We start from the raw sequence: 225827 nt of genomic DNA, 5'->3' as shown, positions 1-225827 counted from the left end.
CTCGGCCTGAACGTCGCCTCCACCCGCGTTGTGCTGGTGCACGGGCATGAGGGCGAGGCGGCCGCCGGCCATGTGATCGAATCGTTCGGCACCTTCCTGATCGGCGGCGATTATGTCGTCGGCATCTTCGTCTTTGCGATCCTGATGATCATCAACCTGATCGTGGTGACCAAGGGCGCAGGCCGGGTATCCGAAGTGTCGGCGCGCTTCACGCTCGATGCGCTGCCCGGCAAGCAGATGGCGATCGACGCCGATCTCAACGCCGGCCTCATCACGCCGGACGAAGCCAAGAAGCGCCGCGTCGAGGTATCGACCGAGGCGGATTTCTACGGCTCGATGGATGGTTCGTCCAAGTTCGTGAAGGGCGATGCGATCGCGGCGATCCTGATTCTGGCGGCGAACATCATCGGCGGCCTGATCCTCGGGCCGATCAGCCACGGCATGTCGCTGGGCGCGGCGGCCAAGGGCTACACCCTCCTCGCGATCGGCGACGCGCTCGTGGCGCAGCTTCCCAGCCTGATGCTGTCGATCGCCGCCGCCGCGATCGTCACCCGCGTCTCCTCCGAGAAGGATCTCGCCGGGCAGATCGGCAGCCAGTTCGGCGCGGCGCGCACCTGGACGCCGGTGGCCGGCATCCTCGCGCTGCTCGGCGTATTGCCCGGGATGCCGCACATGGTGATCCTGCCCGCCGCCGCCATCGCCGGATTCGCGGCGTGGAAACTGCGCCAGATCGCCAACCGCCCCGCGCCCGTGGTGGAGGTCAAGGCCGAGCCGGTCGATCAATCCCGGATCGGCTGGGACGAGGTGACGGACGGCATGATGGTCAACCTCGACATCGGCTACGGGCTGGTGCCACTGGTCGATGAGCGCAAGGGCAGCCCGCTCATGTCGCGCATCACCGGTGTTCGCCGCCAGCTTTCCAAGGATCTCGGCTTTGTCGTGCCGCAGGTGAAGGTGCGCGACGACATCAATCTTGCGCCTTATACCTATCGGCTGCTCGTCGGCGGCGTGGTTGTTGGCGAGGATCAGGTATCGCCCGACGAGATGCTGGCACTGGATACGGGCACCGGCTTCGGCGAGCTGCACGGCAAGAAGGCGAAAGACCCGACCTTCGGGCTGGACGCGACATGGATCGTGCCGGGGGATGCCGATGCGGCGACCGGCGCGGGTTATCTGGTGGTCGATTCCGGCACCGTCATCGCGACCCATCTCAACCATGTGCTCGGCGCGAACGCTGCCGATCTGCTGAGCGCCGACGAAGTGCAGGCGCTGCTCGAGGGGCTGAAGGAGCGCAATCCGCAGCTCGTTGCTTCGCTGTCTCCGCAACCGCTGTCCGTCACGACGCTGACGACGGTGCTCAAGAGCCTGCTGGCCGAAGGCATTTCGCTCAAGGAATTCCGCCGCATCGCCGGCGCCATCGCGGTTATCGCGCAGAAAACGCAGGACGCCGAAGAAATCGTCGAGCTGATTCGCCCCGAACTCGGGCCGCTCATCATCCAGAAACTGTGCGGCGTGCGCGAGCCGCTGCGCGTGATGACGCTCGAGGGCCAGCTTGAAGGGCTGCTTGGCCAGGCGGTGCGCAGCGATCCGGCGCGACGGCACGTGATCGAGCCTGATCTCGGCCGCCGCATCGTCGACGCGCTGCAACGCGCCGCGCAACCGCTGGTCAACGAAGCGAAACCGTTTGCGCTGGTCGTCCAGCCCGCGATCCGCGTCGCGATCCGCAAACTCGTCAAAACCGTGCTGCCGGATACCCCTGTCATGAGCTTCTTCGAAGTACCGGAAGACAAGGCCGTCGAAGTTGTCGCCGTGATCGGCGCGCAAGAGGCGCTGCCGGCATGAGCGCGGAGCCGCATCGCGATGCCTTCGCGAACGCCGCGCCACTGACGTATACGCCCCGCGCACGCGCGCGGGACGAGACGGCGCTGGTCAAGGAGCATCTGCCGCTCGTCCGGCGGCTGGCGTGGCATGTCCACGGCAGTGTCTCGACCGCGGTGGAGGTCGAGGATCTCGTGCAGGTCGGCCTCGTCGCGCTGGTCGAGGCGGTCGCGACGTTCGAGGACCGCGGACAGGTGACGTTCAAACAGTATCTCGCCACCCGGCTGCGCGGGGCGATGATCGACGAGCTGCGCCGCCATGCGGCCATGACACGGGGCGCGATCCGCCGCCGCCGCGAGTATCGCCGCGTGACCGCGCAACTCGCGACCGAGCTTGGCCGCGCGCCGACCGATGGCGAGGCGGCCGAGCGGCTCGGCGTGACGCTGGAGAAGCTGCGCACCGATTACGTGGCGGCCGAGGCGGTGCGCTTCGACCCGCTCGACGAAGTATATGCCGATGACCAGCCATGGTTCGCCAGCGACGAGCCAGATGCTTTCGACCAGCTCGCGGATGGCGAGCTGCGCGATATGCTGATCGCGGCGATCGAGGCGCTGCCGGAGCGCGAGCGGATCGTGATACACCTCTATCACGTCGAGGAACTGAACCTCGAGGAGATCGGCCAGACACTGGGCGTAGGCGCTGCGCGCGTGTGCCAGATCAAATCGGCCGCCCATGCGAAGCTCAAAAAGGCCCTGCTGCCGCGCTGAGCGAGGCCGCGCGCCGCCCCACGACCGCGAACACCAAAGCGCCGGCCATCGCGCCGGCGCCATCTTTTTGGGAACACGGACAAACGAAACCCCGGTGGCCTGTCGGTCACCGGGGTCCGTAACAGGCTCCGACACCCTGTGGGGGGGCGGCGCCGAAGCCGGGCGGCTGATTACTGAAGCAGCTTCAGCACGCTCTGCTGCGACTGGTTCGCCTGCGCCAGCATCGCGGTCGACGCCTGCGACAGGATCTGCGCCTTGGCGAGGTTCGTCGATTCGGTCGAGAAATCTGCGTCCTCGATCCGGCTCTGCGCGTCGGACAGGTTGGTGACGTTCGAAGTCAGGTTGTTGACCGCCGACTCGAGCTGGTTCTGCGACGCGCCGAGCCCGGCGCGGGTGTTCGCGATCTCGGTGATCGCATCATCGAACTGCGACAGATCGGTGATCGGCGTCGTCGCGCTCGCAGCGGCCGTAACGGTCGTCGTCTTGCCGGCGGCGGCGGTGAGGTCGGTGGACAGGTCGAGCGTCACCGTGTCGGCGCTGTTGGCGCCGGCCTGGATCACGACCTTGCCGTCGCCTGCCGAGCCGGCCGAGCCGTCAAACAGGTTCTGACCGTTGAACTGCGTGTTCTTCAGCACCGAATCGATCTGCGTCGCGAGCGCCTTCTGCTCGGCGGCGATATTCTTCTTGTCGGCCGTCGAATACGTGTCGTTGCCGGCCTGGACCCCCAGTTCACGCATACGCTGCAGCATGTTCGTCACTTCGTCGAGCGAGCCTTCTGCCGTCTGCGCCATCGAGATGCCGTCGTTGGCGTTGCGGATGCCCTGGCTCATGCCGCGGATCTGCGAGGTCATGGATGCGGCAATGGCGAGGCCGGCGGCGTCGTCCTTGGCCGAGTTGATACGCTTGCCGGTCGACAGGCGCTCCATCGCGGTCGACAGCGCGCTGTTGGCGCTGACCGATGCGGCAGTCGCGCGCATCGCGTTGGTGTTGGTTGCGATAACCGTCATGTTCATTCTCCGTCGTGGCTGACGGGTCCGCCGCCCCCCGAAGTGCGGATGGCCGAGCCGTCAACCATCGAAACGACCGGCCGCCGCCGCGTTTTAGTGATCACCGGAAAAATTTCGCGTTCGCCGGGGCCAATGCGTGCGCAGTCGCGCCCGATCGCGCTCGCATGCGCTACGCGCGCGTGCGCCCGGAAAAAATCTGCCGGCCGGCAAATTCCTATACTTGCCGTTAACCTTTTTCTCTCATTCTGGGCTGACCGAAACACCGGGGGGAAAATGCGGTCCATCGTTCCGTCAGCGGCAATCGCCGAACGCCATGTCGCGCTGCTATCGTCGCTGCGCGCGCAGGGCTTCGCGGTTGAGAAGCCCGGCGCCCGCGCCACCGCCGACATGATGTGGCTGGCCGCGCCCGGCGAAATGAGCCCTGCCCCGGCGCGCACCGTGCTGATCGGCGAGGGCGTTCGCGCGGTCGTTCCGGCGAACGATGGTGCACCGGCGAGAATCACCTTTGATCGCGCGGATGCCGTGGTCGGCAACGCTTTCGCCCGCGCGCTGATCGCCGGCCCGGATGCCCCCACCGCTGCCGATCCCGAGAGCCTCGCGCTGTTCGCGCTTGCCGAGCGCGTCGCCGAGGCCGACATCACCGTGCTCATCAATGGCCCGACCGGCACTGGCAAGGAAGTGCTGGCGCGGACCATCCACCAGAATTCCGCACGCCGCGACGGCCCGTTCATCGCGCTCAATTGCGCCGCACTGCCCGAAACCATGCTGGAAGCGATGCTGTTCGGCCATCAGAAGGGCGCTTTCACCGGCGCCTCTTCCGGCGGCGAAGGCTTTTTCCGCGCAGCACATGGCGGCACGATCCTGCTCGACGAAATCGCGGAAATGCCGCTCGCGCTGCAATCCAAATTGCTGCGCGTGCTGCAGGAGCGCGAGGTGGTGCCGATCGGTGCGACCCAGCCGATCGCGGTGGATGTGCGTGTCATCGCCTGCGCCAATCGCGATCTCCAGACCGAGGTAGCGGAAGGCCGATTCCGCGCCGATCTTTATTACCGGCTGTCGGTTTTCCCACTCGCCACCAAAGCACTGGCGGACCGCCCGCAGGATATTCCCGCGCTCGCCGCGACGATGATCCTGCGCCATGCCCGCAACCGCGCGATCGTGCCATGGCCGTCGGCCGAGGCGATCGCGGCGCTTTGCGCGCATGACTGGCCCGGCAACGTCCGCGAGCTGGAGAATGTCATCCAGCGCGCGCTGCTCTTCGCCGGCGGCGACACGATCGAGGCGGGGCATATCGTTTTCGATCGCCCGGCCGCCGCGCCGCGCATCCCTGCTGACGAGGCATCCACGCTGGGCAAGGTGGTGCAGCTTTCCGAGTTCGCCGCGATCCGCGAAACGCTGCGCGCGTGCAACGGCAGCCGGATCGAGACCGCGCGTCGGCTCGGCATCTCCGAGCGCACGCTGCGCTACCGGCTCGCCCGGGCACGCGAGCAGGGCGAGGATATCGCCGCCCCGCATAGCAAGGTGGCGTCGGCATGAGCGGCATCGACAGCGTGGGCGGTATCGACCGCGTGATGGCGCTGCGCGCGCAGATTCTGGAACGCAACCAGGCATTGTCGCGCGCCGGCCAGTCTGTCGCGGCGCCGCAATCCGGCGGCATATCGGGCGCGACGCAGGCGCCAAGCTTCTCGCAATCGATGGAGACCGCGCTCTCCAGGGTCAATGACACGCAGCAGAAGGCGTCCGCCCTTTCCGAAGCCTATGAGCGCGGCGAGACGGTCGACATCGCCAAGGTCATGCTCGCGCGCCAGGAGGCCTCCGTCGGCTTCGAGGCGACGCTGCAGGTCCGCAACAAAATCCTGTCCGCCTACAAGGACATCATGAGCATGCCGGTGTAAGATATGGCCAACGCACTCGCTCCTTCAAACCCGGTGATCCCTGAGCGGTTCGCCAATCCCCTGCGACAGATCCAGGGCGTGTTCGCGCAGCCCGCGGTGCGCCGCGCCGGCCCGATGGCCTTGCTGATCGGGCTGATCGGCGCGGCAGCGCTCGCCTGGTCGATGCTCGCGACGCCGCCGCAGAAAACGCTGTTCTCCGGCCTTGCCGACAGCGACAAGGCGGCGGTCACCTCCGCGCTCACCGCCGCAAACATCAAGAGCCATGTCGATACCGGCACCGATTCGCTCACGGTGGCGGAAGATGATTTCGCCAGGGCACGGATGCTGCTGGCGGGTCAGGGCCTGCCGAAATCCACGCCCGCGGGTTACGCGATCCTGGATCAGCTGCCGATGGGCGTGTCCCGGGCGGTGGAAGGGGAGCGGCTGCGGCAGGCACGCGAAACCGAGATCGCGCGATCGATTCAGGAGATCGATACGGTGGCGGAGGCACGGGTCCACCTTGCCGTGCCGGAAGCCAGCGTGTTCGTGCGCGACAATGCCGCGCCATCCGCTTCGGTGGTGCTGAAGCTCCAGCCGGGACGGTCGCTCAGCGACGCGCAGGTCGGCTCGATCGTCAATCTCGTCGCGTCGTCGGTGCCGGGAATGAAGCCGGACAACGTGACCGTCGTCGATCAGATGGGTGGGCTGCTCTCAAAATCCGGCGGGCAAACGGATAACGGCAGCGAACAGCGCATTCGCGTGCAGCGGCAGGTGGAGGACAAATACCGCCAGCAGCTCATCCAGCTCCTGACCCCGCTGGTCGGCGCGGGAAATTTCACCGCCGAGGTGCAGGCCGACGTCAATCTCGACGAAACGCAGGCGACCCGCGAAAGCTATGACAAGCAGGGCACGCTGCGGGCCGAGGCCGGCAACTGGACCGGCAATCAGGCCGCGAACGGCGCGCAGACACCCGGTGGCATCCCCGGCACGCTGAGCAATACCCCGCCGCCCGCAAGCACCTTGCAGAAGCCGCAGCCGGCGACCGGCGCGAGTGGCCAGCCGCAGCCGGCCGCCTCGCCTTCTCCCGCTGCCGGCGCTCCCGCCCCGGATGCGAACAAGCAGTCGGACCAGTTTCAGCGCGCCTATGATCTGGGCAAGGAAGTGTCGGTCACGCGCGCCGCGCCGGGCGGAATCAAGCGGCTGTCGGTCGCCATCCTGTTGCGTGAGCCGGACAAGGGCCGCCGGACCGCGATGGAGGTGGGCCAGATCACCGATCTCGTGAAATCGGCGGTCGGCTTCGACGCCGCGCGCAACGACAATGTGACGGTCATCAGCAAGAAGTTCGCCGATGCATCGGCAATGGCGAGCGGGCCGAAATGGTATGACAACAGCTGGCTTCCGGTGCTCGCCCGCAACATCACCGCCATCGTGATCGCGCTGCTGGTGCTGTTGCTCGGCGTCCGCCCGCTGGCCAAGGCGCTGATGAAGAAGCGCGATGATGCTTCGACCGCTCCAGCGCTCGCCGGGCCAGGCGGCGCTCAGATGGGCAGCGCCGGTGCGATCACGGGCGAAGGCGGCGGCATCCAGATCGCCGGCCCGGTGGGGATCGACGATCTCGAACGGGCGCAGAGCTATGAGGAGCGGATCGGCGCCGTGCGCGGCTTCACTCGCGACAACCCGGCGCGCGCCGCGCTCGCGGTTCGCGACATGATAAAGGCATAATCCGGTGAACGCCCCAACCACCGCGATCGTCCGCAGCTTCAGCGGAATCGAGCGCGCGGCTGTGCTGATGATGCTCGTCGGTGAGGAAGAGGCTGCCGCGATCCTCCAGAAGCTGGAGCCGGATGAGGTGCGCCAGCTTGGCAAGGCGATGTTTTCCGTCGCGGACGTGAGCGAGGGCGAAGTGGCGGGGGTGCTCGACGATTTCGTCGGCCGTGCCCGCGAGCGCACCGGCATCGCCTTCGACCCGCGCCCGAAAATCGAGGCGGTGATGCATCGCGCACTCGGCCAGGAAAAGGCCGACAGCGTGCTCGCGCGCATCACGCCGACGGACGCGGCGTGCGGGATCGACCTGCTCGACTGGATGGACGCGGCCGAGATCGCCGGCATGATCGAGAAGGAGCATCCACAGATCGCCGCGGTGCTGATCGCCAATCTCGATCCCTCGGTCGGCAGCCAGGTGCTCGAACTGCTCCCCGCAGCCGTTCAGCCTGAAGTGCTGCATCGCATTGCCACGCTCGGCCCGATCACGCCGGAAGCGGTGGAGACGCTGCGCACCATGCTCGCGAACCGCGGCAGCAGCGCGCAACAGGGCGCGCAGATGCAGCTCGGCGGCACGCGCGAGGCGGCGAAGATTCTGCAAAGCGCGCGCAAGGCGACCGAGCAGCGGGTGATGCCCAAGCTGTTCAAGCTCGACAAGGAAACCGCCAAGGCGATCGAGGAGGCGATGTTCGTCTTCGACAATCTTCTCGACATGGACGACAAGAATCTGGGCACGCTGATCCGCAACATCGACGGCGATATTCTCACCCGCGCGCTGAAGGGCGTGGACGAGGCAGCGCGCAACCGTTTCCTCGGCTGCATGTCCGCCCGCGCCGCCGACGGCATACGCGACGACATGGAAGCACGCGGACCGATGAAGCTTTCCGAGGTCCTGGAGGCGCAGAAGGCGATCATCCAGATCGCCCGCAATCTGGCCAAGGACGGCACGATCATGATGGGCGGCGGCGAGGACGATTATGTCTGAGGCCTCGCAGGATTTCGTCGTCGGCCTTTCCGCGCGCGGCAGCGACGCAGCGCTGCGCCTGCAACGCAGTTTCGCCGAACAGACACCGGGCTTCGCCCCCGCCGATCTGATCGCGCGGATCAAGGAAGCGTTCACGGGCGAAGGTGAAAGCCGTCCGCGCGGCTACGCGCCGGCCGATGCCGGCACCAGTCCAACCGAGGGCTGGAACCCGCTCGACGCATGCGCCGAGCCGTCCCCCTTCATCGATCCGGTGCAGGTGGCGCAGCAGGCCGGGTTCGACGCTGGCTATGCCGCCGCGCAGGCCGAGCATAACGAGGCGGCGGAGCGCGATCGCGCGCTGCTGGCCCGGCTGGTCGAGGCAATGCGATCGGATGCGCGAATCGATCGCGAGCGACTGGCCGCGCATCTGCGGCAAACGGTGCTGCATCTCGTAACGCGGCTGGTCGGCGAGACAGGCGTGTCTGGAGAGCTGCTCGCCGCGCGTGTCAAAACGGCGACCGAACTATTGGCCGACGCGTCGGAGAGCGCGATGCTGCGCGTCCACCCGGCCGATATCGCGCTGCTTGAAGGGCATCTGCCGGCGACGGTTTTTGCGATCGGCGATGCGCAGGTAACTCGCGGCAGCTTCGTGATGGAGGCCGCCTCCACGATCGTCGAGGACGGGCCGGAAATCTGGCTCGACCAGCTGGCACGCGCGCTCGACAAGATTGCCGTGCCGAAATTTTCCTCCGACGCGGATTGACGCGGGCGCGATGCTGAACCGTTTCACCGAAGATTATCTGGACGCTCTGGATGCGGGCGACTTCCGCCCCGTACCAAAGGTCTCCGGCCGGCTCGCCTCGTTCGACGGGCTGCTGATGGAAGCGATCGGGCTCAATCTGCCGGTGGGCACGGTCTGCCAGGTCGGGGATCGCGCGAACGGGGTGGAGGCCGAGGTGATCGGCTTCCGCAACGGCCGCACGTTGCTGATGAACCTCGGCGGCCCGGCCGCGCTGCTTCCGCAGGCGCCGGTGCGGCCGATCGGCGAGCCGGGCGCGGCGGAGGTGGGCAAGGCGCTGCTCGGCCGCGTGGTCGATGGCGCTGGCCGCCCGATCGACGGGCTTGGCGCGATACGTGGCGCGGGCGCGTGGCCGCTCGCGGGGAGGCACCAGTCTCCGCTTGATCGCGGGCGCGTGCTGCAACCGCTTGATGTCGGTGTTCGCGCGATCAATGGCCTGCTGACGATCGGCAAGGGCCAGCGCATCGGTATCATGGCGGGCTCGGGCGTCGGCAAATCCGTGCTCCTCGGAATGATGGTGCGCGCGGCGAAAGCCGATGTGATCGTCATCGGGCTGATCGGCGAGCGGAGCCGCGAAGTGGCCGACTTCCTCGAAACCAAGGTCGCGGGGCAGGCGCGCGCAAAAAGCGTCGTCGTCGCCGTCCCCGCCAATCATTCGCCGGTGCTGCGCATTCGCGGCGCGCTGCGCGCCACCGCCATCGCCGAAGCCTTCCGCGCGGAGGGCAAGGACGTGCTGCTCATCATGGATTCGCTCACTCGCGTCGCGCATGCGGGGCGGGAGATCGGCCTTGCTCTGGGTGAGCCGGCGTCGGCGCGTGGCTATCCGCCGTCGGCGATCGCGATGCTGCCCAATCTGATCGAGCGGGCGGGCACCGACGTTACATCGGGCGGCTCGATCACCGCGATCTACACCGTGCTGGCCGATGGCGACGACGGCAACGATCCGGTCGTTGATTCCGCGCGCTCGATCCTGGACGGGCACATCGTGCTTAGCCGCACGCTTGCCGAGCGCGCCGTCTATCCCGCGATCGACATATCGAAATCGGTGAGCCGCGTGATGACCGACATCGCCGCGCCCGCGCATATCCAGGCCGCGCGCGTGCTTCGTCGCCATCTTGCGACCTATGAGGAAAATCGCGATCTGGTGCTGATGGGCGCCTATCGCAGCGGCAGCGATGCGGAGATCGATGCCGCGATCGCCTATCACCCGGCAGTGATGGAATTCATCCGACAGGACGCAGACGCGATCGTGCCGTTAGAGGATTCGGTTGCGGAGCTGACCGGCGTGTTCGGCGATGGCTGATCCAAAGAAGCTCGCTCGCGTACTGCGCGTGCGGACGCTGCAGCTCGGACTGGCGCATGCGGATGAGGCGCGGGCACGCGCGGCGCATCAACAGGAAGCCGCGCTTTCGTCCCGGATCGCGCTGCTGGCGGATGAGGTCGCGCCCGCACCGGTGGGCGCGGCCGGTTTCTCGCTTGCCGCGGCGGCACATTATCGTGAGCGGCTGCACCGGTCGGCCGAAACCGCCGCGAACCGGGTTCGCAGCGCCGAAGCCGACGCCGAGCGCGCCGCTGCGGCCACCCGCGCAGCGAAGCGCGATCAAGGCGCAGTCGAAAAACTGATCGAGCGCGGAATGGCCGATGCCGCGCTGCGCGAAATCCGCGCCCTCCGCGAGACGCCCCCGGTTCGAAAGATCCGGCACGATCCTTGCTGAGTACTGGTCGGGAACAACACCGCCGACGAGCAGGGACTCATGAACGCAGTTTCGAACCTCGCGCCATCCTCGCCTAAAACCGCAAATCCCGCCTTAGCGGCAGGCGGGGCGCCCGCGCGTGCGGCATTCTCCTCGCTGCTCGATCCGGCTGTCAGCACAGGCGACGATGCGGTTGCCGCGCGGCAGGACGATGCCGCAACCGGCAAGGATTTGCCGGACACGGGCGACAGCGCGAACCCGATTGCGTGGCTCGCGCCAGATCTCGTGACGCTTCCACCAAGCATGCCGACGCCCGCGCCGGTCAGCGCGCCAACTTCGGACAGCCGGCCCGCGTCGAGCGCGGCGAATACGCCCGCAGATGCGATCACGCCCGCTGCGATGTCGGTGCTGGCGTCGGATCGCGGGAACAGGATGATGGCGCTCCCTTCAGTCGCCGACCGCGCGCCGATCATCTCGGCCCCGGCCGCAACGACCACTCCACCCGGGCCGCCGCCGCCCGCGGCCGGCGCGGCGCATGTTCCCCTTGAACCGGTCATTATCACGCCGCCCGCCACTGCGCCGGATCAGGCGCCAGCACAGCCCGAAGCCTCCCCGCCCCGGTTGATCGTGCTGCCACCCGTCGGCCCGGCGGAGCCGGAGCCGGCGATCGGCAAGACGCCCGCCGCCGCGGCGCCATCGCCGCCGTCAGCCGGTTCGGTGGCATCGCCAGCGGTCGTGCTGACGCCCGCACCCGCGCAAGCCGAGCCTGAGGTTGCACGGATCGCCCCCGCCGCCCAGGTTTTCGCAGCAGCGATCCAGCGTGCAGCTAGCGAGGATCGTCCCGCCACCGACCAGGCGCAAGCCTCGCTAGCCGTCTTCCCGGCAGGCACCGACAATTCCCTGCATGCAGTGACCGCGTCGGCCGACCCGCGACAGACAGCGCTCGATATGAGGCAGGACAACTGGCCCCACCAGATGATCCAGCGAATCGACGCGCTGCGCGACGCCGCCAATGCCAACGACGCCAGCATCCGCCTGATCCCGGACGCGCTCGGCAAGATCGACGTGTCGCTAAAGCGCGAGGGAGACGGTGTTTCGGTCCACCTGGACGCGCATCAGCCCGAAACGCGACAGATCCTTGCGGAAGCCCAGCCGCGTCTGACGGAACTCGCCGAAGCGCGCGGGCTGAAGCTTTCCGCCACCACCGGCGGCACGAGCGATGCCGGCGGCCAGCCGCTGGCGCAGCAACAGCAGCAGCGCGCCAGCCAGAACGCCGCGAAGAACTCAGCGCCTCCGGGCGCCGCAACCGAGGCGGATCACGCCGCCGACACCGATGAACGCATCGCCTGATGCCCAAGGAAAGAGACATGAGCGACACCGACGCCCAGGCCGCAGCGCCCGCCAGGAAGAAGAAAAAACTGCCCAAGATCATCCTGCTGGTGGTCGGCGCCTTGGTGCTGATCGGCGGCGGGGTGGGCGCCGGTCTGTACGCGGCCGGATCCGGGATCATCGGCGGCAAGAGCACCGCTCATGAGAAGCCCGGCCCGAAGCTCGTACCGAAAAGCGAGCAGAAGCACGCTGGCGAAGGCAAGGAAGAGGGCGGCCACGGCGGCGGCGAAAGCGCCGAGGCCAAGCCGGCGGAGAACCACGGCATGCCCACGCCCGCCGGCGAGGGCGGCGATCGCTACGCCTCCAACTACTACGCGATGGAGAAGGATTTCACCGCGAACCTTCAGGATTCGGTGCATTTCCTGCAGGTCGGTATCGCGATCTCGACGCCTTATGACGATACGGTCATCCGCAACATCAAGACGAATGACATCGCCGTACGCTCCGCCATCCTGATGGCGCTGGGCGATACCGGCGAGGATCAGGTGTTCACCTCCGACGGCAAACAGGCGCTGGCGAAGCGGCTGGCGGTGGCGATCAACAAGGTTCTTAAGGAAAAGGAAGGTTTCGGCGGCGTTGGTAACGTCTACTTTACCAATTTCGTTGTTCAGTGAGCAGGCATGGTTAACGCCGCTTCACCTTCTGACGCCGATCGGCGCGAGCGCACCCGGAGCGAGACCGTCCAGCCGGGCGGGCTCGGCCAGACGAAGCTCAATCCGTTCGGCGATCTGCACACGTTGCAGCATCTTTCCGCGCGGCTCGCACGGAGCCTGCGCGGCGTGTTCGAGCCGGTGCTGCGGCAGGAGGCGAGGACATGGGCGGAGCCGCTGATGGTGCAGCGCTTCGCCGATTATCGGGCCGAGCGCCCGGACCAGCTGACCGCGTGGCTGCCGCTCGGCATGGACGATCGCACCGCGTTGTGCGTGTTCGACGGGCGGTTCGTGCTCGAACTGCTCGATCTGTTCTTCGGCGGCACCGGCCATGTGCCGGCCGAGCTGCCCACCGAATTCTCTCCCGCCGCCGACGCGATGGTGTCGCGCCTTGGCGAGATGATCGCCACGCCGCTGGCCGCCGCATGGGAGCCGCTCACCCACGTCAACTTCACCGTCGGTCGCTGCGAGGCTAATCCGGCGATGCTCAACAACATCGAGGCGGACGATGCGATGATCGTCACGCGGTTTGGCATCGCCGCCGGCCAGGCGCGCCCGGTCTTCGTCGATCTCGTCTATCCGGTCACGGCGCTGAAGCCGCATGGCACCGCGCTGACCGGCAAGGTCGTCGCCAAGCCCGCCGAGCAGGATGCGCAATGGACTGCCGCGCTCACCCGCGCCGCGATGCAGGTGCGTTTCCCCGTCCGCTCGGTGCTGGCCGAGCCGGTCATCAGCCTCGCCCGGCTCATGGAATTGCAGCCCGGGGACGTGATCCCGATCCATTTCACCAACGACGTGCCGGTGATGGTTGGCAACGACCGCCTCGGCACCGGCACTGTCGGCACCGCCAACGGCCATGCCGCCATCCGCCTCACCAAACTCAAGAGCCTTGAAGGACAGTTCGCATGAACGACATGACCGGCACATTCGCGGTGGACCCGGACGCCTCGGGCGCGGTGGCGGCCAACTTCCGGCTGTTGCAGGATGTCGACGTCAAGCTGACGGTCGAGATCGGCTCGACCCAGCTCACGCTGCGCGAACTGCTGGCGCTGGGCGAATCGAGCGTTATCGAGCTGGACCGGCAGGCCAACGAGCTGCTCGAGGTATTCGTCAACGGGACGCTGATCGGGCGCGGCGAAGTCGTGACGGTCGGCGAGCGTTTCGGCGTTCGGATGACCGAGCTGGTCAATCCTGACAAGCGCGGCTGACCCCGCGATGATGTGGACCTATGTTCTGAAGCTGGTCGTCCTGCTGCCGCTCGTCTGCGGGCTGATGATCGGCTCGCTTTATCTGTGGCGGCGGCTGGAAAGCCGGATGCCGGGCAAATCGGCGACGCGGATGATCGCGGTGCGCGAAACGATGATGATCTCCACCGGTGTGAAGCTGGCGGTGGTCGATTTTGAAGGATCGCGGCTGCTCGTCTCGGTCGGGCGGGGCGGCGTAACCCTGGTCGACAAGACGGTGGCGCGGGGCGAGATCGCATGAGCCTGACGCGTATCGGCGAAGGCCCCGCGCTGTTCCGCCAGCGCACCGCCCGACGGACGGATGGCGTTGCATGGGGCAAGGTCGCGCTCGCGCTGATCGCGATCGTACTGGCGCTGGCGATCGCCCTCCCCGCCTTCGCCCAGGTGGCACCACCGGCAGCACCGGCTGCACCGGGCGTGGGCGATGCCGTCGACCGTGCGCTCGGCCAGCTTTCCAGCGGCGCGGCATCGGGGCAGACCGGCAACGGATCGCTCTCGCTGTCGTTGCAGGTCCTCATCATCATGGGGCTGCTGACGATCCTGCCGGGCATCATCCTGATGATGACCAGCTTCACGCGGATCATCATCGTGCTGTCGATCCTGCGCCAGGCGATGGGCCTGCAACAGACCCCGCCCAATCAGGTGCTCATCGGGCTGTCGCTGTTCCTGTCTTTCTTCGTGATGGCGCCCGCGATCAACCAGATCAACACGCAGGCGATCCAGCCATATGCCGCCGGGAAACTTGCCGGCACCGACATGATAAGGACGGCCGGGGAGCCGCTCCACGCCTTCATGGCGAAACAGACGCGGGTGAAGGATCTGACGATGTTCGCCGAAATGGCGAAATCGGGCCCCTATGCCAATCCGAAGGACGTGCCGTTCTCGGTGTTGCTGCCCGCGTTCGTGACGAGCGAGCTGAAGACCGCCTTTCAGATCGGCTTCCTGATCTTCCTGCCGTTTATCGTGATCGATCTCGTGGTCGCGACCGTCCTGATGTCGCTCGGCATGATGATGCTGTCGCCATCGATCATCTCGCTGCCGTTCAAGCTGCTGTTGTTCGTCCTGGTGGACGGCTGGGCGCTGACGATGGGCAGCCTCGCCAACTCCTTCGCGACGTGAGCTCATCATGGCTGATGCTGATTATTTCCTGACCGTTGCGAACCAGACGATGTGGGTGCTGGCGCTCGCCGCCGCGCCGATTCTGATCCCGGCGCTCGTATCCGGCCTGATCTTCGGCATGATCCAGGCGGCGACCTCGATCAACGAACAGACGCTGACGTTCGTGCCGAAGCTGATCATCGTTGCGATCTCGATCATGGTGTTCGGCGGGCTGATCCTCGGCCTGCTGAGCGATTTCACGGTCAGCATCTTCGATCGGATCCCGGATCTGGTGCGTTAGACGATGCTGGGCTTCGGCCTTTCGATCGAGCCGCAGCTCTGGGCGCTCATCTTCGTGATGGTGCGCGTCGGCTCGGCGTTCATCGCCGCGCCGGTGTTCGGTAACGTATCGGTGCCGCTGCAGGTGCGCGTGGCGCTGTCCGGCGCGATCGGCGTGCTGGTGCTGGGCAGCCATCCGATTCAGCCGCCCGCGCAGATATTCGCGGTGACGACCTTCCTCGCGGTCGCCGCCGAGGCGCTCGTCGGCCTCGCGCTCGGCTTCATCCTGCAGATCGCCTTCGCCGCGCCGCTGGTGGCGGGTGAGATCATCGGCGGCTCGATGGGCATCGGCTTCGCCAACATGATCGATCCGGGCTCGGGGCGCTCGTCTCCGGCGATCGGCCTGTTTCTTTCGGTGATGTTGACGCTGCTGTTCCTGTCGCTCGACGGGCATCTGATCCTCGTCGACATGATCCTCAAAAGCTATACCGCGCTGCCGCCCGGCGCCGCGTGGCTGGCGACCGGGCAGATGCGCGATATCGCGATGTTCGGTGGCTACGCGTTTCTTGCGGGGCTGTTGCTGGCGCTGCCTGTCGGCTTCCTGCTTTTGTGCCTCAATCTTGTCGTCGGAATGCTGTCGCGCTCCGCCCCGGCGCTGAACCTGTTCGCGATCGGCCTGCCAGCCAGCCTCGGCGTCGGTGTGGTGAGCCTCGCCATCGCCTTCCCCGCGATGGGCGATTACATGCAGGTGATCGTACGCGAGGCGCTGGCCGCCACCTCATCGCTGGTGCTCGGCTGATGGCGGAGCAGTTCGGCGAACGGACGGAAGCACCAACCCAGAAGCGGCGGAAGGATGCCCGCGAACGCGGCGAACTGCTCAAGAGCCGCGACCTTGCCACCGCGCTGGTGATGCTGGCGGGGGTCGCGTGGATCGCCTTCTTCGGTTCGTCGCTGCTCAACGCGTGCAAGGCGGTGATGGCAGCCGCGTTCCGCTTCGATCGCGGCGATGTGGAGGATTTTCAGCCGTGGCGGCCGCTGGTGGAGGCGGGGTGGAAGCTCGCCCCCGCGATCGGAGCGTTGTTCGCGATCATGATCGCGGCGGCGATCCTGAGCCAGGCGACGCTTGGCTCGCTCGGCTTCAACGCGACGTTGCTCGCACCCAAGGCGTCGCGGGTCAATCCGGCGTCCGGACTGAAGCGCATCTTCGGCCCGACCGGCTGGATCGAGCTGGGCAAATCGCTGCTCAAGGTGGTGCTGCTCGGATCTATCGGCGCGTGGCTGCTCATTTCCTCATCGCGGATGATGTTCGGCCTCGCCTCGTCGGATATCGAGACGGCGGTCAGCGCGCTCGGCGGCACGCTGACGCATATTCTGATCGTGATGGCGCTGGGGCTGGTGGCGATCGCGCTGGTCGATGTGCCGGTGCAGATCATGCAATTGCTCGGCAAGCTGCGCATGACCAAGCAGGAAGTGAAGGACGAGCACAAGGAAAGCGACGGCAATCCCGAACTGAAGGGCCAGATCCGTGCCCGGCAGCGCGCGATCCTGTCGCGTTCTACCAAGAAGGCGCTTGCCTCCGCGCATGTCGTGCTCACCAACCCGACGCATTTCGCGGTCGCGCTGCGTTATGATCGCGGGCAGGATCAGGTGCCGGTAGTGGTCGCCAAGGGCCGCGGCGCGACCGCGCTCGCGATCCGCGAGATGGCGGGCGAGATGGCAGTGCCGGTGCTCGAATATCCGCAGCTCGCCCGCGCCGTCTATTACACCAGCCGCGAGGGGCAGGAGGTGCGCGACGACCTCTATCTCGCGATCGCGACGGTGCTGGCGTTCGTGTTCAACCTCAACCTTGCGATGGGCGGCAAGGCGCCCCCGGCGATCGAGGTGCCGCCGACCGCGCGGTTCGACGAAAATGGCGTGAATCAGGGGTAAAGATCGGCCGCATCCGGTCGTTTGGAGAGTCGTTATGACCACCACGAGCAGCACCAGCGGATCGACCTCAACGACGACCGCTACGTCGACGACGGCGGCGGCCTCCACCGCAAGCGTCAACGCATCCGCCGCCCAGCAGCTTCTGAGCTCGCTGAACAGCGGCTCTGGCGTCGATACGAGTTCGCTCGTCACCTCGCTGGTCAACGCGCAGTTCGCCACCAAGGTCGCGGCGCTACAGGCAAAGTCGGACGCGCTGACCACCAAGATTTCCGACGTCGCGACGCTCAAGGGGCAGATTTCCGATTTCGCCAGCGCGCTCGAAGGGCTGGTGAAAGGTGGAACGCTGGTTGCGCAACCGGCAAGCTCGAACACCGCGGTTCTTGGCGTTACGCCGCTGGTCGGCGCGCAACTCGACGGGTTGAGCGGCAGCATCACGGTGAGTCAGCTTGCCAGCGCGCAGACGGCGGTTTCAACGACCCCCGTGGCGAGCCGCAGCGCCGCGATCGGCACCGGCCAGTTCACGCTGACGCTCGGCACCGCGGGTTACAATCCCGATGGCTCGATGGCCTCGTTCGTGGCTGGTGGCGGTACGCCGGCGACGATCACGATCGACAGCAGCAACAATTCGCTCGCGGGGCTTGCCGACGCGATCAACAAGGCGGGGGCCGGCGTCAGCGCCTCGATCGTAACCGATGCCGATGGAAGCGCGTATCTGTCGCTCAAGGGCGCGAGCGGCGCGGCACAGGCGTTCACGCTGACCGCGACGACCGATGACAATGGCACGCTATCGGCGTTCAACGTCGGCCCCGGCGCCGGAATGAAGATTTCGAGCCCCGCTCAGAACGCCAGGCTGACGCTGGACGGCGTGCAGGTGGAGCGCACCAGCAATACGATCAGCGATCTCGTGCAGGGGCTGCAGATCAATCTGACCAGTACCTCGGCCACGCCGGTGACACTCTCCTCGACGACGCCGACGACCGCGCTGACCAATGCGGTCAATGATCTGGTGGACACCTATAATCAGGTCTTCGCCGCACTTAAGGCGCAGATCGACCCGATCAACGGCGATCTGCGCGCGGACAGCGCCGCGCAGAGCCTCTATCGCTCGATGCGCGGGCTGACGACGAAGACGCTGCTCAGCAACGCGGCGCCCGGAGCGCCCGCCACGCTTGCCGACCTCGGCGTCACCACCAACCGCGACGGCTCGCTCTCGGTCGATGCGACCAAATTGACGAACGCGATCAGCGCAAATCCCGCCGCGGTGGAGGCGATGTTCTCCTATGCGACGATCGGCACCGACGGCATCAACGCCGCGATGCAATCGATCAAGCTCAACGCGACGAGCACGCTATACGGTCTGGGCGCGTCGACCACGACCTACACCAAGGCGCAGAGCGATCTGACGACGCAGCAGCAGGATCTCACCACCAAGCAGCAGCAGATGACGGACCGGCTGACGCAGCAATTCGCCGCGATGAACGCAAAGGTGGCGGCATATAAGTCCACCCAGGCCTATATGACGCAGCAGATCGCCATGTGGTCCAAATCGGGCAATTGACGGTGGCTTATGCAAGCGCGCTGCTGCGCAATCCGGCACAAACCTATCGCGACATCGATCTGGCCGGACGCACCACCAATGCGGACGGCCCGGCGCTGGTGTCGCTGCTCTACGAGGAGCTGATCCAGGCGCTGCGTGTCGCTGCCTGGGCCGCCGAGCGGCGCGAGCAGGCGACCAAGAGCGAGCGCGTGATGCGCGCCACCGCGATCCTCTTCGCCCTGGAAGCGAACCTCGATTTCGACAAGGGCGGCGACGTTTCGGCCACGCTGGCGCGGCTGTATGCCGGCGCGCGCGCGCAGGTCGTTCGTGCGAGTATCGGGCATGACGGCGCGCCATTCCGCGCCGTGGCGGACAATCTTGCCGAAATCGCCGCCGCCTGGTCGCAGGCGCGCGCGGCCTGACCGCGGACTCACGGAGATTTCGCGCCGCCCGTCGCGCAAGATGTGAAAGCGGACGGGATCGACACTTGACCGCGCGATTCCGCCTCTGTCATCATGCCGTCACAGCAATCGCCGAAAGGCGATCGCGACACGGTATCGAAGGGGCAGAGGCTTGTTCCATCCCGATCTGATCCGCCATCCGGACAGCTGCCCGACGCTCGTCCTGAATGCCGATTACACGCCGCTTTCCTATTATCCGCTGTCGATCTGGCCCTGGCAAACGGCAGTGAAAGCAGTGTTTCTCGATCGCGTCGATATCGTCGCGCATTACGAGCGGGAGGTGCACAGCCCGAATTTCGCGATGAAGCTGCCGTCGGTGATCGCGCTGAAGCAATATGTGAAGCCATCGCAATTCCCGGCGTTCACCCGCTTCAATCTGTTTCTGCGCGACAGGTTCGCGTGCCAATATTGCGGCACCACGCATCGCGATCTGACCTTCGATCATGTCGTGCCACGCGCCTACGGCGGGCGCACGACGTGGGAAAATGTCGTCACCGCCTGCGCCCCGTGCAACCTGCGCAAGGGTGGGCGCACGCCGAACGAGGCGAAGATGCCACTGCATATCGAGCCGATCCGCCCGACGAGCTGGCATCTGCAGGAGCATGGCCGCGCGTTTCCGCCCCATTACCTGCACGACACCTGGCACGACTGGCTTTACTGGGACATCGAACTGGAGGCGTGAAGCGCCGATCCGATCCGGCCTGCTCGACGCTGCGCGACTAGCGTTCGCCGCGCCGGTAACGATCGATCCCGAGGCCGGCGGGATCGATCGCAGGTGGCGTGCCCCCGATCAGGCTGGCGATCAGGTGGCCCGATCCGCACGCCATCGTCCAGCCGAGCGTGCCGTGGCCGGTGTTGAGGAACAGTCCGTCCACCGGTGTGCGCCCGATCACCGGCGGGCCATCCGGCGTCATGGGGCGCAGCCCGCTCCAGAAATTCGTCTCGCCGTCGATCCTCGCGCCGCCGGGGAACAGATCGGTCAGCGAATGGAGCAGCGTCGCCCGCCGCCGGTCGGAAAGGCTCCGATCGAACCCCGATATCTCCGCCATGCCGCCGACACGGACGCGATCGCCAAGCCGGGTGATCGCGATCTTGTACGTCTCGTCAAGCAGCGTAGAGACCGGGGCGCGGGCCGGATCGGCGACCGGCACGGTGATCGAATAGCCCTTTACCGGATAGACCGGCAGCGTCATCCCGAGCGGCTTGAGCAAGGCTGGCGAATAGCTCGCCATCGCGACGAGACAGGCATCCCCGCGCACCACGCCCGCGTTGGTCCGCACGCCAGTCACGCGACCGCCCTGCTGCTCCAGCGCCTCGACCGTGGTGGCATAGCGGAAATCGACGCCATTCGCGGCCAGCCACTCGGCCAGCGCGCGGGTGAACATCTGGCAATCGCCCGTCTCGTCGCCGGGCAGGCGAAGGCCCCCGACGAACTTGTCGCTGGTCGCCGCGAGGCCCGGCTCGGCCGCGACGCAACCCGCGCGGTCGAGCAACTCATAGCCTACCCCGAAATCATCGAGCACCGCCATGTCCTTCGCGGCGCCAGCGAGCTGCTTTTCCGTACGGAACAGCTGAAGCGTGCCCTGCGCACGCTCGTCATAAGCGATGCCGAGCGTCTCGCGCAGGCGCTTGAGTTCATCGCGGCTGAATTCGGCCAGCCCGACCATCCGGCTCTTGTTGAGCGCGTAGCGCGCCTCGGTGCAGTTGCGCAGCATCATCGCCAGCCAGCGCAGCATCGCCGCATCCGGCTTCGGCCGCAGGATCAGGGGGGCGTGGCGCATCAACAGCCAGCGTACCGCTTTCTGCGGAATGCCGGGCGCGGCCCAGGGGGAGGCATAGCCGGGCGAAACCTCCCCGGCGTTGGCTAAACTGGTTTCGAGCGCCGGGCCGGACTGGCGGTCGATCACCGTCACCTCATGGCCGGCCTGTGCCAGATAATAAGCCGATGTAACACCGATCACGCCAGCGCCAAGGACGATCACTCTCATTGCTGCGCTCCATCGACGTAACGGCGGCTATGCCGCCGCCCGAGCTGTGTGAGGATTTCATACGATATCGTGCCGGCGTCGGCCGCGACGTCGTCGAGCGATTGCGAGGGGCCGAGCAGTTCGACGAAATCGCCTTCCGCCAGCGCATGATCGGGGAGCGACGAGATATCGATCGTCATGCTGTCCATGGATACGCGGCCGACGATCGGCAGCCGCCGCCGCTGATGCCACGCAGCGCCGTGGCCGCTCAAATGGCGCGGCCAGCCATCCGCATAACCGATGCCGATCGTGGCGATCCGGCGCCGCTCCTCCGCAATATAGTCCAGCCCGTAGCCGACGCCCGTGCCGGTGGCGATGTCACGGATCTGGATGATGCGCGCCGACAGCGTCGCAACCATGCGCAGCCCGATGGCCAGGGCGCTCGGCGGCGCCCCGTAGAGCGCGATACCGGGGCGCGCCACATCGCCATGAAACGTCGCCGGCAGAAACGCCCCGCCGCTGTTGGCGATCGACGCCGGGACGCCGGGAAACAGCGCGCGTGCCTGCTCGAACCGGGCACGCTGCGCGTCGTTGGCGGGGTTGCCCGGCTCGTCGGCGCAAGCGAGGTGCGTCATGACGAGGCGCAGTGACACCTCGCGCGCGAAAGTCGCATCGCCGGAAAGCGCGGTCGCCGCATCCATGTCCAGCCCGAGCCGCGACATGCCGCTGTCCACCTGCAGCGCCGCCGGCAGCGCCACGCCGCGCTCGCGCGCATGACGACGCCATCGTTCGACTTGGCTCGCCGAATTGAGCACTGGAACGAAGCCGAGCTCGGCACACGGCGTTTCGCACCCCGGGTCCAGGCCGTTGAGGATCAGAATGTCGCTGTCCAGGCCAAGCGCCTCGCGCAGCGTGATCGCCTCGACCAGCTGCGCGACGAAAAAGATGCGGCAACCGGCCTCGCGCAGCGCCGGGGCGACCTGCGCCGCGCCCAGCCCATAAGCGTCCGCCTTGACGACCGCCGCGCAGGCCGCTGGCGCCACTCGTGCCGCTATCAGCCGGTAATTGGCGCGTATCGCGTCAAGATCGATCGTAAGCCGGCTCGAACCGGGCTGGCAGACCTCACTCACCATCGGCATCCTCCACGACAAAATCATACCGGCGATCTGTTCAAATCTTTGGCCGAATCGCGATGCATTGCTGCTCGAACTATGCGAATGACGCAGAATATTCGACTAAATGGCAGATATAGCATGTCGGGGCTTGACGAGTTCGATCGCCGTATCCTGACGCAGCTTCGCCTCGATGCGCGCATTACGAACAGCGCGCTTGCCGCGTCGGTGGGGCTTTCCGCGTCCGCCTGCCTGCGCCGGGTGAAGCTGCTGGAGCAATCGGGGGTGATCCGGGGATATACGGCAATTGTCGCCGGGACGGGACCGGACGAGGGAACGGTGGCGATCGTCCAGGTCGAACTTGAGCGCCAGACCGAGGAATATCTCCTCCGCTTCGAACACGCGCTGCGCCGGTATCCAGAGGTCCGCGAATGGTATCTGATGACCGGCGCGGGCGATTATCTGCTGCGCGTGCAGATCGCCGGCATGGAGGAATATGCAGCCTTTCACCGCGACGTCCTGACGCGGCTTCCCGGCGTCAACCGAATCACCTCCAGCTTCGCGATGCGCAGTAACCGGCGCGGCTGAACTCCGGCAGCACGTCTCCGGCCGCTGACGCTTGCGCCAGCGGCCGGATGACCCGCTTACCAGTAGAAGTTACGGATCACGTCGAGCACGATGCCGCGCCGGTAATCGATCAGCAGCACGTCGTTATAGTGCCGTACCCAGCGCGTGTTCGGGCGAGCGGGCGGCAGGTGATAGCGCCAGGGATCCGCGATCCAGTAGCGCTGGCCGTAGAAAGCCGGGGCGATGCGGACGCCGGCCCGGAAATTCTGGTAGCGGAACGGGGCATTCCAGTTGCCGCGCGCATAGAGATTGCGGTTGTTGTCCCGCCAGCCGCGCCAGTCGTCACGCGCCCACGTCCGGTTGCGATCTTCAGCTAGATTCTGGCGGGCATCACGCAGATCGCGGCGCTCGCGACGAACGTCGCGATTGTCGCCGTAGCGGCGGGCCTGATCCAGCTCATACTGCTGCTGGCGGACATCCTGACGATCGCGGCGCAGATCGTCATTGGACTGGGCCGTCGCAACCGCCGGAAAGGCGGTGGCCGCCATGAGCGCCCCAATGATAAGCTTACGCATCTGTTTCTCCTTTTCCCGCAGTGACGGGGCGATAATGCCGCGCCACCAACGATCGACATATCGATCGGTGCCGCTGAACCGATCGCGAACGCGCCGGTAAGGAACGAGAAAGGTTGAAGCCGGCGTTACGGGGTATCGCGGCCGCCGCCGGTTCCGCCGCCGCCCATGCCCGCGGTGCCCACTGCGCCGATGTTGCCGAACAGATCGGAGAAGAAGCTGCGCTTGCGACCCAGGGTCGGCGTCGACTTCTTCATCGGCGTGATCGACGCGACCTGATCCGCGCCCGAGCGGCGAATCGCCGTCACCGTGCCCTTGGCGTCGAAGCTGATCTGCATCGTGAGCTGATCCTTCACCTTCGGCAGGTTGAAGGAGAGATTGCGGCTGTCGCGCGACAAATAATACCAGTCGCCCTGGTTGAACTGCGCCGCGAAAGTGGGGTGCCCCAGCGTTGCGAGCACCGATTCGCGGTTGTCGATGCCAGGCTGGATCGCGTTCACCAGATCGGCATCGACGATATAGCCCTGATGCGACCGGAGCGGGGTGCAGCCCGCAAGGACGATCCCGGCGAGCGCGGCGATCAGGATGGGTTGGCGCATGGATACTCCGCGAACAGGGGCTTGCTTGCGCGGTACATTGCGTCCGCGGCCGAACGCCTCAATATGCCGGGCGACACAACGATACAAGGTAAGGACGAGCGTGGGTTTTCTGGACAGGTTCCGCAAGGCGCCGGACGCCGAGGCGGCGCTGCCGCTGTACCAGGCGGTGGTGGCGCGCGCGCGGCAGCCGCATTGGTATCTCGCCGGCGCGGTGCCCGATACGCTCGACGGGCGGTTCGACATGGTCGCGGCGATCACCGCGTTCGTGCTGATGCGGCTGGAGGACGATCCGGCGGCGGCGGCGCTCGTGGCGCATCTCACCGAGCGCTTCATCGACGATATGGACGCGCAGGTGCGCCAGATCGGCTTTGGCGACATGGTGGTGGGAAAGCATGTCGGCCGGATGATGGGGATGCTCGGTGGCCGGCTCGGCGCCTATCGCGAGGGCGTGGCGGAAGGCTCGCTGGACGCGGCGCTGGCGCGCAACCTGTATCGCGGCGATCCGCCCGCGCCGGAAGCCGTGGCGCATGTGCGCGAAGGGCTGCTCGCCTTTCACGCCGCGCTGAAAACGGCGCCGCTCGAGGCGCTGGAGCGGGGGGAATTGCCTTGACGCCGGAATTCTCCCGCCCCGAACGGCTCGACACGATCGGCGGCGAGGCGCGCACCGTCTCGATCACCGCCGACGCGGAGGAGCGGCGTCGTCTCGCCGGCCGCTTCGGCCTGCTCTCGATCGAGCGGCTGGATGCGACCTTCGCCGTTCGCCGCGATGCGGCCGCGATCCATGCCGAGGGGCGGGTCACCGCCGATGTCACCCAGGCCTGTTCGGTCACCGGCGATCCCCTGCCCGCCAGCGTCGACGAGGCAGTCGCGCTGCGTTTCGTCCAGCCGAGCGAATCGGGCGAGGAGGTGGAACTCGGCGAGGACGCGCTCGACACGATCGAGATAGAAGGCGGGGCGATCGATCTGGGCGAGGCGGCGGCGGAAACGCTGGTGCTGGCGCTCGATCCCTTCCCGCGCGGCCCGCGCGCGGCAGAATTTCTCCGCGAGGCGGGTGTGGTGAGCGAGGATCAGGCCGGGCCGTTCAGTGCGCTCGCGGCGCTCAAGGGCAAGCTCGGCAAGCGATGAGGCTCAGTCGCGCTCCGGCCCGAGCGCGGCATCCACATCGCGCGGTCGCACGAATCGGGTGAGGGTCGCGCCCGCCGGCGCGGCGTCGGCCCAATCGTCGATATCGAACGTCAGCTCGGCGAGAGTGGCGGTGGGATATTTCTCCTCCACTTCGTCGCGCAGCGCACCGCCATCGTCGGGCACCAGCAGCAGGACGAGATCCTCCAGCCCCGGATTATGCCCCACCAGCAGCAGCAGCCCCGCATCGGCGGGCGTTTCGCGCACCACATCGAGCAGCATCCCCGCGGAGGCGAGATAGACGCGCCGGTCCCACGCCGGCGCGATCGTCTCGCCATAGCCACCAGAGAGTTCGTCCAGCGTCTCGACGACTCGAGTCGCCGGCGACGCGACGACATGATCGAAGGCAAGGCCGAGCGTCCGCATATGCCGCCCCATCGCCTTTGCGGCGCGGCGGCCCTTGGCGTTGAGCGGACGATCGAAATCGCGCGCGACCGGATCGTCCCACCCGGATTTGGCGTGGCGCAACAGCGTCAGCGTCTTCACGAGCGGGCATTCTCCGTAAGGCCGTTCGGGCGGGGAGCCGCCTCATGCCCCAGACGCGCGTCGGAGGAAAGACGTTGCCGCACCCGCGCGATGGCCGTGTCGAGCGGAACGCGCGCGATTTCCACCCCCGGGGGGAAAGCGGTGAGCAGCCGCGAGGGCATCGCCGACGACAGGAGCACAAACGCCCCCCGGTCGCTCGCGGATCGGATAAGCCTCCCGAAGGCCTGCGCCAGCCGCGCACGGACGATACGATCGTCATAGGCACTGCCCCCGCCCGCCAGCCGCCGCGCGGCATGAAGCACGCTTGGCTTGGGCCAGGGCACGCCCTCCATCACGACCAACCGCAGTGATTCGCCCGGCACGTCGACGCCGTCCCGCAGCGCATCGGTGCCGAGCAGCGAGGCGTGCGGATCGTCGCGAAAGATATCCACCAGCGTGCCGGTGTCGATCGGATCGACGTGTTGCGCATGGAGCGGCAACCCGGCGCGCGCCAGTCGGTCGGCAATCGCGGCATGAACGCCGCGCAGCCGGCGGATCGCGGTGAACAGGCCAAGCGTTCCGCCGCCCGCCGCCTCGATCAGCCGCGCATAGGCGTTGGCGAGCGCGGCCTGATCGCCGCGCTTCACGTCGGTGACGATCAGCACCTCGGCCTGGGCGGCGTAATCGAACGGGCTGGCCGCCTCGAACCTTTCGGGCGGCATCGCGAGATGCGGCGCGCCCACCCGCGCCTCCGCGGTATTCCAGTCGCCCCCGGCGGTGAGCGTCGCCGAGGTGACGAGCGCGCCATGCGCCGGTTTGAGCACCACCTCCGCGAACGGGCGCGTCGGATCGAGCCAGTGGCGGTGGAGGCCGATATCGAATTCGCGCCCCTCGATCCGGTCCACCGCCAGCCAATCGACAAAATCCGCGTCCGCCGGCCCCCCTACGCGCGCCAGCAGCGATAGCCACGCCGCCACCGTCTCGGCACGCCAGCCCAGCGAGGCGATCGCCCCTTCGATCCGCGCGCGCGCCTGCCCGTCCATCCAGTCGGGCGCCCCCGCCAGCACGGCCTCCAGCCGCTTGCCGAGCGTGACAAGCGGGCGGAGCAGCGCATCCAGCGCCTGCGCGGCGGGGCCGGCGGCCTCGATCAGTGCCGGGGGCGGCTCCGCGATCTCGGTTTCCAGGCCATAACCCGCGTCACCCGCCTGCTCGGCGCGCGCATAGACCACGCCCCGCACCGCCCCCAGCAGCGCCTCGAGCGGCCCGAAGGGCGAACTCTCTGCCAGGCGGGAAAGCCAGCCATCGCTCACCAGCGCCTGCGCCGCCGCCACCGCATCGCCGATCGCGCGACCGCCAGCCTCGTCATAGCTCGCGACATCGGAAAGCCGCGCCGCCAGCCCGCGCCGTCGCCCGCGTCCGCCGCTTTCCGGCCCGACGATCCAGCGTCGCAGCTCGATCGCCTCCTGTCCGGTAAGCGCGGTGGCGAACATCCCGTCTGCCGCGTCGAACAGGTGATGGCCCTCGTCGAACACGTAGCGCGTCGGGCGGGTCGCCGTTTCGCGCCCGCGCGCGGCGTTGACCATCACCAGCGCGTGATTCGCGATGACGATGTCGGCTTCGACCGAATTGCGCGCGGCGCGCTCGATGAAGCATTTCCGGTAGTGCGGGCAGCCTGCATAGACGCATTCGCCGCGCCGGTCGGTCAGCGCCGCCGGTCCGTTGCGACGGAACAGCGTGACAAGCCAGCCCGGCAAGTCGCCGCCCACCATGTCGCCATCCGCCGTATAGGCAGCCCAGCGCGCGACCAGTTGCGCCAGGATCGCCGCACGGCCGGCGAAGCCGCCCTGGAGCGCATCCTCGAGATTGAGCAGGCACAGGTAATTCTCGCGCCCCTTGCGGGTAACGACACGCGCCTTGCGCACCGCCGGATCGGGGTGCAGCCGCATGGTTTCATAGGTGAGCTGGCGTTGCAGCGCCTTGGTGTAGGTGCTGATCCACACCGCGCCCTGCGCCTGTTCCGCCCATAACGAGGCCGGGGCGAGATAGCCCAGGGTCTTGCCGATCCCCGTCCCCGCCTCGGCCAGCACGAGATTGGGCGATTCGCGTGCGACGCGCGGCGCGAATGCATCCGCCGCCGCTCCGGCATAGGCGCGCTGCCCGGGTCGCGACTCGCGCCCATCGCCGGTAAGCCGCGCCAGTCGCTCCTGCACGTCGTTCCCGGCGAGCGCTATCGTGCGCGGCATCGGGCGTGGGGCGATCTCCTCCCATTCCGGCAGGCGCGAGAACAGCCAGCGCTCGGCCGCCAGCGGGCGCGTGACGCGATCGGCGAGCAGCGGCGCCCACGGCCAGCGCAGCCGGAACAGCGTCTGCGCGGCGGTCCATGCGCCCTCCCGCTCGGGCCAGTCGCCATCGGGAATCGCCAGCAGCCGCTTCGCCGCCGCGAGCAGGAAAGGTGCCACTGCACTTTCGTCAGCCGGCATCTTCAGCCCGGTGACGGCGGCGAGGCCTTTAGGCGTTGGCACCATGAACTGCGCCGGTTTCAGGAATGCGAACAGCTCGAGCAGATCCAGCCCCGACAGCTCGGCATAGCCCAGCCGCTGCCCGATCAGCGGCGCGTTGAGCAGCACGACCGGCGTGTCGGCGGCGATGCGGATCGCCTCGCCGCGCCCGATCGCGCGGGTTTCGCCGTCATGGGCGATCCACGTGCCCGAATGGCTCGCATGAAGGGCGGGATAAGGGAACGCCGTCACGCCCATCGCCATGCGCCGGGCAGAACAGATTGGCAACCGATCGCAACCGGCGGAGCCCTTCTTCTTGCCCCTGGGGCAATCGCGGGGTGGATTCCCCTGCCCCCCTGTGCTTTAGGCGCGCGTGATTTCCCTTATGGTGAGGCCGCGCATCCCATGAACATCCACGAATATCAGGCCAAGGAACTGCTCGCGAAGTTCGGCGTACCCGTCCCCGCCGGCCATGCGGCGATGACCGTCGAAGAAGCGGTGGAAGCGTCGAAGAAGCTGCCTGGGCCGCTTTACGTCGTGAAGGCGCAGATTCACGCGGGTGGGCGCGGCAAGGGCAAGTTCAAGGAATTGCCGCCGGAAGCCAAGGGCGGCGTTCGCCTCGCCAGGACGGCAGAGGAAGTGCGCGCGGCGGCAACCGACATGCTCGGCAACACGCTGGTGACGATTCAGACCGGCGAGCACGGCAAGCAGGTGAATCGCCTGTACGTGACCGACGGCGTGGACATCGCGAAGGAATTCTACCTCGCGCTGCTGGTCGACCGCGCCACCGGCCGCGTCGCCTTCGTCGTCTCCACCGAGGGCGGCATGGATATCGAAACGGTCGCGCATGACACGCCCGAGAAGATCCACACGTTCGATGTCGATCCCGCGACCGGCTTCATGCCGCATCACGGCCGCGCCGTCGCCAACGCGCTGGGGCTGACCGGCGATCTCGCCAAGCAGGCGCAGAGCCTCGCCGGCAAGGTCTATGACGCCTTCCTCGGCACCGATGCCTCGCAGATCGAGATCAACCCGCTCGCCGTCACCGACGACGGCAAGCTGATGGTGCTCGACGCCAAGGTCGGCTTCGACGGCAATGCGATGTTCCGCCACAAGGATCTCGCCGAGCTGCGCGACGAGACCGAGGAGGATCCGGCCGAGCTCGAGGCATCGAAGTACGACCTGGCCTATATCAAGCTGGATGGCGATATCGGCTGCATGGTCAACGGCGCCGGGCTCGCCATGGCGACGATGGACATCATCAAGCTGAACGGCATGTTCCCGGCCAATTTCCTCGACGTCGGCGGCGGCGCCACGAAGGAGAAGGTGACGGCGGCCTTCAAGATCATCCTTTCCGATCCGGCGGTGAAGGGCATCCTCGTCAACATCTTCGGCGGGATCATGCGCTGCGACATCATCGCGGAGGGCATTGTGGCCGCGGCGAAGGAAGTGAACCTGTCGGTGCCGCTCGTCGTGCGCCTCGAAGGGACGAACGTGGAGCAGGGCAAGGCGATCCTCGCCAATTCCGGCCTCGCGATCGTGCCGGCGAACGATCTGGGCGATGCCGCAAAGAAGATCGTCGCCGAGGTCAAGCAGGTAGCCTGACCGGCGACATCGCGCCGCCCCGAATCCCGCGGCGCGGGGCTCGAGGCAGCGTACCGGAAGAAGGATTCGGCGGCGGATGCGCTTTCCGCCGCCGTTTTTGTGCCCGCCCGTATCGCGACGCGCCGCCAGCAATCGATCGTGCGGCAAGTCGCGCTTTCCGTAGCGATATTGTCGATGCGACAACCAGCGGGATAGCTGAACCACGGGTCGGCTAAAGGCGTTTGGGCTGGACTTGCGCGGATTCTCCGGCATTAGCGAACCCACTGTTCGAAGATAGCGCCAATGGAGATGTTGCCGATGAAGGTGCTGGTTCCGGTCAAGCGGGTGCTTGACTACAACGTGAAGCCTCGCGTGAAGGCGGACGGGTCGGGCGTCGACCTCGCCAACGTGAAGATGTCGATGAACCCGTTCGACGAAATCGCCGTCGAGGAAGCGATCCGCCTGAAGGAAAAGGGCGTCGTGACCGAGATCGTCGCGGTCTCGATCGGCGAGGCCAAGGCGCAGGAAACGCTGCGTACGGCGCTGGCGATGGGCGCGGATCGCGCGATCCTCGTCACCGCCGAGGACAAGGTGGAGCCGCTCGGCGTCGCCAAGATCCTCGCGAAGATCGCCGCCGAGGAGCAGCCCGGCCTCATCATCCTGGGCAAGCAGGCGATCGACGACGACAACAACCAGACCGGCCAGATGCTCGCGGGCCTGCTCGGCTGGGGCCAGGGCACGTTTGCATCGAAGGTGGAGGTGTCCGGCGAGACGGTGAAGGTCACGCGCGAGGTGGACGGCGGGCTCGAGACGGACAGCTTCAAGCTGCCCGCGATCGTCACCACCGATCTGCGGCTCAACGAGCCGCGCTATGCGTCCCTGCCGAACATCATGAAAGCGAAGTCGAAGCCGCTCGCGACGAAGACGCCCGCCGATTACGGCGTCGACGTCACCCCGCGGCTCAAGACCCTCAAGGTCGTCGAGCCGGCGAAGCGCACCGCTGGCGTCAAGGTCGCCGATGTCGACGAACTGGTCGCGAAACTCAAGGCGATGGGAGTTGCCAAGTGAAGACGCTCGTCTGGGTCGAACATGACGGTCAGGCCGTCAAGGACGCCACGCTTTCCGCGGTGACCGCCGCGTCGAAGCTTGGCGAAGTGCATCTGCTCGTCGCCGGTCAGGGCGTCGGCGGCGTGGCCGAGCAGGCCGCGAAGATCGCCGGCGTCGGCAAGGTGCATGTCGCGGACGACGCGGCCTATGCCCATGCGCTGGCCGAGAATGTCGCGCCGCTCGTCGCGGAGCTGATGGGACATCACGACGCCTTCGTCGTGCCCGCCACCAGCAATGGCAAGAATGTTGCCCCGCGCGTCGCCGCGCTGCTTGATGTGATGCAGATCAGCGACATCCTGTCCGTCGAGGGCGAGGACACGTTCACGCGCCCGATCTACGCCGGCAATGCGATCGCCACGGTGCAGACGTCGGATGCGAAGAAGGTGCTCACGGTGCGCGGCACCGCGTTCGAGAAGGCCGCGGCCGAGGGCGGTTCGGGCGCCATCGAGGCGGTCGGCGCGACCGGCGACAAGGGCCTCTCCACCTTCGAGGGGCAGGAGATCGCCAAGTCCGAACGGCCGGAGCTGACCTCGGCCAAGATCATCGTGTCGGGCGGCCGCGCGCTGCAGAACAGCGAGAACTTCCACACGATCATCGAGCCGCTTGCCGACAAGCTCGGCGCCGGCGTCGGGGCGAGCCGCGCGGCGGTGGATGCCGGCTATGTGCCTAACGATTATCAGGTCGGCCAGACCGGCAAGATCGTCGCCCCGGAAGTCTATATCGCGGTCGGCATTTCCGGCGCGATCCAGCACCTTGCGGGCATGAAGGACAGCAAGACCATCATCGCCATCAACAAGGACGAGGATGCCCCGATCTTCCAGGTGGCGGACATCGGCCTGGTCGGCGATCTGTTCAAGATCGTGCCGGAGCTTACCGAAAAGCTGTGATTCTCCGGGGCGCACTCCGTTCGCTGCCTGGCGTAGCGTGCGGGGTGCCCCGGTTCGGGTTGACTGTAAGGGCGGCTCCTCGCCTCGGGGGGCCGCCTTTCCTGTGCTGGCGTGGCCGATGAATCGCTGCGCTATCGCGACGGGCGGGCGATCGGCCGCGCACCGTCCGCAGCGCGCCGCTAGCGCTGCAAGCCGCGCGCCAGCATGGTCGCGATCTGGTCCGCGATCTCCGCGGTCGGCGCATCGTCCGCCCACACGCCGAAGCGCAGGCCGAGGAACACGTTCATCCCCATGATCGCCCAGGCATGTACCTCGCCCACCTCGTCGATCAACTCTCCCCGCGCCGCTGCCGCCTGAAGCCGTTCGCGGATGCGCTCCGCCGTGGTCGAATAATGCAGGCGGAAGCTTTCCGGGTCGACGAACTCAGCCTCGTCGATGATGCGATAGATCTCCTTGTGCCCGCGCACGAACGTCAGGAAATGCTCCAGCCCCGCGCGCTCCGCCGCGATCTGCGTGGGCGCGGCGCGGATCGCCGGGCCTACCTGATCGCGCACTTGATCGGACATATCGCGCACCAGCGCACGGAACACCGCGTCCTTGGAATCGAACCAGGTGTAGAAGCTTCCCAGCGCCACGCCCGCGCGCCGGGTGATCCCGCTGATCGAAGCAGCGTGGAAGCCGTGCTCGCCGAATTCCAGCGCCGCCGCGTCGAGAATCGCACGCTGCGTGCGCTCCCCCCGCGCCGTCCGCGGGCGCTTTGCGGCATTCTCCGACGTGGCGGTCGGCTCCTTCACCCCCGGCTGATCCATCCGACCCCCATATCCAAGTTGAATCCTGGTTCAAGTTTCATTATTGCGGTTCCGTTCGGCGCACAAGTTCGCAGGCAAGCGACGCGCCGCAAAGGGGAGGATTCGACTTGTTCACGTTCATCCGTTCGCATGCCGCGCTGCGCAGCGGCGCCGCCGCCATCGCGCTCGTGGCCGGAGCGCCTGCGCTCGCGCAGGAAGCGCCACAGGCGGCTTCCGATGCGCCCGCGGCATCCAGTGACGATATCGTCGTCACCGCGCGTCGCCGCGAGGAAACGCTGCAATCCGTGCCGGTCGCCGTCACCGCGTTTACCGCCGACAAGCTGGCGAAGAGCGGTGCGATCGACCTGACCGACATCCAGAACACCACGCCGAACACCACGCTGAAGGTATCGCGCGGCACCAATTCCACGCTCTCCGCCTTTATCCGTGGTGTCGGCCAGCAGGATCCGGTGCCGGGCTTCGAGGCGGGCGTGGGCGTATATCTCGACGACGTGTACCTGAACCGGCCGCAGGCTGCGGTGCTCGACGTGTACGATGTGGAGCGGATCGAGGTGCTGCGCGGTCCGCAGGGCACCCTCTATGGCCGCAACACGATCGGTGGCGCGGTGAAATACGTCACCAGGAAGCTGGCCGACGTGCCGAGCGCCACGTTCAAGGCCACCTACGGCAGCTATAACCAGGCCGATGGCGTCATCAGTCTCTCCACCCCGATCGGCGACATGTTCAAGGTCGGCGTTTCCGGCGCGCGGCTGACGCGCGACGGGTTCGGCCGCAACCTCAATCTCGGCATCGACAATTACAACAAGAAACTGTGGGCGGGCCGTGGAACGGTGGAGTTCGAATCTCCCGACAAGCGCCTCTTCATCCGCATCACCGGCGATTACACGCACGACACGTCCAACCCGCGCAACGGCCACCGCCTGATTCCCGGCCTGCAATCCGGCGCGCCGGTGCTACCGGATGTGTTCGATACGCGCGCGGGCCTGAACAGTCCGAAGCAGGATATCCAGGGCGGCGGGCTCTCGATGACGGTCAACGCCGAGCTGTCGGATCACTTCACGCTGCGCAGCATCAGCGCGTGGCGCAAGGATCGCTCCTTCACGCCGATCGATTTCGATTCGCTCCCGGCGGTGGATGTCGACGTGCCGGCAGTCTATCGGAACGAGCAGACCAGCCAGGAATTCCAGCTTCTCTACAAGAGCGAGCGGCTGAACGGCCTGATCGGCTATTATTATCTCGGCGCGAAAGCCTCCACCGGCTTCGATGTCCTGCTGTACACCACGGGTGGCACGGTGTTGCCGCGGCTGGACGGATATACCGCGGGTGATGTGCGGACCGAAACCAGTTCGATCTACGGCGATTTCACCTTCGATTTCACCGATCAACTCAGCCTGTCGGTAGGTGGCCGCTACACCTGGGACGAGCGCAGATCATACATCTTCAAGGCCAATTACCTGAACGGTCCAACGGCCGAATTCGGCGGCAACCCGATCCTGCTCGGCGCCCCCGCGACCAATTTCCGCGGCACGGCGAATTTCAAGAAATTCACTCCGCGCGCCTCGCTGAGCTACAAGATCACGCCGGATCACATGATCTATGCCTCCTATTCGGAAGGCTTCAAGGGCGGCGGCTTCGATCCGCGTGGCGCCGGCTCCAGCGCACCGATCACTCCGCCGGCAACCACCCCGACCTACAACCAGATCTACAACTACCTGCTGTTCAAGCCCGAAACGGTGACGAGTTACGAAGTCGGCTACAAGGGATCGCTGTTCGATCGCCGCTGGACCTACGCGCTGGACGCTTTCTATTCGAACTACACCGACGTGCAGGTGCCCGGATCGTCGGCGTGCACCGTCAATGGCGTCTCGAGCTTCTGCGGCATCACCACCAACGCTGCCAAGGCGACGATCAAGGGCGTCGAGGCCGAGACCAATATTCAGCTTGCACGGGATTTCGCGGGGGTGGGCTCGTCGTTCAATCTCGCCGGCACGCTTGGCTATATCGATGCGAAGTACAACCGCTTCCTGGCGAGCATCGCCGCCGGTCAGGCGCCGGTGGATATCTCGGGCGTCCGCGTGTTTCAGAACACTCCGCACTGGACGGCCTCCGGCACCGCAACGCTCAACCTGCCGGCAGGCGAAAGCCTGTTCACCGCGAACACCACGCTGTCATACCGCAGCCTGACGCACCAGTTCGAAACGGCGAGCCCGTTTCTCGATCAGCCCGGTTACGCGCTGCTCGACGCGGGCGTGACCTATGCGTTCGGCTCGAACCGGCGGTTCTCGCTCGGTGTCTACGGCCGCAATCTGACCGACAAGCGGTACAAGACCGCCGGCTATCAGTACATCAAGACCGATATCGCCGGTAACCCGCTGAACGCCGCCGGCCAGATCATCACCAACGGGCAGGGCTATGTCGCGACGCTGGGCAAGGAGGGTGTCGCCACCGCCTTTTATGGAAATCCCCGCCAGGTATTCGCTACCTTCACCGCGAAGTTCTGATCCGTTAGGTTGATGCAAACCGGGGCCGGCGTCCGCACTGGCGGGCGACCGGCCCCGCACATTTTCGGGAGGGCGAGGAATGATCGATCGCGAACGGCCGGGCTATCGGCGTCTGGTGCTGGCGATGCTGCTGCTGGTCTATACGTTCAATTTCCTGGATCGGCAGATCCTCGGCATCCTCGCAAAGCCGATCCAGCAGGATCTGGGGCTGGACGACGCCCAGTTCGGCGCAATCGGCGGCATCGCCTTTGCCCTGCTGTATTCGTGCCTTGGCGTGCCGCTGGCACTGCTGGCGGATCGCGTCGGCAAGACGAAGGTGATCGGCGCATCGCTGGTGGTGTGGAGCGCCTTTACCGCGCTGTGCGGCGTCGCGGGCAATTTCTGGCATCTGTTCCTCTACCGGCTCGGGGTCGGCGTGGGCGAAGCCGGCGGCGTTGCGCCCTCCTATGCGCTGATCGCGGATTATTATCCGATCGAGCGCCGCGCGCGTGCGCTTGCGGTCTATTCCATGGGCATCCCGATCGGGGTGGCCTTCGGCGTGCTGCTCGGGGCCTATATCGCCGCGCTGATCAACTGGCGCGTCGCCTTCATGATCGTTGGCATTGCGGGCATCGTGATCGCGCCCTTCTTCCTGTGGCTTGTGCAGGACAGACCACATCCCGCACCCGTCGCGGCGGTGGAGCGCACGCCGCTGTTCGCGGTATTTCCAATTCTGGCGGCCAAGCCCGCCTTCTGGCTGATGGCGCTCGGCGCCGGATGCAGCTCGCTCGCGGGATATGGCCTGGCGCTATGGGTGCCGAAGATCCTGATGCTGCGCTTCGACTGGGGCCTCATCACGGTCGGCCAGTTCATGGGATCATTGTTGCTGATCGGCGGCGCGAGCGGGGTGTTTCTCGGCGGGGTGCTGGCCGACCGGCTCGGCCGGGGCGATCGCGGCTGGTACGTGAAGCTCCCGGCCTATGCGTGGCTCGTTACCGCGCCCACCTTCGCGCTCGGGCTGCTCAGCCCCTCGCCGATGCTTGCCTGGGCGTGCCTGCTGATCCCCAATGCGCTCAACATAATGTGGCTCGGCCCGATCAACACCGCCGTTCAGAATCTCGCCCCGCCACAGATGCGCGCCAGTGCCTCCGGCGCGTTTCTGTTCATCAACAATTTGATCGGGCTGGGCATCGGGCCGTGGCTGCTCGGCGCGATCTCGGTCGGGCTGAAGGCGCAATATGGGGACGATTCGCTGCGCTATGCCGCGATCATCGGCGTCGGTTTCTATGTGGTCGCGGCAGTGCTCGGGCTGCTGGCGGTCCGCTCGCTGCGCCGGGGGTGGATCGAGCAGCCCGCCTGAGGCCTACCGCTCCCGCGTGGCCGCGAACGTCACCTTCGGATAGCGATCGGCGATATAATTCACCTCCCACGCGCTCTTGGCCAGGAATACGGGGTTGCCGTCCCGGTCCTTCGCCAGCGCGGCGCGGTTGATATCGGCGAAGTCCTTCAGCGCCGCCGCATCGTCGCTCGATACCCAGCGGGCGGTGTCGAACGGCGCGGCCTCCAGCCCCGCCGCGACCTTGTATTCCGCCTCCAGCCGCGAAATCAGCACGTCGAGCTGGAGCTGCCCCACCACGCCGATGATCCAGTTCGATCCGATTTCCGGATAGAACACCTGCGTCACGCCCTCCTCGGCCATGTCGTCCAGCGCCTTGCGGAGCTGCTTGGTCTTGGTCGGATCCTTCAGCACCACGCGGCGCAGGATCTCGGGTGCGAAATTGGGCAGGCCCGTGAAGCGCACGTCCGCCTTTTCCGATAGCGTGTCTCCCACGCGCAGCGTGCCATGGTTGGGGATGCCGATGATGTCTCCGGGAAACGCCTCGTCGGCGATCTCGCGGTCCTGCGCGAAGAACAGGATCGGCGAATGCACCGCGATCGGCTTGCCATGGCCGGTCGGGGTCAGCTTCATGCCGCGCTTGAACGTGCCGGAGCACAGCCGTATGAACGCGATCCGGTCGCGGTGCTGCGGGTCCATATTGGCCTGTACCTTGAAGACGAAGCCGGTGACCTCCTTCTCCTCCGGCCTCACCGGAGCCGGCTCGGCCGGCTGCGGGCGCGGGCTCGGCGCGTATTCGGCAAGCGCGGCGATCAGCTCGGCCGGCCCGAAATCCTTGAGCGCCGAACCGAAATAGACCGGCGTGAGATCGCCGTTGCGATAGGCTTCCGCGTCGAATTCGGCGTAGCCTGCCTGCGCCAGTTCGATCTCCTCGCGCACCGCGTCCGGCAGCACCGGCTCGGCATCCACCTTGCCCTGGAAATTGCGGCTGTCGCCCTCCGGCCGGCTGATCGACCAGCGGCGCAGATCGAGGATGCCTTCGAACGTGCCGCCCATGCCGACGGGCCAGCTCATCGGCGCGACATCCAGCGCGAGCATGTCCGCCACCTCGTCGAGCAGCTCGAATGGCGCGCGCCCCTCGCGATCGACCTTGTTGATGAAGGTGATGATCGGCACCGAGCGCAGCCGGCACACCTCGAACAATTTGCGCGTCTGGCTTTCGATGCCGCGCGCCGCATCGATCACCATCACCGCCGAATCCACTGCCGTCAGCGTGCGATAGGTATCTTCGCTGAAATCCTCGTGCCCCGGCGTGTCGAGCAGGTTGAACGTCACCCCGTCCTTCTCGAACGTCATCACCGACGAGGTGACCGAGATGCCGCGCTGCTGCTCGATCTTCATCCAGTCCGATCGCGCGCGCCGGTTCGCCCCGCGCGCCTTCACCTCGCCGGCAAGGTGGATCGCGCCGCCGACATAGAGCAGCTTTTCGGTAAGCGTGGTCTTGCCCGCGTCAGGATGGGAGATGATCGCGAAGGTGCGGCGGGGAGAGGTCATGACGGGGCTTTCAAAAAAACTGGAACAATCGCGGGAGTGCACGGCGCCCCGGTTACGATTCGGCCAGCAACGTCACCCGCATCGAGATCCGCTTCGCCGCGCCGGGCGCGACCTCGAAAACGCCGGGCTTGTCGCGAAACTCGCCCGCAAAACCGGCGGGATCGGCGATGCCATGCCACGGCTCGATACAGACGAAATGCGCGCCCGGCTTGGTCCAGATGCCCAGCATCGGCGTATCGGGAAAGGCGATCTCCAGCCGGGGGCCGCCATCGCCGTGATAGATCACGCTTTCGGAATGAAGCCGGTCCCAGATCAGCGCGTCCTTGGCGAACAGCGCATCGCGCAGCGCGAGCATGCGGCCGTCGAGCGGCGACGGGCGCAGATCGGGCGCGATCTGGCCGTCGCCGTCGATCTGGCGCAGCGGCGCCGGCTCGGCTGCGGCGAAGACGATGCGATGCGCCTCCTTCGCCCCGCCGCCGGGCAGCGGCCAGGCGAAGGCAGGGTGAAAGCCGAAGCTCGCCGGCAGCGGCACGTCGCCGGGATTGTCGATCGAAACCTCGACATGAAGCGCCGCGCGCTCGATCCGAAACGTCACCTCCAGCCGGAAAGCGAACGGGTAGCAGGCGCGCGTCTCGGCCGTATCGGTCAGCACGAAGGTCACGCGGTCCGCCGCCCGCGCCACCACCGCGAACGACATCCGCCGCGCGAAGCCGTGCTGCTTCATCGCATAGGCGCGGCCATCGACGCGAATCGTCTCGCCCGCCGGTTTGCCGACCACCGGGAACAGCAACGGCGCGCGACCGGTCCAGAACGCCGGATCCGCATCGGTCATCAATTCGCGACCGTCAGCGTCCTTCAGGGACGACAGTTCCGCGCCGAGCGGATTGATCGCCGCCGTCAGCCCGTCGCCTGCGATCACAACCCATTCAGCCACGCAGGCTCGCCCCCTGTTTCGCCACGGCGGCGATCACCTTCTCGGCGATCGCCTTCAGTTCGGGATCGGTAAAGCTTTTCTCACCCGGCTGGAGCACGACCTCCAGCGCAACCGACTTTTTGCCATCCTCCACGCCGGCGCCGGTGAAGACGTCGAACACGCGCGCGGAGGCTATCGCCGCCTTGTCCGCGCCCTTCGCCGCGCGGGCGAGTGCATCGGCGCTCACCTCATCGGGCACGAGAAACGCGAAATCGCGCCGCACCGGCTGCAGCGCGGGCGGCGCATACGCCGGCCGCATGAAGCCCTGGGCGCCGCGCTTGGCCGGCAATGCGTCGAGATACAGTTCCACCGCCGCGACCGCGCCGTCGAGGTCGAACGCCCGTGTCGTGCGTGGGTGTAGCATTCCGAAGGCGGCCAGCACCGTCTTCGGCCCCAGCCGCAACGTGCCCGACTGGCCCGGATGCCACGCCTCGCCCGCCTCGCCGAATACCTGGAGGTTGTCGACCGGCGCACCCGCCGCAGCCAGCAGCGCCAGCGCTTCCGCCTTGGCGTCAAAGGCATCGAACGCGGCGGCCTTCCCCTCGCGCCAGCCGCGCTGGCGGCGTTCCCCAGCCAGCACCATGCCCAGCGTCGGCCGTTCCGCATCGGCAAGGTAACGCCGCCCGATCTCGAACAGCCGCACGCTGCCCGCCCCGCGCTTCACATTGCGCGCCGCCGCCGAAAGCAGGCCCGGCAGCAGCGACGGCCGCATGACCTTCAGATCCTCGCTGATCGGGTTGGCAAGCGTCCATGCGCCGCCGCCGAACGCCGCCGCTTCCTTCTCGGCAAGGAAGCTCCACGTCACCGCCTCGTCCAGCCCGCGCGCGGCAGCGGCGCGGCGCACGCGCCGCTCCAGCTTCTGCTCGGGGGTGGCGGTCGGTCGCGCAACGCCGGGGGCGCGGGCCAGCGGCACCGGGGGCACGTTGTCGATGCCCTCGATACGGATCACTTCCTCGACCAGATCGGCCGAGCCGACCACGTCGCGCCGCCATGTCGGCGGGGTCACCTGCCAATCGTCGGTCACGGTGAAACCGAGCGATTCGAGGATCGCACGCTGCCGCGCGGGCGCAACCGCCAGGCCGCCCAAGGTCTGCGCCCGTGCCGGATCATATGTGTAGCTGCGCGTGCCGAGCGGCGCTGCGCCCGCACGCGTGATCGCGCTCGCCGTGCCGCCGCAATGCTCCAGCACCAGCCGCGTGGCGATGGCCAGGCCATCCTCCAGGAACGCCGGGTCCACCCCGCGCTCGAACCGCTGGCGCGCGTCGCTGGTCAGCGCCAGCTTCTGCCCGGTGCGCGCGATATGATCGGGATCGAAATAGGCGCATTCGATCAGCACGTCGGTCGTGGCGTCGGAAACGCCCGAATCCTCGCCGCCCATGATGCCGCCGATGTCATGGACCTGGCGCTCGTCCGCGATCACGGTCATCGTCGCGTCGAGCGTATAGGTCTTGCCGTTCAGCGCGAGCACCGTCTCGCCCTCACGCGCCTTGCGGGCGACGAGCGCGCCGCGGAGCTTCGCGCGGTCATAGACGTGCAACGGACGGCCAAGGTCGATCGAGACGAAGTTGGTGATATCGACCAGCACCGAAATCGGCTTCTGCCCGATCGCCGTGAGCTTGCTTCGCATCCACGGCGGCGCGGCGCCGTTGGTGACGCCGGAAACGCATTGCGCGTAAAAGGCGGGGCACCCAGCCGCGTCCTCGATCCGCACGTCCGGCGCGGGGCCGTCGCCCGCCACCGGAGCGATTCGATCGACTCGATACACCTCGGCGAGCGAGCGCATCGTGCCAAGCCCCGCGGCCGCCAGATCGCGCGCAATGCCGCGCACGCCCATGCAATCCTGCCGGTTGGGCGTGATCGCCACATCGATCACCGGATCGTCCAGCCCGGCATAGGCGGGATAGGGCGTGCCGACCGGAGCGTCGGCGGGCAGCTCGATGATCCCGTCATGCTCGTCGCCCAGTTCCAGTTCGCGGCTGGAGCACATCATGCCGTTCGATTCGACCCCGCGAATCGCCGCGACTTTCAGCACCATGCCGTTCGCCGGCACCGTCGCGCCCGGCATCCCGAACACGCCGACGAGCCCCGCGCGCGCGTTGGGCGCGCCGCACACCACCTGCAGCGGCCCGTCCCCCGCATCGACCGACAGCACCTGAAGCTTGTCCGCCTGCGGGTGGCGTTCGGCGGTCAGCACCTTCGCCACGCGGAATGCGGCGAGCTTCTCGCCCGGATTGTCGACGGCCTCCACCTCCAGGCCAATGCGCGTCAGCGCCGCGACGATGTCGTCGAGCGATGCCTGCGTTTCGAGATGCTCCTTGAGCCAGCCCAGCGTGAACTTCATGCGCCGACTCCCCCGCTCAGCGTCGGCACGTCGAGCGCCGAGAATCCGTAATGTTTCAGCCAGCGGATGTCGCCGTCGAAGAAGGCGCGCAGGTCGTCCATGCCGTATTTCAGCATCGCCAGCCGATCGATCCCGCAGCCGAAGGCAAAGCCCTGCCACTCGTCCGGGTCCAGCCCGCACGCTGCTATTACCTCAGGGTGGACCATCCCCGACCCCAACACCTCCATCCAGCCCCCTCCCGAGCCGCCGATCACGCGCTTGCCCTTCTCGAGCGTGTAGCCCACATCGACTTCGGCCGAAGGTTCGGTGAACGGAAAATAGCTTGGGCGCAGCCGCAGCACGATATCGTTTCGCTCGAAGAAGGCCTTGAGGAAGGTCTCCAGCGTCCACTTGAGATGGCCCAGCGTAATCCCTTTGTCGATCACCAGCCCCTCGACCTGATGAAACATCGGCGTATGGGTCGCATCGCTGTCGCTACGGTACGTGCGGCCCGGCGCGATGATGCGGATCGGGGGCTTTTGGCTGAGCATCGTGCGAATCTGCACCGGCGAAGTATGCGTGCGCAGCAACATCTTGCGCTCCGCCCCAGCTTGCTCGGGGAAATAAAAGGTATCGTGCATGGCGCGCGCCGGATGCGATTCCGGGATATTAAGCGCGGTGAAATTATGCCAGTCGTCCTCGATCTCAGGCCCCGTCGCCACCGCGAAACCGAGATCGGCGAAGATTTCCGCGAGTTCGTCCATCACCTGGCTGACAGGGTGGATCGTGCCACCCGGCGTGGCGTCGACCGGGAGCGTCATGTCCAGCCGCTCGCTTGCCAGTCGCGCGTCCAGCGCCGCCGCGTCCAACACCGCCTTGCGGGTAGCGATCAAGCTGGCAACCGCCTCGCGCAGCCCGTTAACCCGCGGCCCGTGCGCCTGCCGCTCCTCCGGAGACATGCCACCGAGAGTCTTGAGCATCGTCGTGACGCTGCCTTGCTTGCCCAGCGCCTCGACGCGGATCGCCTCAAGCGCATCAGATGTGGTCGCCGCCTCGACTCGGGCGAGCAGGTCGGTCTTCAATTGGTCGAGATCAGCCATGATCATCCTGATATGCGGCGCGAACGGCGCCCGAGTGATTGAAGCGGCGATAACGAAAAGGGCGTCGGTGGCCTAGACCACCGACGCCCCGTTTTCCGTCTGCGCAAATCCGCTTCAGGCGGCTTGGGGCAGAGCCGCCTTTGCCTGTGCGATAATAGCGCTGAACGCCTCGCCCTCGTGCATCGCGATATCGGCCAGCACCTTCCGGTCCAGCTCGATGCCGGCCAGCTTGAGACCGTGCATGAACTGCGAATAGCTGAGCCCTTCCGCACGGACGCCGGCGTTGATGCGCTGGATCCACAGGCCACGGAAAGTCCGCTTCTTAACCTTGCGGTCACGATAGGCATATTGGCCGGCCTTCTCGACCGCCTGCCGCGCGACGCGGATCGTGTTCTTGCGGCGGCCGCGGTAGCCCTTGGCCTGTTCCAGAATATTCTTGTGCTTGGCGCGGGTGGTTACACCCCGTTTGACGCGTGCCATCTCTTAAGCTCCCTCAGTTCAGGCCGTACGGCGCCCAGGCTTTCACCGTGGCGGTGTCGGCCTTCGACAGGACGGTCGTCCCGCGGTTCTGGCGAATGTACTTGCCGTTGTGGCTGATGAGGCGGTGGCGCTTGCCGGCGACGCCGTGCTTCAGCTTGCCGGTGGCGGTGAGCTTGAAGCGCTTCTTGACGCCGCTCTTGGTCTTGAGCTTGGGCATTTTCATCCTTTCAGTTCGGGCGAGGTCAAAACGGCCGCGGCAGCCCTTGTGGCCGGGCCGTTCGTCATGATCCTCACGCGGGAAGCGGCGCCCCTAGCCGTGCCTGCCAAAAAAAGCAACCGGCTGCGTCGAGCCAGCCTTCGTCGCTCAGCCTGGATCGCACATCCAGATACGCCGCCGCGATCAATTCACCCAGACGTTCCTCGCCGATAGCGCCGCCGCAACGCAGCTTCACAGGCCGCATGCGCTTGCCGCCGCCTTCGAGCAAGCGCGCCGGATCGCGCCTGCTGGCCCCGCTTAACCGGAAGAGCGGATCGCCGACGGCCATGCTCAGCCCGGCTCCACCTTTGCCGAATCGGGAAGATCGAACGTCCGGCGATCCTCGTCGAAAATGCCGTTCCCGATCCATGTGCCATGGGCGTGCGCAGTCGCGAGCACCGTCCATTCATCATGCCCCGGCCAGCTCCGCACGCGAACGACCTGATGCGCGAAAGCGCGATTCGGCTCCATCATTACCCAGCCGAGCGGGCGCGCCGCCGTCGCCCGTGCGCCCGCCGCCGCCATCGCGGCGCGGATGCGATTCGCCACCTCCTCCGGCAGATACTGCCACACCACAGAGTGCATCAGCACGCGGGTCACGCCCGCCGCCTGCGGCTCCGCCAGCCGGGCCTCCAGCCAGTCGGCGGCATCGGCATGCGCCAGATCGACGCCGCGCGCGCGCTGCATCGCAATCGCATGGCCGAGCCGCTCCGCCCGCGCCGGCGTCTCGGGCCAGACATAAGCGAGCAGCCGCGCCGCCACCGCCGGATCGGTCGCATCCAGCGGCTGCACGTCGCAGCCGCGCACCGAGACGAACTCCACCCGCACCGGCGCGGGCGCCTCGCCGCGCCATTCCGGGCGGATCGTAACAGGCGAATCGGCCGGCCCCATCGCCACCCCGCCGAGATCGAAGGCGTAGCGATCGATCAGCAGGTTCAGCCCCGCGCTCGATCCGATCTCGAGCAGCTCGATCGCGGGCGCGTGCCGCCGGGCGATCTCCATGAGGCCCAGCATCAGCGCGCCGGACCGCCCCGGCTCGTTGGTCTGCGGCGGCCCGTCGAGCCACGGCAGCAGCGCATCGTCGTGCGCGACCAGCGCAGCATTGAGCGCCGCCGCGATCGACACCGGCTCGGCAATCTCGCCGGAGAAGATCGCCGCCAGCCGCGCGTCCTTCCGCTCCCGCACCAATGCATGCAGCCCGCCGCACAGGCGCAGCGGCAGCGCGTCCCGCGTCGGCTCCCCCGGCCAATCCAGCACGCGCGCGCCGGTGCGGCTTTCCCGCGTCAGCCCCTGAGCGATCGCCGCGCACAATCGCGCATACATCGGCGCATCCATCTGCCGGCAATAGAACTCCTGAATGCGAAACGCCTCGCGCACTTCCATCTCGGTCGCCATCGGGCCGCCCTCCTGCGCTTGTATTGCGCCGCCAGCGCCCCCCGCGTAAAGGCCGCGCCCGTGAGCGAACCGATCGTCATCGCCGTCCCCAAGGGCCGCATCCTGAGCGAGGCGCTGCCGCTGCTCGCGCGCGCCGGTATCGTGCCCGAATCCGCGTTCGCCGACGAGGACAGCCGGGCGCTGCGCTTCCGCACCGAAACCCCGACGATCGAGCTGATCCGCGTCCGCGCATTCGACGTCGCCACCTTCGTTGCGCACGGCGCGGCCCAGCTTGGCATCGTCGGATCGGACGTGCTGGCGGAATTCGCCTATTCCGAGCTTTATGCCCCGGTCGATCTCGCCATCGGCCATTGCAGGCTGTCGGTCGCCGAGCCGGCCGAACTGGCGAAGCGCGACGACCCGCGCGGCTGGAGCCATGTGCGCGTCGCGACCAAATACCCGCATGTGACGGCCGAGCATTTCGCGCGGCGCGGCGTGCAGGCCGAGTGCATCAAGCTCAACGGCGCGATGGAGCTGGCGCCGACGCTGGGCCTTGCGCCGCGCATCGTCGATCTCGTCTCATCGGGCCGCACGCTCAAGGAAAACGGGCTCGTCGAGGTCGAGGAGATCATGCAGGTTTCCTCACGCCTGATCGTCAACCGCGCCGCGATGAAGACGCGCGCCGGCGTGGTCCCGCTGGTCGAGGCCTTCCGCCGCGCGGTGGAAGCGTGATCCGGCTCGACGCTTCGGCGCCGTCATTCGCGGCGGATTTCGCGGCGCTCGTCGATGCACGGCGCGAGGCGGACGCCGATGTGGCGCGCGACGTTGCCGCGATCCTTAAGGCGGTGCGTGACGGGGGCGATGCGGCGCTGCGCGACTTCACCCGGAAGTTCGACCGGCACGATCTCGACGCGACCGGATGGAGCATATCCGCGAGCGAATGCGCGGCGGCGTTCGCGGCGCTCACGCCGGAGCTGCGCGACGCGCTCGAGCTCGCGGCGTCGCGGATCCGGGCCTATCATGAAAAGCAGCGGCCCGGCGATCTCGCCTTCACCGACGAAGCAGGCGTGCGGCTCGGCGCGCGGTGGCGGGCGGTGGATGCGGCGGGGGTCTATGTCCCCGGCGGGCGGGCGGCCTACCCTTCCACGCTGCTGATGAACGCGATCCCCGCGAAGGTGGCAGGGGTCGAGCGGCTGGTGGTGGTGACGCCGACACCCGATGGCGTGGTCAATCCGCTCGTGCTCGCCGCCGCGCATCTGGCGGGCGCGGACGAAGTGTGGCGAATCGGCGGCGCGCAGGCGATCGCCGCGCTCGCCTGGGGCACGGAACGGATCGCGCGCGTCGATGTCGTCACCGGCCCCGGCAACGCCTGGGTCGCGGAGGCCAAGCGGCAGGTCTTCGGCGTCGTCGGCATCGATATGGTGGCGGGGCCGAGCGAGATCGTCGTGATCGGCGATGGCGCGAACGATCCCGAATGGATCGCCGCCGATCTGCTCAGCCAGGCCGAGCATGACGTGACCACGCAGTCCATCCTGTTCACCGACGATGCCGCGTTCGCCGATCGCGTCGCGGACGCGGTGGAGCGGCAGCTCGCGACGCTGGCGACCGGGCAGACCGCGCGCATCGCCTGGGAGGCGAACGGCGCGATCATCCTGGTGCCTGCGCTTGCCGATGCCTGCGCGCTCACCGATGCGCTCGCGCCCGAGCATGTCGAGATCGCCACCGACGATCCGCGCGCGCTGTTCGACCGGCTGCGCCACGCCGGCTCCGCCTTCCTCGGGCGCCATACGCCGGAAGCGATCGGCGATTACGTCGCCGGGCCGAATCACGTCCTCCCCACCGGGCGCCGCGCGCGCTTCGCCAGCGGGCTCGGCGTCACCGATTTCATGAAGCGGACGAGCTTTCTGGAGCTGGACGCCGCCGCGCTGGAGCAGCTCGGCCCGGCGACGGTGGCGCTTGCTCATGCGGAGGGGCTGCCCGCACACGCCGCCTCGGTGGCCCTGCGACTCGCCAAGGGGTGACGCGGGCGCGTCTCACGCCTAAAGGCTCTGCCCCATGTCCCGTACCGCAGCACGATCAAAGGCCCGCGCCGCCGCGCGCCTCGCCGCCGTCCAGGCGCTTTACCAGCACGAGATGGAAAAGACGCCCGTCCCCACGCTGCTTCACGAATTCCACCAGCACCGGCTGGGCGCGACGATCGAAGGCGTCGAATATGCCGAGGCGGACGAGCAGTTCTTCGACGATATCGTGCAGGGCGCCACCGCGCGCGCCGGAGAGATCGACCTGCTGATCGAGCCGAAGCTGCAGGGTTGGACGCTCGCGCGGCTCGACAAGCCGATGAAGGCGATCCTGCGGTGCGGCACATACGAGCTGCTGGCGCGCAAGGATGTCGCGGTCGGCACGGCGATCAGCGAGTATGTCGATGTCGCGCACGCCTTCTACGACCGGCGCGAGGCCGGCTTCGTCAACGGTCTGCTGGATGCGATCGCGAAGGACGTGCGGGCCTGATGGGCGAAGTCGTCAACCTCCGGCTGGCGCGCAAGGCGAGACGGCGCGCGGCCGGAGAGGCGATCGCCGCCGCGAATCGCAATGCGTTCGGCCGGACGAAAGCGGAGAAAGCGGCGAGCCGAATCGAGCGCGAACGCGTCGACCGCGCACTCGACGGGGCCAGGCGCGAGGATTAGCCCGCGCTGATCAGGCGTTGGCCGCGCGTGTCAGGTTGAGGAACACATCCTCCAGATCGGCTTCCTTGGTCGAAACGTCGACGATCCCCAGCCCGGCGCCCTGCACCGCCGCGAGCACCTGCCCGGCATTCACCTTGTCCTTCTGATAGGTGATTTCGAGCGTCCGGGCGCCCTTGAGCACGATCTTGCCGAAGCTGGAGGATTGCGGCGCTTCGGTGAGATCGCGGTCGACAGTGACCGCGACGATCTTCTCCTGCGCCTTGCCGACCAGTTCGCGCGTCGGCTCGTTGGCGATGAGCCTGCCGTGGTTGATGATCGCGATCCGGTCGCAGAGCTCCTCCGCTTCCTCGAGATAATGCGTGGTCAGTACCACGGTGACGCCCTGATCGTTAAGATGGCGGACGTAACTCCACAATTGCTGGCGCAGTTCGATGTCGACGCCGGCGGTCGGCTCATCGAGCACCAACACCGGCGGCGAATGCACCATCGCCTTCGCCACCATCAACCGCCGCTTCATGCCCCCTGAAAGCGTGCGGGCATAGGCGTTGGCCTTGTCTTCCAGATGCACCGCGCGCAGCAGATCCATCGAATGCCGCTGCGCCTTGGGGAGGCCGTACAGCCCGGCCTGTATTTCCAGCGTCTCCAGCGGGGTGAAGAAGGGATCGAACAGGATCTCCTGATTGACGATCCCGATCGACGCCTTGGCATTGCGCGGATGCTGATCGATATCGAAGCCCCAGATTGCGGCGGTGCCGCTCGTCTTGCGCACCAGCCCGGCGAGGATATTGATGAGCGTGGATTTGCCCGCGCCGTTCGGGCCGAGCAGGCCGAAGATTTCGCCGGCGGGAACATCGAACGTCACATCGTCGAGCGCGCGCTTGCCGCCCTCATAGGTCTTGCAGAAATTCCGGATGGCGATGGCGGCTTCTGTCATGATGCGTCTGCGTTTACGGCTGACCGCAAATGATTGCTAGGGCGCGCGCGCCTTGCTAATCGCGCGAACCATGTTGCCGCCACCCGAAGTCACCCGCGTCTCCCACCGCCGCGTCGCCTGTGATGGCGCGCATGACGGCATTCCAGCCGCGCTCGGCCATCCGCGCGTGTGGCTGGAGATCGACGATACGGGCTATACCGACTGCGGCTATTGCGACCGCCGCTTCGTGCTGATCGGCGGCCCGGCGGACGGCGCGGACCAGTCCACCCTCCCCGATCACGGCGACGCGGCGGGGCGGTGAACCGCGGCGGCTTTGCCGTGGCGCGTTTCGCGCCTATCTATCGGTAATGACCGCAACCGATCCACGCTCGTTCATCTACCGCGACACACTCGACCCCGAGGCCGCGAAGCGACTCACCGCCAATGCGCTGGCCGCCGCCGACGATGGCGAGCTGTATCTGCAATATCGCAAATCGGAGGCCTTCGGCTTCGATGACGGGCGGCTGAAGACGGCGAGTTACGACACGCATTCCGGTTTCGGCCTGCGCGCCGTTTCAGGCGAGATGACGGCGTTCGCCCACGCCAACGAACTGTCCGACTCGGCGATCAGGCGCGCCGCCGAAACGATGGCGTTGATCGATCCCGCGAAAGGCGCGAAGGCCCCGCCCCCGCAGGGCACCAACCGCCACCTCTATACCGACGCCGATCCGCTCGATCTCGTCCCGTTCGCCGACAAGGTGAATCTGTGTCAGGCGATCGACGCCGCCGCGCGCGCGCGCGATCCGCGCGTCGCGCAGGTGTCGGTCGGGCTGTCCGGCACGTGGAGCGTCGTGGAGATCGTGCGGCCGGATGGCTTCGTCGCCACCGATGTCCGCCCGCTGGTGCGTCTCAACGTCCAGATCGTCGTCGAACACAACGGCCGGCGCGAGACCGGAACGTTCGGAATCGGTGGGCGGTATCTCTACGATTCGCTCTTCGACGAGAAAACGTGGAACCGCGCGATCGACGAGGCGCTGGCACAGGCATTGGTGAACCTCGAGTCGGTAGATGCGCCGGCGGGTGAATTCACCGTCCTGCTGGGGCCAGGCTGGCCCGGCGTGTTGCTGCACGAGGCGATCGGCCATGGGCTGGAGGGCGATTTCAATCGCAAGGGCACGTCCGCCTTCTCCGGCCGGATCGGCGAGCAGGTCGCCGCGCGCGGCGTGACCGTGGTGGACGATGGCTCGATCCAGGATCGGCGCGGTAGCCTGTCGATCGACGACGAGGGGACGCCGACCGGCGAAACGGTGTTGATCGAGGACGGCATCCTCAAGGGCTATATGCAGGATCGCCTCAACGCGCGGCTGATGGGCGTGGCCCCCACCGGGAACGGGCGGCGCGAAAGCTTCGCCCATGCACCCATGCCGCGCATGACCAACACCTTCATGAAGGGTGGCAGCGACGATCCCGCCGAGCTGCTCGGCCGAGTGAAGAACGGCATCTTCGCCAAATCCTTCGGCGGCGGGCAGGTGGATATCGTTTCGGGCAAGTTCGTCTTTTCGTGCACCGAGGCCTACAAGATCGAGGACGGCAGGCTCGGCGCGCCGATCAAGGGCGCGACGCTGATAGGGGACGGCCCGACCGTGCTGACCAAGGTGCTCGGCGTCGGCAATGATTTCGCGCTCGACGAGGGCATCGGCATGTGCGGCAAGGGCGGGCAGAGCGTGCCCGCCGGCGTCGGTCAGCCGACGTTGCTGGTTTCGGGGCTGACGGTCGGCGGGACGGCGGCCTGAGGGCGGCACGCGAGGCCAGCCGAGCGGCAACCGGCGCCCCGGTGCCATAGCGCGTTGCGCGCGCTTGCGCGCTCATGAGGAGAGGCTGGATGTCCGATTTCTTTCCCGCGCTCGATGACGAGCATCGCGCATTCATCGGCAGACAGCCGGTCTTCTTCGTCGCGACGGCGGCGGACGGCGCGCGGATCAACCTGAGCCCCAAGGGGATGGATACGTTCCGCGTGCTCGATCCGGGCACGGTGGCCTATCTCGATCTGGGCGGATCGGGAAACGAAACCCAGGCGCATCTGGCCGCCGACGGACGCATCACCATCATGTTCTGCGCCTTCGACAATCCGGCGTTGATCCTGCGCATCTACGGGCGCGGCCGGTTCGTCGTCGCCGGGGATGAAGGCTATGCCGCGCTTGCCGCCCATTTTCCGCCGCTGCCGGGACAGCGGCAGGTGTTCGTCATCGCGGTGGACAGCGTGCAGACATCGTGCGGCTGGGGTGTGCCGCGCATGACGCTCGCGGCGGAGCGGCAGACCCTGGTCAAATATCATGCGCAACAGGAGCAGGGCCCGCGGCTCGCCAAGATCGCCGGGCGCACGCGCAGTATCGACGGGCTGCCCGTGCGCGTGCAATCCGAGATCCCGCGGGTGAAGGCGTGAGCCTCGTCGAACTTGGCCGTTACGACCGGAACCTCGCCAATATCCTCGTCGGCCGCCTGGAGAGCGAGGGCATTCCGGCCATGGCCTTCGATCAGGGCGCGAGCATCGCGGACGGAAGCTGGTTGCTGATCCGGTGCGCGTGATGGTCGATGCCGAGGATCTCGATATCGCGCGCCGCGTGGTGGGTGCTGCCTGATTCTTGGGCAGCGTTTCGCGACTGCACAAAAACTTGTCGCGCGGTCTGGGCGTGACAAACCCTAACAAAGCCTGAAGCATCATCGTTTCGCCATCTGGCACGACAGTTGCGAAGCGCTCCTGCGGGTAATCCGAAGGGGGCGCGTGATGAAGCTGGTTATTGCCATCATCAAGCCGTTCAAGCTCGAAGACGTGAGGGAAGCCCTCACGACATTGGGCGTTGCCGGCATGACGGTCACCGAGGTCAAAGGGTTCGGCCGCCAGAAGGGCCAGACCGAAATCTACCGGGGGGCCGAATACAGCACCAACATGGTGCCGAAAATCCGCATCGAGGTGGTCTGTCCCTCGTCGATCGCGGACCGCGTCGTGGAAACGATCCAGACGACCGCCAACACCGGCGCCATCGGCGACGGCAAGATCTTCGTCCTCGATGTCGGCCATGCCGTGCGTATCCGCACCGGCGAAACCGACGATACCGCGCTGTGAAGGGGGATATGATGAAGCAAAGCACGAAATTCCTCGGGCTAGGCCTGGTCGCGGCGGTCGCCGTTGCCGCCGCGCCCGCCTGGGCCCAGCCGGTCGCGGCCGCGGCCTCCCCGATCCCGCCGGCGACGGTGAACAAGGGCGATACCGCCTGGCTGCTCGTCTCCTCGCTGCTCGTCCTGATGATGTCGGTGCCGGGGCTCGCGCTGTTCTACGGCGGCCTGGTGCGCACCAAGAACATGCTGAGCGTCCTCACCCAGGTGTTGATGATCGTCTGCATGGTGGCGGTGATCTGGGTGACCTACGGCTATTCGATCGCGTTCACCGGCGGGAACGCGTTCTTCGGCGGCCTCTCAAAAGCGCTTCTGATGGGCGTCGACGCCAACAGCCAGGCGGCGACCTTCTCGAACGGGGTCTATGTTCCCGAGCTTGCCTATATCTGTTTCCAGATGACCTTCGCCTGCATCACGCCGGCGCTGTTCATTGGCTCAGTGGCCGAGCGGGTCAGATTTTCGCCGCTGATGCTCTTCACCGCGCTGTGGGTGACGCTCGTCTATTTCCCGATCGCGCACATGGTGTGGTATTGGGGCGGCCCGGACGCGATCGCCGCCGCCGCGCTCAAGGGCGCGAACGCGCTCACGGCGCAGAATCTCGACGCTGGCTACCTGTTCCAGAAGGGCGCGCTCGATTTCGCGGGCGGCACGGTGGTGCACATCAACGCCGGCATCACCGGCCTCGTCCTCTGCATCCTGCTCGGCAAGCGGATCGGCTTCCCGAAGGAGGCGATGCCGCCGCACTCCCTGACCATGACCATGATCGGCGCCTCGCTGCTGTGGGTGGGCTGGTTCGGGTTCAATGCCGGGTCGAACCTGGAAGCGAACGGCGTCACCGCGGTCGCATTCATCAATACCTTCGTCGCTACCGCCGCCGCCGGCCTCTCCTGGCTGCTGGTGGAACAGATCGTGCGTGGCAAGCCCTCGCTGCTCGGCGCGGCGTCGGGCGTGGTCGCCGGCCTTGTCGCGGTAACACCCGCATCCGGCTTCGCCGGGCCGATGGGTTCGGTGGTACTGGGCCTCATCGTCTCGCCGATCTGTTTCTTCTTCGTCTCCACGGTGAAGTCGAAGTTCGGTTACGATGACAGCCTCGACGTTTTCGGCGTCCACTGCATCGGCGGGATCACCGGCGCGCTGGCGACGGGCATCCTCGTCGCGCCGAGCCTCGGCGGGCAGGGCATTGCCGACTATTCGACCAAGCCGGGCACGATGGTGGCGGGCAGCTACGACATGCTCGGCCAGCTCTGGATCCAGCTTCAGGGGGTTCTCATCACCCTCGTCTGGTCCGGCGTCGGCGCGGCGGTCCTCTTCTTCGTGATCGACAAGCTCTGGGGCATGCGCCCGACCGCCGATGTCGAACGCGAGGGCCTCGACATCGCCGAACATGGCGAGCGGGCCTACCATTATTGAACGGATCGGGGCGGGCGGCGCCCGCCCCCCACGTTGTTCCTCCTGCGGACGATCCTATGCCCGGTGTGCAGACACCGGGCACTTTTTCATTCCGGCGCCCGTTTCGGCCAAAGCCAGCGTCGCGATCGCTTCGGCATGCAATGTCGTGGTGTCGAACAACGGCACCGCGCTGCCCTCGGAGCAGATCAGCAACATTATCCCGGTGCAGCCGACAATCGCCGCTTGCGCGCAGGCCGAAACCCAGCGCGCAATCGCCTCGCGGTAGATCACGCGCGATTCAGGCCACACATCCCGGCGACCGGTTCGTCATGGATGATGCGATGGATGGCCATCCGATCGGCTGCGCCCGGCATCAGCCTCTCGATCTTGTAGCGCTCGTGCGACCGCCCTTTGTAGAACGGCGGCTCCATCGCGAAATGAGGCGGTGATAGTGTGCAGAGCTTTCGCGGCTCATCCCGCCGTCAGACCGATCATCTTCATGCGACGACTGGATAGGGGGGCCGCAAGGGAGGCCGGCGCATCGCGCTCAGCCGGCGGGCAGCTTGATTTCGAACAATGTCGGCCAGCGCTTGCCGGTGATGAACAGACGGCGCCTCGCCGCATCCCATGCGATGCCGTTCGCGACCGCCTCGATATCGTCCGCGATGCCGATCTCACCGACGATCGCGCGCAGATCGATGATCGCGTTTACCCGCCCGCTCGCCGGATCGATGCGGACGATGAATGGCGAGCGCCAGACGTTCGCGAGGATCGCGCCGTCCACCGCTTCCAGCTCATTGAGCTGATCGAGCGGCTTGCCGTTCAGCGTCACCGCGATCCGGCGCCGGACCGCGAAGGTGGCAGGATCGTGCACCGTGAGTGTCGACGAGCCATCGGAGCGGACAAGCGAATCGCCGAGCGTCGTCAGCCCCCAGCCCTCGCCGCGATAGCGCATGCTGCCGACCCGTTTCAGCCTTGCGCCGCTCCAGCGATACGCGATGCCGCCGTGCCAGGTGAGGCTTACCAGCCCATCCTTCCAGCCCGTCAGCCCCTCACCGAACATGTCGGCGGGAATCGTCGATCGCGCCTGCACGCGTCCCGTCGCGATATCGACGCAGCGGACGTCGGATCGCCCTTCCAGACCGACGCTTTCGTACATTTTGCCATGGTGCCAGACGAGCCCCTCGGTGAACGCGGCGCGATCGTGCGGAAAGCGCGCTACGACCACCGGAATCAGCACGGCAGGGGTGGCCGGCGGCGGATCGGCCGCCACGGCCGCAGGGATCGCCAGCAGGAACAGCGGGAACCAGCGCACGGTCATGCCGACCACTCCATACACACAATCGTTCCCTGCCAACGCATCGACCGCTCAGCCGCCGTTGAGCTGGGCTTCACCGAAAACGAGAGCGGCCCGCCCGACATGAGTCGGACGGGCCGCCATGGACCGGAGACGGGCCGATCAGCTCGACTGCTGAAGGTTCACTGCGGCATATTTGCCGCGACGATCCACCTCGATCTCGAACGACAGGCGATCGCCCTCGTTCAGACTGCCGAGGCCGGCGCGCTCGACTGCCGAGATATGGACGAAGGCATCAGGCTGGCCATCATCGCGCTGGATGAAGCCGAAGCCCTTCATCGCGTTGAAGAACTTGACCGTGCCGGTCGCCTTCTCGCCGGTAAGCTGGCGCTGCGCGCCGCCGGCGGCACCGCCGCGCGGACCGCCGAAGCCGCCGTCGCGCGGGCTGTCGAAACCGCCCTCGCGTGGCGCACGTTCCTGGACCGGCATCGGCTCGCCATCGATCTTCAGCTCGGTAGCCGAAATACGGCCGCCACGATCGACGAGCGTGAAGCCGAGCGGCTGGCCCTCGGCAAGGCCGGTGAGCCCGGCCTGTTCGACTGCGGAGATGTGCACGAACACGTCCTCGCCGCCGTCATCACGCACGACGAAGCCGAAACCCTTCTGCGCGTTGAAGAATTTTACGACGCCCGTGCCTTCGCCGACAACCTGGGGCGGCATACCGCCACCACCGCCGCCACGGAAACCACCGCCGCCGCCGCCGCCGAAGCCGCCACCGCCGCCGCGGAAACCACCGCCGCCGCCGCCGCCGAAGCCGCCACCGCCGCCACGGAAACCGCCGCCGCCGCCGAAGCCGCCACGATCACCGAAACCACCACCGAAGTCGCCGCCGCCGCCGAAATCATCGCCGCCGAAACTATCGCGCTTGTCGCGGCCGCGTCCGCCACGTTGCCCGCGGTTACCTTTGTCGAAACCCATAAACCCCGTTCGTCTTCCCGTCCGCCCGACTTAGCCGTCAAGGGGTGCGCGCTGGACGGCGAGCAGCAACCACACCTCTTCGGGCGCCAAACCTTTCGCGCCTCAATCGTGGTCATAGCCCAGCTTTGTCTCAACCGCGAACGGAATCGTGTGCGACAGGGCGCTCAACATCGCGTTACTTACGATACTGTCGCATCATAAGCACAGGTGGGCGCACATGAGGAGAGGCTAACCACCAAATATAGCTTCCGTTTTTCGTCGGCCCGCTGGCTGAAACCCAAACCTCTCCCGCCGATTCGCGGTATTTCACCGCATCACTTTCGCCCGCACGACTTCGGGGGCCATTGAGCGACGCCCTCCGCATCGCTAGGGCAGCATGATGACCGTTCATTTCCACGAGGAAGATCTGCCGGGCGACGTGTTCGCGCCGGGCGCGGCGATCGCCGTCGATACCGAGACGATGGGGCTTATCACGTCGCGTGATCGCCTGTGCCTCGTCCAGCTCTCGGATGGGGCCGGTGACGAGCACCTCGTGCGATTCGCGCCGGCCTCCGATTATGCCGCGCCGAACCTGCGCGCGGTGCTGGGCGATCCGGAGCGGCTGAAGCTTTATCATTTCGCCCGTTTCGATGTCGCCGCGATCAGGCACTATCTCGGCGTCGTCGCGGCGCCCGTATATTGCACGAAGATCGCCTCGCGGCTGGTCCGCACCTATACCGATCGGCACGGATTGAAGGAACTGGTGCGCGAACTGCTGGGACAGGACATCTCAAAGCAGCAGCAATCATCGGACTGGGGCAGCCCGGAATTGTCGGAAGCGCAGAAAGACTATGCCGCATCCGACGTGCGCTTTCTCCACCGGCTGAAGGAAGAATTTGACCGGCGGCTGGCGCGCGAGGGACGCGCCGCGCTGGCACAGGCCTGCTTCGATTTCCTGCCGCATCGCGCCGAACTTGATCTGGCGGGCTGGCCGGAAATCGATATTTTCGCCCATGCCTGATTCAGCAGCCCAGGCGCTCGACGCGCGCCAGCGGTGGGCGCGGCCTGGCGGCCCGCACGATCGCGTCGTCGCCGCCGCCAATTGGGCGCTGCCGGTGCTGATCGGCGTTCTCAGCGCCTTTCTGGTAATGGCGCCGCTGACGACGGGCGGCGATGTCTCCTTCGTGCTCGACAAGAACAAGGTGGAGGTTGCGCGGGAACGAATGAAGATCCAGGCGGCGCGGTATCGCGGGGCTGACGGCAAGGGCCAGCCCTTCGAGCTGACCGCCGGTTCGGCGATCCAGAAAAGCTCGGCCGAGCCCATCGTCCAGCTTCAGCAGCTGGCCGCCAACATCCGGCTGAACGACGGCCCCGCCTCCCTGGTCGCGGATCGCGGGCGCTACAACATGGATAACGAACAGGTGCAGGTCGACGGGCCGATTTCGTTCCGCGCGCCCGACGGCTATACGCTCGACACGCAAGACGCGCTGGTCGATCTCAAGACGCGCCGAATGCAATCGGGCAAGGCCGTGACGGGCACCGTACGCCAGGGCACGTTCAGCGCCGACAAGCTCGATGCCGATCTGGATTCCCATACCGTGACGCTCATCGGCAACGCGCGCTTGCACATCTCGCCGAGACGAACGAAATAGCGCCGTGATGAACCGCCCAGCCCTGCTCCTGCTGCTCGTCGCCGGAACGGCGCATGCGCAGACGCGTCATGATTCCACCGCACCGATCGATTTCGGGGCCAATCAGATCCAGTTGCAGGACAAGGCGAATCGCGCGGTGCTGACGGGCAACGTGGCGGTGAAGCAGGCGGAGATGACGCTGAACGCCCAGCGCATGACCGTCGCCTATACCGGTCAGGTCGTCGACGGAAATCCCCAGGTCTCTCGGCTCGATGCCGCGGGCGGCGTCGTCGTCAGGCGGCCGAACCAGGTGGCGAAGAGCCAATATGCGGTCTACGATCTCAACCGCAGGATCATCACGATGATCGGCGGCGTCTCGCTTGAACAGGGCGGGTCGAATACCGTGAATGGCGGAAGATTGACGCTCAACCTCGATACCGGGCGAGCGGTGATCGACGGCTCCGCCGCGCGCGCGGCCAATGGCCCCGTCAGCGGCGGCACCGTAACCTCGGCTCCGTCGGGTCGGGTATCGGGGACGTTTTCCGTGCCGAAGCGCGCGAACGGCGCGTCGACCGACAGCAAGAACTGACGGCGCGGGGGCTTTCATAATTGCGCCGGCTCGGGCAAAAGAGCCATGCATGAATCCTGCCAACTGCGCGCGCATCGGGCGGGCGGCATCCACGAAGCTGCGAGATCGGCGCGAATATGAATGACGTGACGAGCATGGACACGATCGAGCCGATCGCCGAACCGTTCGTAGCCAGCGGGCTGCAAGTGGTGTCGATCGCCAAAAGCTACGACAAGCGCGTCGTGCTGAGCGACGTCTCCGTCTCGGTCGGGCGCGGCGAAGTGATCGGGCTGCTCGGTCCCAACGGCGCCGGCAAGACGACCTGCTTCTATTCGGTGATGGGGCTGGTGAAGCCGGATGCCGGGCGTATCATGCTCGACGGGCAGGATATCACCGGGCTGCCGATGTATCGCCGCGCGATTCTCGGCCTCGGGTATCTCCCGCAGGAAACCTCGATCTTTCGCGGTCTGACGATCGAGAAGAATATTCTCGCGGTGCTCGAGCTCAACGTTCGCGATCCGGCGCTGCGTCAGCAACGGCTCGATCAGCTTCTGGACGAGTTCGGCCTCACCCGTTTGCGCGCCGCGCCAGCGATGGCCCTGTCCGGCGGTGAGCGGCGGCGCGCGGAAATCGCGCGGGCGCTGGCCGCCGACCCCAAGATCATGTTGCTCGACGAGCCGTTCGCCGGCATCGACCCCATCTCGATCGCGGACATCCGCGATCTGGTGAAGGATCTGAAGCGCCGCGATATCGGCGTGCTCATCACCGACCACAATGTGCGCGAGACGCTCGATATCGTCGACCGCGCCTATATCATCTATGATGGCCGGGTGCTGTTCACCGGCTCCCCGGAAGAACTGGTGGCCGACGCGAATGTCCGCCGCCTCTATCTGGGTGAGGGATTCTCCTTGTGACGCGCCGGGCCGATATCGCGGAATAGCTGATGTCGCTCGCCCCGCGCCTCGATCTGCGACAATCCCAGTCGCTGGTGATGACGCCGCAACTTCAGCAGGCGATCAAGCTGCTGGCGCTGTCCAACCTCGAGATCGAGGGTGTCATCGCCGAGGAACTGGAGAAGAACCCGCTCCTTGAGGCAACCAGCCCCTCCTCGGACGACGCCCCGATCGCTGAGCGCGAGCCGGTCGACGCGCCGCGCGACGAACCGGCCGGCGCGGACGAACTGGTGATCGCCGGGGAAGCGGCTGGCGAAACCCTGGACGTGGATATCGCCGCCGAGCGCTTCGACGATGGCGCGAGCGATTCGATCGGGCTTGGCGGGGCAGGCCCGGGCAGCATCGCGAGCGAGGACGGCCCCGACCTCGACGCCTTCGCCCAAAATCCCCCCAGCCTTGCTGATCATCTCGGCAATCAGGCCGGAAACGTCCTGTCCGGGGCGCAACTCACGATCGCGCAACATCTGATCGACCTGATCGACGAGGCGGGATATCTCACCGCCAACCTGCTCGATATCGCGACGCGGCTTGGCGTGCCGCTCGCGATGATCGAGGATGTGCTGGCGGTGATCCAGACGTTCGATCCCACCGGCGTGGGCGCGCGCGATCTCGCCGAATGTATCGCGCTGCAGGCCAGGGAGGCGGATCGATACGACCCCTGCATGGCGCGACTGATCGATCACCTCGATCTGCTCGCGCGGGGCGAGATCGCGCGGCTGAAGCGCATCTGCCAGGTGGATGACGAGGACATGGCGGACATGATCCGCGAACTGCGCGGCTATGATCCGAAGCCCGGCTGCCGATACGGCGGGGACCCGGCGCCTGCGGTGGTGCCCGATCTCTTTGTCGCCCGCACGCACGCCGGCTGGGTGATAGAATTGAACAACGCGACGCTGCCGCGCGTGCTGATAAACCGTCGATACTATAGCGAGCTGGCCGCCGGCCCACAGAACAAGGCATCGAAGGCGTGGCTGAGCGATTGCCTCGCCAGCGCCAACTGGCTGGTGAAGGCGCTCGATCAGCGCCAGCGCACGATCATCCGCGTCGCGACCGAAATCGTGAAGCAGCAGGAAGCGTTTTTCCTGAAAGGCGTCGCGCATCTGCGCCCACTCACGCTGCGACAGATCGCCGATGCGATCGAGATGCATGAATCGACTGTCAGCCGCGTGACCGGCAACAAATATCTGAGCTGCGCGCGCGGGCAGTTCGAGCTGAAATATTTCTTCACGTCCGGCATCGCTGCGGCGGACGGCGGCGATGCCGTGTCCGCGGAAGCGGTGAAGGCGGCGATCCGCGGCTTGATCCAAGGCGAGGGCGCGAAGATCCTGTCCGACGATACGCTGGTCGAACTGCTCAACGCCAAGGGCTTCGACATCGCGCGCCGCACCGTTGCGAAATATCGGGAAGCGCTGGGCATCGGCAGCTCGGTGCAGCGCCGCCGGCAGAAAGCCCTGGAGGGCGCCGGCTGACCGTCACCCGCGCTCCACCGTTTCGCGCAGCCATGCCACCACCGCCTGAATACGCGGTGTCGCCAGCCCGTCGGCATGGGTGACGAGCCAGAACGCGCGTATAAGCTCCAGCGGCGGAAGCTCCGGAACGAGCCGCGGATCACGCGCGGCGATGAAATCCGGCAGAATGCCGATCGCCGCTCCTGACGCCACTGTCGCGTGCTGCACATTGATGCTGGTGCTGCGCAGCCGCGCGACAAGGCCGTCGTGCAGCTCCGAAAGATAATCCAGCTCGGGCGCGTGAAGATGTTCCGGCACATAGCTCGCCAGCACGTGGCGTTCGAGCGCGGCGGCGGTATCCGGCATCCCGGCTGTCGCCAGATAGCCGGGCGTCGCATAGAGCCGGAGGCGATATTCGACCAGCCGGACCGCGGTAAGCTGCCGGTTGCGCGGCCGCGCGAGCATCACCGCGATATCCGCCTCGCGCTTTGACGGGTCGAGCAGGCCCGATGCGGTGATGAGATCGAGCCGGATGCGCGGATTGGCCGACGCGAAGCGCGGCATCGCCGGGGCGAGCACATGGGTCGCCAGGCCCTCCGCCACGCTCAGCCGCACATGGCCTGCCACCCCCTTTGCCACCTTTCCCTCGGTCGCCGCGGATATTGCCGCATCGATCGTCTCGGCATGCGGGAGCAAAGTCTGCCCGCTTTCCGACAGTCGTCGTTCGCCCGCGACTGTCTCGAAAAGCGGCGCACCGACGGCTTCTTCCAGCCGCGCCAGCCGCCGCGCGACGGTGGTGGCGTCAACGCCGAGCGCCCGCGCGGCAGGCGCGATGCGCCCGGCGTGCGCCACCGCAAGGAACATGCGCAGATCATCCCAATTCCGCATCAGCTCGCCCTTTCCGTGCAAAAACGCAGCTCACCCCGGCAAATTAAACGGGTTGAGCGCATAATTGCCGTGCGTCTACAAGCCGGCGCAACAACGAATCCCCTGGAGAGGCTTCCCATGCGCGTCATCGATCATCTCATCGCCGGCCATTCCGGCGGCGGCGCTGGCCGCACCGCCGACGTGTTCGATCCGAACACCGGCAAGGTGCAGGCCCGGGTCACGCTGGGTACCCAGGCCGATCTCGATCGTGCGGTGGCGGCGGCGCAGGCGGCGCAGCCCGCATGGGCGGCCACGAATCCGCAGCGCCGCGCACGCGTCATGTTCCGCTTCAAGGAACTGGTCGAGGCGAACATGCAGAGCCTCGCCGAACTTCTCGCGTCCGAGCATGGCAAGGTCGTCGCCGACGCGAAGGGCGATATCCAGCGGGGGCTGGAAGTGGTGGAGTTCGCCTGCGGCATCCCGCATGTCCTGAAGGGGGAATATACCCAGGGTGCGGGGCCGGGGATCGACGTCTATTCGATGCGCCAGCCGCTTGGCATCGGAGTCGGCATCACGCCGTTCAACTTCCCGGCGATGATCCCGCTGTGGATGGGCGCGGTGGCGACCGCGTGCGGCAACGCCTTCATCCTGAAGCCGTCCGAACGCGACCCGTCTGTGCCGGTGCGCCTGGCCGAGCTGTTCCGCGAGGCGGGGATACCGGAGGGTATCTTCCAGGTCGTCCATGGCGACAAGGAAATGGTCGACGCGATCCTCGATCATCCGGCGATCGCGGCCGTGAGCTTCGTCGGCTCCTCGGATATCGCCCACTACGTCTATCGGCGCGGCGTGGATGCGGGGAAGCGCGTGCAGGCGATGGGCGGCGCGAAGAATCACGGCATCGTGATGCCGGATGCTGACCTGGATCAGGTGGTCGCGGATCTTTCCGGCGCTGCCTTCGGCTCGGCGGGCGAACGCTGCATGGCGCTTCCGGTGGTGGTGCCCGTAGGCGACAAGACGGCCGACGCGCTGCGCGAAAAGCTGATCCCCGCGATCGACGCGCTGCGCGTCGGCGTCTCTACCGATGCCGAGGCGCATTACGGCCCGGTCGTGACGGCACAGCACCGCGAGCGGATCGAGAACTGGATCCAGACCGGCGTCGATGAGGGCGCCGAGCTGGTGGTCGATGGGCGCGGCTTCAAGTTGCAGGGGCATGAGGAGGGCTTCTTCATCGGCCCGACGCTGTTCGATCATGTCACGCCGCAAATGTCCGCCTACAGGGAGGAGATCTTCGGCCCGGTGCTCCAGATCGTCCGCGCGCCCGATTTCGAGACGGCGGTGCGCCTGCCGAGCGAGCATCAATACGGCAATGGCGTCGCGATCTTCACGCGCAATGGTCATGCCGCGCGCGAATTTGCGGCACGCGTGAATGTCGGGATGGTCGGCATCAACGTGCCGATCCCGGTGCCCGTCGCCTACCATAGCTTCGGCGGCTGGAAGCGCTCGGCGTTCGGCGACACCAACCAGCACGGCATGGAAGGCGTCAAGTTCTGGACCAAGGTGAAGACGGTGACGCAGCGGTGGCCCGACGGATCGACAGACGAGGGCAACGCGTTCGTCATTCCGACGATGGGGTGACAAGCCAACCCTGCCGACGCCGGGAGAACGACCGATGAAACGCGCCATTGCCCTTATGATTCTTGTTGCGCTCGGCGCGTGCAAGGCGCCCGTTGCGGAGCAACGCAGCGCCGCGCCCGATCCGGGCATCGCGAACGACGCCGCGACCGCTTCCGGGGCGTTGCCAACGCAGGCGCCAAGCCCCATCCCGGACAAGCGGATACCCGTGTCCTTCCAGGGGCGCTGGGGCCTCGTGCCCGCGGATTGCACCACCACCAACGGCGACGAAAAGGGGCTGATGACGGTGACTGCCGACCGTCTCAGCTTCTACGAATCGCGCGCGACCATCACGAAGCTGGTGGCCGTTTCTCCGACCGTGCTGGACGCCACGCTCGCTTTCTCGGGCGAGGGACAGACGTGGGAGGAGAAAACGCCGCTGACGCTGTCGGAGAACGGCACGGTGCTGAGCCGTGTCGCTGACGGACAGACCTTGCGCTACACCCGTTGTGCGGCTTGAGAGGAAAGATGACCAACCAGTTCGACCTCACCGACGACCAGCGCGAAATCCAGGAGCTCGCGCGCCGCTTCACCGCCGACCGGATCACCCCGTTCGCGGCGGAGTGGGACGAGAAGCATCATTATCCCGTCGATGTTTGGAAGGCGGCCGGCGAACTCGGCTTTGGCGCGATCTACGTCGCGGAGGAATCGGGCGGTATCGGGCTGGGCCGGCTGGAAGCGGCCCTCATCATGGAGGCGATGGCCTATGGCTGTCCCGCGACGAGCGCCTTCATCTCGATCCACAATATGGCGACGTGGATGATCGATCGCTTCGGGGATCAGGCGCTCCGGGATCGCTTCCTGCCCGATCTTGTCGGCATGAACAGGATCGCCAGCTATTGCCTGACCGAGCCGGGCTCCGGCTCGGACGCCGCCGCGCTCAAGACAAGCGCGCGGCGCGACGGCGATCATTACGTGCTCAACGGCACGAAGCAGTTCATTTCCGGCGCGGGCTATAACGACATCTATGTCTGCATGGTACGCACCGGCGACGAGAAGTCGAAAGGCATTTCCTGCCTCGTGATCGAGAAGGATACGCCGGGCCTGTCGTTTGGCGCGCCGGAGAAGAAACTCGGGTGGAACGCCTCGCCGACAGCGCAGGTGATCTTCGAGGATTGCCGCGTGCCGGTGGAGAACCGCGTCGGCGCGGAAGGCGACGGTTTTCGTTTTGCGATGGCCGGGCTTGACGGCGGCCGGCTCAACATCGGCGCGTGCTCGCTGGGCGGGGCGCAGCGCTGCCTCGACGAATCGGTGAACTACGCCAAGGAACGCCAGCAGTTCGGCCAGCCGATCGCCGATTTCCAGAATACGCAATTCACGCTCGCGGACATGGCGACCGATCTGGAGGCCGCTCGCGCGCTGCTGTATCTTGCCGCGGCGAAAGTGAACGCCAACGCTCCCGACAAGTCGCGCTTCTCGGCAATGGCCAAGCGGCTGGCGACGGACAGCGGATCGAGCATCGTCGATCGCGCGCTCCAGCTCCACGGCGGCTATGGCTATCTGCGCGATTATCCGATCGAGCGCTTCTGGCGCGATCTTCGCGTGCATTCGATCCTTGAGGGCACCAATCAGGTCATGCGGATGATCGTCGGGCGGGAGTTGACGCGGCAATGACCGGCGATCTCATTGTCGAAACCGACGGCGGCGCAGGGCGTATCCGCCTGAACCGCCCCAAAGCGATCCATGCGCTCAACACCGCGATGTGCCAGGGCGTGCTGGACGCGCTTGAAACCTGGCGTGCCGACGATGCGATCCGCGTCGTCACGATCGATCATGCCGAAGGCAGAGGTTTCTGCGCAGGCGGCGATATTCGGATGCTTGCCGAGAGCGGCGCGAAAGACGGGGCGGAGGCGCGCCACTTCTTCCACACCGAATATCGCATGAACCACCGGCTGTTCACTTACGCGAAGGACACGGTCGCGTTCATGGACGGGATCACGATGGGCGGCGGTGTCGGCATCTCGCAGCCGTGCCGCTATCGCGTCGCGACCGAGAACACGCGGCTCGCCATGCCGGAGACGGGCATCGGGCTGTTCCCCGATGTCGGCGGCGGCTGGTATCTCTCGCGACTGCCGGGACGGATCGGGCAGTATCTGGCGCTGACGGGGCACCGCCTGGATGGCGCGGAATGTTTCGCACTTGGCCTCGCCACCCATTATCTGCCGGCCGATAAGCTGCCGGAGGCAAAGGTGCGGATCGGCGAAGGGACGAAAGCGGCGCTCGATTCGCTCGCCGTGCCAGCGCCTGATGCCGCGATAGTCGCGCGCCGGGGCAAGATCGACCATCTGTTCGCCGCCGACCGGCTGGAGGATATCTTCGCCGCGCTCGCCGCCGACGACAGCGATTTCGCGCGCGAGACGCTGGCGACGCTCAAGACCAAATCGCCGCAGACGATGAAGGTCAGCCTCAAGCTGTTGCTCGACGGCAAGGCGATGCCGACGTTCGAGGACGAGATGCGGCAGGAATATGCGGTCGGCAGCCGCGTCGTGCAGCGCCACGATTTCCTCGAAGGCGTCCGCGCGGTGATCGTCGACAAGGATAATGCGCCGAAATGGAATCCACCCACGCCGGAGGAGGTGAGCGATCATCTGATCGATCAGATTTTCGCGCCACTGCCGGATGGAGAGGCGTGGACGCCGGCCTGAACCGACCCGATCAGTGGAGAGAATGATGCCTGATTACGCCAATATCCTGGTCGAGCAGCGCGACGCCGTCACGCTTGTGACGCTCAATCGGCCGCAATCGCTGAACGCGCTCAATTCAGATGTGCTGGCCGATCTCGCCGCCGCTTTCGGCGCCTATGACAGGGATGACAGCCAGCGTTGCCTGGTCCTCACCGGTGCGGGGGAGAAGGCCTTCGCCGCCGGCGCGGACATCAAGCAGATGGCGGATATGGCGGCGGCCGATTTCTTTCTCCAGGATTTTTTCGCCGGCTGGCAGACAGGCGTGGTCGCCACCCGCAAGCCGTGGATCGCGGCGGTCAACGGTTTTGCGCTGGGCGGCGGATGCGAGCTGGCGATGATGGCCGATTTCATCATCGCCGCCGACACCGCGAAGTTCGGCCAGCCCGAGATCAAGCTTGGCGTCGCGCCCGGCATGGGTGGATCGCAGCGGCTGACGCGCGCGATCGGCAAGGCGAAGTCGATGGAAATGTGCCTCACCGGGCGAATGATGGATGCGGCCGAGGCGGAGCGCTCGGGCCTGGTCGCCCGCGTCGTGCCGCTTGCCGATCTGGTCGCGGACGCGCTGAAGACGGCCGCGACGATCGCGTCCATGCCGCCGATGGCCGCGATGGTGAACAAGGAAATGATCAACATGGCGTTCGAGACCAATCTTGCGCAGGGCATTCTGACGGAGCGCCGCCTGTTCCAGATCCTCACCGCGACAGAGGACAAGGCCGAGGGGATGGCCGCCTTCATCGAGAAACGCGCGGGCGTGTGGAAGGGCCGGTAACCTCCCGCCGATCCGGGCTACGACGACACAAGAGAGGATGTGAAGATGGCGCGCGTTGGTTTCATCGGGCTGGGCAACATGGGCGGCGGGATGGCCGCGAACCTAGCGCAGAAGGGGCACGACGTCCGCGCCTTCGACCTTTCCACCGAGGCGCTGGACAAGGCAAAGGCGGCGGGCTGCCTGCCGGTCGGGTCCGCGCGTGAGGCAGCCGAGGGCGCGGAAGCGGTTATCACGATGCTGCCCGCCGGCCGGCATGTCGAGCAGGTGTACGCCGATAGCGTCCTCGATGTCGCGTCGCCCGTCGCGATCCTGATCGATTGCTCGACGATCGACGTCGCCACCGCCAAGCGCGTCGCCGAAATGGCGGCGGCCAAGGGAGTGACCGCGGTCGATGCGCCGGTATCGGGCGGGATCGCCGCCGCGAACGCCGGTACGCTCACCTTCATGGTCGGCGGATCGAGGGAGGCATTCGATCGCGCCCAGCCCTTCCTCGCCGATATGGGCAAGGCGGTGATTCACGCCGGCGTGGGCGGCGCCGGGCAGGCGGCGAAGATCTGCAACAACATGATCCTCGGCGCGGAAATGATCGCGACATGCGAGGCGTTCGTGCTGGCACGCAAGCTTGGGCTGGCACCACAGGCGTTCTTCGATATCGCCAGTGTCTCGTCGGGGCAGAGCTGGTCGATGACCAGCTATTGCCCGGTTCCCGGCGTGGGCCCCGAAACCCCGGCCGATCGCGATTATCAGGGCGGTTTCGCCGCCGCGCTGATGCTCAAGGATTTGCGGCTGGCGATGGAGGCGGCCGCAAGCGTCGATGCGCAGGTGCCGATGGGAACGCGCGCGCGCGAACTTTACGAAGCCTATGCCGGCGCCGGCAACGGGGAGCGCGATTTCTCCGGCATCATCAGGATGCTGGACGCGGCGCCATGAGCGTCGCGTTCCGCCGCGAGAGCGACGAGGAGCACAAGGAACCGCGCTTCGAGCTGCCGCTCCCGTCCGGTGCCAATATCGTCACGCCGCGCGGACGGGCGCTGATCGACGAGCGGATCGCACGACTGGAGGCCGAGCAGTGCACCGCCGACGAGGCGCGCCGTACGGAGATCGCGCGCGAACTGCGCTACTGGCAAACGCGGCGTGTCACCGCGATCCTGGCGCCATCGCCGCCGGCTGACGAAATTGCGTTCGGCAGCCGCGTGCGCTTCACGCTCAACGGACATACGCGGACGATCGAGATCGTCGGAGACGACGAGGCCGATCCGGCGGCGGGCAAGCTCGCCTTTTCAGCGCCGCTCGCACGCGCGCTTATCGGTGCCGGGGAAGGCGATGTTTTGCCCTTCGCCGGCCAGGCGGAGGCGATCACCATCCTCTCGCTGGAGCCAGCGTTCACACGCTGACGCTGGAGACTTGCCGCGCGCTTCGACCGCGTTACAGCTAGCTGCCGGGCCGCCGGCCCGAATGGGGGAGCAGGGCCAGGATGGCGAATATCGCGGATCAGGAGAGTGCCTGGCACGATCACGACGCGGATCCTTCGGCGGCGGACATCCGGCTCGTCATCTCGGCATCGGCGCTAGGCACCGTGTTCGAATGGTATGATTTCTTCATCTACGGCACGCTCGCGGCATCCGGGATCATCGGCCGCACCTTCTTTCCCGCCGGAAACGAGACGTTGCAGACGCTGCTCGCCTGGGCCGGCTTCGCGGTAGGCTTCGGTTTCCGCCCGATCGGCGCGGTGTTGTTCGGCTATCTCGGTGACCGGCTGGGGCGCAAATATACCTTTCTGGTGACCATCACCCTGATGGGCGTCGCCACCGCCGGCGTCGGCCTCGTCCCATCCTACCAGGATATCGGGATGGCGGCGCCGATCCTCGTGCTGCTGCTCCGTATCGCGCAGGGGCTGGCGCTGGGCGGCGAATATGGCGGTGCGGCCGTGTATGTCGCGGAACATTCCCCACCCGGCAAATCCGGCTTCTACACCAGCTTCATCCAGGCCGGCGTGATCGGCGGCTTCATTCTCAGCATCGCGGCGATCCTGTTCTTCAAGGCGACGCTGGCCGGCGCGTGGGAGAGCTGGGGCTGGCGCGCGCCATTCCTGTTCTCCGTGGTGCTGCTCGCGATTTCCTTGTGGATGCGGCTGAAACTTTCAGAGAGCCCGGTTTTCAAGGCGATGCGCGCTGCGGGAGAGCGGGCGAAGAATCCGCTGGTGGAAAGCTTCACCTATCCCGGCAACCTCAAGCGGATGCTGGTCGCGCTGTTCGGCATCGCTGCCGGGCTGACGGTGATCTGGTACACGGCGATGTTCTCGGTCCTCTCCTTCCTTCAGACGACGATGCGGCTGGACGAGACGATGGCGCAGCTCATCACCGGCGCGGGCGCGCTGATGGGCGTCGGCTGGTTCGTGCTGTTCGGCTGGCTGTCCGATCTCGTCGGGCGCAAGAAGCCGATCGTGATCGGCTACATCATGACGCTGATCCTGCTGTTTCCGATCTTTCAGGTGATGGGCGCTGCGGCCAATCCCGGGCTGGCGCGCGCGGCGGAGCGGGCGCCCGTGGTAGTGTCCGGTCCGCATTGCGCTTATTCCCCCTTCGCCTCGAAGCAGGCGGACGATTGCGCACGGCTTCTGGAATATTTCTCGAAGAAGGGCGTCGCCTATACCCAGCAGAAGACGCCTGTGACCAGCGTTTCCATCGGGGGCGAGCCAGTCGCGGATCATACGCCAGCCGGGCTGGACAAGGCGCTGGCGGATGCCGGATATGACCTGAAGCGGGTGACGCCCGGCGCACGCAACATCGCGCTGATCCTGATCGCGATCCTCGCCATCACCGCGCTTTCCGGGATCACCTACGGCCCGGTCGCGGCACTGCTGTCAGAGATGTTTCCACCCGCGATCCGCTACAGCTCGCTATCGATCCCATATCATCTCGGCACGGGTTATTTCGGCGGATTCCTGCCGTTCATCAGCCAATATATCGTCGCGCGCACCGGCAACCCGTTTGCCGGGCTTTGGTATACCTGGATCATCACATTGATCGCGCTGATCGTCACGGTTCTGTGGCTCAAGGAAGATCGCCACGGCCATATCGTGACCTAGCCGATGATCCACGCCATGGCGCGCGCCCGCTGGCCGGTGGCATTGAACCAATCACCCTGCCGCCCGTCGCTTGATGCCGTTGCGCTCGTCCACAACTGCCGTCTGCTCGATCGGATGAGCGGCGCGGCGTCGTGCGGCGGCTGGCGGACCCGGGGTGCCGTGATTTCTTGATCGCGAACCGGGCGGAGGCGCGCGCGCTGGTGGATACCGGCGTGACCGTTTCGGTGTTTCACGGCGTCCGCGCCGGGGATATGGCGCTGGCCGACCGGCCCAACGCCCGGCCTGCGCGCAACACGCCTACGCAGGTGAAGCGCTGGAAACAGGCCGGCGCTGGCCTTTGAGACGTCATGGTGAATACCGGGACGAACGGGCCAGGCGCATCGGCCCCGCCGATGCGGAGACGGTCGATCATCGCTCCACGCACATTGCGATGCCCATGCCCCCGCCGATGCAAAGCGTAGCCAGCCCCCGCTTCGCATCGCGGCGCTGCATTTCGTAGATCAGGGTTGTCAGCACGCGTGCCCCGCTTGCGCCGATCGGATGGCCGATCGCGATCGCGCCGCCATTCACGTTCACCTTTGCGGCATCCCAGCCCAATTCCTTGCCCACCGACAGCGCCTGCGCCGCGAATGCCTCATTCGCCTCGATCAGGTCGAGGTCCGCGAGCGTCCAGCCGGCCTTCTCCAGCGCCCGCTTTGTCGCCGGTACGGGGCCGATTCCCATGATCGATGGATCTACTCCCGCCGACGCCCAGGAGCGGATCGTGGCAAGGATCGGCGCACCGCGTCTCTCCGCTTCGGCGCGGCTCATCACCACCAGCGCCGCCGCACCGTCGTTCAGCCCGCTCGCGTTCGCGGCGGTGACGGTGCCGTCCTTTTTGAACGCCGGCCGCAAGCCTGATACGCTATCGATCGTCACACCGTCACGGATATATTCGTCCGCCTCGACGATCGTGTCGCCTTTGCGGCCCTTGATTGTGACCGGCGCTATTTCCGCAACGAAACGCCCAGCAGCCCTGGCGGCGGCTGCCTTGTTCTGGCTGCCGACCGCAAACTCGTCCTGTGCCTGACGCGTCACCTGATACTCAACCGCGAGGTTTTCTGCCGTCATTCCCATATGATAGCCGTTAAAGACGTCGGTCAGGCCATCCTTTATCATCGTGTCGATCAATTCGATCGCGCCCATCTTCTGTCCAGCGCGCAGCGCCTGCGCGTGGTTCGAGAGCGACATGCTCTCCTGCCCCCCAGCCACTACGATCGTCGCATCGCCCGTCTGGACCGCCTGCGCCGCAAGCGCGACCGCGCGCAAGCCGGAGCCGCACACCTGATTGACTCCCCAGGCCGGCACCTCCTTCGGCACGCCGGCCGCCATCGAAGCCTGACGGGCGGGATTTTGCCCCTGCGCGGCGGTAAGCACCTGGCCCAGGATCACCTCGCTCACCTCGTCGCTTGCCACTCCGGCCTGCGCGAGCGCTGCCTCGATCACCACGCGCCCCAGTTCATGCGCCGGAACCGTGGCAAAGGCCCCGAGGAAGCTGCCGACAGGGGTACGTTTGGCGGCGGTGATGACGACTTCGGTCATGACGGATGCTCCTGAATGATGGTTGCCCGCTACCTACCGACCGCTACGGCGCGAAGCCAGTCCCGCAGCGGGTCCCACAATTGCGCGCGCGCGCCGCTGCCGACGATCATGCCGACATGACCGGCACCGAGATCACGTCGCGACGCCAATCCCGCCGCCGTCGCCGCCGGTACGATCCGGTCGGAAAGCGAAACGAACTCCATTGCCGGGCAATCGAGTCGCCCCGGTCCGACGATGCTGCCACCGACCGACCACCGGTCCTGGCCGGGCAGATCCTGCGCGATCATCCCATCGAACAGTTCGGCCCCGGCTGCGTAGGTCAGCGGCTCCCCCCCGTTGGCCCAATCCTCGAGCGCGACGAACCTGGCTGCACTCGCCTCATCCATCGCCGCAAGCGCTTCGAACTTCGCGATGGTCCGTTGAGGGTCGATCCGCCAGAAGCCGGATTGCAGAACCTCCATCGGCACGAGACCGAGCTGGCGGCAGCCTGGCCCCGCCGTCGCCCATAACTCAGCAATGTCGGCGGCAGCTGAACCGTAGCCTGAGAAGTGCCAAGGCGCGGCGATGGTCGCCAGCCCTGCTATTTTCATCCGGCACGCCACCGCCATCGTCATTGTGCCTCCGAGGCAATAGCCGACTAATAGCGGCGGCGCGGGCAAGCGCGCGAGCAGCGGCTCCAGAATACGCTCGACGTGCGCCGCAATATCAAGCTCGCGGTCGGCGGGATCGGTCACCCCCCAATCGACCAGCCATGCGTGGAACCCCTGCGTCGATATCCACCGCACGATCGAGGTCTCCGCCGTAAGATCGAGCACGACCGGCGAATTGATGAGGGACGGCACGAATACCACTGGCGGCCCTTCACCACCATAATCGCGAAGCCGCGCACGCCGCCTGCGAAAGCGCGCGGGCGCCAGGCGGCGCGGCCTTCCCCGATCCGCGTCCTGGTAGCGGCGCAAACCGGCCAGCGCTGCGGCGGCGCGTTCGGGCGATGCTGCGGTTTCGCTGCGCAACATCTCCAGGAACAACGGCAACGGGCGCGGGCCGTGTTGCAGCGCGGCAGAATGTGCTGTACCGCGATAAATTCTCATTGCGGGAGCTTTCGATGAAGAAGCAGCATTCCGGTGACGGCGCGGTGATTATCAAGAAATACGCGAACCGTCGGCTCTATAATACCGAAAGCTCCTCATACATCACACTCGATCATCTTGCGCAGATGACGCGCGAAGGCCGTGAATTCCGCGTGGTCGATGCCAAGACCGACGAAGACATCACACACAATGTGCTGACGCAGATCATCATGGAGGAAGAAAGCCGGGGGCAGACGATGCTGCCGGTGAATTTCCTTCGCCAGCTGATCTCGATGTATGGCGATTCTATGCAGGCGATGGTGCCCGCCTATCTCGATGCTTCGATGGAGAGTTTCCGCCGCAACCAGGCGCAGTTCAAGTCCGCGGTTGAGGGCGCGTTCGCCAACTCGCCGTTTGCGGAAATGGCCAAGCGCAACATGGCGATGTTCGAGGTCGCGGCCAGCGCTTTCAAGCCGGGCAGCGGCGGCGCCTCCGATTCACCTGCGCCCGTCGCCGGGAGCAAGGACGACGAGATCGCCGCGCTGAAAGCAGAACTCTCGCGTCTGCAGGACAAGGTCGAGAAGCTCGGGCATTGAGCCCGCGGCGAAAGTCGGCGGCCGCTCAGTAGAAATCGGACAGCGTCAGCTTCCGCGCCGAACCATCGCACATGCCAAGCGAAACGATCCGCCCCGCGCGGCCGGCGGACCACGTGGCGAGCGGGCTTTCGGCATAGTCGCGTGCGATCGGCTGGCCATCGATCATGCAGATCAGGTCGCCCTCGCGCCAGCCCGCCGCAGCCGCAGGCCCGCCGCGCATCACATGCAGCACGCGCAGCCGCTCCGGCTCGATCCCGAGAAGCAGACCGCTGGTGGAGCGTAGCGGCGGCTCGTCCGCCCCGGCCTCAGGCGACAGCACCATCCGCCCGGCGGCGGGATCGAGCAGCACGCGGTAATTCTGCAGAAAGCCGGATCCAATCCGCCCCGCCGCGCCGATCGCTTCTGAAAAACCGCCGACGGGCTCGGCGCGCACCTCGACATTGCGCGCGACCAGCTGGCCGACCGCAAGCTGCGGCACGATGCCGATCGTGCTCACTACCGAACCGGCAAGCCCGAAGGAGATGGCGGTCGTAGTGCGGACGCCCGGCAAGCGCGCTTCGCGCCAGCCGCCGGACGTGACCGTGATCGACGAGCCGTCGCCGGTATCCACCACCATCGGTCGCAGCCGCGCCCCGCCCAGCGTCACTTCACCGATATAGACGCGCTTGTCGCGGGAGATGGCCAGCGGCGCCACCGCGCCGCGAAACGGCAACCGGCCCGAGCGCAACAGGCGAAAGCGCCGCGCGCCGTAATCGATGTCGATCGCATAGTCCCCGGTCAGGTCACGGCCGACAAGCAGATCGACCGGCCTTGCGCTGCCCGTCGCTATGGCGGGCAGATCGGCGACGCTAAGGCCGCCGCCGGTTCGCGTCAGGCCGCCAAGCACCAGATCGCGCGTCACGACCCAGCCGATATCAACCGCGCCGCCGATCGCGGTCGCGCTGCCGCCAGCGGAGATCGGCAGCTTCGCCGATTCCGCATAACGACGCGCCAGCACCGAATAGCTCACGCCAGTATCGAGGATCGCGGTCAGCGGCTTGCCGTCGACCGTCATGTCGAAGCGGATCTGGTTGCCCGGCGTCAGATCGAACGACACCCATCGCCCCTCGGCATCCGGCGACAATCGCGAAACGCCGGCGGCGCGCGCGCCGGGAGGCATGGCGGGCAGCGGCGCGAGCGCGGCAGGCGTGCCGGCAGCAAGGATCAGAGAAAGGATCGACGCGATCGCCATCCCACGCCAATGCACGTCCCGCCGATGAAATGCCACCGTCCGTCGCACGGCTGATCGCATTTGCCGCGAGGACCTCGCGCGGCGCCAAATCCCGAAAAGCTTACAGGCAGGCCTCAAGGAAGGGCTGATCGAAACCGAACTGCTTGGCCTTCTCCAGTGTATAGGGCCGCAGCCCCATCGCGCGATATTCGCCCAGGATCTTCCCGTCGGCGGTTTCATCGAGATACTCGAACTTGAACAGTTCCTGCGTCACGATCACCGGGCCTTCCATCCCGATCACCTCGGTGACATTCGTGACGCGACGCGATCCGTCGCGCAGGCGCTTCACCTGAATGATCATGTCCACCGAGTCCGCGATCTGGCGACTGATCGCCTCCTTCGGCACCTTGATGTCGGACATCATCACCATGTTCTCCATACGCGCCAGCGCCTCGCGCGGGCTGTTCGAGTGGAGCGTACACATGGAGCCGTCGTGGCCGGTGTTCATCGCGGCGAGCATGTCGAAACACTCGGAGCCGCGAATTTCGCCCAGGATGATGCGATCCGGGCGCATACGCAGCGCATTCTTCACAAGATCGCGGATCGAAATCTCGCCCTGGCCTTCAAGGTTCGCCGGGCGCGTTTCCAGCGGCAGCCAGTGCGGCTGCTGGAGGCGAAGCTCGGCCGCGTCCTCGATCGTCAGCACGCGCTCGCCAGGATCGATCATCTTGGAAAGCGCGTTGAGCATCGTCGTCTTGCCCGAGCCGGTGCCGCCCGAGATGACGATGTTGAATCGGCACGCACCAGCGATCTTCAGCGCGGTCGCCATCTTCGGGCTCATCGATCCAAAGCCGGCCATCATGTCCAGCGTGATCGGCTTCGCCGAGAATTTACGGATCGAAATAGCGGTGCCACGCAGCGACAGCGGCGGCACGATCACGTTGACACGGCTGCCGTCCTTCAGACGGGCGTCGGCCAGCGGCGTGGTCTGGTCGACGCGGCGGCCGACCGAGTTGCAGATGCGCTGCGCGATCTGGAACAGATGCTCCTCGTCGCGGAACTGGATCTGCGCGAGCTGAAGCTTGCCCTTCTTTTCGACGAACGTCTGATCCGGCCCGTTGACCATGATGTCCGACACGTCGGGATCGGCCAGCAATTCCTCCAGCGGTCCCAGGCCGAGCAGTTCGTCGACCAGCACCTTCTCCAGCGCGAATTGCTCGCGGCGGTTGAGCGTCAGCTTGAGTTCGGCGAGCACTTCGCCAATGATCGGGCGGAATTCCTCGGCAAGCTCGTCCTTGCCCAGCGTCGCGGCAGCCTCGGGATCGACGCGTTCCAGCAGGCGTGGCAGCACCTGCTCCTTGATTTTGTGAATCGACGCCTCGAAGCCGTCGACCTTGCTCGACCCGGCCTCGCCACTGGAATTCTGCCGGTCGGCCAGGCGTTGCATCGCGTCGAGCTGGGAGGCCGGCACGCCCGGCTCGGCGCTGGCCGGCAGCGGCAGGGTCTCGATCGGCGGAAACTGATCGCCACCATCGGAACGCGGCGGCGCGCCCCCGCCCTGCATGGGCCGCGCGACCCCGAAGCCCGGCCGCGTGCCCCCGCTGCCGGCACCATTGCGACGCCCAAACGCGCTCATACCCTGTCCGTCCCAAAAGTCATGGGTCGACGAGGTAAGCAGGAAGAATTTACATTTGCCTAACCACGCCGCGCCCGCTCGCGACCGTCATGTTCGCGCGCCCGAAGAACGCGCTTACGCTCAAGGCCATAAGCATAGCCTCCCTCCCCGCCATCCGCACGTTGCGCCCGATGGCATGGGATGACGACCGCGACCGGATTCGCGCCACAGGCCGTTCCGGCCGCGCGCACCGCGCCCGGGCTGCCCGCGATCGCCGCGAGTTCGGCATAAGAGCGCGTCTCCCCCGCCGGCACGTCGCGCAGCGCCTGCCAGATCGCCTCCTGAAAGGCGGTGCCCCTTACGTCCAGCGGCAGATCGTGGTCGCGATCGGGCGATTCGACCGCCGCCACGACGCGCGCCGCCAACTCGGCCAGCGCCACACCGCCAGGCTCGATCCTCGCGTGTGGAAAGCGGGCCGCCAGCGCCGACGCATCTTCCGCGAAGGACACGCGGCAGAGCCCTTTTTCGGTCGCCGCGATCAGCAACGGGCCAAGGCTCGTGCCCGCGATCGTCCAGCGGATCGTTTCTCCCGCGCCGCCGCGAACCCACGCGCCGGGCGCCATGCCGAGCCGCTTGGCCCCATGCGCATAGAACCGGCTCGGAGCGGAATAGCCTGCTTCGTAGATCGCGGGCGTTACCGAGCTCTCACCGCTCAACGCTTCCGCCACCCGGCGCGCTTTCAACCCCCGAGCATAGGCCGCCGGCGTGATGCCGGTCGCCCGCTTGAAAAGCCGGTGGAAATGATGCGGTGCATAGCCGACGCGCGCCGCAAGATCGTCTAGCGCGATCGCCGCCGCATCGTTTTCCTCGATCGCCGCCACAGCCTCGGCAACGGCGACACGATCGCGCGCCACCGCATCCGGCTTGCAGCGCAGGCAGGCCCGATAGCCCGCCGCCGCCGCCGCCGCGCCATCGCGATAGAAAGACACATTCTGCCGCTTCGGATGCCGCGCCGGGCAACTTGGCCGACAATAGATGCCGGTGGTTGCGACAGCGACGACGAACCGCCCGTCGGCGTTGCGATCGCGCGCGGCAAAGGCTTCCCAGGCGGCGGCCGTGTCGATGGTATCGGTCATGCGCTTGATGTAGGCGCTGCGCGAGGCCACGACATCCCGGTGCTTGCGATCAAAAGCTGGAGAGGGACATGAGCGAACTGGTTCTGGTCGAAATCGCCGATGGCGTCGCGACGATCACATTGAACCGCCCGGAGGCGATGAACGCCCTGTCGATCGCGCTGCGCCGCGCGCTTCATGACGCGGTGCGCCGGGTGGACGACGACGAAGCAGTGCGCGCCGTGGTGCTGACCGGCGCCGGAACGCGCGCCTTTACAGCCGGGCTCGATCTCAAGGAGCTGGGCTCACAGGTGGGGGCGCTGGGCGCGGCGAATGCCACCGACGCCTCGGACAATCCCGTGAAGGCGATCGAAGCCTGTCGCAAACCGGTGATCGGCGCGATCAACGGCGTTGCCATCACTGGCGGGTTCGAGGTGGCGCTGGCCTGCGACATTCTCATCGCCAGCGATAACGCGCGCTTTGCGGACACCCATGCCCGCGTCGGCGTGATGCCCGGCTGGGGGCTCAGCCAGAAACTGTCGCGACTGATCGGGATCGCCCGCGCAAAGGAACTGTCGCTGAGCGGCAACTTCCTCGACGCGGCTACCGCCGAACGCTGGGGACTGGTGAACCGCGTCGTACCCGCTGCCGATCTGCTGGCCGTCGCGCGGCGCCTCGCCGCAGACATCGCCTCTGCCGACGGCGAGTTCATCATCGCTTACAAGCAACTGATCGATGCGGGCCATGCGCTGCCGTTAGGCGAAGCGATCGCACTGGAGCATCGTGTGTCGTCCGCCGCCAATGCACAGGTCACGCCCGAATCGGTGGAGGCTCGCCGCGCGGCGGTGCAGGCACGGGGCCGCGCGCAATAGCCCCGATCACACCGCCGGCACTCATCCGCCGTTTGCGTGGAACAATGCCAGCGTACGCTCCTTCGCCAGATCGGCCGACGGCTCATGATAGTCTTTGCGCCGGTCGGAATTGAAGCCATGCCCTGCCTCGTAGACATACACCTCGGCGCGTGGCCACGCCTTGGCAGCGAGCTTTTCCACGCCCTCCATCGGGATACCGGAATCATGCCGGCCGAAATGCAGGACCACCGGCACCCTGGGCTCCTCTTCCGCCGCGGCTGGAATCAGGCTGCCATAATAAGCGGAAGCCGCCGCCACGCCATGCATCCGCGTCGCCGCGAACCAGGCGATCGAGCCACCGTAGCAATAGCCGACCACAAACACCGGCCCTTGCGCCTTCAGGGCATCGACGCAGCTTTGCACATCGGCGAGTGACTGTTCGAACGGATGCGCCTCGCGCGCCAGCCTGACGCCCTCGGCCAGCCCTTGTGCGTCATAGCCGCCTTCGAATCCCGGATGCTCGCGATCGAAGAGCGCCGGCGCGAGCACTTCATATCCATCGCTGGCATATTCATCCGCAAGATCGCGGATATGGTCGGTAACGCCGAATATCTCCTGCACCAGCACCACCCCGCCGCGCCGCTCTCCGACGGCGGGAACGCGATACACCGCGATATCGGCACCATCGCTCATCGACATCGCCATGAATTCACCCATCGTGATCCGCTCCTGCTTTTTGCTTTGTGCAACGAGTTATGACGCAAGGATTGCATAGCCGCGACCCCTTTGCTACGCGCCCCACAACCCAAGCGAGGTGCCGTTCGTGCGCCATTCGTTCGCTCGGGGCCAACCCGTGTCGACGAGGAAAGCGAATCGCGTGGATAGTTCCAGCGGTAATCTAGGTGGCAGCATCCAGGCGAGTCTGGGCGGACGTTACGCGACCGCGCTGTTCGAACTGGCGAAGGACGCCAAGGCGATCGACGCTGTCGAGGCGAGCGTCGCCAAGGTGCGCGCGGCTCTTGAGCAGTCGGATGATTTCAAGGCGCTGACGACCTCCCCGGTCGTCGCGCGTGAAGCGGCGACCAAGGCGGTGCTCGCCACTGCCGCGGAACTGGGCGTCGATCCCACCACCGCCAACTTCCTTGGCGTGCTGGCGCACAATCGCCGGCTGGCCGAGCTGCCGTCGATCCTCCGCGCCTTTCGCGCGCTCGTCGCGAGCCATCGCGGCGAGACGACGGCGGAAGTGACCAGCGCCCATCCGCTTTCCGACGATCAGGTGGCGGCGCTCAGGCAGCAGCTGCGCCAGCGCATCGGCCGCGAAGTATCGGTCGATCTCGCGGTCGAGCCCGCATTGCTTGGCGGGCTTGTCGTCCGCATCGGTTCACAGATGATCGATTCGTCGATCCGCACCCGTTTGAATGCGCTCGCCAGCGCGATGAAAGGCTGACGTAATGGATATCCGCGCCGCAGAAATCTCGAAGGTCATCAAGGACCAGATCGCCAATTTCGGCACCGAGGCACAGGTCAGCGAGACCGGCCAGGTGCTGAGCGTCGGTGATGGCATCGCGCGCATCTATGGCCTGGATAATGTCCAGGCGGGCGAGATGGTCGAATTCGCCAATGGCGTGCAGGGCATGGCGCTCAACCTTGAGGCCGACAATGTCGGCGTCGTGATCTTCGGCACCGATTCGGAGATCAAGGAAGGCGATATCGTCAAGCGCACCGGCACGATCGTTGACGTGCCCGTCGGCAAGGGTCTGCTCGGCCGCGTGGTCGATGGTCTTGGCAATCCGATCGACGGCAAGGGCCCGATCGAATCGACGGAGCGCCGCCGTGTCGAGGTCAAGGCGCCCGGCATCATCCCGCGCAAGTCGGTCAATGAGCCGGTGCAGACCGGTCTGAAGGCGATCGACGCGCTCGTGCCCGTCGGGCGTGGCCAGCGCGAGCTCATCATCGGCGATCGCCAGACCGGCAAGACCGCCGTCGCGATCGACACCTTCATCAACCAGAAGGGCCCGAACAAGAGCGACGACGAAGCGAAGAAGCTCTACTGCATCTATGTCGCGATCGGGCAGAAGCGCTCGACCGTCGCGCAGATCGTCCGCCAGCTCGAAGAAAATGGCGCGATGGAATATTCGATCGTGGTCGCCGCGACCGCGTCGGAGCCGGCGCCGCTGCAGTTCCTCGCGCCCTATACCGGCTGCGCGATGGGCGAGTATTTCCGCGACAACGGCATGCATGCCGTGATCGTGTATGACGATCTTTCGAAGCAGGCGGTGGCCTATCGCCAGATGTCGCTGCTGCTGCGTCGTCCGCCGGGTCGCGAAGCCTATCCGGGCGACGTCTTCTATCTCCACTCGCGCCTGCTGGAGCGCGCGGCGAAGATGAACGACGCGAACGGCAACGGCTCGCTTACCGCGCTGCCCATCATCGAAACGCAGGCTGGCGACGTGTCGGCGTACATCCCGACCAACGTGATCTCGATCACCGACGGCCAGATCTTCCTCGAAACCGATCTGTTCTTCGCGGGCATTCGCCCGGCGATCAACGTCGGCCTGTCGGTCAGTCGCGTCGGCTCGGCCGCGCAGACCAAGGCGATGAAGAAGGTATCGGGCTCGATCAAGCTGGAGCTGGCGCAGTATCGCGAGATGGCCGCATTCGCGCAGTTCGGCTCGGATCTCGATGCCTCGACGCAGCGCCTGCTGAACCGCGGCGCGCGCCTGACCGAACTGCTCAAGCAGCCACAGTTCAGCCCGCTGCCGTTCGAAGAGCAGACCGTGTCGATCTTCGCTGGCACCAACGGCTATCTTGACAACGTCGCGGTGCAGGATGTCGTTCGGTACGAGGCGGCGATGCTCGCGCACATGCGTGACGCGCATGCCGGCGTGCTGGCTGAAATTCGCGACAGTCGCGATCTCGGTGACGGCCCGAAGGCGAAAGTCAAGGAAGCGCTCGACGCATTCGCCAAGACGTTCGCTTGAAACTGATTGCCTTGGCTCCCGCTGCGGCGGGGGCGGATGAAGGAAGAAGATGGCTAGTCTGAAGGCCCTCAAGATCCGCATCGGCTCGGTGAAGTCGACGCAGAAGATCACCAAGGCGATGAAGATGGTCGCCGCCGCGAAGCTGCGCCGTGCGCAGGAAGCCGCCGTACAGGGCCGCCCGTATGCCGAGCGGCTGGGCGCGGTGATGGCGTCGCTCGCCAGCAAGGTGACGGTAAGCGAATCGTCACCGAAGCTCCTCGCCGGCACGGGCAGGGATCAGGTTCACCTGCTGGTGGTCGCGACATCCGAGCGCGGCCTGGCCGGTGCATTCAACACCAATATCGTCCGCGCCGCGCGCCGCAAGGCAGTCGAGCTGGAGGCCGCCGGCAAGACGGTGCGCTTCTATATCGCCGGCAAGAAAGGCCGCGTGCTTCGGCGCTTCTACCCGAACGGCATCGCCGCGGATCATGAGATGGGCGCGATCAAGACCGTCGCTTTCGACGACGCGCGGGTGATCGCCGATGATCTGATCCGCCGTTTCGAGGCGGGTGAATTCGACGTCGCGCACCTGTTCTTTGCCAAGTTTCAGTCTGCGCTGGTGCAGGAACCGACCGGCATCCCGATCATTCCCGTCCCGGTGCCCGCCAGCATCGAAAGCGCCAATGATGGCGGTGCGGCCGTAACCTATGAGCCGGACGAGGAATCGATCCTCGCCGATCTGCTGCCGCGCAACGTGGCGGTGCAGATCTTCCGCGCGCTGCTGGAAAATGCCGCATCGGAACAGGGCAGCCGCATGACCGCGATGGACAATGCGACCCGCAATGCCGGCGATATGATCAAACGGCTCAGCATCCAGTATAACCGCGCCCGCCAGGCCGCGATCACGACCGAACTGGTGGAAATCATCTCCGGCGCGGAAGCGCTCTAAGCATCGACAAGCAGGAAGCAGAACATGGCTACCGTCCTCGAAAACCGCCCTGCAACGGGCACCAATAGCGTCGGCCGCATCAGCCAGGTGATTGGCGCCGTCGTCGACGTGCATTTCGACAATAACCTGCCCGCGATCCTGTCGGCGCTGGAAACCAGCAACAACGGGCAGCGGCTGGTGCTCGAAGTTGCGCAGCATTTGGGCGAGAATACCGTCCGCACGATCGCGATGGACTCCACCGAGGGTCTGACGCGCGGCCAGACCGTGACCGATACCGGTGCACAGATCACCGTGCCGGTCGGCCCGGCGACGCTCGGTCGCATCCTCAACGTGATCGGCGAGCCGATCGACGAGCGCGGCCCGGTCAATTCCGCGCATCACGCGCCGATCCACGCGGAAGCACCGCTGTTCGTCGATCAGTCGACCGAAAGCTCGATCCTCGTCACCGGCATCAAGGTGATCGATCTGCTCGCGCCTTACGCAAAGGGCGGCAAGATCGGTCTGTTCGGCGGCGCGGGCGTCGGCAAGACGGTGCTCATCCAGGAACTCATCAACAACATCGCCAAGGGCCATGGCGGCACCTCGGTGTTCGCGGGCGTCGGCGAGCGCACCCGCGAGGGCAACGATCTGTATCATGAGTTCCTCGATGCAGGCGTCATCGCCAAGGATGCCGACGGCAATCCGACGAGCGAGGGCTCGAAGGTCGCGCTGGTGTTCGGCCAGATGAACGAGCCGCCGGGCGCGCGTGCGCGTGTCGCGCTTTCGGGCCTCACGATCGCGGAATACTTCCGCGATGTCGAAGGACAGGACGTGCTGTTCTTCGTCGATAATATCTTCCGCTTCACCCAGGCGGGTGCTGAAGTGTCGGCGCTGCTCGGCCGTATCCCGTCGGCTGTGGGCTATCAGCCGACGCTGTCGACCGACATGGGGGCGCTGCAGGAGCGCATCACCTCCACCAACAAGGGCTCGATCACCTCGGTGCAGGCGGTGTACGTGCCGGCCGATGACATGACCGACCCGGCGCCGGCCACGTCGTTCGCCCATCTTGACGCGACGACCGTGCTCAACCGCGCGATCTCCGAGCTTGGCATCTATCCGGCGGTCGATCCGCTCGATTCGTCCTCGCGCGTGCTGGAACCGCGCGTTGTCGGCCAGGAGCATTACGAAACCGCCCGCGCAGTGCAGGCGACGCTGCAGAAGTACAAGTCGCTGCAGGACATCATCGCCATCCTCGGCATGGACGAGCTTTCCGAAGAGGATAAGCTCACGGTCAGCCGGGCGCGCAAGATCCAGAAGTTCCTCAGCCAGCCGTTCCACGTCGCCGAGGTATTCACCAACATCCCGGGCAAGTTCGTGCAGCTTGAGGATACCGTCCGCTCGTTCAAGGCGGTGGTGAGCGGCGAGTATGACCACCTGCCGGAGAACGCCTTCTACATGGTTGGCGGGATCGACGAGGTCGTCGCCAAGGCCGAGAAGCTGGCGCAGGAGGCGTAAGCCACCCGGGCCTGCCCACCCCCTCCCCGCGCGGGGAGGGGTTAAGGAAGACAAGATGCTGCACTTCGAACTGGTTACCCCCGAGCGGCTGGTCCGCTCCGAGGATGTCTATATGGTCACCGTGCCCGGCTCCGAAGGTGACTTCGCGGTGCTTGAGGGGCATGCGCCGCTGATGTCCACGATCCGCGACGGCGAGCTGTTGCTGCAGCGGTCCGCCGGCAGCGCTCCCGAGGCAATCGCTATCCGTGGCGGCTTCGCGGAGGTTAACGCCAAAGGCCTGACGGTGCTGGCGGAGCATGCTGACTGAGTTTGACGACAGTCGCACGGCATATGCTGTTCTGGCGATGGATCCGCATCTGACAGGACAAATTCTCTAGCGCAGATACAGATAGTCGACCGACGTGCGGCTCTCGAGTTTAGCTCGCACGCATCAAACGATCTTGTCGGGCGAAATCAATTTCCCCGTCGTTCATGAAAAGTCTAGCAAACTGCCCCCGCGTGCCTTTGCCTGTGTCGGACAGAACCCAGCCAAGATCGATCGAGCCAGTGCCTATCAGGCGCGATCTTGGCAATGCAGCGGGCGGGGGCAGCGATAGTAATGCTGGGAAATCGGTCAAGCCCAGATGTGCTTTCACATTCGGCGAAAAAAATTCGCGGAAATCGACTGTAAATCGATGCCCGGCTGATCCGCGCTACTGGGCAACAGGGTTGCTTGGACAAGATATGCTACATCCAGCAATACCAATGCGCGTCGCAACCCGCGGGCAGTCCTAATTTCTTTCCACCTGCTGGATATCGGATTCATCACCGTTATCTTGCTGACGTAAAGTTCGTTGGCAATGCTGGGAAATGCGACATCTATGAGGCGAGCAGCGACGACCGGTGGCATCACGTCATATGTCACAAGATCGTCAGAGAATTCCGGCCGGCGAAAACAGGCGACATTCCCTTCGACCAGGAAATTGATCGTTTTCTCTTCGTTCACCCGGTGTTCTGCTCACGGTAACGATCCGGGCGTCTTTTAGCGTGAAAACGCCCTCATCGGGCGCCAAGCGGATGACGAAACGCGTGTTTAAAGAAAGCTGTACGGATCCACGTCCACCACGACTCTGACCTTCGCTGGCCATTCCAGCCCACCAAGCCATTCCCGTATCACGTCCTGCACGTCCAGCGTTCGCTTCGCGTGTACGAGCAGGCGATAGCGATGCCGCCCGCGTAGCATCGCCAGCGGTGCTGGCGCGGGGCCATAGACATGAATCCCCTCCACCGCGGGCGCGGCGCGTTCGATGAGGCGGGCGATCTCGTGCGCGGCTTGTTGATCCTCGCTCGACACAACGATCGCGGCATACCGCCCGAACGGAGGCGCCCCGGCCTCTCGCCGCGCTTCAGTTTCGGCGGCGTAGAAAGCGTCAGCATCCCCCGTCACCAGCGCCTGCATCACCTGTGCCTTCGGGCTATGCGTCTGGATATAGACGTGACCGGGCTTCTCCCCCCGCCCGGCACGCCCGGAAACTTGCCGAATCTGCTGAAAGGTGCGCTCCGCCGCGCGCAGATCGCCGCCTTCCAGCCCGAGATCGGCGTCCACCACGCCCACCAATGTCAGATTAGGAAAGTGATAACCCTTCGTCACAAGCTGGGTGCCGACGACGATATCGATATCCCCCGCCTCCATGCGGTTGACGAACTCGGCCGCCTTGGCGGGAGACCACATCGTGTCGGACGTGACGACCGCCACTCGCGCGCCGGGAAACAGCCCTGTCACCTCATCGGCGATCCGCTCCACACCGGGCCCGCAGGCGACGAGCGTATCCTCCTCCTTGCACTCCGGGCAAACCCGCGGCACCGGCTCGACATGCCCGCAATGATGGCAGGCGAGCCGCCGCGTCAGCCGGTGCTCGACCATCCAGGCCGTGCAATTTGGGCATTGGAAGCGATGCCCGCAGGTGCGGCACAACGTGAGCGGGGCATAGCCGCGCCGGTTCAGGAACAGCAGAGACTGCTCGCCGCGCCCAAGCGCTTCCTCGAGCGCTTTCACCAACGGCGGGGCGAGCCAGCGCCCGCGATCAGGCTTGTGTTCGATTAGGTCGAGAGCCTCGATCGTCGGCAGTTCGGCTGCGCCATAGCGTCCGGGAAGCTTCAGCTCCGCATAGTTGCCTAGCGCGACCTGTTGTCGCGTCTCGATCGCAGGCGTGGCAGAAGCAAGGATTACCGGGCACCGCTCGAACTTGCCGCGCATCACCGCCACATCGCGAGCGTGATAATGAACGCCGTCCTCCTGCTTGAAGCTCGTCTCATGCGCCTCGTCCACCACGATCAGCCCGAGATTGGCATAGGGCAGGAACAGCGCGGAACGCGCGCCCACCGTCACGGATGCGTGGCCGGACACGATCGCGCGCCACGCGCGCCGCCGTTGCGAGGAGCGCAAACCGGAATGCCACGCCACCGGCTCGCAACCGAAGCGATCGTGGAAGCGTTTCAGGAATGGTTCGGTCAGCGCGATTTCGGGCAGCAACACAAGGCATTGCCGCCCGGCCCGTATCGCCTCCGCCACCGCCTCGAAATAGACCTCGGTCTTGCCCGAACCGGTCACGCCATCGAGCAGCGTGGGGCGGAAATCGTGCGCACGAACGTCCGCGATCAGCGCATCCGCCGCGACCTGTTGCTCGGCGGCCAAGGCGGGGGGCGCGTGATCCGGATCAGGTGAAGCGTAAGGGCTGTCGATATCGACCTCCACCCCCTCGATCGCACCGGTCTTCACCAGCCCCCGGATCACGCCATCGGATACATCCGCGATCGTCGCCAGCTCGCGGATCAAGCCCTGCCGGTCGCCGATCCGTTCCAATGCCTGTGCCCGCTGCGGTGTAAGGCGATCCGGCACATCCCCGGTCGCGCGATATTCGACCACGAGCTTTTGCCCCTCCAGCGCAGCGGTGGAAGCAAGCGCCATGCGGGCTACGGCGGCGGGGGGGGAGAGGTAATAGCCCGCGGTCCATTCGATCAGCCGGCGCAGCGGCGCGCGCAGCGGCGGAGCATCGGCCACCGCGATCAGATTGCGCAGCCGGTTGTCCCCCACCTCCGCATCGGACGGCATCCGCTCAGGCTCCCACACCACGCCAAGGAGCTGGCGCGGCCCCAGTGGCGCGACGACGATCGAGCCCGGCTCGACCGCCATCCCCTGCGGAACGCGATAATCGAGCGGGCCGAGCGCGGCATTGAGCACCAGGACGCGGGCACGGGATGACATGGCCGCCATATGGCGTGGCGACGCCGCAGGTGCAAAGGCCGCCGCTGGACCAGAACGCCGATCGGCCCTAACCCACGCGCGATGACCGCGCTCGTTCCCGATTATGGCGCACACCTGCGGCGCGACCGCCGCCGCTCGGCCCACACGGTGCGCGCCTATGAGGCGACCGCCAACCGGCTGCTCGCGTTTCTCGCGCAACATTGGGGCGGCCCGGTCGATCGCACCGCGCTCGCACGGGTGAGCGCGGCGGACCTGCGCGCGTATCTCGCACAGCGCCGCGCCGACGGGCTGTCGAACACCTCGACCGCACGGGAGCTTTCCGCGGTGCGCGGTTTCCTTGACTGGGCGAATGGCGAGGGTGCGGCCCCGCGCCTCAAGGGACCGCGCGTCAAGCGCGGGGTGCCGCGCCCCATCTCGCCCGACGAGGCGGTGTCGCTGGCCGAGGAAGTGGCGGAGGACGCGCGGCACGAATGGGTCGGCGCGCGCGACTGGGCGGTGCTGCTGCTGCTCTACGGCGCCGGGCTACGCATCGGCGAGGCGGTGGGGCTGACCGGCGCGGCGATCCCGCTGGGGGAGACCATCGCCGTCACCGGCAAGCGCGAGAAGACGCGGATCGTGCCGCTGCTGCCGCAGGTGCGCGCGGCGATCGACGCCTATGTCGCGCAATGCCCGTGGCCACTCGCGCGCGATCTGCCGCTGTTCCGGGGTGTGCGGGGCGGCGCGCTTTCCCCCGGGGTCGTGCGGGTCGGCGTGCGCGTCGCGCGGCGGCGGCTGGGCCTATCCGAGCGGACCACCCCGCACGCGCTGCGCCACAGCTTCGCGACGCATCTGCTGGGCCGCGGCGCGGACCTGCGCGCGCTACAAGAACTGCTGGGGCATGCGAGCCTGAGTTCGACGCAGATTTATACGGCGGTGGACGCGGCGCATCTGCTCGAAGTCTACCGCAACGCGCATCCGCGCGGGTAGCCGCTTCGCCTAAAGCGCGCTTGCGTGCGCGAGCCTGCGCTCCACCGCGTCCCAGATCAGGCCGGCGACATCGGTGCCGTCGAACCGCTCGATCGCCACGATCCCGGTGGGCGAGGTGACGTTGATCTCGGTCAGCCACTCGCCGCCGATCACGTCGATGCCGACGAAGATCAGCCCGCGCTTCTTGAGTTCCGGGCCAAGCGCGGCGCAGATTTCGCGCTCCCTGGCGGTCAGCTCGGTTTTCTGCGCCGATCCGCCGACGGCGAGATTGCTGCGGAACTCCCCCTCGCCCGGCAGCCGGTTGATCGCGCCCGCGACCTCGCCATCGACCAGCACGATGCGCTTGTCGCCCTTCGCCACGTCGGGGAGGAACGCCTGGATCATGTGGGGTTCGCGCCACGCCGTGTTGAAAACTTCCATCAGCGCCGACAGATTCTCCCCTTCCGGCCCGACGCGGAAGATCGCCTTGCCGCCGTTGCCGTGCAGCGGCTTCACCACGATCGCGCCATGCCGCTTCAGGAAGGCACGCGCCTCATCCAGCGAGCGCGTGACGAGCGTCGGCGGCATGAACCGGGCATAATCGAGCACGAACACTTTCTCGGGCGCGTTGCGCACGCTCACCGGATCATTGACCACCAGCGTGCGGTCCGCGATCCGCTCCAGCAGGTGGGTGGCGGTGATATAGCCCAGATCGAACGGAGGATCCTGCCGCATCAGCACGACATCGGCGTCATCGCCCAGATCGAGCCGCACGGGATCGCCGAACCGGTAATGATCGCCCACGACGCGCTGCACCGTCACCGGGCGCGCCTTGGTCCACAGATGCCCGTCGGACCAGTTGAGATCGCTCGCGGCGTAATGAAACAGGCGATGCCCGCGCGCCTGCGCCGACAGCATCAGCGCGAAGCTCGAATCGCCGGCGATGTTGATCGATTCCAGCGGGTCCATCTGGACGGCGACGGTGAGGGTCATGCGGTCATCCCAATGTGGTGCGAGCGGATTTAGGGGGCGGCGCCGAAGAAGTCACCCGATCCAGGCGTTTTCGATATGCCGGGGCCGCTCGCCGGGCGCGAGCAGGATCACGTCGACACGGATATCCTCGCCCCCGGTGGCATAGACGGGCATCAGCAGCTCGGCTGCCGCCGCGACGCGGGCGAGCCTGCGCTGATCGATCGCGAAATCGAGATCGGCGGCGGTGCGGCGCGTCTTCACCTCGACGAAGGCGACGAGGCCCGCGCGCTTCGCCACCAGATCCACCTCGCCCGCCGGCGTGCGCACCCGCTGCGCCACCACCCGCCAGCCCTTGAGCCGAAGCCACCATGCCGCCAGCCGCTCCCCGCGCCGCCCGGCGGCCTCGGCCATGCGGCGGTCACTCAACCCTTCATCTCCAGCGCCCGCGCGTACAGCGCCTTGCGATCCAGCCCGAGCCGCCTCGCGACTTCGCCCGCCGCTTTCGAGGCGGGCAAGCGGGTGAGCGCTTCGGCCAGGGCGGCGTCGCCATCTTCCGCACTGGCGGGAGGCGCCTCGCCGGGCGGGCCGACGACGATGACGATCTCGCCCTTGGGCGGCGCATCGGCATAGCGCGCGGCGAGCGTCGTCAGCGTGCCCGTCACCGCTTCCTCGAATTTCTTGGTGATCTCACGTGTCACCGCCGCGTCGCGGTCGCCCAGCCCTTCCGCCAGCGCCGTGAGCGCGCCGGACAGCCGCGGGCCGCTTTCATAGAATACCAGCGTCGCGCGGATCGCCGCCACTTCCGCGATCGCGGCCGCACGCGCCCCCGCCTTGGCGGGCAGGAAACCCATGAACAGGAAGCGGTCGGTCGGCAAGCCAGCCAGCGTGAGCGCGGCGATCGCGGCGCACGGACCGGGGATCGTCACCACCTGATGCCCCGCCGCGCGCGCATCGCGCACCAGCTTGTAGCCGGGATCGGAGATCAGCGGCGTCCCCGCATCGGAAACCAGCGCGATCGCCTCCCGCGCCATCCGTGCGACCAGGCCGGGGCGCACCGCATCGGCATTGTGATCGTGATAGGCCTGCATCGGCCGCTTCGCACCGATATGTCGCAGCAAGGTCGCGGTGACGCGGGTATCCTCCACCGCGATCAGGTCGGCGTGCGCCAGCACCTGCGCAGCGCGCGGCGACAGGTCAGCAAGATTGCCGATCGGGGTCGCGACGATGTACAGGCCGGGTTCTAGGGAATTCACGAGGGGTCTCATGGCAGAAGCGATGACCGTCCGGCAACGGGCACGCGGCATATTCCGGTTGACGGCACTCGCCGGCGCACTGCTGCTCGGCGCGTGCCAGACGATCGTGCCGCGCGGCCCGGCCCCTGCGCCGGAGGCGGTGAAGCCCCCGACCGTATCGGAAGCCGAGGTGCAGACCGGTCTGCCGCGCGACACCGCGCGCAATCGCGTCGCGCTGCTCGTGCCGCTGTCGGGCGCGAATGCCGGGGTGGGCAAGAGCCTCGCCAACGCGACGCAGCTCGCGCTGCTCGATTCACGCAACGACAAGGTGCGGATCACCAATTACGACACGGCGATCGGCGCCGCCGCCGCCGCGCGCCGGGCGATTGCGGAGGGTGCGCAGCTCATCCTCGGCCCGTTGCTCGCGGAGGACGTGCGCGCCATCGCGCCGATCGCGCGGGCGGCGAAGATCCCGGTGCTGTCGTTCTCGAACGATGCGTCGGTGGCTGGTGACGGCGTCTATCTGATGGGGTACGCGCCCGCGCAGTCGATCGAGCGGGTCGTCGCATTTGCGCGCAGCCGCGGCGTCACCAATTTCGGCGGGCTGATCCCCAATTCGCTGTACGGCACGCGCGCCTCGACCACCTTCCTGCGTGCGGTGGAGAATGGTGGCGGCAAGGTCGTGTCGCTGCAGACCTATGACCGGTCGGGCGCGGCGATGGCCGCGGCGGTCGGCCGCATGGCGAAGGACGCACCGTTCGACGGCGTGCTGATCGCCGACAGCAGCGGGGCCGCGGCGGCGGGCGCACCGCTGGTGCGCAGATCGAGCCCCTCGGCGCGCATCTTGGGCAGCGAATTGTGGAATTCGGACAATGGCGGCGGCCGCGAGGCGCTCAACGGCGCGTGGTTCGCAAGCGTCTCGAACGGTTTCTATCGACAATATGTGACCAAATATCGCGCGCGCTTCGGCGCGGCACCCTATCGCCTGTCCAGCCTGGGCTATGATGCGGTGCTGCTGACCGCGCGGATCGCGCGGGACTGGCGCGTCGGCGCGCCCTTCCCCGAATCGCGGCTTCGCTCGGGCGAGGGCTATGCCGGGATCGATGGCGCCTTCCGATTCGGCCGCGACGGCGTCGCGGAGCGAGCGCTGGAGGTGCAGGAGATCAGGGACGGCTCGACCATCGTGGTATCGCCGGCCCCGACCAGCTTCGACCGGTAGCGCTATGCCCCACCTGCCCGCACGATCGCGGGCAGGATCGCATCGAGCAGCAGCATGCCGGCGGGGCGCACGGCCAGCCGCTCCCCATCCAGTCGCACCATGTCGCCCAGCCGCGCGACCGCCGCGAGATCGATCAGCTCGGCGATCGGCCGGTTGCCGAGCCGTGCGATGCGCGCGACATCGACGCCCTCGCCCAGCCGCAGGCCCATCAGCAACGCCTCCTGCGCCTGGATCGCGGGCGGCAAGGCTTCCTCCACCTCGATACCGTGGCCGTTGCGCCCGATCGCGGCGAGCCAGTTCTCCGGCTTGCGCCGCCGCTGCGTCGCCTGGCCGAGCCGGCGACCATGCGCGCCCGGCCCGATCCCCGCATAATCGCGATACCGCCAGTAAGCGAGGTTATGACGGCTTTCAGCCCCGACGCGCGCGTGATTGGATATCTCATAGGGAGGCAGCCCCGCCCCGGTCGTCAGGGCGCGGGTCAGCTCGTAGAGATCGGCGGCCGCATCGCCGTCGGGAATCGCCAGTCGTCCCGCCGCCGCCTCAGTCGCGAAGCGCGTGCCCGGCTCGATCGTGAGCTGATACAGCGACAGATGCTCGGTGCCGAATGCAAGCGCCCGCGAAAGCTCGCGCTCCCACTCGCCCGACGCCTGCCCCGGCCGCGCATAGATCAGATCGAAACTGACCCGTGAGAACGCTCGCTGCGCGGTATCCAGCGCGCGCATCCCCTCCTCGGCATCATGCGCGCGCCCGAGAAAGCGCAGCGCTTCATCGTCCAGCGCCTGCAGCCCCAGTGACACTCGATTGACGCCTGCCGCCGCGATATCGCCGAAGCGCGCCGCCTCCACCGAGGAAGGATTGGCCTCAAGCGTGATCTCCACGCCATCGGCAAAGCCCCACGCCGCCTCCGCCGCACCGATCACCGCCGCCACCGTCTCGGGCGGCATCAGCGAGGGGGTGCCGCCGCCAAAGAAGATCGAAGACACGCGCCGCCCCGGCAGGGCGCGCGCTTCATGCGCGAGATCCGCAAGCAGCGCCGCGCGCCAATGCGCCTGATCCACCTGGGCGCGGACATGGCTGTTGAAATCGCAATACGGGCATTTCGAAACGCAGAACGGCCAGTGGACGTAGAGCGCGAGGGAGTTGTCGTCGGCCATTTGGGCGCCGATATGGCGACGATGCCAGCCAAAGGCCACCGTTTCGCGATTTGCCTGCTGCTCGCGCTTGTGCTCGCCGCCTGCGATCACGGGCCGCGGCGCGTCGTCGAGCCACGCCTGTCCGATGCACCCGCCCCACGCGGCGCGGCGCTGCTGCGCGATACGATGCTCGACGGACAGAATGCCGAGCGCGCGGCGCTTGGGTTGCCGCGGCTGACATGGGACGACGATCTCGTCGCTTCGGCGCGCGCCTACGCCCGCGAGATGGCGCAGACACGCCGCTTCGCCCACGCCGAACAACCGCAGGGGCCGGCGCGGCAGGGAGAGAATCTGTGGACGGGCACCCGCGCCGCCTATCGCTATGACGAGATGCTCGGCCACTGGCTTGCCGAACGTCAGGTATATGTGAATGCGCCGACGCCGGGCTTCAGCCGCACCGGCCGCTGGCAGGATGCCTCGCACTACAGTCAGATCGTGTGGCGGACGACCCGGCGGATGGGATGCGCCATGGCGTCAAACCGGACGGACGATTTCGTGGTGTGCCGCTATCTGCCGCCCGGCAATGTTATAGGCGAGACGGCCTATTAGCAGTTTGCGCAAGATAGTTTGCGGCAGCGCCAAAATAACAATAGATTGATTCGCATGGGGCTGAACCCGCGAACAGGGACATCGCACGACGGGAATCCCCTGTCGCTGAGCCGCACGCCGCCTGGCGATCTATCGCGATTCGTGGCCCGATTCTTCCTCGTCATCATCGAGCGTCCGGATGATTCGGTGCTGGAAAGCTTCCTGCTCCACGAGAACGCCTATATCCGCGTTCCCGTGATCGGCCATTGGGAGACGCAGGTCGGCGGGCGCTGGGTCGGCTATGAAGGGCCGATGATCTTCGGGGCGCAGCGGCGACGCTTCCCGGTGCGATGCGCCGGGCCCATGGTCGCAGCCGGATTTTTATTGCGTCCTGCGGGGTGGTTCGCGTTTTCGGACGCGCCCGCGCATCACATCGCAGACCGGCTGGAGGAGATCGACGGCGCCTGGGGCGAGGCGCTCCGGTGGGCCTGTGAGGATATCTACCAAACGGAACAGACGTTCGACCGGCTCGAGCAGGTCACCCGCGAGCGGATAATGGAGCGGCGCATCACGATCGATCCCGCGCTGGAACGGTTCGAGGCGATCAGCAGACTGGATCCGTCGCGCACGGTTGCCGATATCGCCAGCGAGCTGGGAATGATTCCGCGCCGCCTCGACCGGCATGTCCGCGCACACTTCGGCCATCCTCCGAAGACCGTTCTGCGCCGCAGCCGTTTTCTTGACATGGCGGCGTCGCTGCGCGGCCTTTCCGCCCCAAGCGAGGACGATGAGGCGGCATTACGCTTTTACGATGCCTCGCATCTCAACCGCGAGTTCCGCCTGTTCGTCGATATGCCGCCGAACAAGTTCCGCAACACCCCGACCCTGTTGTTCACGCCGGGGCTGGAGGTTCGCGAGCAGCGCAAGATGGCGGAACGGGCGGCCGGCGGAGCGGCGTTGCCGTGGATTGCCCCAGCTATCGCGCGCGGCGAAGTGGACGAGCTGGTGTAACCCCGCAGGGACACCCCATATTGGCCGGCAGTGGCCGACGACCCGCAACTTCCCGCCGTGCTCGCCGCCTGGTTCGCAGAACGCGGCTGGCAGCCGCGCCGCCATCAGCGCGCGATGCTGGCCGAAGCGCGCGCCGGCCGCCACGCGCTGCTCGTCGCGGCGACCGGGGCGGGAAAGACCCTGGCAGGTTTCCTGCCGACGCTGACCGAGCTGATCGAACGGCCGACCGATGGACTGCACACGCTCTATGTCTCGCCGTTGAAGGCGCTGGCGGTGGATATAGCGCGCAACCTCGTCACCCCGATCGACGAGATGGGGCTTGATATCCGCGTCGAGACCCGCACCGGCGACACGCCTTCCGATCGCAAGGCGCGCCAGCGCATCCGGCCGCCGCAGATATTGCTGACGACGCCCGAATCGCTCTCGCTGCTGCTCTCCTATCCCGACAGCTTCCTGATGTTCGCCAGCCTGAAGACGATCGTGGTCGACGAGGTGCACGCCTTCGCCAGCGGCAAGCGCGGCGATCTGCTCGCACTGGCGATGGCGAGGCTCCAGCGGATCGCGCCCGCATGCCGCCGCGTCGCGCTTTCCGCCACCGTCGCCGATCCCGACGATTACCGCGCCTGGCTCGCCCCCGATGGCGATATTGAGGCGGTGAGCCTCGTGAAGGGCGATCCCGGCGTCGATCCCGATATCGCGATCCTGCTGCCGGAGGACAAAGTGCCATGGGCCGGCCATTCGGGCCGCTACGCCGCACGGCAGGTGATGGCCGAGATCGAGACGCACAGGACGACGATCGTCTTTTGCAACACGCGCAGCCTGGCCGAGCTGATTTTTCAGGATCTGTGGAAGGAGAACGCGCTCCAGCTTCCGATCGGCATCCACCACGGCAGCCTTGACAAGGAGGCTCGACAGAAAGTGGAGGGCGCGATGGCGGCCGGGCGGCTGCGCGCGCTGGTCGCCACCGCCAGCCTCGATCTGGGAGTCGACTGGGGTGATGTCGATTGCGTGATCCAGATGGGCGCCCCCAAGGGATCGTCGCGATTGTTGCAGCGGATCGGGCGCAGCAATCATCGGCTCGACGAGCCGTCCGAAGCCATCCTCGTGCCCGGCAACCGATTCGAATATCTGGAGGCGCGCGCGGCGCTCGACGCCGTGGAAGCCGGCGAGCTGGACGGTGAGCCGTTTCGTGCCGGCGCGCTCGATGTGCTGGCGCAGCATGTGATGGCCTGCGCCTGCGCCGCGCCGTTCGACGAGGCGGCGCTGCTGGACGAGGTGCGATCGGCGCTGCCCTATTCGGCGCTCGATGCGCAAACGTTCGCGCGCGTGATCGGCTTCATCAGCGACGGCGGCTATTCGCTGCGCGCTTATGACCGCTTCCGCCGCCTGGTGAAGGAACCGGACGGGCCGTGGCGCGTGAGCCACCCGAAGTTCATCGCGCAACATCGCCTGAATGCCGGGATCATCGTGGAGGCGATGATGCTCCGCGTGCGCTTCAGGAACGGCCGCGCGCTGGGCAAGGTGGAAGAGGGCTTCGCCGCGACGCTGTCTCCGGGCGATACCTTCTTCTTCGCGGGGATGAGCCTGGAGGTGGAGAAGATCGACGGCGAGGATCTGATCGTCCGCGCTACCGCGCGCCCTGCGCGCATCCCCACCTATGGCGGCAGCCGCATGCCGCTCTCCACCAACCTTGCCGATCGCGTCCGCACCTTCCTCGCGTCGCCCGACGAGTGGAAGCGCTTTCCCGATGACGTGCGTATATGGCTGGAAATGCAGGAGCGTCGTTCCGCGCTGCCGCGGCCTGACCAGCTGCTGGTCGAGACATTCCCGCGCGAGGGGCGACATTACATGGTCGTCTATAGTTTCGAGGGGTGGAATGCGCATCAGTCGCTCGGCATGCTCATCACACGCCGGATGGAAACGCAGGGGCTGAAGCCGCTCGGCTTCGTCGCATCGGATTATGCGCTGGCCTGCTATTCGCTCGATCCAGTCACCGATCCCGCCGCGCTGTTCTCGCCCGATATCCTCGAACAGGAATTCGTCGAGTGGGTGCAGCAGTCGCATCTGCTGAAGCGCGCCTTTCGCGAAGTTGCGGTTATCGGGGGGCTGGTGGAGCGGCAACACCCGGGCAAGCGCAAGACGGGCAAGCAGGTCACCTTCTCCACCGATCTGATCTATGATGTGCTGCGCCGTTACGAGCCGGGGCATGTGCTGCTCGAGGCGGCATGGGCGGACGCACGCGCGCGGATGACCGACGTGGGACGCCTGGCGGACCTGCTGGATCGCGCGGCCGGCACGATGCTGCATGTCGACCTCCCGCGCGTGTCGCCGTTGGCGGTGCCGGTGCTGGTGCTGATCGGGCGCGAACGCGTGGCGACGGGGCTCGCCGACGACGCGCTTTTGCTGGAGGCGGAGGCACTGGCGCAGGACGCGATGCGGGCGGAGTGATTTCGCTTGCGAAAGGCCCGATTCGGGCGCACCCTCCGCACCATGAAACGCGTGCTCGCCATGCCGTTGCTGCTGCTTCTTGCTGCGCAATCCCCGGTGCAGCAACCAGCCCCGGCTGTTCCGCCCGCCACGGACCCCAACCCGCCGCTGGGAGACCTGCTGGCGTTCGGCGCCAATGGGGAGCGGATGACGGTGCCCGTCCACATCTCCGGGGCGGGGCCATATCGCTTCATCATCGATACGGGCGCGCAGCGCACTGTCGTCAGCCGCGAACTGGCGGGCTCGCTGCGGCTGTCGGCCGGGCCGATCGTGCGCGTGACGGCGATGACCGGCGTGAGCGAGGTTGCGACCGTCGTCATTCCCTCCATCACGGTCGGCGCGCTTGGCAGCGAGCGGATCGAGGCGCCAGCGTTCGAGGGGCGCTTTCTCGGCGCGCCCGGGATGCTTGGGATCGATTCGCTTCAGGGCCATGCGCTGGCGATCGATTTCGAGAAAGGGTCGATGCTCGTATCGCCGTCGCGGCGACGGGCATCCTCCGATCGGCATGAGCCGGACGAGATCGTCGTCAAGGCGCGCAACCTGTTCGGCCAACTGGTCGTGACCGAGGCCTATGTCGGGCGCGAGAAAGTACGCGTGATCCTGGATACCGGATCCGCAGTGACGATGGGCAATCGCGCGCTCGAACGCGCAGTCATGCGGCGCGGCAAGAAGGGCGTGCCGATCACGCTGACGGGCGTGACGGGCGAGGCGGTGACCGTGAACTACACCGCGCTCAATACGATCAAGCTCGGGTCGATGACGATCAACGACATGCCAATCGCCTATGCGGAAAACGAAGCGCCGCCCTTCAAGGCCTTTGGCCTGGAAAACCGGCCGGCGCTGATGCTGGGAATGGACGCGCTCAAGCTGTTTCGCCGGATCAACATCGATTTCGCCAATCGCGAAGTGCGGTTCATCATGCCCAGGAATGCGCTGTCGAGCTGAAGCAGTTGCGCCACGCGACTTTCGCTGCAACGATCCGCGCGTGATCGTCGCAGGGAGAAATTGAATGCGGGCTGTGCTGTTGGCCGGAATTGCCGTGCTGGGGCTCGCCCCTGCCATCGCCGAAGCGCAGGTGCGCCCGGACCAGAAGGCGTTCTTCTCGCTCTACAAGGAACTGGTCGAAACCAATACGGTGGTCGGTGTAGGCAGTTGCACCAAGGCCGCCGCGCAGATCGCCACACGGCTTAAGGCGGCGGGCTATACCGATGCCGACATCACCCAATTCTCCGTGCCCGAACATCCCGACGACGGCGGCGTGGTCGCCATCCTCAAAGGATCGGATGCCAGGGCCAAGCCGATGCTGCTGCTCGGCCATATCGACGTGGTGGCCGCCAAGCGCGAGGACTGGAAACGCGATCCGTTCAAGCTCGTCGAAGAAAACGGCTTTTATTATGCGCGCGGCACCGTGGACGACAAGGCGATGGCGGCGGTGTGGGCGGATGCGATGATCCGCTTCAAGCAACAGAATTATCGCCCCAAGCGCACGATCAAGCTGGCGCTGACCTGTGGCGAGGAAACCACCTACGCCTTCAACGGCGCCGACTGGCTGACCGCCAACCGACCGGAGCTGGTGAGCGGCGAATTCGCGCTGAACGAGGGCGGCGGCGGCCGCTTCGACGCCAATGGCAAGCCACAGGTGCTGGCGGTACAGGTAGGCGAGAAGGCGGCGCAGAATTTCACATTCGTCGCCACGAATCCTGGCGGCCACAGCTCCGCGCCGACCCCGGAAAATGCGATCTACGAACTGGATGACGCGCTCAAGGCCGTTCAGGGATATGATTTTCCGGTGAAGTTCACCGACACCACCCGCGCCTTCTTCGCGGCGACGACGAAGGCGGTGCCCGCGCCGGTAGCGGCGGCGATCAACCGGCTGCTCGCGAACCCGACGGACAAACAGGCCGATGCGATCGTCAGCCGCGACAAGGTGCTGCATTCGACATTGCGCACCACATGCGTAGCAACGCTCGTCAATGCGGGGCACGCCGAAAACGCGCTGCCGCAGCGCGCCACCGCCAACGTAAACTGCCGCATCTTTCCTGGCGAAACGGTCGACGGCACGCTCGCCAAGCTTCAGGAGCTTGCCGGCCCGAAGGTGACCGTCACCGCCAATCAGCCCGTCCGCCCGATCGCCGTTCCGCCGAAGCTCGATCCGAAGATCGTTGGCCCGATGAAGGCGCTGGGAGAAAAATATTTTGCCGGAATCCCGCTTGTACCGATGATGTCCACAGGCGCGACCGACGCCGTGTTCTTCGGCAAGATCGGCATGCCCGTCTATGGCGCGCCGGGCATTCTGGTGGAGCAGGATCTGAACGGCATTCACGGGCTGGACGAGCGGATTCGTGTCTCCGCACTCTATCAGGGCCGCGATTATCTGTTCGATCTCGTCAAGGCATATGGCGGCTAGTTGATCAGGCCGCGCGCTTCCGGCATGGCAGCGCAATGGTTCCCTTTTCGTTCGCCGGCCACAACCTGATCGCGCTGCAGGAAGGCGCGCTGTTCTGGCCGGCGCGCAAGGCGCTGCTGGTGGCGGACCTTCATCTGGAAAAGGCGAGCTCCTTCGCGCGCGCCGGGCAGATGCTGCCGCCTTATGATTCGATCGCCACACTCACCGATCTCACCGCGCTCGCCACCGCGACCGATGCGCGAGAGATCTGGTGCCTGGGCGACAGCTTTCATGACGTCACGGGCGGCGAACGGCTTACGGAAGGCGCGCGTGAGATGTTGGCGGGGCTGATGGCCCGCACGCGCTGGATCTGGATCACCGGCAATCACGATCCAGTCCACGCCGAGCGCCGTGGCGGCGAAATCCTCGCAGAAGCGATGGTCGACGGCCTGCTGCTACGCCACGAGGCCGATCCCGCCGACCAGCGCCCGGAACTTTCCGGGCATTTCCATCCCCGCTTGCGCATTCGCGTGCGCGGCCGGCTGGTATCGCGGCGCTGCTTCGTCGCGAGCCACCGCAAGATCGTGCTGCCCGCATTTGGGGCACTTACCGGCGGGCTGGACGCGACGCACAGTGCGATCGCGCGCGCACTGGGCGATCGGGGCGAAGCGCTGGTGCCGGTCGAGAACCGCCTGTTGCGCTTCCCGTTGGCGGCTTGACGCCAACGCCTAGATGTTCAGCCCCTGCAACAGCTTGGGCAGCGCCCCGCTCTCGCCGCGCGCCTCAGCCATGAAGCGCGCCTTCAGGGGCGGGATGCGGTCCACTGCGGAGATCCCGAACCGCCGGATGGCGCTCGCGGCGCGGCCCGGGATGCCGAACAGCCGGTTCAAAGCGTCGGTAGCCCCGGCTACCATCAGCGTATCGAGGCTGCGCCAGCGCTGATAGCGATCGAGCAATTGCGCATCGCCTGCCTCCAGCCCCAGCCGCCGTCCCTCGACCAGCACCTCGGCCAGCGCGGCGACATCGCGGAAGCCCAGATTGAGACCCTGCCCGGCGATCGGATGAATCCCGTGCGCGGCATCGCCGACCAGCGCAAGCCGCTCTCCGGTGATCCTCGCCGCGTGGTGAAAGCCGAGCGGATAGCTGGAGCGCGCGGCCGCGGCGGAAAGTTCGCCGAGGAATCCGCCCATCCGCTTCTGCGCCTCCGCCAGAAACGCCCGTTCGCCAAGCTTCAGCATCGCGGGCGCATCCGCCCGCTTCACCGTCCAGACGATCGCGGAACGGTGCCCGATCTCGTCATCGACCAGCGGCAGCAACGCGAACGGACCGGCCGGATAGAAAATCTCGTAGGCGGTATCCTCGTGCGATCGTTCGTGGCGGAAGGCTGAAATGATCGCGGTGTGATCGTAATGCCAGTGCGCGACATCGATCCCCGCCGCTGCACGGATAGGCGAATTGCGCCCTTCCGCCGCAACCAGCAGCGATGCCGTCACCGTCTCGCCAGACGACAGTGTCGCGGTGACGCCGCGTGGCCCACGCTCCACGCTGACGGCCCGCGTCTTCATCCGCAGATCGACCGACGACCGGCCAAGTGCCTCGCCCAGCGCCAGCCGCAACCGCCTGTTTTCGTACATCGTGCCGAGCGCGCCATCATCCGGATCGGGGATGAAATCGAGCTTCCCCGGCGCAAGCCCGTCGCTCACGCGGATATGCCTTATCTCGCAGCCGTGCCCGGCCAGCCCATCTGCCACGCCGATCGCCTCCAGCATCCGGTGGCTCGCGCTGGCGATCGCCGAGGCGCGTCCATCGAAACCGGCGGCAAGCGTGACGGCGGGATCCGCCGGATCGACGACGATCGTCGTCAGGCCGTGGCGATCCAGCGCGAGCGCAAGCGTGGCGCCTACCAGCCCGCCACCCAGGATAAGGACATCTGCGTGATCCATGCGACACGCTCTATCCGCGATCCGACGCGCTGCCAATCGCGGCGTCTTGACGCGAGACTCGGCGAGGCAGATGATTCCTGCGGGCTGATCTCAGGAAATCGTTGGGGGATTTTAGGCAATGGCGAGCCGGGCGGATGCGTCGCTGTGGCGCGAAACGGTGAAAGCGGGAGCAGTGCGCAGTGGCGCGCTGATCGTTGCGCTCGCGCTGCTGGTGGCAACCGTGCTGGCGGCACTGGCGCTGGCGACCTATTCGCCGGGCGATGCCGCGCTCAACACCGCGGCTGGCGACACGATCCACAATCTGATCGGAGCGCCGGGCGCATGGTTCGCGGATATCGCGCTCACGACCCTGGGCCCGGCGGTGTCGTTGCTTCTGCCGATCGGCCCGATCGTCGCGCTGCGGCTGTGGCGCGATCAGCCAGCGGGTGAATGGTGGCGGATGCTTCGCAATGCCGCGCTCGGCGTCTCGCTGATGGCGACCGCGCTCGGCTGCGTCGCGAACGGCGCGGTGCCGGCGCTGCCGTTCGGCTGGGGGGGCGCAATTGGCCTCGGCGTGGTTGCCGCGACGCGCTGGGCGGTGTCGTTCGCCGGGAATCCTGCCGTCACCTACTGGGCGGTGATCGTGATGGGGCTGCTCACCGGGATCGCCGGCGCCGCGTTGTGGGGGCGGAGCATCGATATCGCATTGCCGCGCGTATGGCGGGCCAGGCGTGATCGCCCCGCCGCGATCGACGACGAAGATATTCCGCTCGAGCTGATCCGCCGCCCAGTCACTCCACGCCCGGTCGCGCAGCCCGATCCCCGCCCCGGCCCGGTCATCAGCGACCGGACGCTGGCCCCCTCGATCGCACGGCCGAAATCGCAACAGCAGCAACGGCTTGACCTGCGCGACAATTACACGCTGCCGTCGCTCGACCTGCTGACGCCCGCACCGCCTTCGCAGAACGTGACGATCGACAAGGCCGCGCTTGAACGCAACGCGCGCCTGCTCGAAACCGTGCTGGACGATTTCAATGTGCGTGGCGAGATCAAGGAGGTCCGCCCCGGCCCCGTCGTCACGATGTACGAACTCGAGCCGGCGCCAGGCATCAAGGCCACCCGCGTCGTCAGCCTCGCCGACGATATCGCGCGCAACATGTCCGCGATCTCGGCCCGGGTCGCGACAATACCGGGGCGCACCGTGATCGGCATCGAGCTGCCCAACGCCAAGCGCGAGACAGTGTCACTGCACGAATTGGTCGGATCGCAGACCTTCGAGGATCAATCCGCGCAACTACCTGTAATCCTTGGTAAAAATATCGCGGGTGATCCGGTAATCGCCGATCTGGCGCCGATGCCGCATCTGCTGGTCGCCGGCACCACCGGCTCCGGCAAGTCGGTCGGCCTCAATTGCATGATCCTTTCACTGCTATACCGGCTCACACCGGATCAGTGCCGAATGATCATGATCGATCCCAAGATGCTCGAGCTGTCGATGTATGACGACATTCCGCATCTGCTCGCCCCCGTCGTCACCGACCCTGCCAAGGCGGTACGCGCGCTCAAATGGGCAGTCGAGCAAATGGAGGATCGCTACCGGCAGATGTCTTCGCTCGGGGTGCGCTCGCTCGGGAGCTTCAACGACAAGGTGCGCGCCGCGCGCATCAAGGGCACCCCGCTCGGCCGCCGGGTGCAGACCGGCTTCGGTGAAAACGGGCAGCCGGTCTATGAGGAAGAGCAGCTCGATTATCAGGTACTTCCGCAGATCGTCGTGATCGTCGACGAACTCGCCGACCTGATGATGACCGCCGGCAAGGAAGTGGAGTTCCTCATCCAGCGCCTGGCGCAAAAGGCGCGGGCAGCGGGCATCCACCTCATCATGGCGACACAGCGCCCGTCGGTCGATGTCATCACCGGCGTCATCAAGGCGAATCTGCCGACGCGTATTTCCTTCCACGTCACATCGAAGATCGATTCTCGCACCATTCTGGGCGAGCAGGGCGCGGAACAGCTTCTTGGCAAAGGCGACATGCTGTACATGCCGGGCGGCAAGGGCATCGTCCGCGTCCACGGCCCGTTCGTCTCGGACGACGAAGTGCGCGCGGTTACCGACCATTGGCGCGCACAGGGGCAGCCCGATTATATCACCTCCGTCACCGAAGAGCCGGAGCAGAGCTTCGATCTGGAAGGCGCGCCTACCGGCGAGGATTCGGCCGAGGATCAGCAATATCGCGCTGCTATCCAGCTCGTGTGCGAGAGCCAGAAGGCATCAACCTCCTGGCTCCAGCGGCAATTGCGGATCGGCTACAACAGCGCAGCGAGGCTTATAGAGCGCATGGAAAAGGACGGCATCGTCGGTCGCCCTGACCACGTCGGCCGCCGCGAAGTGCTCCGCGACGCCGACGGGCATCCAGTCTAGACATTTGTCCCGCCAAGATTTTCCTTGAAGAATGCGGCCGTCCGCGCGTCGGCGAGATCGGCTGCCTTCTCCGAGCGACGATCGCCCATTTCGGTCGCGAAGCCGTGGTCTTCACCCGGATAATCGTGGATCGTCACGCGCGGATGATCGTCCAGCCCTTCGTGCATCCGCTGCTGGGTCGCCTTGTCGACAAAACCATCTTCTCCGGCGACATGCAGCAGGACGGGGCGAGCGATCGCATGCTTCTCACCCAGCAATCCATCGATCCCGACACCGTAATAACCGACCGAAGCGTCGACATCGGTGCGACACGCGCTCATGAACGCGAGCCGGCCACCAAGGCAATAGCCGACGCATCCTACCTTACCGCCATCGCCAAGCAGAGCACGCGCGGCATGGACGGTTGCCTCGATATCGCGGATGCCGGCGTCCTGATCAAACCTGCCGAACAGCTCCAGCCCGCGCTGCAGCTCCGCCGGCACATCGGGATCGAGCTCGATTCCCGGCTCCAGCCGCCAGAACAGATCCGGCGCAATCGCAAGGTAACCCTGCTCTGCCAACCGGTCACATTTGCGCCGGATGCCTTCGTTCACGCCAAACACCTCCTGGATGACCACGATAGCCGCGCCAGGTTTATCCGCAGGCCGCGCTAGGTACGCGCCAAAGCCCCCGTCATGCTCCAGCGTATCGACCTTGATATTCTCACCCATCGCTCGGCTCCGATAATGTTCGTGGTTCAACACCCAATTCCTGGTAACCAAACCATCCTTCGCGGCATAATGTCCCGCGCGTCGGTGATCCGATGACAGGGCGCGACGCTCGGGCGCGAATTGCGGTGCATTGTCGTCGCCAGGCCGGTCAACGCGGCGGCGCCATCGATCAGTACATCGCCAACCGGCGTTGTGATAATGACGGGTTCGCGGGCATACATGCGGGCATAACGCTAACGCGCAGGGATGCCGCGCTCAAGGAGTGCTTGTAATGAAAGTGAATGTCGAGGTGGATTGCACGCCGGAAGAGGCGCGCCGCCTGATGGGTCTGCCCGACCTCACGCCGATCCACGATGCCTATATCGCCAAGATGCGCGAGGCCTTCGACGGCGGCATTCGACCGGAAATGTTCGAGAATATCGTCAAGAACTGGGCGCCGATGGGTGAGGCAGGCCTGTCGTTTTGGCAGCGGTTGTTCGAGGCGGGGACCAAGCCGGGCGGCTGATGGATACGATCTTCGCCGTTTCCAGTGGCCAGCCCCCGGCCGCAATCGCGGTCATGCGCGTGAGTGGCCCGGGCGCGCGGCTGGCCGTCGAAGCCCTTGCCGGCGCTCTTCCGGCGCCGCGCCGCGCGGTATTGCGCCGCTTGCGAGACCGGGACGGCGCGTTGCTCGATGATGCCTTGCTTCTGTGGTTCCCCGGGCCACGCACGGCGACCGGAGAGGATCTTGCCGAGTTTCACCTCCATGGCGGGATAGCAACCGTCAAAGCCGTCGAATGCTCGCTGGCGGCCATGGCTGGTCTTAGAAAGGCGCGCGGTGGCGAATTCACCCGCCGCGCGCTGGAAAACGGCCGGATCGATCTGGCGCAGGCGCAGGGGCTGGCGGACCTGCTGGAAGCCGAGACCGAGGCACAGCGCCGGGCCGCCATTGCCAGCGTCGACGGCGAAGTCAGCCGCGCGGTGTCACGCTGGCTGGCCGAGCTGGCGGGAATCGCCGCACGGATCGAGGCGGCGCTCGATTTCAGCGATGAGGATGACGTCGAAAGCGCCGACGCGGCGATGCTCGACGCGGCCATCCAGGATTGGCTGGACGATGTGAACGCACTTATCGCACGGCCAACTATCGAACGCTTGCGGGAGGGGTATCGAATCGTACTGGCAGGACCACCGAATGCCGGAAAATCCTCTCTCTTCAACGCGATGATCGAGCGTGATGCCGCCATCGTAACGCCGATAGCGGGCACGACGCGCGATCTCCTCGAGGCACGCGTCATACGCAATGGGCGATTATACACGCTTGTCGATACCGCGGGACTGGCAAAGGAGACCGCTGACCCTGTCGAGCGGATCGGCATCGAGCGGGCCCGGCGATCAGCCGAGACGGCCGACCTCGTCTTGTGGCTTGATGACGAGGCGCCCCCCGCGGGGTGGCCATGCGTAATGCTTCACGCCCGGTGCGATCTACCCGCACGAGCCAATCTGCCAATCGGTCGGTTAGCCGTGTCACGCGATAACTTTGCGAGCATCGATCGGGTCTGGGCCGCAATCGAGGAACGCACGCAATCGCTAATCACTCCCGATGGGCTGACGCTGCGAGAGCAACAGCGAGACGCGGTCATCGCTGCCCGTGATGCGGTCGCGGGCGAAGGGCTGGACGACGATCTGTTGGTACGCGCCGAGGGAGTGCGCTATGGCATGCGGCATCTGGCGGGCATCCTCGGCGCCGATGCGACGGAAGCAATGCTCGACGCACTTTTTGCCCGCTTTTGCATCGGAAAATAGTGTTTCACGTGGAACAAAACTTTGATGTCATCGTGATCGGCGGTGGCCATGCGGGTACAGAGGCTGCCGCCGCCGCGGCGCGGCGCGGCGCTCGTGCGGCATTGATTTCGCATCGGCGAGATCGCATCGGCGCGATGTCTTGCAACCCCTCGATCGGCGGCCTCGGGAAAGGCCACCTGGTCCGCGAGATTGACGCGCTTGACGGGTTGATGGGGCGCGCCGCCGACGATGCAGCAATTCATCATCGCATGCTCAATCGCAGCAAGGGCCTCGCCGTTCAGGGGCCACGTGTGCAAGCCGACCGGGGGCGCTACGCACGCTCGATCCAGTCGCAGCTCGCCAGACAGGAGCGTCTGTCGATTGTCGAGGGCGAGGTCGCCGCGCTGATCGTTGAGGGGCAAACAATATTCGGTGTGAGACTGCTCGACGGCACCGAAATCGGCGGGCGCGCGGTTGTTATCGCAACAGGCACTTTTTTGGGCGGCCGAATATTTCGCGGTGAAGAGCGGATTGACGGGGGGCGCGTCGGCGAGCCCGCCGCCATCGATCTCGCGCATCAGATACGCGCGCTCGACCTGCCCGTCCGCCGCCTTAAAACGGGCACGCCACCGCGTCTCGACGGGCGCACGATCGACTGGGCAGCGCTTGTCCCGCAACCCTCCGATTCCGATCAATGGACAATGTCGCCGATGTCGGCGCACCGGGCGCTGCCGCAATTGTCGTGCGCGATATCGCGGACGACAGAGCAGACACACGCGATCATACGCGACAACCTGCATCGTTCGCCGCTTCATACCGGCGCGATCGAGGCCGGCGGTCCGCGCTATTGCCCGTCGATCGAAGACAAGATTCGGCGATTTGGCGATCGCGACGGTCATCAGATATTTCTGGAGCCCGAGGGACTTGACGATCCGATAATCTACCCGAATGGCATCTCGACCTCGCTGCCGGCCGATGTTCAGGTGGCGATGGTGCGATCGATCCCGGGGCTTGCTGATGTAGAGATCGTCACGCCTGGCTATGCCGTGGAATATGATCATGTCGATCCGCGCGCGCTTGATCATCGCCTCGCCCTGGCAAAGTTGCCGGGGCTGTTTCTCGCTGGCCAGATCAACGGCACCACCGGCTATGAGGAAGCCGGTGCACAGGGGCTGGTCGCTGGCGCTAATGCGGCGGCTCACGCGCTGGATCTGGCCCCACTTCTGCTGGACCGGGCGACCAGTTATCTCGCGGTGATGATCGATGATCTCGTGCTGCAGGGTGTGACCGAGCCTTATCGGATGCTCACGGCTCGTGCCGAGTATCGGCTCGCGCTGCGTGCGGACAACGCTGAAACCCGTCTGTCCAACATAGCGGAGGCACATCAGCTTATGACAGGGGCACGGCGCGCCCACGTGGAGCGCCGGAAGCGAGAACGCGAAAGGCTTGCCTCCGGCGATCGCTCGGATGTCGATGCGGACTTGTTGCGGGAAGCCGAGGAGGATCTCCGTTACGCACCCTATCTGGAGCGGCAAGCAGCAGAAATCGCGCGAATGCGACGCGATTCCGGCATTGCGATTCCGACCGGTAATGCACTCAGCCGGGTGAACGGTCTTTCCCTGGAAATGCGCGAGCGGCTCTCGACCGCAAACCCGCAGACGCTCGGCGACGCATCCCGGATCCAGGGTGTGACCCCTGCCGCACTGACCGCGCTGTGGCTGCACGCGAAGGCCGGCGCATGACAGAAGACAAGGCCAGAGAATGGATGGCGGGACGCTTTGGCAATGAAGCATGCGCACGCGTCGCGCGATTTGCGGAACATGTGATCGAAGAGAGCGAGCGGCAGAACCTGATAGCGAGATCCACACTGGCGCATATCTGGGGTCGACATATCCTCGATTCGGCCCAACTGATCGATCACGCTGGCGCAATCGACGGCAAGACGCACTGGCTGGATGTGGGCTCCGGCGCCGGCTTTCCTGGCGCCATCATTGCGCTGCTTACACCGGCGAGAGTAACGCTCGTTGAGCCGCGGCGCCGGCGAGCGGAGTTTCTTTCTCAGGCGCTTGCAGACGTTTCGACCGTCCAGATCGTCACCGCCAAGGTCGAGACGATACAAGCAGCGGCGCAGGATATCGTAACAGCACGTGCAGTCGCGACCGTAGACGAATTGCTGCGGGCTACCCGGCATGTCACCAACATATCCACACGTTATATCCTGCCGCGAGGGCGTTCGGTGCAGGCGGAGCTTGAAACGGTGCACCGAGGCTGGCACGGATTGTTCCACGTGGAACCAAGTATTACCGACCCTGACTCGGGAATACTCATTGCGGAAAAGGTTCGCATCCGATGATTTGTATCGCGGTAGCCAACCAGAAAGGTGGCGTCGGAAAAACGACCAGCGCGATAAACCTCGCGACGGCGTTAGCCGCCACTGGCAAGCGCGTGTTGCTGATCGACCTCGATCCTCAAGGGAATGCGTCAACCGGGCTCGGCATCGCTCACGCGGCGCGAACCGTCTCCAGCTATCACGTTCTGGTCGATGGCGTTGCGATCGAAGACGGCGTGGTTCCCTCCGGCGTGCCGCGCCTGGAGATACTGCCAGCCACCGTGGACCTGTCAGGCGCCGAAATCGAGCTTGTCGAGCTGGAAGCCCGCACCCACCGCCTTCTTCGCGCGATCGAGGCCTGCGCCCCCCGCTGGGACATCGTGCTCATCGATTGCCCACCATCGCTCGGGTTACTGACAATGAACGCGATGGTCGCGGCGGACTCGCTGCTGGTGCCGCTTCAGTGCGAATTTTTCGCGCTCGAAGGGTTGAGCCAGCTGCTCAGCACGGTTGAGCGGATCCGCGCGCGTTTCAACCCTTCACTGTCGATCATGGGGGTGGCGCTGACGATGTATGATCGCCGCAATCGCCTGACCGAGCAGGTAGCCAGCGATGTACGCGCGGTACTGGGCCGAGTGGTGTTCGAAACGGTAATTCCCCGTAACGTCCGCCTCTCGGAGGCGCCGAGCCACGGACTTCCGGCCCTTATCTACGATCACCGGTGCAGCGGATCGGAAGCGTATATGGCACTTGCCCGGGAAATGATCGCGAGACTGCCGCGCATGAAAGAGGCCGCCGCATGACAGACCGTCGCCCACGCCCCGGCCTTGGCCGCGGGCTCAACGCGTTGCTTGGCGATTTTGCCCGGGATGAGGCTGAAACGGCCGTTGAGGGACATAGCGCTGCCGGCGTTCGGATGATCCCGATCAGTTCGATCGCCCCCCACCCAGGCCAGCCACGGCGCCATTTCGACGATACCGCATTGTCGGAACTTGCCGCGTCGATCGCGGAGCGCGGGGTGATACAGCCGATCATCGTTCGCCCGCACGGTCATGATTACCAGATCGTCGCGGGCGAGCGACGCTGGCGGGCCGCACAGCGCGCCCAACTTCACGAAGTACCCGTTGTCGTCCGCGATTATAGCGACAGCGATACGCTGCAGATCGCGCTGCTGGAAAATATCCAGCGTCAGGACCTAAATGCGATCGAAGAGGCCCAGGCCTATCGTCGCCTGGCGGAAGAATTCGGCCATACGCAGGACGCGCTGGCTCGGATCGTTCACAAGTCTCGCAGCCATATTGCCAACCTGTTGCGATTGCTCGATCTTCCGGCAGAGATCCAGTCCCTGGTGGTGGACGGCAAGCTTTCGATGGGCCATGCTCGCGCGATAATCGGCGCTCCCGATCCTATAGCACTGGCGAACGAGGTGATCGAGAAAGGCCTGTCGGTGCGCCAGACCGAGCGCCTTGCCAGCGCCGCCAAGCCCGGCACGCCACGCGCCGGAAACAGGGATCCGAACGGATACCGGGCGGATTCCGATGCTGATATCGTCGCGCTGCAACGGCAACTATCGGACCTGCTGGGGCTCAATGTGAGGATCGCGCATGGCGAGCGCGGCGGTTCGATAACGCTGGATTATTCGACGCTGGATCAATTGGATATGGTCTGCCAGCGCTTGAGCGGCGAGCGAATCTGATAGTCTAGCGGCCCATCCGGCGGGCGCGCTCGGCCAGGCCCAGCATCGCCTGATCGGCCAGTACATTTCCGGCGGTGCCACTCGCCACCATTGCGCGCTCGAGCTGGCGGACACGTCGCTGCGCGTCCACCAGCGCTTCGGGGGTCCAGCGGCGCAGGGCGATCGCTGTCGCCGCCTCCTCGCGAAAAAACACGCGATGGCGCTTGATGACCGAGCCGATATCGCCGCCCGCCGCAACGTCGGCACGCATCTCCGCAAGCGCACCCAGCCGCCGCGCAAGCTGCCGTAACCACGGGATCGGCGATCCGCCCGCCTCGCTCATCCTGCTCAGCGCCGAGCCAAGCTCGCCCGTCCGCCCCGCGATTACCGCCTCGACGATCTCCGACATCTCCGATTCGCCAAGATCCGCACCAACCGCATCAAGCGCGCCGTCATCCAGCTGCTGCGGGCGATCGAGACCGGCGTCCAGATAAAGCGCAAGCTTCTCAAGCTCTTGCACCATCACCGCGCGATCGCCACCTGTCGCCTGCACAAGCCGGCGCGCGGCGCCCCCCATCATGCGCAGCCCATGCTCGCGCGCCAGCTGCGCCGCCAGTGCCTCCGCGCCCTCACCCACCGGGACGTAACACGCGGTAGCGAGCGCCGAATCAGCCTCAAGAGCGCGCTTGACCAGCCGACTGGTCGCCTTGAGCGAGGGCGCAATCACGACCACCGGATTGCCGGCCCGCTCCGCCTCGAGCAGCGCTTCTACCGCACCAGTCGATTCATCCCCGGCCGCGGTTACGCGGATATAACGCGCGCCACCGAACAACGAGAGCGATGCCGCCTCGTCAGCGAGACGCGCGCTATCGGCCTTGAGCGTCGCACCATCGAGATCGACACGTTCGGCCTCCGGCCCCATCGCGCGGCCCAGCCTGCCCGCCAGTGCCAAAGCCCCCGATTCGTCTGGCCCGTACAGCAGATAGAGCCGGATATCCGCCGGCGGCCGATCGAGCGCCGCCTTCATCCGCGTCTCGCTGGCCTTCATTTCGGCGCGGTCTCGTTCCTCGCATACAGCGCGACGCGCGCGACGATCTGATCAGCGACGATATCGCTCAAACGCTCCAGCGCGCTCGCCTCGGCCGCGATCGTCGCATATTCCGACGTCACGACATCGATGCCGGCGTCTGACCCGGCGGTCGCATCCAATACCACCGTGCCGGTATCCAGCTCGACGAGTTGATAGCGCGCGCGCAACGTGCGCCGCTCGCGCGTGACGCTGTTGTCGCTCCGCACGGCGAGACCGACGATCTTGTCATCAAGCTTCACGTCGAGCCGGTAGCGCGCGGTCTGGCTGCCCCCGGCAGACAGCCGATCCCGCAACGCATTGGCGACGAGCCAGCCCGGTTTGCCATCGATCGGCGCGACATCCACCTGCCCCAGCACGTTCGCCACCGGCCCGGACCCGCCCGCCGTGTAAAGCGGCCGAAGCCCGCACCCGGCGAGCAGGAGCGGCAGCGCGAGCAGAACGGCGAGACGCTTCATGCGACGAGATTCACCAGGCGATCAGGCACCACGATCACTTTCTTCGGTGTCTTGCCTTCCAGGATACGGATCACCTTGTCACTGGCAAGCGCGGCTGCTTCGATCGCCTCCTTCGGCTGACCCTTGGGCAGCGTAAGCGTATCGCGCAGCTTGCCGTTGACCTGGATAGCGATCGTCACTTCGTCCTCCACGAGCAACGCCGGATCGACCACCGGCCATGCCGCGTCAGCGATCAGCCCCTCGCGTCCCGCCGCCGCCCAGGCTTCCTCCGCAAGGTGCGGCGCCATCGGGGCAACAAGCAGCATCAGCGTGTCGATCGCGGTATCGCGAGAGCCGGAGGGCGCCGCCTTCTCGATCGCGTTGGCCAGTTCATAGAGCTTGGCCACCGCCTTGTTGAAGGACAGCGCCTCGATATCAGCGGCAATCCCCGCGATCGTCTGGTGCAGCTTGCGATCCAGCGGCGCATCCACCCCGGCGCCCGTGCGCTCGCCATCGAACAACCTCCACAGCCGCTGGACGAAGCGCCACGCGCCCTCGATCCCGGATTCGCTCCATGGCAGATCGCGCTCGGGCGGCGAATCGGAGAGCATGAACCAGCGCACCGCGTCGGCGCCATATTGGTCAACGATGCCGGTCGGATCGACGGTGTTCTTCTTCGACTTGGACATTTTCTCGACGCGGCCGACGGTGATCGGCGCGCCAGAGGAAATCTCGATGCCATCGCGCACCTCGTCCGGCCCAAGCCAACGGCCATCGGCGGACTTATACGTCTCATGTGTCACCATGCCCTGCGTGAACAGGCCGGTGAACGGCTCGGTGATGTCGATCATCCCGACATGGTTGAGCGCGCGTGTCCAGAAGCGTGCATAGAGCAGGTGGAGAATCGCATGCTCCACTCCGCCGATATACTGGCCGACCGGCAGCCAGCTTTCGGCGATCGACCTGTCAAACGGCTTGTCCTTTGGCTGGCTTGCGAAGCGAATGAAATACCACGAGGAATCGGCAAAAGTATCGAGCGTGTCGGTCTCGCGCACCGCCGGCTCGCCGCACGTGGGGCACGCCACGTGTTTCCACGTCGGATGCCGATCGAGCGGGTTGCCCGGTATGTCGAAACTCACATCCTCGGGCAGCACGACCGGAAGCTGTGCGGCCGGGACCGGCACGACACCGCAGCCGTCGCAATGAATGATCGGGATCGGCGTGCCCCAGTAACGCTGACGGCTGACGCCCCAGTCGCGCAGGCGATAGACCGTGGAGCCCTTCCCCCATCCGCCATCCTCGGCACGACGGATCACCTCGCGCTTGGCATCCTCAACATCCATGCCGTCGAGGAAGTGCGAATTCACCAATGTGCCGGGGCCGCTATAGGCCTCGTCCTCGTGGAATTCCGGCGCGTCCTTCGATCCGTCGGATACGACGCGGCGGATCGCGAGGCCGTATTTCCGCGCGAACTCGAAATCGCGCTGATCGTGTGCGGGCACGCCGAAGACCGCGCCGACGCCATAGTCCATCAGCACGAAATTGGCGATGTGGACGGGCAATTGCCACGACGGATCAAAGGGATGCGTCGCTGTCAGGCCCGTGTCGAAGCCAAGCTTCTCCTGCGTTTCGAGCTCTGCGGCGGTGGTGCCGCCCTGCTTGCAGCGCTCGACAAAGGTGGCCGCCTCCGGATTTCCGGCGGCGATCGCCTGGGCGATCGGATGGTCGGCCGCAACCGCCACGAAGCTCGCGCCGAAAATCGTGTCAGGCCGGGTGGTGAATACCTCCACCCCGTCCAGCCCGCCCGCGCGCGCCGACAGGGCGAAGCGAAACGTGAGGCCCTGGCTCTTGCCGATCCAGTTTTCCTGCATCAGCCGCACCTTTTCCGGCCAGTGCTCCAGCGTATCGAGGCCAGCCAGCAGATCGTCCGCAAAGGCGGTGATCCTGAGGAACCACTGGCTCAGCTTGCGCTTCTCGACCAGCGCGCCGGAACGCCAGCCGCGCCCGTCAATCACCTGTTCGTTGGCGAGTACGGTCATGTCGACCGGATCCCAGTTGACCGCGCTTTCCTTGCGATAGACCAGGCCGTGTTCGAGAAACTTCAGGAACAGCGCCTGCTCGTGACCGTAATAGTCCGGCTCGCATGTCGCGATTTCGCGCGTCCAGTCCAGCGCGAAGCCGAGGCGCTTCAGTTGCGCCTTCATCGTCGCGATGTTGTCGCGTGTCCAGCCGCCGGGATGGACATGTTTCTCCATCGCGGCATTCTCGGCGGGCATTCCGAACGCGTCCCAGCCCATCGGGTGGAGCACTTCCATACCGCGCATCCGGCGAAAACGCGCCAGCACGTCACCCATCGTATAGTTGCGCACGTGCCCCATGTGGATGCGCCCCGACGGATAGGGGAACATCTCAAGGACATAGCTCTTCGGCTTCGGGCTGTCGTCGCGCGCTGCAAATGTGCGGGCGTCATCCCACAGCTTTTGCCAGTGGGCATCGGCCTTCAGCGCATTGAAACGGGTGTTGCTCATTATCTCTTGTCGCTGGGCCGCGCCGAGGGGTTCACCCGCAGCGTCAGCCGGTGATCGAAGCGCGGCGCAGATCGCGGGCGCGCGTAAGGATGATATCCTCAAGCTTCTGCGTGGTGGAGGCGGCGACCGGCGCGGAAATCCACTGCCCGTTCTGGTTGACCTCACGCAGCGCGGCAACGCGCAGCGCATCCGCGCGCAGATCCTGATCGAGGATCGAAACCGTCACCTTCATCCGCTCGCCCGGCACCTGCGGGTTGACGTACCAATCGGTCACGACGACGCCTCCGTTGGAATCCGTCTGCAGCAGCGGCATGAACGACAGGGTATCGAGCGTCGCGCGCCAGAGATAGGAATTGACGCCGATCGTGGTGATCTTCGAGGCAGCCAGATCGGCCTCCGGCCGGGCACGATGGTGGCCGCACGCGGCAAGAGCAAGGGCAGCGCCAACGGCTAGCGCGAGACGCAACGGGCGGAACATCGGCATCGTCCTGAAAGCTAGGGAAACAGCAGCGACAACCTCTACAGACGCACCCCGCCGCCCGCAAGCGCGGCGGCGGATGTGGGAGTCATGCAACAGTCGGCAACAAAGCGACTCTCGCGATGGTGCACGCGGATCGAATCGTGTTAGGCGCGTTATCGATCCTACTGGTTCGGAGAATATCGTGGTCGCGATGAGGGCGATTGCTGGCGGAATGATCGTGGCGCTTGTCGCTGCGGCGTCCGTCGTCGCGCCCGCGATCGGCGCCACCGAATTGGGCCAGCATGGCGCGAAGAGGGCGGCGCCCGTGGGCAGTTCCGCCAGATTTTCGAGCGGCTTCACCCCTTCGTCGGCTGATCCGCGGCTTGCCGCCGTATTCGCCCGCGGCGGGCTTGATGGCGGCGATGTCAGCGAGTTTCGTTTCACGCCCGCGGAAACGCGACAGGGCAACCGTGCGGTTACCGTTGCTGTCCGCGCTCGCTCGACTCGCGCAGGCGATGGATCGACTCGTTTTGCGTCGAATGCCCCCACCGTTGGAATCGCGCCGATCGCCTATAACCTGGGCGCTGCGATCGGCTGGCAGCGCTTTGCCGTTTCGGGCGATATCTCTCGAGTCGATGTCGGCCCACAGCCAGGCAGCCGCGAATCGGCCGATGTCGCGGTCAGCTATTCGCTCAATCGCTTCACTGGCCGGGTAAAGGCCAGTTCGGAGCATCCGCTGGCTAGCGCGCCCAAGACGGTCGATAACAATTCGAGCTATGCGATCGATGTCGGCGGCTCTTATTCGCTGACCCGAAATGTCGATCTCACCGCCGGGCTGCGATACAAGAGCGAGCGTGAACGGCTGACTCAGATCGCCGACGATCGTCGGGATAGCCAGGCCGTCTATGTGGGCACTGCGTTCCGTTTCTGACGCCTTATAGCCAGCCGTCGATCCCGGCCCAGCCGTCGAACCCGGCAAGCCGCGCGTAACTGCGCGCATCCATGCCGCCCAGCGCTATACGAGTAGCGGGCAATCCGCGCGCGATCGCTGAGGCACGGCGCGCGCCCAATGCGGGAGCGCCGGGATGCGAGCGGGTCGGGAAAACCGGCGATATGAATACCGCATCAGCGCCAACGCGCATCGCCCGCACCGCCTGCTCGCGCGAATGGGCGGGCCATGTGACGATTCCCCCGCCGCGCCGCTTATGGGTTCCCATCTCGCCAGCCAGCCGTGTGTCGCCGGCGCGCACCAGCACCAGCCCGCGCCGCCGAGAGATCCGCAACAGCGCCGCGAACAACCGCCGCCGCTCCCGTGCAGGGGTCGCATAGTGGCGAAAGACGATTCCCGAGCCGCGCGGCAACCGCCGAACAGCGCGCCACAGTCCAGCGCCCATCCGCTCATCGGTCATCAGCCAAAGGCGCGGGACGGGGTGGCGGTAGCGCATCTCGCTTCCTATAGCGCGCGCCATGCATTCCGCCGAGCCGTCTCCGCCCGCCCGACTCGCCGCGATCCACGAGCGGATCGCCCGCGCCGCCGCCACCGCGCGCCGCTCGGCCGGCGAAATCACGCTGATCGCGGTCTCCAAGACGCATCCCGTCGAAGCGATCACCCCGCTACTAGCGGCAGGACAGCGCGATTTCGGTGAGAACCGCGTACAGGAGGCGCAGGCGAAATGGCCCGTGCTGCGTGAACAATGCCCCGATGCCCGGCTGCACCTGATTGGGCAGCTCCAGTCTAACAAGGCGATGGAAGCGGTAGCTCTCGCGCATGCGATTCATGCCGTCGATCGCCCCTCATTGGTCAGCGCGCTCGCAAAGGCGATGGACGCACTCGGAAGGCGCCCCGGCTGTTTCATCCAGGTCAATATTGGCAACGAGGCTCAGAAAGGCGGCTGTGCCATCGCTGCGCTGCCCGATTTGCTCGCGGCGGCGCGCGCGGCGGATCTGCCCCTCGCCGGTTTGATGTGCATCCCTCCCGCTGACGTGGAAGCCGCGCCCTATTTCGCGCTGCTCGCCAAGCTGGCGCGCGATCATGGAATCACCGGGCTGAGCATGGGGATGTCGGGTGATTTCGAAACGGCGGTGACGCTCGGCGCCACGCATGTCCGCATCGGCAGCGCACTGTTCGGCGCGCGCGCATGAAGGTCGACGCGATCCTGTTCGATTTTGACGGTGTGCTCATCGAAAGCGAGGCGATCGGGAACCGCCAGATCGCCGACTATCTCACGTCGATTGGCCATCCGATCACGCCCGAGCAATCGATGGCCAATTTCATGGGCCTTGCCGGCGCGGATTTCCTTGCCCGGATCGAGCAGTGGATCGGCCGCCCGATTCCCGAAGATTTCCACGCGGCGCGCAAGGCCGAGGATGCGCGCGTCATGGCGGAGGGGATAGAGGCGGTGGCAGGCGCGGTCGCGTTTGTCGAATCGTTGCCGCCTGATCTGCCGCGCGCGATCGTCTCCTCCAGTTCGACGCGCTGGATCCGCCGTCACCTCGATCATATCGGGCTGACGGGCGCGTTCGGCGACCATATCTACTCGGGGCGCGAGCACGTGGCACGCGGAAAGCCCGCGCCGGACCTTTACCTCTACGGCGCGAACGCGCTCGGCGTGCCGATCGAACGCTGCGCGATCATCGAGGATTCGCCAGTCGGGGCGACCGGGGCGGTGGCGTCGGGCGGCCATGTGATCGGCCTGTGCGCCGGCAGCCATTGCGCAGCGGATCACGATCAGCGGCTTCGCGCAATTGGCGTACATGCGATCGCGCACGATTTCCTGAACGTCGCCCGCCTGCTCGCCTGATCTTCCCCAAAAGCGATGCTGCGGTTACACGCCGCCCCGTGAAGATCGTAAGCTGGAACATCAATTCGGTGCGGTTCCGCATCGCCATCGTCGAGCAGTTCCTGCGCGAGGCTTCGCCGGATATCCTGTGCCTGCAGGAAACCAAGGTGATCGATCAGGATTTCCCGGCCGAAATCTTCCGAAAGCTTGGCTACGATCATATCCTGATCCACGGCCAGCGAATGCACCACGGCGTCGCGGTCATCAGCCGGATCGCGCTGTCGGAAGATGACCGGCTGGATTGGCAGGCCAACCGCGAGGCGCGGCACATCGGCGTGCGGCTCGCCAATGGGGTGCGGCTTGAGAATGTCTATGTTCCCGCCGGCGGCGACGAACCGGACCGGACGGTGAACCCGAAATTCGGCCAGAAGCTCGATTTCGTCCAGCGGATGACCGAATGGTCGGAAAAGCTCGATCGGCCGACCATTCTCACCGGTGATTTCAACATCGCGCCCTTGCCCAGCGACGTGTGGAATCACAAGGCGCTGCTGAAGGTGGTGAGCCATACGCCGATCGAGGTGGAGGCCCTGGATCGACTCAAGGCATCGAACGACTGGATTGATCTCGGGCGGCATTTCCACCCCGCGCCCGAACGGCTTCATACCTGGTGGAGCTATCGCTCGCCCGACTGGACGAAGAATGATCGCGGCCGACGGCTCGATCATATGTGGGCAACGGGCGAGGTGGCGAAAGCCGCACGTGCGCACCATGTCTTCGAAGCGTGCCGCAGCTGGGAAAAGCCTTCGGACCATGTGCCGATCATGACCGAGTTCGATTTTTGACCGACGCGCGCCAGGCTGCCCGCGCGATTGACGCGCTGCGTCGCGGCTGGCCGATCCGTGTCGGAACACTGGCGCTGCTTCCGATCGAAACAGCCGATGCGGAGCGGCTTCATGCGTTCGATCCCGGTAATATCGCGTCAGTGCTGCTGTCGGCAGGCCGGGCGGCAACGCTGAAGCTCGCAAACCAGATCGAGGCAGCGGTGCCCGATGCGCCGGTGCTCGTTGATCGCGCGCCGTGGATCGATTTCGCCACGGCGACGGCGCTTGCCGATCCACAGCTCGATCTCGCCACTCCTCTCAAGGGCCCATTTCGGGCTATCCACAACAATGATTCGCAGGATGCAGCCGCTGCGCTTCGGCTGGCGCGGATCGCGGGATTGCTTCCCGCTTTCTTCGTCTTGTTCGACGGTGCGGGTGAAGTAGCGATAACTCCGGCGGATATCGATTTGCACGAGGACGCGATCCGCCTGACGATCGCCGCGCGCGCGCGGCTGCCGGTCGCGCATGCCGAGGATGCGGAGATAGTCGCCTTTCGCACGCCTGAATCGCCCGGCGAGCATATCGCGCTCCTGATCGGCGAACCGAACGGCTCCGAGCCGCTGGTCCGCCTGCACAGCGAATGCCTGACCGGCGATGCGCTTGGCAGCCTCAAATGCGATTGCGGGCCACAGCTCGATGCGGCGATTCGCGCAATCGAGGCGAGCGGCTGGGGCATCCTGCTCTATCTCCGACAGGAGGGCCGCGGGATCGGCCTGGTCAACAAGCTGCGGGCCTATGCCTTGCAGGATCAGGGCCATGACACGGTCGATGCCAACACGCGGCTCGGCTTTGCGATCGATGCACGAGATTTCGGTGTTGCCGCGCGTATGCTGAAGCTTCTCGGGCAAAGCGAGGTGCGCCTGCTGACCAATAACCCTGCCAAGGTTACAGGGCTCGAGAATGCAGGAATCCGTATCACCGAGCGTGTCGCGCACGCTCTGCCCGCCAATCGGCACAATGAGCGCTATCTCGCCACAAAGCGCGATCGCACCGGGCATCAGCTTTAAGGATTGGCGATTATAGCTTCAGGATGGCGCACGGGAAGCCGGCATGCCGTCCTTCCATGCCACCTGGTTCCACGATGACATCAAGGCGCTCCGCTGCGTCTGGGGCATCGTGTGGGCCAATCATGTGATTGCGATCGCTCGGCGACTGATCTCCATCGACGCTACACTGATCGACCAGGGCTCGTCGCGACGATCGCGTTGGCGCCACTCATCGCGCCGTCGTCATCCGGCGGATCATGAACGCAGGCATCTGCGAACCGGCTGGCTTCGCCCGTTGGCACAATCGCCAAAAGGTAAGGCCCCCGCTCCGGGGGCTTGGAGCGAGGGCCAACCTGACGTTCGTCACGCAGGGGAACACTGGCAGTCCCGGGCAACAGGGGGAAAATCCCGGGTGGCCTGTATTCACACCCGATCTTTACGCGCAGAAACCTGTCGCTCGGGTGAACGGTTGTAAGAAAAAGCCGCTAACTGTGAACGGAATTCCTCCGCGGGTCGTTCCAACGGAACGCTCCATCGTCCACCGGCCCGTTGAACCGCTGGTTGGACAAGCGGATTGTCGTGCGATTGCCCTGGCTGTCGAGCATCACCCAGCCCTGCAACATCAACCCGCCCGGGGCGGCCGCGTCACGTGCGAAAACGAGCGTTATTCGGCCATATTCGGGATGCCTGGCATCATAACCTTCCACCGACAGCACGCGCGGATCGGCCGAGGGAATGACCTTCGCGTAATTCCCGATATCCTTGTCAGGATTGATGAGTACGCCAAGCGGCGTGTTGCCGATCGGCCAGCGCTGCACCTGCCGCACGGAATAATCGATGAAGGTGAGCGCCTTGCCATCGCCAACGATCAGGAGCGGTACGCCCTTTTCATACTGAAAGCGGATCTTTCCCGGTTTCTTGAGCGTCAGCGTCCCGGTCAGCACTTTGCCGTTGCGGTCCGTCTGGCTGAAATCGGCTGTCATGCTGGAAACTGCCGAAAGGTGCCGCTGCACCTGCGCCAGATCCCCGGTCTGCGCCACCGCTGGGGCGGCCACAGCGACGATCGCGGACAAAACGGGCAGGACGGTCTTCACGCCAAATCTCCAGTCATCACCAGCCCCTATCCCCGACGCCGATTGAACACCCCGTGAACTCTCCGTTCATCCGAACAGCGAGATCAGTCCATGAGTGCTATCGGTGCCGATCCAGCCCTCATACACCATCTTGAACGCGACAAAGAGGATCACCGCCAACCCGAAATAGGCGATCCAGCGATAGCGGTCGATAATCCGGGCGATGAAATTGGCCGCCAGCCCCATCAACGCGACAGACAGCAGCAGCCCGACGACCAGAATTCCCGGATGTTCGCGCGCCGCGCCCGCCACTGCCAACACGTTATCGAGGCTCATCGATACGTCCGCCACGGCAACCGCCCAGGCAGCACCCGCAAAGCTCTTGGCGGGGGAGACGCCTGATTGCTGGCTGCCGTCGGACGCGTCCGCATGATGCCCGCCGCTCCTGATCTCACGCCAGAACTTCCAGCTCACCCACAGCAACAGCAGGCCGCCGGCGAAGATCAGTCCGACGATACCCATCAGCCATGTCACGATCAGCGCGAACAGAATGCGCAGCACCAGCGCCGCGCCGATGCCGATCAGTATCACCTTCTTGCGCTGTTCAGACGGCAGACCGGCGGCGAGCGCACCGACGACAATGGCGTTATCGCCCGCCAGCACCAGATCGATCATCAGCACCTGGCCGAATGCCGACAGCGCCGCCGGATCGGTAAGATTGGAGAAATCGGCGACAATATGCTGCCAGATATCGCCTAGCGAACCGGGGCCCTGCACGGCGGCCGCGGCGGCGATCAGAGTGAAGATCAACGCTGGTAACTCCCGGATTTGTTCCCCTGCCAACGGCTAACGCCGCTGCGGGTTGCAATCGGATGTTACAGCGCACCGGCGGTCGCGGCTACAGGTCTGTCACCTGGTCACCCTGTCGCCGAGCGCCGCAACCATCGAGGATACGCTGCCGGTTTCCGCCGCGCCGGCGCAAAAGGCCAACGGCGCCACAATATCGCGCCGTCGAATCGAGGTGCGCCCCATGCCAAACTGGCACAGGGCTCACACCGCTACTGGTTCATGCTGTCGAAGAAATCCTCGTTCGTCTTGGAATCCTTCATCTTGCCGAGCAGGAATTCCATCGCATCGACAGTGCCCATCTGCATCAGGATGCGGCGCAGCACCCACATCTTGGAGAGCTGCCCCTTTTCGACCAGCAGTTCTTCCTTGCGCGTGCCCGATTTGCCGACGTCGATCGCCGGGAAGATGCGCTTGTCCGCCACCTTGCGATCAAGCACGATTTCGGCGTTGCCGGTGCCCTTGAACTCCTCGAAGATCACTTCGTCCATGCGGCTGCCGGTATCGATCAGCGACGTGGAGATGATGGTGAGGCTGCCGCCTTCCTCGATATTGCGCGCCGCGCCGAAGAAGCGCTTGGGCCGCTGCAGCGCGTTGGCGTCCACACCACCGGTCAGCACCTTGCCCGACGAGGGGACGACGGTGTTGTACGCGCGGCCGAGGCGGGTGATGTTATCGAGAAGAATGACGACGTCCTTCTTGTGTTCGACGAGGCGCTTGGCCTTCTCGATCACCATCTCCGCGACCTGGACGTGGCGTGTCGCCGGTTCGTCGAAGGTGGAGGACACCACCTCGCCGTTTACCGTGCGCTGCATATCTGTAACTTCCTCGGGCCGTTCGTCGATCAGCAGCACGATCAGAAACACTTCGGGATGGTTGTGCGAGATCGCGCGGGCGATATTCTGCATCATGATCGTCTTGCCGACGCGCGGCGGCGCGACGATCAGGCAGCGCTGCCCCTTCCCGATCGGCGCGACCACGTCGAGCACGCGGCCCGACTTGTCCTTGATCGTGGGGTCTTCGATTTCCAGCTTTAGCCGCTCGTCGGGATAGAGCGGCGTGAGGTTGTCGAAATTGACGCGGTGGCGAACGCGATCGGGATCCTCGAAATTCACGCTGGTGAGCTTGGTCAGCGCGAAATAGCGCTCCCCATCCTTCGGCGCGCGGATTTCGCCTTCCACCGTATCGCCGGTGCGCAGACCGAACTTGCGGACCTGATTCGGCGAGACGTAGATATCGTCGGGCCCGGCGAGATAATTCGCCTGCGGCGAGCGGAGGAAGCCGAAGCCGTCGGCCAGCACCTCGATCGTGCCCTCACCCATGATCTGGTCGCCGTTCTCGGCCTGAACCTTAAGGATCGCGAACATCAGATCCTGCTTGCGCAGCGTGGAGGCGCCTTCGACGCCAAGCTCCTCCGCCAGCTGGACCAGTTCCGCCGGAGCCTTCTTTTTCAAATCTTTCAAATGCATATGTATCTCGTCCCGATGGGATCGGCAGGGGGAGGTAGCTCGGACGGCGGATAACGCTCGCGAACGATGCTGTAAGGAGGCGGCGGAACAGGAAAGAACCACCGTTGCGACGACCTAGGAAGAGGCCGCCGGCAAGTCAAGATACGAAGGGCAAGCAGATCAGAACGGGCGCACCATCACGAGAATCACGGTCAGTGTAGCGGCCAGCGCCGGCACCTCGTTCATCATCCGCAATGTCCGGTTGCTCAGCGTCGGCCTTCCCGCCGCCAGCTTCCTGGAATATCCGACCGCCCAGCCGTGGTAGCCCGAAAGCAGCACGACAATCGCGATCTTGGCATGGAGCCAGCCGAGACCGGGCGCACCCGCCAGCAATCCAAGATTGATCGCAAGCAGCACGCCGAACACCCAGACGAGCACCATCGCCGGCGTCAGGATAATGCTGCGCAAGCGGCGTTCCCGTTCCACCCAACGCGCGGCGTCGGCGGGATCGGCAAGGCCTTCCTGATGATAGACCAGGTAACGCGGCAACATGAACATGCCGGCCATCCAGAAGATCACGAAGATCACATGCCCGGCCTTCACCCAGTCATAGGCCGCGCCCAGAAATCCCGGCTGCATCAGTTTCTCCTCACCCGCGCCACGAGTTGCTCGACATGGGCGATCGGCGTGTGCTGGCCGATGCCGTGGCCGAGATTGAAGATGTGTGGCCGATCGCGAAATGCTTCAAGCACCCGATCGATTCCCCGCGACAGCGCATCGCCCCCCGTCTCCAGCGCCAGCGGATCGAGATTGCCCTGCACCGGCATTCCCGGCGGTAACACGGCATCGGCCCAGCGCGGATCGACCGTTTCGTCCAGCCCGATCGCGTCCACGTTCGTCCCGATGGCATAGGCAGGCAGCTTGCCCCCTGCACCTTTGGGAAAGCCGATGATCGGCGTCTCCGCGTGGCGCTCCTTCAGCGCGTGCACGATCGCCGCGTTGGGCGCGATGACCCAACGGTCGAACTGTTCAGGCGACAGGCTGCCCGCCCAGCTGTCGAACAGTTGCACCGCTTCCACGCCGGCCTCGATCTGCCGCGACAGATAGTCGACCGTCATCGAGACGATCGCCGCGATGATCGCGTCGAACGCAACCGGATCGCGATAGGCGAAGCTGCGTGTCTCGCCCTGGTCGCGGCTGCCCTGCCCGGCAACCATGTAGGTGGCGACGGTCCAGGGGCTGCCAGCAAAGCCGAGGAAGGTCGTCTCGGCCGGAAGCTGTCTCTTGACCCGCGCGACCGTCTGATAAACCGGATCGAGCCGCGCCTGAGCCCGCTCGAGCGCGCCCAACGGATGATCGATGAGCGCCGGGGAAAGACGCGGCCCCTCGCCGGCACCGAAGGTGAGATCCTGCCCCAGCGCCCAGGGCACCATCAATATGTCCGAGAACAGGATCGCGCCATCGAAACCGAAGCGGCGGATCGGCTGCAGCGTGACCTCGGCCGCTGCCGCGGGATCGGTCGCGAGTGCCAGGAATCCACCTTTTTCAGCCCGCAGTGCGCGATATTCGGGAAGGTATCGCCCCGCCTGTCGCATCAGCCACATCGGTGGAATGGCGGACTTCTCACCCTTCAGGACATTGAGCAGGGCCTTGGTCACCGGGAAGTGCATCCTTCTTCAATAATAAGGGATTCAAAGAGGTTGTTGATGCAGTAGGCGCGTGGGTTGCGGGGCTTATGCGTCAGTGCCGGAAATGCCAACAGCTTGACCGCGCGACAGTGGCTGAATCGCACGGATTCGGAAATCTCCATCCCCATAATCCACAGACTGTGGAGGAACAGCGGGGCCGTGGGCCGGTTTGTGGACGAATCACGCGTTATCCCCCGCGCCCGATCCGGGTTGGCGGACGGTTGAGCTTACGCTAGCGCTTATCCGCATGTTATCCACATGGTCGTACCGTCGATGGTGAGGCTTCACCTGCACTTGCTTTCGGATTCGACCGGCGAGACGCTGGAGAATATCGCGAAAGCGGCGCTCGCGCAGTTCGATGATGTCGAAACGGTGCGCCATTTCTGGCCAATGGTGCGCACGGAAACGCATCTCGATCGTATCCTGCAGGAGATCGCCCAGAATCCCGGTCTGGTAATCTATACGCTGGTGAACCCCGCGACCCGCGGCGCGCTGGAGCAGCGATGCCAGTCGCTTGGGCTGCCGATGGTGGCGCCGCTCGATCAGGTCACCGATTCGCTTACTGATCTGCTCGGGCAGCAGGCGAAGGGGCGACCGGGGCGGCAGCATGCGCTCGACGCGGCCTATTTCGAGCGGGTGGATGCGATCCAGTTCACGATCGCGCATGATGACGGGATCGGCGCCGAGGATTGGGAGCAGGCGGATATCGTGCTCGCGGGCGTCAGCCGTTCGTCCAAGACGCCGACGTCGATCTATCTCGCCAATCGCGGCTACAAGGTCGCCAATATCCCGATCGTCGTGGAAAGCCCGCCGCCGGCAATACTTTATTCGCTCAGGAACCCGTTGATCGTCGGGCTGACCACCAGTGCGGACCGGCTGATCCAGGTCCGTCGCAACCGGCTGCTGTCGCTCAACCAGACACCGCAGACGGCATATGTCGATCAGGAGGCGGTTACCAAGGAAATTGCCTTTGCCCGGCGGATGTTCACCGACAATGGCTGGCCGGTAATCGACGTCACACGCCGGTCGATCGAGGAGACGGCGGCGGCGATCATCTCGCTGTGCAACGAGCATCGCGGCAATCCTGGCGGGGGCGAGCAATGAAACTGGTCCTGGCCTCGCAATCGGCGTCGCGCTGCGCGATGCTGGAAGCGGCTGGCGTCCCGTTCACGGCGCAGCCGGCGCATGTTGATGAGGCGGCGGCGAAAGCGGCACTCGCCGATCGAAGTCCGCGCGATCTCGCCGATGCGCTGGCCGAGCTAAAGGCGCTGAAGGTGTCCCAGCGCGAGCCGCAGGCGCTGGTCCTGGGATCGGATTCGCTTGCCGTGCTGGAGGATGGCACGATTCTCGACAAGCCGGTAACGCGCGAGCAGGCGGCCGAGCACCTGTCGCTGATGTCTGGCAAGCGCCACGATCTGGTGAGTGCGGCGGTGGTCGCCGAGGGCGGCCGTGCGGTGTGGCGGCACGTCGATCGTGCGCGGATGTTCGTGCGGCCGCTGACCCCGGCATTCATCCATGCTTATCTCGATGTCGAGTGGCCGGCGATCGCGGGTTGCGTCGGCTGCTACCGCGTCGAAGGACCGGGCGTGCAGTTGTTCAGCCGGATCGAGGGCAGCCAGTTCACCGTGCTGGGCATGCCTTTGCTGCCGGTGTTGTCCTATCTGCGCGAACGCGGAGTGCTGCTGGTATGACGAGACCCTATGCCGAGGTGATCGGCGATCCGATCGCCCATTCCAAATCGCCGCTGATCCATGAATTCTGGCTGGAGAAGCTGGGAATCGACGCGGAGTACCGCGCGACACATGTCGTGGCGGACGATCTGCCGCGCTTCCTCGCCGACAGGCGGAATGATGCGGCGTGGCGAGGGTGCAACGTCACGATTCCGCACAAGATCGCGATGCTCGATCTGGTGGACGATCCGGGCGATGTGCGTGCGTCGATCGGCGCGATGAACACGATCGTTCGCGATGCCGAGGGGCGCGTGTTCGGCACCAATACCGATGCCGCAGGATTCTATGCGCCGATTGCGGAGATCGACCTTGCCGGTGCCCCGGTGGTGGTGATCGGGGCGGGCGGCGCGGCGCGCGCTGTGCTGTTCGCCCTCGCGCGTGCGGGCGCCGGGCATGTCACCGTCCTCAACCGCAGCCCGTTGAAGGGCGCGGCCCTGCTCGCGCGGTTCGGCCTGAAGGGTGATGCCCTGCCCCTTTCGGCGACGCTTCCGCCGGCAGCGCTGCTCGTCAACACCAGCGCGCTGGGCATGCAGGGGCAGCCGCCGCTCGAACTCGATCTGTCGCCGTTGCCGGATGGCGCGGTGGTTTACGATATCGTCTATGCGCCGCTCGAAACCGCTTTGCTGCGGCAAGCCGGGGCGCGCGGTCTGGAAACGATCGACGGGCTTGAGATGCTGATCGGCCAGGCGGCGATGGCGTTTGAACTGTTTTTCGGCCGGCCGGCCCCCCGCGCGCATGACGCGGCGCTGCGCACGTTGTTGATGCGATGATAAAGCTTGGCCTCACGGGGTCGATCGGGATGGGAAAATCCACCGTCGCGGCAATGTTCGCAGAGGAAGGCGTTCCTTTGTTCGATGCGGATGCGGCGGTCCATCGGCTGCAGGGAGCAGGCGGATCACTCGTCGCTGCGATCGAGTCCCGCTTTCCCGGCACCACCAGCCGGAACGGCGTTGACCGGCAGAAGCTTGGCGCCGCAGTGCTGGGCGATGATGTCGCGATGAAGGCGCTTGAGGCGATCGTTCACCCTGCCGTGGGGGCGGAGCGCGCGGGATTTCTCGCCGATCATGCCGATGCTGCGATGGTGCTGTTCGATATCCCGTTATTGTTCGAGACCGGCGGCGAGAAAGCGGTGGACAAGGTGGTGGTGGTTTCCGCCGCGCCGGACGTTCAGCGTGCGCGGACCCTCGAGCGCCCGGGGATGACGCCGGAGAAGTTCGATGCGATCCTCGCCCGCCAGATGCACGACGCCGATAAGCGCGCGCGCGCCGATTTCGTCATCCCCACCGATGTGCCGATCGAGGAGACCCGCGCCGCGGTGCGCGCGGTGATCGCTTGCCTGTCGCGCCAGACAGGCCGATAACGGGCGCATGCGGGAGATAGTGTTCGATACCGAAACGACCGGGCTGAGTTTTTCCGGCGGAGATCGGATGGTCGAAATCGGTTGTGTCGAAATTTTCAACCGGGTCGAGACGGGGCGCACCTTTCACGCTTATTACAATCCCGATCGGCCGATGCCGGCGGAGGCATTCGCGGTTCACGGCCTGTCCGACGCATTCCTTTCGGACAAGCCGCGCTTCCCCGATACGGTCGAAGCGCTGCTCGAATTTATCGGCGATGCGCCGCTCGTCGCGCATAACGCCGGGTTCGATTTCGGTTTTCTGAACGGCGAGCTGAGGCAATGCGGCCGTCCGCCGGTGTGCACCACGCGGATGGTCGATACGTTGAACATTGCGCGCTCGAAGCACCCTGGCGCCAAACATACGCTGGACGCGCTCTGTTCGCGGTTCGGGATCGATCGATCGCATCGCGTATTGCACGGTGCACTGCTTGACGCACAACTGCTCGCGCAGGTCTATGTCGAGCTGACGGGCGGGCGGCAGATCGGTCTCGGCCTTGTCAGCGAGATTGTCGTGGAAGCGACTGGTCAGGGACAGGCTCGGGTCAGCTCTGTCGTGCGTCCGGCCCGCGTTTTTTCGGTGAGCGAGGCGGAACTTGCCGCGCATGCTGCGTTCATGGGGAGGGTGAAGAACCCGATTTGGGGGAACGACGCGTCAGCATGACGCACATTCGGCACACGGGAAATATCCGGTGTCGCAACAAGTGGAGAAGAGAATATGGATATCCGCGTTTCTGGTCATCAGGTCGCCACGGGCGACGCGCTCAAGACCCATGTCGACGAGCGGCTCCAGGGCATCGCGGACAAGTATTTCTCGCGCGCGCTGTCGGCCGAAGTCACCTTCGGCAAAGGTCCGCGCGATGCGGGGTTCACCTGCGATATCGTCGCGCATGTAATGAAGGGCCTGGTGCTGAAGGGGCGCAACGATGCGCAGGACGCGCATCTCGCCTTTGACGGCGCGGCGGCGAAGATCGAGACGCAGCTCCGCCGCTACATGCGCCGCCTGAAGGATCGGCAGGCCGACAAGGCTGCCGAACTGGCGGAGGCCAATGGCTATGACAACGCGGGCTATACGCTGTTCGCCGAAACCCCTCAGGAAGATGAGGCCGGCGATGCGCCGCTGATCGTCGCCGAAACGCGTGTCGACGTGCCTGATGCCAGCGTTTCCGATGCGGTGATGATGCTCGATCTGCGAAACACCCAGGCATTGCTCTTCCGCAATTCCGGCACGGGCGCCTATAACATGGTCTATCGCCGTGGTGACGGGACGATCGGCTGGGTCGAACCGCAGCGAGCACGCTGAGGGAAGCAAAATATCGATGACCAGTGATCTCAGCGACCTGTTGTCGCACGACTTCATTCTTGTCGACGTAGCCGCCTCGGGCAAGAAGGCGCTGTTCCAGCATATCGCGGCCGTCACCGGGAAAGCGTTGGCGCTTGATCCGGTGACGATCAGTGCCGCGCTTGCCGAGCGCGAGAAGCTTGGCTCGACCGGTTTCGGCGGTGGCGTAGCAATTCCCCACGCCCGGATTCCCGGCATCCCGCGCATCGCGTTGCTGGTTGCGCGGCTTGCGAAGCCGATCGACTTCGCCGCGGTGGACGACGTGCCGGTTGATATCGTTGTCGCGATGCTGTCACCGCCGAATGCGGGGGCGGAGCATCTGAAGGCGCTGGCGCGCGTTTCGCGCAAATTCCGCAATCGCGCGTTCGTGGACAAGTTGCGCGGCGCGGGCTCGCGAGACGCTTTCTATGCATTGTTGACGGCGGATGAAGCGCGTGAAGCTTCCTGAAGGCGCGCCGGCGCATTTCCGCGCGCTGGAGTCGCTCTATGTTGCGGCGCCGATAAACCGATTCTTTGAATCGACGCTCGAAATTGTCGACGCCGGCGTCGCGCGCATCCGGTTCACCGTCGATCAGCGCCATTTTCATGCCGGCGGCGCGACCCACGGCACCGCGTATTTCAAGATGCTCGATGACGCGGCCTTTTACGCCTGCAACAGTCTGGTGACCGATCGATTCCTGCTCACCACGCAATTCAGCCTTTTGTTCACCCGTCCGCTGCCGGAGGGGCCGATCGTGGCGGAGGGCCGCTGGATCAGCGGCCATCGACGTGTGTTCGTTGGGGATGCGCGGCTGATCGACGCGGAGGGTGAGGAAGTGGCGCGCGGCACAGGAACGTTCATGCGCAGCAGGATCGCGCTCGCGGGTCTTCCCGGTTATCGCATGGCATGAACGCGCGGCTGCCGACACATATTCTGGTCAGTGCGCTATTACAGCGGGTGAACGACGCGGGCGGGATCGCGGTGGTTCGGGCGCGGGGGGACGCACAAGCGGGGGCGATCCTCGTCATTGACGAGCAGCAGTCGGCGGTGCTCGAGCGCGGGATCGGCCCTGATGGCGGGACGGCTTTGATCTCGACCGGCCCGGCGTCCGCGGCGGACGAATCGATCGACAATTACTGGGCACGCCGGCGGCAGCGAGACCCGGATCTCTGGGTGGTTGCTCTGGATATCCCGCAGGCGAAACGGTTCGCCGCTGAAACGATCTGCGCCGATTGACTCTGCTGCGCCGCAAAAACAGGAGCGCTACGTTCTTGTTCTAGCGTTGTGCCGATTGCGGGTGCGATCCGTTCGGTGACGCAGTCGGGGGGGAACCCGGCCGGTCGCACATTCTGACGATCGCGCATCCGCGTCCCAACCGCCCATGTCTGTTGTTGAATGCCGTTCCAATCCCGGATCGCGATCGCCGCGACCATGACTTTAGCCGCCATAGGGCTCGCTGCCGGAAGCAGCCCCAGCCTCGCGGCCGAGATAGCGCCTACGGCGCTCGCGACTATCCAGCCGGCCTATGTGCCGTCTGTTTCCACCACCATTGATTCCCCCTCCCCCGCTCCCGCGCCGACCGGATCGGTCGCCGACGATGCGCAGCCGGGGGACGTTGTGGCCTATCCCAATCTCGCAGCGGCCGTCGCTGCTCAGCCGATCAAGGGCGAAGTCGATGAGGATCTGCGCTGCCTTGCCGGCGCGATCTATTACGAATCGAAGGGCGAGCCGCTTGCCGGCCAGTTGGCCGTTGCGGAGGTCATCCTGAATCGCGCCGGCACAAGCCGTTTTGGTGACAGCGTTTGCGATGTCGTGAAGCAGCCGGGCCAGTTCTCGTTCGTGCGCAGCGGCCGGATTCCCAGCGTCGATCAATCGCGCCCTGCATGGCGCACCGCACTCGCCGTCGCCAAGGTTGCGATGAACGATGCGTGGGAAAGCGATGCGGGTGAAGCGCTGTATTTCCATGCGCGTCGCGTCGCGCCGGGCTGGAGCCGCGTGAAGGTTGCTTCGATCGGCAATCACATCTTTTATCGCTGATCTTTTTTTCGTTCCCTAGATGTTCTATACGGGCGAGGTGACAATCACCTCGCCCGTTTCATTGGTCGATGCTTCAATCGCCCCCATGGTGGCGGCGGATGTGGCGCGCGGCGTCACCAGGATGCTGTTGCGGCACGAGCTGGTGGCTATCCCCGAGGTGCCGCTGGAAGGCGGGCGCCGCGCCGATCTGATGGCGCTCGATGCGCGCGGCCGGATCACGATCGTGGAGATAAAGGTGTCGCGCGCCGATCTGCTCGGGGATGGCAAATGGCGCGAATATCTGGATCACTGCGACCGCTTCTTCTGGGCGGTGCCGGCCGGATTCGATCCGTCGCCGATCGAGACCGAGGCGTTCATGCCCGAACGTACCGGGCTGATCGTCGCCGATCGCTATGACGCGGCGGTATTGCGCGAGGCGCGGACCGATCCGCTTGCCAGCCATGTGCGCAAGCGCTGCACACTCGCCTTCGCGCGGCGCGCCGCGCGAAGGCTGATCGCCGTTCACGATCCGGAGGCGATACCGATCCTGTGAACGACGCGTTTTGCGTGCGCGATCACATCTTCGGGCCGGAGATCGCGCGCTTCGCTACCTTGGGTTTCTCATCGATCAACTTGGCGATCGCGGGCGCGCGCGAATCGGCATGGGCGTAATCGCGCGCCGACATGCCGGCCACATTGTCGGTAAGGTCGGGATCGGCGCCCGCGTTGAGCAAGGTCCGCACCAGCCCCAGGTCGCGGCGCTGCACGGCGCGAATCAGCGGCGTTTCGCCGGCGGAATTGGCAAGGTTGGGGTTCGCCTTCACCAGCAGCAATGTATCGACCAGACCGTTCTGTCCGAACTGGATCGCCATCAGCAGCGGCGTATCGCCCTTGCTGTTGCGAAGATTCGGGTCCGCGCCGCGCGACAGAAGATAGCGCAAATACGTGTCGTCGCCGCGCCGGATCACGATATGCAACGCCCCGTCGCCATTCGTCTGGTCACGGGTATTGATGATCCGCTGGCCGGGCTGGTCGAGGATCTTGGTCACCTCGTCCCCCTTGGCGTCCTTCACGGCCTGAAGAAACTTGTAGCTCTGCGATTGCTGCTGCGCGATCGCGGATAGCGGTGTGGTGCTCATCAGGATCGCGGCGGCGAGAAGGAAGCGCTTCATTGGCGGTCGGATTTCCACTCGATGTTGTGGTAACGGCTCTAACAGATCATTTCCGGCGGTGCCATGAACCTGCGTTTCTCCTTTCCGATCCTTGTCGCACTGGCGGCGTGTTCTCCCACGAAACAGGCGGAACGGCCGCCGCTGGAGGGCGCCAGTATCGGCGGCGCCTTCTCGCTCACCGATCAGAACGGGCGTGTCACGACCGATCGGGATTTCGCGGGCAAGTATCGCATCATGTATTTCGGCTACACCTTTTGTCCCGACATATGCCCGCTCGACGTCCAGAATATCAGCGCGGCGGTGAAGATCGTGGAGAAGGAGCAGCCCGGGCTCGGCGCGCGTATAGTGCCTGTTTTCGTGACGATCGACCCCGCGCGCGACAATCCGGCGGCGCTGAGGCAGTTCACCGCCGCCTTTCACCCCCGGCTCGTGGGGTTGACCGGATCGCCCGATCAGATCGCTCGCGTCGCCAGGGAATATGGCGTCTATTATGCGCGCGGACAGGGTTCGGCGGGCGGCTATCTGATGGATCACAGCCGCGCCGCCTATCTGATGGCGCCGGATGGCAAGCCGCTCGCCCTGCTGTCGCAGGAAGGGCCGCCGCGCAAGATCGCCGACGAAATCGAGCGCTGGGCGAAATGACGACGCGGTTCTGGGAAGATACCCCGCTCGACAAGCTCGATCGCGCGCAGTGGGAGGCGCTGTGTGACGGATGCGGCAAATGCTGCATCCACAAGCTGGAGGATGAGGATACCGGCGAACTGATCCCCACCAACGTGGCATGCCGGCTGCTCGATCGGCGCGCCGGGCGTTGCTCGAATTATCGCCACCGTCACGCCTATGTCAGCGAATGCGTGCGGTTGAACGCGCGCAACGTGCATGAGATCGATTGGCTGCCGTCGACCTGCGCCTATCGGCTGCGCGCCGCCGGGGAACAGCTGCCTGAGTGGCACTATCTGGTGTGCGGCGATACAGAGGCGGTGCATCGCGCCGGTCAGTCTGTACGCGGCTGGACGATCAGCGAGGATGACGCCGGCGATCTCGAACACCATATGGTCGATCGGGTGCTGTGACCGCCGAGATCGAGATCGTGCGGCATCCGCGCGCCAGGCGCGCGAAGCTGTCGCTCGATCCGGCGGATGGGCGTGTGCGGCTCGTGATCCCGCCGCGCGCCTCGGCGAAGACGGCGCTGGCCTGGGCGATGACCCAGCGTGACTGGCTGGAACGGCAGCGCGCGGCATTGCCGGAAGCGCGGCCGTTCGTAAATCGGGCGGTGGTGCCATTCGACGATGCGCAACTTGTCATCGCGTGGGAGGAAAGCGCGTGTCGCCGCGTGACCCGGCACGCCGATCAACTGGTGCTCGGCGGCCCACAGGAAACGATCCCGCGACGCATCGAGGCCTGGCTAAGGCGTGAGGCCTTGCGATTGCTGAGCGAGGATACGGCGGATTACGCTGCCCGCGCGGGGGTGAAAGTGGCGAAGGTCGCCATCGGGGATGCGCGCGGACGCTGGGGAAGCTGCGCTTCGTCCGGGACGATCCGGTATAATTGGCGGCTGGCGCTGGCGCCAGGCGCGGTGCGCCGGGCGACCGCCGCGCATGAGGTGGCGCATCGCTTACATATGAATCACGGGCCGGCATTTCATGCGCTGGTCGCCGAGCTTTATGGCCGCGATCCCGCGCCCGAACGCCGCTGGTTACGCGCCCATGGCGCGGCGCTTCACTGGTATGGGCGCGGCGGCTCACCCGAATAGGTCGTTGTGGTAGACCGATTGGCGGGCGGATTCTGCGCGGGTGCGGACGGCCGGCGTTGATCGCGGCGCGGGTCGCGCCCGGTAACGCGATCGATCCAGTCCTGATCGAGCCGCTCCTGCGGCGGCGGATTGCCGTCTTCATCGACTTGCGGGCGATCGCGCGCGGGGCGGTCATTGGCCGGCGGCGGGTTCGCGTAGTCGGGATAGCCCGGCACGCCGCCCGGCGCCGGATTGCCGTCCGGATCGACGAACATCCCGTTGTCCGGGCTGCCATAATAGCTTTCGGCATCAGGCTCGAGCTGCGCTTCGGGCAGGGTCACCTGCGTCTCGAACTGCTCGATCGGGCGCTTGGCGACGGCGCGGATCATGAAATCGTGAAATGCGCGCGCGGGCGCGGTGCCACCGTGCAGGCCTGCAATCGGCCTCGCATCATCGCGGCCCATCCACACGCCGGTGGTCAATCCGGAGGAGAAGCCCAGGAACCAGCCATCCTTCGACGAGCTGGTCGTGCCGGTCTTGCCCGCGACGGGTCGACCGATCTGTGCGGCCCGGCCGGTGCCGGTATTGACGGTCGTCTGCAGCAGATCGATCATCTGCGCGGCGACTTGCGGTGCGACGAGCACCCGGCTGCGATCCACCTCATGCTGATAGATGGTATCGCCATTGGTCGTCACCTTGACGATGCCATACGGCGTCACCGCGACGCCCTGATTGGCGACGCTGGCGAAAGCGCGGGTCATGTCGATCAGCCGCACGTCAGACGTGCCGAGCACCATCGACGGATGGGTATTGACGGTCGTGGTGATACCGAAACGTCGCGCCATATCCGCCACGGTGGCGAAACCCACCTGCTGGCCAAGCTTCGCGGCGATCGTGTTGAGCGAATAGGCGAAGGCCGTACGCAGCGTGACCTGCCCGGAATTTCGGCGCGAATCGTTGCGCGGGCTCCAGCCGTCGATCGTCACCGGCTCATCAACTTCGGTCGATTCGGGCGTCTTCCCCGCCTCCAGCGCGGCGAGATAGACGAACAGCTTGAAGGCGGATCCCGGCTGCCGCTCCGCCTGCGTCGCACGATTGTAGATGGAGGCGACATAATCCTTGCCGCCGACCATCGCGCGCACCGCGCCATCGCGATCCAGCGCGACGAGCGCGCCCTGCGCGCCGTTCGGTGCATTCTGCCGGATCGCGGCATCGGCATCGCGCTGCATGTTGAGATCGAGCGTCGTCCACACTTCGAGCGGCTTTTCGGTTTCGTCGATCAGCAATTCGAGCTGCGGCAATGCCCAGTCGGTGAAATAGCGAACGCTGTTCTGCTTCGGCTCCGGCGCGAGCGCGACCGTTTTTGGATCTGCGGCCTGTGCCTCCCCGGCCGAAATCATGCCGGCATCTTCCATCGACCTCAGCACGACGGAGGCGCGGCCCACGGCGGCGCTCGCGTCGGCTGTCGGGGAATAGTTCGACGGGGCCTTGACCAGCCCGGCGATGATCGCGGCCTCGGCGAGCGAGAGGTGATCGGCGCCATGGCCGAAGAACTTCCGCGACGCCGCATCGATGCCATAGGCACCGCCGCCGTAATAAACCTTGTTCAGATAAAGCTCGAGAATCTCGTCCTTGCTGAACTTGCGCTCCATCGCGAGCGCGAGGATCCATTCGCGGAACTTGCGGCCGAACTTCTTCTGATTGTTGAGGAATACGTTGCGTGCCAGCTGCTGCGTGATCGTCGATCCGCCCTGCACCCAGCGCCCGCGATCGAGCCGCACCTTCACCGAGCGCGCGACGCCGATCGGGTCGACGCCGAGATGGCTGTAGAAGCGGCGGTCCTCCACGGCCACGGTGGCCTCGCGCATCACCTTGGGGATGCGGTCGCCCGACAGCCATTCGCCATAGCTCGGGCCCATCGAGACGATCACCGTGCCGTCGGCGGCATGAACACGAATCATCTGCCCGTTGGGGGATGATTTCAGTTCGTCGTAGCTCGGCAGTTGTGCCCGCGTGACATAAACGGCGGTAACGAGCGCGCCGATCGCAAGAACCGCGAGCACCAGCAGCAGCTTGATTGCAAGCGAGAGGCGACGGCGCCAGGGCGAACGGGGTCTAGGGGCGCGGGCCATCGGATCGGCTAAAGCGAATAGAGGCTTAGCCGCCGCTTAACAAGCGCGGCGACCAGGCGGACGTTCACCGCGGATGAAAATCAAGACAGATCGAGTTGATGCAATAGCGAAGGCCCGTCGGCGGCGGTCCGTCGGGAAAAACATGGCCGAGATGGCTGTCGCAGCGTGCGCAGCGCGTTTCCGTGCGCGTCATCCCGTGGCTGGTATCGGTGTGATCGGTGACGACGCTTTCCGATACGGGCTGGGTAAAGCTCGGCCAGCCGGAGCCGGAATCATATTTGTCCGCTGAATCGAACAGCGCCAGGTCACAGGCGGCGCAATGATAGGTGCCATCAGCCTTGTTGTCGGTAAGGCGGCCGGCGAAGGCGCGTTCCGTGCCGGCCTCGCGCAGCACATGATATTGCTCCGCCGTCAGGCGACGACGCCATTCGGACTCGGAAAGATCCAATCGCTCCATGCGCATGAATTTCGGGTGTCGAGGGCGCCGCGTCAAGCGGAGGCTGATCAGAAAGGGCGCTCGCCGATATAATTGCCCGCGTCACTGTATCGGCAGACCAGCACATCCTCGGCCCGGCCCCGCGCGATCGCGCAGCCGACTTCGCCGGTGTCGCGCCACATCAACTGGGTATAATGGCCGATATCCTCGACGTTGCCGGTCGAGCTGTTGTTCGGGAACAGGCCGGGCGTGAAATAGCGCTTTTCGCGGACCCAGGCGTCGACCATCCGCTCGAGCGTGAACGCCCCCTTGGTGCCGGCCCAGAGATTCTCGCCTTGCGGATCGCTGGCGCGTTCGGGCGCATGCTCGAAGCGGCCAGTCTGGGCGAGATGGTTCGCCCAGAGCTGCGCGGAGCCGGCGAGGCGCTGATCCCATTGCAGCGCGGGGATGCCCATCATCGCGCGCTCGCGGTTGTGCCGCGCCAGAAGCCGGTCGGCGAAGTTAGACGAAGGATCGGTCGCGCCAACCAGCAGCGGCGTGGTCAGCAGAAGCGCGATACCCGCGAACAGCGATGTCAGTCGATGATGCGACATGATTGACCCATCCCAAGGAACGGGTCGTTTTTCTCACGCGCAGGTCAGCAGGCGATTGAAAGGGCTGGTTAGTTTTAGGCTAACTATGTTTCGGCAATGGCCCCGCGGAGGGCGGCATGATAGCCACGATATCCCCGCGCCGCACCGCGGCGAAAAGCAGCGCCGCGAAAGAGCGGGGCACGCCGATGCAGCCATGGGTCGCGGAGCCGCGCCGCACATTGCTGGCATGCACAGCCACCCCATCCCCGGTGAGGCGAAGCATATAGGGCATCTCGGCATCGTAGAGCGTGGAGCGGTGCTCCTGCTGCTTTTCCAGGATCGGAAAGACGCCGCTCGGCGTCGGCTTGCCATCGGTGCCGTAGAGGATCACGGCCGAACCGATTTCATGCCCATCGCGAAATACCGACAGCAATTGGCGAGCGAGATCCACGCGCACCCACGTCTGCCCGGTTGCCGGCACGTGCTGCTCGTTCCACACATAATCGCCGAACTGCATCGATTGGCGCACGTTCAGCAGGCTCTTCACCTGGCGGGTTTCGCCATCGGGAAGCGCGAGTGCCGGATATTGCCCGACGGGATACCAGATGCGCGGTCCGGTCTCGACGCGCTTCACCGGCTGCGCGATGCGGTCAGGCTCCGCGTCCTGGCAACTTGCCAGTGCGACGGTCAGGGTCAGCGCCAGCAGGATATGCCGCATGGGCGGGTGGACGCGCTAGCCCCCCGCGAGTGGCGCCGCAGCGCGAACGCGCCGCCGCATCGCGATGCCGATCCCGAAGAAGCCGGCCAGCAGCATCGCCCATGTGGCCGGTTCGGGCACCGGCGTCACGGGCGGGGTGGGGCTTCCGGTAGGAGTCGGCGTCGGCGTGACGATGATCCCGCTGCCACCGCCGCCGCCGCCACCGCCGTTGTTGACGGGGGGGATCGGCAGGATGTTCGTGCCGCCCGGCGTCTGCGTCGGGCCGAGCACCTGGGCGGTCGGGGACGGTGCCAGATCGGGAACCGCGGTATTGTTGAACGGAATCGGCTGCGCATCAGGTTCGCCGACCAGCGGGCGCTCGCGCAGCGAGGTCAGCACGCGTTCCGTCGGCGAGCCTGGCGGGGCCGCGCGGGTCCGACTGCTGGCGAGTTCGCGTTCGCGCGCCGGCTTGGTCTGCGTCAGAGCGCCAGCCGCCCGATCGCCGGGAGAGCGATCGCTGAGCACGGAGAGCGGATCGGCGATCGCGTTGACAACGGCCGCGCTGGCCTTTCCGAAACTGTCCAGCCCGGCTTTCCCGTTCACCACATAGCCCGTGCCGGTGCCGGTCGCGACCAGCACTCCAAGGATCACCAGCAATTTACGCATCTTGCCGATCTTCATACGCCTGCCTTCGAACCGCCCCCTCGCTCTATTTATCAGTCGAAAACACTAACGTTTGAGCCGGATATTCGCCGCATAGCCGCGAATGTCCCGGAATGCGACAAATTCCGGGTGCGCAGACTTACAAAAGCGTTGCCAGAATGCACCAGTTCGGGCGATTAAGGTTAATAGCTGTCAATGCGCCCGTTTTCGGTCGTGAGATCCATGCGCCGCCGGCAGCTGCCGATCTTTCGATTCGCCGGCGGCAATCAGGTCTGTTCCCGGCGTTTTCAGCATGAACTTCGGCGTGGCAGGGGGATGATCCCGCCGATCAGCCAAAGTGGTGCGGTCGAGAAGACTCGAACTTCCACGTCCTTTCGGACACAACGACCTCAACGTTGCGCGTCTACCAATTCCGCCACGACCGCACGTGATATTCACCGGGCTGGCCCGGCGATTGGCAGGACGGCGCCCCTAGCAAAGCCTTTCGGGGCTGGCAATGCCTGTATTGCCGATCGCGCCGCGAAGGCCGGCTCGCGCCGCTATTTGCCGTTTTCGCCGACGAAGCTCAGCTCCAGCCGCTTCGAATTGGCGGGCACGTCCAGCTTCGCCGAATTGAAATCGATCGATCCCTTCGGGCCGAGCGAGCGCTGCTGCGGCGTGATCGTCCAGCTGAAGACGATGCGGCCCTGCGCATCGCGCAGATCGGCGCGGATATCGGGCACGCGCTGGCGGTCTCCCGACGGGTTCAGCACCTTGCCGCTCACTGCGAACAATTCGCTGCCATTGGCCATCTCGCGCCGCTCGATCGGATTGTCGACCAGCCGCAGCGGTGATTCCGCCGGGCCGAATGACAGGCCGAGCTGTTGCGCCAGCCCCGGCGCGCTCATCCAGATGATCGCCGCGACCGCCACCAGCATCAACAGCCCCGCCGCGACGGCGGCGATCGTCCAGCGACGTGAATGGTTGCGCCGCGGGCGAAACGGCGGGCGATGCGCGAATGCGTCATAATCTACGTCTGCCGCGGGTTTCGGCGCGCTTTCGACCGGCGGCTCTGCGGGCGCGAGGACAACCGGCGCATCGGCTGGCGCCGGTGCGGCGGAAGAAGGGGCGGCGGGCGGCGGCGCGGGCTCGGCAGGCGTCTCGGTCGGCATCGCCTCGATCGCGCGCGCGTCTGCGTCCTGAAACCAGCTATGCCGGCAATTGGCGCATCGCACGACTCTGCCCGAAACCCCGATCGCACTGTCGGGGACGAGATAGCGTGTGCGGCATTCGGGGCATTCGAGGATCATGTCGCGACAATTGCTCGCACGGGGCTTGAATCCATGAATCTAAGCATGTCCGGGGACCAGCTGGCAAGCGATGAGTGCAGGATCGCGCACCGGCCTTGAAGCGGTGCCCCCGCTCGTGCGATGGCGATTGCCTTGGTGTGGGGTGAGGCGGAAGACGCCGCGATGGCGAATATCGTGCAGTTCGAGAATGTGGGGCTGCGCTATGGCACCGGCCAGGAAACGCTGTCGGACCTCACGTTCACGCTGGCGAGCGGCGCATTCTATTTTCTCACCGGGGCGAGCGGGGCGGGGAAGACGTCGCTGCTCAAGCTGCTTTATCTGGCGCAGCGGCCGAGCCGGGGCATCATCCGCCTGTTCGGCGAGGATGCGGTAACGATGCCGCGCAGCCGCCTGCCGGGCTTTCGCCGCCGCATCGGCGTGGTGTTTCAGGATTTCCGGCTGATCCCGCATCTGTCGATCGCCGACAATATCGCCTTGCCCCTGCGCGTCGCGGGTGTGCCCGAAGCGGACGTCGTCGGCCCCGTCAACGAAATGCTCGCATGGGTCGGGCTGGGCGATCGCGGCGCGGCACGCCCGGCGACCCTGTCCGGCGGGGAGCAGCAGCGCGTCGCGATCGCGCGCGCGGTGATCGGGCGACCTGAAATACTGGTCGCCGACGAGCCGACCGGCAACGTCGATCCGGACATGGCGGATCGCCTGTTGCTGCTGTTCGATTCGCTCAACCGGCTGGGCACGACCGTGCTGGTCGCGACGCACGACATCCACTTGCTCAATCGTGTGCCCGATGCCCAGATGATGCGGCTCGACAAGGGGCAGTTGCAGGATCCGACCGGCGCCCTGCGCCATCCCCCCGCAAGGCGGACATAGCGATGGCGAATGCAACCGCGCGATTGCTGGACGACGCGCGAGACGGGCGCGCCATGACGTGGGTGATCGCGATCATGCTGTTCCTGACGGTGCTGGCCGCGGCGATGGGGCTGGCGACGCGCAACGCGGCGACCACGCTGGAGCGCTCGCTTGGCGGCCGGCTGACCGTGCAGCTCACCAGCGGCGCGCCGGCGACGCGCGAGGCGCAGGCGATGCGGGTCGCCGCGCGGTTGCGCGCGACGCCCGGGGTGACGCGGGTGTCGCCCGTGAGCCGCGCCGCGCTGGCCGAGCTGCTGCGGCCGTGGCTGGGATCTGACGGCGCCGATCCCTCGCTGCCACTACCGGTGATGATCGACGTGGACCTGGCAGACGGGACGGCGGCCACGCTGGCGCGGGTGCGCGCCGCTATCGGTGGGGTGGCGCCGGCGGCGCGCATCGATGCGCATGCGAGCTGGATGGCCTCGGTCGGCGATATGCTGTCCTTCGCGACGTGGCTTGGCGCGGGGCTGGTCGCGCTGATGGCGACCGCGACTGCCACGGTGGTGGTGCTCGCCGCGCGCGCCGGGCTCGATGCACATCGCGCAACGATCGAGGTGATGCACATGCTGGGCGCCACCGATGTGCAGGTGGCGCGGCTGTTTCAGCGCCGGATCGCGCGCGATGCACTGATCGGCGGGCTGGTGGGCGGCGTGCTGGCGCTCGTGCTGGTCGCGCTGATCGGATCGCGCGTGGGGGGGCTTGGCTCGGAGCTGCTCGGCGGGGCGGGGCTGGGTATCGGCGGCTGGGCCGCGCTGGCGCTGTTGCCGCTCGGGTTCGTGCTGGTGGCGATGATGGCGGCGCGTTGGGCCGTCACGCGCGCGCTGAGGCGCATCCTGTGATCGGGCGGCTGATCGGGTTCGCCGCCGTCGTCTGGGGGCTGGGATTCGCGACCTTCACGCTGCTCCTCGCGCAGCCGTCCGCCGTCGCGCGCACCGACGCGATCGTCGTGCCGACCGGCGGGGCGGGGCGGATCGCGCGCGGGCTGACGCTGATCGAGGAAAAGCGCGCGCGGCGGATGCTCGTCACCGGGGTTGCCCCTGGCGTTGCCAAACGCGATCTGGCCGCCGCGTTCGGGCACGCGCCGGCGATCGACTGCTGTGTCGATCTCGGGCGGCAGGCGGTGGATACCCGCTCGAACGCGGAGGAAACCGCCACCTGGGTACGCGAGCATCGCTATCGATCGGTGCGGCTGGTGACGTCCGACTGGCATATGGCGCGCGCGCGGATGGAGCTGGATGCGGCGCTCGACGACAATGTGACGATCGTGCCGGATGGCGTGCCGACCGAGCCGCGGCTGGGGCAATTGGTGAACGAATTCAACAAGCTCATTCTGCGGCGCGTTGTGCTGTGGCTGGGGATCGGGCGATGAGCGACTGGCTGAGGACGATCGCGTTTCGCGTCATATTCTATGCGATATCGGTGCCGATCGTGCTCGGCGTGCCGCTCGCCGCGCTTGGCGGGCAGCGCGTGGTGATCGTCTATGCGGATTGCTGGGCGCGGGTTCACCGCTGGGCGATGCGGGCGATCCTCGGCATCCGCAGCCGGGTGGAGGGCGAGATACCGGGCGGGCAGGTGCTCTACGTCGCCAAGCATCAGGCGATGTACGAGACCGTGGAACTGCAACTGATCCTCGGCAGCCCGGCGATGGTGCTGAAGCGCGAACTGATGCGCATCCCGCTGTGGGGCTGGGCGACCACGCTCTACGGGTCGATCGTGGTCGACCGCGACGCTTCGACGAAGGCGCTGCGCCAGCTGATGCGCGACGGGGCGGCGGCGAAGGCATCCGGCCGCTCGGTGATCGTCTATCCCGAAGGAACGCGCGTGCCGCCGGGCGAGAAGCCGCCGCTGCGCTCCGGGTTCGCGGGCCTTTACAAGGCGCTCGATCTGCCGGTGGTCCCGATCGCCACCAACAGCGGCCTGTTGCTGCCGAAAAAAGGCGCGAAGCATCCCGGCATCGTCACTTTCCGCATCGGCGCGGTGATCCCGCCCGGCTTGCCGCGTGAAGAGGCCGAGCGGCGCGTGTGGGAAGCGATCAACGCGCTGGACGCGTGATGCGCCTCAGCCGTGCTTCCGGCCGAAATCGGCGGCGGCGTCATCCTGCCCCTGATCGACGATCGAGCGGCGGATCGCGCGGGTCTGGGCGAAATGGTTGAACAAGGTGTCGCCATCGCCCCAGCGGATCGCGCGCTGCAACTGTGACAGATCCTCGCTGAAGCGCTGGAGCATTTCCAGCACCGCTTCCTTGTTGCTGAGGAACACGTCGCGCCACATCGTCGGGTCGGAGGCGGCGATGCGGGTGAAATCGCGGAAGCCGCCGGCCGAGAATTTGATAACCTCGGATTCGGTGACCTCGGCGAGATCGTTGGCGGTGCCCACGATCGTGTAGGCGATCAGGTGTGGCAGGTGGCTCGTGATCGCCAGTACGCGGTCATGATGCTCGGGGGCCATCGTCTCGACATCGCTGCCGAGCCGTCGCCAGAATTCCGCCACGCGCTCCGCCGCGACCGGATCGCCGCCCGGCAGCGGGGTGACGATGCACCAGCGGCCATGAAACAGCGAAGCGAAGCCGGCTTCCGGCCCGCTCTTTTCCGTTCCCGCGACCGGATGGGCGGGAACGATGATCGCGTCGGGCAATGCCTCGGTCAGCGCCCGGGCGACGAACTCCTTGCTCGAGCCCACGTCGCTGACGATCGCATCGGCGGGAAGGTCTGCCGCGATCTCGGCGGCGACCGCCCCCATCACGCCGACCGGCACGCACAGGATGACGAGGTCGGCATCGGTCACGGCGGCGCCGGGCGTATCGGTCACGTCGTCGACCAGACCGAGCCGGCGCACCGCCTCGCGCACCGCCGCGCTCGCATCATGCCCGGTCAGCCGCACCGTCGGCATCGCCTGGCGCACCGCGCGCGCCACCGATGAGCCGATCAGCCCCAGCCCGATGATGGTGACGCGTGCGAAAGGCAGCATCAGCCCGCGCCCGTCAGCCGACGCAGCGCGGCGACCACGCCCTTCGTCTCGTCCTCGGTGCCGATCGTGATGCGCAAGCCGTGCGGCAGGCCCTGCCCGGGCAGCCAGCGCACGATATAGCCGGCGTCCATCAGCCCCTTGTACGCCGCCTCGGCGGTCAACGCGCCTTCGAACAGCACGAGGATGAAGTTCGCCTGGCTCGGCACCGCGCGTAGCCCGGCATTGCCGAGCTTGGCGATCTCGCTTGCGAACCACGCGCGCCATTTGGCGTTATGCGCCTTCGTATGGGCGACGAAATCGCTGTCGCCCACCGCCGCGACTGCCGCCGCGGTGCCCGCGATGGTGATCGAGAAGGGCAGGCGGATGCGGTGCATCGCCTCGATGATCGCCGGCGCGGCATAGCCCCAGCCGATCCGCTCGGCGGCGAGGCCATACATCTTCGAGAAGGTGCGCGTGACGAGCACGTTCGGCGCGCGCTCCGCCAGCGCCATCCCGCCGTCATCGTCGTCACCGTCGATATATTCGGCATATGCGTGATCGAGCACGAGCAGGATATCGGGGCGCAGCCCGGCGTGCAGCCGCTCGATGTCGGCGCGCGGGGCATAGGTGCCGGTGGGATTGTTCGGGTTGGCGACGAAAACGATCCGCGTGCGATCGGTCACCGCCGCGAGGATCGCGTCCACGTCGGTCGCATAATCCTTGTCCGGCGCCACTACCGGCGTCGCGCCGACGCGCCGGGTGGCGATCGGATAGACCGAGAAGCCGTAATTGACGTAGATCACCTCGTCGCCCGGCCCGGCAAAGGCGCCGGCGGCGAGATGCAGCACCTCGTCGGATCCGTTGCCGTAGATGATTCGGGCCGGATCGAGGCCATGCCTGGACGCCAGCGTATCGCGCAGCTCGGTGGCGCTCGCATCGGGATAACGCTCCAGGCTGGTCGTGGCGCTGGCAAAGGCGGCGCGCGCCTTGGGGCTGGTGCCCAGCGGGTTCTCGTTCGACGAGAGCTTGGCCACCTTGCGGCCGTCGTCGGTGGTGGAACGGCCCGGAATATAGGGCGCGATCTCCATGATCCACGGCTTGGGAACGGGTGCATTCGTCATGGTGGCGGCAATAGCGATCCCCACGGGCTTCGCAATGCCGCGCCGCTCGCGCATCCGTCACCCTTGTTTCGGCAACCGCTTCAGGGTGGCACCGCAAGGCTGCGATAGTTGCAGTCTCCGGCTGGTCCGCCGCGTGTCGCCAGCGGTGAACTCCCCCGGTCGAATTGTGGTCGGCGATGCCCGGATGACGGAGAAAGGTTGTCAATGGCCTGAGATGGACGCAGTGACGGCGTGCAATGTCCGTGATGAATTCCAGTCAGAATGGTGCTCATGATCCGCGTTTCGGCGCGGGGCGCCATGTCGCGCTGCCCGGGCCGCTGAGGCTCGATGGCGGCGGGATACTGACGCCCGTCGAGATATCATACGAAACCTATGGAACGCTGGCGCCCGATGGCGGCAATGCGGTGCTGGTCTGCCACGCGCTGACGATGGACCAATATGTCGCCTCGCCGCATCCGCGCACCGGCAAGCCGGGGTGGTGGACGGCGATGGTGGGGCCGGGGCGGCCGATCGATACCGACCGGATGTTCGTGGTGTGCGCCAACGTGCTCGGCTCGTGCATGGGCTCCTCGGGGCCGGCGACGATCGATCCGGCGACCGGCCGTGAATATGCGATGGCGTTTCCCGTCATCACGATCCGCGATATGGTGCGGGCGCAGGCGATGCTGCTCGATCATCTCGGCGTGCGGCGGCTGAACGCGGTGGTCGGCGGCTCGATGGGGGGCATGCAGGCGCTGTCATGGGCGGCAACCTTCCCCGATCGCGTGGAGGCGGTCGTCGCGATCGCGTCGGCGGCGCGCCATTCGGCGCAGAACATCGCCTTCCACGAAGTCGGGCGCCAGGCGGTGATGGCCGATCCGAACTGGAACGGCGGCGACTATTATCGCAGCACACAACCAGCCGCCGGCCTCGCAGTGGCGAGGATGGCGGCGCATATCACCTATCTTTCCGAAGCGGGACTGACGGAAAAGTTCGGCCGTAGGCTACAAGCCCGCGACGCGAAGTCTTTCGGTTTCGATGCCGATTTTCAGGTTGAGAGCTATCTGCGCCATCAGGGGCTGAGCTTCGTCGATCGGTTCGACGCCAACTCGTATCTCTACATCACCCGCGCGATGGATTATTTCGATCTGGCGGAGGAGCATGGAGGCCTGCTCGCCAGCGCTTTCCGCACGAGCAAATCGCGTTTCTGCCTCGTCAGCTTCGATACCGACTGGCTTTACCCTACCCGCGAATCGCGCGCTATCGTCCATGCTCTAAACGCCGCCGGTGCCCGGGTGAGCTTCATGGAACTGTCCAGTCCTTATGGCCACGATGCCTTTTTGCTGGACGCGCCAGAGCTCTATCGTGTCGTTGCCGGCTTCATGAGGGGTGCGGCATGATCCTGCTTCGTCCGGATCTGGCGGTGATTGCCGATCATGTCGCGCGGGACTCGCGGGTTCTGGATATTGGATGCGGCGATGGCCTGCTGATGGCAGCACTTCGCGATACGAAAGGCGTCGATGCGCGCGGGCTGGAGCTAAATGCCGGCAATGTCGCCAGCGCGGTGGGTCGCGGGCTTTCGGTAATTCAGGGCGACGCGGACACCGATCTCGCCGACTACCCTTCGCGCAGCTTTGATTACGCTATCCTCAGCCAGACGTTGCAGACCTGTCGCGCGCCGGACAAAGTGCTGGGTGAGTTGCTGCGGATCGGGCAGCGCGCCTTTGTCAGCTTCCCCAATTTCGCGCACTGGCGGGTGCGGCTATCGCTGTTATGGGGCGGCCGGATGCCGGTGACGCGGCTGCTGCCGGAGCGGTGGTACGACACGCCGAATATCCACCATCTGACGATCGACGATTTCCGCGCCTATCTTCGCGAGCACGGTATCGCAGTGGAAGGCGCGTGGTTCCTGTCACGTGGTCGAAAAACCACATCGGCGGCGGCAAATGCGCTCGCTGAGCATGCTGTCTTTTTGTTGCGGGGAACCGGCGGGCGCGACGCCTGTTAAGTTACATCGCTATGATCTGGATTAGGAAATGAGCAAGACCGCGCTGATCGTCGAGGACGAAATCTTCGTCGCGCTCGATCTTGAGCGTATATTGGTTGACGCGGGCTACGAAGTCGGCGCGATCGCTGCCGATGCTACGGAGGCGCTTGCTGCCGCGCCTACCTGCTGCGCCGCTTTTGTCGATATCAACCTGCGCGATGGCGCGACCGGCCCGACGATCGCGGAGCGCATCGCGCGTGATTATGGCGTGAAGGTGGTATTCGTCACCGCCAATCCGTCACAGATCGTAAACGAAAGCGCTGCGCTGGGCTATATCCGCAAACCTTTCAGTGAAGAGGCAATCCGCGCCGCCGCCGCAATGGCGATCGACGGGGTCAATCGAGCCAATCACGATTTCGTCTGCTTTACGCCGCGCGACTGAGCGCCGCGCTCGGCACGGCGATTTCCACTACCAGGCCCTCCGGGCGCCAATCACGGCGAACACTACCGCCAAGCTGGCGGACAGCGCTAAGTTCGATCAGTTGACTTCCAAAGCCGCCAGCATTCTCTGGCGCCTTGATAATCGGGCCGCCGCTTTCGCGCCAGACTAGGGTGGTTGTCCCGTTGTCGGAATCAATATCAAGGGCGATGCTGCCGTCATTGCGTGACAACGCGCCGTATTTGGCGGCGTTAGTGGCGAGTTCGTGAAATAGCAGCGCGATCGGTGTGGCTGCGCGATCGTCGATCGCCACCTCGCCCCCTGCGATCGCGATGCGGACATTGTCTCCGACCTGGTAGGGTTCGAACAACTGCCACAGCAACGCTTGCAGGCTGTCGATCTGAGGTGATGGCCGCGAATTGGCGCTATGAGGGCGGATAAAGTCGTGCGCGCGACCCAGCGCCGTTACGCGCTCCCGCAGATCGCGGGCGGCGGGAGCGAATTCGGGCCGCGTGCGCGCTGTTAGCTGGATCAGTCCGGAGACGACCGAAAAAATGTTCTTTATCCGATGGGACAGTTCCTGGCTGACGATTTCCCGCTCCTCGAGCGCGAGCTTTTGCTCATGGATGTCGGTGCAAGTGCCGAACCATCGAAAAATATTGCCGCTCCCGTCACGGATCGGCAGCGCGCGGCCCAAAACCCAGCGGTACGTTCCGTCCGAACGTCGCAAACGATATTCGATCTGATAGGGGTCGCCGGTTTTGAGGCTGTAACGCCACTTATCCCACGCACGCTCCTGATCGTCCGGGTGGAACATGCCGTTCCACTCCTCGCCATCGGTAGAGCCTTCGGGCATGCCGGTGAACTCGTACCAACGGGCGTTGTAATAATCGTGGTAGCCGTCGGGTAAAGTCGACCAGACCATCTGCGGCATCGTGTCCGCGAGGGTGCGGAAACGGATCTCGCTGTCCTCAAGCGCCGCGCGGGCGCCTTCTGCCTCGCGGGCGGTCCGGCGTTCGACCAGCCGGCCCAGCGCGGCGGATGCGGCTATCGTCATCCCTTCCCGCTGGAGCGCCGTAAGGCCCGCGCGCGGCTTGTTGTCGATCACGCACAGCGCGCCCAGCGCCAGGCCCTCGGCGGTAACGAGCGGAGCCCCTGCGTAGAAGCGGATATGGGGTGCGCCCGTAACCAGTGGATTATCAGCGAAGCGCTTGTCGTCCCGCGCGTCAGGCACCTCCATTACCTGGTGCCCGTACATCGCATATGCGCAGAAAGACTGACTGCGCGGCGTTTCGGTGAGATCCGTCCCCACGCGCGAAATAATGCGCTGGAAATGCTCTTCCACCACACTGACAAGCGCGACCGGCTCATCGCACAACTGGCCGGCGAAGCGCACCAGATCATCCAGGAGCCCCTCGTCCCGCGCGCCGGCAACATCGTAGAGGGCCATGGCGCGAGCGCGGGCTACTTCGTCCAGCATGGAATCAGCGATGGCGGACACGGGCCTCCTTAGAACGGAACATCGTCGTCGAGGTCTTCTGCGAAGCCGCCACGGCTCTGTCCGAAACCGCCACCGCCGCCTTTGTTCCCTGCGGCGCCACTTGACGAGGCGCTGCCGAAATCGTTCGCGCCGCCCCAGTCGTCTCGGCCGCCGCCGCCACCGGCCGCCGCACCGCCGGCACCTGCCGCGCCATCGAGCATCGTCAGCACGCTGTTGAAGCCTTGCAGCACGATTTCGGTCGAATAGCGGTCCTGACCTTGCTGGTCCTGCCACTTACGCGTCTGAAGCTGCCCCTCGATATAGACCTTCGATCCCTTGCGCAGAAAGCGCTCGGCAACGTTGGCGAGACCTTCATTGAAAATCGCGACAGAATGCCACTCGGTGCGTTCCTTGCGCTCGCCACTGTTGCGATCCTTCCACGTCTCGGAGGTGGCAATGCGCAGGTTCACAACCTTCCCGCCATTCTGAAACGTGCGTGATTCGGGATCCCGCCCCAGGTTACCGACGAGAATTACCTTGTTGACGCTGCCTGCCATTTGAGCCCCTCAGAGACCCGCGGCAACCGCGAGCCAGTATGTGATTCCTGCCATGATGTAGGCGGCGGCGAAGAGATAGCCAATCATGAAGAGTGGCCATTTCCACCCATTCGTTTCCCGACGGGTGACGGCGATCGTGGAGATGCACTGCGGGGCGAATACAAACCACATCAGGAAAGCGAGCGCGGTCGGCAGCGACCAACGACGGCGCAGATTCTCCACGATCGTGCCCTTGCCCTTGTCCGATTCCGCATCGTCCACGGCATAGACGGTGCCGATCGCCGATACCGCGACTTCACGCGCCGCCATCGCCGGGATCAGCGCCAGCGCGATGTCGCGGTTGAAGCCGATCGGCTTCACGACCACCTCGACCCCGCTCGCGATGCGGCCGGCGATCGAATGATCGACCTGGCTTTGACCTTCGGGTGCGCGGGGGAAACTCAGCAAAGCCCATAGGATAACGGTTGTCAGCGCGATGATCGTGCCGGCACGCTTGAGAAAGATCGCGGCACGGCTCCACAGCCCGAGCAACACGTCACCGGCGCGTGGCCACTGATATTTCGGCATTTCCATCATGAAGCCGGATGACGAGCCCTTCGTAACTGTCCGGCGAAGCAGCAGCGCAGCGCAGAAAGCGCCGACGATACCCATCAAATACAGCCCCAGCAGCACCAGCCCCTGCAACCCCACGAATGGCAGTATCCGGGTGTTAGGAATGAACGCGCCGATGATGATCGTATATACCGGCAACCGTGCCGAGCAGGTCATCAGCGGTGCGATCAGGATCGTGGTCAGCCTGTCCTTTTCGTCATCGATCGTGCGCGTCGCCATGATACCGGGCACCGCGCAGGCGAAGCTGGAAAGCAGCGGGATGAAAGCGCGACCGGATAGCCCGACGCTGGCCATCAGCCGGTCCATCAGGAACGCGGCGCGAACCATGTAGCCGGTCGCCTCCAGCACCAGGATGAACAGGAACAGGATCAGGATTTGTGGAAGGAACACCACAACCGCGCCAACTCCAGCGATCACCCCGTCGGTAATCAGCGAGCGCAGGATGCCGTTTGGCATCAGCGAGGTGACCCAAGCTTCCAGCGCCTTGAACGCATCCTCGATCAGGCTGATCGGCGCTTCAGACCAGCTGAACACCGCCTGGAACATGATGAACAGCAATGTCAGCAGCAAGATCGGCCCCGCGACCGGATGCAATGCAACTGCATCGAGCAGGTGTGTCCAGCGGCGCACCGGCGTCTCGCTGAGCGTTGCTCCGGCCGAGATCGCCCTCGCACGGCGCTGGAGCGCGGCGATATCCTCCTCCACGCGGCCGTCGGAAGGACGCAACACGATGGCTGCACTTTCATCGATCGCCAGCGTCAATTCCCGGCGCAGCGCGTCGAGCCCACGTTTGCGCACCGCCACCGTAGGCACGACGGGAACGCCCAGTTCGCGTGCAAGCACCGCAGGATCGAGTGTGAGCCCGTCGCGCTCTGCAAGATCGATCATGTTAAGCGCCACCACGACCGGCAGGCCGAGTGCGACGAGCTGCAGCGTGAAGCGCAGGTGATTGTCGAGGTTGGCAGCGTCCACCACCACGATCAGTGCGTCAGGCAGCCGCTCGCCGGCTTGCGTTCCGGTCACCACGTCGCGAGTGACGCGCTCGTCCGGCGACGATGGCTCGAGACTGTACGCACCCGGCAGATCGACCAGCTCGATCGGGCGGCCGTCATCGAGCGCGAGCCGCCCGGAATGCCGCTCGACGGTCACGCCGGGGTAGTTGCCCACCTTTTGCCGCGCGCCGGTCAAGGCGTTAAAAAGGGCGCTCTTGCCGGCATTGGGATTGCCGACCAGCGCGACAAGCGGGAGCGTCGTCATTATCCGAGGCTAACGGTGATCGCGGCTGCGACAGAACGGCGCAGCGCCACCGTCATTCGCCCGATGCGGCAGGCGATCGGCCCACGCCCGAGAGTCGCGCGATGGAGCACCTCGACATTGACGCCCTCGTCAAAACCAAGCTCACGCAGCCGCCGCGCTTCTGGTGCCGCCAGCCGATCCCATGCGATCGCAGCGATCGTTCCGCGATGACGCAGCGGCAGCGATTCGAGGCTGGGAACGGACGCGAGCACGGCTACGATCTAACGATGCTGCGAACGATTATCAATTGCCTTTCAGGTCAAGCGACCGGATAGCGAAGTCTGCCGATAAAGCGTGATAGACTGGGCCGATGCCGGGTGCGCCGGATAAAGCCGGACTTCGCCTTTTCGAACCGCATGATCCCCTCGATCCGACGGGCGAGGAAGGCGCGTGTTTCGACCTGGCCTTCACTGTCGTCGTCCAGCAGTACCGTCATCGTTGCGGCATAGACGCCGAGCAGGATCGAGCGCTTGGTATAATGATTGTAATCGGTGGCGCTATCGCCCGCCGCGCGCCAGATCGTATCTGCGGCGCGCCAGCCGAGCCGCGTGCCCAGAACGATGTTTTGAGGCAACGCAAGAATGGCCAAGGCGCGTCGCAGCGATTCGCGATGTGGCGCAATGGCGTCGATCCTTGCGCCGACGAGCGCCGCGATCCGCTCGCGGATTTTCATCGCGCTGCATCGCTCGACCGGAACCTGCGCCAGCATCGTCGCGTCGATGGCGGCGAACCAGGCGTCGATCATCGCTGGCGCGTCGGGCAGTGCTAGCGCCGCGATGTCTCGGTCGACCTCATGCGAATCGGCAGCAAGATCTCGTGCTGCTGCCCCCCAGCCGTCGAACGCGGCATTGGCGGCAATCGGCAGCGCCAGCGCGATACGGATCTCGTCGAGGGTGGCGTCGGTCTGATCGGTCATGCAGCCTTCCTATCACTGCGCGGCGAACGGCGCACCAGTACCAGCGCGACGGCGATCAGCAACGCGCCGACAAGGTCAGGCAAGGCAAGCCGCTCATTATAGACGCTCCAACCGATCGCAGCGGCGACGATTGGCTGGACGAGCAGCGCAAGCCCGATGACCAGCGGGCTGAGCGCACCCAGCGCATAGATCATCAATCCCTGGCCAAGCACCTGGCTGGCGAGCGCCAGCGTGACGAGTGGGGTCCAGCTTCCGGGCATCACTTTCTCGCCCAGGGCGATCGATGCTATCAACAGGGGCGGGATAGCGGCGATCGAGGAAAGCGCCAGCGCCGGGAGCGGCAGCATTGTCACCCGTGCCCGCGCCATCAAAATGAAATAGCCAGCGTAAAGGACGCCCGCGACCACGCATAGCAGATCGCCGAGCAAATTCTGCGGCGACACCTGCGCCGAACGCCCCATCAATACCACCGCGCCGACCAGCGCTATCACCAGTGCGGCGCCCTGTCTGCGGGCTGGCCACGCACGGGCGACGACGAAGCCGTAGATCGGATAGATCAGCGAGGCGCAATTGCCCAACAGGGTGGCATTCGCGAGCTTGGTATGGTGGATACCGAGGTGCCAAGCGCCGAGATCGCCTGCGAATAGCAGCCCGGATCCTCCCAGCACCCACCAAAGCCCCTTCGCCTCCGCGAACGGGCGACTCCCGGTCATCCCTGCGAGCAACAGCAGCAGCGGCGCAGCCAATGCGATACGCCAGAATCCTGCCGCGACCGGACCAACGTCGGTCATCCGGACGAACCACGGCCCGAATGCGAGCGCCACGTTGCCGGCTATGAGGGCAAGGAACGCGAGTGTGGGGTTGCTTGCGCCAAGGATAGCTTTTCTTGGGGTAGTGGCTTGATGCATAGCGCGGTGTAACTGCCTATGTCCGTCCCGTCAGGTAGCAATGAGCAACCGAAAGGGGAAATATGCCCACTTTGTTCGATCCCATCGCACTCGGCGCGATCCACGCGCCCAACCGTATTATCATGGCGCCACTGACCCGTACGCGCGCCACTAGCGATCATGTGCCAACCGAATTGATGATAGAATATTATCGCCAGCGCGCCAGCGCCGGTCTTATCATCAGCGAGGCGACTGGAATTAGCCGGCAGGGTCTTGGCTGGCCGAACGCGCCGGGCCTCTGGACCGAGGAGCAGGTCGAAGCGTGGAAGCCTGTTACGGAAGCAGTACATAGCGCGGGCGGACGGATTATAGCACAGCTGTGGCACATGGGCCGCCTGGCACGGCCAGACGTGACCGGCTTGCAGTCTCTATCTTCCTCCACATTGCGCGCGCCGTACGCCGTGCCGGAGAAAAACCCGTACGACCAGCCGCGTGCGGCGACGCTGGATGACATCCGCCAGACGCTGGACGATTATGCCGCTGCCGCGCGCAATGCCATCTCGGCAGGGTTCGACGGGGTGCAGATCCATGCCGCGAATGGCTATTTCATCGATCAGTTCCTGCGCGACGGCACCAATCTGCGCGAGGACGAATATGGCGGCGCGCCTGAAAACCGCATTCGGCTGTTGCGGGAAGCGGCCGAGCGCGTGGTGGCGGAAATCGGCGCCGGCCGCACTTCTGTCCGCTTGTCGGCCAATGGCGAATCGCAAGGCGCTGACGACAGCGCTCCTGAAAAAGTATTTCTGCCAGCGGTGCGTGCGCTAGATGCGCTTGGAATCGCCTTTCTGGAATTGCGTGAGCAGGCGCCCGACGGCACCTTTGGCAGCACGAATGTACCCAAGCTTAGCCCGAAGATCCGAGAGGCCTTCCGGCAGCCGCTGGTGCTCATTCAGGATTACACCCCTGTTTCAGCGCAGGCCGATCTCGATTCCGGCGTCGCCGATGCGATAAGCTGGGGGCGGCTGTTCATTGCCAATCCTGATCTGGTCGAACGATTCCAGCTTGGCGCACCGCTCAACACCCCGAATCCGAAAACCTTCTATCAGCCGGGGCCGGAGGGTTATGTTGACTACCCGGCACTGGAAGCCTCGGTCGCCTGAACGCCTTCGCGCGTCGCTTCCGTTACGGAAGCGACGCGCGGGCAGCGCACGTACCGGCCCCGCCAGGCTTTGATGCGTCTGCGGGGCCAGGCGGGCACGCCGTTGCGGGCGAACAGCAACAGCGCCAGCACCGAGAGCGCAAGCTGCCAGATCACCGCAACTAACCAGATCATCTTGCCGCAAACGCGATCAGGCGCCCGCGGTCGAAGGTGGCGGCGCCCGCCGCATCGAGTTGAATTTTCCGTCGTGCCTTGGCGTCGTAACGGCGCATTGTTGTGAAAGATGGGCCTGCGGCGAGCCCGACGCCGAGGTCATGCCGAGCGATCGACGCCAGCACAGTTTGACCAGTCGGCGGCGAACGGGATGCCCGCGTATCGATCACTTCTAGCCACGGCCCGCGCTCCACATACGATAACGCGGCGCTGGAGGCTCGATCGCCATGTCAGCTGAATTGTTCGCGCAATTGAAGCATCGCGAGCGCCGCTTGGGCCGCGCCGCCACCCTTGTCGAGCTGGGCCGGATCGGCGCGGCGGATCGCCTGTTCCTCATTCTCGGTCGTCAGGATGCCGTTGCCGATCGGAAGGCCGTCCATCGTCAGCGCCATGATGCCACGCGCGCTCTCGTTCGAGACGATCTCGAAATGGTAGGTTTCGCCACGGATGACCACGCCGAGCGCGACATAGCCGTCATAACGCCCCGACTCGGCCGCCATAGCAATTGCACCGGGCACCTCGAGCGCGCCAGGCACTGTGACGACTTCCGCCTGATGCCCGGCGCTCTCGATCGCTGCGCGCGCGCCGGCAATCAGCATGTCGTTGAGGTGATCGTAGAAGCGGGCTTCGACGATGAGAATGCGCGCCATGTGTGATTTTCCTGTTGCCGTGAGATTCAGGCAGTGCCGGTGCCGGTGCCGGTGATCGAGCGTTCGGCGACGATCGACAGGCCATAGCCCTCCAGCCCGATCAATGCGTGGTGAGAGTTGGTAAGCAGCACCATCTCTTCCACACCAAGCTCCGCAAGGATCTGCGCGCCGACGCCGTAATCGCGCAGTTCGTCAATCTCGGGCTCACCGGCGACCTTGCCATCGGCGCGCGCCCTGATGAAGCGCGTGACCGCGCCCTTCATCGGGCGGTTGATGACAACGATCACCCCCGCGCCCTCTTCCGCGATCATTTCCATCGAGCGCGAAAGCATGTCGGCACGGTCGGATTGCTCGCCGAACATATCGACGAAGAAGCTGGCGGTGTGCATCCGCACCAGCGTGGGCTTGGTCGGGTCAATACGGCCTTTTACCAAGGCGATCGTCTCGTCGCCGGTCGCCTTGTTGAAAAAGGTGAGGCCGCGCCACGTGCCGCCCCAGCGCGATTCGAATGTCATTTCCGCTTGTTTTTCGACCAGATGATCGTAGCGACGGCGGTAGGCGATAAGGTCGCGGATCGTCCCGATCCTGAGGTTGTGGAGTTGCGCAAAAGAGACGAGATCGTCCATTCGAGACATCGTCCCGTCGTCGTTCATGATCTCACAGATCACGCCCGACGGGTTGAGGCCGGCCAGTCGCGAAACATCGACCGCCGCCTCCGTGTGGCCAGCGCGAACCAGCACGCCACCGTCGCGCGCCACTAACGGGAAGACGTGGCCCGGCGTCACGATCTCCTCACGGCTCTTGGACGCGTCGATCGCTACAGCGATCGTGCGCGCGCGATCGGCGGCGGAGATGCCGGTGGTAACACCGTCGCGCGCCTCGATGGAAACGGTGAAGGCGGTTTCGTGCCGCGTGCCGTTATGACGGCTCATCAGATCAAGGCCGAGCTGATCGACGCGAGATTTGGTGAGCGCGAGGCAGATCAGCCCGCGGCCATGCCTGGCCATGAAGTTCACCTTTTCCGGCGTCGCCATCTGCGCCGGAATGACGAGATCGCCCTCATTCTCGCGATCCTCGTCATCGACGAGAATGAACATGCGGCCGTTCTTCGCCTCCTCGATAATCTCCTCGGGGGAGGAGAGGAAGGCGTGGCGCAGGCGCGCGAGTTCAGCCGGCTTTGACACGATAATGCTCCATTCGTTGCATGTAACGGGCGAGGACATCGATCTCGATGTTGACCGCCTGCCCCGGAGTGAGACCGCCCAGCGTCGTCACAGTCTGGGTATGCGGGATGAGGTTGATCGAGAAATGGGTGCTGCCGTCGTCCTGATCCGAGACCGCGTTGACCGTCAGCGACACGCCATCGACCGTGACCGATCCCTTGCTGGCGAGAAACGGCGCAATATCCGAGGTGATGCGGAATCCGATGCGGCGCGAATCGCCTTCCGGGCAGATGCCGATCACCTCCGCAACGCCATCGACATGACCCGTCACGATATGTCCGCCGAGCTCGTCTCCAAGCTTCATTGCGCGCTCGAGATTGAGGCGGCGGCCCGCGCTCCATTGGCCCTGCGCAGTACGGCTGGCGGTCTCGCCCGAAACATCGACCGCGAACCAGCCCGGGCCCTTGTCTATCACCGTCAGGCACACGCCGGAGCAGGAGATGGATGCGCCGAGATCGATTCCGGTCGTGTCATAAGCGGTATCGACGATTACGCGCAGATCGCCGCGCGATTCCACCGCGCTGATGGTGCCGATGTCGGTTACGATCCCGGTGAACATGTGAATTCGTTGTCCTGTTATCGCTGGCGCTCATATGCCTCGAGCCGGTCGCTGCCAAGCATGCGTGCGTCGGTCAGGCGCCAGCGGCCATGCGCGCTGGCGAGATTCTGCAAGCCCAGGTCCCCGATCGCCGGGCGGCCCGCGCCGATCAGGATTGGCGCGCGGTACAAAAGCAAGCGATCGACAAGGTCCGCCCTCAGGAAGGCGGATGCCGCGCCCGCGCCGCCCTCGATCAACAGATGATCGCCGGGGAGCGTGGCGATGTCCGCGGGCTGAGCGATGACAATACAACCGGGCGCGTCGACTATTTGTTTGGAAAGAATCACGCGCCTTGGGGCGCGTTCCTCAAGCCCGGGCAGTCGCACGTTGAGACTGGGCCGATCGGTATCCCATGTTCCGCGCCCGATCAGGATGGCCTCGTGGCGGGCGCGTTCAAGATGCGCGTGGGCGCGCGATTCGGAACCGGTGATCCAGCGGCTTTCTCCATCTGCCAGCGCGATGCACCCGTCGAGCGACGTGGCGAGTTTTAGCGTCACCTGCGGACGCCGCGATGCACGGCGGATAAGAAAGCCGGCCATAGCGTGCCGCGCTTCGTCGGCGCAGATGCCGTTCGTAACGGCGACCCCCGCTGCCGCAAGCCGGGCGAACCCGGCACCATTGGTGCGCGGATCGGGATCACCCATTGCGGAAACCACGCGCGCGATCCCCGCCGCGATCAACAGGTTTGCGCAGGCCGGGCCACGTGATGATTGATGCGCGCAAGGCTCCAGCGTGACATAGGCGGTCGCGCCACGCGCTGCCTCGCCCGCCTCCGCCAGCGCCATTGCTTCGGCGTGCGGACGACCGCCCGGCTGGGTCCAGCCGCGCCCGGCAACTCGGCCGTTCGACACGATGACGCAGCCGACGTTGGGATTCGGCGAGGTGCGTCCATGGACCCGCGCCGACAGTGCGAGTGCGGATGCCATCCAGCGCTGGTCGATAGCGGAGGTCAGAGGCCCCAGCGTTTCATTTTGTCGTCAAGCCGCTGGAACTCGGCTCGCGTCTTGGCTTGCTCTTTCTCGAGCGCGGCCTGTTCCTGATCCTTCTTCGCCTGATCGATCTTTTGTTGAGCCAGAATCTCGGCCTCGCTGCGATCGAGCCGCCACTGCTGCACGTAGATGATGTCTGGCTTGTACACCTTTTCCACATGCGAATCCTTCGCGAACGCGAAGATGAAAAATCCGGTGATCAGTATCGCCAGCAGCAGAAAGCCGAGTTCGTGCGGTTGTCGCTGATGCAGAAACAACCGAAGGTCTCGCAGCGCGCGGAGCGGCGACATACGGGCGAGGAATTGCATCCCGGCAAGATAGGCGCGCGGGGCGGTCGTGGCCAGCCCCACGCGCAATCGACTCAGGAAGCCATCTCGAACCGCACCGTCATCGTGCGCCATGATTCGATCGCCACGCCATCCCGGGTCGCTGGGCGGAAGCGCCAGCGGCGCAGCGCTTGCCGCTCCGTCGCCAGCCAGAACGCCTCGCTCGCGGCGGAAATACGCTCGACCAGCTTCACACGGCCGTCGACACCGACCAGGACGCGCACTTCCACCTTTCCTTCATTGCCGAGCCGACGTTCGCCGGCGGGATACTCGGGCTGAAATTCGCGCGCGAAGCGCGGATCTGCGCTGGCATCGATCATCACCGGCGACTTTGCGGGCGGATCGATGATCTTTTCGATGCCGGTTTCGGTGCCGGCCCCGCTGTTCGCTAGCGGCGGAAAGGGCGGGTAGTAGGGCTCGAGCGTTGTCGTGCGCGCTACCGGATCGCTGCGGTCGATAGGCCGTGGTTGCGATTTCGGTTGATGCACCGTCTTGGTTTCGGGTTGCGGCAATGGTTCGGGTGGAGGCGGCTCGTCAATCGGGATGTTGATCGCGGTGAAGTGCTTTTCGACAGTTTTCTTGAACGCCGGCACTGATATTACCATCCCGGCCATGATCGCTGCATTGAGCCCGATGGCGAAGGCGAGGCTGCCCGGATTGATCCCGCGCGAGCGAACATAACGATCCGCGTACATAGGCCTGCTCCTTTCGACTACTCTCCAGCCCGGTTTGCCCGGTTCGGGGATGATACAACGTATCTAAGTCGATCGAAAGAGACTTTATAACAACACATGCCCCTTGCCCCTGAGATGGCGCGCGTTTCAGGCTACGTTCCAGAGAGACGATAAAGTGTGCGATCGCGACCGATCAGCGGGAGCAGGGCGGCCATGTCTGGGCCGTGGTCGCGGCCGGTCAGCGCGCGGCGGAGTGGCAGAAACAACTGTCTTCCCTTTCGCCCGGTGGTTTCCTTGAGCCGGTTGGTTAGTGAGTGCCAGGGATCTGCATCCCAATCGATCATTGCCGCGACAGCGGCAGCCTCGGCGAGATAGGCGGTGTCCTCGCCCTTCTCTATCGTGGGGATCGGCCCTTCGATTACCTGCCACCATTCGGCCGCCTCCGCGACAGCGGTGAGGTTCGGCCGCACGGCCTGCCATGCGGCTTCGGTCATGCCATCGGGCAATCGATCCGCGACGGTCGCGAACGGAAGCTCATGAATGATGCGCGCATTGAGTTGCGCGAGTTCGCTTTCGTCAAAACGCGCCGGCGCACGGCCGAAATGCGAGAAATCGAATCCCGCGATCAGCGTCGCGATGTCCTGGATCGGCTCCACCGGATCGCTGGTTCCCAGTCGCGCCAGAAGCGCACGTATCGCCTGCGGTTCGATGCCCGCCGCGCGGAACTGATCGACGCCGACGCTGCCGAGCCGCTTGGAAAGCTTGCCCTCGCTGCCCGTAAGCAGGGCCTCATGCGCGAACGAGGGCGGGGGGGCGCCGAGCGCGTCGAACATCTGGATTTGCAGCGCGGTGTTGGAGACATGATCCTCGCCGCGTACCACATGGGTAATCCCCATATCGATATCGTCGATTACGGAGGGCAGCATATAGAGCCACGAGCCATTGGCACGGCGCACGACAGGATCGCTCATCGTCGCTGGATCGAAATGCTGCGGGCCACGGATCAGATCGTGCCACTCGATTGGGGCACTATGGTCGAGCCGGAAGCGCCAGTGCGGCTGCACGCCCTCCGCTTCCAGCGTCGCGCGATCTTCCGGCGTCAGGTTCAGCGCGGCCCTGTCATATACGGGGGGAAGGCCGCGGCCGCGCTGGATCTTGCGCTTCAGCTCAAGCTCCTGCGCGCTCTCATAGGCAGGATAGATACGTCCGGCGGCCACCAGCGTATCGAATTGGCGTTGGTAAAGCGCGTAGCGCGCTGACTGTCGCTCTTCCTTTACGGGGGTCAGGCCAAGCCATGCCAGATCGGCGCGGATCGAAGTGATGAAATGCGCTGCGCTGCGCTCTTCGTCCGTATCGTCTATACGGAGCATGAATGTGCCACGGTTCGCCTGGGCGAACAGCCAGTTATGCAGCGCGGTGCGGATGTTGCCGACATGCAACCGCCCGGTGGGCGACGGCGCGAAGCGGGTAATGACGGTCATGCGCGCCCGCTTAGGCGCTTGCTCTTTCCCTCGCCAGCCCCCGGCAGTAAGGCGGCGCGATTCGGCGAAGGGGCGCGACGCATGAAACTGATGACGGGTAATTCGAACTTGCCGCTGGCGCGTGACATCGCCGCCTATCTCGAACTACCGTTGACCGAGGCGCTGGTGCGTCGCTTCGCCGATGACGAGATATTCGTCGAAATCCGCGAGAACGTGCGCGGCGAGGACGTGTTCGTTATCCAGTCGACCAGTTTCCCCGCCAACGACAATCTCATGGAATTGCTGATCTGCATCGATGCGCTGAAACGCGCGTCGGCGAAGCGTATCACAGCCGTAATACCCTATTTCGGCTACGCGCGGCAGGATCGGAAGCCCGGCCCCCGTACGCCAATTTCCGCCAAGCTCGTCGCGAACCTCGTTACGACCGCGGGGGCGGATCGTGTGCTTTCCGCCGATCTGCACGCTGGACAAATTCAGGGCTTTTTCGACATCCCGACAGACAACCTGTTCGCTGCGCCGGTGATGTCGGCGGATATCCATGCACGGTTTGGTGACAAGAACCTGATGGTGGTCTCCCCCGATGTCGGCGGCGTCGTGCGTGCACGCGCGCTTGCGAAGCGGCTCGACAATGCGCCGCTGGCGATCGTCGACAAGCGGCGCGAGCGGGCCGGCGAATCCGAGGTGATGAACATCATCGGCGACGTGGAGGGGCGCTTCTGCATCCTGATCGACGATATCGTCGATTCCGCGGGCACCCTCTGCAATGCGGCTGCCGCGCTGAAGGAGTCCGGGGCAGAGGATGTAGTCGCCTACGTCACGCACGGCGTGCTTTCCGGCGGTGCAGTGGCGCGGGTGGAGGGTTCGGCGTTGCGCGAATTGGTGATTACCGATTCGATCGGCAACCAGGAGGCGATCGCCGGCGCCAACCGCATACGCCATCTGACCATCGCGCCGCTGCTCGCAGAGGCGATCCGCCGTATTGCCGATGAATCGAGCGTATCCAGCCTGTTCGACTGATTCGGGCGCAGAGCGGATCCGCGATGTCGTCTGGCTGACGATAGCGCGATTGCACGCTGGAATGGACGCTGTCCGTCCAAACGATCCGCACGATCGCGCGCCGGGGACAGGAGAGGCGTTACGAACGCGCCTTGTCGGTTTCCTCGCCCATCGGCAGGTTGCCGCGGGAACGCGCCAGCGCCTCTGCGATCAATTCGCGGCTGTTCGCGATGCCATAGAGCCTGATAAAACTCCCCATTCGCGGCCCCTGGCTGGATCCGAGCAGTGTCTCGTATAGCGCCTTGAACCAGTCGCGCAGTTCCGGGAACCCGCCGGTCTTGCCGATTTCGTAAACGTGGTTCTGGATATCCTCGGCGGTTGCATCCGCTGGCAATGCAGCGAGCGCAGCATCAAGCCTTTTGAGGCCGTCCACTTCCGCACCTTCCGGCGCGCGGCGCTTTAGCGTCGGCGCGATGAAATCGCGGTGATAGGCGAGCGCATAGCCGATCAGGCGATCGAGCTCCGGATATTGCGCGGGCGAGGCATCAGGAACATAATTTTCGAGATAGCCCCACACCTGCTCGGGCGATGCCTCCCCCATCACGCCGACAAGGTTGAGCAGCAGCCCGAACGTTACCGGCAACTTGCCTTCCGGCAGCTTGCCGTCGTGAATATGGTGAACAGGATTGCCGAGCCGCTCCTTGATCCCCTGCCCGGCATAATTGGTGCGGAACTGCCAGTATTCGTCCACCGCGCGCGGAATTACGCCCATGTGGAGCTGCTTCGCCTTTTTCGGCTCGCGATAAGCGTAAAAGGCGACGGATTCTTCCGGGCCGTAGGTCAGCCATTGCTCCAGGCTCAGCCCGTTGCCCTTGGACTTGGAAATTTTCTCGCCATTCTCATCGAGAAAAAGCTCATACACCAAGGTTTCCGGTTTCCGCCCACCCAGAATCTGGCAGATGCGTCCGCCGAGCGCGGCGGAATCGATAAGATCCTTGCCGTGCATCTCGTAATCGACGCCCAGCGCCGCCCAGCGCATCCCCCAGTCAGGCTTCCACTGCAGCTTCGCCCCTCCGCCCAGGATCGACTGCTCAATCACTTCGCCCTCATCGGCGAAACGGATCAGGCCGGCTTCCGCGTCGACCACCTCTACCGGCACCTGAAGCACGATGCCCGATTTCGGGCTGATCGGCAGCACCGGCGAATATGTCGCCTGGCGTTCGCCGCGCAGCGTCGGCAGCATCACGGCCATGATTGCGTCGTAATTGCGCAGCACATTACGAAGCTGCTCGTCGAAGCGACCAGCGGTGTAATAATCGGTGGAGGAGGCGAATTCGTAATCGAATCCGTAGCGATCGAGGAACGCGCGCAGCATCGCATTATTGTGATGTGCGAAGCTCTCATGCGTGCCGAATGGGTCGGGCACTTCGGTCAGCGGCTTGCCGAGATGTTCCGCCAACATCGCCTGATTGGGCACATTATCCGGCACCTTGCGCAGGCCATCCATATCGTCGGAGAAGGCGATCAGCCGCGTCCGCTGGTCAGATAGCGCGTGAAAGGCATTGCGCACCATCGTCGTGCGGAGCACCTCATTGAAGGTGCCGATATGCGGCAGACCCGATGGCCCGTATCCGGTTTCGAAGATGATCGCCTCGCCGCCCGGCTTTCCTTCCGGCCAGCGCTTGAGGAGCCGGCGTGCTTCCTCGAACGGCCATGCCTTGGATTCTAGGGCTGCGGTGCGGATATCGTCTGTCATGATGCGGTGCGACGTAGCGAGACGCGCCCGTCATGGCTATATCCCGCGCAATGCAATGGTGGTTCGGCCCGCTCCTGTTTCTGGTTACCGTCTCCGGGATGGAGGGCTTTGCCTATGTGATGCACCGCTGGGTGATGCATGGGCCGGGCTGGTTCCTTCACGAAAGCCACCATCGCGTGCGCACCGGACGGTTCGAACTGAACGACCTGTATGGCGTGATATTCGCCGTGCCTTCGATAATACTCCTTCTCGGCGGTACGCAGCTCGGCTGGTGGCAGGGCTGGGCATGGGTAGGCGCCGGCATTGCTGGTTATGGTGCGATCTATTTCGGATTTCATGATGTGATCGTCCATCGCCGCGTCTCCACCGGCTACCTGCCGAAATCCCGCTACATGAAGCGGATTGTTCAGGCGCATCGGTTGCATCACGCAGTCGGCACGAAGCACGGCGCGGTAAGTTTTGGCTTCATCCTCGCCTCACATCCTATCTCACTGAAACAGAAACTGAAACGACGCGAAACGGCTTTGCGCGCTGCGACGAAACGAAAAGATTCGTTTGCCGATTGGTAACCATTGGCCTCCCATAATAGGATGATGGATCGAGCCGTGTCGCTACCTGTACCCCAAGACGGCGAGGACAGCCGCCGCGCGTTGCGCAAGGCGGTGAAGATGCGCGCGCATCTGCGCGACCGCGGCACGACGCGTTTCGAGATCGATGTGGTCGATCTGTCCACCACCGGCTTCCGCGCGCAAACCAGCTTCACTCTGTGGCCGGGGCAGACCGTGTGGCTGACGCTGCCTGGCCTCGCAGGATTGGAAGCGGTCGTCGCATGGCGGGACAAATTCCGTTACGGCTGCGCCTTCGCGAAGCCGCTGCACCCGGCAGTGCTCGATCACATCGTTGCGCTGGGCAATAGCTAGAATCGCATTGGCTGGCCACGGCCGAACAGCGGGTCGTGGCGTCCGGCCCGATACGCAGCGGCTCCGTGTAATATAAGGGTCAGCCCGGAGGCGAGCGTTGCCAGAGCGATCAGGATCAGCGGGCGCCGTGCCGCGCGTGCGATTAAGGCTTTGAGCAGCGCGCGGGGCGAGGGAAAGGTGGATGCCCGACGTGGATTCGAACCACGATTGACGGAGTCAGAGTCCGTAGTCTTGCCGTTAGACGATCGGGCAACAGGGGGGCGCCTCTAGGCCGGAACGGGGGGTGTGGTCAAGCGTGGCTTGCCGGGCCGGTCACGAATCTGTAGCCTCAGGTCCAAGCACCGGGCGAAGCAGAAGTTTCGTGGCGGCAGAACAGAATAGAAAGTAACGGCAATGGGCGACTTTTCCGCCAGCTTGCCGCACCGGCAGGGGCAGGGTCCCGGTCGAACGGCTACCACTCCAGCGCGGCCCCGCACCGGTTTCGCGCGTCATTACGCGGCGCTCGATCTCGGCACCAACAATTGCCGGCTGCTGATCGCGCGGCCGCAGGGCGATGGGTTTGCGGTGGTGGACGCTTTCTCGCGCATCGTTCGGCTCGGCGAAGGACTGGCGAGCAGTGGGCGGCTTTCCGACGCGGCGATCGATCGCACCCTCGCCGCGCTGCGCGTTTGCGCCGACAAGCTGAGTCGCCGCAACGTCGCACTTGCACGTTCCGTGGCGACCGAGGCGTGCCGGCGTGCATCGAACGGGGCCGAATTCATCGCGCGCGTGCGCTCGGAAACGGGGATCCAACTCCATATCATCTCGGCGGAGGAGGAAGCGCGACTGGCGGTGCTCGGCTGCCACGTGCTGCTGGAGCCCGGAGACGGCCCCGCACTGGTGTTCGACATCGGCGGCGGATCGACCGAACTGGTGCTGATCGACACGACCGCCACCGTTCCCACCGTGCTGGACTGGCATTCCGCGCCGTGGGGCGTCGTTTCTCTGACTGAAAGCGTTGCAGTGGCCGAAGGCGCAGCAGGCCGGGCCGCCACCTATGAGCGGATGCGCGCGCTGGTGCGCGAAAGCTTTGCGCCGTTCGCGCAGCGGTTGCCGAGGGGGGCAGGGGAGCATCGGTTGCTGGGCACATCGGGCACGGTGACGACCCTCGCCTCTGTCCACCTGGGGCTCGATCGCTATGATCGCGCGGCGGTTGACGGGCTGATCGCGCCGGCGCACGCGATGCGCGACGTGTCCAACAGTCTTGCCCATATGTCCCCGGCGGAACGGGCGGCCCTGCCTTGCATCGGCCGCGAACGGGCCGATCTGGTCGTGGCGGGCTGTGCGATCCTCGAGACGATCCTCGATCTGTGGCCGGCCGAACGGATCGGGGTGGCGGATCGCGGTATCCGCGAGGGCATATTGCGCAGGCTGATGGCGGCTGGCCGATGACGCGCGGTGGCTCCGGGCTGCGTCAGCGCGTACGCACCGCCCGAAACCGCAGCGCGCAATCGACACGCTGGCTGGAACGGCAGCTCAACGATCCTTACGTCCATCGTGCGAAGGCGGAAGGCTATCGCAGCCGCGCCGCCTACAAGCTGACCGAGCTGGACGAGCGTTTCGGTATCCTGAAGGGCGCGAAGCGCGTCGTCGACCTGGGCATCGCACCGGGCGGCTGGAGCCAGGTGGTGCGGCGGATGGCCCCCAAAGCCGCCGTGGTGGGGATTGACCTGTTGCCGGTCGATCCGATCGATGGGGTGACGATCTTCCAGCATGATTTCATGGACGATGCCGCACCCGCGATGCTCATGGACGCGCTGGGCGGCGCGCCCGATATCGTGCTTTCCGATATGGCGGCGAATACCGTCGGGCATCCGCAGACCGACGCATTGCGCACGATGGCGCTGGTCGAAACCGCGTTCGCCTTCGCGATCGAGGTGCTGGCGCCGGGCGGCACCTTCGTTTCGAAGGTGTTCGCGGGCGGCGCGGATTCCGCGTTGGTGGCGGAGATGAAGCGCCACTTCACCTCCGTGAAACACGCGAAGCCGCCCGCCAGCCGCAAGGGCAGCGTCGAGTGGTTTGTTGTAGCGCAGGGCTTCAAAGGCCGGAGGGACGATTCCACGTCAGGCGCGTGAGCGGCCGGCCAGCGCCAGCGCCGCGAACCCGGTGACCGCCGAAAGCAACGATCCGGCCAGCACACCTATCTTGACCTCTTCCACCAGCGCGCCATCGCCGGGGAAAGCCAGGTCGCCGATGAACAGGCTCATGGTGAAGCCTATACCGGCCAGCAGCGCCATGCCGTAGATCTGCAGCCAGCTCACCCCGCCCGGCCGCTTCGCGATGCCGAGGCGCACCGCGCACCAGATACCGCCGAATACGCCGAATTGCTTGCCCAGAAACAGCCCGAGCGAAACACCCAGCACCACCGGCTGCGCCAACACGCTCCAGCCGACACCGCCCAACGAGACGCCGGCATTGGCAAAGGCAAACAGTGGGACGATCACCAGCGCCACCCATGGGCTGAGCGCATGTTCCAGGCGGTGGAGCGGTGATTCCGGCGCGTCGGGCGCACCGGGCGTTGGCACTACCGGGATGAACATGGCGGTCAACACCCCGGCGACTGTTGCGTGAACGCCAGATTGCAGCACAAAAAGCCACAGCGCCAAACCGGCGAACAGGTACGGCCAGAGCTTATGCACGCCGCGTCGGTTCATGACATACAGCACCACCAGCGCCAGCGCTGCGCCGATCAGCGCCAGCGCCCTAATCTCCTCGGTATAAGCGAGTGCGATGATCGCTACCGCCCCCATGTCGTCAACGATCGCGACAGTTGTGAGCAACAGCTTGAGTGCGGGCGGCACGCGCTTGCCCAGCATCGCCATCACGCCGATGGCGAAGGCGATATCGGTCGCCGCCGGAATCGCCCAGCCGCGCTGAAGGCCGCTGTTGTCACCCACCACCAGCAGATAGACTAGCGCAGGCACTGCCATGCCGGCGGCGGCGGCGATGAACGGCAGCCGCCGCTGATCGGCGCGCGCCAGCCGCCCGTCGACGAACTCGCGCTTGATCTCCAGTCCGACGAGCAGGAAAAACAGCGCCATCAGCGCATCGTTGATCCACAGATGCACCGTCATCGGGCCTAGCGCCGTCGACAGCGTTGGCCCGGTTTCGGCATGCAGCATGCGCGCATACGAGCCTGCGGTTGCCGGCATGTTCGCCGCGACCATGGCCAGTCCGGCGGCCGCGATCAGTACGAAGCCTCCTGCCGTTTCGCCGCTCAGGAACGCGCGCAATGCCGAAGCAGGCCGACGGCTCATGGCCACAGGCCGGCAACAGGGTGTTGGAGGTGCGCACCGGCATCAAGGCTCAACGATTGCATTGCCCCAGTCTAACTTGTGGTTGCCGCGGACACGAGTGCCTCGGCACTGTTCAAGCGACAAATCCACGTTCGAGGCGCCGCATGCCGGAACTGTGCAGCGGTTCTTATGTAATGGGCGCTCTTGGCGGATCACCCGCACCGGGATCGCCGATGGCCAGGAGGCACGCATATGCGGGCGCCGGATCGGCAACCTGCAATCCCTGGGCTGGATATCGGTGATCAACACGGCATCGAGCGTGGCCATCTCGAGATTCGCCTCCCGGCGGACGACGGTAAGGTCGGTCTAACCTAAGCATCAGGACATCGAGCGGCCATTGGTTCCTGCGCAGCCATCCTGCTTTTGCCCGCGTTGAATGCAGCTTCTGCGAAGCCGCGTTCTGCGCATACGCCTTGCCCGCCTGCGGATCGCACGGTAGGCGCTGTCGCCGCGCATCAGATCGATTTCCAGCGGATCGTGTTCGCCTCAGGAGTCTGGCGGGAAAAGCAATGACGACGCGACATCTGGTTGTCTCTGCCGTGAATTTCAGCGAAGGTGGCCCGCTGACCGTCCTGATCGATGCTCTCGATAGCGCGGCCGACACACTTGGCCCCGAGTGGACAATCACGGCGCTTGTTCATGACGAAGCGCTGGTCGCCAATCCGCGCATTCGCACGATCGCGTTCCCGCAATCGAAGCGCAGCTGGCTTTCGCGCCTGCGGCTGGAATGGCGAGAGTTTGGCAAACTGTCTCGACAGATGATGCCGGACCTGTGGCTATCGCTTCACGATATGACGCCGAATGTAGAGGCGCGGCGCCAAGCGGTATATTGTCACAACCCGTCGCCTTTCTACAAAGCGAGTCTGAAGGAAGCCAGGTTCGATATAAAGTTCTTTCTGTTCAACATCCTGTATCTGAGGCTGTACAAGGTTCTCATAAACAGAAATTACGCGGTCATCGTCCAGCAATCATGGCTACGCGACGCATTTCGCCGCGAAGTCGGGCATCCCCGCGTCGTGGTCGCGCGCCCCGCCAAGCAGGCCGTGACGAGTGAAGACGAACCCGCGGTCCCGCAGCGGTTGCGGATGGCGACGCGGGACGCGCCGCTTCGGCTGCTCTATCCTGCGCTTCCCCGTGTCTTCAAGAATATCGAAATCCTGTGCGAGGCGGTGCACAGACTTCCGGCAGAGCTGATACCGCTTGTCGATCTGCGACTTACCATGGATGGAACCGAGAACAGATGGGCCGCCCACCTTGCCCGGCAATATGGCGATGTTGCCGGCATCAGCCTGATCGGCCGGCAGGATCGCGTGCGCATGACCGCCGAATATGAACAGTGCGACGTCGTCCTCTTCCCGTCGCGCCTCGAGACTTGGGGCCTCCCGATCACCGAAGCCAAGGGTTTCGGCAAACCACTACTGGTGGCAGACTTGCCCTATGCTCACGAAACAGTCGGAAACTACGATGCCGTAAGCTTTGTGGCGGTCGACGATCCCTGCGCCTGGCGTGACGCGATCGCGCGAATTGCAGCTGGCGCGTGGGAACCTCAAGGCAATGTGACTCCCGAACCGGAACAGCCGTTCATGAAGGATTGGCCGTCGCTTTGGCGCTACCTCACCGATGGGCTGTAAAGACAAGGATTTACGTGTCGGGGGATGCTCATCTAGGGATGCTCGGCTCGACAGTGATCAGCGTGCCGGATCCGTTTCGGCACGACAGATGTAAGTGAAGGGTTGTCGATGAAGATCATGGTGACGGGCGGCTTAGGTTTCATCGGCCAGGCGCTTGGAAAGAAACTGCAGGAACTGGGCCATGAGGTGGTTCTGGTCGATAGTCTGACGCCCCAGATCCACGGCGCGCTGCCTGTTGTCATACCGCCCGCCGGTGCGGACGTCGTACGGCTCGACGTTCGCGACCTCGCGCGGCATTCCGAACTGGTCGATGGGTGCGACGCGATCTACCACCTAGCCGCGGAGACCGGCACCGCCCAGTCGATGTACCGGGTGCAGGACTATGTCGCCGTCAACGAACTCGGTACCGCGGCGTTGATCGAAGCCATTGCTTCGGCTGATCGCAAGCCCGGTAGGGTTATCCTGGCCTCGAGCCGCAGCGTGTACGGCGAGGGGGCCTATGTTGCGCCCGATCGCCCCGATATGCTCGTCCAGCCCATGCCGCGCTCGCCAGCCCAGCTGGCGGACAATCTGTGGGAGCCGCGCTCCGCAAACGGCACGCCTCTCACCGCCGTGCCGACACCGGAAGACCTGCCGTTTTCCCCCGGATCGATCTACGCGGCGACCAAGGCGTCCCAGGAACTACTACTACGTGCGGCTGGCCCCGCGCTGGGGTTCAAGCCCGTCATCTTCCGGTTCCAGAACGTCTATGGCGAAGGGCAATCGCTGCAGAATCCCTATACCGGCATTATCTCGATCTTCTTCAACCGCGCACGGCAGGGAATGACGATCCCGGTCTACGAGGACGGACTGGAATCCCGCGATTTCATCCATATTGAGGATATTGTCGATGGACTGGTCGCGGCGCTGGACGCCGACCTGCCGGACGGCGCCACGATGAACCTGGGCGCAGGCGCGCCGACAACCGTTCTCGATCTCGTCGACCAGCTGCTCAAATCGGGCGGTTTCCGCGTACCCGTGCAGGTAACGGGCCAGTACCGCGTCGGCGATATTCGCCATTGCTTCGCCGATCTGACTCGGGCGCGCAGCCTGTTGGGTTTCGAGCCAAGGGTGACGCTCGTGGAGGGGCTGACGCGCTTCTGCGCATGGGCAGGAGAGCAGCCGGTACACGAGGACAGGCTGGAACAGGCCGCGGCCGAACTGCGCGCGCGCAAGCTGATGGGTGCCTGACCGGCGTGGCAGACATGCAGAATTTCCTTGCGCGGGAGCGCGCCGGTTCGCTTGCGGGCAAGCGCATCCTTTTTTTTTCCGTGCGCTATTTCGGCTATGAGCAGCAGATCATGGCGGAACTTCGAGCGCGAGGGGCGGAGGTCGATTACCTTCCGGACCGCCCCTTCAACACGCCGCTGATGACCGCGATCACGCGCTATTCACGTGCCGCTGTCATGCGGTTCGCTGACCGCTTCTACCGGCGCAAGCTGGCCGAGTTCGGTAACCGGCAATATGATCTGGTGTTCGTGGTCAACGGGCAGACCCTGTCGAACGGACTCCTGAAGGAGATGCGCGCGCGCATGCCATCCGCGCGCTTCCTGTTCTACATCTGGGATTCGATGCGCAACAAGCCGAAGGCGCAGGAAATCCTGCCTTTCTTCGACGAATGCGTAACGTTCGATCCGGATGCCGCGCAGCGTTACGGGATGCGGCTGCTGCCGCTGTTCTTTGCTCCCGGCTTCGAGCCAAGTGATGGCGCGCCGAAATATGATCTGAGTTTTATCGGCACTGCGCATTCGGATCGGTTCCACATTATCTCGACGATCAACAAAGGGCTCGCGCCGGACGTGCCGCGGTTCTGGTATCTGTTTCTTCAGGCGCCATGGGTCTTCTATGCGCAGAAGGCGATCAACCCGGCGTTCAGGAACGCGAAGTACGACGATTTCAGATATGAGCCGTTGCCGTTTCCGACCGTGCAGCAAACCTTCGCAAGATCGCGCGCGATTGTCGACATGGAGCATCCGCATCAGACCGGGCTTACCATGCGGACGTTCGAGGCCGTTGGCGCGAGCAAGAAGCTGATCACGACGAACAGTCATATCAGAGATTATGACTTTTATGATCCGCAGAACATTCACATCATCGACCGGGCGGATCCCGCGATCCCGGAGGATTTTCTCAAGACGCCCTATCGCGCGTTGCCAGGGGTGATCCAGTACAAGTACAGCCTCCCAGGGTGGATAGACAACGTCCTAGAAAACTCGTTGTGACGGCATCGGCGGAGTTACCATGACCGGCTTGGTCTATCTTCTCAAATCCGATTTGGAACGTCACTATTTCTATACCGGACGTGTGGGGAAAGAAGTTCGCGTTTATCATCTTTGGCGGAACTTTCTGGTTCCGCGCTGCTCGCCAGTCGGGATATACCGGCTTTCACGCTGGTTGCACGAAAAGCGAATGGTACCGTTGGCCAAGATACTGACGTGGGTGAATTTCTTCCTTTTCGGCATCGAGATCGCGTCTAATTGCGAGATTGGCCCGCATTTTTACATGCCACACGCGTCGGGCACGGTGATCGGCGCGATGTCGATCGGGCATCATGCCGTCATCTACCATCAGGTTACCATCGGCGCGAAGGATATCATGTTCAGCTATGATGCCCGCCCAGTGGTGGGGGACCATGTCTTGATTGCGTCGGGTGCCAAGATCATCGGCGATATCGTGATCGGAAACGGCTGCGTCATCGCGGCCAACGCCGTCGTCAACAAATCGACCCCTGAAAACTGCATGCTGGCCGGGGTGCCCGCAAAGCCTACCCCGGTGAGGCGCCGTCCCGATGAGAAGGTCTGACCGCGACGGCCGTTAAACAGGCTGATCCCGGAACAGTCCGTCGTTCAGCATCTCCGTCGCCGCCATTCGGCTAGGAAAACAGATGAGCTGGTAGCCGCCGATGCGTATGGATGCCGGGCCCGCGCTTCGGATAAGAAAACCAATCTGATCGAGCGGACGGTCGATGAAAGCGACACCGCCGATCGTTGTCCAGGCGTCCGCGTCAAGCGTTGTCTGAGTAGAGATTCCGGCACGGCCGGCGATCACGAACTCTACAGGCGCACCTGAAATCCGGCGATAGCTGAAGGTCCAGGCGAGATAAGCGGGCGCGGGGACGGCGATCGTGGCCACATACCCTGCGTCGCCGGCCACGAGATCGAGTTGCTGGCTGGCGGCAAGTCCCGGTAGGATCGCGTCGGGAACACTGCGACTGAGTACCCTGCGCTTGCCCTCGACATTCATTGGCGCGGCGCACGTCCCGACCGCATGAGCGCCGTCGATCCGGGGACGGACGATACCGATGCGATGCGGCAAGCGGAAGATGGCGCCGGTCGGGCCAAAATTCTTCTGATTGGCGTTCGTCAGGCTGCGGGTCAGACCCGGAACAACCCTGTCGCCGAAAATGCGGGCGTCGTAATGGGTTAGGGTGGCAGCCGGGCTCGCTTCCACGACGTCAAGCATATCGAGCGCGCATGACCGGGTGACGACGCTGGTGTCGCCAAGCAGCACCATCGCCCCCGGCGGCGTATCGCTGAATTCGATCAGGCCGACGCGATCGGCAAACAGGAAGGCGGGGGATCGATACTTGCCGGCGAGCTGGATGCCGTGGGAAGATCCGCCGGTCGCATTGTTCTCGTTCCAGCACGATCGCACGCTGATGCCGGGCACCCCGTCGCGGCTTTCGAACCGCGCGAACACGAAGACGAAGCCGGGGTTGCTCTCAAAGGTGCAGGTATCGAATGTGATCTGACCCGATCCAGGGACAGAACTGTCGACGTACAGCACTGCCTTGGCCGCTTCCTGGAAATGGCAATCCCGCGCACTCAGCACGCCATCGTGCATGATGAGCCCGTCGGCTCCCCGGAAGCTCTGCCCCCAAATATGATAATCGGCCGCGTCGAACTGGCAGCCTTCTAGGTACAGCCCGATATTGCCCGATGACCGCCGGACGCAGATCGAAAAGCCCGTGAACCTTACATTGCGTAGGATGGTTCGGCCGGTGAAACGATCCGCTGCCGTGTCGCCATAATCCAGCGCCGTGCCCTTGCCCGATCCCTTGATCGTGAGGTCCGAGATTGTCACCGCGTCCCAGCCTGCGGTGGCATAGCGCTGCTGGAATACCGGCAAGTCGGGATTGCGGGGAACAAGGATCGTCGCGTTTCGCCCCGCTCCGCACAGATGCACCACGCGCGAATGCATGACGAGCGTGACGTTATGAACGCCCGCTGGAAGCCGCAACGTACCCCCGCCCGCCGCCGCGATCGCGTCATAGCGGCGCTGCAGGTCGGCGTAATCGCTGCCTTGGGTAGAAGGGGCCGGCGCTTCGGCGAATACCAAACTGTCGCCGCGAGCGCCGGCCGCCAATCCGGACAGCCCTAACAAGGTATCACGCCGCGATACCTTCATGGGAGAAGGCGCCTGACCGCGGCGCGCCGGATTCGCAGATAACCATGCTCCAGCGCCATGAGCGAAGCGGGCACCATCAGAACCATCGTGCCGGTAAAATAACCTCCCCCGCGCACGAACAGTTCGATGGAAAGACCCGCAATGACAGAAAGAGCAAAACGCTCCTGCGCCGACCCCGGTAGCCCGCTTGACAAGGCTCGTAGCGCGAGCACCGCCTTCACGAGTGCATAGAGATAGACCGCAATCAGCCCGATGCCTACAAAGCCCAGTTCGGCTATAAGCTTCGCGGCGGTAAAGCCGCCGTCGCGCAGATTGGCGTCGTCACCGTTGATGCTGTAGATCAGATCGCTGGTCGGCACGTTGAGTGGCACGACGCCGAGCTGCTGGAAACCGATGCCTAACCCGGCGGTCTTGCGTAAGCCGGCTTCGACCAACTCAAGTCCCTGGATGTAGACTAGAGTGGACACGTTCGTGGTGTTCACCGAGAAATCCAAGCGATCGGTGAAATAGCTGATGTCGAGATAGCCGATTACGGCGCTGAGGCCGACCAGTGCGCCCGCCAGCAGCGAGAACGACAGGCAGCATGCCGCCGCCAACCCGACGGCGACGACTAGCGAGAGACTCTGAAGCAACAGGGCCAGCAACAGCGCAATTGCAAGCCACGCTAGCCGAACCGGCAACGACGACCGTACGCACTGATAGATCAGGAAGGGCGAGAAACTCAGCGCGAAGTGCGATGGCTCCGTGAATGGAAAGATTGGCTTGCTGTAATCCGATTTTAGCGGCTGGATGCCCAGGATCGAAAGGACGCCGACCGTCACGAAGGCAATGCAGATGCCTGTCAGCACCCGATCGAGGGATGCAGGCGCCGTCTGTTGCAGAATGAGGCGCATCAGATAGCCAGTAATGACGACAACAATGGCCGCGACAACAGAGCCCGCTACGCGTTGTACGTCCATTGCTACGAACAGTGATACGACCAGGCTTTGAAACAGGATCACGAAAACCGCGATCACAGTAGTCGTCAGTATTATCGCCCAGTACCGCCCCCCCGTCATCGCGTAGAATCCCAAGGCGCCGGCGCCCAGGATGATGGTGCAGGCACCCAATAAGCCCGGCATCGTCGATGATGCATCGAACGCGAACAGTGCCAGAAAAGGCATCGCGATGATGAGCAACAGCGCGCATAAAGCAATCGCTCCCCCGTAGCGGTCGGGACGGCTGTTTGCTCCCGCAGTCCTCCCAACCGGGTCGGGTGACGTTGGCGATATCACCGCGCTGCTGCCAGCGAACGGGGCTGTTCGTTGCGGATCGTTCCCGGTGCCGGTTCCCGCGCGCTCGCGCAGTCCGGCAGTTTCAGTACGATCCCCCGATCGGCGATATACTGCTCCAGACGATCATAGGCGGCTGAAATGTCAGGCAGGTCGTCAAAGCGAATAGCCGTACCGCCCGCCTTGGGCGCTGTCAGCCGTATAGCGTAGCGGCGGGTCTGGAAGACCAGTTCACGCGCAATTTCCCATGTTATTGCCAACCAAGGCGACGCGCTGCTGCTACGCGCTGCGAGGATTTTCGCACGCTGCCGACGATGGCGCAGTAGAGACACCGCATAAACGCGGGCAAGGTTGGGGCGCAGATCGGTCCGTTCGATCCGGTCCACCGCCTTTTTGAGCGAATAGGCCCAGACGTTGTGGGGCGCGTAGAAGGCGGGGAGCGCAGGATCCCATCGCAGATCCGCGAAGGCGGCCGTGTGCGGGTGCTCCGCGAGCGAAGTCAAGTCGGTGCCCGCCGCGCCGGTGCCAGCGGTGCTGCTGGGCGAGCCACCCGGCAGGCAAAAGGGATAGTCGACCTGCCAGACGTTCGCCGCTTGGTCGCTAATCAGGGCGGCACTGTAAATATCCGGGGTCACCCCACCGAACAGGGTTCCATAACGTGCCTTCACCTTATCGATCAGCGCGCGCGAAACCAGGCCGTGATAGACACGGGGCATGTTGCCGAGCCCCGATCCCAAATCGCGCAAGGTCCGGCGAAGGGCTGCGACGGCGTCTATCCGCCTCGCCGTGCCCGTGAATGGCCGCACGAACAGTCGGCTTGCATAACCGTTGCCATAGAAGCGCGATCGCACGCCGGGCCAGAAATAGTTGGCGAGGAAGGAATCGCCGTAGCTAACGACCGCGTCGACACCGCAACGGTCCGCCCATTGGGCAATCTTCTCAAGCCCGGGCCCTATGCAGTCATCATCCCCGATGAACATCACGTACCGACCGCGGGCGCCAGCCAGCGCAAACTCGAAATGCGATACGACGTCCATCGGCCGATCGGGCCGTACATATTCGACCGTCTCTGCCGGCAGCATCGCGCGCAACCTGTCGTCGGCGCTGGTATCGCTAACGATGATCTGCGCGCTGGGCAGCACCGCAATGATCTTGCGCACCGCCTCTGCGGCATAGACCTGACGGTTGTGGGTGGGGATGACAATAGTGATCAGCGTCACGGGATTTCCTTCTGTGCCGCCCAGCCCGGACGATTGCGCTCGCGCAGAAACACGGCTGCGCATGCCAGCATTCCCACAGCACTGGCAACAGCCATCGGTCCGAGCAGGGCCAGCGGGGCCGGAACCGCGAAGGCCGCCGCGACCGCATGAAGCGAGAGATAAGCGAGTGTGATAACCAGCATCGGCATAAGATACGCGATTGCCAGAAAGCGGGCCATCGCTCCCCAGCCAATTCTGCTGGCAAGGCGCAGCCAAAGCCCAACGAAGCCGGCCGCGTAGAAAGCGCAATAGCTCCACGCCACCCCGACAAGATCGTGATGCGCTGCGAAAAATGGCGTCGCGATCAAAACCCCGATCGCTGCCACAATAGACAAACGCGCGAGATATCCGTTGTCCTCGGCCGCGATCAGATAGGTGGTCGGGTAATAGCCCGTGGCGGACAAGGCGCCGCCGGCCAGCAGGATCGGCGCGATGATCATTATCCTGTTCACCTGAGCAGCATCATGCAGCCAGAGCATCAGCCAGTCCGACATCTGGAACGCCAGGCTAAGCGATGGCCCGACCACGATGCACATGAGCACAAGCTGGAACGTGAGTGCCAGGCGATATTCGCGGACGCTGTCCCCGGCGTGTCGCGCATGGGCTACGCGCGGGGCAAAATAGCTGTTGATCGGTCCCGAAAGGATGCCCACCGGCACGAGCGCATAGGTGGTCGCCAGGAAATAGGTGCCGGCAATCTTAAGCGAGATGAAGGCGCTGACGATCGACTTGTCGAGATTGACCGCTGCCGCGCCGCCCAGCGTGTAAAGTACGAGCGGCGTGCAGCGCCGCATTAACCGCATCATCTCCGGCAAATTCAGCAACCGCTCGCCATCAGTACTCGCCGCGCAGCCGCGCTCCAGCACCCAACGCGCTAGGACGAAGTGGACCGTGGCCATTGCAACCTGGACCTGGAGAAGCGCCGAAAAGCTCGGCATCGACCGCAAAACGATGACGGTCGCCGCGCCGCGCGCAAGCGCGCCTGCCACTGAAATTCCCGCGCCGGCGCGGTAAAGACCGAGTGCGTTCAGGCTCAATTGGACGATGTTGGTGCCTACCAGCAGCACCATTAGGATCGCGATCAAACCCGCGTTAACGCCGGCCGTTAAAGACCACGGCACCGGCGCCCCGGCCAGCGGCAGCGAGATCGCCACCGCCAACACGCCCAGCGCTAGCACCGCCAGGATCACTTCCGCCCGCCGCCGCGTCCACGCCACCGCAGCCAGTGCCGCCGGATTGTCCCGCGCGACCGCGGTATCCCGGCTGATGAGCGTCGCTAAGCCCAGATCTGACATCAGGAAGAAGGCTTGGAGCGACAGGACCACCGCGATCGCGCCGAACGCATCGGCACCAAGCAGCCGGTTGTATTGCGGGATGAAGAACAGAGTGACGAGAATTCCGCCGACTCGCCCCGCGAAAAGCGATACGAAATCCGCGAGAATGGCAAATCCGTGACTACTGCGCGAACGGCTCATGGGGATCGGCAGCGCCGACGTCAGCGCCGCAGTGCGGCCTGAACATGTGGCAGTGTCAGCAGAAGCTGCTTGGTTTGCGCTACATCAAGCCGGTTTGTATTGTGCGAGGTGTAGTCGTCGATCTGGTTCAACGCCTGCGACCCTTCTGAAATGAACAGTTCGTAGTTGAGATCTCGGTTGTCTGCCGGCACCCGCCAATAGCGGCCCATATCGTCTGCCTTGGCCATTTCCTCGCGCGAGACGAGCGTCTCGTAAAGCTTCTCTCCATGCCGCGTGCCCAGGATGCCGGTATTGAGCGGGACATTGAACAGCTCGCTGAGCGCGATCGACAGCGTTTCGATGGTGCAGGCCGGCGCTTTCTGGACGAAGATGTCACCCTGCTCTCCGTTTCGAAAGGCGTGCAGAACAAGGTCGACCGAATCCTCGAGCGACATCATGAACCGCGTCATGGCGGGATCGGTAATCATCATCGGCTGCCCGGCCTTGATGCGTTCGATGAACAACGGGATAACCGATCCGCGGGAGGCCATGACGTTACCGTAACGGGTTGCACACAAGACCGGACCGTCGGCGTGCATCGCCCGCGCATGCGATACGAGTACCTTTTCGGCCATCGCCTTGGATATGCCCATTGCGTTGATCGGATAGACGGCCTTGTCGGTGCTGAGAAGCACGAGGCGGTGTACCCCGTTTGCGATCGCCGCGCGGATCACGTTGTCGGTGCCGGTCACGTTCGTGCGCACCGCCTCCATCGGGTAAAATTCGCACGACGGAACCTGTTTGAGCGCAGCCGCGTGGAACACGAAATCCACGCCGCGCATGGCCGTGTCGATCGATTGCGGATCGCGGGTATCGCCGATGACGAAACGCACCTTCGGGCTTTTCAGCGCCAGCCGCAAATCCTCTTGCTTCTTCTCGTCCCGAGAGAAGACGATGATCTGGCGGACGCCGGTTTCGACAAACCGTCCCAGAACGGTCGTTCCAAAGGAGCCCGTTCCGCCGGTAATCATCAAGGTCTTGCCGTCAAGCATGAAATCTTCCCTTCGCCCTTGGACGGGCATGGTCACGAAAATTGCCGGATGCTTGCATCCGGCGAGGTGAATCACGTCCGTTGCGCGCTCTGGCGAACCGCCGCGACGATCCGATCAAGTTCATCGTGCGACAACCACCACCCGCAAGGAAGTGCAAGCATCTCCTTTTCGAGCATCGTCGTGCCGGGCAGATTCCGCCTGTTCGCATGGAAGCCGGTGTAGACATCGTTGCGCTGATGCAGTCTGGAACATTGGATCCCGGCGGACTTGAGGCCGGTCATCAAACGGTCGCGCGTGGTGCTGCGAACCAGCGCCACCCAGAAGACGCCTCTTGCGCCCTGGAGCTCGGCAACGAAGCGCAAACCGGGGACATCGGCCAATTCGGCGGACAGCCGTTCGACATTGCTCCGGTTGCGGGCGAGACGCGCGTCGAGGTCGTTCATCGCGTGATCGGCAAGCGTTGCGTTGACATTGGTCAGCGACGACGCAACGCCGATCTCCGCGACATCGAGCGCCGGATCGATCTCCCCGTCCGGGGTCCGGAACCGTGCCGTATCAATACCAAAGCGCCGCAATATTCGTACTCGCGCGGCGTCCTCCTCCCGCGCGCAGACAAGCGCGGCACCCTCTATGCCGTTGACCTGTCGGTTGGCGTAGAAAGAGAATACGGCGAAATCGCCGATCGTACCGGCACGCCGTCCGCGCCATTCGGCGCCCAGCGCAGCGTTTGCATCCTCGATCAGCGGTACGCCGGCGGCGTCGCACAAGGAGCGTACGGCATCCAGGTCGCCGATATAGCCGGCCAGATGGTAGACGACGACCGCGCGTATCCGTTCGGTGAAACAGGCGGCGAGATCGGCGATGTCGATGCTGCCCGTGTCCGGATCTACATCCACCCATACCGGCGTGGCGCCGACAAGCGCGATCGCGCTGTTCGATGACATGCAGTTCATCGCCAGCGTGATGACCTCGTCGCCCGCCCCGACGCCCGCCAGGCGCAGCGCCATTGCTAGTGCCTGGGTCATGTCGCTCATCGCAGCGACGGCTCGATCGCCGACATAGGCGCCGAGCCGTTGCTCGAGGGCCGGCACTGCGGGGCCCGATGCCAGCCGCCCACTGCGCCACAGTGGATCAAGGGCGCGGGCAGCTACATCGTCCACGCGACAATCGAAGAGCGCGATCGTCATGGTCTATACCTGGCGCAAGGCATCAGCAATGCGGGCCCGATCCTCGTCGGTGACCCACCAGCCGCATGGGATGTGTACCAGCCGGCGATAGAATTCCTCTAGTCCCGGCAACGGACGTCGATAGGGTGCGAACACCGAATGCAGATGGTTCGGGCGATGCAGCTTGGATGCGGCAACGCCGATTTCGGCCAACCGGCGTTCGACCGCGTCGGAGTCTTCGGCCAAGAGCGTGTAGATCCAATAGCTCGGCTCGCTGGCCTGTTCAATCCCGACGCAGGCAAGGCCAGGCACGCCAGCGACCGCCGTGTCGAAGAAGCGGCCATTCTCCTTATGCCGGTCTATGGCGGCGTCGATACTGTCAAGCTGGCGCAGGCCGATCGCGCCCGCCACGTTTGTCATGTTGTACTTGTAGCCCGCGCGCGTGATATCGACCTCGGTGCGCGGCACACCCTTTTCCAGGCCGAACCAGCGCAGTTTGCGCGCGTCGCGGATCCGGCTAGGATCGCGAAGCACCAGCGCCCCCCCATCTACCGTCGTCATGTGCTTGATCGCCTGGAACGAGAAGATCGCGGCATCGCCGATCGTGCCGATCGCCTGGCCGGCATAGCGCGCGCCGAGCGCGTGGGCGCAGTCCTCGATTAATGCGACGTCGTGCCGATCGGCAATCTCGCGTAATGCGTTCAACCGGGCTGGATAGCCCGCATAATGAACCACCAGAATCGCACGCGTGCGCGGCCCGATACAGGCTTCGACGGATCGGGGATCGAGATTGCCGCTGTCCGGTTCGACATCGGCAAAGACGGGGATTGCCCCGGTTTGCAGGATGGTCGTATTAGTCGGTTCTGCGGTCATCGATGTCGTAACGACTTCATCTCCCGGCTCGACGCCGCAACTCAGAAGCGCGACATGCAGGGCGGCCGTACCACTGCTGAACCCGAGAATCTCTGGCAGTCCGAAATGCGCGGCAAAACGCCGCTCGAACTCGTACACATGCTCGCCTTCCGCCAGCATGCCGCCGTAAAGAACGTCCTCAAGCATTGGCACGAGCCGATCAGCCGGCGGCATGCGGACCTTCACGATCGGCAGGAGGGGTCCCGACATAGAGCGTTCCTTTAGATGCGTTCGGCTATGGGCACATAATCAATCGGAAACACGGCTTCTGTGAAGCGTGCCATGGTGGCGGCCCCCTCACGACATTCGATAGCGTATCGATCCGCCGGGATCGCTTCCAGAAAGTGGTCGGGGGCAGAAAGATTGACGTTCCAGACGGCATGGCCCTCCGCCTCCATGATTGCCAGAACCTCCGCTGGAGAGCCCTGCCAGTCTAGGAGCGTCACGCCGCGCGGACCTTCCGCTACGATCAGTTTCGCTCTTTCGGTACACAACCGATGCGCCGACACCGCGAAGGCGGGCAGACCTTCGCCGTCACAGGGCCCGGGCCATTTCGAACTGGCGTGGGTGTGCGCAAAGTCTTCCCCGATCCCACGACGGGAAATCCGAACGAACGCATCCCGGCCGATCACGTCATATCCGCTTCGCGTATAGATTCCCGGGAATCCGGTCCATAACAGCGACGCCCGATAGTCCGCCGCGTCGGTGAAGGCATTGACCGCCGCGATGAGATCGCGGCCGGTGCCGCCGCCCCGGAATGGTTCGTCCACACAGACGAAGCCGACCATTGCAACGCCGGTCTGTCGCGCCGGACGTACGATCGCCGTCGCGACCAGGTTGCCGCGCGCGTCTGAAAGGAGGACGGAACGGGTTGAGGGGGCCGCATGCCATGGAAGATGCGCCTCGAAATCGACCCCCCTTTTGGCATGGACGAAGAATGTTTCCCAAATGAGGTTTCTCGCCAGGGGCGGCACGCCTGGTTCCACCCATGTTCGCCAAGCCGGTATCACTGGCGGCCGGGCCGTTGGGGGATGTCGGAGCGCCTGCTCACTTGGCGCCGAAGCCGGTCAATACGGTCTGAACCGTCTTCGAGACGATCAGGAGATCGATCCACGGCGAATAGTTCTTGATATAATAGAAATCGAAAAAAAGCTTGTTTCTAACCTCATCGACCTCCGCAACATGCCCCTGATTGACCTGAGCCCACCCCGTAATCCCGGGGCGGACGATATGACGATAACGATAGAACGGAATTTCTCCCTCATACCATTCAGAGAGAATTCGTGCCTCCGGGCGGGGACCGATCCAGCTCATCTCGCCCTTCAGGATATTCACGATCTGCGGTAGCTCATCGATTCGGCTGCGGCGCAGGAAGCTTCCAATGCGAGTGATCCGGGAATCTTCCGATTGCGTTTTAGCTGCATGGAGTGTGGATGCACCCGTCGGCGCGGCGTGCATCGTGCGAAACTTGTATACCGTGAATGGTACGCCTCGATATCCCATGCGTGTCTGGCGGAAGATCGCGGGCCCGGGCGAATCCAGCCGAACCGCGATGCAAAGGGCTGCCATGAGCGGCAGGAGGAAGAGCATGGCGATCGCCGCGACCAACCAGTCCATCAGATGCTTTATCGTCATGAACGCCGAGACAGGGGCGAGCGTGCCGAAGCTGTTTTCAGACAGATGCTCCAACTGGACCATCCCGGTAAGCGATTCCGCTAAGTGTTTGGTATGGTAGACCGGTATACCCAGCAATGCGCAATCCGCGAGCCACCTGTCCCATTCGGGCGCCAGATCGATCCTGAGGTCTGCTGTGACCGCGTGGATGGCGGCGGTATCCAGCTCCGGCGCATCGAGCAGAATCCAGCGAACGCCCTCCACGCCCAGTATAAGTTCATGATCGCCGCCGGGCACGACACCAATAGTCAGAATTCTCCGGCGGTTCGCAATAGTATTGACGAACATGAACCAGATAATGATTAGGCCGAAACTGCTAAACAGCAGCATTCGGCTGTAGGGAAACCGCGCCAGGATCAGAATCGCAAGCAGTAACCCGAAAGAAATTCCGAAGGAAGGCAGCGTATAGGCATTCGCTTCCACGCCGGGATATTGGCTAAGGCTGCGAAAGAGAATGACTCCCAGAATTGTGGCTAACATACTGAAGAAAAGGGTTTTAGTCAGCAGATAGATACTCACAGACTCTGGCGAGCTGGTCAGCACGATCAGAAGATAGGGAATAAATATCGCGATGAAAGCGCCCGCGAGCTGATAGCGCAGACGCAAAAACCGACTGCCCGGTCCTTGAATGAAGGTAAAATTCACGAGCCAATCCTACGCAATTCTGCGGGAAGACAAGGCTGAATAGAACGATTTACTCATCGTCGATACTCTAAATGACACGTTCTATTATTCCACTATTATCCCATGTTCGCCTGCGCGTCGCATAAAGCGATTGAAAAGAGTTTGTGACGAGACATAGGTATTGCCGTGTGGATGTGGCGGAACTCAATATCACCGGGCGCGGCGCTAGCAAAATCGCTCTCTCGTGGCAACGGGGGCCCGTTTCGATGAGGTGAAATGCCAATGCGGCAAACCATTTGATGGTCCCGCGCGCCGACTTATCTGGTCGCCGGCTCGGCGCTCGTCCGCCACCTGTCGCGGACACCGCGCATGAGGTGCCACGCCGTCACCGATACCAACGGTCGCCCCCGTGATGAACCCAAGACACAGATGTGGGCTGTCTGCGGGCGAACCAACCCAAGCCTCGCCGGACAAATTAGAAAAACGATTTTATATTAGTCGATTATCGGACGTTCGTGAACGCTGCCGGACGGCAAAAATGGTGCCGGAGGGCGCCCGAGCCGCTACGGCCTTCACCGGCATCGGATGATGTGGCGAATCCGGTGGCATGATCGGTTTTCGTGATGGGCGAGGGCTGCACATCACATGCGGAAGCGGATCGTTCCGCCGATGGTGCGCGGATCGCTTGGTGTGCCGACGATCAGGCCGGAATTGCCGGCCTGGATCGTCAGGTTCTGGATGTAATCGGCGTCGAGCAGATTGCGTGCCCAGACGATCAGTTCCAACCCATCGGCGAATCGGTAGCCGATATTGGCGTTGGTCAGGTTGTAGGCGCGGATATAGGTGAAGCGCGACAGGCTGGGATCGCCGTTGAAGCCGCTGCGCGAGGCGGTGTCGATGTGGACGAACACCTGCCCGCTGCCCAGCGGCCGCTGGTAATCCAGCCCCGCGGTGATCGCGAAGCGCGGTAGTGACGCGAGACTGCGCCCCGTCAGGCTGCAACGGGTGGTCGCGGCGGTCTGCACCTCCAGCGGGCACGGGCCAGCGGGATAGTTTGTATATTTCCCATCAGAATAGGCGAAGTTGGTTCGCACGCTGAGCCCCGGCAGGATCAGTGCGGTCACGTCTGCCTCAATCCCCTTCACCGTCACCTCCGGGATGTTGGAGAGATAACCGCGCAGCTGCACCGTCTGGGTCAGCGAGTTCTCCACTACGGTCGCCTGGAAGTCGTGGACCTTGGTGTAGAAGCCGTCGATGTTGAAGATCAGCCGGTTGTCGAACAAGGTGTTCTTCAGCCCGATCTCATAGGTTTCGTTGCGCTCGGGCCGCACCACGGCGGTCGCCAGCGCGGGCTGATTGTTGCTGTCGAGCGGCAGGCCCGACATGTTGATCCCGCCCGATTTGAACCCGCGCGCATAGCTCGCATAGGCCATCGTCGTGTCGCTGACCTGCCAGGCCAAGTTGCCGCGCCCCGACAAGCTTCCGTCGCTGTTATGCGCCTCATAGCTTTGCGGGCGCAGCACGCCGAGACGCGCGTTGATGAGCGCGGCGTTGGTCGTCGCCGGACCACCTGAGACGGTCGTATCGTAATAGCCGTCCTTCTCCTCCTGCGTGTAGCGCAGGCCGACAGTCGCGGTCAGGCGGTCGAGGAAGCGGTAATTGACCTCGCCGAACGCCGCGTAGCTGAGGCTGCGAAAGTCGGTGCGGCCGTCCTGTCCGTAGCCGTCGAGCAAGTTGGACGGCACCGCCGTCGTCACCTGGTTCGGCGCGGTACCGGTGACGACGGTAGTGCCGATCAGATAGCGGGCGGCAGCCGGGCCATAGATGCTGATCGGTCGCCCGGTGAGCCGCTGACGGAAGCCGTAGAGGCCGACGACATAGGACAGCGGCCCCGCGCCGTTCGACGCGAGCCGCAGCTCCTGACTATACTGATCCTGCCGTGACGGGATGTGCTGCGACAGCTGGACGGGCAAGCCGGTATAGTCGCGGTCGTTCTCCGCATCCCAGTTCCAGAAGCGCCACGCCGTCACCGACGTCAGGGTCACCGGCCCGAGGTTCCAGTCGGTGATCGCGCTGACCCCGCCCTCGTTGGTGTCGACGCCGAGCGGCCCGTCGATATCGGTCTTGCGGTCGTAAGGATTGGTGCTGGGCGGCGCGTAACCGAACTGCGCCGCAAGGCCGGCCGGTCCGCCGAACTGGCGCGAGGGCGCGCGCAACGACGTGCCGGTGCGCAGATAGACCTGCGTACAGCAATAGGCCTGAAAATTGGTGAAGTCGGCGATGACGCGCATCTGGATCGTGTCGTCGGGCTTGAACAGCAATTGCCCGCGCGCCGCCTGTGTGCCCAGCGTATTGGCCGCACGGCCGGTGCGGACATTGTCTAGCACGCCGTCTCGCCGGGTCGACACACCGGAGATGCGATAGGCGATGGTGTCGGTGATCGGTCCCGATGCCCATCCCTTCGCCTGGACGTAATTATAATTGCCATAGGATAGCTCGGCGAAGCCTTCGCGCGTAAAGCTCGGCGCACGGGTGGTGATGTTAAGCGCGCCGGCGGTCGTGTTCTTGCCGAACAGCGTTCCCTGCGGTCCGCGCAATTCCTCGACTTGCTCGATATCGGCAAAGTCGAACGCGGCGGTCGCGGGGCGGGCATGGTAGACCTGATCGACATAGAAGCCGACGCCCGGCTCCAGCCCGTCGTTCGCCTGACTGACCGCGACGACGCTCGAACCGAGGCCGCGGATCGTAAACGCGGTGTTGCGCGGGTTGGCCGAGCTGTAGTTCAGCGTCGGGATCAGCGCCGTCAGGCCCTGCGTGTTGACCGTATAACTCTGGTCGATGAGCGCGCCGCCCACCACCGACAGGGCTGCGGGCACGCGCTGCGCATCCTCCGCCCGGCGTCGCGCCGTGACGATGACTTCGGGAAGGCCGGCGGCGGCTGCTTTATCGGAGGCGGATGGCGCCACCTCCGTCGGGCCGGTCTGAGCGAGCGCCGGAGCGCTGAACGCAGGCACGACTGTGGCGCAGAGCAGCATTGAGAACCGCTTCGACATCGATGAACACCCCTGTTCGCGGTCCCTGCGGCCGCATTATGTTTGGGCGTATATCGAGGTCGTATTTGGCCGTATATAGAGATTTGGCGCTGGCCTTCCGATCGGATCGCGCTCAGTTTTTGGCAACTGGACCGTCACGGAGATGTCCGAGCAGGCGGCTATAGGCAGGGCGTTGGGCGATAGCTGCGGCCTCGCGCTCCATCTCGCGATAGGCTTCGAGAACCGCGAGGCCGGTCGCGCTGACTTTTGCCCCGCGCTCCCGACCGCCGCCCTTGAGCGTCTCGACCAGGACCGGCTCGAAGCACCGGTTCATCTCGTCGACCAGCAGCCAGGCGCGACGATAGCTCATCCCGAGCGCACGACCGGCGCCGCTGATCGAACCTTCGGCGATGATCGCCTCCAGCAGGTCGGCCTTCCCTGGCCCCATCGCCAGGGCATCGCCAGCCGCGATCTGGATCTTCAGCCAGAGGGGGCCGAGCTTCATCTACTTGCCGATCATCACGTCGCTGGCCTTGATGATGACGGTGACGATCTCGCCGGGCGCCAGGCCGAGTTCGGCGATCGCTTCCTCGGTGATGCTCGCGGTGACGATGGTGCCGCCTCCGATATCGACCTTGATCGAGCCGTTGACGGCCCCCGGCGTGACCGAAACTATCGTGCCGGAGATCTGATTGCGCGCGCTGATTTTCATGACCACCCTTAGCCTGGATTACCCATAGTTCTTATCATTATCGGTTCCCAACGGCTATCCAGCTCGACGGCCAGCTCGCCACGGGACGGGAGCGAGCGGTAGGCGCCCGACGTCATCTAGTGTGCGCTCGGCACCAGGATCAGAACGCGATCAGCGCGACCTGCACCGGGCGAGTTAACGGAAGACGCGAATGGAAATGTGGTGGAGCGACCGCCTGGATGCGCTTCGCGCCACGGTGGCGAACAGCGAGACGACACCGCTGACCGGGCAGTTGCAGCTGGACCGCGCTTTCTGAAATGCTATGACCCACGCCGTGGAGCGCAACATTGCTGTTCAGTTGCAGCTGGACCGCGATTTCTGAAATGCTATGACACCGGAAGAAAGATTGAGCGGATAAAGATGGTTGCAGCTGGACCGCGATTTCTGAAATGCTATGACCGTGCGCATCACGACCGAGGTCGCGCCTGGGTTGCAGCTGGACCGCGATTTCTGAAATGCTATGACGAGCTGGTCGGCCACAAAGTCAAGGTAGCGTTGCAGCTGGACCGCGATTTCTGAAATGCTATGACGGGCGCCGGAAAGCGCGCCCTGTGTTAGCAGTTGCAGCTGGACCGCGATTTCTGAAATGCTATGACGTGGCGAGAAACTCTGCAAGCCGCGTGTAGTTGCAGCTGGACCGCGATTTCTGAAATGCTATGACAATTTCCGGCGAGGGGTTATTCTGTCGCGGGTTGCAGCTGGACCGCGATTTCTGAAATGCTATGACGAACCTACAAATCGTTTGAGGTGCTCTGGCGTTGCAGCTGGACCGCGATTTCTGAAATGCTATGACGTCCACGTCGATCGCGACATGGCTGGCATCGTTGCAGCTGGACCGCGATTTCTGAAATGCTATGACGGGCGAGCTGGGCGGGCAGTTCGCTACGGTGTTGCAGCTGGACCGCGATTTCTGAAATGCTATGACCCCCCCCAGCATCAGCACAGCCAGCAATCGCGTTGCAGCTGGACCGCGATTTCTGAAATGCTATGACGCGCCTGTTATAGCATAAGCATGGGACACAGTTGCAGCTGGACCGCGATTTCTGAAATGCTATGACTCGAAAGCAATCGGCCTGACGGGGGTAGCGTTGCAGCTGGACCGCGATTTCTGAAATGCTATGACTCCCCTTCCGACGCGCCCAGCCCTGCTTCGGTTGCAGCTGGACCGCGATTTCTGAAATGCTATGACCGTTGTCGTGTCCGCGCCGCGCGCGATCACGGTTGCAGCTGGACCGCGATTTCTGAAATGCTATGACGCCGGGAAATGCAGGGTGCAGCGCGCGAGGTTGCAGCTGGACCGCGATTTCTGAAATGCTATGACCACGTGGGTCTTCGGCGACACGTGGGTCTAGTTGCAGCTGGACCGCGATTTCTGAAATGCTATGACCGCAGCCTGCACGATCAGCACGGCTGCAACGTTGCAGCTGGACCGCGATTTCTGAAATGCTATGACCGATGGGTGCCTAACCAGTTGAATTGAGACTGGAAGAAGCCCCATCTGTCATCGCAAAAACGCGATGAATCGTCAGAACATGGCGAGCTGATCCGGATTTTTTCGTTGCCGTTGGCGGCTCTGACTCGAAAACCGGATGATGTTTTCATACTGTTTGTCGGTAAAATTGAGCACATGAATCTCCCCGCGTTCGGGAAGATGCGCCTCGATTCGCCGAAGGTAAGTCTCATAATGTTCTTTGCCATTGCAAAATCGGGCATAGATCGAAAACTGGCTCATCTCAAAGCCTTCGTCGAGCAAAAACTCACGAAATTTGGTCGCTTCCCGCGCATGTTCCTTTGTGTCCACGGGCAGGTCGAACATGACGAATATCCACATTAGCCGGTATCCACTCAGGTTCATGCTTCAATCCCGACCGGCTGCCCAAGCGACGCCCAGTCAAGGGCGTCAGGCGGATCGAACAGGGCGAGTGCCGATTTGCGTTCTTCGAAACTCCTCGCAAGCGATTGAGCGAGGCGTTGGGTCGCCACAGACACAGGCGAAATAGCCCCGCCCAGCCGCAAATCATGCCCGATCAGCCGGGCTAGCCGCTGTTTTGCTTCGGGAGTGACGGCTTCGATACCTTCGTCGATCATCCGCCGGACCAGCCCGTCAACCAGGGGGCGAAACGGTTCCACAAGATCGTCAGCCAGCGCGAAGCCGTTAAGCCGATTGTGGTGATGCAGGCCAATTGCAGGGTGCAGCCCGGACCCGATGATCGACCGTGCAACGCATGATCGCATGACGGTGTAGCCATAATTCAGCAGGGCGTTGGCACCGTCAGCGTTTTGATCGCGGCGAAATTCTTTACCCATCAGCGCAGGCCAGTATTTGCGCGCAGCCTGAGCTTCAAGATTGTTCGTATCGCCAGAGCGGACGCGCCGTGCCATAAGCATTAGCGCATTGGCTTCAGCTTTGCCTTGAGCCGTTAACAGCGACGCTTGCATCGTGATCTTTCCCACGATGATCTTTTGCCAGAGCTGCTTGAACATGGGGCGTGGCGCTTCCCATTGCGCTCGCATCCGGGCTGCCTGTGCATGGTGACCGTCAACGGGAGAAATGATGGCCACCGGAGAATGATTGGCCGCGCACATCACCATAATCGCGCCGCGTTCGGCGAGGGCCACCACCAAACTTGTCGTCCAGGTTACGCCATGGGCATGAACGATGATGGCTTGAATATCGTCGAGCGCTACGCGGCCCTGTTCCCGACGACCAAGGCTGACAACCAGAAATCCGCGATACGCGGACAGGTGCAAATCATCGGTAGCAATATCGACAATACGATCCATGGCCAGTCCTTCGAAAATTAAGACTGACATATCATGGATAATGAACGGTTACCGCGGTCCTGGATCAAAGATACGACCAAGTTCGTCGATACGAATCTGCCGGGCTTTGGCTTTTTGCAAGCCGCCAGCAGAAGAATAGAAATATTTGAAAGGATCAGTAGCCGGAGAAGTTGCGTCTCGCGCTTTCAATGGTCCTGCTTCCTGATGTTCTGCAAATGTAATCTGCCCTCCACCGGAAAATTTCACCACCCGCATAATCTTGCGCGGCTGACCTTGCGGTTCAACCGCAATCAAGTCGTTTTGGCGCAGACTTAAAACTCTCTTCGCCGCCGGGTGGGGGCGCTGTTCGGGCTGGATGCTCTGGTGCGCGTCAAACATTGATACAATTCCAGAATGCGATTTGCCGTCCCTGTCCTTCCAGCTTGATACCCACTTCCCGTCAGGCATGCGCCACACATCATATCGGGCATTGGCATCGCCCTTATAAGCCTTAAAAGCATTGCCGGAAGCGTCACGGATCGGGATGATCTTCAACGCCTCCCGCACTCTCACATGCCGGATACCCTTGAATACAGGATCTGACTTTGAAAACCTGACAAGCGCCGCCTCAAACTCTTTGCCCGACTTGCCTTCCGTCGCTTCCCACAGTGCCCGCTGCAAGGCCGCGTCCGGGATGCGAATGGGATCGGTGAGGTCTGCCGGCTTGAGGCTGAGCAGGGGCACGCGGTGTACGACAATCGGCAAGCCGCTGTCGCTGGTCAGGCCTGTCAGCCCATATGCAGTGTCGTTGTGCAGGCGCGCGGCAGTGGCATCCCTGCTCTTCGCGGGAACGCCCTTGCGGCCATGATCGGCCTTGTGGCTGACAACTACGCGCGCAAGCGAGTCACGCAGGTCTTCGCGAAATGATGCCCACGGTTTTGGCAGGTCGACAAAAAGCTTGTCGAGATTCTGATCTTCTGCGCGGCCGGCCGCCTTCGAAATTTCGTTCAACAGGCCGCGTGTCGTAACCCCAACCACGGCCGCATCAATCGCATGATGGCGATGATCGAGGCGATTTTTGGGCGCACCACTATGAGGATTCTCGACGTAATTGTGGTCGGGCAGCAACTCGTTCAATCCCCACAGCCGTCTCAGCATCGCGGTCATCCGACCGGGTATTACATAAACACCGGCATTGTTGGGATAAAGGCTCGAAAGGTAGGTCCGTGCCATCCGCGACAGATATTGCGTGTCGGTCAGTTGACGCGCAATAAAGTCGCCCTCTTGATCGAAGCGCTTCATTGCGTCAGGAGCAAAGCGCCACTGCTTCGATTTGTGGAGCCGGGCCACTTGCTCGGCGATGATCGCCCACTGATCGGTATGCCCCCATGCTTCCCACGGGGTCTTGTTGCCCTTTTCGCGGTTGCAACTGCGATGGGCGATGACTTTGTTTGCGACGCTGTCATCAAAGGAGCGGGAATAGGGTATGATGTGTTCAATCTCGGTTTCCTCCGAGAACAGCGCCAGTTGCCCGATGTGACGTCCGCAAAATGGGCAGCACCGGTCGAGCGGATTGTTCGGATTGAGATCTTCCCACAGCTTCAGGAGCGCCCGGTTGGAACCACTATCGCGCTGATTGCTTTCCAGCAGTTTCCTCGACCGGGCTTCCGCCGCACGCGTGTTCGCACCAATGCGCTTATTGTGTTCGGCCTTGTCTTTTTCACTAAGCTTCAGTTCGCGCGCCAGTTCGACGACGATTTGATCGGGGCGGCCATGCACATTGATGATAGCATTGAGCAAGCGGCGAAGCTGGCCTAGTCCGATATGCACGGTAGGATTAGTGATCTTGCCCCAGCGAATTTCGTCGATGTCATCCGAATTTAGCGTCCCGGGCGGAATCTCGCGCGAGAGAATTTCGCCATAATAGGGCAGATGGAGCAAGACTTCGCCTGTGTCGAAATTGCTGTGCTTGCGGTCGATCCCAAGCTTCGCCGCCTGGTCGAATGTGACGACTTCCTTTTTGAGCTCAGCGAGAATCTTCCGACTGGCAGTTTCGCCCAGCCGCCCATGCCCTTCGGGCAAGCGTACGCGGCCGATGGCTTCGGCCTGTTCAACGGTGACACCATGCGTGGACATCAACCAATCGTGCAGGCGAACAGGGTCTTCCTCTTCTGCTACGGCTTTGACGATCGACCATTGCACACCCGGCTCGAGATGCGCCCAGCGATCGCCAAAGCATTTTTTATCACTGAACGAGGCAAAGATTTCATCGCCGACAAGGCCAGTGCGGTTTTCGCTAGCCTTGTTGAAACTCTCATCATCGGCGAGCTTCAGCAGTTTGGCCAGGCCTGAAAAGCTTGTCGTCTTTGCCGATTTGAGTTTGAGAATGATCTTGTCACGCTGATCAAGCGACAGCTTGCGCGATGGTGCGCCGGCTTTGGTAATTTCGAGTTGATTGACCTCTTCATACAGCCGCCTTTCCTGAAATAGCGGATGGGCCTTGGGCAGGCGCTCTTCCTCGTGGAAAAAGGTGCAGTTGCCCACCTTCGGCGCCTTCAGTGGGCGCTGGAAAAAGATGATGCGCCGTAACCGGTCGCGCACAGCATCGGTCAGCAGCGCGGGATGATGTGTGGCCTGTGCTGCCCAGATTGCATCGAACTCAGCTTCCAGATGGCGGCGTTCGGGGTAAAAGTCGTAGCCGTCTCCATCCGTGCGAATCCGAACACGTTTCGCATCCCTGCCAGCCAGAAACTCTCCATAAGTGCGCGCGCCTGCATCATGCATCGCCTGATCGAGCGCCTTCGCACCGCTCGCAATCTTGCCGCCCTCCTTATCATCCCCCGCTTTGCGCTCCGCCTTACGGTTCGATTTGAAACCTCGCCTTTGGTTGAGATGGAACAGTGCTCGGCCCAACTGGTGGGGATTCAATGCTTCATCCAGTGCTGCCGCGCGCAGAGCATAAGGGTCGCACCCGACCAGCGCCTTGGCATCCTGAGCATCGGTGGGCATCAGGCCGGTATCGACGAGGGCTTGCAGCAACGCCGACCGGCGCCGAACGTAGCGATCACGCCGCCGCCTCATCGCCCGCGCATTGCGCCGGTCAACCGCGAGCGATGCCCCTGACTTGGGATCGCGCCCGTCCGAGAAAATGCGGACACCGATGTCTTGGATGCCCTTTGGATTGCCATGTTCATCAAGAAGGAAGAGGCACCAGCCGATGCTGTTGGTGCCGATGTCCAGGCCAAGCCGCGTCGCCATTGTATTCCCTCCCTGCCGATCTGGAGCCTGGGCAAGCATACGCCCGTCCAGGCTCCAGATCGGGCCTCCAGCGAAACCGAACCAATCCATTTCGCATCATCAGGTTGCCGGGGGCCAGGGCTAAAATCAATTCCTATAAAGCGATTATTTTTACATCGTAAAACAGGAAAGCCGTTGCTATGAGGAAGCAAGCTGCCGCAATCGCATTATGTTGCGACCAGACCGGTCGATTTCTGAGCTGGTTGACACCGCCTGTGATTTCTGAAAGATTTGTGGCTCAGAAATCGCAGGTCTGGTTGTTAACAAGCAATCTGAATTGCACCAAATCGAGACGGGGGCTGCGGCCCCTGTCTTCATTTGTGGATCTGTGGATCGCTCGAAGCCGGCGAACACCGACAGCATGCCGAACATGGCGCGTCCGCTGGGCGTGCTGGTGTCGAGCGCCTGCTGGTGAGATAGAGGTCCCCCCCCCTTGGCGTTGATCGCGGTGAGGGGGTGACGAGGTTCTGGAGGTAGCGCCCGCGCCGGTCCACGGCCCTGCTTGCCACCATGTCGAGCTCGCGCCGCGCCACAGCCTTCATCAGCGCATCGTAGCCGGGGCGCCTGTCACGTCCGTTCAAGCTGCTGATACCGGGGTCGGTGACCAAGCCGCTCGGCGACGACCATGAGTTCTCGACGCTGGTTCGCGGTGGTCTGGCTGTCTTGCGAGTCGCGGGGGTAGCGGGCGATGCGCTGGTCATTCCCGGAGGACTCGCTTAGGTTTCGGAACGGGTCGAGTAGTTCAGTGAGTGTGATAATTTTGATCTGGCACCACCCCCGTGTCCTCACCCACGGAGGCAACATGGCACGCACACCGATCTTGAATGCCAACCGCATTCCCATCTGGAAGGGCAACCAATTGTAGTTGCCGATCGACCGAGCGCGGTGACGTTCAGGCGGTGTCGGCCTGCTCGAACTGATCCCACGATATCTTAAGCCGGTCGCCCTTGGCCTTGGGCAACGCCTTCCGGTCGATGAGCTTCCCCCTGACCTCGAAGTCGGCGCCGATCTTCACGACCAGCACCTTGCTGAAGTTGCGCTTGAGGTTGAGGGCGACGACATCGTTGCTCTTGAACGGCGTGATGGTCTTCACCTCGACGAAGTGGTTGCCGATCTTCCCGTCCGACCCTTGGGCGTAATTGCGGTGCAGCTTCAGCCCGTGCGTGATGACGCCGTATAGCTCGCCGATATCGCCATAGACCTGAAGGTGCCGCCCGGTCAGTTCGTAGTAATCCTGCGCCGTGGAAAGCAGGCTCTGGAAGATCGGCACCAGATCGGCTTCGAGGTCCGGGAAGCGGGCTTCGAACTCTAACCGTTCGAGGTGGGAGTTGATCTCGGTCCAAGTGATCCATTCGCCATCGTCGTAGATGGCATTGTCGTCATTCCACATGCTGGCCGGGGCTCCTGCTATCGCTCCTCAGATTACCGCCTCGGCGGTTAAGGTCCCCTTCCCAACCAACTGGTTCTGAAACGATCGGAAGCGCGGTGCCGGATCGGCGGAAAACCGGGGCGTTCGAGCGCGCAAAGACGGGCAGGTTTCCGGCACGCGCGGCATGTCAGCTCGCCGTTCTCGTCGAGGCTGCCCCCCATCATCAGGTTGGCAGCGGCCGACAGCATCACTTCGAAGAGGTCACCTTGTCGTGCTACATGGAGAACAGCGATCGTGCTCGGCACGCGGGGTCACGCCGAAGGCGCGAGGAACCACTCGCCCGGCTTGACGGGATGCCGAAGCGATCGGTGATGATGAGATCGATTTGCGCGGGTGCGAACACCTTGTAAATCAGTGCTTCGAGTCGCCGCCGATGAATGGGGAACAGCTTGTAGGTGGAGACAGCCTCTACACTGGCGAGCAGGTAGGTAGGCTTCGCGCGTGCTTGCAGACCACGAGCGGGCGGAGTTATCGGTGTAGCGTTGTTAGGCCGTCGTGCGTGTTGGCGAGGAGGGAGCTTCCGCGTCTAAGGTCAGCGGGCCTGCTCATATTGTGGAGAGAGCGTGGCGCACCTAACTACGACCACATTGCGGTTTTTCTAACCGTTTTCCAAACAATGTTCGCTATTGCGGCCTTATACGGCTTTTGGGCTTTACGCGGGCTGACGAGGGAAAAGGCTGAGGAAGTAGCCAAAGAAGAGGTCACTCGCATTGTTGAACCGATGGCCCACCGGATGATCGGCGAATATATCGCCCACGTTTCGATCAATCTCAACCGCTTAGCGCAGGAGAAATGGTGCCCTACGGGGGACAAAGCTGGGCGCTCAGATCATTGGAGAATTTCGATCAGTCGCCGATGAAAGAGATAGACGAAGCCATGATCACGCGGTTTTTAAAATTCCAGCCGGCGTTCAGTCCCTCGCGTCGCGCAGTGCCTCCAATTCGGCTAACCTGACAGGATCGTCGGCTGCGAGCGCCTCCTCAAGGTAGAAGCTGTATGCGATATTGCGCACGACCTCCTGCGCCTCGCCGCTGTATTCCTCCGCTATAACAGGAAACGCATCCACCAGTTCGCGAAGAAATTCCTTGTCCAGCTCCTCGAGATGGCTGCCGAGAGCCTCCATCATCTTCACGGCGGTGTCGAGGTTCAATTCCTCCTCATCGGTGAGTTCGAGAAACACGACATATTCCGCAATAATGCTCGCAATCTGCATGGCAATCATGGCTTGACGACCTTTACGTGGATATTCGTTATGTTCATCTTCTTGAGCAGCTTCAGTGCCTTGAGCTTCTCGACAGGCGTGGGGACCTCCCACGTTCCAATCAGGCGGTGTTCTGCCAACACCTGCGACTGCCGCAAGATCTGAGCTCGCGCCCTAGCCCTATCAACGACCGACCACTTCCGGTCGATCACATAATCGCCTTGGATTCCATCGAACTTGACCGGCCGCTTCGATCCGTCCGCCATCGTCCGCATCAACGTCGGCGCCCGACCGGGTTGGGCGCCCGTCGCAGCATCGTTGTAAGCCTTCCAAGGCTTTTGCGACCTGGTCGTCTCCTTCACCCAGCCGATCTGCGGCGGATCGAAGGTCGTTCGCGGCCTCGCCATGCGAAGTCGGCGCAATGCGGCTGCTTTCGAGAGCGCCGCCCCTGGCGCTGCCGTCAGCGCAACGTTCCCGGCGACCGTCGCGGTGGCACGACCGAGATCCCGCGCCGAGGCGTCGGCGACTGCGCTTGCCGCACGCGAAACCTGTATACGGGCGGGGGTATCCTCGGCAGCAATCGCAGCATCGATCATAGCCGCTATACCGCGACCGGTGTTGCGAACGGTGGTCACCGGATTCGTCGTCAGCGCAGCGCGGACTCCCGCCACCGCTTCTCTTCCGACTTCGTGAAGGCCTTCACCTACGCCACCGACGAATTCGGTAACGGGGTTCGGCTGGTTACCCGGCCGTCCTCCTTCAATACCTCTGGGTTGCACAGGGGATGACATGGGCCTCACTGGCCTGTGGGCGTCACTCGCCGGTGGCCTGGCACGCGATGTTTCCGGTTTCGACCGTGTCGCGGTCTGCGACTTGCTGCGGCCCACTGAAGCAGGCGTGGCGCCGGCGCGGGCGGACGTGCGACTGCTCGCCCCGCTGGCCGTATCAGTCCCGCCGGCACCATAATGGCGTCCCGCACCAGCAAAGGTGAACCGACCGTCGGCCGGATCGTGCCATGGGTTGAATTTGAGTTCGATATCGTCAGGATTGACCGCTGGTGGTAGCTTTCCTGTTCGCAGCCACCATGAAAAAGCGCTCGATTTCCTATCGCGTGATGCCTCGTTCATGCCGCCCCGCTACCATTGCGGCTAGAACATTTGAGCAACATTTTACAACAAGTCAAGCGGAGCTGGGGCGTCCTCACAAGGCCCGCGTGCCCAGCTCTGTCCGCTATGAGGCTCGCCTACATGAGTGTGGTGCCCCACAGGGGACAAAGCTGGGCACTCAAATCATTGGAGAATATCAATTCCGCGCCGAACGCCCGACAGGACATGACCTATACTTCGTAGTTTTGAGCTTCGTCCTCCAAGGGCAGGGGCGGGTAGACGATCTGCTTCTTTCCGAAATGCCGCCGCAGCGCACGTTCCCGGCGTTCGATCACATCTTCCCGGGGATCGATTTCGTCCGGATAGAAATACGCCACTTCGAATAGACCGTCGCGCATCACATATTCCAGTTCCGACCACCGATCCCGCCCGTCCTGTGCTTCCCACAATTCGAGAAGCGCGTAGGGCAAGCGCTCGTTTGCGGGCCACCGATAGAGCAGCTGATTGCCGAGTTCCTTGAAGATCGATTCGCCAATCATGTTATGATCAAGTTGCGCATAGAGTAGCGTGGGTTCCGAGGGATAGTCGCTATCCTCCATCAGTAATCGACCAATCTCGTTCAGCAGACGCTCCGATTCAGTTTCCGCCACGGCGCTTCTCCGGTCGTTCGTTGGGAAATCTTAGGCTCTTTGTCTTGCCATCGACGGTCCACCAAACATTAATCGTCGATGGCCGCACGGAAGCGCTGCTGACTTGTGGAACGATCTTCACCGTCACAGCTCTTCCAGCACGCTTGTCCCTCGCCCACTCGTCCTCGAGCAGGCGATAGCCGCCGCGGTTGAAGTTCGCGTCCTGCGCAAAGTGATTGAACGCCTCGGTAGGGCCGTTGACGACGATCCGACCTTGCGGACCGCTTACCTGCGAATGCTGGTATCCGACGTCACCGTCGCGACGGACAAGATTCTCATCTATGGTCCGCGAGCGGCGTTGGCGAACGGCGTCACCAGCGGCGTCCCGCGCCTCGAGGGCGCGGTGCCCATCTTTGACCGGAAGTGGTGCCCAGAAGAGGACTCGAACCTCCACGCCCTTGCGAGCGCCAGCACCTGAAGCTGGTGCGTCTACCAATTCCGCCATCTGGGCACGGGGTAGGCCGGCGCCTCTAGGGGAGACCGCGTGGCCTTGTCAACGGGTGCGCGAGGGAGGTAGGCGCGGATGATCGAACAATCGCATTGGACGGCTCGCGCATGAAGGACAGATTGGTCACGCTCGTTGGCGGCGGAGGCTTCATTGGCCGCTACGTCGCGCAGGCGCTGCTGGCGGCGGGCGCACGCGTTCGCGTGGCCGGGCGCGATCCCCGCGACGCCTGGTTTCTCAAGCCCCTCGGCGGATTGGGGCAGACGCAGTTTGTCGCGGCCGACGTGACCAGGTCCGATACGATAATGCGCGCGATCGCCGGCGCGGATCATGTCGTGAATCTCGTCGGCAGCTTCACGGGCGATCTCAGGCGGATTCATGTCGATGGTGCGCGGGCGGTGGCGGAGGCGGCGGCGAAGGCCGGCGCGGTCTCGCTGGTGCATATCTCGGCGATCGGCGCGGATGCCGGGGCGTCGTCGCGCTACGCGAGCACCAAGGGCGAGGCGGAAGCGGCGGTGCGCGCGGCGTTCCCGGCGGCGACGATCTTGCGCCCGGCGACAGTGTTCGGCCGCGAGGATCAGTTCATCAACCGGTTCGCCGGATTGATCGCCGCGCTGCCGATCGTTCCGGTGCTGCGCGCTGGCGTGCGCTTCCAGCCGGTATTCGTCGGCGATGTGGCGACGGCGGTGGTGGCCGCGTTAGGCGCCCCGGCCACGTTCGGCGGGCGGACATATGAACTCGGCGGCCCCGATGTGCTCACCATGGCCGAACTGCACCGCTGGATCGCGCGGGAAATCGGGCGCGATCGCGCGCTGCCGGCGCTGCCCGATATTGCCGGCCAGGCGCTCGCGTCGCTCGGCTTCCTGCCCGGCGCGCCGATCACGATGGATCAGTGGAAGCTGTTGCAGCACGATACGGTGGTTGCGCCGGATGCCGAGGGGCTGGCCGCGCTGGGCGTGACGCCCACCCCGCTGGCGGCGGTCGCTCCCGCGTGGCTGGTGCGTTATCGCCGCGCCGGGCGATTCGCCGCGATCGCCAAAGCCTGATCCACCCGCGCCCGTTCACGGGCGGACCCAAGGATTGCTCATGAACGACCTGCTGATCGTGATCCTGCTGGGGATCGTCGAGGGTGTGACCGAATTTCTGCCCGTATCCTCGACGGGGCACCTTATCCTCGCCGGCTCGCTGCTGGGGCTGCCGGAGGCGGACGCGGTGTTCGACATCGTTATCCAGCTTGGCGCGATTCTCGCCGTGGTGGTGCTGTTCTGGCGCCGTTTCGTCAACGTCGCGCATGGGCTGGCGCGGCGTGATCCGGCCGCCATCGCCTTCACCCGCAACGTGGCGCTAGGCTTTCTGCCGGCCGCCGTGGTGGGTGCGATCGCCTACAAGGCGATCAAGGCGGTGCTGGAGGCGCCGGTGATCGCGCCGCTCGTGGTGGCGATTGCGCTGATCGTGGGCGGTATCGCGATCCTCTTCATCGAGCGTGTCGCGCCGCCCGTGCGGACCGGGTCGGTAGAAGCGATGTCATGGCGCACGGCGCTGGCCATCGGGGTGTTGCAATGCTTGGCGATGATCCCGGGGGTCAGCCGCTCGGGCGCGACGATCATGGGCGCGCGCGCGATGGGAGTGAGCCGGGAGATAGCGGCGGAATACAGCTTCTTCCTGGCGATCCCGACGATGCTCGGCGCGACGACGCTGACGCTGTGGAAGGCGCGGCATGAACTGAGCGCCGATCATCTCGGATCGATCGCGATCGGCTTTGTCGTGTCGTTTCTGGTCGCGATCGTCGTGGTGCGGTGGTTCATGTCGGTGGTGACGAAACATGGTTTTCAGCCGTTCGCCTGGTATCGGATAATTGCCGGTGTCGTGGCATTGGCCGCGCTTTCGCTACGATAGTACCGATACGGGACTAAAACGCCGCAATTTCTACGAGGCGTGGAGCCGCGGGTGCGACAATTTACCGTTTAAGTCAGTAATGCTGCCTTGTTGTCCTGGCGTGCGTGTGAGAACGCATGTGGCGGAGGATTTATGGCAGCGGAAAAGATGCTTCGATTCGTCGGGACGGCGCAATCCTATCCTGGCAAGCGCGACGCGGAGGCGCGCGCGGCGGACTTTCGCGAGATCGCGGATCGCTATGCCGTGCCCACGGCGGAAGATCAGGCGTCGCGCTGCTCGCAATGCGGCGTGCCTTATTGTTCGGTGCACTGCCCACTTCACAATCACATTCCAGATTGGCTGCGCCTGACCGCTGAAGGCCGGCTCAAGGAAGCCTATGAACTGAGCAACAGCACCTCGACCATGCCGGAAATCTGCGGCCGCATCTGTCCGCAGGATCGGCTGTGCGAGGGCAATTGCGTGATCGAATTCTCCGGCCATGGCGCGGTGACGATCGGATCGGTCGAGAAATTCATCACCGACACCGCCTGGGAGGAGGGCTGGGTCGAGCCGCTGAAGCCCGGGCCGGCGCGCGGCCAGTCGGTGGGCGTGATCGGCGCGGGGCCTGCGGGTCTGGCGGCGGCGGAATATCTGCGCGGCTATGGCTATGAGGTGCATGTCTACGATCGCTATGATCGCGCCGGCGGTCTGCTGACTTACGGCATTCCCGGCTTCAAGCTGGAGAAACCGGTCGTGATGCGCCGCGTCGAACGGCTGCGCGCGGGCGGCATCGTCTTTCATCAGGGGTTCGAGGTGGGCCGCGATGCGACGCTCGACGATCTGCGCAAGCGGCATGACGCCATCCTGATCGCGACCGGCGTGTACCGCGCGCGCGCGATCGATGTGCCGGGCAGCGGCGCGGGCGGCGTGCTGGAGGCGCTCGACTATCTCACCGCGTCGAACCGCAAGAGCTTCGGAGATGTCGTGCCCGCGTTCGACGACGGCAGCCTCGATGCGGCGGGCAAGCATGTGGTGGTGGTCGGCGGCGGCGATACCGCGATGGATTGCGTGCGAACCGCGATCCGGCAGGGCGCGAAGAGCGTCAAATGCCTGTATCGCCGCGATCGCGCCAATATGCCCGGCAGCCAGCGCGAGGTGGCCAACGCCGAAGAGGAGGGCGTGGAATTCGTATGGCTCTCCGCGCCGCTGGCGTTCGATGGCGAGCGGGTGACGAGCGTGCGCGCCAGCCGGATGCGGCTGGGCGCGGCGGATGCCAGCGGGCGGCGCGCGCCGGAGATCGATCCGGGCGGTGAGATGTCGTTTCCGGCCGATCTCGTCATCAAGGCGCTGGGCTTCGACGCGGAGGAACTGCCGCGGCTGTGGGGCGCGCCCGAGCTGGGCGTGACGCGCTGGGGCACCGTGCTGGTGGACGGAAAGACGCTGATGACCAGCCTCGACGGCGTATTCGCGGCCGGGGACATCGTGCGGGGCGCAAGCCTTGTGGTCTGGGCGATCCGCGATGGCCGCGATGTCTCGGCCAATATGCACAAGTGGCTGAAGGCGAAGGCCGCGCGCGAAAAGGTGGCGGCATGATGTTGCGCGCACTGCTCGCGCTCGCAGTGGCTGGCGTGCCCGCGATTGCGGCGGCGCAGCCCGCCGCGACGCCGGTCGCCGCGCCGGATCCCGCGCGTCAGGCCGCTGCGGAGCGGCTGTTGAAGCAGATGGGCGTCGAGGCGACGCTGGATCGAACGTTCATCCAGCTCGCGCCGATTTTCGCGAAGGCCGTGATCGGCGAAATGGCCAGCAATCCGGCCAGCAAGGGCATCATCGACACGCTCAATTCCCGCGCGCCCGAGAATCACGACCGGATGATCGCGATCCTGTCGCAGGAGTTCATGGTCGCGATCAAACGACAGTACCCCGCCTATATGGCGCGGGCGGCCACCGAATATGCGGCGGCGTTCACCACCGACGAGCTCAACGCGATCGCGGCGTTCTATGCTAGCGGCGCGGGCGCGAAAGCGCTCAGGCTGATGCCGGAAATCCAGGCCAGGATGGGCGCCGCCGGCCGGGAATTGGGCGGCGTGGCCGGGGCCGATGCCGGCAAGCACGCCTTCGAACGCATCCGCCAGGAAATGTTGCCCGAAGACCGGAACAAGAACTCATGACCGACCAGCGCACCTATCTCGCCACCCATGGGATGTATCGCCCGGAGTTCGAATCCGACGCGTGCGGCGTGGGGCTCGTCGCCGCCACTGACGGGCGGCCGTCGCGCCGCGTCGTGCAGTCGGCGATCGATGCGCTCAAGGCGGTGTGGCATCGCGGCGCGGTGGATGCCGACGGCAAGACCGGAGACGGCGCGGGGTTGCATGTCGATCTGCCGATCCGCTTTTTCGACGATGCGATCGCGGCGGGCGGGCACAAGGTGCAGCCGAACCGGCTGGCGGTGGGGATGATCTTCCTTCCGCGCACCGATCTCGGGGCGCAGGAAACGTGCCGCACGATCGTGGAAAGCGCGATCATCGAAGCGGGCTACACGATCTATGGCTGGCGGCAGGTGCCGGTCGATGTGTCGGTGATCGGGCGCAAGGCGCAGGAGACGCGGCCCGAGATCGAGCAGATCATGATCGCCGGCCCGATGCCCGACGACGTGGATGCCGCCGAGTTCGAGAAGAACCTCTATCTCATCCGCCGGCGGATCGAGAAGCGCGTGATCGCGGCGCAGATCCAGGGCTTCTACATCTGCTCGCTCTCCTGCCGATCGATCATCTACAAGGGCCTGTTCCTTGCCGAAAGCCTGTCGGTTTTCTACCCGGACCTTGTCGACAAGCGCTTCGAGAGCCGCGTCGCGATCTTCCACCAGCGTTATTCCACCAACACGTTCCCGCAATGGTGGCTGGCGCAGCCGTTCCGCTGTTTGGCGCATAACGGCGAGATCAACACGATCCGCGGCAACAAGAACTGGATGCTCAGCCACGAGATCCGCATGGCATCGATCGCGTTCGGCGAGCATTCCGAGGATATCAAGCCGGTGATCCCCGCGGGCGCGAGCGATACCGCCGCGCTCGATGCGACGTTCGAGGCGATCTGCCGCTCCGGCCGCGATGCGCCGACCGCCAAGCTGATGCTGGTGCCGGAGGCGTGGCAGGTCGGCGAGGAGGATGTGCCCCCGGCGCATGCCTCCATGTACCAGTATCTCGCCAGCGTGATGGAGCCTTGGGACGGCCCGGCCGCCTTGGCGATGACCGACGGCCGCTGGGCCGTGGCGGGCATGGACCGTAACGCGCTGCGCCCGCTGCGCTATACCGAGACGGCCGACGGCCTGCTGATCGTCGGCTCCGAAAGCGGGATGGTCGTGGTGCCCGAATCGACGATCACCGCCAAGGGCCGGCTGGGGCCGGGGCAGATGGTGGCGGTCGATCTGGCCGAGGGCCGCGTCTATCACGATCGCGAGATCAAGGATCGCATCGCCGGCGAGCAGGATTATGCCGCCATGATCGGCAATTTCGCCACGCTGGGCGATCTGCCGCCCGCGCCTGCGGACAGCGTGCCGCGTTATGATCGCGCGGAGCTGGCGCGGCGTCAGGTCGCGGCGGGGCAGACGCTGGAGGATATGGAGCTGATCCTCGCGCCGATGGTCGAAACCGCCAAGGAGGCGATCGGATCGATGGGCGACGATACGCCGCTCGCCGTCATCTCGGACAAGCCGCGCCTCATCAGCCAGTTCTTCCGGCAGAATTTCTCGCAGGTGACGAACCCGCCGATCGATTCGCTGCGCGAACGCTACGTGATGTCGCTCAAGACGCGGTTCGGCAATCTTGCCAATATCCTCGATACCGAGGATCGGCGCGAGCGCGTGCTGGTGATGGATTCGCCCGTGCTCACGTCGGCTGCCTGGGGGCGGCTCAAGGCATATTTCGGCGGCGCGGCGGCAGAGATCGACTGTACGTTCGAGGCGAACGGCGGCCCGGAAAGGCTGCGCGCCGCGATCCAGCGCATCCGCAACCAGGCGGAACAGGCGGTGCGCGAGGGGCGCAGCGAGTTGTTCCTGACCGATGAACATATCGGGCCGGAGCATGTCGCCATCCCCGGCGTGCTGGCGGCGGCGGCGGTGCACACGCATCTCGTGCGGCGCGGGCTGCGCTCCTATGCGTCGATCAACGTCCGAACCGCGGAATGCCTCGACACGCATTATTACGCGGTGCTGATCGGCGTCGGCGCGACGACGGTGAACGCCTATCTCTCCGAGGCCGCGATCGCGGATCGTCACGCACGCGGGCTGTTCGGCGAACTGCCGCTGGAGCAATGCCTGGAGCGGCATCGCACCGCGATCGAGGAAGGGCTGCTCAAGATCATGTCGAAGATGGGGATCGCGGTGATCTCCAGCTATCGCGGCGGCTATAATTTCGAGGCGGTGGGCCTGTCCCGCGCGCTCGTCAACGATCTGTTCCCCGGGATGCCGGCGAAGATTTCGGGCGAGGGCTATGCCTCGCTCCATGTCAACGCGACCGAGCGGCACGCAGCGGCGTTCGACGAGGCGGTGGTCAACCTGCCGATCGGCGGTTTCTATCGCCAGCGGCATACGGGCGAGCCGCACGCCTATTCGGCGCAGCTGATGCACCTGTTGCAGACGTCGGTGTCGACCGACAGCTATTCCACCTATCTACAGTTTTCGCGCGGCGTATCCGATCTGCCGGCGATCTACCTGCGGGATCTGTTGCAGTTCAACTTCCCGTCCGAAGGGCTGCCGGTCGATCAGGTGGAGCCGATCACGGAAATCCGCAAGCGCTTCGTGACGCCGGGCATGTCGCTGGGCGCGCTCAGCCCGGAGGCGCACGAGACGCTGGCGATCGCGATGAACCGGATCGGGGCCAAGGCGGTGTCGGGCGAGGGCGGCGAGGACAAGGCGCGCTACACGCCCTATGCCAATGGCGACAACGCCAATTCGGTCATCAAGCAGATCGCGAGCGGGCGGTTCGGCGTGACGGCCGAATATCTCAACGCCTGCGAGGAGATCGAGATCAAGGTCGCGCAGGGGGCCAAGCCCGGCGAGGGCGGGCAGCTGCCGGGTTTCAAGGTGACCGAGTTCATCGCGAAGTTGCGCCACGCAACTCCGGGTGTGACGCTGATCTCGCCGCCGCCGCACCACGATATCTATTCGATCGAGGATCTGGCGCAGCTCATCTACGACCTGAAGCAGATCAATCCACGCGCGCGCGTGTGCGTGAAGCTGGTTTCGTCGGCCGGCATCGGCACGGTCGCGGCCGGCGTGGCGAAGGCGCATGCGGACGTGATCCTCGTCGCCGGCCATGTCGGCGGCACGGGCGCGAGCCCGCAGACCAGCATCAAATATGCGGGCACGCCGTGGGAGATGGGGCTGTCCGAAGTCAATCAGGTGCTGACCCTCAATGGCCTGCGCGGCCGCGTGAAACTGCGCACCGACGGCGGCCTCAAGACGGGGCGCGATATCGTGATCGCCGCGATCCTCGGCGCGGAGGAGTTCGGCATCGGCACATTGTCGCTGGTGGCGATGGGCTGCATCATGGTGCGGCAATGCCATTCTAACACCTGCCCGGTCGGCGTCTGCACGCAGGACGAGGCGCTCCGCCAGAAGTTCGTCGGAACGCCGGAGAAGGTCATCAACCTGATGACCTTCATCGCCGAGGAGGTGCGCGACATCCTGGCGCGGCTGGGCGTGCGCAGCCTTGACGAGATCATCGGGCGCACGGAGCTGCTGCGCCAGGTGAATCGCGGCGCGGAGCATCTCGACGATCTCGATCTCAATCCGATCCTGGCCAAGGTGGACGCGGCGGACGACGAGCGGCGCTTCAGCCTCAAGACGTTCCGCAACGAAGTGCCCGACAGCCTCGACGCGCAGATCCTGAAGGATGCGGCGGCCGTGTTCTCGCGCGGGGAAAAGATGCAGCTCACCTATTCGGTGCGCAACACGCACCGCGCGGTGGGCACCCGGCTGTCGAGCGAGATCACCGCGCGCTTCGGCATGGATACGCTCAACGACGATCATGTCACGATCCGGCTGCGCGGATCGGCCGGTCAGAGCCTGGGCGCGTTCCTGGTGAAGGGCGTGACGCTCGAGGTGTTCGGCGATGCCAATGATTATGTCGGCAAGGGCCTGTCGGGCGGGGTGATCGTGGTGCGGCCGGCGGTGTCCTCGCCGCTTGCCAGTCAGGACAACACGATCATCGGCAATACCGTGCTGTACGGTGCCACCTCCGGGCGCCTGTTCGCGGCGGGGCAGGCGGGCGAGCGCTTCGCGGTGCGCAATTCGGGCGCGACCGTGGTGGTCGAGGGCTGCGGCGCGAACGGCTGCGAATATATGACCGGCGGCGTCGCGGTCGTGCTGGGGGAGGTCGGCGCGAATTTCGGCGCCGGAATGACCGGGGGGATGGCGTTCATCTATGATCCCGCCGGCACGTTCGCGCGCCGCGCCAACCCGGAAAACATCGTGTGGCAGCGGATCGCCGCGTTGCACTGGCAGAGCGTGCTCCAGAATCTGATCCGCGAGCATGCGCGGGTCACCGACAGCAAATGGTCGCGCGGCATCCTCGAGGATTGGGATCGCGTCGCGGGCCACTTCTGGCAGGTCGTGCCGAAGGAGATGCTGAGCCGCCTGTCGCACCCGCTGGACGACAATGAGGTGCTGGAGGCGGCGGAGTAAACCGCGGCGGTCGGCATAGCGATCGCGATCGCGCGCCGACCGCCAGAAATTCCGCGTCGAGCGGCGTTGCCGCACCGGCGTCGCTCGGCTTATGGATGGGCGCATGTGGCAGCTCTACCAATTCACCTTGTGTCCGTTCACCCGCAAGGTTCGCGCGCTGCTCAACGAGAAGGACGTCGGCTACGAACTCGTGCCCGAGGAACCTTGGGCGCGCCGCGACGAATTCATGGATATGAACCCGGCCGGGCAGACGCCGGTGATGGCCGATCCGACGCGCAATATCCTGCTGATCGATTCGATGGGCATCTGCGAATATTTCGAGGAAACGGTCGACAAGGCGCAGATGATAAACGGCACCGCCGCCAATCGCGCCGAAATCCGCCGGCTGGTGACATGGTTCGACGCGCATTTCTATCGTGACGTCACCGGGCCGCTGTTGCAGGAGCGGATGATAAAGCGGATCGTCCATCGCGCCTCGCCCGATGCGTCGCGGCTGCGCGAAGCGATGAAGTCCGCGATCGGGCACCTCGATTATATCGATTTCCTGCTCGATCACCGCAAATGGATGGCCGGCGCGACGATCAGCCTCGCCGATCTTGCCGCCGCCGCGCAGATTTCGGTGGCTGATTATCTCGGCGGGATCGACTGGAGCGGGCATACCCATGCCAAGGCATGGTATTCCGCGTTCAAGAGCCGCCGAAGCTTCCGCCCGCTGCTGGCGGAGCGGATGCGCGGCATCGAGCCGCCATCCTATTACGAGAACCCGGATTTCTGATGCATCTCAACCATGATCCGGCGGCGGATGCCGCCGCCATGATCGGCTTCGACGATTTCCTGAAGGTCGATATCCGCGTGGGCACGATCGTGGCGGTCGATCCCTTCCCGGAGGCGCGCAAGCCCGCCTTCAGGCTGAGCATCGATTTCGGCCCGACGCTGGGCGTGCGCAGATCGTCCGCGCAGATCACCGACCATTATACGCCCGATATGCTCGTCGGGCGGCAGATCGCCGCCGTCGTCAATTTCCCGCCGCGCCAGATCGGCCCGATGATGAGCGAGGTGCTGACGCTCGGTTTCCCCGACGTGGACGGCAAGGTCATGCTGGTCGGCCCGAGCGCGACCGTGCCGAACGGCGGGCGGCTGTTCTAGCCCTCCAGGCTTCTCGATGCCTGCTCGAACAGATCCTTTGACAGGCCCGGCGTGCCGACGATCCGCTCAAGCTCGGCCTTCATCGCGGCGGCGCGATCGGTGTCGAAACGGCGCCAGCGGCCGAGCGGCGGCAGCAGCTTGGCGGCGGTCTGCGGGTTGATCCGGTCCAGCGCGATGAGCTGATCGGCAACGAAGCGATAGCCGTGGCCGCCCGCCGTATGGAAGGCGCGCTGGTTGACGCTGAATGCGCCGATCAGGCTGCGCGCCCGATTGGGATTGGTGAGCGTGAAATCGGGATGCTCGGCAAGCAGCGCCACCGCCCCCGGCGTATCGGCGCGACTCGACAAGGCCTGCGTCTGGAACCATTTGTCGAGCACCAGCGGATTGTCGGCGTAGCGGTGGTGGAACACGTCGAGCGCCGCCTCGCGCTCGTCCCAGTCGCTGTTCACCAGGGTGGTGAGTGCGGCCTGCCGGTCCGTCATGTTATCGGCGGCTTCGAACTGGCGGAAGGCGATGGAGGCGGCATCCGTCGCGCCGCTCGCCGCGATATAATTGAGCGCGACGTTGCGCAGCCGGCGGCGGCCCTTGGCGTCGGGGTTGTAGGCATAAGGCTCGTCGCCGGCCGCTTCATAGGCGGCACGCCATTCGGCGGCGAGCGCGGTGCCGATATCGCGGCGCAGCGCCTCACGCGCGGCGAAGATCGCATCGGGATCGACGGTGGCGAGCTGATCGCCGACGAAGCTTTCGGACGGCAGGAGCACCGCCTCCGCCACGAAGGCGCGGTCGAGTCCCGCGTTGGCGAGCGTGTTCGCCACCGCGCGGATCACCGCCGTGTGATCCGCGCGCCTTTCCACCGTCGCGGCGACGAGCGTGTCGAGCATGAGCTGCTGCATCGCCTCGTACCGGGCGAAGGGATCGTCATCATGCGCGGAGAGGAAAGCGAGATCGGCGGCGGTGCGATCGCTTTCGATGACGACCGGCGCGGAAAAGCCGCGATTGACCGACAGCACCGGGCGCTCTCCGATGCCATCGAACACGATCGTCTCCGCGGTCGATTCAAGCAGCACGAGCCGTTCGTCGGTCAGCGGCCGGCCGGTTTCCGCGCCGAACAGCCGCAGCTTCAGTGGCAGCACCATCGGCTGCTTGTCGCGCTGGCCCGGCGTCGGCGGGACATGCTGCGCGAGCCGCAGCGTGGCCCGGCCCCCGTCCTGCGCGATGCTCGCCGAGATGCGCGGGGTGCCGGCCTGCGAATACCACAGGCGGAAACGCGAGAGATCGACGTTGCCCGCCTCTTCCATGCAGGCGACGAAATTCTCGCAGGTTGCCGCCGTCCCGTCGAACCGCGCGAAATACAGGTCGGTCGCCGCGCGGAATTTCGCCGGGCCGAGGATCGTCGCCATCATGCGGATCAGCTCGGCGCCCTTGTTGTAGATCGTCGCGGTGTAGAAATTGGATATCTCGATATAGCTTTCGGGGCGCACGGGATGCGCGAGCGGCCCGGAATCCTCCGGGAACTGGCTGGCGCGCAGGCCGCGCACATCCTCGATCCGCTTCACCGCGGGTGAGCCCTGATCGGCCGAGAAGCTCTGGTCGCGATAGACGGTGAAGCCTTCCTTCAGCGAAAGCTGGAACCAGTCCCGGCAGGTCACGCGGTTGCCGGACCAGTTGTGGAAATATTCGTGCGCCACCACGGCGGCGATCGCGTCGTAATCGTAATCGGTCGCGGTGTCGGGATCGGCGAGGACATAGCGGCTGTTGAAGATGTTCAGCCCCTTGTTCTCCATCGCGCCGAAGTTGAAATCGTCCACGGCGACGATGTTGAACACGTCGAGATCATATTCGCGGCCATAGACGCGCTCGTCCCACGCCATCGCGGTCTTGAGCGCATCGAGCGCATGATCGGTGCGGGACAGATCGGCGGCGCGCACCCAGATGCCCAGCGCCACCTCGCGCCCCGATTGCGTCACGAACGTGCCCCGGTTGACCGCCAGATCGCCTGCCACCAGCGCGAACAGATACGTCGGCTTGGGATAGGGATCGTGCCATTCGGCCCAGTGCCTGCCATCCGGAAGATCGCCCGACGCGATCGGATCGCCGTTCGCCAGCAGCACCGGAAAGCGTGCCTTGTCCGCGGTCATCCGCACACGATAGGTGGCGAGCACATCGGGGCGATCGGGGAAATAGGTGATACGGCGGAATCCTTCCGCCTCGCATTGCGTGCACAGATTGCCGCCGGAGGAATAGAGCCCCATCAGCTGGGTGTTGTGCGCGGGGGCGATCTCCACCTCCGTTTCGATCACATGCACTGCGCCGGTCAGCGGGATGACGAGATCGTCGCCCTCCCGCCGCCAGTCATTGACCGCAACGCCATCCACCAGCACCGCCAGCGGGGCCTGGCCCGCGCCGTCGAGCCGCAGCGGATCGCCATGCACCCCGTTGCGGGTGACGCGGAAGCGCGCCTTCACGATCGTCCGCTCGGGATCGAGATCGAAATCGAGCGCCACTTCCGGCACCAGCCACGCGGGCGGGCGGTAATCCTCGCGCCGCGTGACGGCGGGGAGGGCGGCGGCGGTCTGTGCGTCGATCATGCGGGAAATATAGCCCGGAAGATCGGTGGTTCCATCGAAACCTTGCGCAGGCGCGGGGGAATGATAGTCCGCCCCCTGTATGAGAGTTTTCTCCCTGCTGGCTCGCGCGGGCCTGATCGCGTTTGTTCCGCTGTCGACAGTCACCATCGCACAGGATGCGCCAACCGCCGCGAACGACGCGCCGCTGCCGCCCGATCAGGCGGCGATCAAGGCCCATGTGATGTTTCTCGCCTCCGACGCGATGAAGGGGCGTGAGGCGGGGAGCGGCGAATATGATATCGCCGCGCAATATGTCGCCGCGCGGTTCTACGCGGCAGGCCTGCGGCCGGGGGGCGACGATGGCGGCTATCTCCAGGCGGTGCCGCTGGTCAGCTATCGCACCACGGGGAAAAGCCGCGTCGTGCGCGCCGTCGGCGACAAGCGCGAAACACTGGTCGCGGGCACCGACTATGCCGCCTTGCCCGATCCCGCCCGCGCGGCGGTATCGCTGGAGGCGCCGGTGGTGTTCGCGGGCTATGGCGTCGCGGGTGGCAGCAATGGGCGCAACGATTTCGCCGGGCTCGATCTGAAGGGCAAGATCGTCGCGGTACTTCCCGGTGCGCCGCGCATGCTGAACGCGGAGGAACGCGCGTATCTGGGCGACATCGACGTCAAGGCCGCGGCGGCTGCCGCGCGGGGCGCGGTCGGCGTGATCCAGCTCAAAATGCCGGGCGGCGCGGCAAGGCAGACATTTGATAGCACCGCGAAGCCGCGCATGGTCTATGCCGAGGCGGATGGCGCCGGCCATCAGTCCAGCCCGATCCCGATCGTCGCCACCTTCAGCGAAGCGGGGGCGGCGAAGCTGTTCGCCGGCGCGCGGATGAACTGGGCGGCGCTCGCAAGGGAGGCGACGAAGAAGATCCCGCATTACGCGCCGCAATCGCTGCCGGGCACGCTCGCGATCGAGACGGCGAGCGCATTCGACAAGGCGCAATCATCCAATGTGGTCGGCGTGCTGCCAGGTACCGATCCGGTGCTTGGCAAGGAGGTGGTGGTTCTGTCGGCGCATCTCGATCATATCGGCGTCACCGCGCCCGATGCGAACGGGGATACGATCAACAACGGCGCGCTCGATGATGCGATCGGCATCGCCAGCCTGATCGAGGAGGCGAAGCGCTTCCGGGAAAGGGCGCCGCGCCGGACGATCATGTTCGTGGCCTTCACCGCCGAGGAAAAGGGGCTGATCGGCAGCGCCTGGTTCACGACGCATCCGGCCGGGGCACGCGGCGATATCGTCGCCAACGTGAACCTCGACATGTCGATCCTCACTTACAGGTTCGAGGATCTGGTGGCGTTCGGCGGCGATCGATCGACGCTGGGCCCGGTGATCGCGCGCGCGGCCGCCGCGATCGGCGTAACCGTCTCGCCCGATCCGATGCCGGACGATGCGATCTTCGTGCGATCGGATCATTTCAATTTCGTGCGGCGCGGTATTCCCGCGGCGTTTCTGTGGCCGGGGCCAAAGGGGCCGGGCAAGGACGCGACGGCCACGTTCATGTCGCGACATTATCACAAGCCGTCGGATGATCTTGCCCTGCCGATCATGTGGGATCAGGCGGTGCGTTTCGTCGATGCCAACTATCGCATCGCGCGCGAGATCGCCGATGCCGATGCGCGGCCCGTGTGGAACAGGGGCGATTATTTCGGGACGCTCTTCAAAGGGCCGATGGCGTCGTGAGCCGGCTGTTCGTGTTCGGCCTCGGCTACGCCGCGCGCGCGATCGTCGCGGCGGGGGGCTGGCCCGTGCTGGGGACGACGCGCGACGGCCGCGACGGCACGATCCGCTTCGGCGATGTGGACGCGGTGCGCGCCGGCGTCGCGGCGGCGACGCACGTGCTGTCGAGCGTGCCGCCGGACGAAGCCGGTGGCGATCCGGTGTTGTCGCATTATGGCGATGTGATCGGCGGGCGCACCCTGGGGTATCTCTCCTCGACCGGCGTCTATGGCGATACGCGCGGCGGATGGGTGGACGAGACCGCGCCGATCGGCGGCGGCCGGCGCGGGGCGCGGGCCGCTGCGGATGCGGCGTGGCTGGCGCGCGACGCGCGCGTATTCCGTCTCCCGGGGATCTACGGGCCGGGTCGTTCGCCGCTGGATCGCGTCCGCGCGGGAACGGCGCATCGCGTGGCCCTTGCGGGGCAGGTGTTCAGCCGCGTGCATGTCGATGATATCGCCAGCGGCGTCATCGCCGGGTTCGATGGGCCGCCCGGCGCGTATAACCTCGCCGACGATCTGCCCGTCAGCCAGAATGACGTGATCGACTATGCCGCCCGGCTGCTCGGCATGCCGCCCCCGCCGTTCGTTTCGCCGGACGCGCTGTCGCCGGCGGCGCGCGGTTTCTACGCGGAGAACCGGCGGGTGGCGAATGGCAAGGCGAAGCGCCTGCTCGGCTGGGTGCCGTTTTATCCCGATTACCGCGCCGGCCTGCGCGCGGTAAGCGCGATGACCAGGCCGACGGCTGCGAGCAGCCCGCCGCCGATCGCCAGCGGCGACCAGCGATAGCCCTCGAAAACGGTGGACAGCAGCATCGCGATCACCGGCACGGTCACGCTGGAATATGCCGCCTTCGCCGGGCCGATCGCGCGGATCACGGTGAAATAGAGCGGAAAGGCGAGCGCCGAGCCTGCCAGCCCCAGGTAGAGGACGCCCGCGATATAGCCGGCGCGCCATTCGAACACCGGCGGCCCCACCGTCGCCCACGCCCAGATCGCATCCAGCCCTGCGCCGATCAGCATCGCCGCCGCGAGCGTGGCGATCATCGGATAGCGGCGCGCCAGCTCCGTCGCCTGCATCACATTGGCGCTGGAGGCGGCCAGGACCGCGCAGCAGGTGAGCGCGATTCCGATGATCGGCGCGCCGGATCCATGCGGGGCGTTGCGCGCCTCATTGATGAACAGCAGCACGACGCCGGCGATCGCGACGCCCGATCCCAGGATCAGCTGGCGCCCGAGCCTCTGGCCGAGGAAGATGCGCCCGAACGCGGCATTGGGCACCAGCAGCAGCGCGAACACCACGGCGACCAGGCCGGAGGTGATGTGCTGTTCGGCGCGATAGACGAAGTTGAAGTTGAGCACGAACTGCCCCGTGCCAAGCGCCGCCGCGAAGCCCCAGCCGCGCGCGCCGAAATCGAAACGCTCGCGTTTGATGAGCGCCCATATCAGCATCGCGATGCCGGCGGTGAGGAAGCGATAGGTGACCGACCAGCTCGGCGGAACGATATTGAGCTGATCGCGGATGACGAGCCAGGTCGAGCCCCAGATCACCGTGACGATGGCGAATGGAATGAGGATCGCGGCGCGGGTGGAGTTTGGCCGGATCGCGTCGCTCATCAGGTTCGCCTCTAATGCTGCTGTGGCTGGCCTGCGATCATCCGCGCGTGCGTGTGACCCGGGCACGCCCGCTCTACCGTTCGGCGCGTCGCTGTCGACCCGATTCTCCCGCTTGGATCAGAAGCTGGGTCGGCCGTGCCGGTTTCAGTCGCGCGGGGGTGCCTCGGGCGGCGGCGCGCGCTCCTCGCGGCGCGGCGGCGGCGGCGTGTTGTCGCGCGCCCGGTTGACCACGATCGACCCGTCCTGTCCCACCTTCAGATCGATCCCAAGCCCCTTGAGCTGCCCCTGCACGCCCTGCACCTGGCCCTGTATCTGGCCTGCGACCGGAGCGAGCACATTATCCGCCACGTCGTCGATCACCGCCTCGGGATCGATCTCCTCGGGCGGCGGCGCCTTCACCACCGGTTTCAGATCGAGCGCGGAAACCATGAAGTTGCGCCAGATCTGCGCGGGGATGCCGCCGCCGTGCAGCCCCGGATTCGGCGTGTTGTCATCATTGCCGATCCACACGCCGACGACCAGATCGCCCGCGAAGCCGATGAACCAAGCATCGCGCCCGCTCTGCGATGTGCCGGTCTTGCCATAGGCCGGAACGGAGAGTGCGGCGGCGCGCCCGGTGCCGCGCATCGAGGCGGCGAGCAGCTCCAGCATTTCGTCGTGAATGGTCGACGGCATCGTTTTCTGGCCGCCGGTGAGCGAGGCGTACCACGGCTTTTCGCTATTGTCCTTCAGCCCGCGCGCCTGAACCGGATAGCGTCCGTCGGCGACCCCGGCGAATGCGGCGGTAAGTTCGAGCAACGACACTTCCGACGTGCCGAGCGAGATCGTCGCCTCATTGGCGATCGGGGTGGAGATGCCGAGATCGCGCGCCGCGCGGATCACGTTCTTCACGCCGACCTGCTCGGTAACCCGCGCCGCGACGACGTTCGACGAACGCTGGAACGCGCGGCGCAGCGGTATCCTGCCGAGATAGTCGTTGGTGTCGTTCTTCGGTTTCCACCCCGCGATCTCGACGGGCGAATCATCGACCTCGGTTTCCGGGGTCATCCCGGCGCGCATCGCGGCGAGATAGACGAACAGCTTGAAGGTGGAGCCGGGCTGGCGCCGCGCCTGCGTCGCGCGGTTGAACGGGCTTTTGGCGTAATCGCGGCCGCCGACCATCGCGACGACCTCGCCGGTGCGCGTCATCGCCACCAGCGCGGCCTGCGCCTGGCGGAGCCCGGCCTGCCGGATCACGCGCTCGGCCGTGCGCTGGAGATCGCGATCGAGCGTGGTGCGGATGACGGCCTCGTTGCGGATCTCGCCCGCCTGATCGCGCGCCTCGGGCAGCACCCAATCGGCGAAATAGGTGCCGCTGGGAAGCTGCTCCGGCCGCTTCGCCAGCACGCGCTGCGGCTGGACGGCATCACCCTCCGCCTTCGTGAGGAAGCCGGCATCGACCATCGCCCCCACCACCACCATCTCGCGCGATTGCGCGCCATCGAGATTGCTGGTGGGCGCGAGCCGCGACGGCGCCTTGACCAGCCCCGCGAGCATCGCCGCCTGCCCCACGTTCAGCTTGTCCGGCGCGCGCCCGAAATAGTGTTTGGCCGCCGCCGTCAGCCCATAGACGTTATCGCCGAAATAGACGTTCGACAGGTAGCGCGAGAGTATCTCGTCCTTGGTCAGCCACGCTTCCAGCCAGAACGCGATCATCACCTCGCGCAGCTTGCGCGCGGCGGTGCGATCCGAATCGAGGAAGGCGTTCTTGGCGAGCTGTTGCGTGATCGTGCTGCCGCCCTGCCGCACCCCGCCATGGCCGACATTGGCCCAGGCGGCGCGGGCGATGCCGCGCGGATCGATCCCCCAGTGCGAATAGAAGCGCCGGTCCTCGATCGCGATGAATGCCTCGCGCACATGCGGCGGCAGTTTCGCGGCATCGACGGGGGCGCCGATGATCGCGCCGCGCCGCGCGATCGGCGTGCCGTCCGACGCGGTGAGCGTGATCGAGGGCGGCGTCGGCGGCTTGAGCGAGCGGGAAAGCGGCGCCGTCACCGCCAGCCACGCGATCGCGATGACGAGGAGGACGATCAGCCCGGCGAGGCCGCGCACCAGCCAGCGGCCGATATTGCGCCCGCGCCCGTGCGGCGCGACCGGCGGCTCCGGCGGTGGCTCCGTCGGCCCGTCCTGCCAGGCGTCGAACGCCGGCAGCGGCGCGCGTGGCGCCGCGGGTGCGTGGTTGTAGCGCAGGCGGCCTGTATCGTGGGGATCGGGGATCATATCGTCGTCGTGGCGGTCGGCCATTGGCGTATTACTTCAATAAGACAGTTGCCGCAAGGGGCCGGCGTATGCGAAGGGCTTAGCCCGATGGCGACGGAAGCGAAAGCAGCAAGCGGGGACGATCGCCCGCTTGTGGTGGGGATCGGCGGAACGACGGGCGGCGTATCCTCCACCGAACGGGCGTTGCGCATCGCGCTTGGCGCGGCGTGCGAGGCGGGGTTCCGCACGCGGATGTTCGACGGCGCGGATTTGGCGAAGCTGCCGCTGTACGACCCGCGCAATCCCGAGCGGACGGCGGAGGAGCGCGAGTTCGTCGAGGCCGTGCGGCAGGCGTCGGCGATGATCATCGCCAGCCCCGGCTATCACGGCAGCATTTCCGGCCTGGTCAAGAACGCGCTCGACCTGCTGGAGGAAACCGCGCGCGACGAGGCGCGCCCGTATCTCGCCGATATGCCGGTTGGCCTGATCGCCACCGCTTATGGCTGGCAGGCGACCGGCTCGACGATCGCGGCGCTGCGCTCGATCGTCCACGCGCTGCGGGGTTGGCCGACGCCGTTCGCGGCCGCGATCAACAGCCAGGTCACCAAATTCGACGACACCGGCGGCGCGAGCGATCCGGCGGTGGTGGAGCAATTGCGGATGATCGGCAAGCAGGTCGCCCGCTTCGCGCCGCTGGTGCAGCGCTGACCGACGGCCGCTAACACATTTGACTTAGCGGATCGGCGGACGCACCCTCCCGGAAAATCGAGGAGAGATGCGATGGCTGAAGCAGCCTGGGATCTGGTGATTCGCGGCGGCACGATCGTCGACGGATCGGGCGGCGAACCGTTCGAGGCGGACATCGCGGTGGCCGGGGGCGCGATCGCCGTGGTCGGCCGGGTCGCGGGGCGCGGGCGCGAGGAGATCGACGCGCGCGGCAGGATCGTCACCCCCGGCTTCGTCGATGTGCACACCCATTATGACGGGCAGGCGACGTGGGACGAGCGGCTCCAGCCCTCGTCGTGGCATGGCGTCACCACGATCGTGCAGGGCAATTGCGGCGTCGGCTTCGCGCCGTGCCTGCCGGAAGATCGCGACCGGCTGGTGTATCTTATGGAGGGGGTGGAGGATCTGCCCTATCCGGTGCTCACCGCCGGCCTGCCATGGAACTGGCAGAGCTTCCCCGATTATCTCGATGCGCTGGCGCAGCGCCGCTTCGATCTCGACGTCGCGACGCAACTGCCACACGCGGCGGTGCGGGTGAACGTGATGCGCGAACGCGGCGTGGCGCGCGAGCCGGCGACGGCGGACGATATCGCGCGGATGGCGGCGATCGCGCGTGAGGCGGTGGAGGCTGGCGCGCTCGGCTTCTCGACCAGTCGCACGCTGAACCACCGCACCAAGGCCGGCGAGCCCACCCCCACGCTGACGGCGGAGGAGGATGAGCTGACCGGCATCGCGATGGGGCTTGCCGCCGCAAACGGCGGGCGCGGCGCGGGCGTGTTGCAACTCGTCAGCGATTTTCACCCGGATGCCGCGGGCGAATTCGCGATGTTCCGCCGGATCGTCGAGAAATCGGGCCGCCCGCTCAGCTTCAGCCTCGCGCAGAGCCATCAGGCGCCCGATTCCTATCGCCTGATCCTCGCTGCGCTGGAGCAGGCGGTGGATGCCGGGCTGCCGATGAAGGCGCAGGTCAGCGCGCGCGCCGTGGGTGTGCTGTTCGGGCTGGATCTCACGGTCAATCCGTTCAGCGCGCACCAGAGCTATCGCGACATCGCGGGGCTGCCGATCGCGGAGCAGGTCGCGCGGCTGCGCGATCCCGCGTTGCGCGCGAGGCTCGTCGCCGAGGCGCCGAGCCCGCGCGGGCCATTCGGATCGGCCAATTTCGCGGCATGGAGCGGCATGTATCCGCTGGGAGCCGACAGCCCCGATTACGAGCCGACGCCGGATCACACGATCGCCGCCATCGCCGCGGCGCAGGGGCGCGATCCCAAGGAAGTGGCGCTCGATCATCTGCTCTCGAACGACGGGCGCGGCATCCTCTATCTGCCGTTCCTGAGCTATGGCTACGGCTCGCTCGATGCTTCCTACGAGATGATGATGCATCGCGATACGGTGCCCGGTCTGTCCGATGGCGGCGCACATGTGGGCATGATCTGCGACGGCAGCTTCCCCACCTCGCTGCTGACGCACTGGACGCGGGATCGCGTGCGCGGGCCGAAACTGTCGCTGCCGTTCGTGGTGAAGCAGCAGGCGGCGGATACGGCGGCGCTGGTCGGCCTGGGCGATCGCGGCATGATCCTGCCGGGGCTGCGCGCGGATCTGAACGTGATCGATTACGACAATCTCACATTGCTGGCGCCGGAGGTGATCCACGACCTTCCGGCCGGCGGGCGGCGGCTGATGCAGCGCGCGCGCGGCTATGTCGCGACGATCGTGGCGGGCCAGATCACCTATCGCGATGGCGAGCCCACCGGGGCGCTTCCCGGGCGGTTGGTGCGTGGTGCGAGAGGTGCGCCGGCGGCGCGGCGTCTGGCGGCATAACTTCTGTTATTGTTTGATTGACAGCGCCGCCGCCGCTGGTCCAACCGGGGGCGACGTCGATAGAACGCGACCCCTGAAGGAGAGCGGGCATGGTGCTTACCAAGGGCGATGATTATCCGATCCACCAGACGGCGGAGCCGGTCGCCTATGCGGGTACGGATCGCAATTTCTACGATCGCTATTTCTTCAACGGCTATGCACCGGAACCGGGGCAGGATGGCTTCTTCGCCGCCGCGCTGGGCGTCTATCCGCATATCAACGTGATCGATGCCGCCTTCTGCGTGCTGATCGACGGGCGCCAGGTGAATCTGCATGCCAGCCGTGGCCTCGGCATGGAGCGGATGGATACGACGGTCGGCCCGATCGCGATCGAGGTGATCGAGCCGCTCAAGGCGCTGCGCCTCACGGTGGATGCGCCCGATGAGCGGATCCGCGCCGACATCACCTTCACCGGCCGCGCCTTTCCGCTGGAGGAGCCGCGCTTCACGCGCCGCAACGGCCCGCGCGTGCTGATGGATGTGACGCGGCTGACGCAGAACGGGCGCTACACCGGCTGGATCGAGGTGGACGGCCGGCGGATCGACGTGGACGGCTGGCTCGGCACGCGAGACCGCTCGTGGGGCGTGCGCCCGATCGGCGCGCCCGATGCGCAGCCCGCCAGCCCGCCGATCGCGCCGCAGTTCTTCTGGCTGTGGAGCCCGTGCGCGATGGAGGGCGGCGAACTTTACTGCCACACCAACGACGACGCGCACGGCCGCTTCTGGAACCGGCGCGCGACGTGGCGGCCCGAAGGGGGCGGCCCGGATGACGAGCATCATTACGAAACGGCGGATTACGCGATCGACTGGCGCAAGGGCACGCGCCACGCGGCGGGCGCGTCGCTGTCGCTGCGCGACGAGCGGGGCGAAACCAGGGTCGCGTTCGATATCGGGCCGACCTTCCAGATGCTCGGCCTTGGCTATGGCCACCCCACCTGGGCGCATGGCCGCCATCATGGCGAGGCGGTGACGGTGGAACGCGAGGATTTCGTGCCGGCCGAGCTCGATCCGATGCTGCCGCACCATCTGCACATCCAGGCGGTCGTCGGCGTGACGATGACCGCGCCGGACGGCACGGTGACGCGCGGCAAGGGCGTGCTCGAGCAACTGGTGATCGGGCCGCATGCACCATCCGGCTTCCGCGACATGCTGGATGCCGCCCGATGATCGGCCCGCAGATCGAGGCGTATCTGTCGCGGGTGTGGGGCACGCAGGTGGTGATCCGCGATCTGGCGCGCATTCCCGGCGGGGCGAGCCGCGAAACCTATCGTTTCGACGCGTTCGTCGATGGCGACCGGCGACGGCTGATCCTGCGGCGCGAGCCGAAAGCCGGGCTGATCGAAACCGAAAGCGAAACCGAGTTTCGCGCGTATCAGAGCGCGGCGGGCGTTCTGCCCGTTCCCGGCGCGGTGGCGCTGGAGCGTGACGGGGCGGAGCTGGAGCGGCCGTTCTTCCTGATGGAGCGGATCGACGACGGGCAGGTGATAAGCCCGTTCGACCGGGCCGGATTCGGCGATCACGCGGCGGCGCTTGGCGAGCAGTTCTTCACCGGCCTGGGGCGGCTTGCGGCGCTCGATACGGCGGGCACGCCGATCGCGGCGCACCTTCCCGCCCCGGCGCCGGGCGAATGCTGGCGCATCGCGCTCGATTACTGGGAAGGCGTGATCGGCGAGGATGCGTTCCTGCCGCAGCCGATCGTGCGCGCCGCGATCCGCTGGCTGCGCGCCAATCCCCCGCCGCCCGCGCAGCGCATCGCGCTCGTTCACGGCGATTATCGTTCCGGCAACATGATGCATGACGGCGCGGGGCGGATGCTCGCGATGTTCGATTGGGAGATGGCGCATCTGGGCGATCCGCTGGAAGATCTCGGCTGGGCGCTCAATCCGATCTGGGATCATTTCCAGGCCGGCAGCGCATGCGGCATGGTCTCGCAGGAGCGCGCGCTCGAGATCTGGCGCGCAGCGAGCGGGCTGGAGGTCGATCGGGCGGCGCTCGATTGGTGGCTGATGTTCAATTCGGTGAAGGGCGCGGCGATCTGGCTCTCCGCTTTTCGCGAGTTCGTCGATGGTGGGCACAGCGATCCCGTGCTCGGGCTGTCGGGGTGGTATGTCGGGCGGCGACAGGATGCGGTGATCGCCGCGGCGCTCGCCGGGCGCGGCATCACGCCCGATCCGTCGGGCGAGGCGCAGAGCCAGCTCGGCCATGTGCTGATCGGGGCAGGGGTCATCGCCAGCGGCATGGCGCAGGCGATCGGCGCGGGGGACGCGTTCGGCGCCGCCACGCTCGGCGGCACGGGCGCGCTGGCGCTGCTCGCCGCGCAGGAAGCGGAGAAGGCGGCAGCCTGGCGCCTTGCCGACATAGCGGAGATGCGGGCGCTGCTCGGCGACGCTGTCGACGGCGACACCGCGATGACGCTCACCGCGCTCGATGCGCGCTGGGCGGCGCTCTCGGATGCGTTGATCGCGGCGCACGATCGTGTCGCGGCGGCGGGTGGCGACGAAACCGGATTCGTCGATTTCTATCTGCGCAGCGCGGCGCGCCGCGAGCTGGTGTTGCCGTCATGACGCCGGCGGACCTGCCGCTCGCGGGCGTGCGCGTGATCGATGCGGTGCCGGGGCCGCTCGGGGCGATCGGCCGTTTCCTGCGCGAGCTGGGTGCCGACGTGATCCGCATCGAGCCGCGCGGGGGCGGCGCGGATCGCCTGACCGGCCCGAAGGCGGGCGGCATCGCGCTCGGTTTCGCCGCCGCCAATCTCGGCAAAAGGGTCGCGACGATCGATCTTCCGGGCGATGCGGCGCGGTTGCTCGATCTGGCTCGTGACGCCGACATATTGCTCGAAGCGCGGCTGCCCGGGCTCGATGTGGAGGCGGTGCGGGCGGCGAACCCGGCGCTGGTGGTGGTTTCGATCAGCGATTTCGGCGAGAACGGCCCGTGGAAGGACTGGCAGGCGAGCGACGCGGTGCTGCATGCGCTGACCGGCGGGCTCTCGCGCTCCGGGCTGCCGGGGCGGCCGCCGCTGCTGCCGCCCGGTGAACTGACGTTTCAGACGGCGGCGCCACAGATCGCCTATCTGGCGCTCGCGGCGTTCATCGCGCGGTTGCGTACCGGCAGGGGCGACCGGCTCGATATTGCGCTGCTGGAGGCGGCGATGCAGGCGCTCGATCCCGGCTACGGCCTGTCGGGCAGCGCGCAATCGGGTGTCCCCTTGTGGAAGATGGCGCGCACCCGCACGGACGAGCGCCATCGCTACCCGATCTTCCGCTGCGCCGACGGTTTCGTGCGGCTGTGCGTGCTGGCGCCGCGGCAGTGGCGCGGCATGTTCAAATGGATGGGCGAGCCGGCGGCGTTCGCCGGCGCGGAGTGGGAAAAGCTCGTCACGCGCTATCGCTCGGCGGCGTTGAGGGAGGCGTTCGTGCGCTTCCTCGCGCCGAAGACGCGGGCCGAGATCGAGGCGGAGGCGGAGGCGCATGGCGTGCCCGCCGCCGCGCTGCTCGATGTGGCGGAGGCGATCGAAACCCCCCAGATGATCGCGCGTGAGGCGTTCGCGCCGGTGGAGATCGCGCCGGGCCTGCGCCTCCCGTTTCCGAACGGCGCGGTGGAGATCGATGGCGTGCGCGCAGGCATAACCGGCGGCGTCCCGGAGGCGGGCGGCAGCGCGCGGTTCGGGGGCGCGCGGCCGGTGTTCGCGGCGCCGGCGCCGGCGGACGCGCCGCTCGCCGGCATTCGCGTGCTCGACATGGGGGTGATCGTCGTCGGTGGCGAGACGGGGCGATTGCTCGGCGATATGGGCGCGGAGGTGGTGAAGGTCGAGAACGGCGCCTTCCCCGATGGTCAGCGCCAGTCGCGCGACGATGCGGCGGTATCGCTCACCTTCGCCGCCGGGCACCGCAACAAGCGCGGGCTGTCGATCGATCTGCGCTCCGCGCGCGGCAAGGCGCTGTTTCTCGATCTCGTGCGCCAGGCCGACGTGCTGGCGTCCAATTTCAAGCCCGGCACGCTCGCCGCGCTCGGCTTCGATCGCGAGACGCTGGCGGCGGCGAACCCGCGGCTGGTGACGGTGGACAGTTCCGCCTTCGGCCCGACCGGGCCGTGGTCCGCCCGGCTCGGCTATGGGCCGCTGGTGCGCTGCGCGGCGGGGCTTACGAAGCAATGGACCTATCCCGGCGAGCCGGAAAGTTTTTCCGATGCGGTCACCGTCTATCCGGATCATGTCGCGGCGCGGATCGGGACGTGCGCGGTGCTGGCGCTGCTCATCCGGCGGATGCGCACCGGGCGCGGCGGCAGCGCCAGCCTGAGCCAGGCGGAGGTGATGCTGGGCGAGAAGGCGGCGGAGATCGCCGGGCTCGCCGCCGCTGCCGCCGGTCTGTCGATAGAGCCTGGCGCCACGAGCGAGGACTGGCTGATCGCCTGCGCGGGGGACGACGAATGGTGCGCGGTGACGCTGCGGGATGGCGCGGATCGCGCGGCGCTCGCCGCGTTGACCGGCGGCAGCGATCGCGCGGCGGCGGAGCGATGGGCGGCCACCCGCGCGCCCGACGAGGTGGCGGCGACGCTCCAGGCGGCAGGCATCCCCGCCGGGATGATGGTGCGCGTCGTCGATATACCGGCCAGCCCGCAATATCGCGCGCTCGGCACCTTCCGCGAGGCGCGGCATCCGCTGATCGACGCGCCCTTTCTGGTCGAGGGGCGGCCGGCGCGATCCGGCGGGCTGCCCGATCCCGATCAGCGCCCCGCGCCCCGCATCGGGGAGGACAGCGCGGCGGTGGTGGCGGACTGGCTCGGGCTGGAGGAGGATGCGGTCGCCGCGCTTCTCGGCGACAGGATCATCGAACAGGCAGCTTGAAGGAGAGGATATGAGCGCTCTTGGCAATGACGCCGTGACGGTTGAAACGCGCGGCAATGTGATGCTTGTCACGATCAACCGCCCCGAGGCGCGCAACGCGGTGAACCGCTTCGTGCACGAAGGCGTGGGGGATGCGCTGGAGGCGGCCGACAAGGATCCCGAGATCCGCTGCGTGATCGTCACCGGGGCGGGCGACAAATCCTTTTGCGCCGGCGCCGATCTGGTCGCGCTGTCGCGGGGCGAGAGCCTCGCGCCGGATGACAAGGCCAAGCAGGCCTGGGGCTTCGCCGGGATCGTCAGCCACGCGATCTCCAAGCCGGTGATCGCGTGCGTCAACGGCACCGCGCTGGGCGGCGGGCTGGAGATTACGCTCGCGTGCGATCTTGCGGTGGCGGTGGATGACGCGCGGTTCGGCCTGCCCGAGCCGAAGCGCGGGCTGTTCGCGGCGGCGGGTGGCGTGTTCCGCCTGCCGGAGCAGCTGCCGAAGAAGATCGCGATGGAGATGATCCTGACGGGCGATCCGATTTCCGCGCAGCGCGCGCTGGAGCTCGGCCTCGTCAACGCGGTCGCCCCGCGCGAGGGGCTGCTCGATGCGGCCTTCGCGCTCGCCGAGCGCATCGCGGTCAACGCGCCGCTCTCCGTGCAGGCGTCGAAGCGGATGGCGCAGGGCATCGCGGACGGCAAGGTGGCGCGCGAGGAAGCCGCCTGGGCGCAGAACCGCAAGGAGACGATCGTCGTGTTCACCAGCGAGGATTCGCGCGAGGGGCCGAAGGCGTTCGCCGAGAAGCGCGCGCCGGTATGGAAGGCGCGCTGAGGTGGCGGCTGATCCGGAACGCGTCGCGGTGATCGTTGGCGTCGGGCAGGTCAGCGACCGCCCGGCGGACCCGATGCAGGGGCGCGATTCGCTCGGCCTGATGGTCGCCGCGCTGGAGGAGGCGGATCGCGATGCCGGCGGCGGCTGGCTGGCGGATGCCGGCTCGGTCGCGGTGGTGCAGCAGATCAGCTTCCGGCAGGATAATCCGCTGGCGCAGAAGGTGGCGGACCGGATCGGATCGGCGGCGCGAATCGTGTATGAATCGGTCGGGCCGAACGGCGACAGCCCGATATTGCTGCTCAACGAGGCCGCCAATCGCATCGCGACCGGCGATGTGAAGATCGCGGTCGTCACGGGCGGCGAGGCGCTGCGCACCGCCAGCCAGCGCGCCGCGCTGGCGGCGAAGACGGCGGTGGCGGATCAGAATCCGATCCGCAATCTCGCGAAGGGGCGAGCGCCGGGCTATCGCCAGATCCACGGCCTTGCCGCGCCGGTCGATGTCTATCCGCTGTACGAGAACGCCGGGCGCGCCGCTTACGGGCAGACGCTGGCCGAAGGGCAGCGCGAATCCGGCGAGATCTGGTCGCGTTTCAGCGCCGTGGCCGCAAGCACCCCGGCGGCGTGGATTCATGCGCCGAAAAGCGTGGACGAGGTGATCGAGCCGACCGCGGAGAACCGCCCGATCGCTTTCCCGTACACCAAGCTGATGGTCGCCAATTCGAGCGTCAATCAGGGCGCCGGCTTCATCGTCACCAGCCTTGCCGAAGCGCGCCGGCGCGGCGTGCCGGAGGGGCGGATCATCCATGTCGGGCGCGGCGCGGCGGCGCATGAGGCGGACGATTTCATGGCGCGCGATCGCTATGACAAGTCGCCGAGCATGGAAGTGTGCCTGAAGCGCACGCTCGAATGGAACGGGGTGACGGCCGGTGATCTCGATCTCGCCGAGCTGTATTCGTGTTTCCCCTGCGTGCCGAAAATGGCGCGGCGCGTGATCGGCTGGCCGCTCGAAAAACCCGCGACCGTGTTCGGCGGGCTGACGTTCGGCGGCGGCCCGATCGGCAATTACATGAGCCACGCGGTGGCCGAGATGGTCGATTCGCTGCGCGCGGGCGACGGGCGCACGGGGCTGCTCTTCGCGAACGGTGGCTTCGCGACGCATAATCATGCGATCGTGCTGGGTGTCGAGCCGTTGCCCGGCGCGGGCGAGGCGCATGCGTTCGATTGTCAGGCGGAGGCGGATGCCGCGCGCGGGCCGGTTCCCGAACTGGTGAAGGATTATGCCGGGCCGGCCACGATCGAAACCTATACCGTTTTCTACGCGCGTGACGGGCGCCCCGGATCGGGCGTCGTCGTCGCGCGGCTCCCCGATGGCAACCGGACGCTGGCGCATGTGCCCGGCGAGGATGCGGCGACGATCGCCTTCCTCACCGATGGCGCGAACGAGCCGGTCGGCAGCGGCGGGACGGTGGCGGCGGGCGGAGAAATGATGGTCTGGCGGCGCGGCTGAGGAGAAAGCCTGGCTTCAACGGTGGCATTCGCGCGGCGGCGGGGTTAAAGGCGCGGGCATCCGTCCATCGCCTCCCAGGAAAGCGTCGCCGATGCGCATCGCCATTGCATCCGATCACGCCGCCGTCGAGCTGAAGACCCTGCTCGCCGAATGGCTGCGCGCGGAGGGGCATGAAGTGCTCGATCTCGGCACGGATGGCGGCGCGAGCGTCGATTATCCCGATTATGGCTATGCCGTCGCCGCCGCGCTGGCCGATGGCCGCGTCGAGCGCGGCGTCGCGCTGTGCGGGTCCGGCATCGGCATCTCGATCGCGGCGAACCGCAATCCGGCGTGCCGCTGTGCCTTGGTCAGCGAGCCGCTGTCGGCGGCGCTCGCGCGGACCCACAACGACGCCAACGCCATTGCGATGGGCGCGCGCCTGATCGGGCCGGAAATGGCCAAGGCGTGCCTCGAAGCCTTTCTCGCGACCGGGTTCGAGGGCGGTCGCCACCAGCATCGCGTCGACAAGCTATCCATGAAGGAGCCAGCATGAGCACGAATCCCGCCAATCTCACCGATGTGCAGCCCGATGGCTTCTTCACGCGGGGCCTGGCCGATGCGGATCCCGCGGTGTTCGAGGGTGTCGCGCATGAACTAGAGCGCGAGCAGACCCAGATCGAGCTGATCGCCTCCGAGAATATCGTCTCGAAGGCGGTGCTGGAGGCGCAGGGCAGCGTCTTCACGAACAAATATGCGGAAGGCTATCCCGGCAAGCGTTATTATCAGGGCTGTCACCCCTCCGACGAGGTGGAGCAGCTGGCGATCGAGCGCGCGAAGGCGCTGTTCGGCTGCGGCTTTGCGAATGTCCAGCCGCATTCCGGCGCGCAGGCGAACGGTGCGGTGATGCTGGCGCTCACCAGGCCGGGCGATACGATCATGGGGCTCAGCCTCGATGCGGGCGGGCATCTCACGCATGGCGCGAAGGCGGCGATGTCCGGCAAATGGTTCAACGCCGTCCAATATGGCGTGAAGCCCGATACGCATCTGATCGATTACGATCAGGTCGAGGCGCTGGCGCGCGAGCACCGGCCGAAGCTCATCATTACCGGCGGCTCCGCCTATCCGCGTCACATCGATTTCGCCCGCTTCCGCGCGATCGCGGACGAGGTGGGGGCGTTGTTCATGGTCGATATGGCGCATTTCGCCGGGCTGGTTGCGGGCGGGGTTCACCCCACGCCGTTTGGGCATGCCCATGTCGTGACGACCACCACGCACAAGACGTTGCGGGGCCCGCGCGGCGGCATGGTGCTCACCGATGACGAGGCGATCGCGAAGAAGATCAACTCGGCGGTCTTCCCCGGCCTTCAGGGCGGCCCGCTGATGCATGTGATCGCGGCGAAAGCCGTCGCGTTCGGCGAAGCGCTGCGGCCCGAGTTCAAGACCTACGCCGCCGCTATTATCTCTAACGCCAAAGTCCTCGCCTCCACCCTCGCCGAGCGTGGCGCGCGTATCGTGTCCGGGGGCACCGATACGCATCTGGCGCTGGTGGATCTCACCCCGCTGGGCGTGACGGGCAAGGACGCGGATGAGGCGCTAGAGCGCGCGGGCATCACCTGTAACAAGAACGGCATCCCGAACGATCCGCTGCCGCCGATGAAGACGAGTGGCATCCGGGTCGGCTCGCCCGCGGGTACGACGCGCGGCTTTGGCACGGCGGAATTTCGGGACATCGGCAACATGGTCGCCGATGTGCTGGATGGTCTTGCCAAAAACGGAGAGTCTGGCGACGCACAGATTGAGGCGCGTGTTAGGGAACGAGTTCGTGCGTTGTGCGCTCGTTTTCCCGTCTATCAGTGAGGAACGACATGTCGAAGATCGACGAAGTGCAAAGCAATGTGAAAAACACGCCAGGCCTGGGTAAGAAGATGGCAAAATATGGCGCGATCGGCGCTGTGGTTGCGATCCCGTTGCCGTTTGTCGGCCCCGTGCTGGGCGCTATCGTGGGCGCGGGCGTCGCTTACGCGCGTCGCGACAAGGCTTGATCGCGCCATCATCTGACTGACTGGCGACGGCCCACTCCGCCGCCCGCTTTCCACATCGCGCGAGCTATGGGAAATGCGGGCGCTGAGTGGGCTTTTCCTTACGCGTTACAAGGATTGAAACGAAATGCGCTGCCCGTTCTGCGGCCATGATGCGAGTCAAGTGAAGGACAGTCGCCCGACCGACGACGGCACGGCGATCCGTCGCCGGCGCCAGTGCGAAGGCTGCGCGGCCCGCTTCACGACATTCGAGCGCATCCAGCTACGCGAACTGGTAGTGGTAAAAAGCCAAGAGCGGCGCGAGCCTTTCGAACGCGAGAAGCTGATCCGCTCGATCGGCATCGCCGCGCGCAAGCGGCCGATCGATGGGATCGCGATCGAGCGGCTCGTATCCGGCATCCAGCGGCAGCTGGAGACTAGCGGTGACGGTGAGGTCACCTCGAAGCGAATCGGCGAAATGGTGATGGAGGGGCTGAAGGGTCTCGATTCCGTCGCCTATATCCGCTTTGCCTCGGTCTATCGCGATTTCAACGAGGCCCGCGATTTCGAGGAATTCGCCGGCTCCGTCGAGGAGATCGGGCGCGGATGAGTGCACCGCCGCCCCCCATCATCGTCCTGGTCCGGCCGCAACTCGCTGAGAACATCGGTAAGGCGGCGCGCGCGATGCTCAATTTCGGTCTGACGGAGATGCGGCTGGTCTCCCCGCGTGATGGCTGGCCCAATCCGCTTGCCGGGCCAGCGGCTTCCGGGGCTGATATCGTGCTGGAGCAGGCACGTGTGTTTGAGAGCGTTGCAGACGCCGTCGCCGATTGCGCGCATGTTTATGCCACGACGGTGCGCAAGCGAGGCGTCACCAAGCCGGTAAGGACACCGGAAGCGGCGGCGCTCGCGATACGAAGCGCTGGCGAGCGATCGGCGATCCTGTTCGGCCCCGAGCGCTCCGGCTTGGAAACCGATGACGTCGCGCTGGCGCGGACGATCCTGACCGTGCCGATCAACCCGGAATTCGGCAGCCTCAACCTTGCACAGGCGGTAATCCTGATCGCTTATGAATGGTCAAAGGGCGAGACGCTCGCCAGCCCCCCTACAACCG

At 65.3% G+C, this 225827-nt stretch carries 226 protein-coding genes, 3 tRNA genes, 1 pseudogene and 1 CRISPR repeat array (1 of these 231 running past the window's edge); of the genes and pseudogenes, 133 read left to right on the top strand and 97 right to left on the bottom strand.

Annotated features, from left to right (window positions below):
- Window positions 1–1842, top strand: partial view of a flagellar biosynthesis protein FlhA gene (flhA, locus tag FFS35_RS10725; protein WP_137787078.1) — the 3' portion only. Its footprint begins 219 nt before the window's first position; 1842 of the gene's 2061 nt are visible here — the last part of the coding sequence; the start codon falls outside the window, past its left edge; its stop codon occupies window positions 1840–1842.
- Window positions 1839–2585, top strand: a complete 747-nt coding sequence (locus FFS35_RS10720) for a FliA/WhiG family RNA polymerase sigma factor (protein WP_137787077.1) — start codon at window positions 1839–1841, stop codon at window positions 2583–2585. The genes flhA and FFS35_RS10720 overlap by 4 nt, the downstream gene beginning before the upstream one ends.
- Before the next feature lie 170 nt (window positions 2586–2755).
- Here FFS35_RS10720 and FFS35_RS10715 read toward each other — a convergent pair whose 3' ends face one another.
- Entirely contained in the window at window positions 2756–3592 is an 837-nt protein-coding gene (locus tag FFS35_RS10715; protein ID WP_137787076.1) for a flagellin, read from the bottom strand.
- A 273-nt stretch (window positions 3593–3865) separates the two neighbouring features.
- Here FFS35_RS10715 and FFS35_RS10710 point away from each other — a divergent pair, with 273 nt between their 5' ends.
- The 19 genes from FFS35_RS10710 to FFS35_RS10620 all read left to right on the top strand — a co-directional run bounded on the left by FFS35_RS10710 (window position 3866) and on the right by FFS35_RS10620 (window position 19953).
- On the top strand, window positions 3866–5128 hold the full coding sequence (locus tag FFS35_RS10710; RefSeq protein WP_137787075.1) for a sigma 54-interacting transcriptional regulator: 1263 nt from the start codon (window positions 3866–3868) through the stop codon (window positions 5126–5128).
- On the top strand, window positions 5125–5487 hold the full coding sequence (gene fliE / locus FFS35_RS10705; protein WP_137787074.1) for a flagellar hook-basal body complex protein FliE: 363 nt from the start codon (window positions 5125–5127) through the stop codon (window positions 5485–5487). The genes FFS35_RS10710 and fliE overlap by 4 nt, the downstream gene beginning before the upstream one ends.
- A 3-nt stretch (window positions 5488–5490) precedes the next feature.
- Window positions 5491–7188, top strand: a complete 1698-nt coding sequence (gene fliF, locus FFS35_RS10700; RefSeq protein ID WP_137787073.1) for a flagellar basal-body MS-ring/collar protein FliF — start codon at window positions 5491–5493, stop codon at window positions 7186–7188.
- A 4-nt stretch (window positions 7189–7192) separates the two neighbouring features.
- The gene (gene fliG, locus FFS35_RS10695) at window positions 7193–8212 is read left to right on the top strand and encodes a flagellar motor switch protein FliG (RefSeq protein WP_283214563.1); all 1020 of its coding nucleotides are present in this window, start codon (window positions 7193–7195) and stop codon (window positions 8210–8212) included.
- Window positions 8205–8954, top strand: a complete 750-nt coding sequence (locus FFS35_RS10690; protein ID WP_137787072.1) for a FliH/SctL family protein — start codon at window positions 8205–8207, stop codon at window positions 8952–8954. The genes fliG and FFS35_RS10690 overlap by 8 nt, the downstream gene beginning before the upstream one ends.
- 10 nt (window positions 8955–8964) lie before the next feature.
- Window positions 8965–10293: a FliI/YscN family ATPase gene (locus tag FFS35_RS10685; protein WP_137787071.1), complete on the top strand. Its 1329-nt coding sequence runs from the start codon at window positions 8965–8967 to the stop codon at window positions 10291–10293.
- On the top strand, window positions 10286–10705 hold the full coding sequence (locus tag FFS35_RS10680; protein WP_137787070.1) for a hypothetical protein: 420 nt from the start codon (window positions 10286–10288) through the stop codon (window positions 10703–10705). Before FFS35_RS10685 ends, FFS35_RS10680 begins: the two co-directional genes overlap by 8 nt.
- A gap of 39 nt (window positions 10706–10744) precedes the next feature.
- A complete protein-coding gene (locus tag FFS35_RS10675; RefSeq protein WP_137787069.1) occupies window positions 10745–12034 on the top strand; it encodes a flagellar hook-length control protein FliK in 1290 nt (429 codons plus the stop codon).
- Window positions 12035–12051: 17 nt separating this feature from the next.
- Entirely contained in the window at window positions 12052–12687 is a 636-nt protein-coding gene (locus FFS35_RS10670) for a flagellar basal body-associated FliL family protein (RefSeq protein ID WP_137787068.1), read from the top strand.
- Between the two features lie 6 nt (window positions 12688–12693).
- Window positions 12694–13632, top strand: coding sequence for a flagellar motor switch protein FliM (locus tag FFS35_RS10665; protein WP_137787067.1), 939 nt, complete (start codon window positions 12694–12696; stop codon window positions 13630–13632).
- Window positions 13629–13931, top strand: a complete 303-nt coding sequence (fliN, locus tag FFS35_RS10660; RefSeq protein WP_137787066.1) for a flagellar motor switch protein FliN — start codon at window positions 13629–13631, stop codon at window positions 13929–13931. Before FFS35_RS10665 ends, fliN begins: the two co-directional genes overlap by 4 nt.
- A gap of 7 nt (window positions 13932–13938) precedes the next feature.
- A complete protein-coding gene (locus FFS35_RS10655) occupies window positions 13939–14208 on the top strand; it encodes a flagellar biosynthetic protein FliO (RefSeq protein WP_137787065.1) in 270 nt (89 codons plus the stop codon).
- On the top strand, window positions 14205–15086 hold the full coding sequence (gene fliP, locus FFS35_RS10650; protein ID WP_137787064.1) for a flagellar type III secretion system pore protein FliP: 882 nt from the start codon (window positions 14205–14207) through the stop codon (window positions 15084–15086). The genes FFS35_RS10655 and fliP overlap by 4 nt, the downstream gene beginning before the upstream one ends.
- Window positions 15087–15093: 7 nt before the next feature.
- On the top strand, window positions 15094–15366 hold the full coding sequence (fliQ, locus tag FFS35_RS10645) for a flagellar biosynthesis protein FliQ (protein WP_137787063.1): 273 nt from the start codon (window positions 15094–15096) through the stop codon (window positions 15364–15366).
- A gap of 3 nt (window positions 15367–15369) precedes the next feature.
- Window positions 15370–16143, top strand: coding sequence for a flagellar biosynthetic protein FliR (gene fliR / locus FFS35_RS10640; RefSeq protein WP_137787062.1), 774 nt, complete (start codon window positions 15370–15372; stop codon window positions 16141–16143).
- Complete coding sequence (locus tag FFS35_RS10635; protein WP_137787061.1) at window positions 16143–17273, top strand: flagellar type III secretion system protein FlhB; 1131 nt, start codon at window positions 16143–16145, stop codon at window positions 17271–17273. The genes fliR and FFS35_RS10635 overlap by 1 nt, the downstream gene beginning before the upstream one ends.
- A 34-nt stretch (window positions 17274–17307) precedes the next feature.
- The gene (gene fliD, locus FFS35_RS10630; protein ID WP_137787060.1) at window positions 17308–18831 is read left to right on the top strand and encodes a flagellar filament capping protein FliD; all 1524 of its coding nucleotides are present in this window, start codon (window positions 17308–17310) and stop codon (window positions 18829–18831) included.
- 2 nt (window positions 18832–18833) lie between these two features.
- Entirely contained in the window at window positions 18834–19232 is a 399-nt protein-coding gene (locus FFS35_RS10625) for a flagellar protein FliS (RefSeq protein WP_137787059.1), read from the top strand.
- Window positions 19233–19383: 151 nt separating this feature from the next.
- On the top strand, window positions 19384–19953 hold the full coding sequence (locus FFS35_RS10620; protein WP_137787058.1) for an HNH endonuclease: 570 nt from the start codon (window positions 19384–19386) through the stop codon (window positions 19951–19953).
- Window positions 19954–19990: 37 nt separating this feature from the next.
- Here the strand turns inward: FFS35_RS10620 and FFS35_RS10615 are convergent, their stop codons facing one another.
- Together FFS35_RS10615 and alr are read right to left on the bottom strand one after the other, a co-directional pair.
- Window positions 19991–21259 (bottom strand): D-amino acid dehydrogenase, encoded by a 1269-nt coding sequence (locus tag FFS35_RS10615; RefSeq protein WP_137787057.1) that lies wholly within the window; start codon window positions 21257–21259, stop codon window positions 19991–19993.
- A complete protein-coding gene (alr, locus tag FFS35_RS10610; protein WP_249341564.1) occupies window positions 21256–22368 on the bottom strand; it encodes an alanine racemase in 1113 nt (370 codons plus the stop codon). Before alr ends, FFS35_RS10615 begins: the two co-directional genes overlap by 4 nt.
- A gap of 123 nt (window positions 22369–22491) precedes the next feature.
- Between alr and FFS35_RS10605 the strand changes: the two genes are divergently transcribed.
- The gene (locus FFS35_RS10605; RefSeq protein WP_137787055.1) at window positions 22492–22938 is read left to right on the top strand and encodes an Lrp/AsnC family transcriptional regulator; all 447 of its coding nucleotides are present in this window, start codon (window positions 22492–22494) and stop codon (window positions 22936–22938) included.
- A 56-nt stretch (window positions 22939–22994) separates the two neighbouring features.
- On the opposite strand, the gene FFS35_RS10600 is transcribed toward FFS35_RS10605, so the two are convergent.
- Window positions 22995–23492 carry an RcnB family protein gene (locus FFS35_RS10600; protein WP_137787054.1) on the bottom strand — a complete coding sequence of 166 codons (498 nt, stop codon included), beginning with the start codon at window positions 23490–23492 and terminating at the stop codon, window positions 22995–22997.
- 125 nt (window positions 23493–23617) lie between these two features.
- Window positions 23618–24088: an outer membrane protein assembly factor BamE gene (bamE, locus tag FFS35_RS10595; protein ID WP_137787053.1), complete on the bottom strand. Its 471-nt coding sequence runs from the start codon at window positions 24086–24088 to the stop codon at window positions 23618–23620.
- Window positions 24089–24188: 100 nt separating this feature from the next.
- Here bamE and FFS35_RS10590 point away from each other — a divergent pair, with 100 nt between their 5' ends.
- Window positions 24189–24698, top strand: a complete 510-nt coding sequence (locus FFS35_RS10590; RefSeq protein WP_249341563.1) for a ubiquinol-cytochrome C chaperone family protein — start codon at window positions 24189–24191, stop codon at window positions 24696–24698.
- Window positions 24695–25213, top strand: coding sequence for a DUF177 domain-containing protein (locus FFS35_RS10585; RefSeq protein ID WP_137787051.1), 519 nt, complete (start codon window positions 24695–24697; stop codon window positions 25211–25213). Before FFS35_RS10590 ends, FFS35_RS10585 begins: the two co-directional genes overlap by 4 nt.
- A gap of 3 nt (window positions 25214–25216) precedes the next feature.
- On the opposite strand, the gene FFS35_RS10580 is transcribed toward FFS35_RS10585, so the two are convergent.
- Together FFS35_RS10580 and FFS35_RS10575 are read right to left on the bottom strand one after the other, a co-directional pair.
- Window positions 25217–25756: a histidine phosphatase family protein gene (locus FFS35_RS10580; protein WP_137787050.1), complete on the bottom strand. Its 540-nt coding sequence runs from the start codon at window positions 25754–25756 to the stop codon at window positions 25217–25219.
- A complete protein-coding gene (locus FFS35_RS10575; RefSeq protein WP_249341562.1) occupies window positions 25753–28485 on the bottom strand; it encodes an ATP-dependent DNA helicase in 2733 nt (910 codons plus the stop codon). The genes FFS35_RS10580 and FFS35_RS10575 overlap by 4 nt, the downstream gene beginning before the upstream one ends.
- 153 nt (window positions 28486–28638) lie before the next feature.
- Here FFS35_RS10575 and sucC point away from each other — a divergent pair, with 153 nt between their 5' ends.
- From sucC to FFS35_RS10560, 3 genes are all read left to right on the top strand, one after another.
- Entirely contained in the window at window positions 28639–29838 is a 1200-nt protein-coding gene (sucC, locus tag FFS35_RS10570; protein ID WP_137787048.1) for an ADP-forming succinate--CoA ligase subunit beta, read from the top strand.
- 297 nt (window positions 29839–30135) lie between these two features.
- Complete coding sequence (locus FFS35_RS10565) at window positions 30136–30885, top strand: electron transfer flavoprotein subunit beta/FixA family protein (protein WP_137787047.1); 750 nt, start codon at window positions 30136–30138, stop codon at window positions 30883–30885.
- Entirely contained in the window at window positions 30882–31811 is a 930-nt protein-coding gene (locus tag FFS35_RS10560) for an electron transfer flavoprotein subunit alpha/FixB family protein (RefSeq protein WP_137787046.1), read from the top strand. Before FFS35_RS10565 ends, FFS35_RS10560 begins: the two co-directional genes overlap by 4 nt.
- 179 nt (window positions 31812–31990) lie before the next feature.
- Here FFS35_RS10560 and FFS35_RS10555 read toward each other — a convergent pair whose 3' ends face one another.
- On the bottom strand, window positions 31991–32620 hold the full coding sequence (locus FFS35_RS10555) for a TetR/AcrR family transcriptional regulator (protein ID WP_137787045.1): 630 nt from the start codon (window positions 32618–32620) through the stop codon (window positions 31991–31993).
- A 119-nt stretch (window positions 32621–32739) separates the two neighbouring features.
- Between FFS35_RS10555 and FFS35_RS10550 the strand changes: the two genes are divergently transcribed.
- Complete coding sequence (locus FFS35_RS10550; protein WP_137787097.1) at window positions 32740–35121, top strand: TonB-dependent receptor; 2382 nt, start codon at window positions 32740–32742, stop codon at window positions 35119–35121.
- Window positions 35122–35200: 79 nt separating this feature from the next.
- Window positions 35201–36460 carry an MFS transporter gene (locus FFS35_RS10545; protein WP_137787044.1) on the top strand — a complete coding sequence of 420 codons (1260 nt, stop codon included), beginning with the start codon at window positions 35201–35203 and terminating at the stop codon, window positions 36458–36460.
- 3 nt (window positions 36461–36463) lie between these two features.
- Here FFS35_RS10545 and FFS35_RS10540 read toward each other — a convergent pair whose 3' ends face one another.
- From FFS35_RS10540 to FFS35_RS10505, 8 genes are all read right to left on the bottom strand, one after another.
- On the bottom strand, window positions 36464–37990 hold the full coding sequence (locus FFS35_RS10540; protein ID WP_137787043.1) for a peptide chain release factor 3: 1527 nt from the start codon (window positions 37988–37990) through the stop codon (window positions 36464–36466).
- A gap of 52 nt (window positions 37991–38042) precedes the next feature.
- Entirely contained in the window at window positions 38043–38924 is an 882-nt protein-coding gene (locus FFS35_RS10535; RefSeq protein WP_137787042.1) for an aldose 1-epimerase family protein, read from the bottom strand.
- Window positions 38917–41304, bottom strand: a complete 2388-nt coding sequence (gene pheT, locus FFS35_RS10530; RefSeq protein WP_137787041.1) for a phenylalanine--tRNA ligase subunit beta — start codon at window positions 41302–41304, stop codon at window positions 38917–38919. Before pheT ends, FFS35_RS10535 begins: the two co-directional genes overlap by 8 nt.
- Window positions 41301–42383, bottom strand: coding sequence for a phenylalanine--tRNA ligase subunit alpha (pheS, locus tag FFS35_RS10525; protein WP_137787040.1), 1083 nt, complete (start codon window positions 42381–42383; stop codon window positions 41301–41303). The genes pheT and pheS overlap by 4 nt, the downstream gene beginning before the upstream one ends.
- Window positions 42384–42497: 114 nt before the next feature.
- Entirely contained in the window at window positions 42498–42863 is a 366-nt protein-coding gene (rplT, locus tag FFS35_RS10520) for a 50S ribosomal protein L20 (RefSeq protein ID WP_137787039.1), read from the bottom strand.
- A 13-nt stretch (window positions 42864–42876) separates the two neighbouring features.
- Window positions 42877–43080: a 50S ribosomal protein L35 gene (gene rpmI, locus FFS35_RS10515; RefSeq protein WP_066489358.1), complete on the bottom strand. Its 204-nt coding sequence runs from the start codon at window positions 43078–43080 to the stop codon at window positions 42877–42879.
- Between the two features lie 73 nt (window positions 43081–43153).
- The gene (locus tag FFS35_RS10510) at window positions 43154–43408 is read right to left on the bottom strand and encodes a hypothetical protein (protein ID WP_137787038.1); all 255 of its coding nucleotides are present in this window, start codon (window positions 43406–43408) and stop codon (window positions 43154–43156) included.
- 2 nt (window positions 43409–43410) lie between these two features.
- Complete coding sequence (locus tag FFS35_RS10505; protein ID WP_137787037.1) at window positions 43411–44514, bottom strand: DUF2332 domain-containing protein; 1104 nt, start codon at window positions 44512–44514, stop codon at window positions 43411–43413.
- A 60-nt stretch (window positions 44515–44574) separates the two neighbouring features.
- On the opposite strand from FFS35_RS10505, the gene hisG reads away from it, so the two are divergent.
- The 4 genes from hisG to FFS35_RS10485 are packed head-to-tail and all read left to right on the top strand — an operon-like array spanning window position 44575 to window position 47177.
- Entirely contained in the window at window positions 44575–45225 is a 651-nt protein-coding gene (gene hisG / locus FFS35_RS10500; protein ID WP_137787036.1) for an ATP phosphoribosyltransferase, read from the top strand.
- A complete protein-coding gene (hisD, locus tag FFS35_RS10495) occupies window positions 45222–46514 on the top strand; it encodes a histidinol dehydrogenase (protein ID WP_137787035.1) in 1293 nt (430 codons plus the stop codon). Before hisG ends, hisD begins: the two co-directional genes overlap by 4 nt.
- A gap of 34 nt (window positions 46515–46548) precedes the next feature.
- Window positions 46549–47001 carry a transcription antitermination factor NusB gene (gene nusB, locus FFS35_RS10490; RefSeq protein WP_137787034.1) on the top strand — a complete coding sequence of 151 codons (453 nt, stop codon included), beginning with the start codon at window positions 46549–46551 and terminating at the stop codon, window positions 46999–47001.
- Window positions 47001–47177: a DUF4169 family protein gene (locus tag FFS35_RS10485; protein ID WP_137787033.1), complete on the top strand. Its 177-nt coding sequence runs from the start codon at window positions 47001–47003 to the stop codon at window positions 47175–47177. Before nusB ends, FFS35_RS10485 begins: the two co-directional genes overlap by 1 nt.
- A gap of 10 nt (window positions 47178–47187) precedes the next feature.
- On the opposite strand, the gene FFS35_RS10480 is transcribed toward FFS35_RS10485, so the two are convergent.
- A complete protein-coding gene (locus tag FFS35_RS10480) occupies window positions 47188–48111 on the bottom strand; it encodes an ABC transporter ATP-binding protein (protein ID WP_137787032.1) in 924 nt (307 codons plus the stop codon).
- Window positions 48112–48181: 70 nt separating this feature from the next.
- Between FFS35_RS10480 and FFS35_RS10475 the strand changes: the two genes are divergently transcribed.
- From FFS35_RS10475 to FFS35_RS10450, 6 genes and pseudogenes are all read left to right on the top strand, one after another.
- Entirely contained in the window at window positions 48182–48412 is a 231-nt protein-coding gene (locus FFS35_RS10475; RefSeq protein ID WP_137787031.1) for a zinc-finger domain-containing protein, read from the top strand.
- Between the two features lie 46 nt (window positions 48413–48458).
- Entirely contained in the window at window positions 48459–49883 is a 1425-nt protein-coding gene (gene tldD, locus FFS35_RS10470; protein ID WP_137787030.1) for a metalloprotease TldD, read from the top strand.
- Between the two features lie 89 nt (window positions 49884–49972).
- The gene (locus FFS35_RS10465; RefSeq protein WP_137787029.1) at window positions 49973–50533 is read left to right on the top strand and encodes a pyridoxamine 5'-phosphate oxidase family protein; all 561 of its coding nucleotides are present in this window, start codon (window positions 49973–49975) and stop codon (window positions 50531–50533) included.
- Window positions 50530–50729: pseudogene (locus FFS35_RS10460) on the top strand (DUF2007 domain-containing protein). Before FFS35_RS10465 ends, FFS35_RS10460 begins: the two are co-directional and overlap by 4 nt.
- A 146-nt stretch (window positions 50730–50875) precedes the next feature.
- A complete protein-coding gene (locus FFS35_RS10455; RefSeq protein WP_137787028.1) occupies window positions 50876–51214 on the top strand; it encodes a P-II family nitrogen regulator in 339 nt (112 codons plus the stop codon).
- 11 nt (window positions 51215–51225) lie between these two features.
- Complete coding sequence (locus FFS35_RS10450) at window positions 51226–52674, top strand: ammonium transporter (protein ID WP_137787027.1); 1449 nt, start codon at window positions 51226–51228, stop codon at window positions 52672–52674.
- A 54-nt stretch (window positions 52675–52728) separates the two neighbouring features.
- Here the strand turns inward: FFS35_RS10450 and FFS35_RS10445 are convergent, their stop codons facing one another.
- The 4 genes from FFS35_RS10445 to FFS35_RS20495 form a co-directional block, all read right to left on the bottom strand.
- Complete coding sequence (locus tag FFS35_RS10445; protein WP_137787026.1) at window positions 52729–52944, bottom strand: hypothetical protein; 216 nt, start codon at window positions 52942–52944, stop codon at window positions 52729–52731.
- On the bottom strand, window positions 52941–53084 hold the full coding sequence (locus FFS35_RS19990) for a hypothetical protein (protein ID WP_171007590.1): 144 nt from the start codon (window positions 53082–53084) through the stop codon (window positions 52941–52943). The genes FFS35_RS10445 and FFS35_RS19990 overlap by 4 nt, the downstream gene beginning before the upstream one ends.
- A 116-nt stretch (window positions 53085–53200) precedes the next feature.
- On the bottom strand, window positions 53201–53974 hold the full coding sequence (locus tag FFS35_RS10440) for a glutaminyl-peptide cyclotransferase (RefSeq protein ID WP_137787025.1): 774 nt from the start codon (window positions 53972–53974) through the stop codon (window positions 53201–53203).
- 138 nt (window positions 53975–54112) lie between these two features.
- Entirely contained in the window at window positions 54113–54928 is an 816-nt protein-coding gene (locus FFS35_RS20495; RefSeq protein ID WP_137787024.1) for a cold-shock protein, read from the bottom strand.
- Window positions 54929–55307: 379 nt separating this feature from the next.
- On the opposite strand from FFS35_RS20495, the gene FFS35_RS10430 reads away from it, so the two are divergent.
- From FFS35_RS10430 to rpoN, 5 genes are all read left to right on the top strand, one after another.
- The gene (locus tag FFS35_RS10430) at window positions 55308–55928 is read left to right on the top strand and encodes a ribonuclease H-like domain-containing protein (RefSeq protein WP_137787023.1); all 621 of its coding nucleotides are present in this window, start codon (window positions 55308–55310) and stop codon (window positions 55926–55928) included.
- Window positions 55921–56559 carry an LPS export ABC transporter periplasmic protein LptC gene (gene lptC / locus FFS35_RS10425; RefSeq protein WP_137787022.1) on the top strand — a complete coding sequence of 213 codons (639 nt, stop codon included), beginning with the start codon at window positions 55921–55923 and terminating at the stop codon, window positions 56557–56559. The genes FFS35_RS10430 and lptC overlap by 8 nt, the downstream gene beginning before the upstream one ends.
- Window positions 56560–56566: 7 nt before the next feature.
- On the top strand, window positions 56567–57127 hold the full coding sequence (locus FFS35_RS10420; RefSeq protein ID WP_137787021.1) for an LptA/OstA family protein: 561 nt from the start codon (window positions 56567–56569) through the stop codon (window positions 57125–57127).
- 116 nt (window positions 57128–57243) lie between these two features.
- The gene (lptB, locus tag FFS35_RS10415; RefSeq protein ID WP_137787020.1) at window positions 57244–58020 is read left to right on the top strand and encodes an LPS export ABC transporter ATP-binding protein; all 777 of its coding nucleotides are present in this window, start codon (window positions 57244–57246) and stop codon (window positions 58018–58020) included.
- Window positions 58021–58049: 29 nt separating this feature from the next.
- Window positions 58050–59528 carry an RNA polymerase factor sigma-54 gene (gene rpoN, locus FFS35_RS10410; RefSeq protein WP_137787019.1) on the top strand — a complete coding sequence of 493 codons (1479 nt, stop codon included), beginning with the start codon at window positions 58050–58052 and terminating at the stop codon, window positions 59526–59528.
- A gap of 3 nt (window positions 59529–59531) precedes the next feature.
- Here the strand turns inward: rpoN and FFS35_RS10405 are convergent, their stop codons facing one another.
- On the bottom strand, window positions 59532–60395 hold the full coding sequence (locus FFS35_RS10405) for a LysR family transcriptional regulator (protein WP_137787018.1): 864 nt from the start codon (window positions 60393–60395) through the stop codon (window positions 59532–59534).
- Between the two features lie 117 nt (window positions 60396–60512).
- On the opposite strand from FFS35_RS10405, the gene FFS35_RS10400 reads away from it, so the two are divergent.
- The 9 genes from FFS35_RS10400 (at window position 60513) to FFS35_RS10360 (ending at window position 68927) form a co-directional block, all read left to right on the top strand.
- On the top strand, window positions 60513–62009 hold the full coding sequence (locus FFS35_RS10400; protein ID WP_137787017.1) for a CoA-acylating methylmalonate-semialdehyde dehydrogenase: 1497 nt from the start codon (window positions 60513–60515) through the stop codon (window positions 62007–62009).
- 34 nt (window positions 62010–62043) lie between these two features.
- Window positions 62044–62505, top strand: coding sequence for a hypothetical protein (locus FFS35_RS10395; protein ID WP_137787016.1), 462 nt, complete (start codon window positions 62044–62046; stop codon window positions 62503–62505).
- An 8-nt stretch (window positions 62506–62513) separates the two neighbouring features.
- Window positions 62514–63659: an acyl-CoA dehydrogenase family protein gene (locus FFS35_RS10390; protein WP_137787015.1), complete on the top strand. Its 1146-nt coding sequence runs from the start codon at window positions 62514–62516 to the stop codon at window positions 63657–63659.
- A complete protein-coding gene (locus tag FFS35_RS10385) occupies window positions 63656–64690 on the top strand; it encodes an enoyl-CoA hydratase/isomerase family protein (RefSeq protein WP_137787014.1) in 1035 nt (344 codons plus the stop codon). Before FFS35_RS10390 ends, FFS35_RS10385 begins: the two co-directional genes overlap by 4 nt.
- Before the next feature lie 25 nt (window positions 64691–64715).
- Complete coding sequence (locus FFS35_RS10380) at window positions 64716–65498, top strand: enoyl-CoA hydratase-related protein (protein WP_137787013.1); 783 nt, start codon at window positions 64716–64718, stop codon at window positions 65496–65498.
- Between the two features lie 45 nt (window positions 65499–65543).
- Window positions 65544–66428 (top strand): 3-hydroxyisobutyrate dehydrogenase, encoded by an 885-nt coding sequence (gene mmsB, locus FFS35_RS10375; RefSeq protein ID WP_137787012.1) that lies wholly within the window; start codon window positions 65544–65546, stop codon window positions 66426–66428.
- The gene (locus FFS35_RS10370) at window positions 66425–66892 is read left to right on the top strand and encodes a GreA/GreB family elongation factor (RefSeq protein WP_137787011.1); all 468 of its coding nucleotides are present in this window, start codon (window positions 66425–66427) and stop codon (window positions 66890–66892) included. The genes mmsB and FFS35_RS10370 overlap by 4 nt, the downstream gene beginning before the upstream one ends.
- 80 nt (window positions 66893–66972) lie before the next feature.
- On the top strand, window positions 66973–68586 hold the full coding sequence (locus FFS35_RS10365; protein ID WP_137787010.1) for an MFS transporter: 1614 nt from the start codon (window positions 66973–66975) through the stop codon (window positions 68584–68586).
- A 131-nt stretch (window positions 68587–68717) separates the two neighbouring features.
- Window positions 68718–68927, top strand: a complete 210-nt coding sequence (locus FFS35_RS10360) for an alanine racemase (protein ID WP_137787009.1) — start codon at window positions 68718–68720, stop codon at window positions 68925–68927.
- 67 nt (window positions 68928–68994) lie between these two features.
- Here the strand turns inward: FFS35_RS10360 and FFS35_RS10355 are convergent, their stop codons facing one another.
- Together FFS35_RS10355 and FFS35_RS10350 are read right to left on the bottom strand one after the other, a co-directional pair.
- The gene (locus FFS35_RS10355) at window positions 68995–70167 is read right to left on the bottom strand and encodes an acetyl-CoA C-acetyltransferase (RefSeq protein WP_137787008.1); all 1173 of its coding nucleotides are present in this window, start codon (window positions 70165–70167) and stop codon (window positions 68995–68997) included.
- A 29-nt stretch (window positions 70168–70196) separates the two neighbouring features.
- Window positions 70197–71258 (bottom strand): alpha/beta fold hydrolase, encoded by a 1062-nt coding sequence (locus FFS35_RS10350; protein WP_249341561.1) that lies wholly within the window; start codon window positions 71256–71258, stop codon window positions 70197–70199.
- Window positions 71259–71272: 14 nt separating this feature from the next.
- On the opposite strand from FFS35_RS10350, the gene phaR reads away from it, so the two are divergent.
- A complete protein-coding gene (gene phaR, locus FFS35_RS10345; protein WP_137787007.1) occupies window positions 71273–71833 on the top strand; it encodes a polyhydroxyalkanoate synthesis repressor PhaR in 561 nt (186 codons plus the stop codon).
- Between the two features lie 25 nt (window positions 71834–71858).
- Here the strand turns inward: phaR and FFS35_RS10340 are convergent, their stop codons facing one another.
- The 3 genes from FFS35_RS10340 to ada form a co-directional block, all read right to left on the bottom strand.
- Window positions 71859–73064, bottom strand: a complete 1206-nt coding sequence (locus tag FFS35_RS10340) for an aspartyl protease family protein (RefSeq protein WP_137787006.1) — start codon at window positions 73062–73064, stop codon at window positions 71859–71861.
- Between the two features lie 100 nt (window positions 73065–73164).
- Window positions 73165–74679: a CpaF family protein gene (locus FFS35_RS10335; RefSeq protein ID WP_137787005.1), complete on the bottom strand. Its 1515-nt coding sequence runs from the start codon at window positions 74677–74679 to the stop codon at window positions 73165–73167.
- A gap of 59 nt (window positions 74680–74738) precedes the next feature.
- Complete coding sequence (gene ada, locus FFS35_RS10330) at window positions 74739–75794, bottom strand: bifunctional DNA-binding transcriptional regulator/O6-methylguanine-DNA methyltransferase Ada (RefSeq protein ID WP_137787004.1); 1056 nt, start codon at window positions 75792–75794, stop codon at window positions 74739–74741.
- 68 nt (window positions 75795–75862) lie between these two features.
- Between ada and FFS35_RS10325 the strand changes: the two genes are divergently transcribed.
- Complete coding sequence (locus FFS35_RS10325) at window positions 75863–76642, top strand: enoyl-CoA hydratase (RefSeq protein WP_137787003.1); 780 nt, start codon at window positions 75863–75865, stop codon at window positions 76640–76642.
- Between the two features lie 21 nt (window positions 76643–76663).
- On the opposite strand, the gene FFS35_RS10320 is transcribed toward FFS35_RS10325, so the two are convergent.
- On the bottom strand, window positions 76664–77338 hold the full coding sequence (locus FFS35_RS10320; RefSeq protein ID WP_137787002.1) for a dienelactone hydrolase family protein: 675 nt from the start codon (window positions 77336–77338) through the stop codon (window positions 76664–76666).
- Between the two features lie 160 nt (window positions 77339–77498).
- Here FFS35_RS10320 and FFS35_RS10315 point away from each other — a divergent pair, with 160 nt between their 5' ends.
- Genes FFS35_RS10315 through FFS35_RS10295 form a run of 5 tightly spaced genes read left to right on the top strand, consistent with a single transcriptional unit; the run spans window position 77499 to window position 82331 of the window.
- A complete protein-coding gene (locus tag FFS35_RS10315; RefSeq protein ID WP_137787001.1) occupies window positions 77499–78068 on the top strand; it encodes a F0F1 ATP synthase subunit delta in 570 nt (189 codons plus the stop codon).
- 4 nt (window positions 78069–78072) lie between these two features.
- Window positions 78073–79602 (top strand): F0F1 ATP synthase subunit alpha, encoded by a 1530-nt coding sequence (atpA, locus tag FFS35_RS10310; RefSeq protein WP_137787000.1) that lies wholly within the window; start codon window positions 78073–78075, stop codon window positions 79600–79602.
- 49 nt (window positions 79603–79651) lie between these two features.
- Window positions 79652–80530, top strand: coding sequence for a F0F1 ATP synthase subunit gamma (locus FFS35_RS10305; RefSeq protein ID WP_137786999.1), 879 nt, complete (start codon window positions 79652–79654; stop codon window positions 80528–80530).
- A gap of 24 nt (window positions 80531–80554) precedes the next feature.
- Complete coding sequence (gene atpD / locus FFS35_RS10300) at window positions 80555–82024, top strand: F0F1 ATP synthase subunit beta (protein WP_137786998.1); 1470 nt, start codon at window positions 80555–80557, stop codon at window positions 82022–82024.
- Window positions 82025–82079: 55 nt separating this feature from the next.
- A complete protein-coding gene (locus tag FFS35_RS10295) occupies window positions 82080–82331 on the top strand; it encodes an ATP synthase F1 subunit epsilon (protein WP_137786997.1) in 252 nt (83 codons plus the stop codon).
- A gap of 324 nt (window positions 82332–82655) precedes the next feature.
- Here FFS35_RS10295 and cas5 read toward each other — a convergent pair whose 3' ends face one another.
- Together cas5 and FFS35_RS10285 are read right to left on the bottom strand one after the other, a co-directional pair.
- Window positions 82656–83009, bottom strand: a complete 354-nt coding sequence (gene cas5, locus FFS35_RS10290; RefSeq protein WP_137786996.1) for a CRISPR-associated protein Cas5 — start codon at window positions 83007–83009, stop codon at window positions 82656–82658.
- A gap of 87 nt (window positions 83010–83096) precedes the next feature.
- Entirely contained in the window at window positions 83097–85268 is a 2172-nt protein-coding gene (locus FFS35_RS10285) for a primosomal protein N' (RefSeq protein ID WP_137786995.1), read from the bottom strand.
- An 81-nt stretch (window positions 85269–85349) separates the two neighbouring features.
- Between FFS35_RS10285 and FFS35_RS10280 the strand changes: the two genes are divergently transcribed.
- Window positions 85350–86234 (top strand): tyrosine recombinase XerC, encoded by an 885-nt coding sequence (locus tag FFS35_RS10280; RefSeq protein WP_137786994.1) that lies wholly within the window; start codon window positions 85350–85352, stop codon window positions 86232–86234.
- A gap of 9 nt (window positions 86235–86243) precedes the next feature.
- Here FFS35_RS10280 and gshB read toward each other — a convergent pair whose 3' ends face one another.
- Genes gshB through rsmI form a run of 3 tightly spaced genes read right to left on the bottom strand, consistent with a single transcriptional unit; the run spans window position 86244 to window position 88450 of the window.
- Window positions 86244–87206 (bottom strand): glutathione synthase, encoded by a 963-nt coding sequence (gene gshB / locus FFS35_RS10275; RefSeq protein WP_137786993.1) that lies wholly within the window; start codon window positions 87204–87206, stop codon window positions 86244–86246.
- 51 nt (window positions 87207–87257) lie between these two features.
- The gene (locus tag FFS35_RS10270; protein ID WP_171007593.1) at window positions 87258–87596 is read right to left on the bottom strand and encodes a YraN family protein; all 339 of its coding nucleotides are present in this window, start codon (window positions 87594–87596) and stop codon (window positions 87258–87260) included.
- An 11-nt stretch (window positions 87597–87607) separates the two neighbouring features.
- The gene (rsmI, locus tag FFS35_RS10265) at window positions 87608–88450 is read right to left on the bottom strand and encodes a 16S rRNA (cytidine(1402)-2'-O)-methyltransferase (protein ID WP_137786991.1); all 843 of its coding nucleotides are present in this window, start codon (window positions 88448–88450) and stop codon (window positions 87608–87610) included.
- Here rsmI and FFS35_RS10260 point away from each other — a divergent pair.
- The gene (locus FFS35_RS10260; RefSeq protein ID WP_137786990.1) at window positions 88449–89636 is read left to right on the top strand and encodes a penicillin-binding protein activator; all 1188 of its coding nucleotides are present in this window, start codon (window positions 88449–88451) and stop codon (window positions 89634–89636) included. The genes rsmI and FFS35_RS10260 overlap by 2 nt on opposite strands.
- A gap of 2 nt (window positions 89637–89638) precedes the next feature.
- Here the strand turns inward: FFS35_RS10260 and hemW are convergent, their stop codons facing one another.
- Window positions 89639–90790, bottom strand: coding sequence for a radical SAM family heme chaperone HemW (gene hemW, locus FFS35_RS10255; protein WP_137786989.1), 1152 nt, complete (start codon window positions 90788–90790; stop codon window positions 89639–89641).
- A gap of 12 nt (window positions 90791–90802) precedes the next feature.
- Between hemW and FFS35_RS10250 the strand changes: the two genes are divergently transcribed.
- From FFS35_RS10250 to pdeM, 6 genes are all read left to right on the top strand, one after another.
- Window positions 90803–91378, top strand: a complete 576-nt coding sequence (locus tag FFS35_RS10250; protein ID WP_137786988.1) for a CAP domain-containing protein — start codon at window positions 90803–90805, stop codon at window positions 91376–91378.
- 141 nt (window positions 91379–91519) lie between these two features.
- Entirely contained in the window at window positions 91520–92368 is an 849-nt protein-coding gene (locus FFS35_RS10245; protein ID WP_171007589.1) for an AraC family transcriptional regulator, read from the top strand.
- Between the two features lie 30 nt (window positions 92369–92398).
- Window positions 92399–94816 carry a ligase-associated DNA damage response DEXH box helicase gene (locus tag FFS35_RS10240; protein ID WP_137786986.1) on the top strand — a complete coding sequence of 806 codons (2418 nt, stop codon included), beginning with the start codon at window positions 92399–92401 and terminating at the stop codon, window positions 94814–94816.
- Window positions 94817–94858: 42 nt separating this feature from the next.
- Complete coding sequence (locus tag FFS35_RS10235; protein WP_137786985.1) at window positions 94859–95800, top strand: aspartyl protease family protein; 942 nt, start codon at window positions 94859–94861, stop codon at window positions 95798–95800.
- 64 nt (window positions 95801–95864) lie between these two features.
- A complete protein-coding gene (locus FFS35_RS10230) occupies window positions 95865–97262 on the top strand; it encodes a M20/M25/M40 family metallo-hydrolase (protein ID WP_137786984.1) in 1398 nt (465 codons plus the stop codon).
- A gap of 35 nt (window positions 97263–97297) precedes the next feature.
- A complete protein-coding gene (pdeM, locus tag FFS35_RS10225; protein ID WP_137786983.1) occupies window positions 97298–97960 on the top strand; it encodes a ligase-associated DNA damage response endonuclease PdeM in 663 nt (220 codons plus the stop codon).
- Between the two features lie 9 nt (window positions 97961–97969).
- On the opposite strand, the gene FFS35_RS10220 is transcribed toward pdeM, so the two are convergent.
- Complete coding sequence (locus FFS35_RS10220) at window positions 97970–99184, bottom strand: UbiH/UbiF/VisC/COQ6 family ubiquinone biosynthesis hydroxylase (protein ID WP_137786982.1); 1215 nt, start codon at window positions 99182–99184, stop codon at window positions 97970–97972.
- A gap of 118 nt (window positions 99185–99302) precedes the next feature.
- On the opposite strand from FFS35_RS10220, the gene FFS35_RS10215 reads away from it, so the two are divergent.
- Window positions 99303–101582 carry a DNA translocase FtsK 4TM domain-containing protein gene (locus tag FFS35_RS10215; protein WP_137786981.1) on the top strand — a complete coding sequence of 760 codons (2280 nt, stop codon included), beginning with the start codon at window positions 99303–99305 and terminating at the stop codon, window positions 101580–101582.
- On the opposite strand, the gene FFS35_RS10210 is transcribed toward FFS35_RS10215, so the two are convergent.
- Window positions 101579–102292 (bottom strand): dienelactone hydrolase family protein, encoded by a 714-nt coding sequence (locus FFS35_RS10210; protein WP_137786980.1) that lies wholly within the window; start codon window positions 102290–102292, stop codon window positions 101579–101581. The two genes, FFS35_RS10215 and FFS35_RS10210, sit on opposite strands and share 4 nt — an antisense overlap.
- 271 nt (window positions 102293–102563) lie before the next feature.
- Between FFS35_RS10210 and FFS35_RS10205 the strand changes: the two genes are divergently transcribed.
- From FFS35_RS10205 to FFS35_RS10180, 6 genes are read left to right on the top strand one after another with little or no spacing between them, the layout of a single operon-like run.
- Window positions 102564–102797, top strand: a complete 234-nt coding sequence (locus FFS35_RS10205; protein ID WP_137786979.1) for a DUF6489 family protein — start codon at window positions 102564–102566, stop codon at window positions 102795–102797.
- Window positions 102797–104074 carry a tRNA uridine-5-carboxymethylaminomethyl(34) synthesis GTPase MnmE gene (mnmE, locus tag FFS35_RS10200; RefSeq protein ID WP_137786978.1) on the top strand — a complete coding sequence of 426 codons (1278 nt, stop codon included), beginning with the start codon at window positions 102797–102799 and terminating at the stop codon, window positions 104072–104074. The genes FFS35_RS10205 and mnmE overlap by 1 nt, the downstream gene beginning before the upstream one ends.
- 8 nt (window positions 104075–104082) lie before the next feature.
- Window positions 104083–105795, top strand: a complete 1713-nt coding sequence (gene mnmG, locus FFS35_RS10195; RefSeq protein ID WP_137786977.1) for a tRNA uridine-5-carboxymethylaminomethyl(34) synthesis enzyme MnmG — start codon at window positions 104083–104085, stop codon at window positions 105793–105795.
- Entirely contained in the window at window positions 105792–106406 is a 615-nt protein-coding gene (rsmG, locus tag FFS35_RS10190; RefSeq protein ID WP_137786976.1) for a 16S rRNA (guanine(527)-N(7))-methyltransferase RsmG, read from the top strand. Before mnmG ends, rsmG begins: the two co-directional genes overlap by 4 nt.
- Window positions 106403–107185 (top strand): AAA family ATPase, encoded by a 783-nt coding sequence (locus FFS35_RS10185; protein WP_137786975.1) that lies wholly within the window; start codon window positions 106403–106405, stop codon window positions 107183–107185. The genes rsmG and FFS35_RS10185 overlap by 4 nt, the downstream gene beginning before the upstream one ends.
- On the top strand, window positions 107182–108078 hold the full coding sequence (locus tag FFS35_RS10180) for a ParB/RepB/Spo0J family partition protein (RefSeq protein WP_137786974.1): 897 nt from the start codon (window positions 107182–107184) through the stop codon (window positions 108076–108078). The genes FFS35_RS10185 and FFS35_RS10180 overlap by 4 nt, the downstream gene beginning before the upstream one ends.
- A gap of 4 nt (window positions 108079–108082) precedes the next feature.
- On the opposite strand, the gene holA is transcribed toward FFS35_RS10180, so the two are convergent.
- From holA to FFS35_RS10160, 4 genes are read right to left on the bottom strand one after another with little or no spacing between them, the layout of a single operon-like run.
- Window positions 108083–109105 carry a DNA polymerase III subunit delta gene (gene holA, locus FFS35_RS10175; RefSeq protein WP_137786973.1) on the bottom strand — a complete coding sequence of 341 codons (1023 nt, stop codon included), beginning with the start codon at window positions 109103–109105 and terminating at the stop codon, window positions 108083–108085.
- On the bottom strand, window positions 109102–109602 hold the full coding sequence (gene lptE, locus FFS35_RS10170; protein WP_137786972.1) for an LPS assembly lipoprotein LptE: 501 nt from the start codon (window positions 109600–109602) through the stop codon (window positions 109102–109104). Before lptE ends, holA begins: the two co-directional genes overlap by 4 nt.
- Complete coding sequence (gene leuS / locus FFS35_RS10165) at window positions 109599–112109, bottom strand: leucine--tRNA ligase (RefSeq protein ID WP_137786971.1); 2511 nt, start codon at window positions 112107–112109, stop codon at window positions 109599–109601. The genes lptE and leuS overlap by 4 nt, the downstream gene beginning before the upstream one ends.
- A 43-nt stretch (window positions 112110–112152) precedes the next feature.
- A complete protein-coding gene (locus tag FFS35_RS10160) occupies window positions 112153–112587 on the bottom strand; it encodes a DUF3576 domain-containing protein (RefSeq protein WP_137786970.1) in 435 nt (144 codons plus the stop codon).
- 193 nt (window positions 112588–112780) lie between these two features.
- Between FFS35_RS10160 and FFS35_RS10155 the strand changes: the two genes are divergently transcribed.
- The gene (locus tag FFS35_RS10155) at window positions 112781–113500 is read left to right on the top strand and encodes a porin (RefSeq protein WP_137787095.1); all 720 of its coding nucleotides are present in this window, start codon (window positions 112781–112783) and stop codon (window positions 113498–113500) included.
- 4 nt (window positions 113501–113504) lie between these two features.
- On the opposite strand, the gene FFS35_RS10150 is transcribed toward FFS35_RS10155, so the two are convergent.
- Window positions 113505–114014 (bottom strand): thiamine phosphate synthase, encoded by a 510-nt coding sequence (locus tag FFS35_RS10150; RefSeq protein WP_137786969.1) that lies wholly within the window; start codon window positions 114012–114014, stop codon window positions 113505–113507.
- 22 nt (window positions 114015–114036) lie between these two features.
- Here FFS35_RS10150 and FFS35_RS10145 point away from each other — a divergent pair, with 22 nt between their 5' ends.
- Genes FFS35_RS10145 through ribA form a run of 4 tightly spaced genes read left to right on the top strand, consistent with a single transcriptional unit; the run spans window position 114037 to window position 117237 of the window.
- Complete coding sequence (locus FFS35_RS10145) at window positions 114037–114711, top strand: YggS family pyridoxal phosphate-dependent enzyme (protein ID WP_137786968.1); 675 nt, start codon at window positions 114037–114039, stop codon at window positions 114709–114711.
- Window positions 114708–115370 (top strand): HAD family phosphatase, encoded by a 663-nt coding sequence (locus FFS35_RS10140; RefSeq protein ID WP_137786967.1) that lies wholly within the window; start codon window positions 114708–114710, stop codon window positions 115368–115370. Before FFS35_RS10145 ends, FFS35_RS10140 begins: the two co-directional genes overlap by 4 nt.
- A 38-nt stretch (window positions 115371–115408) precedes the next feature.
- Complete coding sequence (locus FFS35_RS10135; protein WP_137786966.1) at window positions 115409–116191, top strand: exodeoxyribonuclease III; 783 nt, start codon at window positions 115409–115411, stop codon at window positions 116189–116191.
- Complete coding sequence (ribA, locus tag FFS35_RS10130) at window positions 116188–117237, top strand: GTP cyclohydrolase II (RefSeq protein WP_137786965.1); 1050 nt, start codon at window positions 116188–116190, stop codon at window positions 117235–117237. Before FFS35_RS10135 ends, ribA begins: the two co-directional genes overlap by 4 nt.
- A 464-nt stretch (window positions 117238–117701) precedes the next feature.
- Here the strand turns inward: ribA and FFS35_RS10125 are convergent, their stop codons facing one another.
- The 5 genes from FFS35_RS10125 to hemE all read right to left on the bottom strand — a co-directional run bounded on the left by FFS35_RS10125 (window position 117702) and on the right by hemE (window position 122241).
- Window positions 117702–118310 (bottom strand): outer membrane lipoprotein carrier protein LolA, encoded by a 609-nt coding sequence (locus tag FFS35_RS10125; RefSeq protein WP_137786964.1) that lies wholly within the window; start codon window positions 118308–118310, stop codon window positions 117702–117704.
- A 66-nt stretch (window positions 118311–118376) separates the two neighbouring features.
- Window positions 118377–119099 carry a TerC family protein gene (locus FFS35_RS10120; protein WP_137786963.1) on the bottom strand — a complete coding sequence of 241 codons (723 nt, stop codon included), beginning with the start codon at window positions 119097–119099 and terminating at the stop codon, window positions 118377–118379.
- A 248-nt stretch (window positions 119100–119347) separates the two neighbouring features.
- Entirely contained in the window at window positions 119348–120604 is a 1257-nt protein-coding gene (rho, locus tag FFS35_RS10115) for a transcription termination factor Rho (RefSeq protein WP_137786962.1), read from the bottom strand.
- Between the two features lie 159 nt (window positions 120605–120763).
- On the bottom strand, window positions 120764–121222 hold the full coding sequence (locus FFS35_RS10110) for a CopD family protein (protein ID WP_137786961.1): 459 nt from the start codon (window positions 121220–121222) through the stop codon (window positions 120764–120766).
- Window positions 121222–122241, bottom strand: a complete 1020-nt coding sequence (gene hemE, locus FFS35_RS10105; protein WP_283214561.1) for a uroporphyrinogen decarboxylase — start codon at window positions 122239–122241, stop codon at window positions 121222–121224. Before hemE ends, FFS35_RS10110 begins: the two co-directional genes overlap by 1 nt.
- Before the next feature lie 303 nt (window positions 122242–122544).
- Here hemE and FFS35_RS10100 point away from each other — a divergent pair, with 303 nt between their 5' ends.
- The 11 genes from FFS35_RS10100 (at window position 122545) to FFS35_RS10050 (ending at window position 129288) form a co-directional block, all read left to right on the top strand.
- Entirely contained in the window at window positions 122545–123375 is an 831-nt protein-coding gene (locus FFS35_RS10100; protein ID WP_137787094.1) for a pyruvate, water dikinase regulatory protein, read from the top strand.
- Window positions 123372–123962 (top strand): nucleoside triphosphate pyrophosphatase, encoded by a 591-nt coding sequence (locus FFS35_RS10095; protein ID WP_137786959.1) that lies wholly within the window; start codon window positions 123372–123374, stop codon window positions 123960–123962. Before FFS35_RS10100 ends, FFS35_RS10095 begins: the two co-directional genes overlap by 4 nt.
- A complete protein-coding gene (aroE, locus tag FFS35_RS10090) occupies window positions 123959–124771 on the top strand; it encodes a shikimate dehydrogenase (protein WP_137786958.1) in 813 nt (270 codons plus the stop codon). The genes FFS35_RS10095 and aroE overlap by 4 nt, the downstream gene beginning before the upstream one ends.
- The gene (gene coaE, locus FFS35_RS10085; RefSeq protein WP_137786957.1) at window positions 124768–125361 is read left to right on the top strand and encodes a dephospho-CoA kinase; all 594 of its coding nucleotides are present in this window, start codon (window positions 124768–124770) and stop codon (window positions 125359–125361) included. The genes aroE and coaE overlap by 4 nt, the downstream gene beginning before the upstream one ends.
- Before the next feature lie 7 nt (window positions 125362–125368).
- Window positions 125369–126061 carry a DNA polymerase III subunit epsilon gene (gene dnaQ / locus FFS35_RS10080; RefSeq protein ID WP_137786956.1) on the top strand — a complete coding sequence of 231 codons (693 nt, stop codon included), beginning with the start codon at window positions 125369–125371 and terminating at the stop codon, window positions 126059–126061.
- A gap of 54 nt (window positions 126062–126115) precedes the next feature.
- Window positions 126116–126700 (top strand): ribosome-associated translation inhibitor RaiA, encoded by a 585-nt coding sequence (gene raiA, locus FFS35_RS10075; RefSeq protein WP_137786955.1) that lies wholly within the window; start codon window positions 126116–126118, stop codon window positions 126698–126700.
- Window positions 126701–126716: 16 nt separating this feature from the next.
- Window positions 126717–127187 (top strand): PTS sugar transporter subunit IIA, encoded by a 471-nt coding sequence (locus FFS35_RS10070; protein ID WP_137786954.1) that lies wholly within the window; start codon window positions 126717–126719, stop codon window positions 127185–127187.
- Complete coding sequence (locus tag FFS35_RS10065) at window positions 127165–127629, top strand: PaaI family thioesterase (protein WP_137786953.1); 465 nt, start codon at window positions 127165–127167, stop codon at window positions 127627–127629. Before FFS35_RS10070 ends, FFS35_RS10065 begins: the two co-directional genes overlap by 23 nt.
- Window positions 127626–127955: a DUF1491 family protein gene (locus tag FFS35_RS10060; RefSeq protein ID WP_137786952.1), complete on the top strand. Its 330-nt coding sequence runs from the start codon at window positions 127626–127628 to the stop codon at window positions 127953–127955. Before FFS35_RS10065 ends, FFS35_RS10060 begins: the two co-directional genes overlap by 4 nt.
- A gap of 159 nt (window positions 127956–128114) precedes the next feature.
- Window positions 128115–128756 (top strand): cell wall hydrolase, encoded by a 642-nt coding sequence (locus FFS35_RS10055; RefSeq protein ID WP_137786951.1) that lies wholly within the window; start codon window positions 128115–128117, stop codon window positions 128754–128756.
- Window positions 128757–128841: 85 nt separating this feature from the next.
- Complete coding sequence (locus tag FFS35_RS10050; protein ID WP_249341566.1) at window positions 128842–129288, top strand: MmcB family DNA repair protein; 447 nt, start codon at window positions 128842–128844, stop codon at window positions 129286–129288.
- A 22-nt stretch (window positions 129289–129310) separates the two neighbouring features.
- Here the strand turns inward: FFS35_RS10050 and FFS35_RS10045 are convergent, their stop codons facing one another.
- Window positions 129311–129907, bottom strand: coding sequence for an ankyrin repeat domain-containing protein (locus tag FFS35_RS10045; RefSeq protein ID WP_137786949.1), 597 nt, complete (start codon window positions 129905–129907; stop codon window positions 129311–129313).
- A 63-nt stretch (window positions 129908–129970) separates the two neighbouring features.
- Here FFS35_RS10045 and FFS35_RS10040 point away from each other — a divergent pair, with 63 nt between their 5' ends.
- Genes FFS35_RS10040 through FFS35_RS10030 form a run of 3 tightly spaced genes read left to right on the top strand, consistent with a single transcriptional unit; the run spans window position 129971 to window position 131660 of the window.
- Entirely contained in the window at window positions 129971–130549 is a 579-nt protein-coding gene (locus FFS35_RS10040; protein WP_137786948.1) for an SCO family protein, read from the top strand.
- On the top strand, window positions 130546–130980 hold the full coding sequence (locus tag FFS35_RS10035) for a YcgN family cysteine cluster protein (RefSeq protein ID WP_137786947.1): 435 nt from the start codon (window positions 130546–130548) through the stop codon (window positions 130978–130980). The genes FFS35_RS10040 and FFS35_RS10035 overlap by 4 nt, the downstream gene beginning before the upstream one ends.
- Complete coding sequence (locus FFS35_RS10030; protein ID WP_137786946.1) at window positions 130977–131660, top strand: SprT family zinc-dependent metalloprotease; 684 nt, start codon at window positions 130977–130979, stop codon at window positions 131658–131660. Before FFS35_RS10035 ends, FFS35_RS10030 begins: the two co-directional genes overlap by 4 nt.
- Here FFS35_RS10030 and FFS35_RS10025 read toward each other — a convergent pair.
- The 7 genes from FFS35_RS10025 to FFS35_RS09995 all read right to left on the bottom strand — a co-directional run bounded on the left by FFS35_RS10025 (window position 131627) and on the right by FFS35_RS09995 (window position 137428).
- Complete coding sequence (locus tag FFS35_RS10025; protein WP_137786945.1) at window positions 131627–133771, bottom strand: PBP1A family penicillin-binding protein; 2145 nt, start codon at window positions 133769–133771, stop codon at window positions 131627–131629. The genes FFS35_RS10030 and FFS35_RS10025 overlap by 34 nt on opposite strands.
- Window positions 133772–133835: 64 nt before the next feature.
- Window positions 133836–134228 (bottom strand): peptide-methionine (R)-S-oxide reductase MsrB, encoded by a 393-nt coding sequence (gene msrB, locus FFS35_RS10020; protein ID WP_137786944.1) that lies wholly within the window; start codon window positions 134226–134228, stop codon window positions 133836–133838.
- Window positions 134229–134275: 47 nt separating this feature from the next.
- The gene (locus FFS35_RS10015; RefSeq protein WP_137786943.1) at window positions 134276–134800 is read right to left on the bottom strand and encodes a CAP domain-containing protein; all 525 of its coding nucleotides are present in this window, start codon (window positions 134798–134800) and stop codon (window positions 134276–134278) included.
- Window positions 134801–134879: 79 nt separating this feature from the next.
- Window positions 134880–135497 (bottom strand): L,D-transpeptidase family protein, encoded by a 618-nt coding sequence (locus FFS35_RS10010; protein ID WP_137786942.1) that lies wholly within the window; start codon window positions 135495–135497, stop codon window positions 134880–134882.
- A gap of 15 nt (window positions 135498–135512) precedes the next feature.
- The gene (locus tag FFS35_RS20490; protein ID WP_137786941.1) at window positions 135513–136157 is read right to left on the bottom strand and encodes a PEPxxWA-CTERM sorting domain-containing protein; all 645 of its coding nucleotides are present in this window, start codon (window positions 136155–136157) and stop codon (window positions 135513–135515) included.
- A 320-nt stretch (window positions 136158–136477) separates the two neighbouring features.
- Window positions 136478–136564 (bottom strand) — tRNA-Leu (locus FFS35_RS10000).
- Window positions 136565–136678: 114 nt separating this feature from the next.
- Complete coding sequence (locus FFS35_RS09995; protein WP_137786940.1) at window positions 136679–137428, bottom strand: zinc-ribbon domain-containing protein; 750 nt, start codon at window positions 137426–137428, stop codon at window positions 136679–136681.
- 162 nt (window positions 137429–137590) lie between these two features.
- Between FFS35_RS09995 and ftsE the strand changes: the two genes are divergently transcribed.
- The 4 genes from ftsE to FFS35_RS09975 are packed head-to-tail and all read left to right on the top strand — an operon-like array spanning window position 137591 to window position 140386.
- Window positions 137591–138295, top strand: coding sequence for a cell division ATP-binding protein FtsE (gene ftsE / locus FFS35_RS09990; RefSeq protein WP_137787093.1), 705 nt, complete (start codon window positions 137591–137593; stop codon window positions 138293–138295).
- Window positions 138296–138297: 2 nt separating this feature from the next.
- Window positions 138298–139173, top strand: a complete 876-nt coding sequence (locus FFS35_RS09985) for a permease (RefSeq protein ID WP_137786939.1) — start codon at window positions 138298–138300, stop codon at window positions 139171–139173.
- Window positions 139170–139703, top strand: coding sequence for a YdcF family protein (locus FFS35_RS09980; RefSeq protein ID WP_137786938.1), 534 nt, complete (start codon window positions 139170–139172; stop codon window positions 139701–139703). The genes FFS35_RS09985 and FFS35_RS09980 overlap by 4 nt, the downstream gene beginning before the upstream one ends.
- Window positions 139700–140386 carry a lysophospholipid acyltransferase family protein gene (locus FFS35_RS09975; protein ID WP_137786937.1) on the top strand — a complete coding sequence of 229 codons (687 nt, stop codon included), beginning with the start codon at window positions 139700–139702 and terminating at the stop codon, window positions 140384–140386. Before FFS35_RS09980 ends, FFS35_RS09975 begins: the two co-directional genes overlap by 4 nt.
- Before the next feature lie 6 nt (window positions 140387–140392).
- Here the strand turns inward: FFS35_RS09975 and FFS35_RS09970 are convergent, their stop codons facing one another.
- Together FFS35_RS09970 and hisC are read right to left on the bottom strand one after the other, a co-directional pair.
- Window positions 140393–141301: a prephenate/arogenate dehydrogenase family protein gene (locus FFS35_RS09970; protein WP_137786936.1), complete on the bottom strand. Its 909-nt coding sequence runs from the start codon at window positions 141299–141301 to the stop codon at window positions 140393–140395.
- Window positions 141301–142401 (bottom strand): histidinol-phosphate transaminase, encoded by a 1101-nt coding sequence (gene hisC, locus FFS35_RS09965; RefSeq protein WP_137787092.1) that lies wholly within the window; start codon window positions 142399–142401, stop codon window positions 141301–141303. Before hisC ends, FFS35_RS09970 begins: the two co-directional genes overlap by 1 nt.
- Window positions 142402–142637: 236 nt before the next feature.
- Between hisC and FFS35_RS09960 the strand changes: the two genes are divergently transcribed.
- From FFS35_RS09960 to FFS35_RS09950, 3 genes are read left to right on the top strand one after another with little or no spacing between them, the layout of a single operon-like run.
- The gene (locus FFS35_RS09960; RefSeq protein WP_171007588.1) at window positions 142638–143780 is read left to right on the top strand and encodes a homoserine O-acetyltransferase; all 1143 of its coding nucleotides are present in this window, start codon (window positions 142638–142640) and stop codon (window positions 143778–143780) included.
- Window positions 143780–144388 carry a methionine biosynthesis protein MetW gene (gene metW, locus FFS35_RS09955; protein ID WP_137787090.1) on the top strand — a complete coding sequence of 203 codons (609 nt, stop codon included), beginning with the start codon at window positions 143780–143782 and terminating at the stop codon, window positions 144386–144388. Before FFS35_RS09960 ends, metW begins: the two co-directional genes overlap by 1 nt.
- A 28-nt stretch (window positions 144389–144416) precedes the next feature.
- Window positions 144417–144809: a response regulator gene (locus tag FFS35_RS09950; RefSeq protein WP_137786935.1), complete on the top strand. Its 393-nt coding sequence runs from the start codon at window positions 144417–144419 to the stop codon at window positions 144807–144809.
- On the opposite strand, the gene FFS35_RS09945 is transcribed toward FFS35_RS09950, so the two are convergent.
- The 6 genes from FFS35_RS09945 to FFS35_RS09920 are packed head-to-tail and all read right to left on the bottom strand — an operon-like array spanning window position 144793 to window position 150575.
- Window positions 144793–146286 carry a PAS domain-containing protein gene (locus FFS35_RS09945; RefSeq protein WP_137787089.1) on the bottom strand — a complete coding sequence of 498 codons (1494 nt, stop codon included), beginning with the start codon at window positions 146284–146286 and terminating at the stop codon, window positions 144793–144795. The genes FFS35_RS09950 and FFS35_RS09945 overlap by 17 nt on opposite strands.
- Window positions 146287–146315: 29 nt before the next feature.
- Window positions 146316–146843, bottom strand: coding sequence for a single-stranded DNA-binding protein (ssb, locus tag FFS35_RS09940; RefSeq protein ID WP_137786934.1), 528 nt, complete (start codon window positions 146841–146843; stop codon window positions 146316–146318).
- Window positions 146844–146852: 9 nt separating this feature from the next.
- A complete protein-coding gene (locus FFS35_RS09935) occupies window positions 146853–148712 on the bottom strand; it encodes a ferrous iron transporter B (protein ID WP_137786933.1) in 1860 nt (619 codons plus the stop codon).
- Window positions 148712–148963 carry a FeoA family protein gene (locus FFS35_RS09930; RefSeq protein ID WP_171007587.1) on the bottom strand — a complete coding sequence of 84 codons (252 nt, stop codon included), beginning with the start codon at window positions 148961–148963 and terminating at the stop codon, window positions 148712–148714. The genes FFS35_RS09935 and FFS35_RS09930 overlap by 1 nt, the downstream gene beginning before the upstream one ends.
- A 47-nt stretch (window positions 148964–149010) precedes the next feature.
- A complete protein-coding gene (locus tag FFS35_RS09925) occupies window positions 149011–149667 on the bottom strand; it encodes a COQ9 family protein (RefSeq protein ID WP_137786931.1) in 657 nt (218 codons plus the stop codon).
- Window positions 149664–150575: a DMT family transporter gene (locus tag FFS35_RS09920; RefSeq protein WP_137786930.1), complete on the bottom strand. Its 912-nt coding sequence runs from the start codon at window positions 150573–150575 to the stop codon at window positions 149664–149666. Before FFS35_RS09920 ends, FFS35_RS09925 begins: the two co-directional genes overlap by 4 nt.
- Before the next feature lie 62 nt (window positions 150576–150637).
- Here FFS35_RS09920 and FFS35_RS09915 point away from each other — a divergent pair, with 62 nt between their 5' ends.
- Window positions 150638–151714 (top strand): alkene reductase, encoded by a 1077-nt coding sequence (locus tag FFS35_RS09915; protein WP_137786929.1) that lies wholly within the window; start codon window positions 150638–150640, stop codon window positions 151712–151714.
- Here the strand turns inward: FFS35_RS09915 and FFS35_RS09910 are convergent.
- The 8 genes from FFS35_RS09910 to gltX all read right to left on the bottom strand — a co-directional run bounded on the left by FFS35_RS09910 (window position 151684) and on the right by gltX (window position 157867).
- Entirely contained in the window at window positions 151684–151887 is a 204-nt protein-coding gene (locus tag FFS35_RS09910; protein WP_137786928.1) for a hypothetical protein, read from the bottom strand. The two genes, FFS35_RS09915 and FFS35_RS09910, sit on opposite strands and share 31 nt — an antisense overlap.
- Window positions 151888–152156: 269 nt before the next feature.
- Window positions 152157–152576 (bottom strand): 6,7-dimethyl-8-ribityllumazine synthase, encoded by a 420-nt coding sequence (gene ribH / locus FFS35_RS09905; RefSeq protein ID WP_137786927.1) that lies wholly within the window; start codon window positions 152574–152576, stop codon window positions 152157–152159.
- A gap of 26 nt (window positions 152577–152602) precedes the next feature.
- Window positions 152603–153760: a 3,4-dihydroxy-2-butanone-4-phosphate synthase gene (gene ribB, locus FFS35_RS09900; RefSeq protein ID WP_137786926.1), complete on the bottom strand. Its 1158-nt coding sequence runs from the start codon at window positions 153758–153760 to the stop codon at window positions 152603–152605.
- Entirely contained in the window at window positions 153744–154358 is a 615-nt protein-coding gene (locus FFS35_RS09895; protein WP_137786925.1) for a riboflavin synthase, read from the bottom strand. The genes ribB and FFS35_RS09895 overlap by 17 nt, the downstream gene beginning before the upstream one ends.
- Window positions 154359–154375: 17 nt before the next feature.
- Entirely contained in the window at window positions 154376–155323 is a 948-nt protein-coding gene (ribD, locus tag FFS35_RS09890) for a bifunctional diaminohydroxyphosphoribosylaminopyrimidine deaminase/5-amino-6-(5-phosphoribosylamino)uracil reductase RibD (RefSeq protein ID WP_137786924.1), read from the bottom strand.
- A gap of 23 nt (window positions 155324–155346) precedes the next feature.
- On the bottom strand, window positions 155347–155787 hold the full coding sequence (locus tag FFS35_RS09885; RefSeq protein ID WP_249341560.1) for a hypothetical protein: 441 nt from the start codon (window positions 155785–155787) through the stop codon (window positions 155347–155349).
- On the bottom strand, window positions 155748–156407 hold the full coding sequence (locus FFS35_RS09880) for an energy transducer TonB (protein ID WP_137786923.1): 660 nt from the start codon (window positions 156405–156407) through the stop codon (window positions 155748–155750). Before FFS35_RS09880 ends, FFS35_RS09885 begins: the two co-directional genes overlap by 40 nt.
- Window positions 156408–156538: 131 nt before the next feature.
- The gene (gltX, locus tag FFS35_RS09875; RefSeq protein WP_137786922.1) at window positions 156539–157867 is read right to left on the bottom strand and encodes a glutamate--tRNA ligase; all 1329 of its coding nucleotides are present in this window, start codon (window positions 157865–157867) and stop codon (window positions 156539–156541) included.
- 81 nt (window positions 157868–157948) lie between these two features.
- Here gltX and FFS35_RS09870 point away from each other — a divergent pair, with 81 nt between their 5' ends.
- Complete coding sequence (locus tag FFS35_RS09870; protein ID WP_137786921.1) at window positions 157949–158884, top strand: ribose-phosphate pyrophosphokinase; 936 nt, start codon at window positions 157949–157951, stop codon at window positions 158882–158884.
- A 118-nt stretch (window positions 158885–159002) separates the two neighbouring features.
- On the opposite strand, the gene FFS35_RS09865 is transcribed toward FFS35_RS09870, so the two are convergent.
- Window positions 159003–160619: a lysine--tRNA ligase gene (locus FFS35_RS09865; protein WP_137786920.1), complete on the bottom strand. Its 1617-nt coding sequence runs from the start codon at window positions 160617–160619 to the stop codon at window positions 159003–159005.
- Between the two features lie 50 nt (window positions 160620–160669).
- Between FFS35_RS09865 and FFS35_RS09860 the strand changes: the two genes are divergently transcribed.
- A complete protein-coding gene (locus FFS35_RS09860; RefSeq protein WP_137786919.1) occupies window positions 160670–161188 on the top strand; it encodes a sterol desaturase family protein in 519 nt (172 codons plus the stop codon).
- Window positions 161189–161224: 36 nt separating this feature from the next.
- The gene (locus FFS35_RS09855; RefSeq protein WP_249341559.1) at window positions 161225–161539 is read left to right on the top strand and encodes a PilZ domain-containing protein; all 315 of its coding nucleotides are present in this window, start codon (window positions 161225–161227) and stop codon (window positions 161537–161539) included.
- A gap of 178 nt (window positions 161540–161717) precedes the next feature.
- Here FFS35_RS09855 and FFS35_RS09850 read toward each other — a convergent pair.
- Window positions 161718–161791, bottom strand: a tRNA-Gln gene (locus FFS35_RS09850).
- A 141-nt stretch (window positions 161792–161932) separates the two neighbouring features.
- On the opposite strand from FFS35_RS09850, the gene FFS35_RS09845 reads away from it, so the two are divergent.
- Window positions 161933–162970, top strand: coding sequence for a Ppx/GppA phosphatase family protein (locus tag FFS35_RS09845; RefSeq protein ID WP_171007586.1), 1038 nt, complete (start codon window positions 161933–161935; stop codon window positions 162968–162970).
- Window positions 162967–163653 (top strand): RlmE family RNA methyltransferase, encoded by a 687-nt coding sequence (locus tag FFS35_RS09840; protein WP_137786917.1) that lies wholly within the window; start codon window positions 162967–162969, stop codon window positions 163651–163653. Before FFS35_RS09845 ends, FFS35_RS09840 begins: the two co-directional genes overlap by 4 nt.
- Here FFS35_RS09840 and nhaA read toward each other — a convergent pair.
- Complete coding sequence (gene nhaA / locus FFS35_RS09835) at window positions 163642–164835, bottom strand: Na+/H+ antiporter NhaA (protein ID WP_137786916.1); 1194 nt, start codon at window positions 164833–164835, stop codon at window positions 163642–163644. The genes FFS35_RS09840 and nhaA overlap by 12 nt on opposite strands.
- 548 nt (window positions 164836–165383) lie before the next feature.
- Between nhaA and FFS35_RS09830 the strand changes: the two genes are divergently transcribed.
- The 4 genes from FFS35_RS09830 (at window position 165384) to FFS35_RS09815 (ending at window position 169346) form a co-directional block, all read left to right on the top strand.
- The gene (locus FFS35_RS09830) at window positions 165384–166505 is read left to right on the top strand and encodes a glycosyltransferase (RefSeq protein WP_137786915.1); all 1122 of its coding nucleotides are present in this window, start codon (window positions 165384–165386) and stop codon (window positions 166503–166505) included.
- 108 nt (window positions 166506–166613) lie between these two features.
- A complete protein-coding gene (locus FFS35_RS09825; RefSeq protein ID WP_212742195.1) occupies window positions 166614–167735 on the top strand; it encodes an NAD-dependent epimerase/dehydratase family protein in 1122 nt (373 codons plus the stop codon).
- 14 nt (window positions 167736–167749) lie between these two features.
- Window positions 167750–168766: a hypothetical protein gene (locus tag FFS35_RS09820; protein WP_137786913.1), complete on the top strand. Its 1017-nt coding sequence runs from the start codon at window positions 167750–167752 to the stop codon at window positions 168764–168766.
- Window positions 168767–168785: 19 nt separating this feature from the next.
- A complete protein-coding gene (locus FFS35_RS09815; protein ID WP_137786912.1) occupies window positions 168786–169346 on the top strand; it encodes a serine acetyltransferase in 561 nt (186 codons plus the stop codon).
- 12 nt (window positions 169347–169358) lie between these two features.
- Here FFS35_RS09815 and FFS35_RS09810 read toward each other — a convergent pair whose 3' ends face one another.
- The 18 genes from FFS35_RS09810 to FFS35_RS19985 form a co-directional block, all read right to left on the bottom strand.
- Window positions 169359–170951, bottom strand: coding sequence for a hypothetical protein (locus FFS35_RS09810; RefSeq protein ID WP_137786911.1), 1593 nt, complete (start codon window positions 170949–170951; stop codon window positions 169359–169361).
- Complete coding sequence (locus tag FFS35_RS09805; protein WP_137786910.1) at window positions 170948–172129, bottom strand: hypothetical protein; 1182 nt, start codon at window positions 172127–172129, stop codon at window positions 170948–170950. The genes FFS35_RS09810 and FFS35_RS09805 overlap by 4 nt, the downstream gene beginning before the upstream one ends.
- Window positions 172130–172221: 92 nt before the next feature.
- Window positions 172222–173442 (bottom strand): glycosyltransferase, encoded by a 1221-nt coding sequence (locus FFS35_RS09800; RefSeq protein WP_171007585.1) that lies wholly within the window; start codon window positions 173440–173442, stop codon window positions 172222–172224.
- A complete protein-coding gene (locus FFS35_RS09795) occupies window positions 173439–174956 on the bottom strand; it encodes an oligosaccharide flippase family protein (RefSeq protein WP_137786908.1) in 1518 nt (505 codons plus the stop codon). Before FFS35_RS09795 ends, FFS35_RS09800 begins: the two co-directional genes overlap by 4 nt.
- Window positions 174957–174976: 20 nt before the next feature.
- Window positions 174977–175987 (bottom strand): polysaccharide biosynthesis protein, encoded by a 1011-nt coding sequence (locus FFS35_RS09790; protein WP_137786907.1) that lies wholly within the window; start codon window positions 175985–175987, stop codon window positions 174977–174979.
- Between the two features lie 71 nt (window positions 175988–176058).
- A complete protein-coding gene (locus FFS35_RS09785; protein WP_137786906.1) occupies window positions 176059–177174 on the bottom strand; it encodes a DegT/DnrJ/EryC1/StrS family aminotransferase in 1116 nt (371 codons plus the stop codon).
- 3 nt (window positions 177175–177177) lie between these two features.
- Window positions 177178–178212, bottom strand: a complete 1035-nt coding sequence (locus FFS35_RS09780) for a DegT/DnrJ/EryC1/StrS family aminotransferase (protein WP_283214564.1) — start codon at window positions 178210–178212, stop codon at window positions 177178–177180.
- Window positions 178213–178286: 74 nt separating this feature from the next.
- Window positions 178287–179039: a GNAT family N-acetyltransferase gene (locus FFS35_RS09775; RefSeq protein WP_137786904.1), complete on the bottom strand. Its 753-nt coding sequence runs from the start codon at window positions 179037–179039 to the stop codon at window positions 178287–178289.
- Window positions 179040–179112: 73 nt separating this feature from the next.
- The gene (locus tag FFS35_RS09770; protein WP_212742193.1) at window positions 179113–180384 is read right to left on the bottom strand and encodes a sugar transferase; all 1272 of its coding nucleotides are present in this window, start codon (window positions 180382–180384) and stop codon (window positions 179113–179115) included.
- Between the two features lie 620 nt (window positions 180385–181004).
- Window positions 181005–183416, bottom strand: a complete 2412-nt coding sequence (locus tag FFS35_RS09765) for a TonB-dependent receptor (RefSeq protein ID WP_137786903.1) — start codon at window positions 183414–183416, stop codon at window positions 181005–181007.
- A gap of 112 nt (window positions 183417–183528) precedes the next feature.
- Window positions 183529–183900, bottom strand: a complete 372-nt coding sequence (locus FFS35_RS09760; RefSeq protein ID WP_137786902.1) for a LysR family transcriptional regulator — start codon at window positions 183898–183900, stop codon at window positions 183529–183531.
- Window positions 183901–184107 (bottom strand): TOBE domain-containing protein, encoded by a 207-nt coding sequence (locus FFS35_RS09755; RefSeq protein WP_137786901.1) that lies wholly within the window; start codon window positions 184105–184107, stop codon window positions 183901–183903.
- A gap of 270 nt (window positions 184108–184377) precedes the next feature.
- Window positions 184378–185599: a CRISPR direct-repeat array (repeat unit 36 nt; unit sequence GTTGCAGCTGGACCGCGATTTCTGAAATGCTATGAC).
- 72 nt (window positions 185600–185671) lie between these two features.
- Window positions 185672–185977: a CRISPR-associated endonuclease Cas2 gene (gene cas2 / locus FFS35_RS09750; protein WP_137787085.1), complete on the bottom strand. Its 306-nt coding sequence runs from the start codon at window positions 185975–185977 to the stop codon at window positions 185672–185674.
- Between the two features lie 20 nt (window positions 185978–185997).
- Window positions 185998–186930: a type II CRISPR-associated endonuclease Cas1 gene (cas1, locus tag FFS35_RS09745; protein ID WP_137786900.1), complete on the bottom strand. Its 933-nt coding sequence runs from the start codon at window positions 186928–186930 to the stop codon at window positions 185998–186000.
- A 48-nt stretch (window positions 186931–186978) separates the two neighbouring features.
- A complete protein-coding gene (gene cas9 / locus FFS35_RS09740; RefSeq protein ID WP_137786899.1) occupies window positions 186979–190167 on the bottom strand; it encodes a type II CRISPR RNA-guided endonuclease Cas9 in 3189 nt (1062 codons plus the stop codon).
- A 931-nt stretch (window positions 190168–191098) separates the two neighbouring features.
- A complete protein-coding gene (locus FFS35_RS09730) occupies window positions 191099–191596 on the bottom strand; it encodes a hypothetical protein (protein ID WP_137786898.1) in 498 nt (165 codons plus the stop codon).
- Between the two features lie 949 nt (window positions 191597–192545).
- The gene (locus FFS35_RS09725) at window positions 192546–192848 is read right to left on the bottom strand and encodes a hypothetical protein (protein ID WP_249341557.1); all 303 of its coding nucleotides are present in this window, start codon (window positions 192846–192848) and stop codon (window positions 192546–192548) included.
- Between the two features lie 5 nt (window positions 192849–192853).
- Complete coding sequence (locus tag FFS35_RS19985) at window positions 192854–193507, bottom strand: hypothetical protein (protein WP_171007584.1); 654 nt, start codon at window positions 193505–193507, stop codon at window positions 192854–192856.
- A gap of 118 nt (window positions 193508–193625) precedes the next feature.
- Here FFS35_RS19985 and FFS35_RS19980 point away from each other — a divergent pair, with 118 nt between their 5' ends.
- Window positions 193626–193802 (top strand): hypothetical protein, encoded by a 177-nt coding sequence (locus FFS35_RS19980; RefSeq protein ID WP_171007583.1) that lies wholly within the window; start codon window positions 193626–193628, stop codon window positions 193800–193802.
- A gap of 370 nt (window positions 193803–194172) precedes the next feature.
- Here the strand turns inward: FFS35_RS19980 and FFS35_RS09715 are convergent, their stop codons facing one another.
- From FFS35_RS09715 to FFS35_RS09705, 3 genes are all read right to left on the bottom strand, one after another.
- The gene (locus FFS35_RS09715) at window positions 194173–194592 is read right to left on the bottom strand and encodes a hypothetical protein (RefSeq protein WP_249341556.1); all 420 of its coding nucleotides are present in this window, start codon (window positions 194590–194592) and stop codon (window positions 194173–194175) included.
- Entirely contained in the window at window positions 194579–195025 is a 447-nt protein-coding gene (locus FFS35_RS09710; protein ID WP_137786895.1) for a DNA/RNA non-specific endonuclease, read from the bottom strand. Before FFS35_RS09710 ends, FFS35_RS09715 begins: the two co-directional genes overlap by 14 nt.
- A tRNA-Leu gene (locus tag FFS35_RS09705) sits at window positions 194996–195082 on the bottom strand. The genes FFS35_RS09710 and FFS35_RS09705 overlap by 30 nt, the downstream gene beginning before the upstream one ends.
- Before the next feature lie 104 nt (window positions 195083–195186).
- Between FFS35_RS09705 and FFS35_RS09700 the strand changes: the two genes are divergently transcribed.
- The 7 genes from FFS35_RS09700 (at window position 195187) to FFS35_RS09670 (ending at window position 204776) form a co-directional block, all read left to right on the top strand.
- Window positions 195187–196122: a complex I NDUFA9 subunit family protein gene (locus FFS35_RS09700; protein ID WP_137786894.1), complete on the top strand. Its 936-nt coding sequence runs from the start codon at window positions 195187–195189 to the stop codon at window positions 196120–196122.
- Window positions 196123–196162: 40 nt separating this feature from the next.
- Window positions 196163–196972, top strand: coding sequence for an undecaprenyl-diphosphate phosphatase (locus FFS35_RS09695; protein WP_137786893.1), 810 nt, complete (start codon window positions 196163–196165; stop codon window positions 196970–196972).
- A gap of 132 nt (window positions 196973–197104) precedes the next feature.
- Window positions 197105–198544: an NAD(P)-dependent oxidoreductase gene (locus FFS35_RS09690; protein WP_137786892.1), complete on the top strand. Its 1440-nt coding sequence runs from the start codon at window positions 197105–197107 to the stop codon at window positions 198542–198544.
- Window positions 198541–199119, top strand: coding sequence for a DUF2059 domain-containing protein (locus tag FFS35_RS09685; protein WP_137786891.1), 579 nt, complete (start codon window positions 198541–198543; stop codon window positions 199117–199119). Before FFS35_RS09690 ends, FFS35_RS09685 begins: the two co-directional genes overlap by 4 nt.
- The gene (gltB, locus tag FFS35_RS09680; RefSeq protein ID WP_137786890.1) at window positions 199116–203630 is read left to right on the top strand and encodes a glutamate synthase large subunit; all 4515 of its coding nucleotides are present in this window, start codon (window positions 199116–199118) and stop codon (window positions 203628–203630) included. Before FFS35_RS09685 ends, gltB begins: the two co-directional genes overlap by 4 nt.
- Window positions 203631–203733: 103 nt before the next feature.
- Entirely contained in the window at window positions 203734–204405 is a 672-nt protein-coding gene (locus tag FFS35_RS09675; RefSeq protein WP_137786889.1) for a glutathione S-transferase family protein, read from the top strand.
- Window positions 204405–204776, top strand: coding sequence for a tRNA-binding protein (locus FFS35_RS09670; RefSeq protein WP_137786888.1), 372 nt, complete (start codon window positions 204405–204407; stop codon window positions 204774–204776). Before FFS35_RS09675 ends, FFS35_RS09670 begins: the two co-directional genes overlap by 1 nt.
- Here FFS35_RS09670 and pepN read toward each other — a convergent pair.
- Entirely contained in the window at window positions 204773–207364 is a 2592-nt protein-coding gene (gene pepN / locus FFS35_RS09665) for an aminopeptidase N (protein WP_137786887.1), read from the bottom strand. The genes FFS35_RS09670 and pepN overlap by 4 nt on opposite strands.
- 79 nt (window positions 207365–207443) lie before the next feature.
- Here pepN and FFS35_RS09660 point away from each other — a divergent pair, with 79 nt between their 5' ends.
- Together FFS35_RS09660 and FFS35_RS09655 are read left to right on the top strand one after the other, a co-directional pair.
- A complete protein-coding gene (locus FFS35_RS09660; protein WP_137786886.1) occupies window positions 207444–209081 on the top strand; it encodes a M28 family peptidase in 1638 nt (545 codons plus the stop codon).
- Window positions 209078–209905, top strand: a complete 828-nt coding sequence (locus FFS35_RS09655; protein WP_137786885.1) for an NAD(P)-dependent oxidoreductase — start codon at window positions 209078–209080, stop codon at window positions 209903–209905. Before FFS35_RS09660 ends, FFS35_RS09655 begins: the two co-directional genes overlap by 4 nt.
- Here FFS35_RS09655 and FFS35_RS09650 read toward each other — a convergent pair.
- Both FFS35_RS09650 and FFS35_RS09645 read right to left on the bottom strand, forming a co-directional pair.
- On the bottom strand, window positions 209815–210732 hold the full coding sequence (locus FFS35_RS09650; RefSeq protein ID WP_137786884.1) for an EamA family transporter: 918 nt from the start codon (window positions 210730–210732) through the stop codon (window positions 209815–209817). The two genes, FFS35_RS09655 and FFS35_RS09650, sit on opposite strands and share 91 nt — an antisense overlap.
- Before the next feature lie 144 nt (window positions 210733–210876).
- Window positions 210877–213015 carry a transglycosylase domain-containing protein gene (locus FFS35_RS09645; RefSeq protein WP_249341555.1) on the bottom strand — a complete coding sequence of 713 codons (2139 nt, stop codon included), beginning with the start codon at window positions 213013–213015 and terminating at the stop codon, window positions 210877–210879.
- A 63-nt stretch (window positions 213016–213078) separates the two neighbouring features.
- Here FFS35_RS09645 and FFS35_RS09640 point away from each other — a divergent pair, with 63 nt between their 5' ends.
- From FFS35_RS09640 to FFS35_RS09590, 12 genes are all read left to right on the top strand, one after another.
- Window positions 213079–213678, top strand: a complete 600-nt coding sequence (locus tag FFS35_RS09640; protein ID WP_137786883.1) for an NAD(P)H-dependent oxidoreductase — start codon at window positions 213079–213081, stop codon at window positions 213676–213678.
- Window positions 213679–213750: 72 nt separating this feature from the next.
- A complete protein-coding gene (locus tag FFS35_RS09635) occupies window positions 213751–215514 on the top strand; it encodes an amidohydrolase family protein (RefSeq protein ID WP_137786882.1) in 1764 nt (587 codons plus the stop codon).
- An 89-nt stretch (window positions 215515–215603) separates the two neighbouring features.
- Window positions 215604–216719: a hypothetical protein gene (locus tag FFS35_RS09630; RefSeq protein ID WP_137786881.1), complete on the top strand. Its 1116-nt coding sequence runs from the start codon at window positions 215604–215606 to the stop codon at window positions 216717–216719.
- Complete coding sequence (locus tag FFS35_RS09625; RefSeq protein WP_212742191.1) at window positions 216716–218116, top strand: phosphotransferase family protein; 1401 nt, start codon at window positions 216716–216718, stop codon at window positions 218114–218116. Before FFS35_RS09630 ends, FFS35_RS09625 begins: the two co-directional genes overlap by 4 nt.
- Window positions 218113–220395 carry a CoA transferase gene (locus FFS35_RS09620; protein ID WP_137786880.1) on the top strand — a complete coding sequence of 761 codons (2283 nt, stop codon included), beginning with the start codon at window positions 218113–218115 and terminating at the stop codon, window positions 220393–220395. Before FFS35_RS09625 ends, FFS35_RS09620 begins: the two co-directional genes overlap by 4 nt.
- Before the next feature lie 10 nt (window positions 220396–220405).
- The gene (locus tag FFS35_RS09615) at window positions 220406–221209 is read left to right on the top strand and encodes a crotonase/enoyl-CoA hydratase family protein (protein ID WP_137786879.1); all 804 of its coding nucleotides are present in this window, start codon (window positions 220406–220408) and stop codon (window positions 221207–221209) included.
- Between the two features lies 1 nt (window position 221210).
- Window positions 221211–222716 (top strand): acetyl-CoA acetyltransferase, encoded by a 1506-nt coding sequence (locus FFS35_RS09610; RefSeq protein WP_137786878.1) that lies wholly within the window; start codon window positions 221211–221213, stop codon window positions 222714–222716.
- A 91-nt stretch (window positions 222717–222807) separates the two neighbouring features.
- Window positions 222808–223248, top strand: a complete 441-nt coding sequence (gene rpiB, locus FFS35_RS09605; protein ID WP_137786877.1) for a ribose 5-phosphate isomerase B — start codon at window positions 222808–222810, stop codon at window positions 223246–223248.
- Window positions 223245–224552, top strand: coding sequence for a serine hydroxymethyltransferase (gene glyA / locus FFS35_RS09600; RefSeq protein WP_137786876.1), 1308 nt, complete (start codon window positions 223245–223247; stop codon window positions 224550–224552). Before rpiB ends, glyA begins: the two co-directional genes overlap by 4 nt.
- 8 nt (window positions 224553–224560) lie before the next feature.
- Window positions 224561–224737 carry a small multi-drug export protein gene (locus tag FFS35_RS19975; protein WP_171007582.1) on the top strand — a complete coding sequence of 59 codons (177 nt, stop codon included), beginning with the start codon at window positions 224561–224563 and terminating at the stop codon, window positions 224735–224737.
- Window positions 224738–224861: 124 nt separating this feature from the next.
- Window positions 224862–225323: a transcriptional regulator NrdR gene (nrdR, locus tag FFS35_RS09595; RefSeq protein ID WP_137786875.1), complete on the top strand. Its 462-nt coding sequence runs from the start codon at window positions 224862–224864 to the stop codon at window positions 225321–225323.
- Window positions 225320–225827: RNA methyltransferase (locus FFS35_RS09590; protein WP_137786874.1), on the top strand; the 508-nt coding region annotated here is incomplete at its 3' end. The genes nrdR and FFS35_RS09590, both read left to right, overlap by 4 nt.

The organism is Sphingomonas sp. 3P27F8, assembly GCF_005502745.1.
In the GTDB taxonomy this organism is placed as follows: Bacteria; Pseudomonadota; Alphaproteobacteria; order Sphingomonadales; family Sphingomonadaceae; genus Sphingomonas.
The sequence above is the reverse complement of the archived record's forward strand: the minus strand, read 5'-3'. Positions and strand labels throughout refer to the sequence as shown.

Bases quoted from the DNA above. Each gene is read 5' to 3' on its own strand.
- FFS35_RS10720 (WP_137787077.1), top strand. From the start codon at position 1,839: ATGAGCGCGGAGCCGCATCGCGATGCCTTCGCGAACGCCGCGCCACTG.
- FFS35_RS10715 (WP_137787076.1), bottom strand. From the start codon at position 3,592: ATGACGGTTATCGCAACCAACACCAACGCGATGCGCGCGACTGCCGCA.
- FFS35_RS10710 (WP_137787075.1), top strand. From the start codon at position 3,866: ATGCGGTCCATCGTTCCGTCAGCGGCAATCGCCGAACGCCATGTCGCG.
- fliE (WP_137787074.1), top strand. From the start codon at position 5,125: ATGAGCGGCATCGACAGCGTGGGCGGTATCGACCGCGTGATGGCGCTG.
- fliF (WP_137787073.1), top strand. From the start codon at position 5,491: ATGGCCAACGCACTCGCTCCTTCAAACCCGGTGATCCCTGAGCGGTTC.
- FFS35_RS10690 (WP_137787072.1), top strand. From the start codon at position 8,205: ATGTCTGAGGCCTCGCAGGATTTCGTCGTCGGCCTTTCCGCGCGCGGC.
- FFS35_RS10685 (WP_137787071.1), top strand. From the start codon at position 8,965: ATGCTGAACCGTTTCACCGAAGATTATCTGGACGCTCTGGATGCGGGC.
- FFS35_RS10680 (WP_137787070.1), top strand. From the start codon at position 10,286: ATGGCTGATCCAAAGAAGCTCGCTCGCGTACTGCGCGTGCGGACGCTG.
- FFS35_RS10675 (WP_137787069.1), top strand. From the start codon at position 10,745: ATGAACGCAGTTTCGAACCTCGCGCCATCCTCGCCTAAAACCGCAAAT.
- FFS35_RS10670 (WP_137787068.1), top strand. From the start codon at position 12,052: ATGAGCGACACCGACGCCCAGGCCGCAGCGCCCGCCAGGAAGAAGAAA.
- FFS35_RS10665 (WP_137787067.1), top strand. From the start codon at position 12,694: ATGGTTAACGCCGCTTCACCTTCTGACGCCGATCGGCGCGAGCGCACC.
- fliN (WP_137787066.1), top strand. From the start codon at position 13,629: ATGAACGACATGACCGGCACATTCGCGGTGGACCCGGACGCCTCGGGC.
- FFS35_RS10655 (WP_137787065.1), top strand. From the start codon at position 13,939: ATGATGTGGACCTATGTTCTGAAGCTGGTCGTCCTGCTGCCGCTCGTC.
- fliP (WP_137787064.1), top strand. From the start codon at position 14,205: ATGAGCCTGACGCGTATCGGCGAAGGCCCCGCGCTGTTCCGCCAGCGC.
- fliQ (WP_137787063.1), top strand. From the start codon at position 15,094: ATGGCTGATGCTGATTATTTCCTGACCGTTGCGAACCAGACGATGTGG.
- fliR (WP_137787062.1), top strand. From the start codon at position 15,370: ATGCTGGGCTTCGGCCTTTCGATCGAGCCGCAGCTCTGGGCGCTCATC.
- FFS35_RS10635 (WP_137787061.1), top strand. From the start codon at position 16,143: ATGGCGGAGCAGTTCGGCGAACGGACGGAAGCACCAACCCAGAAGCGG.
- fliD (WP_137787060.1), top strand. From the start codon at position 17,308: ATGACCACCACGAGCAGCACCAGCGGATCGACCTCAACGACGACCGCT.
- FFS35_RS10615 (WP_137787057.1), bottom strand. From the start codon at position 21,259: ATGAGAGTGATCGTCCTTGGCGCTGGCGTGATCGGTGTTACATCGGCT.
- FFS35_RS10605 (WP_137787055.1), top strand. From the start codon at position 22,492: ATGTCGGGGCTTGACGAGTTCGATCGCCGTATCCTGACGCAGCTTCGC.
- FFS35_RS10600 (WP_137787054.1), bottom strand. From the start codon at position 23,492: ATGCGTAAGCTTATCATTGGGGCGCTCATGGCGGCCACCGCCTTTCCG.
- bamE (WP_137787053.1), bottom strand. From the start codon at position 24,088: ATGCGCCAACCCATCCTGATCGCCGCGCTCGCCGGGATCGTCCTTGCG.
- sucC (WP_137787048.1), top strand. From the start codon at position 28,639: ATGAACATCCACGAATATCAGGCCAAGGAACTGCTCGCGAAGTTCGGC.
- FFS35_RS10565 (WP_137787047.1), top strand. From the start codon at position 30,136: ATGAAGGTGCTGGTTCCGGTCAAGCGGGTGCTTGACTACAACGTGAAG.
- FFS35_RS10555 (WP_137787045.1), bottom strand. From the start codon at position 32,620: ATGGATCAGCCGGGGGTGAAGGAGCCGACCGCCACGTCGGAGAATGCC.
- FFS35_RS10545 (WP_137787044.1), top strand. From the start codon at position 35,201: ATGATCGATCGCGAACGGCCGGGCTATCGGCGTCTGGTGCTGGCGATG.
- FFS35_RS10540 (WP_137787043.1), bottom strand. From the start codon at position 37,990: ATGACCTCTCCCCGCCGCACCTTCGCGATCATCTCCCATCCTGACGCG.
- pheT (WP_137787041.1), bottom strand. From the start codon at position 41,304: ATGAAGTTCACGCTGGGCTGGCTCAAGGAGCATCTCGAAACGCAGGCA.
- pheS (WP_137787040.1), bottom strand. From the start codon at position 42,383: ATGGCTGATCTCGACCAATTGAAGACCGACCTGCTCGCCCGAGTCGAG.
- rplT (WP_137787039.1), bottom strand. From the start codon at position 42,863: ATGGCACGCGTCAAACGGGGTGTAACCACCCGCGCCAAGCACAAGAAT.
- rpmI (WP_066489358.1), bottom strand. From the start codon at position 43,080: ATGCCCAAGCTCAAGACCAAGAGCGGCGTCAAGAAGCGCTTCAAGCTC.
- FFS35_RS10510 (WP_137787038.1), bottom strand. From the start codon at position 43,408: ATGGCCGTCGGCGATCCGCTCTTCCGGTTAAGCGGGGCCAGCAGGCGC.
- FFS35_RS10505 (WP_137787037.1), bottom strand. From the start codon at position 44,514: ATGGCGACCGAGATGGAAGTGCGCGAGGCGTTTCGCATTCAGGAGTTC.
- nusB (WP_137787034.1), top strand. From the start codon at position 46,549: ATGTCCCGTACCGCAGCACGATCAAAGGCCCGCGCCGCCGCGCGCCTC.
- FFS35_RS10485 (WP_137787033.1), top strand. From the start codon at position 47,001: ATGGGCGAAGTCGTCAACCTCCGGCTGGCGCGCAAGGCGAGACGGCGC.
- FFS35_RS10480 (WP_137787032.1), bottom strand. From the start codon at position 48,111: ATGACAGAAGCCGCCATCGCCATCCGGAATTTCTGCAAGACCTATGAG.
- FFS35_RS10475 (WP_137787031.1), top strand. From the start codon at position 48,182: ATGTTGCCGCCACCCGAAGTCACCCGCGTCTCCCACCGCCGCGTCGCC.
- tldD (WP_137787030.1), top strand. From the start codon at position 48,459: ATGACCGCAACCGATCCACGCTCGTTCATCTACCGCGACACACTCGAC.
- FFS35_RS10465 (WP_137787029.1), top strand. From the start codon at position 49,973: ATGTCCGATTTCTTTCCCGCGCTCGATGACGAGCATCGCGCATTCATC.
- FFS35_RS10455 (WP_137787028.1), top strand. From the start codon at position 50,876: ATGAAGCTGGTTATTGCCATCATCAAGCCGTTCAAGCTCGAAGACGTG.
- FFS35_RS10450 (WP_137787027.1), top strand. From the start codon at position 51,226: ATGAAGCAAAGCACGAAATTCCTCGGGCTAGGCCTGGTCGCGGCGGTC.
- FFS35_RS19990 (WP_171007590.1), bottom strand. From the start codon at position 53,084: ATGGAGCCGCCGTTCTACAAAGGGCGGTCGCACGAGCGCTACAAGATC.
- FFS35_RS10440 (WP_137787025.1), bottom strand. From the start codon at position 53,974: ATGACCGTGCGCTGGTTCCCGCTGTTCCTGCTGGCGATCCCTGCGGCC.
- FFS35_RS20495 (WP_137787024.1), bottom strand. From the start codon at position 54,928: ATGGGTTTCGACAAAGGTAACCGCGGGCAACGTGGCGGACGCGGCCGC.
- FFS35_RS10430 (WP_137787023.1), top strand. From the start codon at position 55,308: ATGACCGTTCATTTCCACGAGGAAGATCTGCCGGGCGACGTGTTCGCG.
- lptC (WP_137787022.1), top strand. From the start codon at position 55,921: ATGCCTGATTCAGCAGCCCAGGCGCTCGACGCGCGCCAGCGGTGGGCG.
- FFS35_RS10420 (WP_137787021.1), top strand. From the start codon at position 56,567: ATGAACCGCCCAGCCCTGCTCCTGCTGCTCGTCGCCGGAACGGCGCAT.
- lptB (WP_137787020.1), top strand. From the start codon at position 57,244: ATGAATGACGTGACGAGCATGGACACGATCGAGCCGATCGCCGAACCG.
- rpoN (WP_137787019.1), top strand. From the start codon at position 58,050: ATGTCGCTCGCCCCGCGCCTCGATCTGCGACAATCCCAGTCGCTGGTG.
- FFS35_RS10405 (WP_137787018.1), bottom strand. From the start codon at position 60,395: ATGCGGAATTGGGATGATCTGCGCATGTTCCTTGCGGTGGCGCACGCC.
- FFS35_RS10400 (WP_137787017.1), top strand. From the start codon at position 60,513: ATGCGCGTCATCGATCATCTCATCGCCGGCCATTCCGGCGGCGGCGCT.
- FFS35_RS10395 (WP_137787016.1), top strand. From the start codon at position 62,044: ATGAAACGCGCCATTGCCCTTATGATTCTTGTTGCGCTCGGCGCGTGC.
- FFS35_RS10390 (WP_137787015.1), top strand. From the start codon at position 62,514: ATGACCAACCAGTTCGACCTCACCGACGACCAGCGCGAAATCCAGGAG.
- FFS35_RS10385 (WP_137787014.1), top strand. From the start codon at position 63,656: ATGACCGGCGATCTCATTGTCGAAACCGACGGCGGCGCAGGGCGTATC.
- FFS35_RS10380 (WP_137787013.1), top strand. From the start codon at position 64,716: ATGCCTGATTACGCCAATATCCTGGTCGAGCAGCGCGACGCCGTCACG.
- mmsB (WP_137787012.1), top strand. From the start codon at position 65,544: ATGGCGCGCGTTGGTTTCATCGGGCTGGGCAACATGGGCGGCGGGATG.
- FFS35_RS10370 (WP_137787011.1), top strand. From the start codon at position 66,425: ATGAGCGTCGCGTTCCGCCGCGAGAGCGACGAGGAGCACAAGGAACCG.
- FFS35_RS10365 (WP_137787010.1), top strand. From the start codon at position 66,973: ATGGCGAATATCGCGGATCAGGAGAGTGCCTGGCACGATCACGACGCG.
- FFS35_RS10355 (WP_137787008.1), bottom strand. From the start codon at position 70,167: ATGACCGAAGTCGTCATCACCGCCGCCAAACGTACCCCTGTCGGCAGC.
- FFS35_RS10350 (WP_249341561.1), bottom strand. From the start codon at position 71,258: ATGAGAATTTATCGCGGTACAGCACATTCTGCCGCGCTGCAACACGGC.
- phaR (WP_137787007.1), top strand. From the start codon at position 71,273: ATGAAGAAGCAGCATTCCGGTGACGGCGCGGTGATTATCAAGAAATAC.
- FFS35_RS10340 (WP_137787006.1), bottom strand. From the start codon at position 73,064: ATGGCGATCGCGTCGATCCTTTCTCTGATCCTTGCTGCCGGCACGCCT.
- FFS35_RS10335 (WP_137787005.1), bottom strand. From the start codon at position 74,679: ATGAGCGCGTTTGGGCGTCGCAATGGTGCCGGCAGCGGGGGCACGCGG.
- ada (WP_137787004.1), bottom strand. From the start codon at position 75,794: ATGACCGATACCATCGACACGGCCGCCGCCTGGGAAGCCTTTGCCGCG.
- FFS35_RS10325 (WP_137787003.1), top strand. From the start codon at position 75,863: ATGAGCGAACTGGTTCTGGTCGAAATCGCCGATGGCGTCGCGACGATC.
- FFS35_RS10320 (WP_137787002.1), bottom strand. From the start codon at position 77,338: ATGGGTGAATTCATGGCGATGTCGATGAGCGATGGTGCCGATATCGCG.
- atpA (WP_137787000.1), top strand. From the start codon at position 78,073: ATGGATATCCGCGCCGCAGAAATCTCGAAGGTCATCAAGGACCAGATC.
- FFS35_RS10305 (WP_137786999.1), top strand. From the start codon at position 79,652: ATGGCTAGTCTGAAGGCCCTCAAGATCCGCATCGGCTCGGTGAAGTCG.
- atpD (WP_137786998.1), top strand. From the start codon at position 80,555: ATGGCTACCGTCCTCGAAAACCGCCCTGCAACGGGCACCAATAGCGTC.
- FFS35_RS10295 (WP_137786997.1), top strand. From the start codon at position 82,080: ATGCTGCACTTCGAACTGGTTACCCCCGAGCGGCTGGTCCGCTCCGAG.
- FFS35_RS10285 (WP_137786995.1), bottom strand. From the start codon at position 85,268: ATGTCATCCCGTGCCCGCGTCCTGGTGCTCAATGCCGCGCTCGGCCCG.
- FFS35_RS10280 (WP_137786994.1), top strand. From the start codon at position 85,350: ATGACCGCGCTCGTTCCCGATTATGGCGCACACCTGCGGCGCGACCGC.
- gshB (WP_137786993.1), bottom strand. From the start codon at position 87,206: ATGACCCTCACCGTCGCCGTCCAGATGGACCCGCTGGAATCGATCAAC.
- FFS35_RS10270 (WP_171007593.1), bottom strand. From the start codon at position 87,596: ATGGCCGAGGCCGCCGGGCGGCGCGGGGAGCGGCTGGCGGCATGGTGG.
- FFS35_RS10260 (WP_137786990.1), top strand. From the start codon at position 88,449: ATGGCAGAAGCGATGACCGTCCGGCAACGGGCACGCGGCATATTCCGG.
- rsmI (WP_137786991.1), bottom strand. From the start codon at position 88,450: ATGAGACCCCTCGTGAATTCCCTAGAACCCGGCCTGTACATCGTCGCG.
- hemW (WP_137786989.1), bottom strand. From the start codon at position 90,790: ATGGCCGACGACAACTCCCTCGCGCTCTACGTCCACTGGCCGTTCTGC.
- FFS35_RS10250 (WP_137786988.1), top strand. From the start codon at position 90,803: ATGGCGACGATGCCAGCCAAAGGCCACCGTTTCGCGATTTGCCTGCTG.
- FFS35_RS10235 (WP_137786985.1), top strand. From the start codon at position 94,859: ATGAAACGCGTGCTCGCCATGCCGTTGCTGCTGCTTCTTGCTGCGCAA.
- FFS35_RS10230 (WP_137786984.1), top strand. From the start codon at position 95,865: ATGCGGGCTGTGCTGTTGGCCGGAATTGCCGTGCTGGGGCTCGCCCCT.
- pdeM (WP_137786983.1), top strand. From the start codon at position 97,298: ATGGTTCCCTTTTCGTTCGCCGGCCACAACCTGATCGCGCTGCAGGAA.
- FFS35_RS10220 (WP_137786982.1), bottom strand. From the start codon at position 99,184: ATGGATCACGCAGATGTCCTTATCCTGGGTGGCGGGCTGGTAGGCGCC.
- FFS35_RS10215 (WP_137786981.1), top strand. From the start codon at position 99,303: ATGGCGAGCCGGGCGGATGCGTCGCTGTGGCGCGAAACGGTGAAAGCG.
- FFS35_RS10210 (WP_137786980.1), bottom strand. From the start codon at position 102,292: ATGGGTGAGAATATCAAGGTCGATACGCTGGAGCATGACGGGGGCTTT.
- FFS35_RS10205 (WP_137786979.1), top strand. From the start codon at position 102,564: ATGAAAGTGAATGTCGAGGTGGATTGCACGCCGGAAGAGGCGCGCCGC.
- mnmE (WP_137786978.1), top strand. From the start codon at position 102,797: ATGGATACGATCTTCGCCGTTTCCAGTGGCCAGCCCCCGGCCGCAATC.
- rsmG (WP_137786976.1), top strand. From the start codon at position 105,792: ATGACAGAAGACAAGGCCAGAGAATGGATGGCGGGACGCTTTGGCAAT.
- FFS35_RS10185 (WP_137786975.1), top strand. From the start codon at position 106,403: ATGATTTGTATCGCGGTAGCCAACCAGAAAGGTGGCGTCGGAAAAACG.
- FFS35_RS10180 (WP_137786974.1), top strand. From the start codon at position 107,182: ATGACAGACCGTCGCCCACGCCCCGGCCTTGGCCGCGGGCTCAACGCG.
- holA (WP_137786973.1), bottom strand. From the start codon at position 109,105: ATGAAGGCCAGCGAGACGCGGATGAAGGCGGCGCTCGATCGGCCGCCG.
- lptE (WP_137786972.1), bottom strand. From the start codon at position 109,602: ATGAAGCGTCTCGCCGTTCTGCTCGCGCTGCCGCTCCTGCTCGCCGGG.
- leuS (WP_137786971.1), bottom strand. From the start codon at position 112,109: ATGAGCAACACCCGTTTCAATGCGCTGAAGGCCGATGCCCACTGGCAA.
- FFS35_RS10160 (WP_137786970.1), bottom strand. From the start codon at position 112,587: ATGTTCCGCCCGTTGCGTCTCGCGCTAGCCGTTGGCGCTGCCCTTGCT.
- FFS35_RS10155 (WP_137787095.1), top strand. From the start codon at position 112,781: ATGAGGGCGATTGCTGGCGGAATGATCGTGGCGCTTGTCGCTGCGGCG.
- FFS35_RS10150 (WP_137786969.1), bottom strand. From the start codon at position 114,014: ATGCGCTACCGCCACCCCGTCCCGCGCCTTTGGCTGATGACCGATGAG.
- FFS35_RS10145 (WP_137786968.1), top strand. From the start codon at position 114,037: ATGCATTCCGCCGAGCCGTCTCCGCCCGCCCGACTCGCCGCGATCCAC.
- FFS35_RS10140 (WP_137786967.1), top strand. From the start codon at position 114,708: ATGAAGGTCGACGCGATCCTGTTCGATTTTGACGGTGTGCTCATCGAA.
- rho (WP_137786962.1), bottom strand. From the start codon at position 120,604: ATGCATTTGAAAGATTTGAAAAAGAAGGCTCCGGCGGAACTGGTCCAG.
- FFS35_RS10110 (WP_137786961.1), bottom strand. From the start codon at position 121,222: ATGCAGCCGGGATTTCTGGGCGCGGCCTATGACTGGGTGAAGGCCGGG.
- FFS35_RS10100 (WP_137787094.1), top strand. From the start codon at position 122,545: ATGGTGAGGCTTCACCTGCACTTGCTTTCGGATTCGACCGGCGAGACG.
- FFS35_RS10095 (WP_137786959.1), top strand. From the start codon at position 123,372: ATGAAACTGGTCCTGGCCTCGCAATCGGCGTCGCGCTGCGCGATGCTG.
- aroE (WP_137786958.1), top strand. From the start codon at position 123,959: ATGACGAGACCCTATGCCGAGGTGATCGGCGATCCGATCGCCCATTCC.
- coaE (WP_137786957.1), top strand. From the start codon at position 124,768: ATGATAAAGCTTGGCCTCACGGGGTCGATCGGGATGGGAAAATCCACC.
- dnaQ (WP_137786956.1), top strand. From the start codon at position 125,369: ATGCGGGAGATAGTGTTCGATACCGAAACGACCGGGCTGAGTTTTTCC.
- raiA (WP_137786955.1), top strand. From the start codon at position 126,116: ATGGATATCCGCGTTTCTGGTCATCAGGTCGCCACGGGCGACGCGCTC.
- FFS35_RS10070 (WP_137786954.1), top strand. From the start codon at position 126,717: ATGACCAGTGATCTCAGCGACCTGTTGTCGCACGACTTCATTCTTGTC.
- FFS35_RS10065 (WP_137786953.1), top strand. From the start codon at position 127,165: ATGAAGCGCGTGAAGCTTCCTGAAGGCGCGCCGGCGCATTTCCGCGCG.
- FFS35_RS10060 (WP_137786952.1), top strand. From the start codon at position 127,626: ATGAACGCGCGGCTGCCGACACATATTCTGGTCAGTGCGCTATTACAG.
- FFS35_RS10055 (WP_137786951.1), top strand. From the start codon at position 128,115: ATGCCGTTCCAATCCCGGATCGCGATCGCCGCGACCATGACTTTAGCC.
- FFS35_RS10050 (WP_249341566.1), top strand. From the start codon at position 128,842: ATGGTGGCGGCGGATGTGGCGCGCGGCGTCACCAGGATGCTGTTGCGG.
- FFS35_RS10045 (WP_137786949.1), bottom strand. From the start codon at position 129,907: ATGAAGCGCTTCCTTCTCGCCGCCGCGATCCTGATGAGCACCACACCG.
- FFS35_RS10040 (WP_137786948.1), top strand. From the start codon at position 129,971: ATGAACCTGCGTTTCTCCTTTCCGATCCTTGTCGCACTGGCGGCGTGT.
- FFS35_RS10035 (WP_137786947.1), top strand. From the start codon at position 130,546: ATGACGACGCGGTTCTGGGAAGATACCCCGCTCGACAAGCTCGATCGC.
- FFS35_RS10025 (WP_137786945.1), bottom strand. From the start codon at position 133,771: ATGGCCCGCGCCCCTAGACCCCGTTCGCCCTGGCGCCGTCGCCTCTCG.
- msrB (WP_137786944.1), bottom strand. From the start codon at position 134,228: ATGGAGCGATTGGATCTTTCCGAGTCCGAATGGCGTCGTCGCCTGACG.
- FFS35_RS10015 (WP_137786943.1), bottom strand. From the start codon at position 134,800: ATGTCGCATCATCGACTGACATCGCTGTTCGCGGGTATCGCGCTTCTG.
- FFS35_RS10010 (WP_137786942.1), bottom strand. From the start codon at position 135,497: ATGCGGCATATCCTGCTGGCGCTGACCCTGACCGTCGCACTGGCAAGT.
- FFS35_RS20490 (WP_137786941.1), bottom strand. From the start codon at position 136,157: ATGAAGATCGGCAAGATGCGTAAATTGCTGGTGATCCTTGGAGTGCTG.
- FFS35_RS09995 (WP_137786940.1), bottom strand. From the start codon at position 137,428: ATGATCCTCGAATGCCCCGAATGCCGCACACGCTATCTCGTCCCCGAC.
- ftsE (WP_137787093.1), top strand. From the start codon at position 137,591: ATGGCGAATATCGTGCAGTTCGAGAATGTGGGGCTGCGCTATGGCACC.
- FFS35_RS09985 (WP_137786939.1), top strand. From the start codon at position 138,298: ATGGCGAATGCAACCGCGCGATTGCTGGACGACGCGCGAGACGGGCGC.
- FFS35_RS09975 (WP_137786937.1), top strand. From the start codon at position 139,700: ATGAGCGACTGGCTGAGGACGATCGCGTTTCGCGTCATATTCTATGCG.
- FFS35_RS09970 (WP_137786936.1), bottom strand. From the start codon at position 141,301: ATGCTGCCTTTCGCACGCGTCACCATCATCGGGCTGGGGCTGATCGGC.
- hisC (WP_137787092.1), bottom strand. From the start codon at position 142,401: ATGACGAATGCACCCGTTCCCAAGCCGTGGATCATGGAGATCGCGCCC.
- FFS35_RS09960 (WP_171007588.1), top strand. From the start codon at position 142,638: ATGTCCGTGATGAATTCCAGTCAGAATGGTGCTCATGATCCGCGTTTC.
- FFS35_RS09950 (WP_137786935.1), top strand. From the start codon at position 144,417: ATGAGCAAGACCGCGCTGATCGTCGAGGACGAAATCTTCGTCGCGCTC.
- FFS35_RS09945 (WP_137787089.1), bottom strand. From the start codon at position 146,286: ATGCTGGACGAAGTAGCCCGCGCTCGCGCCATGGCCCTCTACGATGTT.
- ssb (WP_137786934.1), bottom strand. From the start codon at position 146,843: ATGGCAGGCAGCGTCAACAAGGTAATTCTCGTCGGTAACCTGGGGCGG.
- FFS35_RS09935 (WP_137786933.1), bottom strand. From the start codon at position 148,712: ATGACGACGCTCCCGCTTGTCGCGCTGGTCGGCAATCCCAATGCCGGC.
- FFS35_RS09925 (WP_137786931.1), bottom strand. From the start codon at position 149,667: ATGACCGATCAGACCGACGCCACCCTCGACGAGATCCGTATCGCGCTG.
- FFS35_RS09920 (WP_137786930.1), bottom strand. From the start codon at position 150,575: ATGCATCAAGCCACTACCCCAAGAAAAGCTATCCTTGGCGCAAGCAAC.
- FFS35_RS09915 (WP_137786929.1), top strand. From the start codon at position 150,638: ATGCCCACTTTGTTCGATCCCATCGCACTCGGCGCGATCCACGCGCCC.
- FFS35_RS09910 (WP_137786928.1), bottom strand. From the start codon at position 151,887: ATGATCTGGTTAGTTGCGGTGATCTGGCAGCTTGCGCTCTCGGTGCTG.
- ribH (WP_137786927.1), bottom strand. From the start codon at position 152,576: ATGGCGCGCATTCTCATCGTCGAAGCCCGCTTCTACGATCACCTCAAC.
- FFS35_RS09895 (WP_137786925.1), bottom strand. From the start codon at position 154,358: ATGTTCACCGGGATCGTAACCGACATCGGCACCATCAGCGCGGTGGAA.
- ribD (WP_137786924.1), bottom strand. From the start codon at position 155,323: ATGGCATCCGCACTCGCACTGTCGGCGCGGGTCCATGGACGCACCTCG.
- FFS35_RS09885 (WP_249341560.1), bottom strand. From the start codon at position 155,787: ATGGCGCACGATGACGGTGCGGTTCGAGATGGCTTCCTGAGTCGATTG.
- FFS35_RS09880 (WP_137786923.1), bottom strand. From the start codon at position 156,407: ATGTACGCGGATCGTTATGTTCGCTCGCGCGGGATCAATCCGGGCAGC.
- gltX (WP_137786922.1), bottom strand. From the start codon at position 157,867: ATGACCGTCATTACCCGCTTCGCGCCGTCGCCCACCGGGCGGTTGCAT.
- FFS35_RS09870 (WP_137786921.1), top strand. From the start codon at position 157,949: ATGAAACTGATGACGGGTAATTCGAACTTGCCGCTGGCGCGTGACATC.
- FFS35_RS09865 (WP_137786920.1), bottom strand. From the start codon at position 160,619: ATGACAGACGATATCCGCACCGCAGCCCTAGAATCCAAGGCATGGCCG.
- FFS35_RS09860 (WP_137786919.1), top strand. From the start codon at position 160,670: ATGCAATGGTGGTTCGGCCCGCTCCTGTTTCTGGTTACCGTCTCCGGG.
- FFS35_RS09845 (WP_171007586.1), top strand. From the start codon at position 161,933: ATGGGCGACTTTTCCGCCAGCTTGCCGCACCGGCAGGGGCAGGGTCCC.
- FFS35_RS09840 (WP_137786917.1), top strand. From the start codon at position 162,967: ATGACGCGCGGTGGCTCCGGGCTGCGTCAGCGCGTACGCACCGCCCGA.
- nhaA (WP_137786916.1), bottom strand. From the start codon at position 164,835: ATGAGCCGTCGGCCTGCTTCGGCATTGCGCGCGTTCCTGAGCGGCGAA.
- FFS35_RS09830 (WP_137786915.1), top strand. From the start codon at position 165,384: ATGACGACGCGACATCTGGTTGTCTCTGCCGTGAATTTCAGCGAAGGT.
- FFS35_RS09825 (WP_212742195.1), top strand. From the start codon at position 166,614: ATGAAGATCATGGTGACGGGCGGCTTAGGTTTCATCGGCCAGGCGCTT.
- FFS35_RS09820 (WP_137786913.1), top strand. From the start codon at position 167,750: ATGCAGAATTTCCTTGCGCGGGAGCGCGCCGGTTCGCTTGCGGGCAAG.
- FFS35_RS09815 (WP_137786912.1), top strand. From the start codon at position 168,786: ATGACCGGCTTGGTCTATCTTCTCAAATCCGATTTGGAACGTCACTAT.
- FFS35_RS09810 (WP_137786911.1), bottom strand. From the start codon at position 170,951: ATGAAGGTATCGCGGCGTGATACCTTGTTAGGGCTGTCCGGATTGGCG.
- FFS35_RS09795 (WP_137786908.1), bottom strand. From the start codon at position 174,956: ATGAGCCGTTCGCGCAGTAGTCACGGATTTGCCATTCTCGCGGATTTC.
- FFS35_RS09790 (WP_137786907.1), bottom strand. From the start codon at position 175,987: ATGCTTGACGGCAAGACCTTGATGATTACCGGCGGAACGGGCTCCTTT.
- FFS35_RS09785 (WP_137786906.1), bottom strand. From the start codon at position 177,174: ATGACGATCGCGCTCTTCGATTGTCGCGTGGACGATGTAGCTGCCCGC.
- FFS35_RS09780 (WP_283214564.1), bottom strand. From the start codon at position 178,212: ATGCTTGAGGACGTTCTTTACGGCGGCATGCTGGCGGAAGGCGAGCAT.
- FFS35_RS09765 (WP_137786903.1), bottom strand. From the start codon at position 183,416: ATGTCGAAGCGGTTCTCAATGCTGCTCTGCGCCACAGTCGTGCCTGCG.
- FFS35_RS09760 (WP_137786902.1), bottom strand. From the start codon at position 183,900: ATGAAGCTCGGCCCCCTCTGGCTGAAGATCCAGATCGCGGCTGGCGAT.
- FFS35_RS09755 (WP_137786901.1), bottom strand. From the start codon at position 184,107: ATGAAAATCAGCGCGCGCAATCAGATCTCCGGCACGATAGTTTCGGTC.
- cas2 (WP_137787085.1), bottom strand. From the start codon at position 185,977: ATGTGGATATTCGTCATGTTCGACCTGCCCGTGGACACAAAGGAACAT.
- cas1 (WP_137786900.1), bottom strand. From the start codon at position 186,930: ATGGATCGTATTGTCGATATTGCTACCGATGATTTGCACCTGTCCGCG.
- cas9 (WP_137786899.1), bottom strand. From the start codon at position 190,167: ATGGCGACGCGGCTTGGCCTGGACATCGGCACCAACAGCATCGGCTGG.
- FFS35_RS09730 (WP_137786898.1), bottom strand. From the start codon at position 191,596: ATGTGGAATGACGACAATGCCATCTACGACGATGGCGAATGGATCACT.
- FFS35_RS09725 (WP_249341557.1), bottom strand. From the start codon at position 192,848: ATGCAGATTGCGAGCATTATTGCGGAATATGTCGTGTTTCTCGAACTC.
- FFS35_RS19980 (WP_171007583.1), top strand. From the start codon at position 193,626: ATGGGCCTCACTGGCCTGTGGGCGTCACTCGCCGGTGGCCTGGCACGC.
- FFS35_RS09700 (WP_137786894.1), top strand. From the start codon at position 195,187: ATGAAGGACAGATTGGTCACGCTCGTTGGCGGCGGAGGCTTCATTGGC.
- FFS35_RS09695 (WP_137786893.1), top strand. From the start codon at position 196,163: ATGAACGACCTGCTGATCGTGATCCTGCTGGGGATCGTCGAGGGTGTG.
- FFS35_RS09690 (WP_137786892.1), top strand. From the start codon at position 197,105: ATGGCAGCGGAAAAGATGCTTCGATTCGTCGGGACGGCGCAATCCTAT.
- FFS35_RS09685 (WP_137786891.1), top strand. From the start codon at position 198,541: ATGATGTTGCGCGCACTGCTCGCGCTCGCAGTGGCTGGCGTGCCCGCG.
- gltB (WP_137786890.1), top strand. From the start codon at position 199,116: ATGACCGACCAGCGCACCTATCTCGCCACCCATGGGATGTATCGCCCG.
- FFS35_RS09675 (WP_137786889.1), top strand. From the start codon at position 203,734: ATGTGGCAGCTCTACCAATTCACCTTGTGTCCGTTCACCCGCAAGGTT.
- FFS35_RS09670 (WP_137786888.1), top strand. From the start codon at position 204,405: ATGCATCTCAACCATGATCCGGCGGCGGATGCCGCCGCCATGATCGGC.
- pepN (WP_137786887.1), bottom strand. From the start codon at position 207,364: ATGATCGACGCACAGACCGCCGCCGCCCTCCCCGCCGTCACGCGGCGC.
- FFS35_RS09660 (WP_137786886.1), top strand. From the start codon at position 207,444: ATGAGAGTTTTCTCCCTGCTGGCTCGCGCGGGCCTGATCGCGTTTGTT.
- FFS35_RS09650 (WP_137786884.1), bottom strand. From the start codon at position 210,732: ATGAGCGACGCGATCCGGCCAAACTCCACCCGCGCCGCGATCCTCATT.
- FFS35_RS09645 (WP_249341555.1), bottom strand. From the start codon at position 213,015: ATGGCCGACCGCCACGACGACGATATGATCCCCGATCCCCACGATACA.
- FFS35_RS09640 (WP_137786883.1), top strand. From the start codon at position 213,079: ATGGCGACGGAAGCGAAAGCAGCAAGCGGGGACGATCGCCCGCTTGTG.
- FFS35_RS09635 (WP_137786882.1), top strand. From the start codon at position 213,751: ATGGCTGAAGCAGCCTGGGATCTGGTGATTCGCGGCGGCACGATCGTC.
- FFS35_RS09630 (WP_137786881.1), top strand. From the start codon at position 215,604: ATGGTGCTTACCAAGGGCGATGATTATCCGATCCACCAGACGGCGGAG.
- FFS35_RS09625 (WP_212742191.1), top strand. From the start codon at position 216,716: ATGATCGGCCCGCAGATCGAGGCGTATCTGTCGCGGGTGTGGGGCACG.
- FFS35_RS09620 (WP_137786880.1), top strand. From the start codon at position 218,113: ATGACGCCGGCGGACCTGCCGCTCGCGGGCGTGCGCGTGATCGATGCG.
- FFS35_RS09615 (WP_137786879.1), top strand. From the start codon at position 220,406: ATGAGCGCTCTTGGCAATGACGCCGTGACGGTTGAAACGCGCGGCAAT.
- rpiB (WP_137786877.1), top strand. From the start codon at position 222,808: ATGCGCATCGCCATTGCATCCGATCACGCCGCCGTCGAGCTGAAGACC.
- glyA (WP_137786876.1), top strand. From the start codon at position 223,245: ATGAGCACGAATCCCGCCAATCTCACCGATGTGCAGCCCGATGGCTTC.
- FFS35_RS19975 (WP_171007582.1), top strand. From the start codon at position 224,561: ATGTCGAAGATCGACGAAGTGCAAAGCAATGTGAAAAACACGCCAGGC.
- nrdR (WP_137786875.1), top strand. From the start codon at position 224,862: ATGCGCTGCCCGTTCTGCGGCCATGATGCGAGTCAAGTGAAGGACAGT.